A 230,686-nucleotide genomic window follows, 5' to 3' on the forward strand; every position below is an offset into this window, starting at 1 on the left:
GTGGACCGGTGCTCCCAGAGGAAGACGTCGAAGTGCTCGACAAGATCGACCGGTTCGGGAAGCACTACCCGTCGGACGAGGAGCTCGAGAGGGCTGAGTACGCGCTGGCGATCATGCAAGCCGTGGCAGAGGTAGTGAAGAAGCCGTACCCGGATAACCCGGAAGAGCTGAAAGAAACGTTCAAGAAGGCCCTGAGGGCCGTGGAGCGTGTCGTGGACGATGAGGAGTACCGAAAAGAGCTAGCATCGAAGTGGCTTGAGGAGTTCCGGAAGTCCGTACGGGAGGCCGAAGAGAGTACGGAAGTAATTGAAGAGGGAAAAGTGAAGGTAGAAGACGATAGGATAAGGTGGTGTGCGACTATTTCGGAGGCGCAGAACGCCTTCACGTATCTGTACCGTGAAGGGTATGACCTAGTGATCCTCTACTCGCCCGCGATGAAGCGGGTGACAGTAGGGCTCGGCGATCCCGAGTTACCTATCGACCTATGTGAGTTGTTCGAGTACCTGAACGAGCATCACCGTGAGGGTTGGGGAGGTAGGAAGAACATCGGAGGCTCACCAAAGAACCACGGGATCGACGAGGACGAGTTCAAAGACATCGTTTCCATCATTCGCGGGTGGCTTCTAGGGTTTTCATGAACGACCTGTAAAGGCGGTCCAAGAACTCCACGGAGTTCGCGCCAACCTCGAGCCTCAACCATTCCAGGCCATGCGCCGTCCTACTGCGTAAAGTGATCCCGTACGGCTTGGAGTACGGGCAATCAGACTCGAAAATCGGGAGACCTACTTCTTCCGGTATCAGCCCCGTCCAAACTTCCGGAACGCGGATCATCGGACGCACTATAGTGGTTTCCGGGAAGTCGTAGTCCACGTACTCGGATCTCATTCCACCTAGCTCCTCAACGGGCCGCAGGATGTTCAACCCTTCACCCTTAATCGCTGAAGCCATAGCGGTGACGATAGCGTCGTCCAAAGTATGGGCCAACACCAGCTTATTCCCACGTTCCCGAAGCTCTCGACGACGAATTAAGGAGCAAATAAGGCAGGGAGACTCATCGTGTTCTTCGGCGAGCTCGCCGACGTCTTCCTTCGGTTCCACGTACTCCAGTTGGAAACCGAGAGACCTACATACTTCTTCGCAAACTTCCCGACCCTCACGGCCCCATATGGGGTCTCCATGAAGTCTGGTTTCTACAAGGACCGGTCTAACACGGAGCCCAAGTCGTCGGGTTAACGGCTCGAGCATGAGGAGGCACGTAACACTATCTTTACCGCCACTAAAGCCGACAACGACCTCCTCCCGAGGTTCGAATAGGTCATAATCGGTCACGACTTGATGAAACCTCGAGGAAGCTCGCTCGACAACCTTAGAACGGACGACCTTTATACCCTCTCTCCTCAGCTCCTCCCGCCGCGAAGCGGTGAGGCCAGCTCTCCTCGGGTTCAGCGCAACCACAGTATCACCTAAAATCGCGACGTAGCGGGAATCTACGCCAACGTCTCGGAGTATCTCCTCGATATCCAACGCTCCACCCCCCGGGGGGACAGGTGGAATGTCCCTAACGATGCTGATGTTCCTACTCAACGTCCTGGCTTACGTGCTCAGCGTAGGACCGGATGGAATCATCCGACCCGACGTACTATACAGCTATGGATTATACCTTCACAATATTACTGTTCATCCTGAATGTTTGATTACTTACATGTTTCTTCACGCAAATCTCATCCATTTACTGTTCAATATGCTAGGATTATTGACGTTCGGAGCGCAACTAGAGCGTGTACTCTCCGCATCAGAATTCCTCGTACTCTATTTACTATCAGGGTTAATGGGTGGACTGGCACAGACTGCGCTAACACCGGATGTTCCCGTAGTGGGTGCATCCGCAGCCATCTTCGGATTACTCGGGTGCCTCACGATGCTCAGACCGATGAGTATAATGATGTTCCTGTTCATCCCGATGCCCTTGGCGTTATTCGCAGTCCTTTACGCAGCACTAGCCATATTCGTGATCCAATCGGGAGTTGTCACGCAAGTAGCCCACGCAGGTCACTTCGTAGGAATGGTAGTCGGAGGGGTGCTGGCGCTGCTTTACAGACCGAGTGAGGCCTTAAAGGGGTTACTGGCGGTGACAGCGATCACCGCACTGCTACTGACGGGCTACTGGTTCCTGACCCACCACTAAACCCACCACTAACGGGGGCGAAATGTTTATTATCACCCTAGGGGTCGGGTGCTTGTGGGAGGAGGGCCCGCAGCTCAGCCTGGCAGAGCGCGGCCTTGGCGCGGCCGTGGCCCCGGGTTCAAATCCCGGCGGGTCCACCACCGCCAATTGTTACGAGAAATGTTACAATTATCATATCGAGCTGCCCCGTCCTCGGGATACCGGCCCGAAAGATTAATAAGTTCGCAAGGGGGAGCCGGCGGTCGGGAGGAGGGCCCGCAGCTCAGCCAGGTTAGAGCGCGGGGCTGATAACCCCGAGGTCCCGGGTTCAAATCCCGGCGGGCCCACCACCGCTAATTGTTACGAGAAATGTTACAATTCCGACAGGTGAGTTCCCTTTCAGTATTAGTGACGATCGAAAACGTGGGCGTTCGTCCGATTGAAAAGTACCGAAATGCAGTGGAGGTTTTGCCGGAAAAACATTGCCGGGTAAATAATAAGAACAACTGTTGCCGGAAAGCCTTGCCGGACAAAAGTGGGGGGAAATCAATGGCGGCCGGGAGTATAGCTAAGGCCGTACACGACGCGCTGGCGACATGGGGTGCCCAGGGACCGGGTGCGATCTTCTTCCTGGTATGGGCAGCCGTGTTAGTCGTCGGAATGCAGCTAGGTTTCATGTTCCTAGAAGCCGGTCAGGTACGGACGAAGAACGTCGTCAGCGTTCTGATGAAGAACCTGCTAGACTTGTCACTCGGAGGTATTGTCTTCATATTCTTCGGATTCGCGCTAGCTTTCCCGGACTACGCACAAAGCATCGGCAAGTGGATCGCCACCATGTTCACGGCGAACCCGTGGAGCGCCGATCCGATGAAGGCCGCCGACCCCTACAACCTGGCGTACTGCTTCTTCCAGTTCGCGTTCTGCGCCACGGCAGCGACCATTGTCTCAGGGGCCGTCGCCGAGCGGATCAACTTCAAGGCGTACCTGGTGATGACGGTCCTGATCACGGGGATACTGTACCCGATTTTCGTGCTGTGGACTTGGGGCGGCGGCTGGATGGGCGGCGACACCGGCTTGTTCGCCAAGGTCTTCGGCCAACCGTACCACGACTTCGCCGGTTCGACCGTGGTTCACGCCCTAGGAGGTTTCCTGGCGATGGCCGCCGCCTACCTGTTGGGTCCGAGGATCGGGAGGTTCAAGGACGGTAAGCCGGTACCGATCCCGGGACACAACATCCCGCAGGCGTTCCTGGGGGCGCTTTTCCTGGCAATCACCTGGTACGGTTTCAACGTGGGTAGCTCGGCGGTGCTCTACGACCCGACGAACGAGTCATGGATCAGCTCGCTAGTGGCCATTAACACTACCCTCGCGATGTGTGGTGGAGCCGCGGCGGCCGCCTTCGCGACGAGGTTCGACCCGCTGTGGGCTGCCAACGGTCTGATCGCGGGATTGGTAGCGATCTGCGCCGGATGTGACATCATGAGTCCCATCGGAGCCCTAATCACCGGTATCGTGGCGGGATTGATCATTAAGCCGGCGTTCCGGATGCTGGAGAAGCTGGAGATCGACGACGTTGTCGCCGCGTGCCCAGTGCACGGATTCGCGGGTGTGTGGGGTGCGATCGCGGCTGGAATCTTCGGAACCGAAGCGCTGGGTGGCGCCGGCGGCGTGAGTCTAGCCGCACAGATTGTCGGTGCCATCGTATGCGTAGCCTGGGCACTGGGCGCAGGATTCGTGACCTTCTACCTGATCGACAAGATGGTCGGGTTAAGGGCGACAGAAGAGGAGGAGAAGAAGGGCCTAGACGAGACTGAGTTCGGTGTCAGCGCCTACCCGTACATGGAGACCAGGGAATGAACGAGCGGATGGGGGTGAACCATGATGTACATGGTTGAGGCCGTTATCAGGCCGGAGAAGTTGGACGAGGTGAAGGAGGCGTTGGATGAGGCCGGCTACCCGGGTATGACCGTGATCGACGTGAAGGGTCGTGGTCGACAGCGGGGAATCGTACACCGGTACCGTGACGAGGAGTACCGGATCGATCTCCTCGACAAGATCCTGCTGAAGGTCGCCGTTCCCACCGAGGATGACGTCGAAAAGGTCATCGACATCATCTGTGAACACGCGAAGACCGGCAAGCCCGGCGATGGTATGATCTTCGTCATCTCGCTCGAGGACGCCGTCCGCGTGCGCACCGGAGAGCGCGGTGAGGACGCACTGTCTACCGAGGAGTGATCGAGTTTTCTTCCCACTCACCGTGATCGTTATTGGCTCAATAACGATTGCAGCACGCGTGGGCCGGGAGCTCGGCTAAGAGCTTAGTAGCGCCACTCGGCTGGGTGGCGACTCATCGACTAGCTCGAATCCTGCGTGCTCCGCGATCTCTGCCGCGAACTTCCGCACTTCTTCGTGCGAGGGCATGTTGTCCGGTGACATCCGGAAGGCTGCCCACCCCACGCACATGAACGCCTTCACTTCGACGTAGTCCGGCTCGACGTTGGCCAACAGTTCGCCGAACTTCTCGGCGGTACCCTCCATGTTCCAACCTTTGATCGCGGTGATGCGGATAACCGTCCGGCAGGAGAGGGAATCCAGTAACTCCAGCGTCCTCACGATCCGGTCCCAGGAGTCCGAAACCGTGGGTCTGTTGATCTGACAGTGTAGCTCCTCGTTCGGTGAGTCTAGGGACACGTATAGCTGCGTCGGCTCACGTTCCAGATCCTCCACCCGGTCGGGTCGCAGCCCGTTGGTTACCAGGAACGTAGTGTCGAATCCGTAGGAGTGGAAAGCGTCGATCAGTTCGCCGATTCTAGGGTACAGAGTGGGCTCACCTGCGAGACTGATCGCGGCGTGTCTAGGCTCGAGGGATTCCTTCCAGCGTTTACGAGCTTCACCTTCGAGGTGCCCATACCCTTGAAGGAAGCGCCGTTGTTGCTCTACGCTCTCCTCGACTATCAGGTCTGGATCGTCCGGGTCAGGCACGTCATGGGTCCCTACGGTGAGTTCGACCGGCCTCCAGCAGTACACGCAGCGCTGCTGACACCAAGCTACCGTAGGGGTCATCTGAAGGCAACGGTGGCTCTCCACTCCGTAGAACTTCGCCTTGTAGCAGTGCCTACCGTTCTTGATCGCCTCCCGGCACCAATAACACGGCTTGACCGCGGAGTGCTTCCCGACCAGACCGTAGCCCTGCTTACGGAGAACTTCCAACACATCAGCGTGTAGCAACTCGTATCACCCCGAACGGTCTTTTTCCGTCCGAAAAGATTCCTAGCTTAATCGGGATCACCACGGGGTCAGCTGCGATAGCCACCACAGCTTTTCCTCAACGATAATAACGTGGTCGGGTGGGTAACACGATCTTGAAATTTGTAACACCGGTGATTCGCTCTGGAGGTCGCTCGTAGGGTTCGAAGTCGAATCGAACGGAGTTACTCTATTCTTTTGTCTTGTCTGAAATGTAGGGCAACGTCCTGCTGTGCGTATATGCGGCGGGAAATCGGCTTAATTTCATCTAGGGACTGTTGCATGTGGTGAGGAGGTACTGAGTACGAGTTAACCGATCGTCCGATCGATGCCAGCGCACGCAACCATTATATATCCTGTCCTATGCTGCCCACATTTGAGGGCGGGCCCGCGGTGTAGCCAGGTCTATCATGCGGGGCTCCAGGGACCCGCCGATGACTTCCATGGGGTGTGCCGGACCTGGTGGGGAGATTCCTGGAGCGACGAGGCGGGTCGAAGACACCCCGTGACCCGGGTTCAAATCCCGGCGGGCCCACCAAGGCCCGAATTGTTATGAAAACCATAACGGTGGCCCAGTCAGTAAAGGGTGCTCAACCTGCTCATTCCTCTAGTTTCCTCCTGATCAGGTGCCCGACAACGGCGGTGACCGCCCCGATGGCCGTGGCGGTTTCGAGGGGTACCCTACGACCGGTGATATCGAGGTGATACTCACACGCTTCGAGTACCTCCGCAGGCAGTCCACGTCGTCCGAGTCCGAAAACCAGGGTTACGGATCGGGGCCGAAAGACTTCTCGAACCACATCCTCGGGTTCGATGGCCTTCCGCTCGTCGGGACGACAGGTTGTCCCGATGATCGTGCCGAGCTGAGGTGGGAAGCCGCGCTCGGGATAGTTGTAAACCTCCAACAGGTTGCGCTCGGCCAGCACCAGCATCTCGCGACCTGAAGTACCGATGGTAGTCTCTTCGGAGACGTACTCGGCGAGTTCGTGTGGTGTTCTTACGCCTAAATCGTCCAGCGGGAACCCGAAGAGTGCGAGCTTGAAGTCGAAGGCCACGCATAGCGGTGCCACCCGGGCGATAGTCCGTGCGTGTATCTCGTGGAAGCGCCGCGGGTCGTAGGAGTTGTACAGGCCGATGGTCACCCTGCCGGCGCGCTTAGGCATCGCTGGATGATTCCCCCTTGGTCACTCCGGTGGCGATGAAGTGAGCGACCCGGATGGGTTCGGGAAGACGGTGACGAGTCGCCGTGCGTCTGAGCACCAATTTAGCGATGTCAGGTTCGACTCCAGCGCACTGGAAGTAGACTGGAGGTTCATCTCGACGTGTTTTCACGCTGTGGACTGGACCTGCCCTGAGGACTATCTTCCGGCGTTCCTCGGTATGGTTCAAGTTACTAAGAGCGGAGACCACAGATGCCACGTCGGGCCGGCGCTTGATCACGGAGATTACGGGTAGACCAGTCTCCTCGTGTAACTTTTTGATGTCCAGGACGTTGAACCCCGCGAACGTGATTCCGTCGGTCAGGATTACGCGCAATTGAGGCCTGTGTTTGGACCTGTTGACCATCTCCGCGATCCGATCGGTGACGTCGAGGCCGTCGACGGTTACCTCCGTGCTCATCACGCCGTCGATCCACTGTCCACCGCGCATTACAACACCGACAACGAGTGTTCTATTGTCCTCTGGGCCGTAATGACCGTCGTCGATCCCCAACACTCTTATCTCCGGCTTCACTTCTCTGAGCTTCAACTTTCCTTCTCCTCCAACGCCCCCAAGAACTCCTCCTTAGCCTTTTTCACCAGATCCAGCAATTCCTCTATGGCCCGCTCGAGGGCTTCTCTGGCGTCGGCGTCCTCATCGACCACCCGTATACGCATCTTCGGTGGTACGTACCGTTCTTCGTCGACTTCGTGTTCTTTACCGAGTATAGGGTGCTCAATTCTGTAAGTCGCGACGATTCCGTCCTGCTGGTTTAAGGACCATCTTAAGAGATTACATAAGGTGTGGTCCTCACCGGGTAGCTCGAGCAGGACCTCGTCTTTGTCGTATTTCTTAACAACGACTTCAACCTCGGGCAGTTTCACAGTATTCACCCCGTCACAAGGGTTCGTGGAGGAAGTCCTCCAGGGCCCTACCCATACCTTTACGGGCTTTCCGGAGCTCGGACGCGATCTCCTCTAATTTGCGCTCCGTGGACTTCGGGTCCTCCCGGAGCTCACAACGCCCGTCTTCTCCCTCCCGAAGTATTCCCCGTTCGATGGCCTCATAGGCTAGATCCATGGGGTCGACGTCGTACTCGTGGGAGAGGATGGCCAGCATTCGGCGCACGGGTTCCGATGCCGCGTAAAACCTCGCCTCGCGGTAAGCCTCGGCGAGCTCTCTAACGAGCTCGCGGAGCTCACTCATGGGTGCGTTCGTGGTGATCCACGGGCCGCGAACCCTTGCCCGGTAACCCTGGCGGCGGAGTGCGTCGCGCAGTAGCTCGGATGGTATCTTCGGGGCGCCGGCTTCTCTGCAGATCGTGCTCAGGTGGAGCCTAACCTGCTTCTTTTCTTCCGACTCGGACAGGACGGTCCTACGAAGTTCTCCCAACTTGCAGATGTGAGCTTTAACCGCGGCATGCGGGCCGAACACCTTCACTTTAACCCGGGTACCGCGAAGCTCCACGACGGTGTCTACACCTCGGGCCTGAGTAGTTTCGACGGCACGGAGGAATCGCTGGGCGGAGTCACGGTCGGGGAAGGTGAACGCTATCTCGCGCTTCTCCATCTTAGGCATCGCTCTCGACCTCCCGTAAGTAACCGGCAGCGACCTTTCTCGTCTCGGTGTGACCGCACACGGGGCAACGGAGGGTCCGACCCTTCACCCTTTCGAGTTCGGATCTACATCGGGTGCAGTACGCGAGGACTACCCCGTATTCCTTACCCATAGTGGACAGCTGTACCGGCATTTTAGTGCTCACTACTCGAGCGCGAACGATGTCTCCGGGTTGGAACTCGTCGGCCAGATCCTCCACATAGGCGTCTCTGACCTTTGATATGTGGATCCCTCCTACTCCAGAGGTTGGAGGCTCGCGGTCCGTCCGATCGTCCACGAAGCATATCTTGACGAGAACGACCTGATCTTTCACCGACTGCACTCGTCCGATCACTGAGGATCCCAGTTCCAGTTTCGGTGGTGTGTCCGCGTACGGTTCGACGCGAACTTCACGCTCCTCGAGATCCACTTCCACTCGCCCGATGATGGCGGCCCGAACGACACCACCATCCTCGTAGGTACCTGGGCCAGGGTAAAATGCTTCCGCCACGGTTATCTTGTCGCCGGGCAGTACGAACTTCCCTGGCTCCACGTAACGTCTCACGACTTTCTCGTCCGGACGCTTTCGACTTGTCTCTTCACCTCTTCCCCGAACAGTCTCAGGAACTCCTCGACCTTGCTTTCTGGGACGACGCCTCCGGCCGCCGGTGCGTGTCCACCGCCCTTTCCGCCCACCTCGGTCGCCGCCTTTCTGATCGCTCGGGCTACGTCGATCTCCTCTCCCTCGACTACCCGGGCGCTGATCTTTCCCCGTCGAACGCATACGCCCACGGGTCTTCGTTTCACGCCTGCTACGTGAGATGCGACCCTTCCGGTCATCGCGGGGTGGACATCGTCCATGATCGCGTACGCGACGACTTCGTTCAGGCATTCCGCCACCTCCCTCGCTCGACGGAGCACCTCGTGTTCCTCCGCCATAGCATCGCGAGCGAGCTCATACACCTCGTCCAGCTCGGAGACGGAGGTCTCCGGGAGCTTGAGAGCCAATTCCTGTCGGTATTCGCCATCCATCCGGATCAGTGCGTAGTCGAGCAGGCTCGCCTCCGTGTAAACCTTGCGCCGGTCGTACATTTTGAGGACCTCTCTGAGTACTCTGGAGTACTCCTCGGCGTAGTCCGTGAAGGCCGCGTACGCGGCGATGAGTCGTAGGTCACGCTCGTGCAGATCGACCGTGGCCCAATAGCAGAGTTCGGCCGCACAGAGTCTGGTGTCGTGAATGAATACGTCGGGTCGCACGTCCTCGAGTACTTGGTGATGGTCTACGACGATCACCCGACATCCCTCGGACTTGGCGTCGTGGATCGCTGTCTCCCCGGTAGACCCTAGGTCCGCGGCTATCAGCACATCACACTCCGGAGCGATTCCAGAGACGACTTCCTCGAAATTGGCGGGAGGGGAGAAGTACAGCACGAAGTCCGCCCCAACGTTGTTCAGCACGTGACCGAGGATCGCGGCGCTCGCTAACCCATCCACGTCGATATCCGAAATTATCGCGACTCGCTCGTCCTCCAGCTTCTTCAGGTGTGGGACCAGCGCGTTCCTTACTTCCTTAATGGGATCCAAGGGAAACCCCCTTTTGTCAGTCGATCTTCTTAAAGACTAGAATCGCAGCGTCTACGTGGCGGATCCTGCTCCGATGATGAGGATACATGGCCGGGACAGGGAATCGAACTAACCCGACGGTGTCACATGTAGCCCCTAATTCACGGGCACGACGCTTCCAAAACTCTTCCGTACCCGCGCGATGGAGTGAGACCACACCGGATGACGCCTCCAGGGCTACCTCTACGAACGGCCGGTCGGCGCCACGCCGCTGGGCTCCGAATGGGGGATTCATTATAGTAACGTCGTACTGGTCCTCGGGCTCGAAATCCCGAACGTCCGCCTCGACGACTTCCAATCTGTCCTCGACGCCAGCCCGTTTCACGTTCCTCCGTGCCACTTTGACGGCCTCTGAGTCAACCTCCACACACGTGACCTCGCACGCCCCTGCAAGCGCCGCACCGATACCTATCCTACCAGTACCGGCTCCGAGATCGAGTACGCGCGAGCATTCGAGTCCGAACTCCCTCTCGGCGACCGAGAGCAGTACTCGGATCACCTCCCCGGGAGTCTCGTACTGCTCAAGTGATAGTTTCGGTTCCGGAAACCCATCCAACTCGTCGAGCTTCATCGCCAGGCGACGATCTATCAAAGCCTTTCACGCACCCTCCGCTCCCGTTCGACTTCCTTCCACCACTCTGGTCCTCTACCCAAACGCTCCTCTGGGTCCATCCGCACGAACTTCTTCTTCCCGCAATACGGGCACTCAGGAGGAGTTCGCTTTCGACCAACTCTCTTACCGCACGATGCGCAGATTATGTGTTCCGGCAACATCATCCCCCCAGTCGGGGGTGCGTTCGAAATGCCCGCGGGTCCGGTGCACTTGGCGTACGGAGTCCTATTGGCGGTGATGTCGTACCCACAGAACCCGGAGTACGGCGGGATAATCGTGTACGGGTCATTAGCACCGGACTTCGCCACGGCGGCCTACCACGACCGGTACTCGGACTTAAGGTACGTGGACTACCGGTGGGCCCACGATCCCACGCACGTTTACGATTATGCATCTGTGATAGTCGAGCGGACTGTATCCAGGACGCTTCAGGGAGTCGATGGAAAGGTAGCACTGTGGTGCGCGGAGACGGGTATCGCCAGTCATCTTCTTTTAGATCTTTACACACATGTTAGGACGTCGCCGATCAAGGAGTGGAGAGAACGAGCCGGCATCAAGACGGTGCTCCGGGATTTCTACTACCCATGGCAAGAGAACGCGGTGGAGTTCGCACGTTGGGCGCTAGGGCGGGCTATTCGAGTGTTCGGTAGCCCGGACGAGTTCTGGCGGTACGTAGACGAGGCGTGTGCTGTCGCGGAACAGCTCATGGGCGACTATGTCATCAGCGCTTACCTCAGGAGGCTGTCGGAACGCTACTTCGGAAACCCCGACTTGCGCCTAGCCGATTGGTTGAGGTGGTTCTACCGAAAGTACGGTTGGGAAGAGAACGCTACGGACGCGTTCATCATCGATGACGTAAGAATTCCGGCCGATCCTGTGGAACTTTTGTCATGGGTTAGTCAGTGGGATCCGAGTGTGACCCCAGAGCGGCCACCTCAGTCGGGCGGTGGTGGATCGTGGTTATTGCCGGTGTTCCCGATACCGACGATACGCCGGCACTAGCCCGGCACCCAAATGTATCTATTACCAGCCTTGTACACTGCACCGCCGAGCTTCTTCATGTGACCGAGTTGTGCACCGCCACGTTTCGCCCTGGCAACCTCCTTGAACTTCTCCACTTTTAGCCCGGAGGGAGTGCGGTAGATCTTCGTGACGGTAACCTTGCCCGTGGTAGTCTTGGTGATGATGGTAGCTTCCGACGTTTTAGGGCTGAGAATTTTAGTGAGACCGTAGCTGGAAGACATGGTGATGATGAACGCCAGGGCGAAAACCATCGCCGCGTCGAACAGGTTGGCGACGCCGGCCAGTGGGTCGTCGTTGTCATCGCCGTTCAGAAACCTCCTACGACGTCGTCTCCTCAGATACCTGGGCAACGTCATCCCCCGAACTCGCGTTGGAGCATAGTTTCAGCCAAGAATTCGAGATCCGAGACGTCCTTTCGGTACCACCTAGATCTGAACAACGTGATCACGTAACAAGCTCCGGCGGATGCCAGACCGACTACTGTGGTCGCGAACGCCGTGATCAAAGATGTCGCTAAGCCCGAGATGTTACCCTTAGCCAGCTGCTCCAATCCCGGTCCCAATGGGATCAGCGTTCCCATCAGTCCCAACATGGGACCTAAACGCACGATAATCCTCGTCCTGCTGACCTTGCTGGCCAAAAAGTTTTCGAGGTTCTCCAGCTCCTTTTCGACCCTCAAACTGGCCTCGTCCGCAGAATCGGATTTCTCGACAATCTGTTCTACTCTCCTCAGGAACTCCGAGAAGTGTGGAGGAAGTCGCTTCACGTCCGGAAACTTCTCCGCAATCTGTTCGAGATCCTTCCTGGTGAACCTGGGCCGGTAGGCCACCTCACGGAGGAATATGGCCAGTTCCATCAGAGAGTAGGTCAAGGACAACAGCAACAGTACTACCGTCGGGTAAAACAACAGCTCCATTACCACGTACAGCGCCTTAGTTATCGCCGTCGCGACGCTAGCCATTCGATCACCGCCCTGATGATATCGTCGATTGGGTTATCTGGTGGATAGTTTCCTCGTGAAGCCTTGCGCGCCGCCCACAGGTACCCGAACGCCATCAAAGCCAGGAACAGTAACGCCCACGGGCCTATTTCCGATGGACTCGGAAGGGTCAGCTTGAGTTTAGGTGCTCGCTTCCATAACGGGTAGGCCCACGCGATAATCCCAGTGATTATGAAGAGGAGTCCCACTAAGTTCTCGAGACCGCTAAGAGCCACAGCCGGAGGGATTTTGAGAATCTCGATGACGGCATCGGCGACGATCAAGGTAGCGTACGCCGTCGAAACGAAGCAAGTCCAGAGTACCAAGGCGGCTTGAGTGACGTTAAGTGCGCCTATCTCGGCGTACATGGCGACCGATAGGGCCACTCCGGTTAGGCAGATCGGACACGGAACGGCCACGATGAATGCTCCCAGCTTGGAGAGATCTTTCGCCGAACCTTCCGTTGCCCACTTACGTGCTATGAATATTCCTAGTCCGATAAGGAACAATCCCAGCAAGGCGTGACCGAGGAGGGCGTATCTTTGCATAGCGAGCGCTGTTCTTATGAACTTGGAGACCAAGTGACTCAGGCCTATTATCGCAGGTATTAGTATCCCGGAGAGCGCTGCAATAGCCATCGCCCCACGACGTAACTGGAAACCAGCGAATCCTATTCCTAATCCCGTTTTTAACCCCACGATGAACACGAAGAACGCTATCGCAAGCGCGTAAATCGGGTTATCGGCGAAGGCTGGAACGACCATCCACGAGGTCAGCGCAGCCACGATTACCGAAGACGTCACGGCGAGGAGGGTGACAACTTTGAAGGGTGATACGCCGAGATCACGTGAGATGAGATAAGATGGATACATCAGAGCAACGGAGGACGCCGCGATAGCCCCTGCAGTCACGTCGAGAAGGCCGACGAGGAGGGCGACCCCGGAAAGCGCCGTCCCTTCCAACACGGCTCGAATTATCTCACGACGCTTCTTACGGACACCTAGCACGCGCGCCAGCATTACTCCCGTCCCGACTCCGACGGCGGCCGCGGCCATCCCGTAAACGGCTCCGTAGGTCAGTGCTTCCGACACGCCGACGGAATGGTATCTTAGCATTAGCGCCGCGCTGGCACCTAGATAAGCAGTGAAAGCCGCGATCACACCGTGGAACACCCGTCTTTCCCCCATCATGGACCGAATGCGCCGACCAGAGGGAACAGGATGTTGAACGGTGGTAAGTAAAGTAGGTTCTCTGACAGCTCATAATACTTGAATTTAGGCAACTTCGAAGTGATTTCCTGAACGAGCCACCACTTCCGTTCGGTGAGCGTCCGCAGCACCGGGGTCAAAGCCTCGACTTCGCGCAAGTCGTCCATGGCCCCGGGCGCACGCTTCTTGACACGGTTTTCGGCACGGCGTAGCGCTGAAAGAACCCGCGAGACGTTCCTCTCAGCCCGATCGAGACCGGTAACACCTTTCGCTCTCGCTTTCCGGATTTTCAGTCGGGCGAGCTCGAGTTTACGCTCAGCACTGCGGATAGCGGAAAGTAACTCCAACCGATCTCGTCCCGGATTGTTCCCAACGCGGAGCGTATTATCGTACAAAACAACCTTGTAGGCCAAATACGGGGATGAGGCGAGTACGGTGGCAACGCATTTAGTAGCTCCGTCAATGTCGTTAACAGCGGATTGTAACCTCTCCATGCAGAGGTACTTCTGGAATCGGTGGTCGAACGACCCATGAACGAGTGCTGGGGATAGCACGAGAATGGTCACGAGCGCTGCTGCCACCTTCCATCGCAACTCCACTACCCCTCGTATTACCCAGCAGTTGCCACGTAACAATCTATAATCGTTTTGCGGCTCTGGATCATGTGTGAGCGTGGACATATATCCAATTATTGTTACCCTCGTCGGTGTGCTCAGTCACGGTGTAGCCTACGGTCCCGTAGTATAGGGCGGTTAGGAGTTCCCCGACTTTCCGTTCGACTCGGTCCCCATCGTCTAGAATGTGCTCGTCATCGAAAAGCACGTCAAACCACAGGAGAAGCTCGTCGTAAGCCATTGTCTGAGCGTACTCTCCCATCCCCAAGAACAACTGTCCGTCTTGGAACATTTCCGTTACTATCTCACTTATCCTGCTCACCCCCCGGCACGTCCGTGTGCTAAGCGGACCAGGTCTAAGTAGGGAGCCACCTCGCGCAGCTCGTTCGGCTTTATCAGTGCGCCGCTTTTCTTGACGTACTCGATGAACCTGCGGTACGTCGGATGGCTGAAAAGCGTGTCGGAATCTCCGATACAAATGAGTTTCCGCCTAGGCCTAGTGATAGCGACGTTCAACCTCCTCATGTCCTTTAGGAACCCTATTTCACCTCTAGGATTGCTTCGGACGAAGGATACGATCACGGCCTCCTTCTCCCGACCCTGAAACCCGTCGACCGTGTTCACCTCGACGTCGTCAAGCCCGAGTTCGTTGAGGGCCTTCGAAATCAGGTCCACCTGGTCGTCGTACGGACTGATAACTGCTAGATCCTCCTGAGACAACCCCTGCCGAACCAGTTGTTCCGACAAAAAGGCGACTATCGCGACCTCTATCGGATTTTCACGGGATTTGGAGCCGGGACGGCGTCGCTCCCTCCGCAAGCGTTCTGGTAAGTGCGATGTATCCACGAACCCCAGCGGCTCCTTAGGGCGTAAGATATCAGCCCAGGGTCTGCCTACTTCTGGCTCGCCGACACCTAAGTCCTCGAGCGTGTGACGACGGACGCTCGAGTGAGCCTCGAGCTTACCGTTGTAAAACTCTCGGTTCGGGAATTCCATGATGCTCTCGTGCATCCTGTACTGCACTCTCAGCATCCTGGAGAGCTTCGGGTGCTTTTCGATCAAACGCTCGAAGAGCGTGCGAGAGAGCTCCGGCTGAGCCTTTTCACTTAAGATAGTCGGGGGCAACTGCTTGTGGTCTCCCGCCATGATGAACCTCTTAGCCCTGGAGATCGGGATGAGTGCTGAAGGTTCCGTGGCTTGCGATCCTTCGTCGATTACGGCGACGTCGAACTCGACGTCTTCGAGGAACTCCAACCCTGCGCCGGCGTTCGTAGTGACCACGACTTCAGCTTCCTCTAGTACTTCCCGGATAGCGCGCTCTTCCAGTCGCTCCGCCTCCTCGAAGAGTTTCTGGACCTTCCTGTTGATGTGGATCCATTTAGCCATACTCCGGATTACACGCGGCGGAACACCTCGGGCTCCCTTACCCTCTCTCGCTAGGTAGAGTATGGTCTCGTCGGACATTCCTCGACGCCACCTGGGCACCGGGCGCTGGTATCGATCACGCTTCTCAATGAGCCTGTAAGCGCGCTCCCGGAGGCTCTCCGCCTTCTTGTACAGTGGGTGATTTTCCACGATCGCGCTAAGTGTCCGCTCTTTAAGACTCTTGGAGACACGGGCAGGGTGCCCGACTCTAACAGCCTCCACGCCACGCTCTATCAAATAATCCAAGATGTTGTCCGCGGCGATGTTAGACTCGGCCGTCGCGAGGACCTTGTTACCACGCCGGACCTCCTGGACGATCACTTCGGTGATCGTTCGGGTCTTACCCGTACCCGGAGGACCGTGAATTAGGAAGAAATCCGGCGCCCCTAGGGCGTGTTCCACAGCCTCCCGCTGGGAATAGTTAAGGTCAGTATCGACGAAGTCCACGTCCTCTGGCTCCGCGTCGCCCGGATCGTTGAGTCCGATGATCGTATTTCTGAGCTCTCGGAGTCGACCCTCAGCGTGTCTTATTCGTTCTAGCGCCTCCATCATGCGCTGGAAAGTGACGTCGTTAGCGTATAGGTCGATCCTGATCCCATCGCCCACAGCCCACTTGGGTGGGGGGCTATCGAAGGCAACCGTAATCGAGCGTTTGGTCTTCTCCACCACGGTTCCAGTGAGATCACTCTTCAGTGGATCACCGCGACTCACGAGGACAAGATCGCCCACGGATATTTGTGTATCTATCTCTCTGGACCGGCCGTACTTCACCAGATAGTAACCTCCGACTTCCCGACCGGCCCTCGTACCACGCAAACCGAGTACTGCTCTTCCTTTCTTCTCACGCTCCTTGCCTGAAAGTTTCCTGATTTCCTTTTCCATCGCCCTCATCTCAGCTTCCCGCTCCAGCTGGACTAGCCTCTGGAACTTCTTGACGTAGGCGTCTACTACCTTAATCTCCTCGGATTCCCCTCCCGTAGGTACTTTCACGTCAGCATGTCTTAGGAGACGTTGAGCCGCACGAGGCTCGACCTGGCACAGCGCGGCTCGGTTAGCCAGCCAGATTTTACCGACTTCGTGTGGTCTCACACCGAGTGAGGATAGTGTGTCCAGGACATCTCTCGGAGAGTCCCCCGGACTAAACCCTTTGATCAACACTTCCTTCATGGTTACACCCCCGGTGAACACTACACTACCGGGGGGTACCGTTCTGTGAGACCGTTTCTGAGCCGGCTGCGCGCCCTCATCTCGTACATAAAGAAAACGTACGATCGCGTCGCGGTAGCCTACTCCGGTGGTACTGATAGCTCGGTACTCCTGTACGCTGCCGTCAAGGCGTTAGGACGGAAGAACGTGATCGCCTGCACGGCGTGTTTGCCGTACGTAGTGAACGTGTGTCCGCCGACTCCTATGGATGTGAAGCAAATCAGAATCCGCCCAAATGTCGAGGATGTCTTCCGAAAGGATAGAGACGAACACCCGTGTTACCTGTGCAAGCGGGCGATTTACGGGGCGATACACGAAACCGTAGGAGATGTGGACGGAGTGATGGACGGTACCAACGTCTCGGAATTAACCAGAGGTCGACCTGGTCTCCGGGCGTTGTACGAGCTCCACGTTGACATCCCACTGATCAAGTGTGGACTCGGTGATCAGACAACGTCCGTGCTCGCCTCTTACCTGAACCTCCGAGCCCGCTCCGGAGCGTGCTCACTCGTATTGTCTCCGGAGTGGCCCGACGTCGAAGTGGGCGACCCAGGGAGGCTGAACCGGACAGCCCGACTACGCAAGCCACGGCCGGAAAGGTGGTCCCTCTCGGAGTGTCTGGAGTTCATGATCCATGCGCCGTTACCCGAAAGACGGACTGAGACGTACGAGTGTATCCGTCGAGGGAACGCGCTAGCGTTCCGAGTACTGGGCGGAAGAGTCACCGAAGCCGTAGCTTCGTACTTCCGAGAGTGCTGGAACGTGTGAGAATTCGCACTTCACTCGATCGAGATATCTATTATTAGAGGGTAAAACCGGGAAGATTTGGCCTCGTTGAAGTCGGAGACTGGAAGTGGGGCGAGGATAGCCCGTTTCACGAACTCTACTAATACGGGTTCCACTTGAAACGTCCTGTGCACCTCATCGCCGACCATCGGGACCTGGTTCTCCAGTGTAGCGCGGAGGATCTCACCCAGTTCTCCTGGATCCTCGGAGGTTATCGGCACGATCTTGACCTTGATCTCAGATTCCAGTGTACGGACTACACGCTTGAACCGGCGATCCTTGAGACAGCTTACCACGATGAGATAATCGAATTTCAGTTCCCGGAGGAACTTCCACTGGGTCCACTGGATAGCGTGCTTTCCACCGCGTGGGTCCCTCCACAACGGCTTCCCTTTTGTGAACTTCCATAGATAAGAAAAGTCCAGCGTAGGAGCATCTAGCATTGACGACACGTAAACACCGTAGAGTGCGGAGATTGTATCGGTGACCGCAACAGCGACTGGTGCTTGGTCCCAAAGCCCATCGGCGACCGCTGCCTCAACACCCCATGAGCATACGTTCGGCATCCGCTTCCAACCTCGAAGGGGTTCGGCTCCGACTTGACCGCTTTTGTATCCCGTCACGGCGATCGATTCGGGTGCCAGAGACCTAAGTGCATCAGCGGAGTACGGTGAGGCTACCTGGTATCCAGAAGCCTTTGGGGGGAAACCCTCGAGAAGGTCGCTCGTCGGTCCCACGGCGTTGTGAGAAGCCAAGAGGAGGGGGAGCCGAACCGCCGTGAGGTCTTCCAGTACCTTACGCGTCTTTCTACGGAGGATTCCCGATAGGCATAGTGTCTTACATATCTCGTACAGGGGATACGCCACAACGGCCGCGGTGCCTTTCCTCATAGAATACGTCTCTAGGAACGCCTCGGCGGAGACCTCGCTACGTTCCTCGGCCGATGATTCCTCGCGTGGTTCCCTCGACGGTTCTTCCTCCACCTCATCTTGTCTCGTCTTTTTCGATCCCTCTCCCGAGCCGCGGGAGCTGCTCTCCATTGGTCCCCCGATGGTCTCCGCGACTGCTGTTGGATCTACTTCGGTCGCGTCGATCGTTTGCCTTATCTTCATCAGTCGATCTCGTACGACCTTACTATCTCGACGGAAGATCCTACCGATCATCCCGGTTCACCTCGTAAGTCTGAACATCTCCTCGACGATTTCTTCGATCTGAGAGACGAGGTCGGAGTCCAGCTCTACTATGAGCGGTTTCGGGACGTGTCGGGCCTCGAGCACTCTTTCGACTTTTTCTCCCGTGTTGATTTTCATATCGGCACACACCATATGACCAGGGACGATGACTTCAGTGCCAGTTTCGCGACGTATCCGGAAGGCGAGGCCTTCCTCGGTTCCCATCACGATCTTACTGATGTTCTCCTTTTCACAGTATCGACGTATTTGGGACGTGGAGCCGACGAAATCCGCCATCGCGCATACCTCAGGGGGACATTCCGGGTGTACCACGACGGCGGCGTCCGGATGTCGAGAACATAGTTCGCGTAAGTCAGAAGGAGACAGCGAGTGATGAACGGGGCAGCTACCATGCTCGGGGAACGGAATTATTTCCTTGTCCGGCACGTGTTTTTGCACCCAAGCCGCGAGGTTACTGTCGGGAACGAAGATGATCTTATCCTCAGGGAGTGAGGATACGACTTCGACAGCGTTGGCACTGGTACACATCACGTCAGCCTCAGCTTTCACCTCGGCGCTCGTGTTGACGTACGCGACCACGGCGGCGTCTGGATGCTCGCGGCGAAACTCTCGCAGCTCTTCCGCCCTGAGCCGCATGGCCATACCGCACGCAGCGCGGTGGTCGGGCACGACGACTTCACGATCGGGGTTGAGTGCCTTCACAACCTCCGCCATGAAATCCACTCCGCACATTACGATACGATCAGCATCGATCTCCCGGGCCTCTAGGGCCATCTCTAGCGAATCCCCGACGCAGTCCGCCATGAGTTGTACATCGGGCCGCTGATAGTTGTGAGCCAGCACGAACGTTTCCACAGTACCTACCCCCTAAACCAACGGCTCGAACTCGACCTCGAATACGTGTTCTGGAATTTCGATCATTACCTTGGGTACGAGGTCCGGATCGATGGTACGGAGGATTCTGGCAGCTTTGGGCACCGAACGGAGAGGTAGGGCGGCGTTGGGACGCTTAGGGTCGTCCAAGTAGTCGCTCTCCAGCATGAACTCCGGACCGTGCTCCGCGGCTTCCCGTACTGATCGCCGAGAGGCTGGTACTGAGGGCCACACTCCTACGTTTCGGGCTGCGGAGACGTCGGATGTCGCCCGATGCCTCACGAATCTGTTGAAGTCGAATCCGACGTCTTTTAAGTGCTCGTACAGTCGCATGTAGTGCTTCCCCGAGGCTTTGGGTCCATGGTAAATCACCGGCAAGTCCAGATCTTTGGCCAGCTCCAGGAACCTGATGAACACCTTGTGGCACACACGCTTCACCTCAGCGGGCACGGGATAGTGGGGATGACCTACTTCGCCCACTGCAACTACCTCTTCGTACTCGGCGGCGAATTTCTCGATGAGACCGCACACGGTTTCTGCGACGTCTAGCACTTCCTCTTCGGGACGCTCTTCGGCCAGCGTCGTCACCTCGGCCGGGTGCCAACCTAAGGCCGCATATCCTCTCAGCGGATACTCGAGCTTGCCGTACCGGACCCCTTCGAGATGTAACAGGTAAGCGCGCTCGAAGTCTTCCCTACTGTATCCGTGGATTCGATAGCTCCGAAGCGTTAGAACCGGGGATACGAACCCGGTACCCCCAGCTCGATAGAACTTCTCAAAGACCTTGTACCCGTCACCTTTCACCGGATTGAAGTGAAGATGTACGTCAGTAGCCACCCGCAATCGATCACCCCGGATCATCCTGAAGGTTGGCTTAAATCGGATGACGTGAGGGCTCGGCGTCATCCCGGCCGATCATCCGTCTCCCGAGTGGTGGCCTTCTTCATCGCCCGGGGGTTAGCGGAATGTGGGTAGAGTTAAGGCGTAAATACGGTCGGGATCGCGGTCACGCACCGATGTCGGAAGAGGACGTGCTGCGGATCAAGCCCAAAGAACGTCCCGGAGTGGTGTTCGTAACCCCGAATGGTCGAGTTCACGCGGACTTGGAGCACGTGAGGATGGTGGAAGATACGGTGACGCTGCACTCCGATCCCACGAAGCCCCCGGGTCCGGACAATCCATCAGTGATCGTACCGGAGCACGTGTTGGCGGCACTTTATGTTTCGGGGTACGCGGGCGCGATAGTCGAGATCCGGGGCGACCCGGGGCACGCGAAGCACGTGTGGAGGGCAGATTGTTACCTGATGGAGGCCGTGGAGGAGCTGGGTGGTCCAGCCGACCCACCCGAGATTGGGGAGCCCGCGGCTAAAAGGACGTTCATCCGCGAGGGAGAAGCCCCGTCTACGGTTAGGAACGTGGAGGGAAGGATCGAACCGGCAGAAGGGTTCGAAGTGCGTGTAGAAGGCGAGGTTGTCTCGATTCACGATCTCATAACCGTCAGGCGTGGGAACGTGAGCAACAAGACCCCAGAACATGCGGGCCTAGACGTGGTAGCGGACGTCGCGATGCTGGCGGGAACGACGGGCGCTAAAGTGGAGATATCAAGACCCACGGAGGTAACCTCGGTGCATCCTACCGATCTCTACCTGGCGACGGCCGCAAAGCGTGGAATTCGCGTCTGTTCGCTCAACGTTGGGAGGATGCGAGGCGCCGTAAACTTGGAGAAAGGGGTGACCGTCCGGGTCGGTACTGATCTCAGGTGCGAAGTCTGCATCACCGAAGAACCGGTAACATCTGAGATCAAGATAGGCGACGTAACGCTGGTCCGCGAGGGGGGTAAGTTCCGGACCGTAGAGCCTGGAGCTGTTCGGCTCGGAGACGAGGTGGTGGAAGTAAGTTGATCGACGTTTCGTCCCTGTCATGGGCCGTAGCGCTCGGAGTGGTTCGAGGTCTCTACGTGTTCGCGGGGTCATTCATCGCGGCGGCCCTGTACCGGTACGTGGCGGAAGAAAGGATTCGGATGACGACTTCCGCCTTCATGGGGCTCCTAACCGCCGGGTTCGCGGCCGGCCCTAGAGAACTTACGGTACTCACGTACCAAAATCCGAACGTGGAGGTGATCGCGTGGGCTATCGCCACCTTGTTCTCGATTCCCGCCAGAACATACGGGGACGCTATCGGTGAGAGGATCCTCCGGGTGAGGATTCGGGCGTCGGTGAATCCCAGAACTAAGGTCTACAGTCTCCCAGAGAACCCAAACGAGATCAAGGATATCCCCGGAGAACCACCCGCGCCCACAGAGGTCAAAGAACGGATCGCGGGACGTGAGTACGAGTTCCCTCGAGGCACTCCGAAGGAGGAAGTGGAGCGAGTGATCAAGCGAGATTTGGAGAGCGAGACCGGGATAGGCCGCGCCGTGGTTCGAGTGCGGGACGGCGACGTCGAGGTACTCATCGCGGGTGCGAAGCCCCCGATCTCGCACACGCTCCCCCCGGACAAGGTCGCCGTTTCCGTGGAACCACTAGGCGGAGCCATCCACATCGGAGAGGGAGATCGTGTACGTGTGTTCGTGGACGGTCGTGAGCTAGGCGAGGCAGAAGTGTGGCGACGGGTAGACGATCGGGTAGTATTGGTGATGGAAGAACGCATCGCCGAAAAGCTGCTGAAGGAGATCACTCGGGGTAAGCAGGTGTCCCTGATGGTGGTGAGAGGGGAGGGAGTGAGAGGGGAGGGAAGTTGAAGCGTGAGCGCGTTCGGATCGAGGGAGGCTCGATCAGGGTAGATGGACCGTCCCGGGCTCTAGTAATTCGAGGTGAGGCGACCACGAACAGAGGTACAGAAGTATGTGAGGGTGAAGAACTAGTGATCAGGCGTGGGGAGCGGCTGACGCTTACCACCGACTCGGAGCTCGAGGTAGAGCTAGTCCTGGGAACCGGCGCCGGCTACTCGGTCGAAGAAGACGACGTCGAAATACCATCGGACTGGAAAGAGTTAGCCGAGGAGCTGGCCGATCACGGTGGAACACCGATTTGTATGGTGATCGGTCCTCAGGACTCCGGTAAGACGACGCTAGTAACCTTCATCGCCAACGAGCTCGTGGAACGAGGGCTCAAGGTAGGTGTCGTCGACGCCGATATAGGACAGTCGGACGTCGGACCTCCGGCAGTCGTCTCCCTGGGTATCATAGAGGACACCATCCACGACCTCTCCGAGGTGGAAATGAGACACGGATACTTCGTCGGGTCGATCACACCATCGGGACACCTACTCCAAACCACCGTAGGGACTCGGAGGATGGTAGACCTCGCACTGGCCGAAGGGACGAATGCCGTACTCATTGATACTTCTGGGATGGTCCACGGTGGACCGGCCAGAGCCCTTAAACTCCACAAGGTCGACGTGATCAGGCCTTCTCACGTGGCATTCCTGGATCGTAACGGTCAGGTATCGCACATCAAACGTATGGTAAGGTCCTTAGAGTACATCGAGGTACACGATCTCACGGTACCTGAGGCCGTGAAAGACGTTGAACGTAAGGACCGCATCCGACGTAGAGAGCGCGTACTGCGCGAGTTCTTCGAGAAACGGGAGATCCTGGAGCTCGACTTGGAAGAAATCTCCGTACAGCGGGCGTTCATAGGGACGGGTGAACCAGTAGATTTAGAGGAGGAGAGCGAGCTGCCCGCACTGATCAAGGCTGTATCAGGTGTCGAACCGGAGATATTGCATGCGGAGAGGACGCCGGATGCCGTTATTTTGGTCGTTAGGGACCAGGCCGGTCGAATCGTGGGACGCGGCGGCCGACATGCCCGAGAACTTAGACGGCTACTTAACGTCCGAGAGTTCGTTGTAGTCAACGAGGAAGAACTTCAGGGAGTATTGGTAGGACTGTGCGACGGGGCCGGTGATCTGCTCGGTATCGGCGTGATTCGAGAAATTGACTTCACCTCCGGAGAACTGAAAGTCGAGGGCCGGCTACTCCGCGACAGGACGATTCGTGTCGTTCAGCTGGGCTCGCTCAAAGTGGATCCTGAGACGGGGTCTCACGAGCCTATGAACGTACGAGTTTGACCACAGTCCCGAAGTGTTAATCTTCTGGGGTTGCGGCGATGATGTACGTAGGGATCGATCACGGTACCTCTGGGATCAAAGTCGCAGCGTGCGACGGTGAGAGAGACCCGGAGTTTTTGGGCAAAGCACCGAGACGGAAGGTGGCCGAGCATGGGTTACTCCGATCCCTCCCCGACGAGGCCCGGAGGGCAGTGGAGGAGGCCGAGTGCATCTGCCTGAACTATGGAATGGGCGACGCGCTCACGGAGTTCACGCCGCTAGAGGAAGCGGAGGATCTCGGCTTGGGATACGGACTACGTGATACCGGCGGATCGGGACAAGAGTTCGGCGCCGGGAGGCGTATGGTCGAGGAGCTGTCAGAGCTCGGCGTTGAGGCCTACCTAGCACCGGGTATCCATCGGGACTTACCACGGCTGGACGGGGCATTCCGAATATTCTCACACGTGGCGAGCGGTGAGAAGCTAGGAACCGCGAGGCTAGCACTCGAGTTATCCTCTTCGGATGATCTAGTGGTGTGTGACACGAGCTCAAACACAGTTTCCGTGGTGGTAAAGGATGGTGAAGTAATCGGCGGAATCGACGCGTGCCTAGGTGCACCGGGTATATTGCAAGGACCATTAGACTTGGAGGCCATTCGCAGGATCGACGCGGGTGAACTGTCGGCCAACGAGGCGTTTTCAACCGGAGGGATCGTTAAGGTAGTTAACTGCGCCGGAAAAGACCCCGAGAGCGCTGTAGAGGAATTCATCCAGAGGTGCGGCAAAGAAGAGAAGGAGTGGCTGGCACGATTAGTCGCTTGGGAAGTGGTGGGGTTAGGTATAGTCTACGACTGCGACGAGGCATGGATTGGTGGTACGTTGTCGGGAGACGACGAATTCATGGGAGCGCTTGAGAGGGTCCTGAGCAAAGCTTTTAACAGGGTCGCCGGGTTACCGCCCGAGTCGGCTTCGATGGGACTGGCGCTGATAGCCGCAGACATAGCTTCTGGAGCTCGGTCGGTGTTGGGGGTGCGAATTTCTCGCCGCCACTAATTTCATACCTAGGGCCCCCAGGCACGTTCACAGAGGAGGCGGCTGAGCGGTTTTCTGAGGAGGAACTTGGGGGAAATGGGAAGCTCCAGTCCGCTAGTACTATTACCATGGTTTTCTTGCGTGTAGAGCGAGGTGAGGCGGATTATGGTGTGGTCCCGTGGGAGAACTCGCTGGAGGGATCCGTAGGAGAAACTTTGGATAACCTCTTACACAGGAGCGTACGAGTGTTCGGAGAGTTGGTGTTACCTATCGTACATGCACTGATGTCCGGATCCGAACCCGACGATCGTGAGCCCGTGGTCTACTCACATCCCCAGGCGTATGAGCAGGCGCGGGAAGCGCTGCGAGAGTTGCTCGGTAACCATGAGTTCGTGCCCACGGCGAGCACCGCCGAAGCTGCCAAACTGGTGTCGGAGAAGGGTGCTTACGCTCTAGGTCCACCGAGGCTCGCGGAGCGGTTCGGACTGGACATAGTGGAGAAGATAAGGTTGGAAAATAACGAGACCAGGTTTGCGATCATCTCGAGGCGTGATAGGGCCCCGACTAAAGAGGACAAGACATCCGTAGTATTCTCGGTAACAGATCGTCCGGGTGCTTTACGTGAGGTTTTGGGCATCTTCGCGGATCGGGGTATCAACCTCACTAAGATCGAATCTCGACCCGCGAAGAGCGGGTTGGGAGACTACGTTTTCTTTCTGGACTTTGAGGGTCACAGGATGCTATACCCAGGGTCTGAAGCGTTAGCGGAACTCCGAGAGAGAACGCCATTCTCCAAGGTATTGGGGTCTTACCCCAAGGTTTTCCCGTAGGGGGTCGGAACAGTGATCGAGATCAGGATACACGGGAGAGGTGGCCAAGGGGCCGTCACCGCGGCTGAGATCCTGGCGATCGCGGCGAAGGAGGACGGGAAGTACTCCCAAGCGTTCCCGTTTTTCGGTGTAGAACGCCGCGGGGCGCCGGTGACGGCTTTCGCACGGATCGATGACGAGTTCATCAAGATCCGATCGCAGATATACGAGCCGGATCACGTGATAGTACTCGACTCCAGCCTGCTGGCCGTAGTGGACGTCACCGAAGGTCTATCGGAAGACGGTCTTATCGTCATTAACTCTAGGGAGGATAGGGAGGAGTCGGATGAAGTCGCTGAGGAGTTTGAAGATTTCAACGTTTACGTCGTGGACGCGACTCAGATCGCACTTGACGAGTTAGGCATCCCTATCGTGAACACCGCGATGGTCGGCGCCTATCTAAAGGCTTCCGACGTCCTAACCCTCGACGCCGTAAAGGAGGCTATCCACGCACGCTTCTCCGGAGAGATCGCAGAGAAAAACGTTAGGGTCGTTGAGCGAGCCTACCGGGAGGTGAAGGCAGTTGGGTAATGAAGAGTTCACAATAGGGGCTGTAGTGCGAGAACCAGGAAGTACCAGGAGGAATAAGACCGGTAGATGGCGCGTATTCAGACCCGAACTAGATCAGGAGAAGTGTGTGAACTGCGGTATGTGCTTCATGTACTGCCCGGACGGGTGCATCAGACCATCGGACGATGGCTACACTATCGACTATGATTACTGTAAAGGGTGTGGAATCTGCGAAAGCGTATGTCCTGTAGACGCGATCGAAATGGTCCTGGAGGAGGGTTGAGGGGAGATACCGATGACTGAAGTTCGTGTGATCAATGGGAATTACGCCGTGGCTGAAGCTGTTAGGATGGTGGACGTCGACGTCATTGCGGCGTACCCGATCACGCCTCAAACACCTATCGTAGAGTACCTTTCCGAATTCGTATCTGACGGGGAACTGGACGCCGAGTTCATACACGTAGAGTCGGAGCACAGTGCGATAAGCGCCGTGCTCGGTGCATCGGCAACTGGAGCCCGCGTGTTCACTGCGACGGCTTCTCAAGGTCTCGCCCTTATGCACGAGATCCTGTTCATAGCTTCAGGGTTGAGGTTACCGATCGTAATGGCTGTCACAAACCGCGCTCTTTCAGCTCCGATAAATATCTGGTGCGATCACTCCGACTCCGTGGCGCAACGGGACACGTCATGGATCCAACTTTACTGCGAGTCAAATCAAGAGGTGTTCGACACAGTAGTGCAGGCATATCGGATAGCGGAACACGAAGACGTCCTCCTACCCGTAATGGTGTGCCTGGACGGGTTCACGTTATCCCACACGTTAGAGCCCGTCGAACTGCCGGAAGAGGAAGAAGTGCGATCGTTCGTCGGTGAGTATGAACCATTCCACTGTTATCTCGATCCCGAAGACCCAATGACGTTAGGGCCTGTAGGTGATCCTGACAGCTACATGGAGTTCAAGAAGATGCAGCACGATGCTATGGAGAAGGCATGTGAAGTTATAGGAGAAGTCAATAGGGAGTTTTCGGACGAGTTCGGGCGTTCCTACGGTGACGGGCTCATCGAAGAATACAACACGGAGGACGCAGATTACGTCGTTATCGCGATGGGATCCGTCTGCGGGACTATCAAGCACGTGATAGATGAGGAGCGCCCGGACGTGGGTCTGGTCAGGGTGAAGGCTTACCGCCCGTTTCCAGGCGACCGGATAGTGGAAGTGATTCAGGATAAGGAGGGTGTCGTGACCATCGATCGCGCACATTCGTACGGGGCAATGCCGCCACTGTGGACGGACGTCAAAGCCCACGCACCGGACATCGACGTGTCGTCGACCATCGCGGGTCTCGGCGGTCGCGACATACGCCCGCAGGACGTGCTCGAGATAATCAAGGTAGCTGAGGAAGGGAAGGGTATGGACGAACCCGTCTGGATCAACGTGAAGGTGTGAGGGGGATCACCTGTGGGGAAAGCCAAGAGACGCGTCCCCATTCCGGAAGAAGAACTCATAGCTCCCGGCCACCGAGCGTGTGCAGGCTGCGGATCCGCCATCTGCGCACGCCTTTGTATGAAAGCCTTAGGTAAGGACACCGTGGTGGTCATGTCGACTGGGTGCATCGAAGTCGTCACGACGCCGTACCCTGAGACCGCTTGGGAAACACCGTGGATCCACGTGGCGTTCGAGAACGCCGCCGCCGTCGCATCCGGCATCGAGCGCGCGTTGAAGGCGTTGGGGAAGGAGGACGTGACAGTGGCTGTGCTCGCGGGCGACGGTGGGACCGTGGACATAGGATTTCAGGCGCTATCAGGGATGTTGGAGCGGGGCCACGACATCGTCTATATCTGTTACGACAACGAAGCCTACATGAACACGGGAGTTCAGAGGAGCGGTGCGACACCGTACTTCGCGGCGACCACCACGACACCACCGGGTAAGATCTGGAAGGGAGAGATGCGACCGAAGAAGAACATCCCAGAGATCATCGCCGCACACGGGGCGCCGTACGTTGCGACGGCGTGTGTGTCACATCCTAAAGACCTCATCAAGAAGGTCAAGAAGGCTAAGGAGGTGAAAGGGCCTGCGTACGTCCACGTACTGTGCCCGTGTCCACCGGGTTGGGGGCATGATTCGTCAGAAACCGTCGAAATCGCGAAGCTAGCAGTGGAGACGGGGATGTGGGTATTATACGAGATCGAGAACGGGGAACTCCGTATCACTCACCGTCCGAAGGAGCGAAAGCCTGTGAAGGAGTATCTCAAGCGTCAGAAGAGGTTCCAACACCTGACCGAGGACGACATAGAGGAGATCCAAAGGATGGTGGACGAGCAGTGGAAAGAGCTCGAAGGGTGAAGGTCTGGGTCGGCTTACCCGACTGCGTAGGGTGCGGTAAGTGCGCGGAGGTATGTCCAATCGGCGCTATAGAGATAGTCGACGGCCGGCCGCGGAAGTGCGTGCACTGTGATCCGGAACGAGCGATGTGCGCTCGGGTTTGCCCCAGTCACGCGATCGTTCAGGTGTGCGAAACGCTCGTGATAGACCGTGACAGATGCGACGGGTGCGGGAAGTGTGTCGAAGCCTGCCCGGTGGACGGGATATTCGTCCGTGGGGACGTCGCCGTGAAGTGCGATAACTGCTCAGACCGAGAGTACCCCGCATGCGTGGAAGCATGCCCGGTAGCCGGTGCAGATGTGGCTTCCGTAGATGAGCGGGTTTTATGGAGACGATTCCGAACCACCCGAACCTTCCGGGACTTGCAGGGGAGTAGGGATTATGCCAGACGACCCGGATCGGAAGCTGCTCGAAAGCATATCCGAAGCCACCGTCGAAGCGTTGCGCGTGGCCGAAACTAAGCTCCCGGACGATGTGCTGGAAAGGCTGGAACGGGCACTGGACGAGGAAGACGGTCATGCCCAGACGATGCTGGAAGCGATTCTCGAGAACGTCCGCATCGCCGAGGAGAAAGGATTACCGATGTGCCAAGATACAGGGCTAATCACCGTTTTCGCGGAGATTGGCCGCGAGTTCCCCCTGAGGCTAGCCGGAACCATCCGGGACGGAATCGAAGAGGGTATCCGACGGGCTACGGAGGAGATACCGCTTAGACCCAACGTGGTCCATCCGATAAGTAGGGAGAACACTGGTGATAACACCGGGTACCGTGTACCCATCGTTCGGTTCATCCCGACCAAGGGGAAAGAGCTGAAACTCCACTTCCTACCCAAAGGTTTCGGGTCTGAGAACTCCAGCGCGATGACCCGGTTGTTGCCCACGGAAGGGTTGGAAGGCGTCCGCGAGTTCGTAGTCAGGACAGTGAGAGAAGCCGGCGGGATGCCGTGTCCACCGATCGTGTTGGGCGTAGGGGTCGGTGGGACGATCGACGAGGCCACGCACTTGGCCAAGCTTGCCCTGTTCCGACCACTGAACGTTAGGAACCCGGACCCAGAGATCGCGGATTTGGAGGAGGAGCTGTTAGAGGAGATAAACCGACTGGGTATAGGCCCAATGGGTCTCGGGGGCCGGACTACGGCACTGGCCGTCAACGTCGAGCTAGCTTACACTCACACGGCCGGGCTGCCGGTGGCCGTGAACGTACAGTGCTGGGCGGCCCGAAGGGCGACCGCGATCGTGTACCCGGACGGCTTCTTCGAAGTTACTCAACGTGAGTACCCGAGGGGGATAATCTGTTGACCGAACACCACCTGGAAGTCCCACTCGAGGAGGGGCGACTCACCGAGTTGGAGGTAGGTGACGTAGTGTACCTGACCGGGATCATAATCACGGCTCGCGACAAAGCCCATCAGCGGATTTTCGAGGAAGGTGATGAACCTCCCGTAGATCTCGAAGGGGCCGCCGTGTTTCACGCGGGCCCCGTGGTCAGGCGTGTCGATAACGGCTACGAGCTAGTTGTGATAGGCCCCACGACGAGCACGAGGATGGCGAAGTACCTCGAGGATATCGTGGATGCTGGCGTGAAGATGATCGTCGGCAAGGGGGGCATGGGCCCGGACGCTCCTGAGGTGATGAAGGATCGCGCCGTGTACCTCACGGCGCCGGGAGGGTGCGCCGCGCTCCTTGCCGAACGGGTAAAGGGCATCCGAGAAGTACACTGGTTGGACCTAGGAATCCCAGAGGCGATCTGGGTCCTGGAGGTGGAAGAGTTCGGCCCGCTGATAGTCACCGTAGACGCGCACGGTAACGAGCTGTCGGGTGAGTGAACCGTGTACGTCGGCCGGTTTTTACTTGCCGGAAAGCTGGAGGACGGGACACCGATCGCAGTATACTGCGTTTGTAGCCGCAGCTTCTCGGATCGACGTATCGAAGTCAGTGAGAGTGCGGCGTTCGTGGTCCCAGAAGATCCGAGCTACACGACAGAGAACCCGTACGTGACCTATACCTGCGCCCGTATCGTCGAAGAGTTCCTCGTACTCTCCAACGGAGCTCAGACGGATCCTATCGCGGACAAGCTGGAGTCGGGTGTGCCACCCAGGGAAGCGATAGTGTCTGTCACCTTCGCTATGGATTATGAACATGACGAGTACAACACACCGAGGATCTCCCTAATCACGGACGGCGAAACGTTCTGGCTTGGACGGGTCGCACTGGATGAGGTGTGCTTCAAGTCTATGAAGCCAAAGGACGGGGAGGGGTACTTGCTGTCCGTGTACGGGGAATACGCCGAAGTTCCATCGGAGCCTAACGTGACCCTGGACCGAGAGGACCCGCTTAAGTGCGATCCTGTCCCGTCCTTCAAGCACTACGTCTGCTCGGTGATCGCACGGCACGACGGCAGCCGTTGGTCCCTCGAGGCCAGGTGATTCAGTCTGTCTCCAACAACCTCGAGTTTCCGGGTGGCATCGCCCTCATTACGTCGTCCACAGTTAGATAACGGCGTAGGTTCTCCACCTCGTTCTTGAACGTCTCGAAAAGCCTCCTGGCGACGTCGGATTTTCGCTCGTTTCCGGGTTCCAAGACGCCGTACGTCAAGCAGTGTCTCTTCACGGCAGAGACCGGTCCGCCCATTACCCTGTACCCACTCTCCACCTCTTGGACACCGATCGCCACCTTCAGCTCCGTTCGACGGAACCAGTTACGTTTACCGCGGATGATAGCACCTCCGTGGGGAGCCTCGGCAGACTTGTCTACTTGGTCGGCTGTCACCCAGTAAACATCTGCGGCTTTGAGACCCCAACGCCACGCTCGGGAATACGAAGCCGCGAAGATCGCCGCCTCGCGTAAGGTCGTCTCCGGGACCTCCTTGCCCTCGGTCTTGATCACGACATGTGGAGCCCCGTGCACGTGAGCGTGGACGAGGATGTCGTAGTCCTCCAGGTAGCGTCGTAATATGATTTCGTTTGTATGGGCGTCCGAGCCGCCTATAACCACGAAGCCGTCGGATGATATGAACCAACGGAACCGCTCGTACCAGTCCTTCTTGCGACGCTTGGTGAGCTCGACCGTCAGCTCTTCAAGCTTCACCTTAGGTGGGCCCTCTTCGAGTAACTTCTCGAGTTCGCGCTCCTGCTCCCGAAGAACCTCTCGAGCGCGCTCGGCTTTCCGTTCCAGCTCCTTCGCACGATCGAATAGCTTGGAAGCAGTGGAGTGAACGTCCGAGTCGATCGGTACTGGCACGGTCACCTCGCTGTTTTCACCTGGCAACCTGAGGATCACGCGACGGTTCTCGACGTCGATGTCGGTTATCCTCTCCACCTCCTCTATGCCGGAACCCTTAGCCTCTTGGATCCTCCGCTTAATCTCCTCCAACGAGTACCCCTCGCGCTCCGCTTTTCGAAGCTCGCTCAAGATCCCGTCGACGAGGTTGTAATTCAGGTACAGCGCGTTGGCACGCTCACGGAGTTTCTCCGCCTTTGTGCACAGCTGCTCGATGCTCGAACGCTGTCTCTCGATCGTCCGCTCGAGGCGACGCTTTTCGCGTTCCCATTTCTCTCGCACTTCGCGTTCCTTCTCCGCCAGGAATTTAGTCACGTAATACTCGTCTAAGGCGCGTTGGAAGGTGTCCTGCTCCTCCATCTTAAGTTCCTCGGAGTAACGCTCAAGCGGCACCGGCGTGACGTCCACGTAGTCTCGCTCAGTCGTCCTGTAGAGTGTAGGTCGTAGATCTCCCTCGGATATCTGCTCTAGGAGATCTCGGAGCGTTTCGTAGATCTCCTCCAGCTCCTCCTCCTCGAACTCCGATGCGTGTGATTCCCGACGCTCGTACAGCCCGACCCTCAGGAGCACCTCTTCGGCATAAAGACCACCGAGGCCCACGTCCACGGCGAGTGTCCGGACGATATCACGGTCGGACTCGAGGAGTAATTCTAGGAAGGTATCACGGCCGAGTTCGTAGGGATCGGGCGGGCTTTCAGGTGGCTTGTACGTCTCGCCTGGCACGACAGCCCTGTTACGGAACCGTCTGGTCGGAAAGGCCCTCTCGATGGAATCGTTCTCGTCCGTTACGGCGAGCGTACCTTTGGGGAGCAGCTCGATGTAGATCCTACGGCCCGAACGCAGGTCGAAGCGTAATATCCTGTCGAAACCTAGCTGGATGACACGCTCTATACGGTCACCCGAAAGGGTACTTCTGAGCGCCTGTGAAACGGGGGTAGGCTGATCGGGGCTTGGTTTGGGGCGCCAGGTTAGGTGTACACGCGTCCCTGGTTCCAGGACCAAATAATGGGAGCCTACACCCGGGATGTGGAGCTTAACCTTCAGCTCACGCTTACCTACCTGGTATACCTTATCTATCAAGGCCCCTTCGAGTAGGGAATCAAGTTCGCGGGCAGTGGCACGCACGTCGAAGGATGTCATCGCTTCCTTGGACCACGCTTTCAGACCGTGTAACCCCCGGCGGAACCACCGCCGAATCACGAGGTCCTACTCTTGATCTTCGCCTTAACGGCTTCCTTTCTCCGGACTGTCTCCTCCTTCTCCTCTTCTCCGAGAATCTCACGGACTAAGTGTCGGATGGCGTTCTTGAAGGCTGTAATCAGATCCCAATCGTGGTCCTTGACCGATATTACGTTCCGCGCATCCTTGACGTGGATGCGTACCGAGTACTTGTGACGGTTACCTTCCTCATGGTACCGCTTGATGTGGACCTCGACAGCCTCGATCGACGGACGCATCGAGGCGAGCTTCTGAACGGCCGCGGCTATCGACTTACGGAGGATTACCAGGGTGAAGTCGTCGACGTCGTCTACACCCTTCAGCGACACGAACACGCCGCGCTTCCGCATCAACTCGGGGATCTTGCGCAGAATGTCTCGCCTCGTCACGACTCCGATTGGCTCTTCGAATTTATTAACTATCGGCATACCACGGATGCCGTTCTCTACGATCTTCTCGCATAGGTCGACCAAGGTCTCGTCGGGCTCGGCTCGCACGCACGGTGAGCTCATGATATTCTTTACCGGGTGACCGAAAGCGGGCACCTTCTCACCCTTGCGGTCCATTTTCCCGAGCCTGGTGATCGGCTTGATGACCTCACGGATGATATCCGTTGTGGTGACGATCCCTCGGAGCTTGTTCGCGTCGTTAACCACCGGAAGCCTGCTGATACCGTTATCGCGCATTATAGCTCTGGCTTTAGCGATGGTGTCGTTCTCGTGGATGGTGATGACAGGAGTGCTCATCACTTCCCGCGCGTCGATCTTGGCAAGCTCGTCCGACTCTCGCGCGACGTCGATGATGTCGTATTCCGTTACGAGACCAACAAATTCCCCATCTTCTTCTACCACGGATAAAGCGCGGAGACCCGAATCGAGCATCGCGGTAATAGCTTCGACTATGAGTGCGTCGGGTGTGATCGTTTCCGGCTTCATCATCACGGTTTCTGGTTTAACGTTCGAGACGTCCGCTACGTGAGCGTCTACCACGTCGTAATACGAGATCATCCCCACAACCTTACCATCATCTACAATTGGTATTTCCTTCACACCATGGCGTTCTAACTTCGAGAATATCTTAGACAACGGCTCGCCAGGTTCCGCGGTGATAACCTCTTCGGCAGGCGTCATAATCTCTTCGACGGGGCGCTCGAAGACCTCCAATGGATCGCCCCCATAGACCTTTGGCGGCACGGTGGTCGTCTCGTCCACGGCAAAAAAGAAATCGGTACCGAACCGCGCCGGCGTCGAAATGGCGAGATGAGGGTGGGTGACTTGAGCGGTGAGCCAGAGTATAAGTTAGTGCTAGCGGCGGTTCATCAAGGGCTCGGGGTCCTAGCCGGGTACCTATGCGCCACGAGATACTCGATCGTGCTCGCTATGGTTCTCTTGATCTTGCCGTTCGCCCTCGGCAGGGTCCTGGAGCGATTGCTGGATCGGGAGTGTATCGGCGGAGCTAAAGGCTGGATGGCGTACGGTCTAGGAGCGTACCTCTCGGCGTGGATACTAGCTTGGACGTACTTCATCAACCGGTAATCGGGGGTGGTATCGATCGGAAGAGTGGCGGTCGTGGACAGGGAGCGGTGTAAGGGAGGATCCAAATGCGACTACGTCTGCCAACGTTTCTGCCCTGGAGTTAAGACAGGGCGTGAAACCATCACGATCGACGAAGACACCAACAAGCCCGTGATCTCCGAGGAACTGTGCTCCGGATGCGGTATTTGCACTCAGAAGTGTCCCTTCGGTGCTATCAAAGTTGTACGTCTCCCCGAGGAGCTGGAGGGAGAATGCGTACACAAGTACGAGGAAGGGGGGTTCCGGCTCTACAGGCTCCCAGTCCCAAAGCCCGGAAAAGTCACCGGTGTGATCGGACGCAACGCGATCGGTAAAACTACCGCCGCCAAGATACTCACAGGTGAGCTCAAACCCAACCTAGGGGACCCCGAAGCGGACCCAGACTGGGATGAGGTGATCCGGGCATTTTCAGGTACGGAACTTCAGGAACACTTCAGACGTATCGCGAACGGTGACCTCCGACCCATCATGAAGCCGCAGTACGTCGAGATCCTGCCCAAGGTCGTCGAGGGCAGGGTGAAGGACGCCCTTGAGGATGTAGATGAGTTGGGAGTCGCCGACGAACTCATCGAGCGCCTCGGACTAACCGAGGTAACCGACCGGCGGATCTCCGACCTCAGTGGTGGAGAACTGCAGCGCGTCGCCATCGCCGCGGCACTCTCTCGAGACGCGGACTTCCTGGTTCTCGACGAGCCGTGTAGCTACCTCGATGTCGAACAACGACTCTCGCTAGCCAGATTACTTCGCGAGATCGCAGAGGATCGAGGGATTCCGATGCTCGTCATCGAGCACGACTTAGCTACACTGGACTACGTGGCCGACGTAGTACACGTTTTTTACGGAAAGCGCGGTGCGTACGGTGTAGTGTCCAAGCCGATGGGTGTGGGTAAAGGGATCAACGCGTACTTGAAGGGATATTTAGAGGCCGAGAACGTCCGCTTCCGGGATGATGAAGTTGTACTTCCAGAGAAACCTGTTGAGGCCGAAGCGGGTGAGCGGGATACCCTCGTGGAGTACGGTGAGCTCGTCAAAGAATACGACGGCAACTTCAGGCTAGAAGTGGAACCGGGAGAAATTCGTGTCGGGGAGATCATCGGAGCCCTCGGACCCAACGCTATCGGTAAGACGACTTTCGTTAAGCTCCTGGCCGGGGTGCTCGAGCCTACCGAAGGGAAAGTGGATGTCGACATTAAAGTCTCGTACAAGCCACAGTACCTGAAGGTGGACTCGGATGAACCCGTCGAGCAGGTGCTACGGAGAACCGCCGGCTCGGAATGGGGATCGAGCTGGTACCGGAGCAACATCGTGGAGCCACTAGACTTAGAGTACCTATTCGATAGACCGTTGTGTGAACTGAGCGGCGGTGAGCTGCAGCGCGTAGCCGTGGCGGCTGCCCTATCCCGGGAAGCAGATCTGTACCTTCTGGACGAACCTAGCGCATATTTGGATGTTGAGGAGAGGATCAACACCGCCCGCGTCATAAGACGGGTGATTGAGACACGGGATGCCGCCGCCGTCGTAGTCGATCACGATTTACTCCTGATAGACTACATCAGTGACAGGATGATGGTGTTCGAAGGCGAGCCAGGAAAGCACGGACGCGCGAATCCACCGGAGAGTAAACGAGAAGCCATGAACAGGTTCCTGTCGAACTTGGGCGTGACGTTCAGACGGGACCAGGAGACACGGAGACCGAGAGCTAACAAGCCCGGCAGTCACCGTGACCGTAAGCAGAAGCGTCGTGGTGAGTACTTCTACGCCTAGCGGGTCTCCACCGCACTAGCCGATGGAAACGCGCCCTCGAGTCCCATTGATTCTCGGACCGAAACATGCCCCGACACGTCCTGGAAGAAGCTCTTTCTTTATATTAAAATTTGGAAACATAATTGTATTTTTTGGTTCGTACGGTTTACGCATAGTTTGTGCATGAAAGTTGAATTACAGTACGTAAATAATACAATACTAATGAATAAATTACATGAGTACTATCGTACGATTCATGCAAATACGAAGTTCAATCTTCGAAGATCCGTAATACCATTTAAGTACAATTTTCCGAATTTCATGCATAGACCATAATACCCAACACCGAGTTAACACCAGTAGAAGGCTCAAGGACTCGATTTACTTGCGGAAAAAACAGTTTGGAGTGCAGGATTGTAGGTGGTCAGAGCTCCGTCTCGAACTCCTCGGTCTCCAACCGATCACGCTTGAGCATGTACAGCTTCATCCACACCTCTTTACCGTCGATGGTGCCGTACATGAACGACGGGCCCGGGCTGGGCCCTCCTCCAGATGGTACACCAGTGAGACTTCCAGGGTTTACGATCAGAACACCTCGGTGCTCCCTGAACTCCGGCCTGTGGGTGTGACCAGTGAAGATGATGTCGGACCCCTCCTCCTCGGCTATCGCCGAGAGCTGGTCCGGGTCACCCCTCGGGTGAACCCCACTGCCGTGGTCTACCGTCACCTTGACGTCTCCGATACCTTTGGTCACCCTGTGAGGTAGCGGGAGTCCGAAGTCGCAGTTCCCCACAACCATCAATGCCTTTTCACCGAGTGATGCTATCCATTCCATAGTGTCCTCGGTCGTGTAGTCACCGGGTGAAATCACCACGTCCACTGGGGAGAGCTCCTCGATCTTCCGCCTGATAGTATGTGGAACTTCCTGCGCACGCTCGGGAATGTGAGCGTCCCCGAGCACCAGTACCGTGATCATCGCTAGCCCCCCATCCGAATATCGGCGGGAATCACTCTTCAACATGATCGGGAGTCGGGTCGAGGGGGACGTACCCTTGAGAGGCGCAGGCACGGAGAAGGCGCTTCCCTTCGCTTTCATCGAAGAACGGGGGGGCCCAATCCCGCGTTACTCGGCGGCGTTGGACACCGTCCTCGTTCACAACCACCCGGTAGGCGAGTATCCCTCGACGTTGCCAAGCCGGGGTCCGCCCGAGGTTGATCCCAAACTCTCGGTAAAGCAGCTCATGCACATCCTGCGCCTTCATTCCACGGAGCCGCTCGGCAGCTTCCTTGGGTTTCAGTCCTCGCTCACGCAGCGCCCAGTACGCGTAGGAGTTCAGGTGATTCCGCCAAGCCTCGTCCTGACGCCACTTGAAGTAACATACCAGGTCATCGTCCGTGAGCACCACACACCTGGAGTCGAAGGACACCGTCTCGTCGGCCGGATCTATTCCACGACGCTGTAGGGCCCGGAGGAAGTACGTGGAGGCGCAGGACGCAGATACGGACGTCAACTTCTCGACCCGACCGGAGAAGGGAACGTTGCCACGGGGTATGAGCGCATTCAGCTCATCGGAGAACGTGTAGACAAGTGTTACCCCCAAACCCGCGTCTCGGATCATCCGGACCGCCGTCTCGGCCATAGCTTCCGCGAATCGTCGGTCGTAGGGCTTTTTGAGGCGTAACCGGCGGACGAGTCCGGTGAACGCCCTCCCGTCGATCCTCAGAACCAGATGTGTGTTGGGGGGCACCCTTAGGTCCGCGTACACCTCGAGGTCGCTGGGTTTCACGGGCTTCAAGTGCCCACTCGAATCCCCTCGGTCATCCGTTCGATCAAAGCTACGGCGGAGTACGCAGCGACGGCACTCGTCTTCGGGTTATTCGGGAGCGCTTCGTTCTTCAGTTCGAACCGATACGTACCTGCACTCGACTCGACCTCGATAACGTGCGTGTTAACTGAGACCTCGGGGTCGCAGACGATCCGAACGGTGACTAGTGAGGGATCACCGACGGCTAGCGACACGGCGGCCGCCACGTTGATGTTCTTAGGAAACTTGCGGATGGCATCCCGCACGGAACCCTCGTAGAGTACCGTCCGTTCGGAAACATCCTCATTCAGAGCTTTCGGGTGCTTGATGGTGGTGAGAGTGACCTCTCTCACCCGATCTCGAAGCGCTCGCAGCACGTCCAGACCTCCCACCGCACCGGACGGAACGTGAAGGCGATGTCCGGTGACTTCCGCGACCTCGCGACATCGACTCAGCAGGTCCTCCTCGAGCACCAGCGCTCCTACGCTCATCACGATCACATCGAACCTCTTCAGCGCATCAGGTAGGAGGCTAGCCGCCGCTTCCACGGAGGCGGCTTCGAGCAACACGTCGGCTTCGGCGCCCATGACGTCGTCTAGGTCGGTGGAGGTGTCGCAGTCTGGGAACCACCGCTCGATGCGTTTGAGCTTCTCCAGGTGACGATCACAGACCAGAACCGGTTCCACCTTGCCTTCGAGCCGCCCTTCACGGATCTCCCTCAGAACCGTCGTTCCGATGCCTCCAGCGCCTACGAGCGCTAAGCTCAGCTTCCTCATAGTCGACGATACCCTCCCTCAGGTACTCGACCAAACCCTCCGGGAGTGTCGGCTTTCCGTTCTCGGAAGGGTAGTCGCAATCCAATCGTACTGTGTGACCCGGTGCGACCTCGATCTCGGGCCTCTCCACCACTTGTATCTCCTCCAAAGGGACTCCACACTCGAGTACTGTGAGGGCCACTTTGAGGGCACCGTCGATGCTGAAATGGTAAGGTCCTAGATGTCGAACTTCTGCATCTGGGAACCTCGGTGTGAGCTCCTTCCGAGTACGATGTCGGCGTGGATAATCGCCGAGGATACCCCCGACGATCACCACGTCGGGATCATCCTCGGGAGTCAAGGGATCCTCGGCGTCCGGGTCGAGGACTATCACACGATCTCCTCGGAGGGGCAGCTCGGACGCGGAGTACGGCAGCGCCGGATATTTGGCCTTAGTCAGTACTTCAGGGTCCGCGTTCGTAACCGTGAACTCCCAGCCGTGCTTCCTCGCAGTCCGGTAGGCTTCCATGTACTCGAGGTCGAGCCAGGGGGACCACCGGTCGAGGTGTTCCACTATCGCCACTGGCATCGCGCGACACCTCAAATCTCCAGATCTGAAGGTTTAGCCGGCGAGCTCTCCTGCTTCTTCCTCTCCCTTCCCTCCCCGGAAGACGCCTTCTCCGTGGATTCGATTATGATTATGTCCCCGACGGCCTTCACCAGCTCCGCATCGACAGTCTCCGTGCGCCTACCTCCACCACCGGGAAGCGGTAGCAGACCGCCGCCGGAGGGTTGGTTGGTGACGGTCACTAGGAACCGGACGAGATCGCCCGTCTTAGGGTCGAAAGTCACGTCTTCGACGGTACCGACCCGACGACCGTCTTCGGTAAAGACTTCCATTCCGAGAATCCGTTGGAACCTCACGTATCTCTTCTTGTATTCCTCCTCGTTGCCACTTTCACCGTTTGTCACGGGGGATCCCCCGTGGAGGTCGTGGGAATTCATCACGGGCACGACGCGGGTGCCGCCCTGATCCGAGACGGGGAGATCGTGGCGGCGGCTAATGAAGAGCGATTCTCCCGTAAAAAGTTCCACCGTGGGTTTCCGGAGCGATCTCTCCAGTTCGTCCTCGATCGAAGTGATGGCGTCGACGTCCTCGCGGTGGCAGGACTGTACCGAAAACGCAAGGATTTGGAGCGAGTGCGGAACATTGCCGAGGAGCTAGAGGTGCCCGTATACTTGGTTGAGCACCACACCGCACACGCGGCTTCAGCTTATTATACCTCCGGGTTTAACCGATGCCTGACGATCACGGTCGACGCGGCCGGTGACGGACTCTCCTCCACGGTCTGGGTCTGCGAGCGCGGGGAGATGCACCGGATCGCGACGGAGCCGTACTACGACTCCTTGGGCGACTTCTACGCCAACGTGACCGAACTATTGGGATTCGAGCCGATGAAGGACGAGGGTAAGGTCATGTGCCTAGCCGCCTACGCCGAGCCGGATCTGAAATCCGTAGAGTGGATCAGGCGAGAAGTCATCGACGTCGAGGAGGGAAACATCGTCAACCGCCTCGGTGCGATCTCGGGAGAGGCCGTGCGCCGCCTCAAAAGGTCGAAGCTTGCCAGAATGGGGCGAGAACGCGCCGCGGCTGTGGCTCAGGAGGCGTTGGAAGAGCTACTACTGGAGTACTTCGGATACTACGTGAACGAGTACGGAGAGAACCGTGTAGCCTACGCGGGCGGTGTGGCCGCGAACGTCGTGGCTAACATGAGGTTACGGGAGAGGCTCGATCTTGACCTTTTCGTGCACCCGAACATGGGCGACGGCGGTCTCGCAGTCGGAGCGGCGCTATGGGCGTGGGCGGAAGAGGAACTCGCCCGTGGACGAAAACCCGAACCACGACGTTTGGAGAACGTGTACTTCGGACCCCAATACGATGGGAAGGAAGTGCGTAAGGCCCTGGAAGAACGGAGCATGACGAACAAGGCGGAGTACGTGGGAAACGACCCCGACGCCATCGTCCGAGAGCTGCTGGAGGGTAAGACCGTAGCGTTGTTCCACGGTCGTATGGAGTACGGCCCCAGGGCGCTCGGAGCCAGGAGTATTCTCGCCGACCCGCGGGATCGGGACGTGGTGCACAAGCTCAACCGCGATCTGGGACGGGAGTCGTTTCAGCCCTTCGCACCGACAATCCTGTACGAGGACGCTCCGGAGTACCTAAGGAAGCCCTGTGAGTCACCGTTCATGACCCTAGCCTTTCGCGCCACGGACACGTTCCGCAGGGAGGCCCCCGCGGTGGTTCACGTCGACGGAACCACACGTCCACAGACCCTCCAGGACGAACTGCCGTTCTACCGTGAGGTAATCGAAACGTTCCGAGAGGAGACCGGGTTAGGAGCCGTCCTGAATACCAGCTTCAATCCACATGGTGAGCCCATCGTGTGTTCGCCGAGAGACGCTCTCGAGGCGTTCGAGCACGGTGTCGCGGACGTCCTATGGATCGAGGGGTATATGATCGAGCGGGGGTGAGCCAGTGCCTCGGCCGAAGGTCCTGTATAATGTTGGGATGACGGCGGACGGGAAGGTCGTGACCACCGCCGGCGATTCGAGGATCTCGGGCGAAGAGGATCTCAGAGAGGTTCACAGGTTGAGGGCCGAACACGACGCGGTGGCCGTTGGAATCAACACGGTGCGGAAGGACGACCCAATGCTGAACGTGAGGTTGGTGAAGGGAGAGGATCCCATTCGAGTTGTGTTCGACACCGAGTGCTCCATTCCGCTCGGCTGTCGTCTAGTTCGCACCGCTCGGGATATTCCCACGGTCGTACTATGTGCCGAAGCAGACCCGAATCGTGTCGAGAAGCTCGAAAAAAGAGGTGTAAGGGTAGAGGAGGTAGGTACCTGTGAGGACGGCGTCAACGTGGAGCGCGGACTGGAGCGGCTCTACGATATGGGAGTACGAACCCTGCTACTCGAAGGTGGACCCACGCTGGCTTGGTCCTTCTTGAAGCGCGGCCTGATCGACGAGTTCCGTGTGGCCGTGGCTCCAGTGCTCGTGGGCGGATCCGACGCGTTGACGCCCATAGAAGGTGAGGGGTTCCCGCGCGTCGATCTCGGAGTGGGCCTGGAATTAAAACGAGTGGAGCGAGTGGGGCGCGACGTGGTACTCTGGTACGAAGTTTCTGGATCCGCCGCTGACCTGGCCTCCGAACACGAGGAAGCCAGGGGGAGATCATCATGAGGTGTCCGGAGTGCGGAACCGAGATGCGGTCGGAGCTACGGGACGACGGGGTGGAACTCCTCAAGTGTCCCGAGTGCGGCAAGGAGATCAAGCGTGTCCCGTCGTACCGAGAGTTCGGTCTGAAACGCCCGAACTTCTTCGAGATGACGGTACCGGAGTGGGACGAGGAAGTACTCGGGAAGGAGGTCGTGGCGGTCGTCAAGTACCGTTCTCCGGACGGTTACCGTCGCCGTAAGATCAGGGGCAAGGCGGTGCGCATCGACAACCGGGGTAACCTGGTGATCCGCCGGGATAACGGTTTCGAGGTCTCCCTGTACCCGCAGGTGGTCGAGAACATCAAGGTACTGGAGTGAGTCGGCTCCCGCCGGTCAGGTCATCGACCGTAACGGTCTCCCTGATCCCCACCGGAGATCCCATCCTCATCCCACCGAGGGGCACACGGTGCGGTGCAGGTATTAAACTGATCTCAGCAGACGAGTGGCAGGCGGTTCGGCGGGGGGTGAACCGATGCTGGCGGTGGTCGCGATCATAACTTCACTGACCATCATGACGGGTCCGGTTTACGCGGAAGTTCACGTGCTCACTTGGGCCGGTGACGGGGCCGACTCCACCTGCGTAGCCAAAACCAAAAAAATAGTGGATTGGTGGAACACGTACAGGGCGACCGGTCCAGATACTACCATTATCTGGCACTACACCATGAACGAGGACCGTTGGAGGACAGTCTTGGAAACGGGTAACGATCCGCTCACCGGAGCTAGCATAAGCGTGGTGTACGTCCCAGGAGGTTGGCACCCCGAGCGTTACTGGGACTTCGATTGGGTTCGAGCCCTCTACCACGCGCAGATCGACCTGGGCATCGGATACGTCGGCATCTGCGCGGGCGCGTACCTGCACGCGGGTGACGTCGCGTATTCCACCAACGGACCGGGACACGGCGACGTACTGCAGGATGGGGTCACGGTGATCGACGGCATGAACGGGCCCGACAGGACCTGTCGCGTACTGATACTACCGGGCAACCCGCTGACCCCGGAATGGACGTGGGGTAACGTGTTCACGTACAAGTACTGGAACGGGCCGGGATTCGGGCCGGAACCGGGTCTCGAGTTCAACACTTCGTACAAATGCTGGGTGAAGATCACGAACATCGAAGGCCGTGAGGTGATGATTAAGATCTGGCCGGTGGGAGAGTACGTCGACACGTGCAAGGGTTGGGCGATAGTCGCCGGACAGTACTTCGTCAAGGAGGGCAACAAGTGGGTACCACGCGGCCGGTTCGTACTCTTCGGACCGCACCCGGAACTGACGTCGAGAACGGGAGCCCATGCGCTACTGGCAAAGGCCATCCTGTGGGCGGCGGGAGCCAAAGTACCGATGGAACCTAACCCGTCACCAGTCGTTCAGGTGATACCGAAGGGAACGATCCCGAAGACACTGGTAGCGGCCGTCGTGTCGACAGTACTAACCTTCGCGCTCCCGGATGACGTTAAAGAGGAACTGTTCGAGGCGTCGGACCCGTCCATCCAGGAGATATTCGAAACCATTTCAAACGTGATCCGGGACGAGCTAGGGCTCAAAGTACCTCCTGGGGATTTATTGACGGCGACGGTGGTGACAGTCGTGGTCTACGTCATTGAGGCGCTGATCGAGTGGCTGTTCGGAACGGCACCCGTCCCGGCCTCCGCATAACCTCTTCGCCAGTGTTTTGTTATGAATTCGATAACGATGCATGGGGTTGGTAGCGGGGCCGGGATTTGAACCCGGGACCTCCGGGTTATGAGCCCGGCGGGATGGACCTGGCTACCCCGCCCCGCTACCTCCCAACAACCCTACACCCAGGGGATTATATGAATTTTTCGTGCTCCGAACTCCCTCGACACCACCCTAGCGGGGAGGGCGAGCATGGTGCTGTACTTGGGGGTTGAGGGAGTTGACGGTGTCGGCAAGTCATCCGTGGTGAACCTAGCCGCGGAATTTCTCGAGATCCACGGGCTTGAGGTCACCACCGTGAGGGAGCCTTCCACCGACATAGGACGAGAGGCCTTGGAGTGGGACGATCCCCACCTCCAAGCCCTGGCCTTCACACTCGATCGCATGCTCACACTGAAACGACTGGACTTCGAGGCCGTCGACGTCGTCCTGTCCGACCGCACATTCCTCAGTACACTCGCCTATCAGTCCGCACTAGGCGCCGACATCCGGTGGCTGCTGGAACTCCAACGTCCAGTCCCCAAGCCCGACGTCGTGTACGTCATCGATCGAGAACCGCTGACGGAAGACGCGACGTTTGAGAAGGAATTCCTAGAGTGTGTACGGAATCGCTACCGGGAAGCGGCACGACTTGTCGAGAAAGAGTTCGATGTCGAAGTTAAATGGATCGGAGCGGAAGGTATGGACAAAGAAGAAATCGCCGAACTGATCGTGGCCGACGCGCGCCGGAGACTGGACGATCCGCTCGGGATTCCGGACGACCTCCTCGAGGGGTGACGTACGGTGAGTTACCAACGCGGCGCCGACTTCGAGCGTCAACTGGTGCGCTACCTTCGAGAGCACGGAGGCGAGGCCGTCAGAGTGGCCGGATCCGGGGGGTACGTCGACGTAGTATGTTACGCGCCGGCGATGGGACACGTGGCCATCGAGTGCAAAGTCCGCCGCAATAACAGATTATACGTAAGAAGAGAGGAGATCGAGGGCCTGACTGGGTTCGCGGAACGGTTCCGTGCTGAACCGATGATAGCCTGGAAGCCACCACACGTCCGGACGGGCCTCACGCTCAACGCCATCCTCTTCCCACCCGATCTGATGGAAGAACGCGAGAGAACGTACGTTATCGATCTGAAAACGGCCCTCGAGGAGGGGATCGACGTCATCTGTCTCGTCACCCGCTCTTTAGACAGCTATCGAAAGTGAGCACCCGTTCCTCCAAGAAGTCCGAAACCTCCGGATCTACACCCAACCTCGCACACTCCTTCTCCACATCCTCGACGGACGGCGCCTCCCACGGGAACCCGAGGTACTTACCCACCAACCGTAGGAACAGTTCCTTGTGACTACGGTACCCGAGACGCTTAGCCACCGCCCGCTTAATACCGAGCTCCCGCACGAGCTTGTCCAACATCTTGGAAGTCAACGACCCGTACTGGGTCGCGCGTTTCCGCCTCTCCACCACAAACTCCGGGAGTCCGAGCTCGGCCGCGACTCGCCTCAAGGCGCGCTTGCGCAGATCGTCCTCGGGCCCGGAAACGTTTTCCCTGGGGTCTATACCCAGACCCACTCTGACCACGTCCAAGTCGAGGTACGGAACCCGAAGCTCGACCGAACTGTACATCGCGGCCTTATCATCCCGCTCCAAGTTCACGGCATGTATAGACGCCACGTCCTTCCAGAGTTCCCACGAGAACCTGTCCCAATCGCCACAATACCGAAGATGCCGGTGGTAACCACCTAGTAGCTCGTCCGCCCCTTGGCCCGAGAGAACCACCCGGATCCCGTCGTCGGACGCAGCCCCGGCGCAGGCCAAGATCGGGATTCCAACTTCCACCTTCATCGGGTTCCAAGTTTCGACGGCGTAGACCGTGGCGACCACGTACCGCTCGAACCCGTCCTCTAGGGATACCAGGACGAACGGCCATCCCATCTCGTCGCATAACCGTTCCGCGACCTCCACGTCATCCGAACCCTCGAACCCAGCCACGTAGCACCTGACGTCCACGTGCTCGGACGCCAATCTCGCCACAGTCGAGCTGTCCACACCACCGGACAATACCACCCCCACGCGCTCCGTCTCCATCACACGCTCCAGAACGGACCGCTGAAGAACCTTCAATAAGTCTTTCCAGGAGCTTTTCCCCGGTCTCGGCTTGGGGATATCGACCACGTTCCTAAGCTCGACACGACCGTCACGGAGCACGAGAAGCGCACCCGGTGGTACCCTACGCACGTCCGGGAACCCAGCCGCCCATAGGGCCTTACGCTCTGAAGCCACGGCGATCCCGCCTCCCGCGGACACGGAATAGTATAGAGGACGAACGCCGACCGGATCCCTCGCCGCGACCACCGTACCGTCCACGAAAGCGGCGACGAACGCGTACTCTCCACGGAGGATACGGAGAGCCGCCGCCGCGTCTCGCACGGATCTCACGACCTCGAACACCGCCCAGGAATCCGACGGCGCGTCCTCGACGAACCACCGGTAGTTATAGATCTCGCCGTTCACGGCGACCGCCCGACCCTCCCCTACGATCGGCTGAATCGCGGAAGGCTCACCGCGCACCCACAGTCGGACATGACCCAGAACGACATCACCCTCAGAAGGCGACTCCTCGGAGAACTCGACGTCGCCGTTCGAGACCGAGGCGAAACCTCGTCCATCGGGCCCACGGTGCTCCATCGCTGCCACCATCTCGTCGACATCACCACCGACCGCGCACGCGATACCGCACATGATACCACCGCCGTAATATTTATTCGAAGAATGCACCTCACTGGTTGATGGGGGTTTGCCTTTGTTCCCAGTCAACGTCTTGGTAGTTCTGACCATGATTTTATCGATGACGTCACTTCCAGCGCAAGGTTCTCCTATGGAGGTGGTGGAACCTGAAGGAGCGTTGAAAGACCATCTCACGGATAAGTACAAAGAAGATTGGCCACACTACGCTCCATGGGTACATTCTGAGATTAAGGTAGCGGACGACATTAAAGCGTACAGCCTCCGGGCGATAGATTTAGGGTATAATATACTCCCAGGAGTACCGGCTCGAGGCGCCTTAGTGGCTTACGCCTACTCGACCGATAAGAAAATGGGCATAGGGTTAGCGTTCGTGACGAGAACTGGTGAGCTATTCAAACTTTATGAGGTCCCAGCTGAGATCCCAAAGTACAGGGAAGGAATAGATCTAGACTACATAATAGAGGAAAAGAAAGAGGGAATCGTGCTCATAGCGTGGGGAGCTCGTAACATCCTGTACTTACTCAAGGTGAAGCTCGGGTTCCACCGACCGTTCGAGGGAGTTACCTTTCCAGTAGTGGAGGAAGTGTCGAATATCATCCCTATTCGACTACCTTGGGGATACACGGATGTCAGACAGGTGAAGGTGCTAGGGTTAGACGACGAGTTCGCCGTCTTCTTCACCGCTCGGCGGGAGGATAAGCCCACCGAAGAGTACGGTTACGACCTGTTCTACGCGCTGGTAGACACAGATGGAACCGTGAAAGTCGGACCGAAGGACTTCGGGTTCCAAGACGTAGCCGCCTTTCAAGTCAAACCGTTGAATGGGCCTTACCTTATAGGACTTGCTTTCATGGGAAGATGGCGCCAAGAGAATTCAGGAATATGGTGGGCTACTATGAGACTGGAAAACGATTCGATGAAATTAGTCCAAATAATCCTGATAAGTGACAATGATTTCGAAGTTCCGGAAGTGAAGCGAATACTACTGGATTTCGATTTCTGCCCGATAAATAATAATGAATACTCAGTACTGGTAGTATGGAACGACGGTAGGTACAAGGATTTGATTAGTAGAATACAGAACATCATGAAAAAAATAAATGATGAGTACAATAACAATAATATTAATATTGATGTTGAACCTAGGGTTACTAGGGACGTGTGGATTATTTACGGACAAAGAATTAAAGTTGATGGGAATGGTATTTGTTATAAGATAGGTAATAACTTTCCAGTTATGTATTTATTAATTGGTTTTAATGTAATATTGGTAAAACAAACACGTCACAACATAATATATATAGGGCCGTGGGAATATTATGAAGAATTATTTGTGTTCGGGGAAATAGACTCTATAACAGTATACACAGCTCGAGGGGAAGACGGAGAGTACTTCGTTGTCGACGCCTCGATTAACGTCTCACCTTATTTGGATAAATGGTTAGAGTTCGCTCAATCAGGTAGATCTGCATTACATAAAGAAGATCTAAATTATGGGTATGATATCATATCAGTTCCTATACCAGTAAATCCAGATAGTAACGGTGAATTAGTTACTGAAGTTGACATCTACGATTATGTTGAAATACTACCAGGAATACTATACCCACTAATAGTAGCTTATCCTGTGTACATTAAAGATAAACGTGAAACAATTTCTCCAATATATTATTTCGAAGATATAATACCATTGAAATTACCATTAAGCTGTTTCATATACCTATACGATACAATTCAGTTTGGACGTACTCCACTAGTAAACCCAGATCAAATAGATGTAAAAGTTGTATCACTTAAGGATGGAAGTGCTATCGAGGGATTCATTGAAAAGGGCACTCTATTTGTAATGCCGATGGTGCCAGTCGCAGGTCTTGTAAAAGATATATACAAAGAATACGATGTAAAAATTATTGTAGAAAATAAAGAGTTGTATCCGCTAACAGAGGAGCTATACAAAGCGAAGCCGTTAACAGTATTGAAGTTCAGACCGATCAGGACTATAGATCATCCAGGTGGGCGATCCGGGCCTGTAACGTACGACCTGAAATCGGAACAGTCTAAACTTAAAGAAGTATATGTGGAGGTGTCGTACACAACAGACTTTAGAAGCGGAGTACCGCCGGGACCGGTGCTAATCGAGATACTAGGACCGGCACCTTCGGAAAGACCGGCTCCAGGAACTCTAATATCTGGTTACGTAATCATCAGTACCAGTTTGAAGTATTCAGAAAATGTCGTAGGAGCAGATATGATAACAAGTAATGAAGAAACTCAAGTGCACGTAAAGTTCTTGCCACCGGCAGTTACTGTGCTTGAAAAAATGACACGAACGTTATCCGAAAACCACATCGACATGGAGGCGATACATAAGGCCGCTAACGATGCCCTCAACGAACTGAATAAGTACTTGAATCAAAATTTGCTGCAGCTGCCGGTCGGTGGTATTCCGGACGAAGTGAGAATCATCAAACAAACACTGGAAGATCTCGCTCAAAATGAGAATATGAAATACGAGGATTTAATCATGAAACTTGACATCGTAGTAAGAGTTCTGAAGCGTCTCGTGGATGGTACATACCACGTGTTTGTCATTTACCATCCTACAGGTTCGGTTCAAAAGTACCCGGGGTTCGTAGAAAAAGAAAAAGACCTAAAACAACTCTTCGACGAGCTCGATTACGCCGGAGTGGTTTCGTGGATCCCGATCGACGTGAAGTGTGAGGTACCTTCAGTGATCCTATTGGAAATTACCACAACCCCAACAGGAGTTAAGGGAATCACCACGCCGTTGGTACTGCCTCCGTTGAAGGAGCAAGAAAAGAATAGTGGAAATAATGAAAAGAATAGTGAGCAAGAGAGTGCGAAACCACCGGAGCAGCGGTTATTGACTCAGAGCACGCCAGGACGTACTTCGAGCCCGGTACCGTTGCTCCCGGTGATCCCTTACAGACGTGGGCTGTCAAGACCGAGATTAAGGAGGCGATCCTGTATCCGGAGTGCGTGTTGAGTGCGTTGTGAAAGCTTCCTCCATTTCCTAGCCAGTACGTTCCGTTCACCCTCCAACTTACTGAGGTTATCGTGCAGTATTCTCGTTTGGAGTAGTTGAGCCGTTATCCTCCCGGCGATCTTGTGTGACCCTCGACGGGGAGGTCGTCCGTCGAACTCCCGCTTCAGGAACCACTGGCACCGTAGTTTGACGGAATGGAGTTTGTCGTAGGTCTCCACCATCGGTTTTACGCAGAGTCCTTCGCGCCAATTCCGTTCGAGCTTGTTAAGATCCTTCTTCAGGTCTTCCGGATCGGGATCGACGACGACCCGCCATCTAAGTGGTTCCGTGGATAGGCGGCGACATTCCCTGAGCTGTTCGGTTCGAGGCGTCGTGATCTTCACGCTCCCCTCGAGCATGTCAAGCTCGTAGAAGCAGATCTTGGGTTTGAGCTTCCCTTCGGCTACGGCGGATTCGAAGTCCGGTTTGGTCTGGTTCTCACGGAGGAAGCGCTGGATGAGTTCGTGATCGGGGTCCAACTCACAGGCTCGGGAGAACAGCGGTTCGGGTCGGCACTCGTACCGTTTTCCTTCCAGGTACACTAGTTCCGCCGTGATGTCCGAGGGTTCGCCGTCGAACAGCACCTCAGTCTCGAGTCTTCCTGCGAGCTCGTGCAACCTGGGTGACTCCTGGGAGAATAAGTCGTAGGGAAGCAGTTCACCTTCCAGGATCGTGATCTGGTCGAATTCACCGCGGAGGTCCTCCCAAGGGGGTTCGACGCCGAGCTTCCGGAGGTATTCGTCGGCGTTCACCCAACCCCTGGTGTGGGCGAGGAGACGGTCCCCTTCCAGGTACACCCGGACGTTGGTGCCGTCCAGTTTCTCTTCGATGACTAGCTCGCGGTCCCGGGAGAAAGCGCGGAGGAGGCGTAGTGTAGGTTCGGGTTCCTCGGGGCGGGCGGCCGCCATGGTCCGCGTCGCGGTGATCCGGATGTCTTCTGGGATTTTCGGAGGTGTTTCCTCCCGCATCGCGACGTTTCCCTGGTTATCGGCGATCTTCTAGTGCGTCCTTCAATATCTTGATGGCGCAGTATTCCCCGCACATCGAGCACAGTTCCTTGGCTTGCGGAGGGCGTTCCTCTCGGTAGTGTCGTGGTTTCTTCGGATCGATAGCGAGCTCGAACTGGCGGTCCCAGTCCAGGTTCCACCGTGCTTCGGCCATTTCCTCGTTCTCTCGACGTGCGTACTTCATACCCCTGGCCGTGTCGGCGGCGTGAGCTGCGATACGTGTCGCTATCACGCCGAGGATTACGTCCTTAACGTCCGGGAGCGCCAGATGCTCTGCCGGTGTCACGTAACACAGGAAGTCGGCGCCGTGGTACGCGGCGATGGCCCCTCCGATGGCCGCGGCGATGTGATCGTATCCAGGGGCCACGTCGGTCGGTACGGGGCCGAGCACGTAGAACGGAGCACCGTCACACACGCGCTTCTGCAGCCTCACCACCGCCGGTATCTGGTCGAGTGGTACGTGGCCGGGTCCCTCCACCATCGCCTGTACTCCGGCCTTGCGGCACCTGTCTACTAGCTCCCCCTGAACTACGAGCTCCCGGTGTTGGGCGGCGTCGTTGGCGTCGAGCACGGATCCGGGACGCATCGCGTCGCCTAGGGATAGTGTCACATCGTGCTCCCGCGCGAGCTCCAAGATGTAGTCGAAGTTCTCGTACAGTGGGTTCTCGGCGTCGTGATGGATCATCCAGGCCGCGACGATGGCACCGCCGCGCGAAACGATACCTAGTGCCCTACCCCTACGGAGGATGTCCTCGAGCGCGTCCAGTGTGACCGCGCAGTGTACCGTCATGAAGTCGACTCCGTCCTTCATGTGCCGCTCGATGGCTCGTAGCATGTCGTCCTCGTCCATGTCTACTACGGCCTGTCCTCGTCTTGTCATCTCGACGGCTGCCTCGTACACGGGTACGGTCCCTACGGGTACGTCCACTGCCTTCATGATCCGTCGTCGGATCTCCCTAGGATTTCCACCCGTGCTGAGATCCATCACAGTGTCGGCACCGTGGTCGACCGCCGCGCGGGCTTTCTCCACTTCGAGGTCTGGGTCGCAGACCTCCGGGGAGGTTCCGACGTTAGCGTTGACTTTCACGCGGAGCCCTTCTCCTATACCGACGGGGCGGACCTCGTCACGGCGGTCCGCGTGGGTCGGGATGACTACCCGTCCTTCGGCCACCTGTCTCGCGAGTTTCTCAGGCCGGACGCCTTCCTCCTCCGCGATCTTCCGGACCGTGTCGGGTACTGTTCGTCTACATTCTTCCATCAGGGTCACGGCGTACCTGCCCCTGCCCGCGCTGCCATGGTCTTGGCCAATTTCATGAGCTGTGAGAGCAACGTATTCATTTCGAGGACCAACGGCCGCGGCAGGTAATGCTCACGGACGTACAGACCGAACCAAGCTGACGACAACGTTACGAGGACCCAGATCAGGAACCACACCACGGCGACGGACGCCGAATCGCGGTTCCTACGGGCGGCCGCGATAGGAAAGTAAACGAAGAACGGCAGTGCTAAGTACGGATGTAGGGCGGTTAGTGAACCCACTATGGCTGACGCTCCGACGGCACGGACGGACTCGGACGGGATGCGTCCGAATATCTTGACGGCGTAGTCGGGCGGCTCCACGTACGCTACGAGGTGGGGTCCGAAGCGGAACGCTACGTACGAGCAGTCGTAATCGACGCGTTCACGGACCGTTACAGCGTTTTCGGCGGCGCGACCCCTAGAGTCCCCTATGCCGATCTTTATCTTGACATCGTCTCCTGTCAGCCGGCCGACGATCTTGATCGCGGCCCTCAGCGCCCGACTTTTGGTGGGGAACCGGGCTATTACGTCGTCCCCTCCTCTGCGGTGGTCGAGCACGACTCCTTCCTCCTCGTTGATTACGTCGATCACCCTACTCATGATACCTTCTAGGTACCGGCGTCCGCGCTCGCGGACGAGCTCGGAGGACCCGACGATATCGAGGTACAGGATGCGGTCAGGTGCGGTGTTGGTTCGGCGTGGTAGGGGGAGTGGGTCGCCACCCCGGTGGATGATCCACTCTGCCCCGATCTTGGAAAACGCGGCGAACTCGGAGTCGGCGTGACGTTCGGCCTTGGCAAACCGTTCGGTGGCGGCGGCCTGGGTGAGGCCGATAGCGGCGCTACCACGCAGCCGCAGTGGAACCTGAGCTGCGAATCGCAGTGCGTGGAATTTGGAAGGGGCTTCCACGGTCGCTTCGCCCCCAGCGTACTCCAGCACGGTGCATTGGCACTCGTGAGCGAGCGACTGGAGGTCGTCTTCGTTGCTGTACGTACAGTACACGTACCTGGTCTCGTCCAGCACGATCTTGCTGACGAGCGCCACTTCAGGGTCGTCGTATTTGAACCGTTCTATCCTAGTCAGTCCGAATCCTTTGCGTCGGAGCTCTTCCGCCACCTCACCGAGCTCGTTGGAGATTACCTGTGGAGCAGGTAGGGGGTATCCCTCGAAGCGCGTTAGTAGCATGTACATGGAGTTGAGGGTCTCCACTATCTCCAGCTCCTCTTCGGTGATCGGGTCGTACTTGGTACCACAGGCGACGATCTCTCCATCGACCCGCGGGGAGGCCGAGAGTTTCACGAACAGGCGTGAGGGGTGGATCATTTCACTCCACCTCTTCGGGCGTTTTGACGCGCACCTTGTAGTCTCCTTTCTCGACCAACAGGCTTTCTTTCACTACCACGTACGGGAACTTCAGATAGGCGGCGCGGGTGGCTACGGTGCTGGCTATGAAGCGGGCGAGACGGATCATGGTCGACCTCAAATCTTCACCCACTAGGACCTCCACTTTGAAGGGGGGTCGTTCCTTCGCTACCTCCGAGGAGTGGAGCGTGAGGACTCCGAACTCTTCAGGACCCACACACAAGTCGTTCCGAACGAGGACCAGTGGTGTATGGTCTAGATCGAGTTCTTCCCGGGCGGTGACGGCGATCGCTCCGGCTTTTTCCCGTAACTCCCGATAGTTGCGGGGATCAACGGCGATGAAGCACACATAATGATCTTCCTCAGCCACCGGCTCGAGCTCCTCCTCGGCGACAACGGTTTTCACGACGGGGATCTTGCTGAGGAACTTGTCCAGTACGGTGTCAACACCCTTGAGTGAGAACTCGAGACCTGCCATCCCACCTATCTCTCTGACCACCTCCCTGGCCACACTACGGACGTCGAGTTCGGCGCACTTCTTCAGTTCGTACACGGGGTAATCCCTTTTGGATAACGCGTCGAGGACCTGGAGGCTGACGTCGGCACCTATACGCTTCGCCTCCTCGTCCGGGATCCACACCTTATCCTGGCCCGCGTCCGACCTCTCGGCCTCCGTCACGTTCGTCACCCCGGAACCCGCGGGTAGGGAGGAGGACCTTGAGGATCGTTATGAAGTTCGGCGGTACCTCGGTAGGTACTGGGGAGTCCATTAGGAAAGTTGCGAAAATCGTCACGGACGCAGCGGAAGAGCACGAGGTGATCGTGGTAGTTTCAGCAATGTCCGGGGTTACGGACGAGCTGGTACGTGCGGCCGAAAGCGCCCCGGACTGGACGGAGGAGGATGTTAAAAACTTCGTAGGGAAGCTCCGAAGGAGGCACGGAAGAGCCGCTTCGGAAGCGATTTCGTCCGATCTAATCCTGCGAGAGGTGATGGGTTACATCGACTCATTGCTCGAGGAACTAGAGAAAGTGTTGTTGGGACTCAGTTACGTCGGTGAGGTGACCTCTCGTTCGACGGACCTCATACTCTCGTTTGGGGAGCGGATGTCCGCACCAATCGTAGCGGGCGCATTGAGGGATCAGGGACTCGAGGCGGAGCATCTCGAGGGAGGAGAGGCCGGAGTGATTACGGACGATAGGTTTGGTGAAGCTGAGCCGATACTGCCCGCCTGTCGGCGGAAGGCGCAGAAGACACTGATCCCCATGATCGAATCCGGTAAAATCCCCGTGATTACGGGCTTCATCGGGCGGACTATCGACGGCGAGGTGACGACGCTGGGGCGCGGAGGATCCGATTACTCTGCCGCAATCATCGGGTGCATCTCGGAGGCGGACGAGGTGCAGATATGGACCGACGTCGACGGTGTGATGACGGCGAACCCGAACCTCGTACCAGACGCCCGAACGGTCCCGAAGCTCTCGTACGAGGAAGCCATGGAACTAGCCAGTTTCGGCGCGGAGGTACTCCATCCGAAGACCGTCATTCCGGTGAGGCCGGAAAACATCCCGATCCGGGTTAAGAACACCTTCAACCCAGAGAGCGAAGGTACACTGATCACCTCCGAATCGGAACCTTCCGAACAGGTGGTGAAGGCTGTCGCGTCGTCCTCGGACGTCGGCATGGTCGACATCCGAGGTATCACGATGATAGGGCGCCCAGGAGTGGCCGGACGGGTATTCTCGAGGCTAGGGGAGGAGGGAATCAACGTCATTATGATATCCCAATCGGCCTCGGAGTCGAACATCTCGATAGTCGTTGACCGCCCGGAGGTTCACCGCGCCGCCCGTATCATCGAACGTGAGTTCGTCGGCGAGCGGGTGGTCGAGAGGGTTACGACGTACGAAGACGTAGCCGTGGTGGCGGTGGTTGGGGAAGGTATGCGAGGAACTCCCGGAGTCGCTTCCAGGGTGTTCAGAGCTGTCGCAGACGCCGGGGTAAACGTCAAAACCATCTCACAAGGAGCGTCTGAAGTGAATATATCGTTCGTGGTAGCGGAGGAAGATGAAGCGGCGGCGGTTAACGCGGTTCACAGTGAGTTCGAACTCGGTGAGGAAGCATGATCGGACGGCTGGTCGAGCGGTACCTTAGGCACGTCACCAAAAAGCGGCTAACCCGCAGACCCACCACGGCGCTTATCTACACTTGCCTCCTCGGGATGAAAGCCCTGGCTCGAGCGTTTTCCGGGGAGACTATTTCGTCTATTTCCCCAGAACCACTTTGGACTGTTGAATCCGTATCCCTGGTGCGGATTGGAAACTATCCGAGAAACGTCCTCTGTTCCGAACTGATCTCGTTCCTCGTCCGCGAGTTCGAAGGGGAAGAGAAAGTTGAAGACGTGCTGCCGGAGGTGGAAGTCGAAGCAGAATTCCTGGCCCGTGTGGAACGTTTCAACGACCTCCTGTACGAAGACATCGAGCTCCCGTTCGAAATCGAAGGCACCGGTGAAGGGGAACCGGACCTCGACCTGCGTTTGATCGAAGTCCTCCTGGCACTTGACGAAATCCCGCGATCCGAGCGGGGGCGATACGCGAAGCCGTTCATACTCGTCTGTTTCGAGACCCTCTCGGATTACCTCGATGTGCTGGGACTCCGGTGGTCGGACGTCGACACAGTGCGCCGCAAGGTGAGGATTAAAGGACGAGTTCATCGTATTTCGCGGGCGCTCGCCTATGAGCTCCGTAGGATTCCACGCGAAGGTGAGTTGGTGTTCCCGGTAAGCTCCGTGGACGTGATGCGATGGGAGCGGACCGTGTCGAAGGAGGTAGGACGTAGGTTCAGGTTCCTGTGAGTCGTCTGGCGTTCTCCAGGATCTTCCTGGCTAGTCGTTTCCCTATCCCTTTCACCCTCATCAGTTCCGTGACAGTCGCTTCCGCAAGATCCCGGACGGAGTGATAACCAGCACGGTACAGCCTCATCGCCAGCGTCCTACCGACGCCTTCCACCTCGGTCAGTTCAAGGGCTTCTTTCGGAACTCCGTACTCCAGCCTACGACTTAGGAGCGGAGAACGCCATGTGATCCCAGCGGCGTTGGCCAACCTGGACATACCCCAAGCGATCCACGCGGCGTCATCCTTGGCTCTATACAGGTCACCCGGATACAAGCCGTACTTCCGCAGAATACCCCTGTCCGGAGACCCCGATACCCAATCACTCAACGCTTCCGCCCAGGCCAACCTACGCTCGAGTTCCCAGTCATCGTAGCCGAACTCCTCGACGGCTAGTTCCAGGACCTCGTCCGCATCCACCGAGGACGACCCTCCCATGAACTCGTCCAGCGTGCTCATATCGCGTGATTTCGGGGAGATAGGGGCCGGTTGGAAGTCCGGGCAGAGCGTGATGGACGGTAACACCACATCCTCCTCGGTTCCCACTTCCTCCATGCATCGTAGGAGGAACTTGGCGGAGTCGGGTGTCAGGTAGCTTTGCGACGCGGCGTGACCCACTCTCGTCGCCGTGAGTTCCCCCTCCATCTCCTCCAAGAATTCCCAATCTACCAGCATCTTCAGTGAGGATAACACTGCGTCTTCAGGGCGGATGTTCACCGAAGATGTGAACGTGTTCAGCGCTACCTGCATTACATCCGCGATCTGACGGCAGAACCCCGCCGCCACGAGACCCAAGAGGAAACGCCGCAACTGAGGCCCGCTCGCCCATATCCTACTTCGGATGGGGTCTGCATCGGAGTGCACGTACTCCTCAGCTAACTCCTTCAAGTTCGGGGTAGTGAGAACGAACACGAGACCCATATCATCGTAGCCCGGTCTACCCGCCCTGCCAGCCATCTGTTTGAACTCGTTCTTCGTGGGCTTGATCTCGTTCCCCAATCGAATCCCGAAGTCTTTGATTATCACGTACCTAGCCGGCAGGTTCACACCCGCCGCGAGCGTCGGCGTCGATACCACGACCTTCAGAAGACCTTCCCGGAACGCGTCCTCCACCAGAGCGCGTTGCTCGGCGGTGAGTCCCGCGTGGTGGAAAGCGACTCCACGCATCACGGAATAAGTCAAGATTTCGGTCTCCTCACCCTCTCCCAGCTCACTGACACGCTCCGCGAGTGTCCGAAGTTCCTTTTTCTCATCATCTGACAGTAGTCCAGACACCATCCGAGATAGGTTCTTGGCTTCCGTCATCGTGCGCCTCCGGGAGTACAAAAACACTAACGCTTGTCCACCTTCTCTGAGGCACTTTCGGATTAGATCCCGAACCTTGGCGTCTTTCTCCGACGTGGAGGGGACTTCCACGATCACATGCTCGAGTTTGACAGGTCTCCAATCGCTGATCACGGGAGTAGCGTCGAGCCAATCCGCCAGCTCCTCGGCGTTACCCACCGTGGCTGAGAGGGCGAGCAGCGAGACCTCTTTCCGGAAGGTTCTGACGAGGGATATCAGCGCCTCGTAGGTGGCACCCCGGTTCCGATCCCCGACTATATGAACCTCGTCTAGGACCAGCAGGTCCACATCTTCCACTAAGCTCGGTCGTGAGCGCAGGCTGGCGTCGAGTTTCTCAGCCGTCGTCACCGTGATTCCGGGCCGCAACTCTCGGATGGGACGTCTAATGTCACCTGTTGAGATTTCAACGGTTGATTCTACCCCCTTCTCCCGGCAGAACTCGATGACGTCCTTGAGTTCCTCGTATTTCTCCCTCGCTAGAGCCCGGAAGGGCACGACGTAGACTACTCTGGCCTCCCCATGGGATTCGATGATCTCGTGTAACGCGCGCATCTCCGCGAGGAGCGTCTTACCGCTAGCCGTTGGTGAGGCGATCAGGAGGTTCTCATCGTCGAACAGACCCTTCTCAACGGCCTCGCGCTGAGGAGGGAAGAGCTCTCGGATCCCCTTGCTATCGAGGTACTCCCGCACGTGCTCGGGTAGTTTCAACTTCGAACACCCTCGTCGGACCGGCGTGTACATTAGGGCGGTCGGCGGCTCGCACCGGGGCTTTCGACCGTTGAGGAAGTTGAAGATAGAGGGACGCGCTTACATCCATCCCACAGCCACTGTCTTAGGTGAAGTCGAGTTGGGCCGGGACGCCAGTCTGTGGCCTGGTGCCGTGGTACGAGGTGACTTGGAGCCCGTGAGGATCGGCCGTAAATCTAATGTCCAGGACAACGCGGTGATTCATACTTCTAAAGGGTATCCGGTAGAGATCGGAGACAGAGTCAGCGTGGGTCACGGAGCGGTCGTCCACGGTGCGACGATCGAACGAGATTGCCTCATCGGGATGAACGCCACAGTGATGAACGGAGCAGTAATTCGGAGAGGATCGATCATTGGAGCCGGAGCTGTAGTGACGGAAGGTACCGAGGTGGGTCCCTACGAGGTTTGGATAGGAGTTCCAGCCAAGCGGATCGGAACGGCCGACGAAGAACGCGTCGAAGAGATCCGCGAGAACGCCAGACGCTACTTGGAACTAGCCCGTGAGGAGCTTCCCGAGTGGCGGAAGTAACCACTACCTAGCGCCTAATCGCGAGGAACGCGGCACCGACCGCCGGCGCGACCTCGGAACCTTTCCCGAATATCTCGTCGAACTGTTCCACCTCGACACCGATCCTCTTGCAGGCCATCTCGATCAGGAAATCACCCGCACCGGCCGCCACCACGGTGTCCAGCCCGTGCTCTCGAAGTTTGAGTTCGATGTGCTTCAGTAGCCGTCCGAGCAGCGCTCGAACCGCGGCCTTCGCTAGATCAATCACACCATCCCAACCAAGTTCCTCCGGATCAGAGCACACCGTTCTGGCGAGCCTGCGGGCACACTCTTCCGGTGATTTTCCACGACCGTCCGGCGTCTCAGGTGTGTAATCATCAGGGTCGATTTCACCGAGTAATAGTAGCGCGTCCGCCACGATCGAGAAGTATTCGTACGAGGTCGGTACCGGCTCGCCGCCGATCTCGACTTCTCGGAGCAGAAAAGGTATCGGTGTTCTCAGCGCCCCCAAGTACGCCAATTCTCCGTTCTTCATCCTTTCCAAATCGGTACGTCCCTCGGCCGCTATCTCACCGCGGATGATGGGGATTAGATCCAGTGTGGTAGATCCAAGATCCACCAGGAGATAGGAACCGGGCCGGACGTGAGCTAAGACCTCGGCCGTCGCCCTCCAGTTGGCCGACGCGACTTCACGCCAACGTCTGAGGGCATCTTCCGGGGGCACCGTCGAACCATCGGAAGTCACCACGTAAACCGGGGCGTGACATGCCGAGGTGACGGTGCGGACGATGTACTCGACTCCTTCCCGTCTCGTGTTGAAAGCATCGGCCAACTCACCCGTCATAGTTAAACCGACGACATCCGGCTTGAACTTATGAACAATCCTCTTGATAGTTTTCTTTAGCCGTTTTTTCTTTTTCCACATTGGAAGATATACCCTATCAGTTCCTAATACCATCACTTTACCATCCTCATCACAACGAACTAGAGCAGCATCGGTGTGTGCTCCACCCACATCTAACCCCAACGCTTTCACGACGTTACCCCCGATACACTCGCAACCCATGGAAATTCTCAACGACCTCGAACCTTTCGGGTACCAACGCCTCAGCCCCACGCTTCACGTATACGTACTCACGACGGTACCGCAGTACCCTCCCGGTCGGTCCCTCGAGAAGCGATCGAACTACCGCCTCGGGATGTTCCAAGGCCGCGGCGACCGTGGGTGTGGTCGGACGTGGGTTAACTTCGATCAGGTACGGCTCCTCACCTTTCATCACTAGGTCCACACCGAACAGGCCTAAGAGTCCAGGTATGCGTTCGGCGACTTCCTCCGCGATATCCCTCGCGATGTGGGTTAACTCTCGGTGGTCCGAAGGTGTCCTCCCGCCCAAGTACACCAGCTCCCTACCGGCGAAAGCCACGAACTGGTCGTTAATCCCTAATACGTCGACAGTCTCTCCGTCCGATACGCACAACAAGCTGTGATGGGAGCCCGGAACCAGTTCCCGGGAGAATTCACCTCGACCTATTCGAACACCATCTGAACCTGCGCCGTCCGCGGGCTTAGATACCATCACATCGGCCTCCAGTGCTGGAAGTTGAAAGGATTGAGCGTCCCTGAGAACGTCTTCTGTCTTGCGCTTATCGGCTGTCACCCTGATGGCCTTAGGGGTAGGTCCTATCACCTCAGTCTCACGGGAATACTCCAGAACTTTGCCCTCCAGCAAGCCGTCGGACTCGGGAGCTATAACCAGCGCCAGATCGGCACACTCCAACGCCTTTGTCTCGTCTCGAAGGACCTCATCCGCCCAGCGCACACCGACGGAGTGGTGCGCTACGGTCAGTGTTTCGTAGCCTGATTTCGCGAACGCCCTTAGGAGTGACTCGAGCATGGCCTGACCTTCGGCTAGAAACTCCTCATCCCCAGTCGCCACCGCGTACTCGTATATATACACTCGCATTGCAGCACCACCCGGGGACCTTCCGGGTGACGGATATAGTGTACGATGTGGAAGGGTTCCGAGCTTTTCTCCCGGAAGAAACACTTCGATGGATTCGACACAGGGAGCTTGAGCGCGAGGTGGGTGTGGTGGAGAAATTTTCGGACCGGGTCGGACCTGTCCCGGTGGAGATCCGCCGCAGAAGGTCCCAACACGGCGAGTTCTATCACGCCGGAAAGGGAACTACTCGAACCCAGGCCCGCGTCTCCGCCGTGATGGAGTGCGTGGAACGCGCCGCCGCGGAACCACGAGAAGAGCTCATCGAGCGGGACCCGGAAGATGACAAGTGGACTCCGGCATGGTACCGGACGGAACCGCGGGAGTGGATCGAGGGCGTTGATCTGACGACCCACGAACCCATCTACGTACCGGCGAACGAGGTGTTCCACCCCTGGTTAGGTGACACTTTGCCCAGTCATACCAACGGACTTTCGGCCGGTCGTCTCCGGGAAGAGGCAGTGGTTCAAGGACTGTTAGAGGTCGTGGAGAGGGACTCGTGGAGCATCGTCGAATACTTCAGGATCCATCCACCCGAGTTGGAAGTACATGGTGAGCTGGAGGAACTTCGCCGATCGTTAGAGTGGGAGGTCGGTCGAGTGGAGCTCAGACTACTACCTTCCCGAGTCGAAGGAGTTTACGTGGTAGGAGCCATCACCGAAGCCGAGCGTGTCGAGGAAATGGTGATGGGATTCGGTGCTAGTCCAGACCCGGAGATGGCCGTCCTTCGAGCTTTACTGGAGGTCGCCCAAGGACTCTCAATGGCCCGCCGTGGCATCGAAAGCCCGGTGAGGAAAGGGCTCGGTGAGTTTTCTGACACGGGGAAGCTGACCCCGGAACGTCTCAAGAGGATGAACCGGCACTGGTTCGAGCCCGGAGGGACCGTCGAGATAGATGACTTGGACCGCGTCATCACGACCGGTTCGTTGGAGAAGTTAACGGAAGAACTCGTGGAGAGGGTCGCGGAGGCCGGCCTCGGTAGGGTGATCGAGGTGGACTTAACGTTGGATGACTTGAACGTTCCAGTGGTGAGGATGCGAGTGACCGGCGCCTCGGAGTACGTGATAGATGGAGCGAGGGTGGGGAAGATGCCGGAAAAACCGCCCGGAGTGCCTGTGGGATGAGGAAAGGAGGCCCTCGGAGCCCCTGCGATGACGAGTGTCACCCTCGCCGACCTCGAAACGAGCTCAGAACAGGTCGTGTAGGTGGATCTCGTACTGTCCGAGCTTACCACCGAAGTTACCCGCGCTGATCTTCACCACGCCGGGCTGACGACACGCGGCTTCGATGCCGACCCTCATCGCCTCCTTGACGACATCCTCGTTGAGGCCGTTGATCACGATCTCGTAGACGCACTCCACGCCCTCGGGCAGCTCGTTGTCCTCCACCGTGGGGCAGTACGCGTCGTTGGTCGACGCGGGTAGGAAGTCGTACTGCTTAGAGCCGACCTTCGACGCGGACGCGACGATTCCGCCGGGGAACGGCGCGTAGGCTCCTTCAACTCCCTTGATGGCGTCGACTGCCGCCTCCGCCGCCTGAAGGCCCGCCGGCTGGCTTTCCGCCATGATGTAGAAGTTACCGCCGGCCACACCGGTGGTGATTCCGAACGAGTCCTCTACGACGAACTCTCCCTCCACGACCGGAATTTTCCACACTTTACGGCCGTCCAGCTCGTCCTCCTCTTGGTACCCATCTCCGAAGAAGCTGAGCTTGTATCCGACCCTGTCTTCATCCTCCTTCTCAGCTTCTGGCATCGCGTCGAACGCGGACGCAGTAGGCGCCGTCATTACGCACTGTCCGATGCGGTCCAAGAGCTGTTCCTTGAGCTCATCCTCGTCGTTGTGACCGACCATTATAGTGACGCCGGGTCTCCCGTCGGGGGTTTCCTCCGGCGGAACGTAGCCGCGATCGATACCGGCCTCAGCCGGGCACATAATTACCGAAGTACCGAATCCTGTAGCCTCCTTAGCGGCGATCATCGCCCACTTGTGTGAAGCGGCGGTGATCAAGACTCGTGCTATCTTTGCTTCGAAAGCCTCGGCGAAGGTGTCTTCGATCTCCACACCGTTGATTTCCACTCTGAACACCCCGCGTGGACCGCCCGGGTTGACCCTTAAATTAGCAACGATTCACTGGAGGTGTTCCAGGACGGCTTCCCTCATAACATCCACTGGTGCCTCTTCCCCCGTCCATAGCTCGAACGCCAGCGCCCCCTGATACACCAGCATACCGACACCGCTCACCGGGACGGCTCCGGCCTTCTCGGCTTCCTCGAGCAGCCGCGTCTTCGGTGGGTTGTACACGAGATCGTTCACGATCAAGTCCTCGCGCATTTGGTCGGCGGTAACTAGAGGTGGTTCGTTCTCGTTCGGGTACATACCGACCGGCGTGGCGTCAACCAATAGATCGGCGTCCTGAAGCTCCCTCTCGATTTCGTCTCCGTCCAGCCCTATGGCGCGTGCCTTTACTCCCACTTTCTCCCTCAGCTCCTCCGCGAGCCTCTCTGCCCGGCTTACCGTACGGTTGGCGATGACGATCTCGTCGGCTCCTTCCGTGGCGAGCTTGAAGGAGACAGCGCGGGCTGCACCTCCCGCACCTAGGATCACGGACTTAGTACCTCCGGGATCGAAGTCTGTCTCTTCCTGCAGTGCTCGCAGGAACCCCTCGCCGTCGGTGTTGAATCCCTCGATTTTGCCACGTGAGAACCTGACGGTGTTCACGGCCCCGGTCAGTTCGGCGTCGCGATCTAGCTCGTCGCACAACTCCATGACAGCTTCTTTGTGAGGTATCGTCACGTTAAGGCCGACGATCCCAAGATCGGCGGCACCTCGGACGGCACCTTCAAGCCTTTCCGGTGGCACGTCGAAGGCTAGATATACGTAGTTCAGCCCGAGCTCCTTGAACGCAGCGTTATGCATAGCTGGAGACATGGAATGCTCGACGGGATGTCCGATGAGTCCTACGACGTTGGTTTCAGCGTCGACCGATACGGACACGCTCACGGTCGATCACCCGCGCCTCGTGCAGGTTGAACAGCTTCGCCCGGAGGGTTCTCCCAGAAGTCTTCAGTATGCAGACGTTACCTATGTTGAGCGGATCACGACACGTGGCGCAAATCGCGGGACATGAGGTGGTACCTACGTTCACTACCAGTTTTCCCTCAACGTTCCCGAGGTATCTACAGTGCGTGTGACCTGTGATCACGACGTCGGCATGTGTCGAGCGAGCTATTTCCTCCAGTCGTTCGGGCATCTCGTACTCCCGGCACGTGTAATTGTCCAGGATCTGATCGCGTTTCGGCATCGGAGATTCTCGGGCTATGGGATTGACAGGCTTCTGCGGGTTCAAGTCCAGCTCCGAACAAGGTTCGTGACCGTGCAAGACGAGCATCCAAACGTCCCCGAAGCGGAGTAAGTGAGGCCCGCCCAGTGACGGTCCCGAGTGTCCCGGCGGGCACCCGCGTCCGCGACGGTTATCGTAGCGGCGCGATAGTACGTGCACCCCGGCGTCACGCAGCGATTTCACGAGATCTACGGTGTCGTGGTTCCCGGGAACGAAGTAAATCTGGACTTCGGAGGACAACCTCCGTAAGTCCCGCAAAAGCTCCCTCAACTCGGGATCCGGGGCCCTAGGATCTGCGAGGTCGCCATCGATGAGAAACGCGTCGAAATCCAACGCCAGATCGAGTGCCGCTTCCCAGATTTCCCGATCGTGCCCCTGATATTCGTCACCGACGTGTACATCGGAAGATATCAGTAGGCTATCACCGGGTAAGCGCGTTACATCGAGCGTCATCTGAACCACGCTAACCCTCCCGACCGAAGACCTCGGGGTTGAACCTCTCACGAATCAGCAGCATCGGCGTCTTTCGGTGGTAGACTAAATACTCACGCCAGGGTATCTTCGGCGCACTCGCACCCAAGATCTCCTCATCTTCTGGCGATGGCCGCGCCTCCTCAACGCGGAGTATCTCACGTCGCGTCTCCAGTCTTAACTCTTCGATCATCTTTCCAAGCGGTTTTCTCGACTGAAGAACCAATCTACGCAGGCGCCCTGGAAGGTTATCGGGACGGGCGAGTGAAGTAGCTAGGATGGCGGGTCGACCGTCAACCTTGATGACGACTCGTCGGACGTACACGGTGTCTCCATCAGGAACACCGAGAAGTCTCGCATCTCGACCTTCAACTTCCAGTTTCCTGGTTTCGAGTGGATCGATCGTTACTTCCCCGAAGAACCGCTTGAGGATCCTCGTCACCGACCCGTCAGTGTAGAGGAGTACCTCCAACAGCGGGACCTTCATCCGATGAACCTCCATTTCATATCTCGCCATACTCCTGTAGCAGTTGGAGTTCCTCCAAGCTGACCTTCTCCCCACGCTCGAGCCGCTCCTTGATCTCCTTCAGTCGCTCTCTGTCTACCGCCTGTTTCTCCAGGTCTTTGATTCGAACCTCGAGCGCGCGCTCTTCCGCGCGTTTCTCCATTATTTTCTGCTCTAAATCGCGGAGCTCCGACTGAAGTTCACGGAGCTCGTCTTCCAGCGGTTTCACTTTGGCCAGCTCCTCGACGTACTTACGGTGGTAACCGTCCGCCTTCTCTCGCAGCTCGTCGGCACGTTCGTAATGTTCGATCATCTTCTGGTGGTACTCATCCGCCTCTTCGGCCGTTTTCACGACCTTTTCGTGGTATTCTGAGGCCTTTTCGCGGAGCTCGTCCGCCTGGGAGAACAGCTCGTCGGCCTTTTTGGAGTGCTCGTTGGCCTTCTCCCACGCTCTCAGCTGCTCGCGGAGCTCTTCGAGACGCTGGGCGATTTGCTCCTCTCTTCTCGGGCTGAGCGGGTTGGTTTCGATTTCCTTTTCTAGCTTACGTATCTGGGCTCGGATCTCTCGGATCGGACGTTCCACTTTAGAGCGAAGTTTCTTGGCGGTTTCAACGTGCTCCCGGGCCTTCTGAGCTAGCTTCCTGGCACGCTCGTTCAACTCGTCACGCTTAGCCTTGTACTGCTGGACCTCCTCGTTCAGCTCGTCCCTACGTCGGCGATGCTCATCGGCTCGCTCTCTGAGCTCTCGGACGCGTTCGTTCAGTTCATCACGCTTAGCACGGTATCTCTCCGCTCGCTTTCGGATTTCTTGGATTTGATCCTGAAGCTGGTTTACCCTACGCTGGATTTCTCGCCGCTTTTCTTCAAGATCATCGAGTTCCTCACGGGTTTTAACTAGCTGATTCTCGAGTTCCTTGATCCTCTGCAGCTTGTCCTCGGAGGTCATCATTCGACGGAAACACCCCAAAAGCGCAGTACGACAGGGACGGCACGACGAAAGTCGTCGAACGCCATCTCGATGATCTCGTATAGCGGCTTTTTAGGGCGGAACCCTAGTGGCAGACCGGCACGCTTTAACATTGATGCGTCGTTCGCGCCGTCTCCTACCGCCACGGTGTCCTCAGGACGGGTGCCGAATCGGCGACATAGCTCCATCAGGACCCTTTCCTTCGCGGAAGAGCTCATGACGGGACCGTAAACTCTGCCAGTGAGGAAACCGTCTCGTACCTCGAGTTCGTTGGCTACATACGCGTCCAATCTTAGCTCTCTACAGAAACGGGAAACCACTTCGGTGAACCCTCCGCTGATCACCGCTACGGCTGCTCCTACGGATCGTACAGCTGCTACGAATTCCCGGACGCCGGGGTTCAGGCTCAGCTCGGTCACGACCTCGTCGAGAACGGAGGCGGGTGTGCCAGCCAGTAACCGGACCCGTTCTCGGAGGGCCTCTCCGAACTCGAGCTCGCCGCGCATCGCCCGTCTCGTGATCTCTTCGACTTCGTCGTCGACTCCTGCCGCCTCCGCGATTAGGTCGATGGTCTCCCCGTCGACCAGCGTCCCATCGAAGTCCAACACTACCAGTCGGCGAGCCTGGACCATTCGTGGGCACCCACTCCCGACCCGAACCCGTACTTGACTTCTTGGAACTCACGCCGAAGTTCCTCGACGTCCTTACGGACCTCGGACGGCTCCCTGCGACCGAGCACGACGTCCGCTATCAGCTCGGCGATGTACTCCATCTCAGAAGGACCCATACCCAACCGGGTGAGCTCCTGGGTGCCCAGCCGGATACCGCTCGGATCGTGGGATTCCGATTCGTCGTCCCAGGGCAGTAGGTTCTTATTGCACAGGATGTTGGCTCTCTCCAGCTTTTCGGCGATGACCGCTCCCCCTCCTTGCTCCCGCACGTCAACAGCGATTTGATGGGACTCCGTGAAACCCCGGTGCTCACAGAGTACCGTGAGTCCCTCGGCGTACAGGGACTCGGCCAGGGCTTTAGCGTTCTTAACCGTGTCACGTGCGTATCGCTCCCCGTACTCCTTGAACTCCGCGAGCGCTACGGCTAGCGCCGCCACGTGGTGTAGGTGGTGGTTGCTCACGAGCCCCGGAAACACGGCCTCGTCGATGTCGTCGGCTAGATCCCGCTGACAGAGCACGATTCCACCCTGGGGACCCGGAAGCGTCTTGTGGGTGCTTCCGGTGACCACATGGGCGCCCTCTCGGATCGGATCCTGGAACTGACCGCCGGCGATTAGCCCGAGCACGTGGGCTGCGTCGTACACCACGTAACCTCCTACGGCCTCCACAGCTTCTACGGCCTCTTTCACCGGATGTGGAAACAGGAACAGGCTGGCCCCGAGCATTACCACCGATGGCTCAACTTCCTCGATCTTACGGACCATGCTGTCGACGTCGATGACCATATCATCCTCGTCGAACGGTAGGTACTCAACGTTGAGCCCTCTAACACCCGGGGCGCTGATATCGTGGTGGCTGATGTGTCCACCGTGGGAGATCCTAAGCCCCAGAATCGTGTCGCCGGGATCGGTCAACGCGAAGAGGGCGGCTAGGTTGGCCACAACTCCGGATGTGGGCTGGACGTTCGCGTGCTCGGCACCGAAGAGCTCTTTGGCTAGCCGTACGCAGGCCAGCTCGACTTCGTCGATGTACCCACAACCCTCGTAAAGCCGTTCACCGGGTCTCCCCTCGGCGTACCGGTGCCCGAAATCCGTCACGAGCATCTCACGCACCGCGGGGCTGGTCACGTTCTCGCTGGCGATCATGGGGAGGCACTTCTTCATCCACTCATGATGCTTCTCAACCGCCCGCACGACGGAGCGTATGTCCTCCAACCCGAACACCCCGAAGGGGTTTTGACTTTGGTCGAGGCGCGAGCGCTGGCCGAGGCAGTGACCAAGGGTGTGCTCACGTACGTCGAAGTGAGCGTAGAGCAAGGCTCCGGCTTGGAGCTGGAAGTGGACGTTCCCAGAGCGGATCGAGTGAAAGACATCGTCAGATCGCTAGTAACCCCGATCACGGGCATGTATCGGGTTAGGGTCCGGATAACCAACGCGCGCGCCGAACCGGAAGCGGCGAATAAAAAGTGTCTCGCTACGGGGACGTTCACGGCTCTAGGGAAGGTGCTCATGGACGCGTTCTTCCCCGGCCGGGGTACCGAAGCCGTGAATAAGGCTCTCCTAAGGGTGCCTATAACCTCCGAAGAAGCGTATTACGGCAAGAGGTTCGACCGTGTGTACGATCCCCGCGAGAAGCGTTGGGTTCCGGCTCGGCCCGGTATGATGTGTAGAACCAAGGACGGGATGATCTGCGCGGTCACGGACGATCCCGACGGTATCGCGCCCACGATCGCGGCCGAAAAGGACGCGAAGTTGGCTACAGTCCTGTGTGACACGTTATTCGACATGCTCCTGGCTGAAAAGCCACCCACGGTGCGGGGGTAAACGGGAGTGAGTTCCGAGTCCGAAGGCGTCCGCCAAGCTGCGCGTCTGATGGCGGTAGCCGCCCGCACGGCCCCGAAAACGAGGGGTATCGACGATATCGTCATCGAGATCGTGGAGGACGAGGATACGCTGGATAAGATCGCCGAGAGGATGGAAGAAATTGCCGAGGAAAAGGGGGTCGACTTCTTCAAGCGCGACGCGGAGTGCCTCAGGAGATCGGAGTGTCTGGTATTAATCGGTGTCAAGTCCAGCGGGCCTTGTGGCCTCAACTGCGGTATGTGCGGGGCCTCGTGCGACGACATCGAGGAGCGCAGCGCGGACGTCGAGTTCGCGGGACCGATCTGCGGGTTCAAGCTGATCGATCTGGGAATCGCGTTAGGATCGGCGGCGAAGGTCGCCAACGATCTAGTAGTCGACAACAGACTGATGTACACCATCGGCGTCGCAGCACGCTCCTTGGGCGTAGTCGACGCGGACGTCGTGATAGGGATTCCGCTATCCGCGACCGGGAAGAATATATACTTCGACAGAGATGGCTGACCGGGAGGGATCGCGCGATGGCGCGCAATCCCAGACGCAAAGGTCGCGATGGATGGAAGCAGTCGAAATCGCGTGGTAAGCCCTCGTTCGTGACCTGTGAGTGCTGCGGGGGAAAAGTACCTCGACACAAGGCCATCTCTTGGACGCAAGGGTTCAGGATTACCGATCCGGTGGTTCGTCAGGCGGTGGACGACCGATACGTTCACACTTTCAGCCGCAAGGTGTACTACTGCCCTAAGTGCGCCAGGTTCTTGGGGATTAGAAAGCCCAAACGCTGATTCTTCCCAGATCCCCACCGGGTTCCGCGCACCGTCCACACCCAAAATACGCTCTGATTGTTTCAAGTCTTCCCTAACCAGCTTCCAGGTTTTCTCACATAAACAGGTTTTAAGGAGTTGCCATACTCCGTGCACGCCCAGTGTACAGCCTCCCGCGAGTTAACAGGGGGAAGCCGCGATCACCCTTCATGCCGTGCTGGGTGGTGGATCAGTAGGTCACGTGGTGGCGGACGCACTGAGGGATCGTGGTGAAGAGGTGGTAATCGTCGACTGTAACGAGGACCGTGCGGAGGTCCTGAAGGAGCAAGGTTTCGAAGTGATTATCGGAGACATCACGGAGAAAGAAGTATTACTCGAAGCGGGCATAGAGAAAGCCGTCATGGTGTACGTCCTCACCCCCGACGACGACGCTAACGCGGAAGCTATCAGGCTGATCCGTAAGATCAACGAGGACACGTACATCATCGCGCGAGTCACGGACGAGGAACGCGTTGAGGAGTTTAAGGAGCTCGGAGCGGACGAAGTTCTCTCCCCGAATCAGCTGCTGGTCGGGAAGTTGCTTCACAACATCGACAACGTGAGGAACCGCCGAAAGGTGCACGAGCTGCTGACAAAGCTCGAAGACGTGGAGAGTTTGGCTATAATCCCACATAACAACCCTGATCCCGACTCTATCGCTAGCGCTGTAGCCCTTCAGGAGATAGCCAGTATCGTCGACGTTCAATCCGACGTGGTATACGGAGGCGAGATCGGTCATCAGGAGAATAAAGCCCTAGTGAACCTCCTGGATATCGAGATGAAGCGGATCTCACGTGTAGACTTAGATGAGTACGACGCTATCGCCGTAGTGGACACCCCGGTCCTACCACGGGAGCTGGCTGAGTACGACGGTATCGAGGATAGTATTCTGGTGGCGGTCGACCACCACGATTCGTCGGACGGCATGATGGACATGAACGGCACTTCTAAGAGCGCTTTAGAGCTCGCGGACTTCGTAGATCACAGACCGGAGGTCGGAGCCGCTTCTACGATACTCACCCAATACCTCAAAATCCTCGATAGGAACATCGACCGGAGGATAGCGACGGCACTACTGTACGGTATCAGGACTGACACGTTGAACTTCACGAGGAACGTGTCGCCGGAGGACCTCAAGGCGGCCGCGTATCTCTACCCGCGGGCCGATCACGAAGCGCTGGCTAAGATCGAGTCTCCGGACATCTCTCCCGAGACTCTCGACGTGCTCGGTGAAGCTATCCGCAACAGGACGGTTATTCGGAGTTACCTGTTCTCGAACGTGGGGTTCGTGAAAAACGAGGATGCGTTGTCTCAAGCCGCCGACTATCTGCTTAACCTTGAGGGTGTCCACACGGTCATAGTGTTCGGTGTGGTCAACGGTAAGGTCAAGATCTCAGCGCGAACGGACGATATCCGCCTGAACATAGGTGAGATAATGAAAGAAGCGTTTGGTGACGTGGGTTCCGCTGGAGGTCACTCGAAGGCCGCCGCAGCCGAGATCCCGTTAGGCATCTTCCAGGACGTCGAGAGCGACATGGTGCTCGATCTCGTCGAGCAGGCGGTGCGTAAACGGATATTCAAGGTAATAGGCATCGAAGAGGAGGACTGAACTCACTCTACGGTTACGCTCTTAGCCAGGTTCCGTGGATAGTCAGGATCGATGCCTCTGGCCACGCTCATGTAGTACGCCAGCAATTGAAGCGGTACCGTGTAGACGATCGGGGAGAACACCTCGCTGATACTCGGCACCTGGATGACGTGATCGGAGTGCTCCTCCACGGCTTCGTCCTTCTCATCGGCTACGGTGATCACAGTGGCACCCCGAGCTTTCACCTCTTCGATGTTCGCGAGCATCTTCTCGTAGGCGCCGCCTGGCTGAGCTACGGCGACCACCGGCACACCCTCCTCGATCAATGCCAGCGGACCGTGTTTGAGCTCACCCGCAGGGTACGCCTCCGCGTGCTGGTAGGTGATCTCCTTGAGCTTCAGTGCGCCCTCCATGGCGGTAGGATATCCAGGACCGCGACCGATGAAGAACCAGTTGGGACGTTCCTTGTACCGACCACCCATCACCGCTATCTCACGCTCCCGCTCCCAGTTGAGTACCTCCTCCAGCATCTCCGGAACCTTGTCCAGCTCATCGTGGTACTCCTCCGACTCCTTGTCGGTTATCTCACCAAAGTGGCGGGCGAGCTCCACGGCCAACGTGTACATCGCCGCGAGCTGCGCTGTGTAGGTCTTTGTGGCAGCAACGGCTTTCTCGAAGCCAGCGTGGGTGTACATGACGTGGTCGACCTCACGGGTGATCGTGCTCCCGACGACGTTGGTCAGTGCTATCGTCGTGGCTCCCCGGGCGTTCGCCTCCCGCACCGCCGCTAGCGTATCGGCGGTTTCACCCGACTGTGAGATGGCTAGAACGAGGGTGTCCTCGTCGACGAGTTCCTTTGTCACATACCGGAACTCGGAGGCTATCACCACGTCCACGGGGAACTTGGCGAGCAACTCCGTGGCGTACTTCGCGCCGAGTCCGGCATGGTACGAGGTACCGCACGCGACGATGTACAACTTAGTGTAATCGCCGCCGACGAGCTCCTCCGCCATCTCCATGAGGTTTTCCCGTTCGATCCGAAGCGTGTTCCTAACGGCTTCGGGTTGCTCGTGGATCTCCTTGAGCATGAAGTGCGGGTAGCCACGGCGTTCCAGCGTGTGCGGATCCTCCTCGACTATCTGCACTTCCTTCTCTTCCGTGACGTCCTCAAGGGTCTCCACGTCCAGTATCTTGATCTCGTCCCGCTTCACTACGACGATCTCGCCGTCGTCGATAGGGATCACGCGGTTCGTTTCTGGTAGTATTGCCGGTATATCGGACGCCAAGAAGTTACCGTCGTCTCCCAACCCTACTACCAACGGACTCTCCTTCCTAGCGGCCAGGATTACGTCGGGCTCGCGGGTACAAATAGCGGCGATGGCGTACGACCCCTCTAGCCGGCGCACGGCCTCGACGAACGCCTCGAAGAACGACTTCCCTCCCTTCACCCCCTGCTCGATGAGATGGGGTACGATCTCGGTGTCCGTCTCGGAGTCGAACCGGTGTCCCTTATCTTCCAGTTCCTCCTTAAGTTGCATGAAGTTCTCGATGATGCCGTTGTGCACGACCGCGATCTCGTCACGACAGTCCGTGTGCGGATGTGCATTACGCCGGTTAGGGTCTCCATGAGTCGCCCATCGGGTATGTCCGATTCCAACCTTACCGGGGAGCTCTCTGAGGTTACGCTGCAGCTTCGTCGGCTCGCCGCCCTCGGTCAGCTTCCCGGCATCCTTCTCGACGTACAACCGACCCTCGTGGATCGTGGCGACTCCGGCGGAGTCGTAGCCGCGGTACTCGAGCCTGACCAACGAGTCGACTATAATGGGGGCCGCGTCACGCTCCCCGATGTACCCTACGATCCCGCACAAACCAGTTCACACCCTTTACTTACGAGAGGTATTCCACAACGTCGTAAAGCACGCGAACAGCATTTACGAGGTCCTCAATCGGAACGTGCTCCGAAGGGGAGTGCGCGTAGTCGATCGAACCGGGTCCGAAGACCACTACGTCCTTACCAACCAATTTACGGATGTAACCGGCGTCCGTGCTTGCTGGCCAGGTAATAGGTTCGTTCGGGAGCCCGCGGGCACTTAGGGCTTCCCGTAGCGCGCGCACTAACGGTTCGTCGCCTGAGAGTACGAACGGTGGTGCTCCTGCCCGAATGTCGGCCGAGACCCCTTCCACTCCGTGAAAGAATCGCTCGAGGTCCTCGGGAGACAGCTGAGTGTTGAGCCTGACGTCCAACACGGCTTCCAGGCACTGTGGTGTCACGTTAGTCGCCACCCCCCTGGAGTGAACGCTCGTGGGATTGGCGGTAGGGACTCCGAGTGCGTCCTCAAAATCCTCCAGCATCTCATAGAGATAATGCAGTATCCTGCAGAATTTCAAAATGGGGTTCTCCGGGTTGTGTGAGCTGGCGTGTTTGGACTCCCCTTCGATACGCAACCTGACTTCCACACGGGACTTGTGCCCGATCACGGGACGTAGTTCCGTCGGTTCCCCGTTGATCACGTGGTTCGCTTGAATTTCCCTACGACGTAACACGTGACGAATGCCGGCCGAATCGGTCTCTTCTCGGACTACCGCGATTATCTCCAGTGGTCCATCCCATATCTCGGCCAGGGTAACGTAAACGGCCAGATTGGCCTTCGCGTCGCAAGCTCCTCGACCGTACAGCTTACCGTCGACGATACGGGGCTCGAACGGTTTCTCCATCCCGTCGGGTGGGACAGTATCGAGATGTGACGTTAGGCACACCTCCGGCTCTCCACGTCGCCCGATCACGTTCCCCAGACGGTCGATTTCCACCTCTAAGCCGGCACGCTCCAGGTCCGAAGCGTACCGCTCCGAGAGCTCTTCCTCCTCGCCGCTGACGCTGGGGATAGAGATGTAGTCGCACAGGAGCTTTACCACGCGCTCCCTGACGTCCAACCTAATCACTCTCCCGAAATCTCTTGAATTCGCTCGCGGACGAGCTCGCTTACCCGTTTACCGTCCGCCCGTCCCCGTAGGACTTCCATTACCTCACCCATGATCTTGCCCATGACTGCCATACCTCGCTCCCGAATCTCATCTTCGTACCTACGAATCGCCTCTTCGACAACCTCCTCGATTTCCTCCTCGGACACCATCACTATGCCGAGTTCTTCCGCGAGCTCCTCGGGATCGGAGTCCGGATCGGCCGCAAGGGCGCCCAGCAGCTCCTCGATTCCAGACTTAGCTATGGTACCCTCGGCGTAGAGCTTCAGCACATCCTTAACGTGGTCTATGGTGAGGTTATCCACTGGGTACCCGTCTTTTTCAAGCCGAGGGATCGTGTTCACTAGCGTGGCCGCTGCTACCTTAGGTTCCACTCCGGTATCCTTCACGATCTTCTCGAACTCGTCCACGACTCCATGCTCGAACATCTGCTCAACTAACTCCTCCCCGAGACCGTACTCTTCGGTGAGCCTCTCCTTACGCTCCCAAGGTTTCTCCGGGAGCTTTTCCGCCAGCTCTTTTACCCTGTCCTCGTCGATAACTACTGGCGGGATGTCCGTCTCAGGGTACATTCGAGCGGCTCCCGGGCGAGGCCGCATGTACTCCGTGGTCCCGTCCTTCCGAGCACGTCGGGTCTCTGCCGGGACGCCTTTCAGCGCCATGATAGCGCGATCCTTCACCGCTTCCATGGCGGACTTAACGCGATCCTCCGGACCCGCTATCAAGACGAACCCGTCACCGTCTTCCACACCGAGACGCTGCCTGACAGCCTCGACTTCCTCCTCCGAGATGCCGTACCTGGGAAGCTCATCGGAGTGGAACAGCCCCGAAACCCCTCGTCTCCTCGCGTAGTCGGCGAGCTCGGTACCGAACCTCCGGCCCGGACACAGTTCCCAACCTAAAATCCCTTCGAACCCGGGCAGAAGCAGAGCGTACACTACACCATCACGCTCGAGTTCCCGACGGATAATCTCGCTGTCGGTGTCCTCGAACACGTCAGTAACGTCCACTGGCTCACAATTGACTAGGTCCGTTTCACTAACATCGCGTTCACGAAGCTCATCTCGGATCCTGAGTAGATTCGCCTGTCTTAACGCCTCGTACTTGACCACCTTAGGAATCAGGTTCAAGTCCTGAACACCCTTGATCTCCTGCACGGCGCCACCCTCTATCGAGACGTTCACGTCCTGCCTTACCGTGCCGATTCCTGACTTCACACCGCCTACGGCTTTGATCGCCTCACCGATCCTCTCAGCGGCCTCACGGGCCTGTTCCGGCGTCCTGATGTCCGGTTCCGTAGAGACCTCGATAAGCGGTATCCCGAGTCTGTCAAGGCAGTACTCGACCTCGAGATCCTGATCACGTCCCTTCACCTTGCGAGCGGCGTCTTCTTCCAGACACACCGTACTGATACGGACTGGGCCTTCGGACGTCGGGACCTCACCACCGAACCCGACGAGCATTGTACGCTGGAATCCAGTGGTGTTCGAACCGTCGATCACCATCTTCCGCATCACGTGCACCTCGTCGACGACGGACCCACCCAGAAGGAGGGTAACCTTAATCGCGACGTCGAGAGCTTCAGAACAAGGCTCGTGCGGGGGCTCTTCGTCCAGTTCAACTAGGCACGAGAAGGACCCGTCCGCCAGGTAGTAGAACGTTCGGTCGCGCTTGAATTCTTCCAAAGCCGCCGGATCGAACTCACCCATCTCGCTCTGGACCGGGCGGAGCTTACGTCTGACCTTGGGCTCCTCAGGTACCTCTTCCCCTAGCTCTGGAGTACAGCGACAGAACAGCTTTCTGGAGGTATCAAGCTGCCGGTGAATCTCAAGTCCCACTCGGAGACCGATCTCTTCCCAGTCTAGGTCCTCTTCTCGCACGGGCTCGGGCAGGGGGGTCACCCCCCTCGCGGTACCGGTTCGATTATCGAACGCCTTATGGGCGCGGGTACGTAGTCCATGACGGTGAGGTAGTGCTAGAGGTAACCCTACCGGGGGAAGGCACGCCGGCGGCGGAGAGATCCCGCACGCTCCGCACCCTTAAACGTGACCTGGAGCGGTACTTCCGGGGCCACCCCGTAAACTTCGGTGATGTCCCGGTGAGGATAAACGTTTCCGGAAAACCTCGGGAAGTGCTCGAGCTCGTCCGCGAGATCCCGTACGGGACAGTGGTCACCTACGGGGATATCGCCCAAAAGGCCAACACCCATCCACGGGTGGTGGGAGTCTCCCTCGCCCTAAACAGGACCCCGATAATCGTGCCATGCCACCGCGTCGTAGCCACCGACGGGCTCGGTGGGTTCAGGTGGGGGTTGGAATGGAAGAGGAGACTGTTAGAGCTAGAGGGAGCGTTACCATCGAAGAGGTAGGCCAGTGGGTAGTGATCGTCGACCGTGAGGAGCTCGAGTACGACGGCTCGCAGCTCCGCAGGACGTTCGCTCACGAGCGGTACGGAATTAAAGGGCGGGCCGTAGTGGTGTTTCGAGGCCCGATGGACGTAAGGACGGAATACACCGCGGATGCTGAGGATGTCGGCTCGCCTATCCGGGGCAACGATGTGCTGCATTTGCTCGTGGACGACCCCACCCGAGCCGATCCGTTGGTATCGGGATTACTTCAAAGGTTGCTGGTAGTGGTAGCGAAGGAAGTCATCGAGAGGGAACTATCGACAAATCTGAACCGAGACGGTGATGACCTCTTACACGACGGCAGAAAGCTCACCGTGTCGGTTTTCAAGCCGGCGGGCCCCGGTTCGCTCGCGCACCTCGGGATCAACGTGACAACCGAGGGTGTTCCCGTCCCAGCCTCCTCCCTACGCGACCTCGGTTACCTTGGAGACCCACTCGACCTGGGTCGACGCGTTGCCGTCGAATTCGTCCGCGAGATCACGGATGTGGAGTTGGACCTCACCAAGATCAGGTGGTGAGGAACTTGGACGAAGCCGTCGTGATCCGCATCGAGACCGTCGAGCGATCGGAGAGCGTGAAAGTCCCGTATCGTGAGGGAATGACGCTACTCGACGCGCTACGGTGGATCAAGGAGCACGAGATACAGGACCTCGAGTTCGAGTTCTCGTGCCGGAACGCTCAATGTGGCACTTGCGCTGTGCTCGTGAACGGGAAAGCTCGACTCGCCTGTGAGTACCTGTTGGAACCAGGTCAGGAAGTGACCGTGGAACCCCTGAGGCACCTACCCGTAGTCAAAGACCTGGCGATCGATTGGTCGGCGGTCACGTCGAGGCTCCGGCCTCTCTCCCCCAAATCCTACCGGGAGTGGTTCCGTCGAATGGAACCCGAGAAGCAGCGGAAATTGTACGAGCTAAGATCTTGCATCGAGTGCCTCTGCTGCGTCGCCGAATGTCCCGTGATCAAGTCGGGATCGACGCGGAACCCGGGCCCGATCGTACTACGGAAGGTAGCGGAGGAAGTCGAAAAATGGGACGAATCTCCAGGAATAGACGACACCGTGTACGCCTGCACCACGTGCCATACCTGCGCCGAAGTGTGCCCTAAGGACATAGAGATCCCGGCGAAGGCTGTCGAGACGTTACGGGCGAGACTTTACGAGGAAGGCAAAGGCCCACTACCCGAGCACAAGGAGCTAGGAGAAAGGGCCGTACGCACGGGCAGGTCCGTCGAGAAGGGGAACAGATCGTTCATAGAGGAGTACTCCGGTGAGTACGGGGAGGGAGACGTCGAGGCCATGTTTTTCACTGGATGCCTCGTGGATTACCGACTACCCGATACTGGGAAAGCCCTAATTAAGCTGGCCGAGAAGTTAGGGATCAAACTGATCGTTCCTCGGGAGCAAGTCTGTTGCGGCTCACCACTCCTGAGGACGGGGCAGTACGACCGTGCCGAACGCCTAGCTTTCGAGAACCTGGAGACGTTCCGACGGGTCGACCCCGACGTTATCGTCACCGTCTGCGCCGGCTGCGGAGCCACGCTGAAGAACAACTACCCCGAACTCCTCGGTGATAGGTTCGAGTGGGACGTACTAGACGTCACGGAGCTACTCGTAGAGATAAGGGCACACGAGCGGGGATTCCGGCTCCAGGAGCGTACAACGGTTACGTATCACGATCCGTGTCATCTGAAACGGGGACAAGGTGTCGAGGACGAGCCCAGGAAGCTCATCCGATCGATCGAGAACGTTGAGTTCGTTGAGATGGAGGAACCGGATCGGTGTTGCGGGGCCGGCGGGGGCGTTCGATCCGGTCTACCGGAACTCGCGGAGCTGATGTCCGACGTGAAGGCTCACATGGTACGCGAGACCGGGGCCGAAGTGTTGACCACGGTCTGTCCGTTCTGCGAATACAACCTCAAAGAGGGGCTCGAGCGCAACGACGTCGAGGCACGGGTGGAGAACTTGACGGTACTGCTCTCCAGAGGTCTTTAGCCCCAAGCCTTCGGGTACGTGCCCGGCTCCATCAGGACCCTCTTGGTGTCCACCATAATACCCCGATCCGCGTGTAGCATCTCCTTCCAAGTAGCCTTGGCCACTCCCAGCGCTACCGCCTCCCCTTTCAACGTGAAGATGGCGACTAGATCGCCGGGCTGGATCCCTTTCTCCACCCTAACGATTCCCGGTGCGGCCAGGTCGGCCCCGTGGCAGATGGCGTCGACGGCAGTATCCCTGATCTCTATCCTCGGTAGGTGCTCTAGGCCTTCCTCCATCGGACGTACGATGTGTCGCAAGGGTTCCTCCCACCGATACTCCTTCCAGAACTCGTACGCGTCCTTCACGTCGTGGAGAGTGACGGCGTTCTCCTCCGAGAACGGCCCCGTCCTCGTCCTTCGAAGCTCAGCCATGTGCGCACCGACACCCAAGGCCTCACCGATGTCATGACACAGCTTCCGGATGTAAGTACCAGCCTGACACCCGACCCTCATCAGCACGTCGCGACCGTCGATCTCGAGGATATCGATGTAGTAAACTTTCTTAGGACGTACCCTCCTCTTGACCGCCGAGCGTAACGGTGGTCGCTGGAGTATCGTCCCCTCGAACTCCTTCACGACGCGCTCCAGCTCCTCCTCGTCCACATCGCCGTGGAGATGCATAATCGTCACGTATTCCTTGCCCGCCGGTAGCAGCGTCTGGATTATCTTCGTGGCTTTCTCGAGGGCGATAGGAAGGACTCCCGTGACCTTAGGATCCAGGGTACCACCGTGACCCGCCTTGGACAGACCGAAGATCTCCTTCACCCAAGCCACGACCTCGTGCGATGTGGGCCCGGCGGGCTTATCCAGGTTGATAACACCCTTCATGATGTACTCCTCGATAGGGCGCTCCTCCGGAGGACAACCGTACCGAGGGTCCGTTTCCACCTCGGCTTTCGTAACCATTTCCCGATCTCGGTCGAACGGTAACCGACGGTCCTTGTCACCGCTCATGCGTGGCCCCCTCGACGCTCGTCGGCGCCTCTAGTGACTCTCTCGATAATAACCTCTTCACCAGCCTCGCGAAGTCCCGATCCTCGGTCTCCACAGCGTGCCGACCAGGACGACCGCCGCCAGCAACGCGACGATGAGGGCCACGAGTATCCAGCGAGGAACCGAAGTGGTGACTGGCGATCGCGCCGAGGTCCGACGAAGTACCGAGACCCTCGCCGGTCTCCCCTGCGAGGGTTTACTCTTATCAACCGAACTTCCGACGTTTACTTCGACGGTAGCAGCCGACTTCGCGCCGACAGTACCACGGAGAGGGACGCCTGTAACCGACACCGGGACGACACCCCGACAGGAGCCGCTGAGCGCAGCCTGACTGGCTAGAGCCGACACGATCATAGCCGAAACCGTGGCCGCTAGGCTACCGGTGGCCCGACTTTGGGTGATTCGAGACGATGATGTTCTAACGGCGTGGACAACGGAGGTTCTAGCGGCCGTGGCAGTCGTCGGAATGGTTCCTCTCGTAAATCTCGTAAACGTGGAGGTGAGCTGCCGGAGGATCTGAGCGGCGAGTTCCGGGTTGTTCATGTAGTTGGTAGCAAAGACCGCCATGGCCACTCTGAGGTTAGGGACCACTCCCTCGTACTGGGAGAGGGCCTCTAAGAAGCGCTGCTGCACTACCGGGTTTCCGCAGATTCCTGGACAGCAGCATAGGACGCCTCGGAGGAGCTCGGGCACGATCACGTCCCGGACGAGGGTTACGAACTCCCGGCTTTTGAGGACCTCCTCGTTGATAAGCTTATGTTGAGCCCGGTCATACGCGATCACGAGCAGAGACGCCGCCAGCGAGAACAGGCCCTCCGGAGAATATCGCGCCAGCCAGTTCCGGTTCTCCACGAGTGTTGCGGCCGTGCGGCGGAGGATGCCCTCCCAGCCGAGGAGTCCAGGTGTAAGAGTGGACCAGCCGCGGATGAGGTAACCGAGGCGTTTCAGGAGTTCCATCGCGCCCGAGTATCCGTGGAATCTGAGTCCGCGGACGTAAGTCGGGTTGAAGACAGTACGCATCAGATCGTACCATGCGTAGGTGTCGAAGGGCATGAGGAGGGAGTACCGAAACGCGGCCATCTCGTTCCCGGTGAGCGTGGCGAGTGTACGGTTGGTCACGGTCGAGAATAACGAGGTCATGTTCGAAGCCAGGAGAGCCGCCAAGTAGCTCCCCGCGCTAAGCTGTGGTGAGAGATCGCGTAACCAAGGGGCCAGGTTCGGGTTTACCGAGACCATCAACTGGATTTCCTCCGCGAGCCGGCGCGCCATCCGCGAGTAATCACCACCTACGTAAGAGCCAAGGGCTGCGTTCCTGAGGTTCAGGACTAACGCGTCGATCATCTTCTCTTGCTTCGGTAGCAATCCGTTGACAGCACTTACGGCCAGCCTCAAACCGCCCTCGAAAGCGTAAATGCAGTCGTCGTAGAAGAACGTGGCCTTTTCATCGGACGAAACCATCGTATGAAGCGTGCGGTCGGGCGCCGCGAGGTTCAACGCGAGGAGGAGCGGGAAGCTGGCTCCCCAATACTTCGGCCCGTAGACGTAGCTGAGACCGGATATCCAACTCATCGCGAGGTTCAACCGATCCTCCAGCAGAAACTCTCCGGACTCGATCGTCTTACCGATCACGTTCGTGTAGTCACCGGGTGCTTGACAGAACACGTTGAACGCGGCGAGCAACGGGAGATCTTCGTCCGGAACTCCACGAATCTGATCGATCCAACCTGTGATGATCCCGCCGTTCGAAGGAAGATCGGTACCAGGAGTGGAGATTCGACTCAACTCCCGACAGGACAGCAAAGCCAAGTAGACGGCGGCCCAGTCCAGGAACGGATAATTTTCGGCCGGTGGCACGAGAACGGCGAGGGAGGACGCGGTGTTGACGACGGATTCGAAATCGTACCCGTGCTCTACGCAGAACTCATCTATCAGGTCGTAGAGCCGCTTCAACCCCTCTTCGAGCTCGCGAGCCAACTCCTCATCGGGGGTTGTGAGTGCCCGCCACAGTGCCGCCAGGTACACGTGTAGTACCGTCTCGTGGATAGGGTTCTCCCATTCACCTTGGGATAATCGCTCCACGATCTCGCGAAGCCACCGACGAACGCAGTGTACTGGATGTTCCTCTGGATCACAGATCTCCAGAACTTCGTCCACGTCGCCGACGATAAGTGAGCTGTGACCGAGTAGTCGTGCTAGATAGGGTTCGGCGGCCAGGATCGCCGCCACCCTGCCCAAGAACAATTCCGTAAGGATGTTGTGTGCGAACACGTCTCGGAAGCACGAAGTACCAGTAACGATCACATCAGTAAGCCGACGTGGAACCCGCCGCAATACCAAGCTGGCCGAGATCACCGGTCTGTCTCCCACGAGCATTATCGTGCCGATCACGGTGACTACTTCTCCCTCCTTAGGCACACGCCCCTCGTCGATCCGAACCCGGACTTCCGTACGCCCGTCCGTTAGGATAATCCACCGCCCCTCCACCCGATCGACCCTACCGCGGATTGGAAGTCTACCGAACGCCCGTCCGACGGCAAGGAGTTGTGTGGGTGTGAGTACCTCGTCCTCGATTCCCTTAACATCTTCTTCAGAGAGAACCCTAGCGTTGACGACTTCCACGTGACCGCCTGTAGGCACCAGTGTGCCTAGCACCATGACCTCGTCGCCCAAGTGGAGCGGTATTGGTAGTATGCTGATCGGGCACCGCACCTCGATATGTTGACCACCCGTCGGAGGCTCGAGTACCAAGCGAATAGCGTCAAGTCCGAGCGGTTCCATCTGGACGATGCGACCTACGACTAGAATTTGACCGAATCGTCTGGTATAGAACACGCCGCTGGGGTTCATACAAAGGGATGGGTCGACGCCCGTCACGATCCAATCCGAGTTACGGTGTGGGAGTACACCCAACAGGAGCATCTGAACAGCGATCGGCAGTCCCCTGGTGTTGATATTATCCGTCGCCCAGTCGAAGGCCACCACCTTCCTAGTGACAGTACGTAGCGGGATCGCAACCGTGTATGCTACGTTGATCGAGATCCAGTCAGGCCACTTCCTGGGATCGAACATGCACGCGTTCCGGCCGGTAGGTAACGCGTCGAGCTGTTTGAAAGGACTAGAGTTGAAACCCGGCGGCACATAGCCACCGCTTAGCGCGTTGAGGAAGTTCACACGTTCGAGCCGCGCACTCTCGAAGAGTAATTCAACGATCCGGGCTGCCTCACGATGTAAGTCGTCGACGTCCCGCGTCTCAGGCCGCTCGATCACTTCGCGACATACATTCAAAGCCTTGGAGTAGTCCAGTGACCCCATGACCTCATTTAGTAGTACCTTCGCCGCGAAGCTGGCCATGGTGCCTACTGGATCCTCTCCGATCGGCGGCATCCCGAACACGTGGAGGCCGATCGGAACCACCTCGTGTTCCTCCAGGTCGTGCAGTAGGAAGTACAGCTTAGCACAGTTCTCGTCGAATCTCCTCTCAAACGCCTCCAGCGAGCTCAGGTTCAGCAGCTCGTAGGCGCGCGTCTTCTTCACTAACTCCAAAATCGCCGGCTTCAAATAGCTCAGGTGGGAAGACTGATACCTCTCCAGCAGTTTTAGGAGTCGACCCATGTCGCCGGTGAGTTCTTCTTTAGCCAGAGATTGCGGCAGGTAGTTCACTATCACGGCCCAGCCGCGGCGCTTCGCCACCAGAGCCTCCGACGGGTCCGCAACGTAATACGGGTAGACTTGGGGCACGTTTTGGATGCATATCTGTGGGAAGTCCCACCAAGACATGAATAGGGGCTTGTACGGCAACCACTCGTACGTCCCGTGCTTACCCGTATTCACGATCACGTGCGCCCGGAACACCAGGGTGAAGTAGTAGTAGCAGGCCAGATAGTAGTGGCAGGGTGGAAGTACGGTAGAGTGGTACGCGACGCTGATCCCGACGTAGTATCCTCTGGCGGGCTGGGGCGCTACGATAATGTTTCCGAAGTTGATCCCCCGTATCACGAAGTACATTTTCCCGTCGATCTCAACGAGGTACCGGGAGCGCTCTGGCGGTCCCCAGCCCGTAAACCAACCGTAGAAAGCCTCGACTCGGCTCCACTTAGCATAGAGTGACCTGCACAGCTCGAGGGCGCGTCCCACTTTCTTCGGGTCCGTTAATGCATCGATGACGGCATCCACCAGTGATTCCACGTCCCGCCGGAACTGTTCTTTCGCCTCTTCGGGAACGTCCAGGTATTGCAGGTGACCCGCTACGTAAGATACGAGAGACCTCAGACCGTTGACGATGACCCGTAACTTCAGCGGATCGGTAATCGGACCGTACTTTCGGATTTGAAGCAGCACCGCCTCTAGGTACCCGAAGACACCCTTCTCCACACACAACCTGGCTTCCTCGGGTAGCGACCGGTACCATTTCAGGTACTCGTCGAGCGGCAACAGGTACAGGTATCGGATCTCCTGATCCCGCTCCACGAACCGACCGTGTTCATAGGCAAGTAGTCGGAGAACGAGCTTGTGACCTTCCACGCTCACACGCCTCAGTATGTACGAACCGATGTTGGAGCCCTCCTCCACCATGAGGCGCCCTAGCGCATCGGCGAGTGGCCTTACGAGAAGGTAGGCCTTGTAGTATAGATCAAGGGCTTCCTTCCACTTACCCTTTTGGGCGAGCTTTTCCGCCCGTTCTTCTAGCTCTGCAATCTTCAGCAGTACCTCCTTGATCGATAATCCGCGAGCATCGGTCGGGATCTCGTCCGCGTACTCCAACAGTTTCTCCTTGAGCTCCTCTGGGATCTCGACGCGGTACCCTTCTTTAACCAGCCATGCGAGGAAGTTCACGATCGATGCGGGCACGTCCAACGATGAAGCCGTTCCGACACCCTCCTTACCCGGCTCCGAAGCCCAGTACAGTATCGCGACACGCTTTTCCCGGTTTGGGATGTTACGGAGTCTTATCCAAGCGAGGATCCTGTCGGCGGTTATGTGGATCATCTCGGGAACAGGTTCGTCAATGCACATTACGCGACCCAGTAGCGTTTCTGGACCGTCTTTACGCCACTCGCGAACCGAGATGGGGATACCTTCGATTGCACCGAGGTTTTCCGGAATCACGATGTGGTACAAGGCAGACCAGTCCAGGCCGCTCGGAGTTCGCCAATACGTCTGCCACTCACTCATCGTCCAGGGTAGACTCACGAGTTTAATCACGGGTAGATTCAGCTGTTTCAGAAGCTTTATCTCCGGCGAATCTGGGGAACGCATCTTGAAAAAACCAGGGAGAAGTGCAATCGCCTCTACTTTAAATAGCTTTAACTTCGATATCACGTGTTCGAGAGTAGAGAGTACATCCTCGAAACAACCGTCAAGGATATCGTAATGGAGACCGAGTACTATCGGTACCAAACCACGCTCTATTAGCACCCTACACAATTCGCGGATGGGAGCCGTCCAACCACTTTCTAACCTCGTTGTATCGACGACTATGAGTACACAAGGTATACGTTCCTTTTCAATTTTGGAAGCGTCATGTGATAGGATTAAGCGCAATATTTGAATCAAACAACCGTCAAAGATATCGTAATGGATACTGAGGTGTTCAGCAAATATGTCCAACATTTTGTTCATTACTTCGGCGACAGCGCGTGGTAAGTGTTTGCGAAGAAGTTCAACAAACCACACTGGATAACGCGTGTGACCGAGGGTTACAGTTTTACTACCATACCGCCTGATCAGATCGGCCACTTCTTCCGGATCCGGATCGGACGGTCGAATTATCTCATCCTTAAAAGGATCATAACCTTCGATCCATCCGTCGAATAGATGGTAAGGGCCGGGATGTCCATTGAGGAGATAGGAGAGAAGAGAACGAAAGTTCCGAACGGAACGTGACTGTACGTACATAGAGAGAGGTATCTTTAACCCGCACCAATCAACTTTTATTTGATTCAGCTCTTTCACATCCGATGGTACTGGAAGAACGTTATCGAATTCAAACACACGTTTTTTTGACTCCGAGATAACCTCGTTGAGAATGTTTTCAAGTACTGTGTTACTCGTCGTATGGATTAATAACAAGGTATCGGCGGATTCAACCTCCTTCCTAACGAGATCTTCTGAGACCAATCCTTTGGAAACGACGTCCTCAACGATCACGGTCACAGGGAACCCAGAAGCGGCCTTCGCGGCCGGGATACCGGTGGACCAATACCCGGTGATGATGACCAACTTATCGGCGTGAACGGGCGATACCGCGATCAAGGATGCGAGCGTGATTACAAATGCCGGCTTGAAACTCATTGGACACCCCCTCGTGGGATATAGTGGGATATAAAAAGATCGTTTTTGGGTGGGGAGTGAGATCACCGGCGCCGCAGTGATGCCAGCGCGAGCACGCTTAGAGTCGCCATCACTAGCGGTACCATGGGTACCTTCTTCCTGGCTCTGGCACGTCCGAATATCTCGTACTTCACACTCTCCGGTAGGTTGTTTACAGCCTTCAACGCCGCCACTACGTGCGCCGTGGCGAAAGCGCACTCGTTGGCTTCACGGTCCTTGAAGAACCGGCTCATGTAAAGGTAATAGAAGCTTTGTGGTGTCGGCACGTAGAAGTAGTACTTGAGTCCATTCTCAATAGCTTCCTTGTACTGGCTGATGATCGCATTAACGACGTTCCTTATCAACTGAACCGTCAGGCTGTCCTTGTAGCCGAGATCCACCGCCGTACACAATCCGAGTAAGGCCGCACACGTGCTCGCGAAGTCAGGTGATCCCTTGATGTACTCGTTGTACGGGAAGTACCCTGGCTTGTTTTCGAGCTGCATTCCGTAGAGCCAGCACACGTACCGTCTCAACGCGTCGTGGAGCAAGTCCTTCGCCTTGTCGCTCAGGTACCCCGCATTCTCAGCCTCACGGATCGCCCACAGTGCGTAGAAGGAGTACTTAACTGGGTAGTAGTAGGATTTCCAGTACAAGCCCTGCTCCACCGCCTGCTTCTCCAGGAAGCACGGGTTACCATTGCCCTCGTAGAACCGCTTCACCAAGAAGTTAACAGCGTACTTGATTATGTCAGCTACCTTGTACGTCGATCCTTCAACGTTCACATCATCGTTCTCACTTATGAGCCCCGTTTTGATGGCATGTATCAGCGTCAGCACAGCGCCGGCGGTGTCGTAAATGGCGCTGTAATCAACCCAGATGCCGTCCTTCAACCTCTGTCGGACCCAGTAAGCTATCCCGTTTTTCGAGTCGACTATCAGCACATCTTTCTTGTCCTGCTTCGAGCTGCAGTATACTTCTGGAGCCAGGATTGCATTTTTAATAATGTACAAGGCGTCGTTTTTAACTGAGTTCCATAGATCGTCGTCGACAAGTCCTAACTCACGGCCGACTAGCAATGGAATCAGTTGGTACAGGCAGACACCGCCGATCGATCCTGTACGGATGTACCCATTTTCTTCAAGCGTTGTTCTGATGTCCTTGAGTGAGTGTTGGTAGTAGTACCCACGTGGGTTACTGACTGTTAGTACCCACTTAATAGCCCGTTTTACAGCATTTTTGAACTGTTCATCTGTCACTCCTTCCTCTACAGCTAGCACTAACATGGGAATGGTAAATTTAGTAATTGAGTACCCTGGCTCGCCTCCGAACCCGACGTATCCGTACTTATCATTCTTTTTAACGTAAACTATGCGCTTATTGTTGTCAATAAGAGCCAATATCTTGTCTCCCAGTTTAACCGCCTCCAGCCCGTGGTCTGAAGAGAAGTAGTTATGCTTTTTGACGTAAATTATCCGACAGTCTCCCTTGTACGTGGTCGGCCACGTGCCGATATCGACGTCCTCTACCGTGAAGTCCCTGGACGCCGGACCCTCGTCCTGCAGTTGGCCGTCCTGCTCGGTCGCAAAGTGGACTTCGTACTGATTACCGTTGTAGGTGCCACCTGGATCCCGAAGTGTGTAGGTCTTGCCGACGTCCTGCTCGGTGAACTGGTTCTCCACCAGCCACGCTGTGCTGTCCTTCAAGCATTGGTCGACGTCTTCGAGCGTGACCGCACTGGCGGGTCCCATCGCCGTTACGCAGCACAGAATCACGAGTAACCGTCTCACTTAAGTCATCCCCTAGTGCGTCAGTCCCGGGACATTATTAATATTTCTTTCGATTGTGATGTTACTAAAAGACCACAGGTTCCACTCAGGCGCTGAACGTTCTATAATTCGTAACGATTCCGGATGAGGGCAGAGGGAGGTTCAGTCTCCGTGGATCTCCTCGAGTAGTTCCTCTACTATCTTCTCCCGGACTTCCTCTCCGGTGACGCGTCGGAGGATGGCTCCTAACGTCTCGTCATCGTCCACCGGGATGAAATACGCCGTCTTACGGCCGAGACGCTTCGACTTCAGCAGCCCTTCCTGCCTAACCTTGTAGAGTGCGCTTCTAATGCTGTTGGCTTTGACGTTGTATCCTAGTTCTTTGAGCACCCTAACGATTTCATCAACGTTAATCCATTGACCCTTAAGACTCGCTAGTAACACCACCGCCAAGGCCGCTCCTAGGTTCGTTAGCTCACCTTCACGAAGCCTTCTCTTAATCTCTTCGACATCCTTCTGGAACTCCTTCGTGACCTCAGACAACTCCGACTACCCCCCTCCACGTCTAATTCCCTGCACTGGCGGGATTCGCGGTTAATAAATAAATCGCCGTGCGGTTACCGAACTGACTTACATGTGGGCCGATGACGAGGTAATCCCCGGCTGACAGCCGGTGTGATGATGGAGAGCCGGCGGAGGTCTTTATATCAGTCCCAAGTAGTTGAGCACGGCAAGGGTGGCGTGGACGGCCTCCTCGGTCCTCACTACCTGCACCCCTTGATTTGGCACGAAGTTGATCGTTAGATACTCGTCTCGAACCTCCGAATTTACGTCCAGAACGCTCACTTTACCAGATCCGAACACCACGCACTTTACCGGAGTATTGAACTCGACTTCCCGAACGTTTTCACCGTATCTTGAAGTCACAATAATACCATCCTTAAATTTCCTTAACACCTCATTAAGCCCAGTCACAACCTCAACTCGGTACCCCCAGTACTCCTCGGGCTCGGCCGGTTCCACCTCCAGCGGATCCTCGGAAACTACTCGCACGGTCACCCGTTCATGTGGTTTAAAGCGCCGTTTGGCGCGTGCGAGGCGGTCGGCACCCACGTCCACTAGCGCTCCGTTCCGACTCCTCCTAACGACGTAACCCTCCCGTACCTCACCTTCCTTCGGCGGGTGGACCTTATGGTGAGGGGTCCTCAGCGGCGGCATGACTCCGGCGTACCTTAGGTCACGGTCCAGTCTGAATACTCTCTTCCTAAGGTATTGTGGGCATTCCTGATACTCCAAGAGTTTTCGTAACCGCTCCGCGTTCCTGCGGGTTCCGACACCATCGCCGTATAGATAGACCTCCTCCACCCGATATATAGCCAGAGCACGCGCGAGGGTCCCCACCCGATAAGTGTAGATCTTCGGGTCGGTCTCCTCGGAAAAGAGGCTCCACGGGAACGCGACAGCCACCACGACCTACCACCCCCTCCGGGGGAGATCGAGTTGCGGTTAGTGTCCGGCCTCGAACCTCAAGAAGGGTACGAGATAGGGGTAGTCGTGGACGCGCTGCGAGCTAGCTCGACGATAGTTACGGCCCTGGCCCTGGAAGCTGAAGCGGTCGTGCCGCTTTCTTCCCCGGAGGAACTCAAACGGGTGGATGGACCCACGATCGGGGAACACCATGGTAAGAAGATCGACTTCGCGGACTACGGTAACTCGCCGACCGACCTGCTGCGCCACGCCGATGAGATTGAGGGAAAGACATTGTATATGGTAACCACCAATGGGACCGATGCCATTTTACGGGCCTCAGAAGTTCACGAGGAGGTGCTGATCGGTAGCCTGCTGAACGCTTCGGCCGTGGCCTCGAAACTCTCCGGTGACACCTGCTTCGTGGAGGCGGGTCATCGGGGGATGCTCGCTGTCGAGGACACCTACACGGCGGGCTACATCGCGCACTTAGTATGCGGGGAACCTGCCGACGGTAGGACACGAGCGGCCATGGAAATGGCCCGCGGTCTTCCGGCGGAGGAGGTGTTCAAAGGCTCGAGGACTGGCCACGTGCTCGAGCAACGCGGGAGGCTCGAAGACGTCGAGTTCTGCGCTCGTGTGGACGAGTTCGAAGTCGTACCGGTCTACGAGGACGGTATGGTGGTGCCCCGGTAGTTGCTGATGGACCGGTTCGAGATGTTCGGCTCAGAGCTCTATGTGATTAGAACCGCACACGCCGGGGTGGACGGCGACCGGGTCCGGCGTAAAATTTTGGAGTTAAATCCCGAAGCCGTGTTGGTGGAGCTATGTGAAGGTAGGCTGCTCTCGTTCCTCGCTGAACTTCGCGGTGAGCGAGCAGGATCACGGACCGGCGGTCTCACTGGGAGGTTAATCGCCGCAGCTGAGCGCATTGTAGGTCGCGTAGTCGGAGGAGAGTTAGGTGAGGACATCAAGGGTGCCATCGAAGCGGCACTGGAGCTGGAGGCTGAGATAGTTCCCGTGGATATGGACATCGGCTGGGTCCTCCGAAGGGTAAAAATGAAAGCTTCGAGATGGGAACTCCTGAGGTTCCAGCTCTCCGTGACCATCGATGTCTTACGATCGTTACTCCGGCCGGGTCAGACCAGGGATGCCCTGCTATCATCCGTCGCGGATGAGGAAGCCGCTCGGGAGATGGTTCGTGGGCTCAGGAGTGCTTTTCCCAGAATAACCGAAGTGTTGATCGACGAGCGCAATCGGGTTATCGCGGAGAACACGATCGAGTTCCTCCACAGCCGTGAGGACGTAACCAAAGCCGTTCTCGTGATAGGTGCGGCCCATTACGGAGTGCTCGACATTCTCCGAGAAGCGGAGCTGGAGAGCGCGTCGCATCATGATGAGGATACGGCGAGCGGAGAGGGTGAAGAGGAGACCGCGGGCTGAGCAGGTCGACCGGAAGATTGAAAGATTTTTGAATAATTCAAAGTCTCTTTAAAGAGCGGATACGGAGGGTACCACGATGCGAGTACTGTTCCTAGGCTACCGATACGGGAGTAGGGCCGCGGAAAACGTAGAGTCGAGGTCGGACTTCGACGTCGAGTTCCTAGAAGTGAAGGAGCCTCCGAAGAACGTTATTTTGGATGAAGACTATGTGAGGGCTCTCTTGCCATCGTCCTACTCGGGGTTCGACCTCGTCGTTTCGTACCTCCAACATCCGGATCTGCAACTCGCACTGGCCGAAGTTTGTGAATTACCTATACTGTACGGCATCTCCCCTGATCCGGCGGTTCGAGAGGAAATAAAGCGCAGTCACGACGCCGTCGCTTTCCCAGAGACCACCATGTGTTCCCTGTTGCCTGAAACCGGCATCCCAGAGGTCGACCGGTTCGCCGAGAAGTTCGGAAAACCGAAGCTGAAGGTGTCGATGTCCGGAGGAAGGGTCCGGGAAGTACGAGTAGTCCGAGGTGCTCCGTGTGGTGCCACATGGATAGCCGCCGAGCGTGTTGAGGGGATGTCGGCGGACGAAGAGGCCGTGAGAGCCTTCGCTCTGGCGGCCTGTCATCACTGCGTCGCACCGCGGTTCGGTAAGTTCGAGTCGAAGGACGTTGCGGCGTATCTACACGGTGTCGCGTTGGCCGAAGCACTCGGAATCGAACTCGACGTCGACTTGAGGGAGTTCGAGTTCCCCATCTAGCGTCTCAGAGAAGCTTAACGCCCAACCCCCGTAAGATGAACTTCATCGATATGTACAGGAATACCGCCCCGAATATACCTTTGATCGTCCACGGCTCGATTTTCTGGGTAGTCTTCGCGCCTAGTTTCACCCCGGCAATGGTGCCCAAGCCCAGCAGCGTGCCTCCAATCAGGTCCGTTAGGCCCTGGGCCATCTTGTACGCCGCAGAGACCGTCGCCATGGGGACCATGCTGACCATAGACGTCCCCACGGCGAGGTGAACCGGCGCGTCCAGCAGGTAGATGAATGACGGAACCAGGGCGTAGCCTCCACCCAGTCCCAGGATCCCAGTAAGGACTCCGATGCCGAACCCTATTGCGGCCTTGCCGGACGGCTTACCTGGGATCTCGTCGGCATCGGACCCAGGGATCTTCTTGATCCACTCGTAAATCATCCTCACCGAGGCGTACAAGAAAGCCGCTCCGAGGATCACCTGCAGCACTCCGATGTGCCTCATTATGAAGGCGAAGATTATGGAGCCAAGCAGTGCACCTATGGCACCGGCGGCCAGAACGATAGATGACGTTTGGTAGTCGATGTTCCCGAGTTTCGCGTGAGATATCGTACCGAACGTCGCCGTCCAAACCACCGCGAATACTGTCGTGGCGATAGCCTTCGGAATGGGATATTTCAGCAGGAACACGAGCATGGGTAACATCAGCACGCATCCACCGGTACCTATGAGGCCACCTAAGTAGCCAGCTATGAACCCAGTTCCAAGTAGCTCGAGTGCCATGAGTGCCGATATTCCGGGCAAACACATCGCCCTGCTCTCCTCTAATTTCAAAAGTTTTTTAATGTTTCGAGATTAGTTGAACAAGGGGACGCGGTCGTGTCTCGGAAGATCCTGGTGCCGTTTGACGGGTCCGAACCAGCCGAGCTGGCCTTGAGGTGGGCGCTTCTGGACGCGCACGACCACGGGTTTCCGATCAAGATTATGTACGTGGTCGATGAGCGTTCCTTGGACGAGCTTACTGGCTTCGCTCCCAAAGAGACGGTGCTTAAGGAACTGAGGGGAAGAGGGGAGGGGATACTGAACAGAGCAGAGCGAATGGCGAATGAATTGGGCGTCGACGTGGAGATCGAGAAGAAGTCCGTGTAGGTGTTCCGTGGCGTGAAATCGTGAGGGAAGCGGAAGATGACGAGGAGATCAACTTGATCGTGTTGGGATCTCACGGACGGACAGGTCTAGAGAAATTGATCCTGGGAAGCGTCGCGGAGAACGTGATCAGATACAGTCCCGTCAACGTCTTGGTGGTGAAGCATGAGAAGAGAATCGAGGATAGCGTCGTGAGGCTCTCCGTCCTTAAGCCAAGAGCAGACCGTTGAGCGTCATCTTGGCCCCTACGATGGCTAACACCACCGAGAACGCCCGCTTGACTTTCTCACCGCCGATCTTGTTGGAGAGCTCCGCCCCCACGTATGACGACATTAACATTCCGACAACTACGGCCAGTGCGGCCCAGAAGTTCACATACCCTTCCATCCAGTACTGAGCGACTCCCGCCAGCGCGCTGATTGGTACGATCACGGATGACGTGCCTACGGCGATCATGGTAGGGAAGTTCAAGATCGACGCCATTACCGGGACGAAAAGCACGCCGCCCCCTGACCCGGTGAAACCGCTGAAAGCACCCACGCCGAAACCCGTGAGCGACGCTATCACGGTGTTATCGCGGATCTCGTTCTTTTCCTCGATCTCCCCATCGAACGCCATCCTGAGGGCCATTGCGGAGCACGCTACCCCAAGCGCTACTTTGAGCACGTGCTCGGAAGCTAGGCACGCCAGGTAGCTCCCTACCTGCGCCCCAACGATCGCGCTTAACCCGAAGACCGGTGCCGCGCCGACGTGTACATTGCCCTCTTGAAGGTGCTTGTAAGCTCCGGTGAACCCGCCGAGACTTATAGCAAACAGCGTAGTGCCCAGAGCCAGATGCATGGGCATTCCGGTGGAGTTCAGGAGTGGTACTAGTAGGAAACCCCCACCGACGCCGAACATTCCGGAAATTAACCCTACGAGACTGCCTATCCCGAGATACAGCATTGTTGACGGGTCCGGTATCATAGTGAAACTTCTTCCCCTCCGCGCTCTGCGCGCTCGGAGGAGACGTTACTTAATGACGTTATCGCCCTCTTAGCGTCCTCAGGGCCGTCCCTACAACGTTTCCCTTAACGTGAGGGATCCACTCGCGTTCCAACCGATCGAGAAACCCCTTCACCTCATCTCGAAGCCCTCCGGCATAGGGACACACGTCCTCCGTCCTTACGGTATCGACTTTTAACTCCTCAGACAGCGCCTTGGTGACGGCCTCTGGACAGCGAGCTAACGGTCGGACGAGTCTGGGTCCCTCACGCCACGTTCCCGTGTACCACAGCAATTTCAACCGTTCGGCGCCTGTGAGCAGCGAGAGTATTGCGGTAGTCGCCGCGTCGTCTAGCGTATGACCCAAGGCGATATAATCGAACCCCTCGTCTTCCGCGAGTCGACCGAGCTCGATCCTCCGAAGTGTACGGCACGCGTAGCAGACCTTGCGAGCGCTCATCTCCCTCTTGAGGTCGAGCACGTCCGTCTTCGGCTCCAGGAGGTGTGCCTGTATACCCAATATGTTCGCCTGCTTCTCGACGACACTCCAAGCGCTGATTTTCTCACCGTCCACCGTCGGGGCCACGTGAGCTCCCTCTACCTCCCACCCGTACTCATCTTCGAGTCTCTTCAGACCGAACGCCACCGCGAAACTGTCCTTACCACCCGACATAGCCACCAGGACTCTGGAACCCGGACGCGGATGACCTGACCTCCTAACGCATTCCTCGATTTTGTCCTCGATTACCTGTGCAGGGTCGCTGAACGCATGTGACAACTTAAGAAACCCCGCTAGCACTTTGAGACGACGACTGGCGACGAAATGCGCAGCGTTGTGAATCCCGTCAGGAACGTCGTTCCAGTATCCTCAAGCGGTGCTTTTTGGTCCGTCGCTACTCACTTAGAGGCTTTAAGGTAGTTTCTATTTCCCCACGCTTCTCCGCTAGTCCCAGTGCACGCACCTGCTAGTCCCAAATCGCGTCGCCTACTAACGTGCTCAACACCAGCCCTCCGAGCCACGAGAAAGCGTTTCCGACCACGTTCACGTTAGTCCAACGCCTCGGGTCGGCGGAACTATCGAGCGAATGCACGGATACACCCACCGGGCAACGGTAAGATCGTGTAAAGGGCGTGACGTATCGTTATATCAATTATCGTATCGATATTCATACCCTTCAATAAACCGTACAATCCACCCGATAACGATCCTGGCAACTCAAAGAGCTCACTTACCAAACGTTTCGTGGATTCCTAAATTAACGGAATTTCAACGCTTAAATGTACTGTTTCCAATACTTCTTCAATAACTGTGTCCGGCCTGCCCCACAAAGGTTCACCTGATAAGAGTCTCACGAATAAATTCACTAGTGATCGAACATTAGATCAAACCAGTCAAGATAGCAATCATATCAGTTCGCATATTAGTACATATACTAGAGTCGCACAGCTTAGTCTATCTATATGACCCATTTGGCTCATTCCCGGAAGCATGTAGCAATAACTTGATTGGTCTGACGTGAATTATATCTAACTTTTCTAGTATATGTTCGAGTTTGAACGCTTCACGGCGTGGTTAGAAATAGTTTCAGCTCAAGAAATTGCCACAGATAATAGATTTAATGAAATTTAAAAATTCTAGCAGTTTGCGATTGTACCTATTTATTTCCCCATTAGAGAGTTTGATAAATGCGGTTACTAACTCATTGGAATTAGTACCATATACTACTAGCGAAAATCTGTAGACGTAGAATGTTGCAAAATCTCCATTAACATTAATTCCGAAGATAAAATCCAGCACATGTAATATCCATTCGATAGCGTATTTAGAAATAATCTTGACATATTTAGAAGTACGTTCTTTTAATGCTTTAGACATTAGAAGTGGACAGGAGGTAAATGGAAGAACCTGAGGTTCAGCTCTTGTATCCACGAATGCGTAGGTCCTTCTTCCCTTAACTATGTTAAGTCTAAAATGGTGCCGACGTCGAAATCCGTTGATGTAGGTATTAATGGTATATTGGATGAGAGCTTAAATACTGTGTACGTGTGTTTCGGATGTAACGTTATACTTTCGATAAGTTGAGAACCGATTTCAAATATTAACTTATTATTTTCGATAGACATGAAGCTTGATGCCCTATCACTAGTTTTGGAGTATGGTGGAATTTTGATATATAAGGTATAAAGACGGAAGTTTTTGATCGTATAATGATCGTACAGTATAATTAAGGTTCAAAGTTTGGATAACCCCTTTAGTAGTGGTAACTGGGATACATTCTTTCTTCACTGTTAATAACGGATTTTTCTAACAATAGGATCCGATCATATGTATCGCGCACGTAAAAGCACGAGGAGGGTGTTGACACCATCAGAATAGTGTTAGTGATAGTGAAGAAGAGACCGTGGTAGTGGTAACGAAACAAGTTAGATCCTCTCTAACCGGTGGAGTATCTCGTTGGAGCAAAGCGGAGAATGACAAGAGGACTCCTCGTGCTGCGGTACCACGTTGATCACTAAAAGGCTTACTGTCCTTGGGAATACGGCGCCGTGGGTACACTCACAACTCCAACCTGTCCTCCCGACGTATGATGACTTCTCTCGGCTCCCCCTCTTCGACTTCCACGATAACGGTACCCGTGAGTCCCTTGTCGGCCAATCGCTCTACCGCCTTCCGGATACCCTCGACCGCGGCGCTTCGTCGTAGGTCCTCCTTGTATTCCTCGTACAGGAGACCTACTAGGTCCCTGAGAGATCGCATGAGATCGGGTACTTCCTCACCCAGGAAGTTCGCGACATCCTCCCACTCCCAACGCTGTAGACACTTGGTGATGAGCAGCAATTCCTCCTCCTCGGACAGCTCCGGCCTGTCCTCGGTGTCCAAGAAGTACGCTTTCGCCAGTTCCCGTACCGCGTCGGCAGCGATCTCGTACGTGTGGACCATATCCGCGTACTTTTCGAGCCGTTTAAGTTGACCCTCGGTTAGCGTCGGCTGGTACTTCAAGGACGACATGGGTTCGAAGAGCAGTCGGGCTACCTCAGGCTCAAGGTCTCGATGTGTTTCGCCTAGCCAGTTTGCCAGTTTGATCCTGAACTCGAAGTTCGCTCGGTTGATGATCTCCTCGGCTTCCTCAGAGACCGGCCGGATAACGGCGACGGAGTATTCTCCGCTTACGGGGTTGCGGTTGGGGCTGATGTGCACAGGAACAAAACCGTTACGCAACCAGAATCGGGTAAGTTCTTCGTTGGCTCCGAACCCCGTTCCTATCCAATCGTAGTTCTTCTTTTTCGCTATGTTTACCAGTTCCTTCATGGCTCGAGAGCCAAGGCCATGCCTCATGACGTCAGGATGTGTCGCTATCCTTACGATCCTGAGCCCCTTCATTCGCGGGAACTCCAGCGCGTCGTGGTGTTGAACCATCAAATCTGGGATCACGTTGCCCGGCGGTCGGTAACCGCGACGCATTTTGGTGATCACGTCTCTGGGTATGGAGCCTTCACGGGCTACCTGGAGCGCGGTGACGATCTTACCGGTCTCGGTTTTGAGGGCGTAGGCCTCGTGGTGCGGAGCGTCGGCGAGCACCATCACGTCGCTGGGCCGGTTACGATAATGTGCCATCACGTAGATTCCGATGAATTGGCGTAGCTCATCTTCACCCTCAGGATCCTCGAACCAGTACCTCAGGTCCGGCTTCTCTAGCTCGACCTTCATTTCCTTCACGCATTTCAGGTCACTCTCGTCGAGATCCGCGGGCTCGGCGTCCAGGAGGAGCGTGTCGAATAACCATCGTTCGATGGGGTCGTCCGGATCGTAGCGGATCGGCTCGTGCATCTTGAACTCTATCAAGCGAACGTCCTGTCTCCTGCGGACGTTCTGGAGGAACCTCACCGAGAATCCGCGGCCCGCACCTTCGTAGCCGTGGATGGTGGAAGAGTAGACCACCTTGTCGTTGTTGTCCAGGATCCTCTCCAGGATGGGAACGTGAATCGATGCGGCTTCGTCGACTACCATCAGGTCGCACTCGATCTCGGAGGCTTCGGACGGTTGCTCGTACTCGACCACGAAATCGTCGGTTTCTACGTACACGATGTTCCCTTTGTCGTCCCGTTCCACATCGTACTCGACACCGAGCTCACGCAATGCTTTGAGTAAAAACTCGAAGAGTACGGCGACGTTCTCGGGCTCGGACGCCGTAACCACGACGTCGTACACGTCGGTCGTGACGCCCGCACCTGTCACGGCGATTCCGAGAAGCGCTGACTTGCCTCGCCCTCGGTCCGCCGTGAGGATCAGGGCGGTCTTGCCGTTCGACTCCAACAGCTCTTCGAACCTAATCAGGGCCCGAAATTGATCCTCGGTCGCACACATCCGGTAGAGCTCGTCGGGGAGCACGGCGTCGTCCGGTGGATCGAGATCTGGCCGTTCTCGACGTTTGACCTTCACTTCGAGGTCGACATCTTCCGACGGTTCGGGATCTGCGGTCCACTCATCCGTGTTCACTATCCAAATGCCGTCATGCTCCTTCAGCTTCCTTATGAACCGCCGGTTGAAACGCTTGCCGACGTGGTCGAGCGTGTAAGGCGGTGTCACTAAGCTCTTGTGGAAGGCCGTCCACATGTTCCTCCAGCGGTCGAAGGGTGGAGTCTGGAAGATTACGAGACCACCTCCTCGAACTGTTTCGACGAGACGACCGATAGCGTCCGGATCCAGGTCGTAGGATAGGTCAATCACCATGAGATCCCAGGTGGTACCGAGCGCCCGTTTGGAGCTGCCGAAAGTGAGTGCCTCTAACTCGTACTCGAAGTTTGCTTCCTCGGCGAATCCCTCGAAGACGCGGCGAAACTTCTCGTAACGCTCATAGGCGTACGTGTCCTCTTTGAGGCTGTCAGTCACATACAGGACGGAAATGGGCCTATCCCGGACGTCGAAAAGGACGTCCGCGGCTCCCGCCGTCACGACACCCGCAGCCTCCGCTTTCCCTTCATCACCCTGGAACACGATCATCCTTCGGTGTCTGTGGACTAAGGCCTCGGCGAGGGCTTCCTCCCCAACGTCTAGCACGATCTCATCGACGTCCGCGAAGTCCAGTACTCCCTCGTCGAAGAACACTTCCACTTTGTCCGGCATTCCGAGCCCCCTTTGCCGCACTATCCCCACTTGATGGCGGGATTCGACTTAAAGCCCGAGACGGTACGCTCCACCTGGGGATGAAGACGGACCTCGGGCCGAAGTCCAATGGGGAGGGTCCGCGCTACTGACCCGCTTTTCCTCGGGGGACCAGGGTTGATCCCAAGGATCATGGTGGGAACCTCCCCGTTCCTAGGAGCTGGTCAGTTCGGGCATCGGGCCTTCCTATACCGACGCACCTTCTACCATTGCCCTGAAAACATCGTCACACTGCTAGAGTACTGCGCCGAAGAGCTCGGAGTTACGGGTGTTCAAGCTCTGGCGGATCCAGTCATTATCGAGGCGCTGAGGGACGTGGATCCAGATCTGGACGTCGTGGCGGTAGTGGGACTGAGGAACTTGGAGGAGGAGCTCGAGATGCTGGAAGACCTGAACCTTCGTGCGGTGCTCCTTCACGCTAGCTGTGTCGATGGTGAGGACGTCGAAGAAGTGTCTGCCAAGCTGAATGAAATCAGAGGCCGGTTAGATGTTCCGGTCGGGATCGCAACGCACCGACCGGATGAGACGCTCCCTAGATGGGAAGATAGAAAAACGGCAGACGTGTACATGGTTCCTATGAACCCAGTTGGGGCGTTCATGGGTGACCAGAAAGTTGTCGAAGAGCTCTTGGCCGAAACTGATCGGACTGTGATAGCGAAGAAAGTATTGGCGGCGGGGTCATTACCGCCGGAGGAAGGACTACCGTACGCAGCGCGTTACGCGGACGCCGTGGCTGTGGGAATCGCGGGGAAGGAGGAAGCGGAGGAGACTCTAAGGACCGCTAAGAGGTACTTCGAGTGATGAACCCCTCGGGAGCGGACCTTATGAAGAGACGTTCCAGCGCTGATACTTCGAGAACACCCTTAAAGGGTAAGTGAGGTTAGATTAGAGAACTATTTTGACGTTCCTAACCCGCTCCAGAACGACCCGCTCTCCCGTCTTAACCTCTCCATCGAAGTCTACGAGTACGGCCCCACGCGTACCGTGAGTATCAACGATTTTCCCTTCGACTCCTCCTTCCGTACTGACTCTCTCGCCCACTAGGCGCTTGGCGTGCTCCTTGTTTAGAGCTAATCCATCGACGACAGCTAAACCCTTCCCCATATGGTCAGCCCTAGTAACGCGCCCACGTCGTCTGGAGACGCGCTTGAATGTCTCGCGCTTCGAGGTACCTTCCACGAGCCCGGAACCCGCTATACGGAGCGTTGTCGGCGGTAAGTCCAACTTAACGAGGATCGTCCTATCTCCCTCTTTAACGGCAACGGGCTCGTTGAGCTTCGCATGCAGGTAACTCGACTCGCCGGGTCGTAGGGAGTCTAGGAGGAACCCATCGTCGTGAGGCACGACCCGGGCTGGTACGGACCTCATTCCGACGTGTATGTGCAGCATCGTCTTCTGCCCGATAGATTGAGAGAACAAAGGATCCATTTCCACCTTCAAGTCGAGGTATCTAGTGACCCGCAGGGAACCCTGCTCGGCTAGTTGGAAGCCACGTTCGATCTCTTCCTCTCGGACCCCTCGTAGTGCTATTCCGACCCGATCACCCGCACGCGCTTCCTGCTTGTCCTTCCCGAAACTCTGAATGGACTTCACTTCAACGGTCTTACCGATCGGGTACAGTGTCAGTTCATCCCCGACTTCAACGCGCCCGGTCAGTACGGTACCGGTTACCACGGTCCCAGCGCCTTTGACGTGGAACGCGTGGTCTATCGGCATTCTAAACGGGGAATCCAGATCACGATCTGAAGGCTCTAGCACCTCGAGCAACGCGTCTTTCAGATTCTCGATGCCCTCACCTGTCTTCGCGGAGACCGGTATTATTGGGGCATCTTCTAGGGCGGTTCCTTGAAGTACTCGTTTGATCTCCTCTATTCGACGCTCGACAGTCTTTTCGTCCACCAAATCCACCTTATTAAGGGCGACGACCCCGCGGTCGATACCCAGGTGGTTAAGTACCACCAAGTGTTCCCCGGTCTGTACCTGAGGACCCTCATCGGCCGCTACAACCAGGATCGCGGCATCTATTATTTCGGCCCCGGCCACCACGGTTCTGATGAGATCGGCGTGGCCCGGGGCATCTACCAGTGTGACGGTGTAATCACCGAGCTCGAAGCTGGAGAACCCCAGGTCTATCGTGATACCACGCTCCTTCTCCTCCGGGTGTTTATCCAACGCCGCCGTGGAAGGCTTCTCGGTCAGCTGCGCTGCGAGTGCCGTCTTGCCGTGGTCGATGTGCCCGAACAGTCCAACATGTACTATAGGCACGGCGCTGCATCACCACCCTTCGTCGAAGAAATATCGCACCTTCGCCCGATTAAAAAGCGACGAGGTCCCTGCTACTGCAGCCGCTGTGAAAATGTCTTCACCTCCTAACCCACCCTTTGCCAGCAGCACGTAGGCGACTACTATCGGGATAGGTAGGACGGCATCGATGGCACATACACGGCGGAACGTGTTCCGAACGGACACCACGATATCGATGGGCATTCCCATGAGGACCAAGTGATAATGCCGCTTCCTGAAGGCGATGACGCAAGGTAGGGTCACCAAGGCTATGAGCGTACCGTAGACCAACGCCTTGAACTCTGTGATATCCATAAAATAAAACACCTTACGCCGGAGGGCGGTGAATGCCATTAGAAGGCCGGGTATGGACGCGATCTCCGTGAACTGCAACCCTAGGATCGCGAACGAAAGTTTGAGAGACCTCTTAACGCGTATGATCTCCGCACCCACGGGCGGAGAACTGCTGCGAGCTTTCGCATCGAATATACGGATCCACAGCAGCATGTTGGCGAACAGTAAGGCCACACCGAAAGCGAGTAGGTATTTCATCCTTCCGCACGCTACGATCAGGTACGATGTCCCGTAGGAAAACGCTAGGACGAGAAGGTACGTCCACAGTTCTGCCGTCGCCGGATTCAACGTCGCTCACCCAAGGTGACGTACTTCGAGCTTGAGGTCCCCGAGAAGTTCTCGGACGTTAAGCCACAGAGCCTCGGCTCCGGCGGGAGTGATCCCGTAGACTGGAATCTGGCTACCGGCTTTTAATATGTACCTACGTCCGACCGCACGTCGCACGGTCTTCGAGGCGCAGCCGGTGATTATATCGCAATACTGCACCAGTCGTTCGGCATCCTCCTCGTCGGTTCCCGTAGTGTGTACCGCGGCTATCAGTACATCGTCACCGAACTCCTCTCGAATGGTCTCAGCCTCTCCGGCGTCCGCAACGGTTACGGCGACGAACCTTCGCCTCCCCTCCAGCGCTATCTCGACACCTTCACGTTGATCGATTTTCCCTAGTACCAAGCAGCCGGATTCCTCTAACCTGTCTACGACTTCGGGGATGGGATCCGTATCCCGGATCCCAGAGATTTCGCCGCAAAGACCCTGAACGATCGTAGGCTTGTCGGTGACGACCGTACCGGCACAGTCAGAGACTATTACGGCAGCGTCGATGAGCCTATGTTGTAGACACGTCATCAGTGTCTCGGAAACCCCGAACGGGGTATAGCGACGGCAAGATCGGATCCTACGCTTCGGGGTGAACATACCCACCTCGTTGACCTTGTTAAGGACATGGCGTTCGGCCGTCTCCCTAGTTAACTTGCTGAAGCCCTCCCGGCGACGCATCAGGGGACATCGCTCGATCAAGGGGTCACCTTCGGCGTGGACCTTCACGTTCCCGTCCTTCCAGATCACCCGTACCGGTGTCTTCCCCAGGCACTCCATCACGTGCTCGTACTTCGTCACCTCGACACCCTCCGGGGGACGATGTATCGTTGCGTCTGATACCGATAGGGTTGGTCGTCAAGAGTACGGACGAAGAAGGAATCGTGAGAGTAAGGGAGAGATACAGGAAGTGCCTCGAGGGGTTGGAGGGATTCTCCCACGTCTGGATACTGTGGTGGGGGCATGAAGCAGATCGGACCGTTACGAAGGTGAGACCCGTTCACGGGAGAGTCCCCGAGCTCGTCGGCGTTTTCGCCTGTAGGAGCCCTGACCGGCCGAATCCCGTGCTCCTGACGCTTTGTCGGATACTGGAGGTCCGTCTGAGCTCCGGCGAGCTTCGAGTCTCCGGCCTAGACGCCCGAACTGGGTCGCCAGTAGTCGATATGAAACCGTACCTACCTGACTACGACGAGCCCGACGGGGAGGTGTCGGTACCTGAGTGGGTCGAGAGAGTCACACAGGGTCGCCGGCCTCCTCGAACTCGAGGTTACCATCGATGAGCCCGCGTAGTACGTCCGCTAGCTTTCCGACCTCTACACGGACTTGCTCGGTCGTGTCCCTGTCCCTAATAGTCACCGTATCATCCTCGAGTGTTTCGTGGTCCACGGTGACGCAGTACGGAACACCGATCTCGTCGGCACGAGCGTATCGTCTGCCTATCGAACCGGAGTCGTCGTACTCGACTGTAAATCCTTCCTCACGTAGCATACGGGCCACGCGTCGGGCGTACTCGACCATGTCGCTGCGCTTCAGCAGTGGGAACACTCCTACCTCGATCGGCGCTAACCAGGCCGGGAACCTGAACACGCCTTCCTCAGGGTCGAAGTTGTGTTCGAGGACACAATACAGGATACGATCTATACCGTAGGAAGGTTCGATCACGTGCGGGTAGAACCACTCGCCCGTGACCCTCTCCTTGATAATCTCGTAGCACTCCTGGGGCACCTCCACCTCCTCGCCGTCGACTTCGACAGTGAGACCTCCCTTCAGCTCATCCTCGCTCTCCGCGGTGATTCGACGTAGCGCTTCCGCGATCTTCGGAGCGTCCGACATGAACTTCGGTCCGAGCTCTTCCATCACGGGTTCCGGGCGGTAGATGACCTTGGGCTCCTCCAGCTCGCGGAAGGCCCGTAGGTTCTCTCCACTGTGTTCCGAGTGCTTCTTAAGGTCATAATCCGTCCTGTCCGCGATCCCGACGACTTCAACCCATCCGAACCGCTCCAGCTTCACCTCCACGTCCCAGCAGTCGCTGGCGTAGTGTGCCCGCTCTTCTGGGAGATGCTGACGCGATCGAATGGCTTCGTCCGGAATCCCCATCTCGTTGAGCATACGCTTGGTGAGACCAAGGAAGTAGCCGATTGGTTGACTGACCATGCCTTCCTCAACGGCCTCACGAACGGACATCTCCAGCATCTCACCGTCCTCTTTCCGTTGTTCCTCTATGGGATAGAACTTCAGGACTTCGTCCGCGTAGCGTTCGAACCCGGGGTACTCCTTCTCCTCGGGGTCTAAGAAAACTTCAGCCTCGGCCTGAGTGAACTCGCGGAGACGGATCACACCCTGTCGCGGGCTGATTTCGTTTCGGTACGCGCGACCTATCTGCACGACACCGAAGGGAAGCTTCTGTCGCGCCCACCTGTAAAGGTCTTTGAACTGAATAAAGATAGCTTGGGCGGTCTCCGGACGTAGATATCCCGTTCGACCTTCCTTGGGACCGATGTTCGTGTCGAACATCAGGTTGAACTCGGTGACTTCGGCGAGCTTCCCACCGCACTCGGGACATCGTAGGTCGTGCTCACGGATCAAGTCCTCCAACTCCTCGGGCGACATTCCCTCGGCATCGACTCCAAGCTCCTCCTCGACCAAGTGATCGGCGCGGAAGAACTCACCACACTCGCTGCAATGAGTCATGGGATCTATGAAGTGCTCGACGTGACCGGAAGCCTCGAACACCTCACTTATGAGCAGGTTGGGGGCTTCGATCTCCATGAAACCTTCCTTATGAACGTAATACTCGCGCCACTTCTCCTCGATTTTCCGCTTTAGAAGTGCTCCCAGGGGACCGTAGTCGTAAAAGCCCCGGGCTCCCCCGTAGATACGGAACGCGGGCAGTATGAACCCGCGTCGGCGTGCGATCTCCATGATGCGTTCGTAGATGTCCTCGGTCAATTCCGTGCCCCCACCTCATATCTCGTAGATTGCTTCTGCTACCCCGTACAGCTTGAGTACATGTTCCTCGGCTACGAGGATCGTCTTCACACTCTCCTTGACGATACTCTCGAGGTCCTCCCGATCGAACTCCTCTGCTCCCAGGACCAGGGTGAGATCGCGCCCGTCATCCTCGAACTTCGGTACGAGATCCGAGTCATCGTCACCGACGGTACGCAAGCTGGGCTCGTTTCGGACCCATTCCACGAGCTGGATAGCCGCGTTCAAGACTTCGGAGACGCGCTCAGGATCCTTGACGACGAGTCCAACGGTACTGTGTTTACGAATACCAAGCAACGCCTCACGTTGGTCTTCGTCGGGTCTGAAATCGTAAGGTTCCACACTGGCGGCTTCTACGACAGCCTCCGCGGCCTTCGAGGGATCCTCGGAGGACGTGATGTATCCGCCAACGATCACTAAGTCCACGCCATCCAGCTCTTCTATCTTCCTCGGGGTGAGGCTACCTGCGACCGCGGTTCTCGCGGGACACCGGTCGACCCCGAACTTGTGGAGTAGCTCTTCCCCAGTGATCGGCTCGTCGATAGCCGCGTGGAGCAGGAGGTAGTCCGGGAGTTCCTCAAGTCCCTCCAACTTCGACAGAACGTTTACGGGATTGACACCGATAGTGTCCACTAACGCCCCAGCGCAGAGCTCGTGTGCTCTGGTGACGAACGATCGGATCGTCTCCTCGGGAGCCGCACCCAGTACGCATCCCAAGTTCGCCCCATGTTTAATCGATAGCTCCGCCTCCAGTGCCCCTACGTCCATCGTTTTCGTGTCGGCGACTATTGGACGTTCCGGAAACTCCTCGGCCAACCGTTCGATCGCCCGCGATCCTTCGGCCTTGATGAGCGGTGTTCCGACCTCAAGTATGTGAATACCGGCTTCCACGCTCGCCTCGGCTATTTCGATGGCCTTGGGTAGAGACGTAAGGTCCAACGCTACTTGCGTAAGCATCCGCTGTCCCCCGCCACCTCTGTGAGGACGGCTTCGAACTCTTCCGGACCCGCATCGGTTTTCACGACGGCTCTCTTTGAATAGTGTGGACGTACTGCGTTGAATCCCTCCTCACGGAGCCCCTCAAGTACCGAGGTCAGGCTCGGCACCCTGGATAAGCCCAACCTCGACGCCCATCGGTGGATATCGTAAGCCCAAGGATTCGTCCCGACCTCCTCCGCCACAGTCTCCAAGAGTTCCGAAGCCTCCTCGAACCCGAGTTCGCGGGCGTCCGAAGCCCCACGTTCGGCCCGCTCTCTGTCCGCGAAGTCGGGCAACCACAGTGGTCCCAACCTTGCTACGCTCCCAGACCCGCAGCGCGGACACTCACGATCGAACTCACGCTCTGAGGTGTACCCACACTCACGACAGTGCAGAAGGTGACCGAGCTGTTTTAACGCTCGATCGGCTCGGCGGGCTCCTCTTCGGATCTCTCCGATTACGCGCACGTGGTGGCGCTGGAAGAACGCAATATGGGGTTCGAACGCGAGGTCGTACTTCGCACACGTTCGGACGATGTACGAAATCAGCGTACGGATAGCAACTTCCTGGTAGAACTCGACGCGCTCGACCTCTACCCAATACTTCCTACGGGCCGAGCTCGGGTAGCGCCCGGCGAGGGCCGAGACATCGGTGGCAGAGACCCCTATCACGCCACGGTTTCGGACCGTTCTAACGGCAGCATCCAAGAACGGAACCGGGGGCCCGAACGGATCGATATCGACGTAATCGAAACGACCTGACAGCTCATCTTCGTGCATCAAGGCATTCGCATCACGGTTCTCGACCCTGCAGACGTCCTCGACGTCGTTCAACCGAACGTTCTCCTCGATCAGCTCGACCGCACGGGGGTTGAGATCGTTAAGGACGGTTACCTCAGGGTTCAACTCGACTGCGATGCGGATCCCGCGAGCGCCTACTCCCGCCAGCGGATCACACACGATCTTCGGGTCGTATTGTACCAGCGAGGATACCGTTAAATCACGGCTCAGTTGCATTGCGGGGTTGTAGAACACTGGGTCTCTGGAGGAAGGTTGCCCGCGGGTCTTCGGGACTTTCAGCAGCGTGCGGCCTTCGGTGATTGTCTCAATCTCCATCGACCTATCCCTAGCCCTGCCCCTGAAGGTGCGCTCACTTCAGTGTCACTTCGGTACCCAAGGCCTGGCCCGGGAGACCACGCTCAAACCGGACACGTACGGCCCCGTTGTTGCCGTGAGTATCGACCACCTTACCACGAATCACCCTACCCGTTTCAGGATGCTTCCAGATGACTTCCCTACCGATCAACTGGGCAGCCTCTGATCTGTTCTCGACACCCTCAAACTCTATTATGCACTGCCTGGGATCCTGCGTGTGCCTTCCCACGCGGTAGTTCACTATCACACCTCGCTTGACCTCACTCACGACTATTTACCCCCTGGGGGAGACCAGTTGTCCAAGCTCGCCATCGATGGAGGCAGACCGGTTAGGGAGGATCCTATACCGATAGCTCAACCTATCCTGGGTGATGAGGAGGCTCGTGCCGTCACGGAAGTCCTTCGATCGGGCCAGCTCGCTCAAGGACCACGCGTTGAGGAGTTCGAGCGTGAGTTCGCCAAGTTCGTCGGATGTGAACACTGCATCGCGACGAGTTCGGGCACGACCGCACTGCAGCTCGCCCTGGAGTCCGCCGGGCTCGGTCCGGGCGACCTCGCGATCGTTCCGTCTTTTACGTTTATCGCTACTGCGAACGCCGCCTTACACGTGGGCGCCCACGTCGCGTTCGTGGACATCGATCTGGAAACGTACTGTATGGATCCATACTCCCTTGAGGAGGTCGTGAAGCTCCTGAAAGACCGCGTGCTACGCCCCCGCACCGTAGCAGTGGTCCCAGTGCATCTCTACGGTCACCCAGCCGACATGGATCCGATCTTGGAGATCGCGGAGGAGCACGATCTCATCGTAATCGAAGACGCGGCACAGGCCCACGGAGCCGAGTACAAAGGTAAGAGGGCAGGGTCCTTGGGAGACGCCGCCTGCTTCAGTTTCTATCCGACCAAGAACATGACAACGGGAGAGGGAGGGGCAATCACCACGGACGACGAGGAACTGGCCGAGCGGGCCAGGATGCTCCGCTCACATGGTGAGCGCGAACGCTACGACCACGTGGAGATAGGGTACAATTTCCGGATGACGGACATCGCCGCGGCTATCGGGACCGTTCAGCTCCGGAGGCTGGAGGAGTTCAACGAGCGGAGGAGGGAGAACGCTCGCTACTACCTCAAGGAACTGGCTGATTTAGAACCCCTTATCGAGCTACCGACCGAGAAGTCCTGGGCGAAACACGTTTACCATCAGTTCACGATCAGGGTTAACGTGGAGGAGTTATCCTGCACACGAGACGAGTTCGCGGAGGCGCTTCGCGCCGAGGGAGTTGATTGTGCCGTACATTACCCGACTCCGCTGCACCGACAACCCGCGTACCTTAGGCGTGGTTACTACGCCATGGAGCTTCCGAAATCGGAGCGTGCGGCCGAGACCGTACTATCCATCCCGGTACACCCAGGTCTGTCGGAGAAGGACCGTCAGGACGTTGTGGAAGCCGTGGAGAAGGTCGTTTCCGCGTTTTCCAGATAGGTTCACACGAGGGGAACGCGCTTGCCGCGCGAGAAGTGTCCTAAATGTGATGGGAAGGGAAAGATCCCAGTCGGAGAGACCGAATGTCCCAGATGTGGCGGTAGCGGATTCGTAGGCGACGTGGACATCAGCGAACACTTCAAAGGAGCTGCTCAGCACGCCGTCGAAGGGTATGATCTCACAAGCTCACGTGACGTCCCCTGCCCGAAGTGTCAGGGTAAGGGTACGATAACCGTCTACGAGGAATGCGACAGGTGCGGTGGTACCGGTTACATCGTGAAGTGTCGAGAGTGTGGGAAAGAATTGGATCCAGACGTCGAAGAGGACCTATGCGAGGAGTGCTGGAAGAAAGTCAAGCAGATCCGCAGGGAGAAGATGCCGAAGGTGAAGGTCCTCTCGCCGGCGTGTGGGTACGAGGACGTCGAAGAGGGCGAGCTGTACAAAGGTAAAGTAAGTCGTGTCGAGAAGTACGGAGTTTTCATCGAATTAAACGACAGAACCCTCGGATTACTACACCGTCGTGACATGGGCGACAAGGAGCCTCAGGACTTCTCGATCGGTGACGAGGTGGTAGTGAAGGTCACGGACGTGCGACCGGAGGACGGTGAGATCGACTTCACGATCGAAGGTATCGACCCACGGCCCGACAGATATCGAGAGGAGGTCGTGGAGAAAAAGCTGAAGCGCGTACTCGTACGCGACATCGACGAATCGAAGATCGGTGAGACCGTACTGATCAAAGGTAAGATCATCCACGTGCAGCAGACACCCGGACCGACCGTATTCACGTTACGAGACGAAAGCGGTAGCATCTGGATGGCTGCCTTCGAGGGACCGGGGATCAGGGCATATCCGGACATCGAGGCGGGTGATTACGTCCGGGTGATCGGCGAGGTCACCACGCACGACGGCCAGCTCCAAGTCGAGATCCTCGACATGGAGAAACTCGTAGGGACGGAGAGAATCGAGATCAAACGAGCCATCGACGAGGCGCTCGATCGGGAGGCCGAGCCGCCCGAGGATTTGAAGCCTATGGTGGACAGCGAGATCATCGAGCGTCTGTGGCCGCGGATGCGCGAAGTGGCGAAGGAGATCAAGCGGGCCGTACTCGAAGGTCGGCCCATCCTGATCCGTCACCACGCGGACGCCGACGGTATTTCGGGAGGAGTAGCGCTGGAGGAAGCTATACTACCGATCCTGAGAGAAAACAACCCAGACCCGGAGGCGGAGTACCACTTCTACAAGCGGTTCCCGAACAAGGCACCTATATACACACTTGAGGACGCCTCACGGGACCTGAACCACGCATTGGAGGACGTCCACAGGTACAGCCATCAGGTACCCCTCCTGGTACTCTTGGACATCGGATGCACAGAGGAGGACGTGCCCGCCATCGAGGAAATGAAGGCATATGGCGTCGACGTCCTAGTCATCGACCACCATTACCCGGGCGAAGCAATAGGGGAGAACCCGGAGGACGGACTGGAGGAGTTCCTGATCGACGAACACGTGAAAGTACACGTGAACCCCTACGCGGCTGGTGGTGATGGCAAGAACATCCCGGCAGGTGCTCTAGCCGTAGAGATCGCCCGGCTCATCAATCCGGAGGTGGAGGACAGGATCAAGCATCTCCCGGCGGTAGCGTGTCTTGGAGATCACGCCGAGTCTCCCGAGGCTGAGCAGTACCTAGAGATCGCCGAAGAGGCCGGCTTCGACAGGGAGTGGCTGAGGAAGATCGCGGATAGCGTCGACTTCCAGGCGTTCCAACTACGTCACACCCCGGGGAGGCACCTGATGAACGATGTCCTCGGCACTACAGGGGACGAGCATCGGCATCGACGGCTGGTGGAGAACCTCTACAGGCAGCATAAAATCGCCTGCGAGCGGCAGTTGGAAGCCGCGCTGAATGGGATCAAGGAGTATGAGGCGGACGGCGTGAAGGTGGTCACCTTGGACGTGGATAAGTACGCCCGCAAGTTCGAGTACCCCGGCCCGGGCAAGACGTGCGGGCTCGTCCACGACCTGAAGGTCGAGGAGGAAGGCGACGATGCGAAGGTAGTGACAATCGCATACGGACCGGACTTCGCGGTGATCAGGGCCACGGAGAACTTAGGGATAAACCTCAACGATATCGTATCGGAACTGGAGGAAGAGATGCCGGAAGCCGCGGTGGAGGGTGGAGGTCACGAGACAGCCGGCTCGATATCGTTCGTGGAAGCACATCGAAACAAGGTCCTTAAGGCGCTGGTCGAAAAGATTCTGAGGGACGCCACTTCTTAGCCTACACGTACGCATTTCACGATGAGTCGCTCGCGCGCCGTGGAAAGAGGTGTGCAAGTGACCAACCACAGCTCGTCCTTACTCGACATATCCGGGTCGATGGCATAATCCGGAGGCACTACCACTTTATCGTACACCTCGTACACGTACTTGGATCCAAACCAATACACTACAACCTTGTCACCTCTCCCTAACTCGTCGAGATGCAAGAAAGGAGACCCAAAGAGGGTGCGATGACCGTAGAACACCGTGATCCCCTTTTTACCGGGCGGGGGCGTCGTGATCTCGTAGTACACACCGTAATCGGGTGAGGTCGTGTTGATTCGCTCACGGAGACCCAACTTTGGAATGACCAACTCACATTCGGGTATCGACACGGATTCATGGTACATGAGGTAAGCGACTTCCTTAGCCGCGAGGTATCCCAAGTACGTCGTGGATGGAGCGAGCAGGAGAATTCCCGGAATCAAGTACCTAAACCTCACTTGCTGAGACCCCTGTAGACCAGGTATAACCCGACCACAGCCGCCAGCACCACCGCCAAGATCAGGAATAAGGATTCACCGGTTTTGTATTGGCCCGCCGTGACGGACTCCTTCGCACCAGCACCTCCGGGACCACCGGCGCCAGTTTCACCAGCGGCAGAACTGCCTGAACCTACCGAGGTTCCGACTCCAGTGCCGGCCCCCTTACCGTACTCCATGACGTATCTAATCTCCGGGAATGGGCCGTACGTCCTGCCGTTGATCGTCACTTTGCCGTCTTTGACACCGATTCTCCAGACCGGAACGTTGTCGTTCACTTTAGCGGGCCTCGGGTCGGCTTCGACCAGCCTGCCATCCGAAAGGACGACAACCCCACTGAACTCCGTCTCTGGAGCGCTGTTAGCGTTGGCCTTTAACTCCATGGAGACCGAGATCCGTTCGTAGGAGCACTCACTCATGTTGAACGGCCAACCAGCGTTCACCATGAGTGGGAAACCTCCCTCTAGGGGAACGTTTTTCGCCACGATCTTGGCATACGCCCTCGATCCGGAGATCTTGACTTCTTTGACCTCGGCGCCTTGGATACCTATGTCCGATTCCCTAGGTTTTTTGGCGTCTTTACCCACCGCTTGTGCTTCGATTATGAGCTTCGAGATCACTACCGGGGATTGCGATTGTCCTTGCCGACCAGCAGGTTGGCCAGCAGGTTGCTCCGGAGTTCCACCAATCTGAGCTACCGTGAGGGAATTACTCACCGACTCAGCATATGTGATGTACGAGCACAATAGTAACATCAATGACGTTAATGACGTTATTATCATCATCGAGGGTGTTTTCAACGGTCGCTCCCCCACAGTGTGCTTATGTCTCCGGCAGTATCCAAATCCCTCCTTTGACACTCGATGCTATTAACACCTTAGGTTGAGCCGCATCTTTCGGTATTTCAACGATTACAAGTAAGTTCTCCCAGCTCCGGATACCCTCCCTCCTCTCGATGCTCATTAACTGACGGATGAAACCTCCTCCTCGGCGTGCCTTTTCCACGGCCATGGCCTTTACCAGGTCGCGAAGGTCCACGAGAGCTACAGGGGACAGGTGTGGTGACGTGACGGTTGTTTCGAGCCCAGGATAATTTTTAAGCTTGTAGGAAACGTTTGTCCTACCGGCTACGGCGTACGCTCTTCCGGTAACAAGACCCGCTGGGAATATCACTTTTCTGAGGGCTAAATCCGAACTGCCAGTGCGGTACAACGTCTCCAACGCGGACGCCGATACTAGATCGATTTTGAAATTATCCGGTAACCCACCTTTAATTAGCATGATGTACCTTACCACAGCTCCACTTATTTGGTTTGGTCCCTTATACGCCTCCTTACTTTTAACTTTAGCGATCTTCTTAATGGCCCAGTTCGTGATAGAAAGAGTTACCCTATCGCCCACCCTTATAGGACTTGTCTTATTTGGATCTGCCCAAATCGCTATCAACACTGTTTCGGGCCGTTTCACTTGAACTTTCATCAGTTGGTCGACACCCATCGTCTTTATTTTGTTCAATGCATCCTTAACGGTAAGCAATTGAGGACCCTGAGACGTAACTAATTCCACCCTTCCATTCTTTTGATTAGCCTTAATCTGATTAGCTAAATATCTCCTCCACTCTACCGTTGCAGCACCCACTACATCAATTGCTTGTAACTGCTCTGGAGTCTCTGCTGAAAGTATTTGCTGCTGCAATTTAGTCCGTGTTGGTGAAGACGCAAGTGGTCCTGTGAAATACGTGTTCAACTCTTTCAACTTTTGAGCACGAAGTTTTTCCAACTGCTCTACATATGGTTTATATACGAAAAAGTAGTATGCCCCACCACCGGCGGCCAGGAAAACCAATCCTATGACGATGGCTCCGATCACGGCGTGGCGTCTCTCTTCCGGAATCTCTACGAAGTTCGTGGGCTTCACCGGCGGCCGCGGAAGCACTCTCTCACCCCCTCATTATGTACCACGAAAGTAGCACCGTCACCGTGACCGAAGCGACAACTTCCAGCCCCCGTTTTATTTCATCCGGTGGAATCAAGGGCGAGAACAAGAGCACGAGGAACGACAGACCCCCCACGGCCAAGATCGCCGGATGGGGACGCTTGAGGCTCTGGAACTTGACCGACGAAATCATCAGTGGAGTCGAAGTACCCAGTATAATGGTGTTGAGGACGTACCACAGGTATGACGGACCCAGGTCGACGGTTAGGAAATAGAGGCAGCTTGTAATCGTTCCAACCCACGGGACTGGAAGGCCGAGGTAGTACTCATTAGGGTCGTACCCGTCAACGCACATCGCGTTGAACCTGGCGAGTCGGAGGGCACCGCAGCAAACCATCAGGACAGCGAGCAAGTAACACACCGGAGACGGCACGAGGCCGGCGGTGACGACCAGCATGGCCGGTGCTACCGCGAACGAGACCAAGTCTGCCAACGAGTCCAAGTTCATCCCGAACTCGGACTCCTCCCCAATCCTCCTGGCTACGAACCCGTCCAACGAGTCCGCGATGAAAGAGAGGATGATGAACCTGGCGGCCGCGCCCGGGAACCCCGAGATCGATGCCAAGAGCGAAAGCGTTCCGAAGACCACGTTGGTCAGCGATATCACGCACGCGGGTGTGATAAGCTCCGAGATCTTCCAACGCTCCACGTTACCTCACCTCTTCACTTTGATCACGGGAGTCTCGCCGGCCTTTACACTGTCCCCCTTACGTACGAGTAAGTCCTCCACATTATTTCGGGGAACGGCCAGGTCGACCCTTGACCCGAATCGGATCATGCCGATCGGTTCCCCCCTGTTCACATCGTCTCCCTCCTGCACGTACAGGTCGATCCTGCGGGCGACCGCCCCCGATACTAGACGGACGACGAACGGGGGGTCGCCCTCGAACAGCAGCACCGCACGGTTGTTCTCGGTGGCCGAGTCTTTCCGGAAAGCCGGACGGAACCGTCCTTTTAAAATCTCGACCTCCGCGACCCTTCCGTCGAGCGGAGCGCGGTTCACGTGCACGTCGAGCGGCGACATGAACACTGACACCGTTATCGGATCGTCTAAGTACGAGCTCAACTCGTCGTCGGATGCCTCTCCGGCTTCCATCACGTAACCCAGCAGTCTACCGTCCGCGGGTGATACCGCGAGGGAGGGGTCAGAAGGAGGTTCACGCGGTGGGTTACGGAAGAAGAACGCTAGGAACGCCGCGGTTCCGAAGCAGAGGAGGGATAAGGTACGAGACCATGGGAACAGTGCTGCACCGAGGGCCGCCGGTGGTGTTACGAACTTCCACCACCCGGGCGCCATCAAATCGCTCACACCCGCTCGCAGACGAATACGAACCCTGGGACGATGTGCACCCACTTCAGGTGCTTTTCCAACACGCGGAGTGGGACCTCGTGATGGAGTAATTTAGTGAAGTATCCAGGCCAGTGCGTCAGCTGCACGAACCTGCCTGAAGTCTTAAGAATCGTCGCGCAGGATCGGAGGAAATCGAGGGGCTCGGGCACGGTTTTGACGGGGACCGTTGACAGTACGGCGTCGACGTTATCTACGAGCTCTGGTAACTCGCGTGCGTCCGCGACTACGAACTCGATGGAGTCCTCCACTCCGTACTCCTTCGCGTTCCTCCGGGCCATGTCGATCATCTCGGGATCGACGTCGACGGCCAGCACTTCACACCCCACCTCTGCTGCCGCGATGGCGACGACTCCGTTCCCAGTACCCGCGTCCACTACGAAATCTCCTTCCTCAACACCCGCAGTTCGGACCATGAATTCAGCGGTTTCCCGGCGGGTAGGAGCCGGCGCACCTACTCGGAGCGGTTCGCGGAGCGCTTTTCTGACGAACGCCCATACGCTCATGGTATCCCCCCAGGGGTGGTGATGTGGGAGTTCGCGAAGTCTTAAGACGCTTGGCGGCCGCTCTGAGGTCCGAACCCAAGGAGCTGGACATCGGGATATACGGAGCCCCCAACGTGGGTAAAACAACGCTGGCGAATCGCATCGCCCAGGATTGGGAGGCGGAGGAATTCGGCCAAGTGTCGGAGGTCCCTCACGAGACTCGGAAATCTGTGCGTCGAGAGGTGGTGATAGAGGTAGGATCAACAACGGTTAAATTCAACATCGTGGACACACCCGGCATCGCCACGAAGGTGGATTACCGTAAGTTCTTGGAGTATGGGTTCGACGTGCAAGAGGCGAAACAGAGGGCCAAAGAGGCAACTCGAGGGGTGGTGGAAGCGATCAAGCTCCTAAAGGACATCGACGGAGCGCTGGTCGTTGTCGACTCCACCAAGGATCCTCTGAGTCAAGTCAACGTAACCCTGATAGGCAACCTGGAGGCCAACGGCGTACCGTTCTTGGTCGTTGCGAACAAGATAGATCTTAAGGAAGCCGACCCTGAAGCCGTCAGGAAAGCGTTCTCGGAATACTCCGTAGTCGCCGTCTCCGCGAAGACCGGGGAGAACATGACTGAGCTGTACGAAGCCATGGTTAGGGAGTTTACGAGTTGACGGACGGCGAGGTTAAAGTGGAGGTACTAGCCAAATCGGCTTTGGAGAGGATGTCGACGGAAGAAGTCGTAGACTACGTCATCGAAAAAACCAGGGGTGGGTCCGTGATCGTACTTGAGGGACAGTTGGACCCGGAGACGCTAACACAGATTATTCGTGAGACTATGGAGAATGTGGATCTAGAAGAGTTCACAGGTGTGGACATCTACGTGGTGCCACCGAAGGCGAAGACGGATAAAGGACTTTTCGACAGACTGCTAGGACGACAGTCCGAGGAGGGCATGACCGTGATCTCACCCGCGGACGTTCTGAAGGATATGAAAAAGGGGAAGGATTTCATCACGTTAAAACTCGGATGACGGGAGATCTGCTATGCCCCATGTATGTATAAGATGCGGTGAAGTGTACGGTAAGGTTACGAAAGAGCTCATACGCCGGGGCTGCTTAAAATGTGGGTGTAGACTGTTTAAGCGGATATCCGAAGATGATGAAGATAACCCAGCAACGATCGTTGTCGAACGTGATGGCGTTTACACAATTAATATTGAAAACATTGACGATGTTGTAACTGTATATAAATCAGGTAGATTCTTTATAGTGCTTCCGGAGCAAAAGTACGGGGATTAGGCAATTGAAGACCACGGAAAGACCTGAACTAAAAGTTAAAATACTTAGAGCGGCCGCAGTTTCCCACGAGAACATTAGTGAAGAAATGGATTCATACTGTGCAATACTAGGGGATCCAGAAAGCATTGACGACATCGTGTATGAAGTAATGCGTCTATCTAATTTTGAAATTATCGACAACAGTGTAGCGAAAACTAGGTACGGAATAGTGGTCTGGAGGTACGGAATCGTACTAATAAAATCTACGCCTGAGATCACTTCATTAATAAAGCGAATAGTGAGCGACACGAACCTCATGTCCGTAGTATTTAAGGCTAAAGATGGGGACTTTCTAATAGCAGGACCGGACATTGTCTTGAAAAAAATTCTGAGTAATGCTAGGGCTAAAATGAAGGTTAAAGTGACCAAGCGTGCTAGAGGTATAGCTTTCATTGAAACTTCTACCGTGGTATTTGATGTGATGCCTAAATTCTTAAAAGATATAATTAACGCGCTTCTCGGTATAGAAGAGGAAATATTCAGTATTCTGGTCTTAAACGTTGAAAATCCTGAAGAGTTTGAGAAGATCATAGATAAAGGACCGAATGTATATTGGAGAAGGATTGGAGAAGACAAGGAGACATAAAGGGGGTTATAAGCGCTTGCCATTGTGGAAGAGAAAGAAGGAAGAGAAGGCAAAGAAAGAGGAAAAGATTGAAGAAGAGAAGGAGAGGAATGATGAAAAGAAAACTTCCGAACAACCAACATCTATTCAAGAAGCACTTAGTGAAGAACCCGAAATAGAGATAGACGAGGGGCTTGAGGCACTAGGTATAGATTTAGGTACTATGAACACAGTGGTTGCAAGACCGGCCGAAGAGGAGTTTTTAGTGAAGCAATTTCCGTCCGTAGTGGCCGTAAAGAAAGGTACGAATCAGGTTTTGGCTATAGGTGAAGAAGCTCGTCGAATGCTCGGACGGACTCCTGAGGACATTATCGCCGTGCGTCCGATGCGTCACGGTGTGATCGAGTCCTTGGAGTATGCTAAGTTCGTAGTTCAGTACGCGATCGAGGTTGGATCGGACAACAGTCCAGAGCAAATCGAGCGCGTCGCTGTAGGAGTACCGGGTGATGCATCAGAGGTGGAGAGAGGAGCCATTAAAGAAGCGACCTCGGATGTCGGGATAGACGAGGACAACGTGATCGTGATCAATGAAGCCCTAGCGGCAGCCATCGGAGCCGGACTGCCGATCGCGGAGCCGGACGGGACTATGGTGATCGACATCGGAGCTGGCTCCACCGATATCGCCGTCATATCACTGGGTGGGATCACCGATCAGGAGACTATGAGGGTCGGTGGGGATAACATCGACCAGAATGTCGTCGATCTTGTAGAAGAGGAGTTCGGAGTACGGATCGGTATCCACGAAGCCGAACGGGCGAAGGTGGAGGTAGGTAAAGTCTTCACTGAAACCGAAGACATCGAGGACAAGGAGATTGAAGTAGTTGGTAAGGATATCGAAACGAACAAGCCTAAGGAAATCACGATCGACTCCGAGCTGGTGGCTAAAGCCGCGGAGCCCGTAGTACAGGAGATCATCAAGGCTATCGAGAGGATCCTCGACAGGTTACCACCGGAGCTTGTTCCGGGCGTGTACGAGAACACCGTGCTCGTCGGGGGCACTTCGCTAATGCGAGGCCTCCAAGCTAGGATCGAGGAGGAAACCGACGTACCGGCCGAGCTCGTAGACGATCCCCTGACGGTAGTAGCGAAGGGTGCCGCAATCGTAGCTGCGGAGCCGAAGACCTTGGAGCCCGAGGTAAGACTCAAGGCTCTGAAGTGAAATGCCAGGCCGTAAAATGGCCGGGAAGGCTCCTGTTGCGTCTTCGGGTAGACCTGCATACCCACACGGTGTACTCAGATGGTCATGGGACTCCGATGGAGAACGCATTAGCGGCGGAAGAGCGGGGACTTGAGACTGTCGCATTAACCGATCACGGCCCCGCATCACCCGACGGTCTCACGGATCGGTCCTTCAGACGTCTCGTGGCGGAAGCCAGGGAGGTAGAAAAACTCTGCTCGGTTCGGGTGTACGTGGGTGTGGAGGCGAACATCGTGTCGATGTCGGGAGAGATAGATGCGACACCGGCGATGCTCAGCGAGTCCGACATCGTGTTGGCCGCTATCCACAATCCTCATCTGATATTGATGAACCCGGGAAGTGCGGAAGAACTGCGCCGCGCGATCGTACACGCGACGATCAGGTGCATAGAGAACGGAGAGGTGCAAATAATCGCGCATCCGGTATGGATCCTAGAGCAACTCCGATGTTACATAACCGCACAGGAGGCGGAAGAAATCGCTCGAGTAGCCGCTGATCACAACGTCGGACTGGAGCTCAACGCGCGGCATCTCCCAAGGGACTTCACGCTGTATCAAGTCGCGATTAGGGTGGGAGCACCGATCACGTTCGGTAGCGACGCCCACGCACCTGAGGAAGTGGGACGGTTCAAGCCGCTTCAGAAGCTGGCCAAAAGGCTCGGTATCGAACCGCAGGACGTACACCCGGAGGAGTTGGGGATCGTCTGATCCTGAAAACCTTAAGCGTCGACTGGGAGGCAGTCAAAGACGCGCTGGACGACACCGAGGAACCGAAAGAGCTTTCTGAGCTATTGGATCCTCCGGAACTCGCCGCAGCCTTACCGTACTCCAGATGCGATAACCCACGAGAATTCCTCAGGAGGCTCGAAGTTCGTCTCGACCCCATTTCTTTAGCGTTAACAGAGATACACGGCAGGATCGCGAGGAAAGTGCAAAAGTGGAAACCGTTCGTGTGCCCCGATATCCGTGCAGCCCGCGAGTTCACGCGAGAGATAGTAGCCAAGGCTAAAGCCGACTTCCTAGCGAAGCGAGCCGGAGGGTCCGAAGCGCTGGACTTGTGCGCGGGACCAGGCGGAGACACGTTGGCCTTGTCGGAGCACTACGACGTGACAGCCGTGGACCATGAGGTATCTCGGATCGAGGCGCTGAATATCAACGCTCGGCTCCACGCGAGGCACGCCGTCGAAGCTATCGAGCTGGACGTCGTGGAGGCCGAGCTCGATGCGGATGTTGTTCACGCGGATCCGGGCAGATCCGGCGCCAAAGACCCGAGGCATACCGAGCCCCCCGCGACGGAGCTGCGAGACAAGTTCTCGGAAGTCCCATACATGATCGAGGTGCCGCCCGCCGTGAAGCCTAGACCGGGAACCGTAGTTTTCAGTGCGGGGGGAGAGGTCCGTTCCGTCTGCTGGACCAACCTGACCGAGGAAGTTGCGGCCGTGATAGCAGAGACTTCAGCTGTTCTTGAAGGACTTCCACGGAAGCCCACGGAAGCGTTGGAACTCGAAAAGGTGCGCTACGTTATCGAGCAGGATCCCGCCGTCCGTAAAGCGAATCTTTCGTGGAAGCTCGCCGAGAACCTCAACGTTCATCCGACAGTCGTCGAAGGTGAGGAGACAGTGCTGGCGTCGGAAGATCCACCGGACTTAATGGTCGATCACGTGGTCAGGGTAGTGGAGATTGGAGAAAAAGGCGATGGTCCGCCTATAATACGGTCTTTTGGTGTCAAACTGAACCCGAGACGGCTGGTAGAACTGCGTAAAACGTACAAGGGATACGATGTCGTGTACGTGACGAAGGTCGGTGTCCTGGCTGGGAGGGTGGTCTATGAAAGGGAGTGAGTTGCTCACCGGTGCCGTGCTTCTAGGTTCGGCCGCGCTCCTGATGGTCGGTAGACTGAATAACCGAGGGTTCTTCTTGTGGCTTCGTACCGTAGGTATCTTGGGTCTGTTAGTCGGAATACTGTCCTTGGCACTGGCCGTTCTGACGGGGAGCGCGATCGCGGGGCTGGTTGTTGGAGTCATCACTGCTACGATGATGTACATGTTCTCCTCCCGTATAGTACGCATCCAGATGGGTGCCGTAGACGCCGAGGAGTTCCTCCGGTACAAGCCGGAGTACGCGGACAAGCTACGCAGAGTGCAGGAGATGGTGTCGAAGCTAGCATCCAAGGCTGGGCTTCCAGAACCCGAGCTGGTGGTAGTTCCTGAGGAGACTGGTGTCGGCATGTATCCCAACGCCTTCGCCACTGGACGCCAGTCGAAGCCCACAGTGGGAGTTACGGAAGGTCTCCTGGAGCACCTGGATGACGAGGAGATATACGGGGTACTGGGTCACGAGCTCGCTCACGTGAAGAACCGCGACACGCTCGTAATGACCGTAGCTGCAGCCGTGAGCACCGCCATCGCGTACGCGTTCGACCCGTGGCTAAATGCCATATACGCCGAAGATTGGGAGGATGTAGCCTACCTGGTACTAGCGGGCACGTTGGCCTCGCTGATCTCGACGCTGCTCGTGGCCGCCATAAGCCGGTCGAGGGAGTACTTGGCCGACGAGGAAGGAGCGAAACTCTCGGAGAATCCTATGGGACTGGCCGAAGCCTTGGAGAAAATCGAAGCGATAGTCAAATCCAACCCAACGCCCGCCAAGTCGTTGTCAGAAGTCTCAACGGCGCACCTGTGGATCGAAAACCCGTTCCGCGGAGGTCTGCTCCGACTGTTCAGCACTCATCCGCCGGTCGAGAAGAGGGTCAAACGTCTCAGGCGCCTCGCGAGAGAGTTGCAATGACCGCAATCGACCCAGGCATCCTCGAGGTAACGCCGTACATCCAGGGGACTCCGAGAATCTACCTTTCGGACGCGGCGGAGGAGCAGCTTCTTGACCTTAGCCGCCTTGGGATGTTCGAGTTTCACTTCGGGCACGCAGAGCGGAATGTCTAGGCGTTCCGCAGCCAATCCCAGTAGTCCAGACCCATAGGACCTTTCGAGTTTCGGGAGTGGGTCGTCGGTCCGGCACCCGGTCACACGCAGGAGAATCATCTCGAGGCGGCGAACACCACATCTGGAAGCTCCAGCAACACTAGAGCTCCTCCACACTAACCTCGAGAGGAAGGACCAGAGCCCGAAGTGGCAACACACAGATCGGATACAACAAACTGCAGTACGTAGGCGAGCTCATGCGTGTACGTGGTCCGAACAGTGTTACAATCAGCATAGATCATCGAAGAATCAGGCTTAATAGTCGACGGGAGTTCGTGCTCGGATCACGGAGTACTAGAGCGATCTGATATTATGATATATGAGCAGGATCGTCAGCACTGTCTGACCCTAACACCACTTTCGGCCAGGTACTCCTTCACATCTTCGATCGTGAATTTCCCATAGTGGAAGATAGAAGCCGCGAGGGCCGCGTCGGCGTCAGTCTTCTTGAAGACCTCTACTATATGCTTCGGGTGACCGCAACCCCCTGAGGCTATTACTGGAATGTTCACTGAGTTACACACCTCTCTAGTCAGTTCGATGTCGTAACCTTCCTGGGTACCGTCGGCGTCGATGCTTGTCAAGAGTATCTCGCCCGCGCCCAGCTCCTCCGCTCTCTTAGCCCAGGTTATAGCATCGAGATCTACGGGCTCGCGACCTCCACGGACGTAGACTCGGAACCAGTATTCTCCGTTATCACCAGAAAAGACGTGATCCGCCACATGTTCATGCTCCGGTTTCAGAGGTTCCCGTTTAGCGTCGATCGCCACTACTACGCACTGCGATCCGAAAATATCAGCGGCCTCCGAGATTAACTCCGGGTTCTCCACCGCAGCGGTGTTCACGGAAACTTTATCGGCTCCGGCGGTCAATGCCCTACGGAAGTCCTCGACGTCGGATATTCCGCCACCTACGGTCATGGGAATGAACACCGTCTCCGCGGTGCGACGCACCACGTCCACCATTAACCGGCGACCTTCAGGGGAGGCCGAGATATCCAGGAACACGATCTCATCGGCACCGTGACGGTAATAGTGATGGGCCAACTCAGCGGGATCGCCAGCGTCGCGCAGTCCACGAAACCGTACGCCTTTCACGACGCGTCCGTCCTTGACGTCGAGGCAGGGTATGATGCGCTTAGCTAAGGCCATTGGAGTCTCCGCCCACACCCCGGTTCCTCCTCATCGGGGTCGGCGTGGGGTAGCATCGTCATCGACGGGGTGGTATTCGAGATGATGGTCAGGGACCTCCTGGATTCTATCGAAAAATACCTTTTGGTGACGAGGAAGATGGTGAACGCGGGGATACCTAAAGATCGAGCGTTGAACACCGTACAGCGCACTTGGGGACTCACCAATAGGGAGAAGAAGGCGCTATACCGTATCGTGTGGTCTAGGTTGGAATCGTTACTCAGAGCCGGCAAAAGGGTCCCGACGCCGCTTCTTAGAGGGCAGGACTTGATAATCGACGGGTACAACGTACTAGTCGGGCTGGTGTCCCTGGACGCCGAGGAAGCCGTACTCTGCGACGACGACGTGGTGCGTGACTTACGGATGTCCCCTAAGTTGGATGAGGAAGAAGTGCATACTGCACTTGAAATGTTGGAGACGTACCTGCGTCGCGTTGAACCGCGCTCGGTGAGGATACTCTTCGACGCTCCCGTGAGCGGTAGTGGTGAGCTAGCCGCACGAGTCGAGCGGTACCTGAAGGACTCGTTGAACGTCCCGGTACGTGCCTCAGCCGTCAAAGGTGTGGACGAAAAGCTGGTGAGAACCCAAGGAGTGCCCGTAACGTCCGACTCCGGCATTATAGACCGTGTGTCCGCGTATCACGACGCCGTCAGAGAAGTGGCGGTCGCAGAAGGTATAGCCGTATGGATCCCGCCGGGACCGTCCGAGCCCAAGTTCGTACGTGCCCCCGTCCCGGGAGGGTAAGGATGATGATCACGGGACCGGGATCGAGGGTAATCCGATGAGAGTAAGCGGCCACACCTGACTTAGGGGAACCGCGAATGGTTCGGAGAACAGAGGTTTCAGAACGCATGGAGGACTATTTGGAAGCCCTATACCTACTTTCGAGACGCGGCTCCGACCGACATGTGAGGATATCGGAACTCAGCGAGTACCTGGAAGTGTCCAAACCGACGGCGTTGGAAATGATCAGGAAGTTAGCAGATCGCGGCTTGGTGGAGTACGAACGAGGTCTGGTAAAACTCACGGAGAAAGGTCGAGAGATCGGCAAGGAGGTGTGGGACAGGCACAGGGAGATAGCGTCATTCTTCCGGTTCTTGGGTGTAGATCCGAAGATAGCGGAACGTGACGCATGCGCCATAGAGCACTCATTACATCCGCAGTCTTTCCGGAGACTACGAAAACTGTTCCATTTCTTGAAAGAGGCTACCGGAGAACCGGCCGTGCGCGAGATCCTTGATAAAGTGCGAGGGGGAGACGAAGATTCAGACGAAGTTTGACGTTGATCGTAAGACGCTGAAGGCCGGACTCAGGAAGCTCCGGTCACTGGTTAAGGTCAAGATTCGGCTAGCCAAGGAGCACGGTACTGTAGAAGTAGACCAACCTCCTCTCCCCATCGTAAAAAGCTGGTACGGAGAGGTTCTGGAGACTGTTGACGACGCCGAGAACTTCTTCGAAAGGGAACTCCGACGCATGCATAAGGTCAAGCTCGAGGAAGTACCTAGAGTGGTGTTCTGCGCTTTCGACGTAATCGAAGGAGTCAAGCATGAGTTCGAGCCTGAAAAGTATTTATACAGGCCCGGGGCGGTACCCGCGGGAGTTCAGGCGTTGACACTGGATATCATGACAGATGATCACAGGGAGAACGCCGTTTACATAGGAGAACCTAGTCCGGAGGTGAGCCGCGACCGTTGGGCGGGCCGTGTGGTGTCCGTCCTCTCGAGGTTGTTGCCGGAGTGTGTAGAGGTTGGGTTGCTCGAAGATATCAGGGAGTTAGAGGGCGTAAGGGTGAGGATCGGGAAGTTCACCCTACTGAACTACGTTACCGGTGCGGCAATGGCGCTCTCGGGGGCTAGGGTCGAGCCCGAATATCGAAGGGTAGCTCAGTGAGCCTTCTTAACTCTGACTACCTCATGATGCAGCGGAGTGAAGTAATGGTCGAACGGGTCCCTACTGGAAATTCTGTAGTCCCTAGGAATCTCCCCCTCGTGTCTGGACTTTCTTCTTCTCACTTCGAGCAATTAAGTTCACCCCCAACATTTTATCCTCTCGGCATATCCTTTCGATGAACATATGTAAGCAATCCAGCGGTAATTATTGATTTCGGCCGAGGGGTGGGAGTGATCGCATATCGCGCACACTACCAGACTTGGCGACCGTAATCATTATATAGGATCCACAGAAGTGGACCGGTGGGAGCAGGGCCGTGGGGTAGCGGTCTATCCTGCGGGGCTTTGGACCCCGCGACCCCGGTTCAAATCCGGGCGGCCCTACCATGTCGAATCGTTTTGAGAACCATAACAATAGGGGGAGGCTCTTTGGACGCGCTGCTGGAGATTTGCACACTGAATGCACTGGCAGTGGTGGCCCTCGCTGTACTCGCCTGGGCAGCTTTTAGGTACGCACTTTCCTCATGGCTTGTCATGGCGATTATCGTCACGGGGATTCTCGGGTCAGCATGCGTTGACTACGTCATGATCAGCGTCGGGGTGTACGATGGCCCGTGGGAAACAGCGTTCGCGAGCGTTGTGTACGCGGTGGGATGGTGGATAGGAAGACCCGGACCGTCCAGCCCGGGGTCCCGTTAGGGTTCCCCCGGGCCATCATCCGGCCGGGGCGTTCAATCCTCACCCTTTCGCTTTATCCGGAACTTCACGCGATCCAGCACGTGGGCGGCGCACGACAGTCAAATGTCATAGCTCCTGATCACCATTTCCAGGTAATTCAACACATCCCGCTTCTCGGCCATCGGACGGTTCCCCCTAAGCTAGTTCTACGATTTCATCTTCTAACTTTTTCGCGGTCTTCTTCAATGCGAGCTCAATCGCAGGGACGTTGTGAGTGGTAGCGACTATCAGGTTGGCCTCCTTCACGCGACCCTCGTCATCGGTCACGTAGTGATGGATGAGCGTACCACGTGGCGCCTCGACGATACCGACTCCTTCGCCTGCCTTAGGCTCGTAGTCCTCCCTACACTCGTCCTCATCGGTGATCACATCGTCTTCGAGAAGCATCTTGGCCTCCTCGCATGCTGCCACTAGTTCCACGAGCCGGGCCCAGTTGATGGTAAGAGAGTAGTTCACACACTCCCCGAACTCGCCGACGTATTCTTCGTAGAGCTCTTGGGCGCGCTCAGTCTTCATCCCCGAGCAGACGTTGAGTCGTGCACCCGGTCCTACCCTGTAAATGCCGTCGGGGTACCCGACGTCCTTTAGGTACGGGTGTTTGACGTAAGAGTACTCGATCGTGCGCTCCGCGATCACGTTCTGATACTCCTCCGGTTCGAAGCGAGTGACTTCTTCCCCGTTTGGATCCACTACCCTCACTTCGCCGTCGTAGAACTCGTGCTTGTCACCGTCCGAGACGAGACCCATGTGATAAGTCTCGATGTTCCCGAGGGTCTCGAGCAGATCGATTTCATGCTTCTCCCGGTACTCCTCCAGCGTCTCTTTGATCGCTTCGATGCCGACCTTGGCGCCCTCGTACGCCATCTCGATCATCTCTTCGGCACGACTGAGTAAGTCATCACGTGACTCCGGATCTACTGGGGAGGAGACGCCGCCCGGAATCCCTGTCACGGGGTGTATGGCTTTACCTCCTGTAGCCTCCACGATATCCTGGCCGTAGCGACGCAGTTCGATTGCTATTTTCCCGACCTCCGGGTTGTCTTCGACGATTTTCACCACGTTACGCTGGAGCGGATCCGCGTCCGGTCCAACTACGTAGTCTGGTGCCGCCAGGAAATAGAAGTGAAGCGCGTGACTGTGGATCATGTTCCCGATGTGCATCAGCCACCGAATCTTGTGCCCTCCTTCGGGTGGCTCGGCGTCGAAGCATGAGTCCACGGCCTTGCAGGCCGCTAAGTGGTGGGCTGTCTGGCAGATACCGCAGATCCTGGACACGATGTAGGGAACGTCCTCCGCGGGGCGGCCTTGGACGAACTTTTCGAACCCTCGGACTGCGAGGACAGCGAACTTAACATCTGCCACCTCGCCGTTCTCGACCTCGATGATAACTTCACCGTGCCCTTCTACCCTGGTCAGGGGATGAATTTTGATCTCGGCCACCAGTTACTCCCCCCTCGAGCCGAAGATCACGTCACGATGACCCTTCAGTAGAGACGCAGCCATGGAGAACATGTAGAGCTTCCCGGGTAGGTCGGCGAGTCCCTTCAAAATCTCCTCGACGTCGACGCCGGTCTCGAAAGACACCGAAGCGATCGCATCGAGGAACGCCGCACCCTGATCCAGTGCCTGCTTCGTCGGTCCGTTACACCCACGGCACGGTAGTCCTCGGGACGGACAAGCCGCTTCACATCCGGCGATCGTGGCCGGTCCCATACACGGATAGCCCTGTTCGAGCAGGCACTTGTCCGGGTCGGGTCGGCCCTGACCGGTGCGGAACTTGATATCCTCGATCGGGATGTCCTCCTTCTCGCGGGGACATTCCTCGCACAGGTTCGTCGTCGGGAGTTTGGGCTGCCGGTCCTCGATGATGGCGGTGATGACTTCGGCAATACTCTCCGGCTTGGGAGGGCAGCCCGGCAGCATGTAGTCGACGTCGATTACCTCGGGCAGCGGACGCACGTAGTCGAAGATCTCCGGAACGACCTCCTCCGGAGTCTCGCCTTCGTCGTCGGTGGTCGGGGTTTCCTTGAAAACCCACTCGAGGACGTCGTCTATGTGGTGCAGGTTGGCCAACCCGTGAACTCCACCGTAGCAGGCACATGTCCCCACGGCGACGACGATGTTAGCGGCCTCACGGAGTTCTTCCGCGACCTCGAGATCCTCCTCGTTCCGGATGCTTCCCTCGATCACCGCCACGTCCACGTGCTCCGGAATCTCCTTCTGGTCTACTAGTACGTAGCAGTACTCGATCTCGATGGCATCCTCCAGGAGATCGAGTAACTTCTCGTGGAGGTCGAGCAGTGACACGTGACACCCGACGCAGGAGGAGAGTTGAGCCGTCGCGATCGTCGCCTTACTCATCCCGCGCTCCCCCGGCGGTGGTCCGAGCGTGATTTAATACCGGATTGGGATTGAAGGATCGAATGCTACCCAACAGCTTCGACCGGGGGGTCCCGGAATAGCACATATCCACATACCTGATGGGCTGATACCGTTATGGTGGTGCGCCGTATTTTACGCTATGGCGGCCATACCGGTAGGTTTAGGGGCGCTGAGAACTCGATCCGAGGGCCGTAAAACCATTCTAGTTGGACTGCTGGCGAGTTTGTCGTTCGTGTTCATGCAAGTGCCGATAGGTCATGCTCATGTGAACTTAACTGGACTAATCGGAATTCTGCTGGGGCCTTGGAGTTCCGCCGTGGCCGTTTTCATTGTCAACTTAGCGTGTGCCCTAATAGGACACGGAGGAATAACCATTGTCGGGCTGAACACCCTAATCAACTGGGGAGAAGCGGCCGGCGTGTGGGCGTTTTACAGGATTCTCAGGAAGAGACTGAACTACGGTGCCGCCGCGGGGATTGCCACGTTCTCCGTCCTAGCCACATCGTCGGTGATTCCATCGTTTGTCATAGCTTGGGTCGCTGATAAACCCGTACTTCCGTTCCTCCTCACACTGACTACGGCTTGGATAGTTACGGCGGTTATCGAAGCCGTAATTACGGCATCGGTAGTTAAGACTCTCGCACAAATGAAACCGGACTGGGTGAGAGATTTGTGAAGTTCACTGAAGCGTTGGAGTGGTCGCTGACGGCTGAGACCGTGCTCCACCGTATACACCCATGGTCGAAGTTGGTCGGGCTAATGACGACGATTTTCGCCTCGATGTTACTGTACGATCCCTTGAGTATCGCCGTCCTCTCCGTGCCTTATCTGATCGGGTGCCTCCTAGCCCGAATTCCCGTCCGTATCCTGACGCGGCTGTCGGTACCCTCGATAGCGTTCCTAGGCGCCGTCCTACTCCTAATGCTGCCCTCAGGCGTTCCCGGCCGTGAAGTGTTATTATACGCGGTTCGCGGTGCAACAGACTTGCTAGCCATACTTGTGACTACACTCACGACACCATTCAACGCGCTGTGGTCGGCTCTCGTTGTAGTGTTCCCACCCACACTGGCGGAAACAGGCCTCATCTTCCATCGCTCGGTGTACCGGGCGCTCGAAGAGTTAGAAGGCACGTTGAACGCGATCCGAATCCGAGGGTGGAGGCTCAAGTCTATCAACGTACTGGGGGCCGTTATCGCGACCCTCTTGATTCGAAGCCACCAGAGCGCAGAACTCGTGCAGGTGAGCGTAGAGGTACGCGGAGCGAAGGGTAGGGTGCGACCGTTGAAAAGATTCGAGTTCATGCGGGTAGACTTCGGATGGTTAGCCATGGTGTTTTGCTCCGTGGTACTATCGGGGGTGATCTGAGATCGGATATGCCGTTAAGATCAAATGCTTAACTCACGAGTATCCCGACGGCACTTGTGGTGTGTGCGGGTTGAGCTTACGAGTGAAAGAAGGTGAATCCGTGGTTGTACTCGGACCGAACGGTTCCGGGAAGACGACTTTACTGCACCATATTCTCGGTTTATTAACTCCCACCGAGGGACACATCCGGGTCCTAGGTCACGACCTGCCTGACGGGGTACGGGAAGTTCGAAAACGTATAGGAGTGGTCTTCCAGGACGTCGACGACCAGCTCATCATGCCGACAGTGCTAGAAGACGTAGCCTTCGGGCTAGTAAACCGCGGCATGTCGCGCGAAGAAGCGTTCGAGCGAGCCCGTGAGATCCTGGAACGGTTAGGCATTGAAGATCTGGAGGATCGGCCGCCGCAGTTCCTCAGCGGCGGACAGAAAAGGTTGGTAGCTTTGGCGGGAGCCGTAGCTCCGGAGCCTGACCTCCTGATTCTCGACGAACCCACCTCAGGACTCGACTTCCGCGCCACTAGACTATTCGTGCGACTCATCAAAGAGCTCAAGGAGGAGTTAGGGTTCACGATGATACTGACGACATTCGATGTAGACATCGCGATGGCGTTGGCGGAGCGCGTCGTGATGATCCGAGAGAGGAAGACTGTAGCCGAAGGGTCTCCAGAAGATCTCCTCACGGACGTCGACCTGATAAAGGAATCCGGACTGAAACCACCAGAGCACGTGGAACTGCTCCGAAGGCTAGGGATCGAGGATCCGCCGCTCGACATAAGCGAGGCGGAGGAGCTCCTAGTGACCATGCTGGGGGAGAAGAGCCGTGGAAATCCGTAAGCTACGACACCCCGAGGTCGACCTGGAGGGTGAAGTGGTCCTGTTGCCTCTCGGGAGCACCGAGCAACACGGTCTACACCTACCCTTGGGCACCGACCATCTCGTCGCGGAGGCGCTCTGCCGAGAGGTGTCGAAGCGGACCGGAGCACCGTGGTATCCGGTTATACCCTACGGTATATCGCGCCACCACATGGAGTTCCCGGGCACGGTATCACTGAGAACGGAGACCATGGTCGCCCTGCTCACGGACGTACACAGGTCGTTCCTGCATCACGGAGCCGCGGCAACCTTAGCCGTCAACGGACACGGGGGAAACGAAGCCGCGTTAAGTACCGTCGCAGAAGAGGAAGAGCGGTTTCATTGGATCAGTTGGTGGAAGTTAGTCCCGACCGATGAACTCGAAACCGACTGGGGAGGTCATGCGGACGAGCTGGAGACCTCGGTGATGATGTACTTGTACCCGGAGCTGGTCGGGGAGGAGCGTAAAGTCGACGGGAGACCGACGAAGCCTTGGGAGTTCCCGGACTATCACGAGATCTCGGAAACTGGAACGAAGGGAGACCCACGCCCCGCTACGGCGGACAAGGGGAAGAGAATCTTCAAGACTGTCGTCGAGCGGCTGGCAGAGATAGTGGAGGAACTGAGGGAAATGTACGGATGATTTGGCTCGACTTCACGTCGGGAACCACGCTGATCACCGGAACTACTTCAGACGCTCACAGTGTCCGGAAGACACGCGACCGTCTGCAGGCCGGCTTGATGCTGTACACTGACCGACGTTCCGTGACCGCACTGGATCATGTGGAGGCGCTGAAGGTACTGAAATGAATCGGAACCGCCAAAGGTCATCGTGGAAGGAGTTCCGACGGTTCCAAGGGATATCAGGGCCGCTTCAAGCGGACTGTGGTCGTGAACTGTCGAACCCACAATCCCTAGTTCTAGCTGACCGTGAAGGTCCGATCATGGTGAACGCAAGCTACGTCGTCACTGCAATGGCGTTCCCACGTAGGGTTCTCCGCGGGCGCTACTGTGATGTGGGGAACTCAATCCTCATGGACGTTCCTCACGGACGTGGATGACGAAGACGACATTCAAAGAGCGGCTGGTGATAACAGGGAGGGTCTCGAAGAGCCCGTTACGCAGCATATCTCGCCCTCCCACGACATTGTTACCGGATAAGTAACGTTTCCTGCGTGGCGCTAAGCGAGCCGCTGGGATATTTGCTCGTAGAGTTCTTGGACGCGTTCCTGAGCCTTTTCGTCCAGCTTTAACTCCGCGAGTTTTTTCGTCCGTTCCCACCCGGGATACTTCGACGTGCCGAGCCTACGAGACCTTCGGAGAGTGTACACCACGACCTCCATCGTACCATCCTCGCCCTCCTCGGTGACGACCTCGTACCGACCTCCAGTGTGCACGATCCCTTGCATCTGCTTGATAACGGTCGCCACATCGTCCGGAAGTTCCTCCAGTTCCTCCTTCCGGGCGTACTTAGCGAGCACGTCGAACGCTTCCTCCAACCCTCTTCCACCCCCGCTGGAGCGAGGCTTAGGGGTTCAAAAGATGAGCGGTGTAATGGGTATCGACGAGGCCGGACGTGGACCCGTGTTCGGTCCTATGGTCGTGGCCGGTGTACTGGCTCCGGAGCGAGAGCTCGGCCTAGGCGCGAGAGATTCGAAGGAACTCACACGGAGTGCGCGTCGTAGACTGATCCGTGCGTTGATGTCGGATGAACGATTAAGGGTGGACCTGAGGATAGTATGGCCGTGGGAGATAGACGAAGAAGGCGTGGTGAAGGCGGAGTTCGAAGCTATCGGGGAGCTAGTACGCCGTGCTATGCCTGACGAGGTGATCCTGGACAAACCCGGGAACTACTCATCAGAGCGACTGCGAAGGGAGCTCGACTTGCCCGAAGAAATCAACCTAATCGCCGAAGAGCGTGCGGATGCGAAGTACGAAGTAGTGTCAGCGGCCTCGATCGTAGCCAAGACATACCGCGACTGGATAGTAAGGCTCCTGGAGCTGGAGTACGGAGAGGTCGGGTCTGGGTACCCTTCGGATCCCCGTACCGTGGATCGCCTTCGTCGGGAACTACGTCGGGGTGGCGAGTTGCTGAAGTACTTCAGGCGATCGTGGGAGACGTACAAGCGCGTTGAGAGCGAAGTGAAGCAGCGAAAGCTCGAGGACTTCTTCTGAGCGCATGGAGGGGGGTTAGGACTGCGAATAGCAGGCCTGAGACCCGTGAGCTGCTCCGATGGTTTACCGGGTGAGGTGTGTGCAGTCCTTTGGACTCAAGGGTGTCCGTTACGATGCCCATGGTGCCACAACCCGGAGACCCGAGATCCGAATGGGGGAAAGAAGGCCGATGTTAAGACCATCCTACGAGACGTGGAGAAGTACGCTGTTTACCTTGATGCACTGATAGTGAGCGGAGGGGAACCACTCCTACAACCGTGCGAGGAGCTGAAAGCACTGGCACGTGGTGCTCGGGACTTGGGTCTCAATGTCGTCCTAGATACCTCCGGGTTCCCCCCGGATCGCCTCGGGAAAGTCATCTCAAGCTTCGATAGAGTGGCACTGGACCTGAAAGCGCCTCTGCACGGTGATGAGTACATAGAAGCGACTGGCGGCGGCATGACGGCTTCAGACTTCCTGAAAGCGGCCCGGATAGTACGCCGGCAATGTGACCTGGAACTGAGGATCACGGTGCATCCATGGCTTGACGACGTACCGAAGGTCGTGGAGGCCGTCCGGAAGGCATCCCCCGACGTTGTGGTCGTTCAGCGATACGTCGGGGACAAGGAGGTCGAGATCGACCCCGAAGAACTCGCCGAGAAGCTCCGAGAGAGTTGTGAGAACGTCGTGGTACGGGTGTGATCGACTTGAACGTTACATTCGAGGTTAAGGATCGAGACGTGGCAGGCCGGCTCGGGCGTTTTGAGGTCAATGGCAGGAGACTGAAGACGCCCGCCCTGCTGCCCGTAGTTAACCCTAACAAACCCACATTGAAACCACGAGAGATCTCCAAGTTAGGTTTCGACGGTGTGATCACGAACGCCTACATTATCCGGAAGCACAAGCACCTACGCGAGAAGGCGCTCGAAAAAGGCGTCCACGGACTCCTCGGGTTCGACGGGTTCGTGATGACGGATTCTGGCTCGTTCCAGCTGGCGGAGTACGGCGATGTCGAAGTATCCAACGAGGAGATCGTGAGGTTCCAAGCGAAGATCGGGTCAGATGTGGGCACTATCCTCGACGTGCCGACTCCACCCGACGCCCCGAGGTCCCGAGTCGAACGTGATCTCGAAACCACACTGAAAAGGGCCCGCGAAGCGGTGGAGCTCGACGAGCGCCCTCCGTTAGCCTTCACCGTCCAAGGGTCCACATACGAAGACCTTAGGAGACTGTGCGCGGAAAAACTGGCGGAGCTGCCGGCGGCGGTGTATCCAGTTGGAGGCGTTGTACCGCTGCTAGAGGAGTACAGGTTCGTGGACGTGGTACGAGTGGTCCTGGCCGCGAAGTCCTCGCTGCCTCCACATCGTCCTGTACATCTCTTCGGTTGCGGTCATCCGCTGGCGATTCCACTAGCCGTCGCGATGGGGTGCGATCTGTTCGACTCCGCATCTTACGCTATTTACGCCAGATCGGATCGGTACATGTCCATCCTAGGCACCCTGAAGTTAGAGGAGCTGGAGACCTTCCCGTGTTCCTGCCCAGTGTGTACGCGACACGATCCGGACGACGTCCGCGAGATGAAACCGCGAGAGCGTACCCGGGTGTTGGCTACGCATAACCTCTACGAGCTGCGTAGGGTGATAGAGACCACTAGGCAGGCTATAGTGTCGGGAGAGCTATGGGAGCTATCCGAATCGGTATGTCGAGCACATCCGCGTGCCTGGGCGGGGATGGTGGAGCTGGCGCGACGTGGAGGAGAGCTGGAACGATGGTGCCCGGCCGCAAAGCGTAGCGTGTTCGTATGCGATGAAGTCTCGAAGGGACGTCCCGAGCTATGGCTCTACCGTCGACGGCTCCGAGACAGGTTCGGTGAGCTCTCTGGGCGTAAAGTGGTGAAAGGGATAAGCAGACCCTACGCGGAAATCGTCGAGTGGTTAGAACCATGGGAGCTGGCGTTCGCCGACGAGTGGCTAGGGGTGGTACCTGGAGAACTGTCATGGTCGTACCCTTGTCACTGTCTCGTGGAGCCTAGCGGGGATGATGAAGGTGAGGACCGACGGAGGGGTGAAGAGGGTCGCAGGCGCTGAGTTCGTCCTTTATAAGGAAGGAGGATCGGAGTTCTACGTGCCGGACCCGGAACGTTACTCACAGAATGGCCTTCCAACCCGTGATGCACCGGTAGCGTTCGCACCGAACGCCGCCGTAAACCGATCTATACTCGTCCTGTTCCACCGCGTACGTCCTGTGAAGAGGTTTGGAGACGTGTTCTGTGGGGTCGGCGCCAGGGCCATCCGCCTTCACATTGAAGCTGGGATGGAGTGGTCTGTACTATCTGATGTGAACCCCATTGCGTGTCAGATCGCGATGATCAACGTCCGGAGGCTCGGATTACCATCGGAGGTTAGGTGTATGGACGCCGTTGTCACACTTTCTACCTTCGACTTCGATGCCGTTGACCTGGACGTGTTCGGGACCCCTATACCGTTCGCCCAAGCCGCGTTCCGATGCGTACGCGACGGTTACGTGCACGTCACCGCCACAGACCTCGAATCGTTGTATACCCAGGCGGCCCGCCGCAAATATCTCCTTGAAGGACCGCTACCTCGGCGGAACACAGATCTAGAGGTGCGAGCTGTGGTAGGAGCCTTAGCGCGCTTAGCGGCTTCGGTTGACGTAGGGGTCGAGCCGATGTACTGCCTCGTCGAACCAGGAGTTAGAATTCGAGTGGGATTAGAGTGTCGTAGGGGCCGGTCCAGAGCGAACGAAACTTTGGATATGCTAGACTACGTCGACGGGGTAGGACCTATCTGGAGAGGTAATCTTCACGACGAAGATGTCATCGAGGAGATGCTGGAAGAGCTCGACCGTACGGGTTGGAGCGAAAAACACGCCCGGAAGGTCCGGGAATCCCTGGAAGTAACATTTTGAGTAGAAGCGGACAGTCGGTGGGTGTCTCGAGTTGAACGAGGTGATCAGGGAAGTGGAGAAAGTCCGAGAAGCTCGAATTGCACGGACGCTAGCCACCCAGCACCCTGACGCAACGAAGTTCGTGAGGGTGCAGGAGGAGCCTGAAGAGGCCGTAGAGTGTCTGGCCGAGTTCGACGCTGAGGAATACATGGTAGACTTCGAGGGCAAGCTAACGCCGTACCTGCAGCCCATTCAGGTCCTCATGGAACTGCACGACGCCGGCGTTCAGGTGGGGGAGGAACGTTTCGTAATCGTTAGGGTACCTAGCGCGACGAAGGAGAACGTACTGCGCCAAGTTCAGGCCCTTCTAGGTGTAATGGAAGCCAACTCGGAGCTGCTCAAGGAGGACCCAGACGCCCGCGGGATCTTCGAGGTAGTACACCCTATGACGTCCTCGCCCGAAGAGCTAGTGGAAACAGTGGATAGAATCTCCTACGCGCGTAGGTTCGCATCCCGTGAGTTAGACGTACCACTTAAGGCGGGAAACCTCCGAATCATCCCACTTATTGAGGAGGTTCCAGAACTCCTCGACATTCGCAACATCCTAACGGGCTACGTGGAAGGAATGCGTGAGATCGGGATGGACGTCAGCTACCTCAGGGTGTTCATCGGACGCTCCGACCCCGCGCTATCCTACGGACATCTCCCGGCGGTCCTCGCTTGCAAACTGGCTATCTTCGAAGTGTACGAGCTGTCGGACGAACTAGGTGTCCCGATGGCACCTATCTTAGGAGGTGGGTGTTTACCGTTCCGCGGCCATATTAGACCGGGAATGGAAGACGAGTTCGTAGAGGAGTACGCGGGCACCGCCACGTACACCGTACAATCCGGATTCCGATACGATCACGATCGTGAAAAGGCCGTTGCATCTATCCGCCGAATTAACAAGCTCGCCGCGAACGACCCTCTCCAACTCTCCGGGGACGACATCGAGTACCTAGTCTTAGCCACCGCGATCTTCGTGAAGCACTACCTCAGCGTGTTTTTCCGTTGCATAGGTACGCTGAACATAGTCGCCGATATGATCCCCAACACGAGGGACCGATTAGCACGAAAGGGACCCGTAGGATACGCGCGGGACATTCCCGAACCTGACCGTGTCGGGATACAGTGTAAGAGCCTTGGGGATGTGGGTCGTAAGTTATACCGCGAACTGCGCCGAATGAGAGTCGAGAAGCTGCCTGAACTGCCACGCGCGATCAAATTCACGGGAGCCTGCTACACCGTCGGGATGCCACCGGAGCTCATCGGAACAGGAAGAGGACTCGCGGAGATCGAGGAGCGGCTAGGTGAAGACGCCCTGGACGCGGTGATCTCACGATTGTATCCCATGCTACGCGAGGATTTGCAGTTCGCGGTGGAGTACACATTCCTCGAGACAGCCGGATCCGTCCTACCGTCGTCCGGAGTGGCGATGGTTAACACCGACCTGGAGTACTGCGTTGAGTATCTCGACCTGGAATCCCCATCCGATTTCGAGTACCAGAATCTGGTACACACGTTGGAACCGTACCTCAGGTACGTAGTCTCGGAGGGCGGTGTAGAGGAAGTCAACCCGTTCGTGAGGGACCTCTTACTCGAGATGGGACGGATGCGTGGATCACTCGGATGACGGGGACGGATTCAAGTGTACGGCTTCGAAGATCTCCTTGATCAGGTCAGGACTCACACCGAGAGCCACGCAATGGTGGTTCCCTAGCGGCTCGAACTCCTCCTCCACTAACAATCTAGCTTGAACGCGACACTGGTCGTCGCGCCATCGGGTCTCCACGATGGAAGCTCCGACGGCGTACGGGTACCGGGCTAACACGCACTTACCTGTCGGTAGAACACCTTTCACGGCATGTGGTGCGCCGGTTTCCATGTGATCTACCACCTCGAATTCTCTGAGCAACTCCAACGGACAGGCACAATGGGCGAGACGCGTCCCGTATCGGTCCAGTTCGATCACGTTCCCGATGAAGGGGCGTATGCGCGCGGGTGTTAGCAGGGTCGTGACCAGAGCGGCGGAATCACCCTCACAACAGTAAGGCACGTCCAACGCGGAGAAGTACAAACAGGGAACCGCACCGAACTCCTCGTAGAGGGAGAAGCAGTCCCCCGTGATCGCGTCGGCCCCGTGTCGTGAGAGTACGGCATGCAATTTACCTGCCAAGTCCAGGAAGTCGCGGTTCAATTCCGACGGATCGATATCGTGGGCACGGAGGTTCTCCTCGAAGGATCCGTCAGGATCGACCGATTTCACGTCCTCGAGGTCTACCTCGACCGTCCGGAGGTACGGGAGGTCGGAGGGATCTGGACCTTTGATCCAGCTACATTTCCCTCCAACGACCAGGATACGGGTCCCCACGAGACGCTTGAAGGCACGCATCGCCTCTTCCGCACGGCCGACGTGAAGCGTCGATACGCCGACTTCGAGCGCGGCCGCCAGGGAGTTGTAGGAGTGCCAGTGGAGGAGGAGCACCGCCGGAGACCGCTCGAGGAGCGCCTCTATCGCGTCCTCCGTACCGCCGGTAGCTACCAGCGCCACGGTAGGTGAGTTAGGGACGTCTTCGGGGTCTGTGACGACCATGGGCTCGAGGTTGAACCTCTCAGCGAGCCGTTCAGCTCGTCGCAGTACATCTCGATCGGCTAAAGTGGAGGCCAGGATCGTGAATTTCAAGGCCCTATCCCCTTGGCTCTGCGGTACTCGTTGAGAGTCACCAGCGTGAGCTCCTCCGGGTCGGTGATGTGATGTGAGCGGCCGCCCGAGATTCCGGCGATGTGTTCTATCAACCGGATACCCTCCTCTGGCAGCTTAATTCCGATCACAGAGATAGTCACTCCCATTCGACTCGCTGCGGTGGCTTCGGATAGCGCCTTCGTCTCCGGATCGGGCTCCCCTTTGGTGGGCACCCCGTCCGTCAGTAGGATCATATGCCAATCTCGGTTTGGCCTTCCACAGCGTCTGAAAAGCTCAGTGCTCACACGGATCGCCTCGCCGATGTCCGTGGCACCACCGGGCTTCAGCGACATCACCTTGGTGATGATCTCCTCCACGTCCGATGTGATGTCCACAATGATCTTCGCCTTGGTGTTGAACCCTACGATGCCCACTCGGTCTCCGGCCTTCACGCTGAAGTGAGCGAGAGCTATCGCGGCGCGCTTAGCAGCGTCGATGCGGTCCCCCGACATGCTTCCGGAGGTATCTATGACGTACACGATGTCAAGACCTACCTCCTCCTCCCTGTCGAACGAGCGCAGATCTTCGGGGAGGATCTCACGACGTCCGCGGCGAACGGCGGTCCGGAGTGACCCACGTACATCGAGATTCGTATAAGGATCTCCGCGACGGTACTCTCGGGGGTAGCCCCTACCCCCAGTCCCCCGCTCACTCAGACGTTTAGCCGCATGATGTCCGAACTCAGTACCTTCAAAGGCTTCAAGCTCCTCGATCAGCGCGGAGAACGCCGCGAGTTCCCTACCTTTCAGTGTCAGGCTCACACCTCCCTGGTAAGACGAGCGCACGAACCCTAGTTCTTGTAGGACCTCCAATCTCTTCCGGATTTCCTCTTCAAGCTCGTCTATGAGCGAGTAATCGTGCTGCTGTGAGGCGATCTCATCGTAGGACCACCCCGTAATCTCCTCGATGAACCTCCGACCGTATTTCCCCTTGACATATGCCGCATTAGTGACCAGGGACTCCGCCAGCTGATCGGGTCGGATGTATTCTACGCCTCGATTGAGCAGTTGGCGGAGGACACGGGCCGCGAAGACGTACTCCGGTTCCCCTTCGACGTACCTGCGCTGGTCATCCTTCGTGAGGGCTCGGAATCGAAGCCTCCTGTGGTACTCATCGCCCAAAGCCTCACCATCCGCAGCTGAGTCTGCGGCTGATGTCGTTGGACTCTCACTTCTCGAAACAGTACGGGAATCCAGCCGACTTCGCTTTTCACCTCCAAACTTCGTCTCGTCCGGACGCTCCCGAGTGAGCCTCGGCTTCTGTCGACGGCTTCTTCGACGTCCCTCAGGGGCACCAGTCGACGCCCCCTCATCGGGTTTCGACTTTCCCGGGATCCCGTCCGTGTCCGGCACTTCGGTCTTCCCGTATCCCTCGAGCACCTCCTGGATGATCTCCTTGATGACGTCCTCCTCCGATTTAACGTGTTGGACCCTCGGACTCAGCTTGATTCGCTTGCGGAGGACTGAGGGAGCAACCTCGATGACATCCTGCAGCTCGACCTTCGATCTCCCATGCAATACCGCGTTAGTTTGCGCCCGCTCGTATAGACCGATGGTGGCGCGGACGCTGGCGGGCCTCTCAATGTCGTCGCGATCTCGAGTGGCCCGGACCAGGTCGACTATGAACTCGAGGACGTACTCAGGGACCTTCACTCCGAAGTCTTCTCCCCGCTCGACGATGATGCGTTTCTCGGTCTCTTTAGACTTGGGGTACGTCATCTTCACGGTGTCGAAGCGATCTAGGAGGACCTCGGAGAGTTCCTCGGCTCCCGCGTATTCGTGCGGGTTCATGGTGGCGATCATGACGAAGTTGGCTGGATAGTCGACCTCATAGCCCGCGATCGTAGCACGCTGCTCCTCTAAGACTTGGAGCAGCGCGTTTTGGAGCTTCTCAGGACATCGGTTGATCTCGTCGAAAAACACTACGCCACGGTTACCCCGGAGTAACTTCCCTGGAGTGAATGCCCGAGGATCGGTCGGTCCGTACTCGAGGGCCGCGATGGGATCGATGTCTCCGAGCAGATCCTCCGGAGTGAGGTCAGGACTCCCCTGAATCCGTACGAACCGCTCACGCCCTGGAATTGTCTCGGTCTCGAGCTCGTCTCCATCGCGAGCCCGGCACAAGGGACATACTGGCTCTTTCGGATGGCAGTTGAAGGGACACCCCTTCACAGCCTCAGCTGGGGGTAAGAGGTCCGCGACGGCGCGAGCGAGGGTCGTCTTGCCGATACCGGGTGGACCTTCGATCAGCACGTGTCGTCCTGCGACGAGTGCGGAGAGAACCTGCATCTTGACATCTCTCTGCCCGAGAATCTGAGGGAGGGGGTCCTCGCCTTTACCGAGCTTCTCCAGGACTACCTCACGCAGTTCCTCGTACACTTCCTTGACAGTCAAGCCTGTTCCCCTCCGTACGGGCAAAAACGACGGACAAAGCACAACTCGCACTTGGGTTTTCTAGGACGGCATATCTCGCGTCCGAATTGTATGAGTGCGAGGTGCGCTTTACCGCGTTCGCCCTCGGGAACCTTCTCGTGCACAGCCTCTTGAACTTCGAAGTACTCCTTCGAGTCGGTCAGACCAAGCCTCCTTGAAATCCTAGCTACGTGTGTATCAACCGGACAAACGTCATGGCCGCCCGCGAATAGCAACACTACGTCGGCTGTCTTCGGACCGACCCCTGGCAGACGCATCAACTCCTGTCGCGCTTCCTCCGTAGGCTTCCGAACGACCTCCTCAAGATCCAGTCCATCCGTAAGAATACGTTCACAACACTCCTTGATCATTTTGGCCTTCTGACGGTAGAGTCCGGCGTCGCGGAGCGTCTCAACGAGATCCTTCAGATTCGCTTCTACGACGTCCTTCGGAGTCTTGAATTTCCGCAGGAACCTCTCCGCTACTCTATCCGTCACGTCGTCCCTGGTCCGTTGAGATATGATGGCTTGAATAAGGGCTCGGAAGGGATCACGCCGTATTTTCAGCCTTTCCATGATGGGATGATCTTCGTAGTGCTTTACGATTTCCATCACGGTGTTGGAGTCCATAGGTCTCCCTGGCCTCATTCCCGGCGAAATCCTTAAACTCGGTATCGAGGTGGGCATTACCGAAGCCCGGCACCGAAAGGCCGCCGCCACCGGGGTGGTCCCCGGGCCGGACTTCAGATCCGGCGCGCCCCGAGCGGGGCGCGGGGTTCAATTCCCCGCGGCGGCCGCGGTCGTTCGTTATAACATCCATAACGTTACCCTAGGTTGGGGGTAGCGCCGACTTCACGTGTTCCACGATCCTCCGAACGCGAGACTCGTCGTCTCTCGTCTCCGGACGCACGTACACTCTAACGGTCGGTATCTCGGAAAGCGTGCGCTCCTTCAACGTTGCCACGATGTCGGAAACCTCGGATAACGGGACGTCACCGTTACGCGTCCTCACGATTACCTCGTCGGAAGAGGGATCGTACGGAACCACCTTCGAGGAATCCAACAGCACTCCGAAGGGTTCTCCCAGGTGTTCCTCGGAGGTTTCCACGGCCACCTTGAAGAGCTCACCATGTTTCGGTTCCACGGCCGCCTGGTACTCAGCCACACACTTGTACAAGCGCCGGTTCTTCAAGGATTTCACGAATTTACGGCTCTCGGGATTTTCCTCCAACGCGCGTAGTAAAGTTGAGTCGTCCATGCTTTGAAACGTGGACAGTGCGTCTTCGCTTCGACTCAACCGATCCGGGTCGAATATACGGAGGTCCAGGTCGTCGTCTTCGACGGCAACATGCATCGCCCAGAGCAACATCGCATCGCCGGCACGGCATGTTTTGTGGAAGTACACCGCCCTGTACATGTGGTATCGGGATATCAACACGGACTCCGCCGCTTCCAATCCCTTCTCATGCACGACCACTGGATCACCCAACTCCAGGGTGTGCAGGAGCCTGTCGAGTTCGATTCGGCCGTACTCCACGCTGGCGTGAAGGGAATCACGCATGAGGTAGTCCAGGCGGTCTACGCCGAGGTTCCCGGCTATCACGGAGTGGAGTACGCTAGTCCATCCATCACCGGGTCCGAATGCCACTTCCAAGGTAACCTCGACGTCCATGGCGTCGGCCCTCTCTAGCACGACCTTAGCTACGGCACGACCGATGTCCTCATGATCGACCTTGAGCTCTTCCTCCAGCAGTGGCTCCGGAACATGCGAAAAGGGAGGGTGACCCACATCATGCAACAGACCGGCCAGCCCTAGCACCTCCTCGATGTAGGATCTCGAGAACTTACCGACGTCCGGCACGTTACGCTTGAGCTCTTCCCAGTGAATCTCCATCACACGGTCACACAGGTACTTCACGCCCAAGCTGTGTTCGAGCCTCGTGTGGGTGGCACCAGGATACACCAGCTCCGCGAGACCTAACTGCCGAACTCTCCTCAACCGTTGGACTTCGGGTGAGTCCAGTACGCGCTCCTCAACCCCCTGCAGCTCGACGAATCCGTGGACCGGTATCCTGATGATCCGGCCCATCCTCTTTCCCCCGCAGCTCTCGTTCTACTCTCTCGACGGCCCACTGGTACTCCTCACTCCAAATCGTCCTCTTGACGACATCCAGGGCCCTTTTGCAGGCGTCCACGTGGTCCTCATCTAAGTGGATTCGAGTCAACTCTACGAGTGCTTCCAGCAGGGCGGATTCGCCTCGGACTAGAGCTCGGGGACGGGGATGAAGGAGCCCCCATCCTACAACCCGCAACTCCGCTGTCAGCGGTCTCCCTTCGTGTATCTCCTTAGCTTCCAGCTCGAGGTAAGCCCTGGTTCCCTCCGCGACCTTAGCCCCGTTCCCGACTGTCTCGACAGCTAACTCATTCGACAGCGCCTTCAGAAATCGGATGGGATCAGGCACTACACACGCGGTGAGCTTTTCGGTCCGAACGAAGTTCTCGTAGGTACGGGAACCTGGGTACAGGTTCACGACGATGGAATCCCCGTGCACGCGCAGTCCCACGGGTGCTACGTTTTCACCCGAAGGCCCGTCGGTCACCGCGAGAACCTCGTTGACGGCATCTCTGCGCAGTCCGAAGAACTCTAAAGGGGGTTCGATCTCCTCGCTTAAGATCTTCTCGGCGATCCGCCGTGCCTCCTCTGGAGTACTTACACGGAACAGCTCGGGACAGGAGAGTACCCTAGCAAGGTACACCGTTAGGGCCTCATCCCCAGATAGCAAGCGTATCCTAGCCCCGCCGCCAAAAGATCGGCCGTCGAGCCTGGGTTTATACCATCCTTGTGTAACTCACGGTCGAGCTCGTAAAGGGCCCGAGTTTCAGTCACAGGCCTATCACCAGCAATCCGCAGAATTTCCTGTGCGGCCTCTGAAACCCGTAAAGCCACTCTGAGTCCGTGTTTCCTCCAAATCAGCGTATCCGGCCGTGTGGCAAGCTCTTCTAGAAACGTCCGAACCACCGCCTCGTTGATGTCGTATTTCTCGCGCAATTCTATCACGTGAAGGCCTATTCGAAGACTGCGCTCGAGTCCGCGTACCCAATCCTCGGCTACCGCGTCACGGTGTGCGGCCGCCTGCAGCGCCTCGTACATCGTTGTCCCTTTTTCCAGCACGTCCTCCGGGCGTGAAACGTCCGGGACTCCCGAGCCTCGGACCCTGCGCATCCCGCCGGCACCGGCCAATTTGATAGCACGGTACAAGTAGTACGCGTCTCGCTCCTCGGTCTCCTTCGCCAACTTCAAGGCCTCACGCCGAACGTCGTTGGGGTCCAAGGAAGCACGGGCGAGAGCTGAAGCGAGCAGGACGTCGAGGATCAGGATACCTAGATTAGTGTTCCCACCGGTGTGAGCCGACATGGAGTGTCGAACCGCCTCGTAAAGGTAGCGCCCGAGCGGGACGCGCTCTCTTCTAGCTGCCATCTCCGCAACTTTTCGGAGTACCGGCTGCGCAGCGACGGCACTGGCCAAGAAGTGCTCGAACCTGGTGTCGTCGAAATCCCTGGTCCTGTGGACGTTTCCGGGCTTAGGCCAACTTGAGACCTCCAGAAGCGCTCCTAGTGTTAAGCTGACGGCAATACGCTCCGGCTCGTTCACCAAGTGACGAACCACCCCATTGCGTAGCCGAGGAAGAACCCAGCCACCACGTCCGACGGGTAATGAGCCCGAGAGAGCACTCTGGATATCGCCACGATGATGGCCACTACGACGACTATGATCCCCAAATTAGGGGACAGCTTCCAGAACACCGGAATTAGCGAAGCCACTCTGGTGGTATGGGTGCTGGGGAAGGAGTACCCCCACGGGGTTCTACCTTCTCTCTCGGGCCTGGGTCTACCGACGACCACCTTCAAAATTTCGCTGGATACTGTTGAAAGCACCAGCGCTTCGAGCACATGAAAACCCAGCAGACGGTCGAACAGCATTAAGATCAGGGAAGAGGGGAACAAGATCCAACCACTGAAAATTAAACCGATGAGCTCGAAAGCTACGTGGGGTCGCTTCGGGATCTTCTCGATCACGCGGTGGTCGAACCGCACTATGATTTCAGCCACCGCACCACCTCCGGGGCGAAGTACGTGAGTATCAAATCCGCCCCAGCTCTCTTGATGCACGTGATGGACTCCAGCACAGCGGCTCGGTAATCCACGTACCCCGCCTCGGCCGCCGCCTTGATCATCGCGTATTCACCGCTAACCTGATAGGCCGCGATGGGGTGGTTGAACCTCCGCCGAGCCTCGCGCACAACGTCCAGGTAGGGCATCGCCGGCTTAATCATCAAGATGTCCGCTCCCTCCTCGACGTCTAACTCCAGCTCGCGGATCGCCTGGCGGAAGCACCTGGGATCCATCTGGTAAGTGCTTCTATCTCCGAACTCCGGTGCTGAGTCCGCCGCATCCCGGAACGGGCCGTAGAACGCGCTGTGATACTTGGCCGCATAAGACATGATCATGACATCGCCGAAACCCTCACTCTCAAGCGCCTCTCTGATCACCTTTACCCGGCCGTCCATCATGTCAGATGGGGCGACGATGTCGGCCCCAGCTTCGGCGTGGGAAAGTGCCACCTCCGCCAGGACCTCCAGGGTAGGGTCGTTCAGCACCTTACCTGTATCCTCGTCAACGAGGCCGCAATGACCGTGGGTGGTGTACTGGCAAAGGCAAACGTCAGTAACCACAACGATGTCGTCACCGTACTCTTCCTTAAGCGCTCGCACGGTCCTTTGGACTATACCTTCAGGATCTGCGGCAACTCGACCTTCAGGATCCTTTTCTCTCGGAATTCCGAAAAGTATGAACGCCCGTAGACCCAAGTCCAGGAGTTCTCCGACTGTTTCGACGGCGGTTTCCACGGAGTGGTACCGTTGACCGGGCATTGAGGAAATTTCGTGGGTCTTCCCGTCCTCACGCACAAAGATCGGGTAGATTAGATCGTCTGGGCTCACTTCCGTTTCGGCGACGAGGTCACGGATCGCCTCGGACTTACGATACCTGCGCATGCGGACAGTCGGATACAATCTGTCTCTCCCCACGGGGAGTGCTTTAGGTTGATACGCGGGAGGAAGGAGTCCCGTGAAACGGCATTCGGCGTGGTGGACGTGTTCAAAGAGGCGTTCATAAAGTGGTCGGAGGGATGGGCGCGGCTGAAGGAGTTCGACCGGGAGGAAATGTTAAGTGCTTATTCTAGCTTCTTTCGGAGTCGATTCGGGGTGAATTTTAAGGAAAGGAATATTGTGAAACTCTTGAATCTTATTTATGGAATAGCCGTCAAGTACAGGAATATACTTGACATGGGTGAGAAGACTTTGACTGGTAAATTACGTACATATTTTATCCCCACCATAATGGTAATTATGGTAAAACAGTTCTATGGAAGGGTCAAAAGAAGAGAAGCAATGAAATACGTACGAGACGCGTTACAGTTTTACAAAACAGCGTATGAGCTGTCAGGTAGGGAGGAAGGATTTGAGGAAATACTGGTCGGGTCCTTATTACCTATTGAAGTACGTAAGGGAGAAAAGTTGCCGAAATTCTTCGAAGAATCATTTAAGGATAGCACTATTAGGAAGTTTTTAGGGCTAGAAGGTGAGTCTAATTCGATAAAATCTGGACTTGGATGTGTATTCATTCCATCGTGGCAATTCCGCGAGTTAAGAGCCGAGATAAAATTCGGGAAAGGGTTCGGTAGAGACGATGGTTATGTAGAGTATGTAGTGCACAGAGCAGGGACGTTTCGTGAGTGTTTGCTCATGGTCCCACAGCTGAGACTCGTACTCGTGGAGAACGTCGATGCTCCCGATAAGCGGGTATTCTTACCGTTCGATATGTTAGAGCTCGTACCGCCGGATCCAGCGGCGAGGATGAAACTGGAGAGCTTAGCCGTTAAGCTCACTCGCCCGTCTTAGGGCCCTGTACGCTACTCTACGATACTCGTCCGGTAGCTCCATAATCGCGGACGTCAGGACGTTAATCAGTCGCTTGGTGTAAGCCTCTGCGAAATCTTGGAGGACGTTTTCCGGATCTCCAGTCTTCAACCTCCTCAGTGCGCGTTCGAGCTCTCGATCCTTAATCTCATGCAGTGACTTCGCGACGTCGGCCACGAGGCGTCGCTCCTTCATCCTTTCAAGCTCTTCTTCCACGACCGAGAGTTCCTCCTCGATGAGCTTCTCCACCTTTGGGATCTCCTTACGCCGCCTCTCGAGATTCTCCAGCGCGATCACTCGGAGATCGTCGATGGTACGTACCTCGACGTCTTCGAGGTTCTCCACTCCCTTTTCGACGTCTCTAGGATTAGCGATATCGATTATCAGGACCGGGGACTGGCGGCCCCTCTTACGCAAGGCTTCTCTAACGTCGTCGACGTGGATCACAGGATGCGGGGCGGCCGTCGCTGAAACTACGACATCCGACCGGGCGAGATGATCCACGAGCTCGTCGAACCGTACCGCCTCTCCACCTAGCTCCCTCGCGAGCTCAACGGCTCGCTTGTAGGTGCGGTTCGCTACGAGAACGGCTCTGACGCCCCTATCGACTAGGGACTTGGCCACGGTCTTTCCCATCTCACCGGCACCGACCACGAGGACGGTCTTATCGTGTAGGGAACCCAGCTCCCGCTCCGCCAGCTCGACGGCGGCAGATCCTATAGACACCGCACCTTCACTGATCCGAGTCTCCTCCCGGGCTCGTTTGCCCAGGTTGATCGCCCTTCGGAAGACTATCTTGAGGACTTCATCCAACGTACCCAACCGTGCGGCACGGTCGTACGCCTCTTTCACTTGACGTAGGATTTCCTGCTCCCCCACCATCATCGACTCCAGCCCGCAGGCTACACGGAATAGGTGCCTCACGGCTTCCGAACCTCGCTTAATCCAGGCATCGTCGTGTACGAGATCCCGAAGATCTTCGGCACGATCCCCCGCCCCAGAAGTGTACACCTCGACGCGGTTACATGTCTGGAGGAGGACACAGCCGGAGAGTCCGAAGGACTCGACGATGTCCTTCACAGCTTCATCGGACTCGAACCTGGCCTTTTCCAGCTCCTCTACTTCCGCCTCCTTGTGGGTGATGCCGACGCACACCAGGTCCTCCATCTACCTCCCTCCTCGCGGTTGTCGGTCAACGTGGTCGCACGATGTTAATTAGCGACCGGTTCCATCGTGGCGGGGGGAGAATTCCGTGTCGAAGTCTGAAGCCCTGGCTCACCTTTCCATCATGGAGGCAACCTACAACGTGAAGATAAAGAACAAGGAGGAAGCCGCCGAGGCGATCGCGGAGAAGGCGATGGAGTTCGGAGTCGAACCCATCCACATCTGCACCGCCCTCAACACCTGGCTGGCCCGCATGATGTCGGAGGGAGAAATCGAGGAGGGTGACGAGATAGAGATCCCACGGGAGCTCATCGAAGGTATTGAAGTGAAAGGCTAACCCAAGATTCCGGCAGCCAGCTCGAAGGCCGTGACGATTCGTGCCGCCACTGTCCACGCATCCAGGGATTCGTCGTATATTCGGACGACGTCGTCCGTGCGATCGTAGAACTCCTCCGAGAAGTCCCCCTTCGGGAAACCACCTACTACGACCCCTATCCTTTCCACGCCGGCGTCCAGGAGCCCGGCCATATAGCCGACTGGTTCGATCAGATCGCCTCGTTCGGAAAGTAACACGTTGACCTCGTTGGCCTCAAGCACGTCCCACACACTGACATCCAGAACCTCTATCAGCGGCTCATCGGAATCCGGAGGCGCCTGACCCTCCTTGAGAACTTGTTCCATGAGTCCGATGAACCGATACTGATCCCTCGGTAGCCTGACGTCTCCACGGAACCATATGACGAGGTCATGCCTGGTGTGTACGTACACATCTAAGGCGTTCTCCCGAGATGCGGGGGAGTCCAGTACGTGAAGCAGCGTCACGTGAACTATGTCGGGGCGACCACGGCGGTCACGCTCCGGGAGCCGTTTATCTTGCATAGCTACGTGGTGCTTGCTCGCTATGAGGAGGCATTCCCCAGGCTTTTTCCCACGCCGTTTCGCCCACCTCACCACGTGTTGATGGCCTCTGAGCTTGGGCGGGATGAACTCCAGCTCCGACTCCGCTAGCACGAAACAGAGACGTGGCATGCGGGGGCTACCCCCGTGGTATCCCTCGTCATCACGGATATCGACGGCACGATCACGGGAGACGATAGAGCCGTCCACCTAAAGTGCGTCCGGTACCTGCGGGAACTACAGAAACGCGGGATACTGGTTGGTATCGCCACCGGTAACACCCTTTATTACTCCAGATCGGCGGCAACTCTCCTCGGCTTCGAGGGTCCGTTGATCGCGGAGAACGGAGGGATAGTCGCCGTGGACGACGAGGAGATCAGCACGGTACCGGAAGAGGACGTCGAGTTAATCCAAGAAGCGTACCGAGAGCTCCGCCGGCGACTCGGTGTGAGGCGTACCGAACCACCCGGGCTCCGCCGAACCGAGGTCGCTATCTACCGTGATGTACCCGTCGAGGAAATCGAACGCGTGTTGGACGGGCTCGGGTACTCCGACCGTATCGAGGTAGTGGACACGGGCTTCGCGTATCATTTGAAGTCTAAGCAGGTGGACAAAGGGAAGGGGCTCCTAGTCATCTGTGAGCGGCTCGGTATCGACCCGAACGATGTGGTAGCCATAGGAGACGGGGATAACGACGCTCCACTGTTGAAAGCTTCGGGGTTGGGTGTGGCACCAGCGAACGCCACTGAGAATGTCAAGCGAATCGCGGACGTGGTACTCGACGCAGAGGACGGTGACGGAGTCGCCACCTTCCTACGGAACCTCCTCGAGGAGGTGGACGCTTGAAGTTGTACCCGCTAGTTCGTAGAGTGTTAAAGTTGCTGTCATCGGCGGATTCCATCGGTGTCATGGCCGATATCGACGCGGACGGCGTGTCGGGCGCAGCCACGCTCTGTGAAGCTTTCGGGGTAACGGAGGACGACGTGTGGTTCCCCTCAGGAGGATTCTACGGGGTACCTAAGGCCGAGTTCCGCGACATGTTGGAAGAGTACGACGTCGTCGTCGCCGTTGATCTTACACCTCCCCCCTTCCCAGAGGCTAGAGACAGGGTTGTGGTCATCGATCACCACCCTACGGACAGCCATTACCCGATGACGGTCAACCCATACGAGATCCCTGCCCTCCCGACTCACACGTCGGCGTCAGCTCTTGTCGGCATGCTCGCACACCGCACGGGAGGACTGAATCGGCCGTGGGTTCCTCTGATAGGAGCGGCCGGAGACGGTATGGAGGGAGGGGCCGTGTATGACACGCTGGCCTCGATGACTGATCCTGGGTACTTAATTCCGAGTAGGGGCCGGAACCTCACCCCATTGCAGGACGCGGCGGCCACCGTGAACGCAGCGCGTCGGGTAAAATACGATGTAGGAGCCAGAAAAGCGTTGAAGGTGCTGATGTCGGCGGATTCTCCGTACGACGTGACGGAGTCTCACTTACAGCGGTACCGAAAGCGGGTGAGGAAGCACCGGGCTATGTGGTCGGGTGAAGCGGAGCGCACGACGCACATCGTGGAAGGGATCGGTTACGCGGAGATCCACACCGAAGTGGACGTCGAAGGATTGGTCGCCCGTGACCTCCTAGATCGATTGAACCTCAAATGCTCCGTGGTGGTTAATCTCGCCAGAAAGCCGTGCGGTCTTTACAAGGCAAGTGGTAGGTCCCAGGGCTTCCCGGTGAACGAGTTGATGGTGAAGATGGCGAGATGGTTGGAGGGGTCCAAGGCCGGTGGACATCCCAACGCGGCGGCGCTACATTTCTCCGACGGTGATCCACGAAAGGCGTTCAATCGGGCCCTTGACCAGCTGCAGCCTTGATGAGACCTACGAACGGTGGCGACGGGTCACCGGGACGGGACTTGAACTCCGGATGGAACTGCGTGCCAACGAAGTAAGGGTGATCCGGCAGTTCGAGGGTCTCCATGCGCCCGTCGGGTGAACGTCCCGAGAACTTCAGTCCGTAGTCCTCTAGTTCGCGAACGTACGATGGGTTCACTTCGTAACGGTGTCGATGCCGTTCCAAGATGATCTCACGGTCGTCGTATAGGCGTCTGAGGAGCGACCCTTCCTCGAGCACCACGGGCTCAGCACCTAGCCGCATCGTACCACCTTTCCGCTTCACCCCGCGCTGTTCCGGAAGCAGGTCCACGACGGGATGATCGGTGTCAGGATTGAATTCTGTGCTATGGGCATCCTCGAGCCCGAGAACGCTGCGAGCGTATTCTACCACGGCGAGCTGGAAACCCAAGCAGATACCCAAGAACGGGACGTCGTTCTCCCGTGCGTATCGAATCGCCTCGATCTTACCTTCGACACCTCTCCTGCCGAAGCCACCTGGAACTAATACACCATCGGCGTCTTTCACTTCTTCCCACGCCTCGGAGTCACCGGCTTCGAGCGCCTCAGAGTCCACCCACGCTACGTCAACGCCGACCCCGACATGAGCTCCAGCGTGAACTAAGGCCTCCCGAATGCTGATGTAAGCGTCCGGTAAGTCCACATACTTACCCACGACTGCGATCCTGGTCTCGTCGTCGGCTTCCTCGACCTTGGTGACGAAATCCAACCAGTCGGAGTAATCAGGTTCGTCCGCGTCGAGACCCAAACGCTTGCAGATGTAATCGCCGAAGCCCTGGCGCTCGAGCAACAACGGCACCTTGTACACCAAGTCGACATCGTGGGCGTCGATTACAGCCTCCCTCGGGACGTTCGTGTGCAGGGCGATCTTCCGCTTGACACCATCGTCTAGGGGACGCTCACACCGACAGACGATAGCGTCCGGCTGGATACCTAGGCTACGGAGCTCTTTGACGCTATGCTGGGTGGGTTTCGTCTTCAGCTCGTGGACGTGTTCCAAGTAGGGAACGTAGGTCAAGTGGACGAACATCACGTTCTCTCGACCTTCCTCCAGCTGTAGCTGCCGAACCGCCTCGTAGAAGGGCATTCCTTCAATGTCGCCGACGGTACCACCTATCTCCACCAGCACGACATCCGCGCCACTGGCCTTACCTACCTCGCGGATCCACGACTTGATCTCGTCGGTTATGTGTGGAATCACCTGGACGGTCTCGCCCAAGTAGTCTCCACGGCGCTCTTTTTCGATTACCCGCTGGTAGATCTTGCCGGTCGTGATATTGTGGGCTCCGGAGAGCGTGACGTCCATGAATCGCTCATAATGGCCTAGGTCCAAATCCGTCTCAACACCGTCCTCCGTGACGAACACTTCTCCATGCTGGAACGGGTTCATGGTGCCCGCGTCCACGTTAATGTAAGGGTCGATCTTGACCGCTGTGACCTCCAGCCCTCGTGCTCTCATGATCTTGCCGATAGACGCCGTAGTGATACCTTTCCCGATACCGGACACTACCCCGCCCGTGATCACGACGAACTTCACGAGCGCCCCTTCACGCTCCGAGACTCGAGAAAGAATAAGGTTGCGCGGTACTCTCCGGTCCGCTCGGGAGCCAGAAGCCATTCCTCCTGTCCGCTTCTCTCCCGGGATCGAAGTGCTTTGAAATTTCGGCGGTTCTCGACGCCGCCACACCATCCTTCGAATGACATAATTTCGGACTAGTACACCGTGAAAAATGACTCATTCACGACCACGAGCACCTCTACACTAGAATCGCGGTAATGGTAGTTATCATCGACCTCAAACCTAGTATGACTCGGCCAGCATGTGGATAACTCTCGAACGGTCGGTTCTCGGAGGTGAGAGGTCTTTGCACTCCACGCGAGTGGTGGTTGAAGAGACCGACGTAACCATACGGGCGGACTCGAAGGAGTCAGCATCATCGGCGGCAAAGGCCGTGAAATTACACCGCTCCGAGCTCGACAGGTACGTCGCCAGAGACCCTGCTTTCGTGACGGCTAAAGTACCGGTGAGAACGCTTGAGGATGCTCCAGAGGTCGCGAAGCTGATGTCAAAAGCTGCGGAACTGTTCGAAGTGGGTCCTATGGCGGCAGTGGCGGGAGCTATCGCCGAGTTAGCAGCCCGAGCCGCGGAGCCGACGGTGATCGTGGACAACGGAGGCGATGTGCAGGTCAGGGCCAGGAGATCCGTAGTCGTCGGCCTGTACGTCTCGGACAACCATCCTCTCTCCGGCAAAATCGGGTTCGAGATTGAGGGAGTACTAGGGATCTGCACTAGCTCCGGCAAGTTCGGTCACTCTTACAGCGTCGGGGAGGCGGACGCCGTCACGGTGTTCGCGGAGCGAGCTTCGCTCGCAGATGCCGCCGCTACGGCTATCTGTAACCTTACCTCCGGTGACGATCCGGAGGCCGCGGTACAGCGCGCCCTCGAGTTCGCCGACGACTTCACCGGGGACTTGATCGAGGCCGCCGTCGTTATTCGAGAGGACTTCGTCGGGATTTCCGGTCGTCCACCCAAGATCGTGTCGCTGAAGGGTGGTCAAATTAAACCGTCACGCCTCGAACCGACCATCTAACTCTACTTCGTGCGGAAAAACCGGGCGAACTCTGGATACCCGGCTCTCCTTACCTTCTCCTGCAAAGCTTCCAAGAACTCGACGAGACCTTCTCCCGTCTTGGCCGAGATCGGAAACAAGGTGTCGAGCCACTGGCGCCATGGGGGAAAGAGGCCTAACGCTTCGGCGACGGCGTCCATGTGTTCCTCGAACTCAATCGGTTTGATCTTATCTATCTTGTTCGCCGCGACCACAGGGTCCAATCCTACCTCGTTCAGGAACTGTAGCATCTCACGGTCGATGGGTATTTCGCCCCTACGCTCCCAGCGTTCCGCTATCTCCGGAAGAGCCTTGGCGTCCACCACGTGGATCGCGAACAAGATATTGTCCTTCTCTTCCAGGTATCGAACGATGAGATCCTTAACGCGCTCTTGATACCCTCTGGGAATCCCACTCATGAACCCGAATCCTGGCATGTCGACTAGAACGAGCTCGCCGTCTAGCTCGTGGAATACGGGTTTACGGGTAACACCGGGACGCTTACCTACTCGGGCGTCGACGGCTCCTCTGGTTATCGCCCTGATTAAGCTGGACTTACCAACGTTCGAGCGACCTACGAGCACGATTTCGGGCAGATCCCGCTCTTTGAGCGGATCCTTCGGCACGTAGCTGTGAACCGCCAAGACGCCCTTACACCGCCGCCATCGTGTGGGCGATTATCAGCAGCACGGCCACCGCAAAGCACGCATAGAGTATGTGATCGGGGTCTATTTTGATCCCGGGCGCTTCCTCGTCCCAGAAGCTTAGGATACCTGCACGTGCCGGTGGTAACTCAGCCCTCTTCTTCTCCATCTTCTTACCCAAACCCGCCACCCCCAGCGCCGTACGATCGCGCCATCTAAATACGCTTGCGCCCGCGGATCCCGAGGACGACTTTTTGATTTTCGCGTCGCAGGAAGGGTCACACTTGTATCTATAACCAAATCTTCAAGTCCAGTTTTCCGATGCTCCGTTTTACACACGACTATGTCGAGGAAAATCCCGAGATTGAAGAGTACGTGAAGTAGGAGTAGGAATAGGGAAGAGTGAAGTGCTGGAAGGAGGAATTAGGCCGGATGTTCCGATCTATCAGTGGACGTTTCAGTAACACTGTTCAAATATTTTATGAAGAACTTAGGCGCGTCGTATCGAATGATCATAGCGCATGGACCGAAGGGAACGCCAGTTTAGGTATGAGTAGTCGCGGAATCTGAGTGAAGCAACGTGGGCCTTCACACGGTAGGATCATCCCACTCAGATATCCTATCCGTCACTTCTTCGGCTTCCCTGACTATTCGAGAGGCTCGCTGCAAATCACCATTTGCCAACGCTTTCAATGCCCTGTACAAGTACGAAGTTTCAATAGCAGCCAGGGCGCGCCGTACCTCGTTACGTGCGTATTTTTCAGCAGCTTTTGCGAACCCTTTCAAGGATAGTCTGGAATCTAATTTCATTCCGCGAAGGTACCATTCCGCACGTACTTTTCGGGCATGAGGTACGCCGGGGACTTCCTTCTCTGGCTTGATTACGATCCCCTCAAGCTCCTCTTCTTCAACCCGATTCATAAGTTTACGTGCCACTTGCTCTGCCTCTCCGAGATCACATAAAGTGCTAGGAACGGGCTTTATTCGATCACCATCGATTATATCAGACAGCAACTCATATTGCCGCGTTTTAGGTTTTTGAATAGTGATTTCACCGTCATACATATCCAGTTCGTATACGTAGTATACGGGCTCCGAGTCCTCAGGCTCGTATGCGGCAAGATCGTCCAGAACGCTTAGAATATCTCGAAGTATTTCGACGGCGTCCGCCGGCACGTAGTCCTTGTCATGAGCGATAGCCGTGAGTCGTTCAATCTCTCCGTGTAACCTCTGGAATTCATCGTCGTCGGTCAGTTTGACATCGGACAGCCTGCGTTGGATAGTGTAGAGCGTTCTCACGTGACGGCGGACCTTAGACAGCCTGTCGAAGAGTTTTCCGAGCCAAGCTCTCGGAACCCGCTTGCGGCGGGGATTCAAGGTGTACTTAGACATGAGCCGGACGTGGTAATCTATGTAGTCGAGCGTCTCGTTCCACAGTTCAAACACCGAGATTCCGAATAGGGACAGCGGCAGTAGTTCGCCCTCGACGATCGTGAGGGAATGCTCCGACGGATCGAGCACCGATTGGACGTACTCCTCGACTTCCTCAACTCGGACCCAACTTCTGGTATGGGCTATCACGGGTTCGCCGAGTTCACTTTCGAGCACGCGGCCGAGCACTACCCGCACGTTCGTACCATCTTTTTTCTCCTCTATCCGAAGGGATTCGTTCGAACTTACGTGTTCTAGCTCCGTGGTGTACAGTTTTACGGTGTATTCGACGGTTTCGGGCAGCGTGGCGGGCATCGTACGCGAGAACGTCAAGCGAGCTTTCGGCGGTAGCAGTGGCCGCTCGCCCGAGGGCGTCTCGATCGTCTCAATATCGCTCATGCTCATTTCGTCCTCCCCGACAGCAGGTCGGACGGCGATAATTCTGTGAAGTCCGGGACGACGATCACCTCGTGATCGATCCCAAGTTCCTCGGCCACTTCGGGCAACTCCTCCTCGAGGACTTCGCCGACGCGGTCATCCTCTTCGCGCACTAGAACGAGGCGTTTGGCCCTAGATTTCCGGACGTATTCCTCGAGCTCCCTTCGGGCCCGCTCGACGGATTTCACTAGCCCCTCGGGTAGTTTTTCAGGCAGGTTGGGGTTTACCTTCCGATAGTCTTCCGGCACCAACGGCCCTCCGGTCTGCACGATCGGAGCGTCTACGAGCTCTCTCAGGGCTTTACGCTCTCGCCCCCTTACCACTACTAGCACGGAATCCTTGAACAGGTCATCTAGGTCGCGCTCTGTCTCCTCCTCGATGCCGACGAGCTCTAAAACTGATCGTAAAATTTCATCCAACGCTTTGGCTACCTCCCGAGCCCTTTCACCGCGTAGCACGTGTTCCGGAGCGGACTCGACTAGTGCGTGGTCCAGCTCTACGGCTCGGTGAACGATCCTTCGGACGACCTCTTCGTCCAGCCGAAGCTCGTCGACGTCCGTGACAACCGTTATACGTTCTGACCGCTGGGAGACAGCGCGACTGAGGAGTTCTTCGAGCCTTTCAACCCGTGTCAACGTGGATCCCCCGATGACGAGTGAGCTGTTAGCCGAACACTATTATGGGGAGAGGATGGCTGGCCGAGGGTCACCACCATCCCTCCTTCAGGACGCGCACTGGCCTCGCCCCTGTGAGTGAGAAGCCGCTGCGCTCTACCTCTACGAGTACCGGGGTGCCCTCGGAGCCACTCCCTTCGACTATATACTCTCCAGGAAGCGTGTTCGCGGCGATGTCGTGACCTATCACTACCTCAACGCTACCTTCCTCCTGGACCTCTCTGAGCACGACCCCGAAGGTCCAAGTCCGGCTAAACTTCCTCCTCACCCAAACCGTAGCTGCCGCCACTCCCAGGGCCGGTAACCCGAACACTATGAACCCCGGTAAGACCCCCTCAAGCGGCAGGACGAGCTCTACTACCGGAGGTACGTTCGTCAGTATCGCGGACAGTACGACGAACCCTAGGATAATAAGTGTGGAATGCCAGTACGGTCGCCAGTGGAGGTCCTCTGAAGGTGAGACGCGGCGGAGCCATCCAAGACTGAAGGTCGTGACGAACACTGATATTACGGCCAAAGCTTCCCACAACATCACGGGCGGTGCCACTATCTCCTCCAGGATTACGAAGACTACGGTCGCGAGGAGGGAAAACTGTAGCACTAAGGCGGGAACGTCCCACGGCATTCTAGGGGCCGCTGCGACCCGCTTACCGCGTATCTCTACGTCTTTGAAGGGTACTTGGGGCAGCTCCGGTAGCAGTACCTGACCCTCTCTCACCATCTCCATGACCGTCTGGAACTTGAATGCGGACTCTTCGGCCGTCCTGATGAGTTGCGAGGTGAATTTGGCGGAGCGTTTCGGACCCTCTTTGAGCAGCTTCACTATTATCCAAGGCAAGTTCACGGTCACGTAGCCGACGGCTGCGGTGAACTTCCACACGAATCGCCCGATCCGCTCGAGCACCAAGTCATTCCTCCCCGCCGAGCTCGTCGCGGTAAGCTTCGAGCAGTCGCTCCTCCTTACCTAGTACTTCAGCGGCGGAAGACACGTTGTCCGATTCCTCGTAGACCTCGGACAACCGATCACGGTAGTTCTTGTCGCGGAGCAGATGATGATCGAGGATTATCTGACCGGATCTCGAGGCCAACTTCCGCAGGTTCTCTACTGCCTTCTTCAGATCGTCCGAGGAGAATCGGAAACCGAGTAAATACGTCGGTGGGCCGCTGATCAGCACCAAATTCGGATCGCGTTTTAGGATCCACTCCAACGCAGGCTCGTACACGGGACCCTGGACGTCTGAGGCGTGAACGATCACGCGGTCACGGTGCGTTATCCTCAACCCGAGAACGTACCCTAATTTCGTTCCTTCAGGCCCGTGCGGGAGTGGCGGCGAGAACTCAAGAACCGTCTCGCCGAACTCAAACCTCTTACCGTCGGCGAACTCGTAATCGACGCCTAGCTCATCCAACCCCTCAATCAGTGCCTGAGCTCTACCCGCCTGGCTCCGGTTGATGTCCTCTGTAGGATGCTTCATCAGAATCAGCTTATCTCGGTAAAGCTCCTCAGCCGTTCCAGGGTCGCAAGCTTCGTACTCCCGGTCGGTGAACGGTGTGTAGTGATCGTAATGGTAGTGCGATATCGTGACCACGTCCGCTCTGTCGGCAACACACTGGATACGCCCTCGCACTTCCTCAAGTGCTTCCCACTCCTCCTCTGATGGAGGTAAATTGTAGCGTTTCGGAGGAATTGACACCCCAGGATCCACCAGTACGGTCACGTCCGGCGTCTCGATCAGTGTGGCCATCGACCTCACGCCGAGGCTCTCGAACCCTAGCGGAATTATCCTAACGTTCCCGACTTTCAATCCGGATGACGACACGGTCAAGTACCCCAGGGGTCGTCATCCTTGTTCGTCGGCCTACCTCGATCTCTTCATCCCGGCCTCGGAGTGGTCGCAGGATCGTCATAGTGAGGTCAGCGGTTGTTCGCTTCTTCATCGGCCGTGTATCTCACCTCTACGACCGGTGTTATGTTTCTGCCGGACTTGTCGTAGAACTCCAAACGGTCCGGAGTGTACGGGTACGCTGCGATCGCGTGGACGGCACCCAACCTCTTGAACAACATCAAATCATCCTCCGAGGGTACCGGATCACCATAAGAGTGGGAGTGAAACGTTCCGATTACGTCTCGGGTATGAACGGAGAGGAGATCGAAAATCGCTCCGGAATCGGAAGCTTCGAAAGGAACTACGATCAGTGAATCTATCGTGATAGTTTCCGCGCTCATAGAACCTCCTAGCATTGCGAAAAACTCATCAGGGTGGTTTTTATCGCTTGCCTCGAGGAGAGAGTTCAAAAGTCTCGCGTCGAACTCTACCCTTTTCACGCCGGACAAGCCATCTTCCCTCCGTAGATCTCCTCAGCGGCGAGATTAGAAGGTCGATGATACGGCTAATACCGTACCAGCCCATCGCTGCGATCCCAGTGAAGACTAATATGCTGGCGATTATAGTCGTACGTGGTGATGGGAGCATTCGCGCGATCCTCTGCTGAGCTGCTTTGGTTGGATCGTAAATCACCCTAAGGTCGGCAATTTCGCGGATCTCCCTCTTTAGATCCGTATACTCCGAAGGCGGAATCTCGACGTCGATCGTGGCTGTGACGCCAACCACTACGAATCCGCTGGTGTACGTAATCCACCCAGAAAGCTCGTCGGCCAGTTGAGAGATTTTCGAAGGTGGAACGGACTTGAGATCTATACGGATGATCATCTTGGTGGACGATGAGAACCTGACGTCTTTGACGCCTGGGAGAATTTTGGGCACTTTAGACTCGAACCACTTCCGACGGTCTGATGGTACGGGCTCGCTCAGGGCGACTTCCAGCTCTAAGTATCGTCCGATGGGTTTCCCGTGGTACTTCTTAACTACCTCCAAAGCTTTGGGTAAATCCGGAGGCGCCGTACTCAACTCGACCGTCAGGTACCCATTCTTCTCCAGTCCAGCCACGACCTTTGGGATGTCCGAGAGCATGGGGGCGAGCAGGAAAAGTCCTACACCGGCCCCGATGATCGCAGCTCCGAGGGTGGTTGCTATTGGCGCCTTGATCCACCGCCCGACGACGCCGATAGAGTAAGTCAAGAGTGCGAGTAACACTGTCGTGAGGGCCGCGGCTGTCACGAATGCCGCACCCACGTGCCATCCCCCGGCGAAGTCCATGCGCAAACGTATTTAAATTCCGACTCACCCGCCGTGCCGGAGAACCCGTCTTTGGGGGCCGACGTCACTTGATCGAGAAAGTATTGGCAGATCTGAACCGGGTTGAGGGAGTGCATGGATCGTTGGTTGTCTCGAGCGACGGATTGATCATCGCGGACGCCGTGCCTCCGGATATCGACTCCGAGATTGTGGGTGCGATTGCGACGACCGTATACGGTTCTGGCGAGCGAGTCGTCGACGAGATGGATCTAGGAGATCTCGAACAGATGCTCATCGAGGCCACACACGGGAAGGTGATGATCGTAGACGTAGGGGAGGACGCGACGCTAGTCCTCGTCGTCGAGCCCGACGCCAACTTAGGACTTATCCGCCTCCGCGCTCAGGAGGCCGCTGAGGAGATCGCTAAACAGCTTTAATGGTTTCCCGAATCATCGCTAGGGAGCCTCGACCGTGATCAGAGACATCCTAAGAATTCTTAAAGATATTTTAAGCGGACGGGATGGTAAGGGAAGGGAGCTGGAAGAGGGGGCCAGAGGAAGAGCTGAAAGTTCGAAGGAGGATGGGACCACGAAAGTCAGAGATGAAGTGATCCGACGAGCGTTCGACGTCATCGGAGAGCAGCTCGATGTGGAGAAGCTCGTCGAGGAGGCCCGCAAAGATCTGACGTCGGCCCTGAACCGGGTTACCGAGTACTTTGGTTTAGAGAAGCTGGTTGTATTAGACGATTCTGGGAAGCCGATTGGGATAGTAGGAGACGGCCGAATGGAGAGTGGGCTAGTAAACGCAATTTACACGATACGTGAATCACTAGGTGAAGTTGATACTATTTTGGTAACCTCAGAAGACTCGACTAACTACCTGGCGCTGTGTCTAGACGAGTACGTAGTAGTGTGTGAATCTAAAATGACTTTGTCCGATGCTGATATCTTCATGCTTAAAAATGATCTTGGAAAAGTTATAGATGCCGCAGTCTCGGGACAGCAAGTGAAGTCTGAGATACCGTTCGTGGTTATCGACGAGCATGGTTTGGTGATCCTGTCGAATGTAGATCGATGTGAAGAAGTTGGAGCATTGGTCTCGCAGATGTACAGGTTCATCAAAGATTACGTGGAGGACTCGATCGAATGGATCAAGATGACCACCGGTGAGAACAAGACCCTAGCTGTAAAGCCTCATAACGATTTCCTCATAGCTTTCGTGGTGGAGTCAGATGTAGAGGACGCGGACGACGCGTGCGAGGAAACCGTTAAAACTCTTATCGAAAAGGTCGAGCGCGCCGTAGCCGGATCTCCGAGCCCTCCAGCCGAAAAGGGCGAGGGGTTAACCTGACTTGGCTGAGACGGAACTTCCTGAATCAGAAGCATGCCGTGTGGTATGTATGGCATCAGGTAAGGGAGGTACGGGCAAAACCACCGTAACCGCCAACTTAGGCACCGCATTAGCTGAGCTCGGTGCTGAAACTTACATCCTGGATGCGGATATCGCTATGGCCAACTTGGGACTGATCCTCCGAATGGAAGACGCCCCAGTAACACTGCATGATGTACTGGCAGGAGAAGCCGACATCGAGGAGGCCATTTACGAGGGACCTCACGGTGTTAAGGTGATCCCTGCGGGTATATCATTGGAGGGCATTCGAAAGGCCAATCCCGACAGGCTGAGGGACGTAGTCGAGTACATAATAGACGAAACGGACTTCCTGCTGATCGACGCGCCGGCAGGGTTAGGTAGGGACGCCATCACGGCACTCTCCGCGTCGACGGAGAGCCTCTTAGTGGTTAACCCCGAGATAGCGTCGATCACAGACGCTCTTAAGGTCAAAGCGGTAGCCGAGCGGGTAGATACCCAGATTACGGGAGCCGTCGTCAACCGTGTCACGAAAGATAAGACCGAACTGACGAAGGAAGAAGTCGAAAAAATTCTAGAAACTCCCGTAATGGTCGAAGTACCCGAAGATCCGGAAGTTCGAAGGGCCGCCGCATTTGGAGAGCCGGTGGTGGTCCGCAGTCCCAAGTCCGCGGCCGCACAGGCTTTCAAGAAACTGGCCGCGGAGCTAGTGGGTATCGAGTACGAGGTGCCCGTTCCAGACAAGGAGGGAGTGTTGTCCAAGGTCATTAAGGGCCTATTCGGACGGCGTTAGAAGCGGGCTTCCCATAACCTGTCCCCGACGTGGTGAACGTTGCGGACTGCTCGACCCCTCTCAGACCCTTCGATTTCCCTCGCACCCATCAAGGCTATTCCCACGGCGAGAGGCCGCCGGTTGCGCTCGTCGATGACGACAACACCATCACCCTCCTCGAACTCACCCCGCACTTCCACGATACCAGGCACCATGATATCTGCCCCGGAGGCCACCGGCCTGACGGCACCCATATCCACTATCACCACATGGTCGTAATTTTCCTCATCGAGTTGGAGGAGGGCATGGATCGTGGGAAGCCAACCCTCGTGCCGCTCGAAGGCCATTACCCTGTCGTCCTTAATCAGCAAGCGCTCAATGTCATCGTCCTTGACATACGCGACCTCCACGAGACCAGTGAGTACTTCGCGGAGACTCACCCCAGACGATACGCGTAACTCCTCCAAAACTTCCTGAAGGTCCTTCTCCGAGATCGGATGCCGACGGGAAACCTTCATCCGCCAGCTCCCCCAGCCGCACGGGGGTCGGACAGTTTGAGACCGCACGACTGTCTTAGGGACTTCTTGGACGACATTGTGATAGTGGAGTTGAAGACGGGCAAGACGTTGCGAGGTAAGTTAGTGTCTTTCGACGGACACCTAAACTTGGTGCTGGATGACTGCGTTGAGATAGATGAAGATTCCGAAGTTAGGCTCGGACGTGTATTGGTCCGAGGAGACAGCGTCACCTTGATATCACCCGCTGAAGTCGGGTGAGCTGCCAGGGGGAATGAGGTTTGGCGAAGGGAACCCCCTCCTTCGGTAAACGTAACAAGACGAAGACGCACGTCAGGTGTAGGAGATGCGGCCGCCGTGCGTACCATGTGCGGAAGGGGTATTGCGCAGCCTGTGGGTTCGGTCGCTCACGGCGCATCCGCCGGTACAGCTGGCAGAACAAGAAGGTGAACCGCAAGCGACGCCGCTAAGGGAGCCCAGGTAATGGCACGAGACGGACGACGGAAGTCACCTGTCGACGTCAGGATAATCGTGGAAGGAGCCGCCGACGCCGAAACGATATCTAAAGTAATCCAGCGGATGGCGCTCGGAGGAGAGTACAACATCACAGTGACATCCATCATCCCTACCACCCACGCCCATATCGCGCGACGGACCGCCGAAGGTGCGGACTTAGTGCTCATTGCCACAGATGCGGATAAGCCAGGTCGTAAACTGGCCAAGAAGTTTCAGGAAGAGCTGCGAGGCGTCGTAGGTCGAGTGGAACGCGTGAAGATGCCCATCGGACACGACGTGGAACACGTGGACCTGGAAATAGTGGAGAAGGAGCTCCGAAGCGCCTTAGTCCGCGCCGGCCTCAAAAGTCTCAGGGACATTAAGGAGCTGCGCGAGGAGATCAGGGAACTTCAAGAGGAAATCACAAAGAAGGAGGAACTCATCGAGGAACTCGAGGAGAAAGAATTGGAGTTGGAAGAGCTGCGCAAGAGACTAAAGGAGGTCGAAAAGGAAAAGGCGCTCCTTGAGGAGGAACGGGACAAACTACTGGATGAAGTCGAGCGGCTCAGAGACCGCCTCGAAGAGCTTGAAGAGAAGTTGAAATCCGAAGATCGTCTGAAGATCATGGACCTCGAGTCCGTGTGCGAAGAGGCGGGGCTGAGCACGGAGGACGTAGAGCCAGAGATCCTAGAGGAGCTCGGAGAAGAGCTCGAAATTCCGATAGTGGTAGGTCCTATCCGAGTTGCAGCACCATCTAGGGAGGATGCGGTCAGAGTACTAAAGATCTACAAGCTCGCCCGAAAGGTGGTTGATGGCGAGGGGGAAGAGGAAAACGAAACAACTCCAGGAGATCCTGAAGTCTGACGATTTCTTTCTAGAGAAGGTGGAGAAGCTAGAAGAAATCGCAGAAGGCGAACCATGCACTCTTGTCAGGCGTCAAAATGTCGAGTGGATAACCCACTTTCCCGGTCTAGCGTTCCATGCCGACTTCGAGTCCGAAGAGTACACACTGGTTGTTCACCGTATGGATTCGAGGGCCGTTCGAGAATGGCCGATTCCAGAGGCTGTCGAAGTCGTAACACACGATGAGGCCGATCGCCTAACTCCCGCCCGGGCCGTCGATGACGAGTCGGCGGCCCGCAGGGTGCCTTGTTATAGGGTGAAGAACGTTAACAAGGACGTTACGAGAGTACGTCTCTCCAAATCGAAGAGTGAGCTGATGTTCATTGAGGAGCTAGTGGAAGCTACCGAGCGGATACTTACAGAAGTCCTCCCACCCGAAGGCTCGGAGGCCGAGGTAGCATCCGACATCATAAAGAAGACCATGATTCGCGGCTTTCAAACGGCATTCGACCCTATAGTAGCATATGACGAGGGTGCCGGTGTGCCTCATCACCGACCGAGTCCCGAGGAGAAGACCTGGACGAAATGTGCGTTGGTGGATTACGGGATCAAGATGGTATACTGCACGGACATCACTAGGACCGTAGTGTCCGAGGGCAGGGCAGGAGATATCCTCGAAGTCGTCGTGAACGCCCTCGAGGAGGCACTCCGAGAACTTCAAGCGGGTGTGGACCCGAAGGAGCTCGAGAAAGAGCTGAGGGAGTGGATGGAAGACGAAGCGCCCGGATTCAAGTTCCCACACAGTATCGGCCACCATGTAGGAGTCACAGTCCACGAGGGTAGTCTCAGAGGTCGATTGCCGGAAGGTGCCGTGATCACCGTAGAGCCAGGGCTCTACTCGGACGAGTTCGGGATCCGCGTCGAAGAAATGGTGGTCGTCGGGAAGCGAAAATGCCGAACTCTAACCAAGCTTCCGCGGGTGTGGGAGCGTTGAGAGAAGTCTTACCGGGTATCCGAGTGCTGGGAAATCTCGGAGCCGCGGAGAAGGTTGTTAGGAGGTGTTCCGGTGGAAGCACGGTGATGGTGTGTGTGATCGGCAGTACCGAGATCAGCCGCGTTCCCGGTATCTCAGCCGCGGGTAAAACGCCAGAGTCAACCTTTCACACACCCGCAGGTGATGTCGAGTTGATTTACCACGACAGGATCATCAACGCTGAAGAGGTTCCACAGAATCCAGTGGGTGCTCCCTCACCCGCCGTGATAACGAAAGCCGTCGTGAACTTGGCATCCATTCCATTCCTGACGGTGGACGCCGGAGCAGCCGTGAAACCCGCTTGCCCTTACATCGACCTCGGAGGTGAGGTCGCGAGGGACTTCCGCGAAGGACCGGCACTATCGGAGGAAACCTACGACAGGCTACTAGAGTTAGGTAGAACGCTCGGTAAGGAGCTCACTCGCGATGTGGATTTCCTGACCGTGGGGGAGAGCGTGCCGGGCGGGACTACTACGGCGATGGCTGTGATGACGGCATTGGGCTACAATACTAGTGAAAAATTCGCGAGTAGCTCCCACGACTCCCCGCACGATATCAAGGAGCGAGTGGTGAAAGAGGGCTTGGAGGCGCAAAGAGTGGAACCGGGTGACTTGGACGCCCATGAGGCGATCAGGAGGTTCGGCGACCCTATGATGCCTGCGGTGATAGGCATTATTCACGGAGCCAGAACACCGGTGCTTTTGGCAGGTGGTACGCAGATGGCCCCCATATTAGCGTACCTGGCGGAGGAAGATAGGACGGACCCGGAACGGGTCTTCGTCGGAACTACCAAATATGTGGTCGAAGACGAGGATTCCGATATCGAGGGTCTGTTCCGGCAAGTAGGCGACTACGTGCTGTTCTCAGCGGATCCCGGGTTCTCGGAGTCCAAGTTCCGTGGGTTCAGGTTGTACGAGGATGGGTATGTGAAGGAGGGTGTCGGTGCCGGTGGAGCTCAGGTAGCAGCTGCGTTGAAAACAGAGGGAAAAATCACGCCGGAAGACGTTTTGAGGGAGTGCGAGCGAGTTTACGAACGATGGGTGGATGAACTTTAACTAAACAACCTTTCTATTAGAGTACGCTCAAACCTACGGTGCTCCAGGAAGTGATTATTAGGGTCTCTTATTAATATATAGACCAAGTAAGGATACAGAATCGGGAAGATAACAACCATGAGTATGTAAATTCCAAAGTTCCTGTAAGGTATTTTTCTGGAGAAAGATATGCATATATTCAGCTCATCAGCTAGCAATGATGCGATAGCACTTTCCTTCGCTTCATGCAGATAGAAATCTCGCATAAGCCTGTATGCAACGTACAGATATGCTACTCCAAAGGTGATCGTACCCAAAAATATCCACAAGATTTCATCTAAATGATCCATCTCTTCGATATTTTTTACTTTCTTGAATACGGCTAAGTAGCAGGACTTGGAGATGCATCCTGTACGATGCAATATCTCAGAAACCGTACGGAATAATTCCGAAGACCGCTCGAAGTGCTTGTTTCTCCTCCGAATGAGAGTATAGAATAACGCCGCATTGACTGCGAAGAAGGCCGCGAAGAACACCACCGTTCCCACGGTGAGGGCTGTTCCTCCGGCGGATACTATGGAAGCACTACTGGCTGTCGCCACGCTCACAGTAGCGATCACGGACACCGAGGCTGAGGCTAGTGGGCCTAGAACTACGACGACGATCCCGAGTGCGGGGTTCAGGATCATGTCAGTATCTTCCGCGCGCTTCAGGGACCGCTCCAGTTCTCGAAGCCACTCGTCGGTGGACATGCATCATCCTCCGCCGAACCTGTACTCTATGAAGCACGGGCCCTCCTCCGACACCATACACGGACCTACCGGATCCGTCGGAGTACATTTCGTGCCGAACAGCGGGCAGTTCCGGGGCTCAGCCAATCCTCGCAGTATCTTATCACATATACAGGATTCGTCGTGTCCCAGTGTGTAATCCGGGTGTATTCCGATCTCCATCGCGTCGTGGTCTGCGAGATCCTCACGCAGCCTCAACGCCGACTCTGGAATCGTTGGGAAACCCCGCCACGGCCTGTCTTCAGGCTCGAACGCCCTCTCTATCAGTTCCTTCGCGACCTGGTTCCCACTATCCTCTACGACCCTGAGATACTCGTTGGCAACCCCTACACGCCTCCTTCTGAGCATTTTAAGACATGCCAGTACCGCGATCAGGACATCCTCGGGCTCGAAGCCGGCGACCACGCACGGGAGCTCCCGGGCTACGGACTCGTATGGCTCCGTCCCGATGATCGTGGACACGTGGCCAGGACATATGAACGCGTCGAGACGACACTCGCCAGACTCCAGCAACCACTCCATCACGGGAGGTATCAACCGATGAGCCGACAGCACGTAGAAGTTGGAGGGCGGGTCATCGAGGAGCACAGCAGCGGTAGTTGGTGCAGTAGTCTCGAATCCTACCGCCAAGTAGAGGACATCACGATCCTCGGACTCGGCGATCTCCTCGGCCTTCCTAACGCTCTGGACCACTCTGACGTCCCCATCACACGAGGATAGGGATCCGACCGGGGTAGGGACCCTGTACACGTCCCCGAAAGCACACACCACCATGCCATCTTCCGCGGCTTTTACGGCCGCGGCAAGCTCTCCCGCGGTAGTCACGCACACGGGACACCCTGGACCGCAAACTAAACGGACGTTCTCGGGGAGTAACGATCTAAGACCGTGTTCGACTATGGTCCGTTCGTGGGACCCACACACGTGCATGATGGCCACGTCACGATCGAGGATCTCGGCTTCCCTACGGATTCGACGGACTAGCCTTCTCACGAACTCCCGACGCGTCATTTTCAAGCTCCTCCTCGATGTGCTTCAGGACTTCTTCCCAGATCTCAAGGGATGCCCGTGCTTCCTCCTCATCTAGCTTCTGAATCGCGAAACCTGTGTGGACAATGACCCAATCGCCCTCCTCCACGTCCTCCAGTAGACTTACATCGACTTCCTGTCGTACACCTCCGAAGTCCACCACAGCACGGTTGCCATCGAGCTCCACAACTCTCCCGGGGATCGCCAAGCACACGTCGTCCACCCCGCTGGGTTGGACCGAAGAACTTCTTTCGTATTTTCTCCCGAAGGCCAGGGGGAGTGCCCTGGTGCCGTGGGAAGAGATCGAACACACGGCGGACGCCGCGTTTCGAGTGTGGGCCAACACGCCCGAAGACCTCCTGGTTGAAGCTGCCAAGGCGCTGTTCGATCTGATCACGGACCTGGACGAAGTGAAACCCGAAGAGGAAGTTGAAATCGAGGCGGAAGGAGAAGACCTCGTGGAGTTGCTCCACGACTGGCTCGAGGAGATACACTTCCGACACGAGGTTGACGGGATGCTGTTCTCCGACTTCAGAGTGAGAGAATTGAAGAAAGACGAAGACGGATGGAAGGTGCGTGGCGTGGCTCTAGGCGAGCCCTACGATCCGGACCGACATCCGTTCCACACCGAGGTTAAGGCCGTGACCTACCACAATATGAAGGTCGAGCGCGAGGACGGGCGGTGGGTAGCCGAGTACGTGGTTGACTTGTGAGGGGGTAGGTCGGTATTTGAACCTGGACCGTTACAGGGACTTCGTCCGTGAGACGGAGCGGAAGTACATTAACGTGAACCCGATCCAACGAGGGGGTGTGCTGACACCGGAAGCTAGGAAAGCCCTACTGGAATTTGGAGATGGGTACAGTGTATGCGACTTCTGCGAAGGGTTGCTCCACGAGATCGAGAAACCCCCCATCCGACAATTCCACGAGGACTTGGCCGAGTTTCTCGGGATGGACTTGGTACGGATCACCGCCGGTGCGAGGTACGCGAAGGAGGCTGTCATGAGCGCGTTGTGCGGGGAGGGAGACGTAATCGTCGCAGACTCGCTCGCGCACTATACCACGTTCATCGCAGCGGAGAAGGTAGGAGCTATGGTTCGGGAGGTCCCGAACACCGGTCACCCGGAGTACAGAGTGAAAGTCGACGAGTACGCTCGGGTTATCGATGAGGTGGAGGAAGAACGGGGAGACCCACCCGCGTTGGCGTTACTTACGCACGTCGACAGTGAGTACGGGAACCTCGCGGATGCGGAGAGGTTCGTGAAGATATGCCGCAAGAAAGGTGTTCCTGCGCTACTCAACTGCGCTTATACCATGGGACGCATGGATCTGTCAAACTTGAGCCCGAAGCCCGACTTCATGGTCGGTAGCGGCCATAAGGGCATGGCCGCGTGTGCACCGTGCGGCGTACTCGCGATGCGGGGGGAATGGGAAGAGGTAGTGCTCAGAGGATCCTCACTGCGCGGAGACGTCTCCGGTCGGGAGTGGCCGCATAAGGAGGTCGAGATGCTCGGATGTACCGTGATGGGGGCACCGATAGTCACTATGATGGCCAGCTTCCCGCACGTCGTGGAGCGAGTGAGACGATGGGAGGAAGAGGTGGAGAAGACGCGGTGGTTCGTGAAAGAGATGGAACGGATAGAGGGAGTACGACAGCTCGGTGAGCGACCGAAGCGGCACGATCTGGTGAAGTTCGAGACCCCGGGCTTCCAAGAGGTGGCAAATAATCACCCCAAGCGCGGCTACTTCCTGTATAAGGAGCTGAAAAAGCGTGGTATCATCGGCATCCAACCAGGACAGACCGAGACCATTAAAGCCAGCGTGTACGGTCTGACGGACGAGCAGGTGGAGCACGTCGTGCGAGCGTTCCACGAGATCGCGGAGGAGCATGGTTTAGAAGTCTCCTGAGCAGCCTCACCGACGGGAGCCACCTCCGCCGGGAGTATCGAGGGACGGGAGCGCCAGCGAGCAGGAACGTGACCGTACGTGGAGCGAAGTCGTAAGGCGTCGAGTCGCCGTTCCCGATCGCACGTAATTGTTACGAACATCATAACTATTGGTGGGGGAGCCTTCGTGCGGATGGTAGTGCTATTCTCCGGTGGTTCGGATTCCCTACTGGCGACACTAATAGCCTGCGATGAGTACAACCCGGAGGAGGTCATCCTAGCGACATATGATAACGGCGTGCTGATCGATGTTGAAAAAGCCGGCATCAATTACTCCCAGGTGAAACGTGCCACGGACATCGGGGTAGAGTGGAGAATTTTCGATATCCACAGGCCCTTCCACCGATGGGGACTCCGAGGTCTTGAACGTAGGATTCTGCGGCTCGGTTGGAACCCCGTGTGCCTAGACTGTAAATTCTGCATGCTCTTCCACGCGCTGGAGAAGTTAGACCCTGACGTGATCGTAACTGGAGACAGGGAATCCAGGAAGTACCCGGAACAGACGCCGGAAGCTAAGGCATTCTGGGAGGAAATGTGCGACGAATATAACTGTGAGTACTTCACACCGCTCTGGGATTGGAAGAAAAGAGACGTCTACGAGGAATTAGCCCGACGAGGGGTATCGGTGAGGGGATCGGAGCCCAAATGTATGCTGGCAGGCTCTTGGAAGAAGCCGGTGAGTGAGAAAAAGGTCGAACGTTACCTGGAAGGACTTAGGAAGAGACTCTTGGGGTTACGCTCTACTCCTTGAGCTCCTTTAGCCTCTCCGAGAGACTTTCCAGCTCTTCAAGGGCGTCCTCCATCCTCGTATAACACTTCTTCAGACCCTCCACGACGCGAGAGATGGTTGTGGACACATCCTCCATCTCGGACTCCAATCGCTCCAGCTTCTCCTCCTCAGCCTTGAGTCTCTCCTTGATATCCTCGACGCCGGTGACTATCCGGAGTTTCCCACTCTTGAGCATCTCATAGGTCTCCAGAACGAGCTCCCCGGCCTTCGTCTCTCCCTGCAGATGCTTCCTGATCGTAGCCTCGGTACGTCCCAGTTCTTCTGCTATCTCCGATACCGTATACCCGGCTTTCTGTCTCGCGAGGGCCGACGCGGCCACCGCTAAAGAGTCGACCCAGGTCAGAAACTTCTGCTCGTGAATCATCTCCAGCACCTTCGGGCGGAAGAGTGTAGCTACCAGTAGTACTGTCTCTAGCTGGTGAATCTCCTGCCGATCCATGGGCTGGAACGGGATCTCCGTGAGATCAATTACCTCCTTCACGCTTTCTGCCATATCCGATGTACCCTTGATGCAACGGGGGATCCGGCTATTTAAACTCTAAGAAACAGAACCTCAAGGGGGCGGTGGAGCCTTGTTCGTCAAGTTCGACTCGCACGTACACCTGGACGTGAGATGTGAGGACGATATGAAGACGATGAGCCTCGCCGGAATACGCTACGTCCTGACGCTCGCCCACGACCCCATGCCGTTCCGCACCGCGGAGGCCCTCTTAGGACACTGGGAGGCGGTCGAGTCGATCGCGGAGACGGCGGTCGAATACCTGATAGACGTGAAGGTGGGACTGGGGATACATCCGAGGGCCATCCCGGACGAGGGTATCGAACTCACCCTCGAACGCCTTGAATCGAAGTTGAGTGATCTAGACGCGGTAGGAGAGGTCGGACTAGAGGAAGCCACGGACGAGGAAGTGGAAGTGCTCCGGAAGCAGCTGGACCTCGCCGCGACCGAAGATGTACCCGTGATCGTTCACACCCCACGGAGCCGTGACCCGAACGTCATTTCGAAGATCATCGAAGTCGCTAGTGATTCGGATCTGGACCACGATTTGATCGTGATCGACCACCTCAACGAGCAGTACGTCGACGCGGTCCTCGCGGAGGGTTTCAACGCCGGGATCACCGTACAGCCCGGTAAGGCGACCGTCGAAGAGGCCGTCGAGATAGTGACCAACCGGGTCGAACATGCGGACCGCATCCTCATTAACAGCGACGCGTCGAGGGCTCCGAGTAACGTCTTGGCGGTGGCCGAAGTGGCGTTCGAGCTGGAAAAGAGGGGGTTCGACGCTACCGAGGCGGTGGTGCGAGACAACGCCCTACAGCTCTTTTAACTTCTAACCGGCACCCTCTTAACCCCACCCTCCCTCGCCCACCCGGGGTACGAACGTGCGGCTGGCGTTCATCGGAGGAACCGGCCACCAAGGGCTCGGGCTCGCGCTGAGACTGGCGGCGGCGGGACACCAGGTGATCATAGGATCGAGGGAGGAGGAACGCGCCGTTAAGGCCGCGGAGAAAGCCGAGGGGATCCTGTCGAAGCACGGGTACGAGGACGTCACCGTTGAAGGTCGCGAGAACTCCGACGCAGCAGCCGAAGCGGATGTGATATTCCTGACGGTCCCGTTCTTCGCCGTCATCGACACGGTTAAGACGATCCGGGACTCGCTCGACGAGGACGCGATCGTCGTAAACGTCACGGTACCGTTGGAGACGGCTATAGGGGGCAATCCCACCCGGCTGATCCGACCATGGTCCGGATCTGCGGCTGAAACCGTGCAGTCCCTCGTCGACAACCCAGTGGTGTCCGCGTTCGAAAACGTCTCCGCGGAATCACTTCGAGACCTGGAGAAAAAAGTCGAGTGCGACGTGGTAGTGTGTTCAGACCATAAGGACGCAAAGAACGTTGTCATGGAGCTAGCGGAGGAGATACCGGGAGTCCGAGCGATAGACGGCGGGCCGTTGGAGAATGCCAGGATCGTGGAGTCTATTACGGCACTGCTGATCAGCATCAACATGAGATACGGCAAGGAGAACGTCGGGATCAGGTTCACCAACCTATAAGGGTCAGCCCGCGTCCCGGTCTTCACCCCCCATCAGTTCGGGACTTTGTCTTCATCCCCCGGGGGCGCCGCGTTGAGGGATTTCCTGAGATACGTGGAAGATGACCTAGTAGTAATCGAAGAGTGGTTATCACCTGAATACGAGGTACCGGCGGTTCTCCAGGAACTCGATAGACCGATAGTGTTCGAGGGCGTTGAAGGCTACGACATCCCGCTGGTGGGTAACCTATGTTGTCGTCGGGAGTACTTGGTAAGGGCGATGGGAGCGGAGTCTTGGGACGATGTCCTTTGGAAACTCGCGGAAGCCATGGACTCCCCGAAGGAGCCGAGGAGAGAACGCTCCCCGTCGTTTCTCGAGGTCGAGCGTGGACCAGAGTTCCTGGAAGAGTTCCCGATGTGCCGGTTCTACCGGACCGACGGTGGTCCCTACCTCACGGCGTCCCTGATCGTCGCGGTCGAGCCCGAGGAAGGAATCCCCAACGCGTCCGTACACAGGATGATGTACCTCGGTGACGGCAAGTTCGCGGTACGAATCGTCCCACGACACCTTCATCGGTACTACGAGAAAGCCGACAACGACCTACCGATAGCGGTATGCCTGGGTGTGGACCCGCGGACGATGTTCGCGTGCTGCGCCCGCGTACCGTACGAGGTTAGCGAGCTGGACGTCGCGGCGGCGTTCTGGGAGGATCTCCGGGTGTACGAGGTCGACTACGATATCCCGATACCAGCGGAGAGCGAGATCGTTATGGTAGGCAGATTGACACCAGAGCACGCCCCAGAAGGACCCTTCGTGGACGTGACGCGCACTCTGGACGAGCGGCGTCACGAACCCGTCTTCGAGGTCGAGAAAGTGTACACTCGAGAGGATCCGTACCACCCGATCATCCTTCCAGGCGGAGAGGAACACAGGATCATGATGGGCGGTCCCGCCGAGGCCACGATCCTCGCTCACGTCTCTCGGGTATCGGAAGTGGTCAAGGTCAGACTGACTCCGGGCGGGGGAAGGTGGCTCCACGCGGTGGTATCGATACGGAAACGCACTGAAGGTGAGGCCACGAACGCGGGCCTCGCCGCGCTGGCGGCCCATCCGAGCCTGAAGCACGTGGTGGTCGTGGACGAAGACGTGGACCCGGACGACCCGGAACAAGTCGAGTACGCACTCGCGACGAGGTTTCAAGCGGATCGCGACCTGCATGTGGTGAGGGGTCTCGGGTCCACCCTCGACCCGTCGGCAGAAGAAGGTATCATGGCGAAAGCTGTGTTCGACGCGACGGCTCCGGTGGAGGAAAGGGAACTGTTCGAGGTGGTCGAAGTGCCCGTTAGCGATAGGGTCCGGCGGATCCTGGACGAACTACCTTAGATCCACCGTGTGCTCCAGTTCCGGTCCCGTGGAAACTATCGTCACCGGTACTCCGACGGCCTCTTCCACCTTCTCGATGAACTTCTTCGCTTCGGTGGGAAGCTCGTGCCAAGTCTCGGCCTCCGCAGCGTCGGGGAACCTCCTGTCGATGCACGTGATCGCGACCTGAGTAGCACCGTTGATAACGCACGCACGCTTGGCCATCTCGAAATCAAACTCACCTATACGTCGTGGCCGACCCGTGACTGTACCGCGCTCGACTTCCAAGATCTCTTCGCCGAACTTCTCAGTCACCTCCTCTCGGGATAACTCCGTAGGGAACGGTCCCTTCCCGACCCTGGTCGCGTACGCCTTGAACACCACGTACACATCATCGATCCTCGTCGGACCGACGCCGACGTCGGAAGCGAAGGCGCTCGCGGTGGTATCCTTGCTGGTGACGTAGGGATAATCTACCCCATGGTAGAGGGATAGACCGAACCCCTGAGTACCTTCGATTAGCACGTCATCGCCCTCGTCTATCGCATCGTTCACCAACCCCGGGACGTCGCCGAGGAACTCCGAGAGATCGTCAACGTCCCGGGCCAGCTTCGCCTTCCGTAGTGTCCTGTCCGCGTTCGCCGGCCCGCAGCCGGTGCCGGTCGTATCGATCTCGTCAGAGAGATGCTTGGAAGCGCGCTCGGACTCGATGTGCTTAGGCTCGATTATCGCACACTTTTCGTCCACGACCAGTCTATCACCGACTTTGAAACGGGACAGTCGCTCGACTTCATCCAAGAGCACATCCGGGTTAACGAGGACCCCGGGCCCTACGGCAAGATCGGCCTCCTCATGTGGGAAGCCGCACGGGATCTGTCGTAGACCGTAATCCTCACCGTCCACACGAACGGTGTGACCGGCGTTGGGACCGACGCCCGCACGCGCTATAACCTTAGGCTCGTCCTGAACGGCTAAGTACGCAACGATTTTACCCTTACCCTCGTCGCCCCACTGACCACCAGCAACGACGCTAACGTGACCGCGATCCCGCAAGTTGGTTTCCCCCAGTTCTGAGGGTGAGGCGTCGGAGAACGCGTGACGAACTCCAGCGTGACGCTGACATGGTACTTATCGGATTCGTTCAACGTTAGCACGTACACGTCCCGGATCCCAGTTGGGTGTATCAGGATACCGGTGACGGAGTAACGGTTCGGGCCTAAGTTCTCGATTTCGAAGTCGGTTCCGTCCGCGAGCACCGTGGAGTAGGGATCTCTCGGTATCCTCGTTATCCCAGTGACGAACGCCGGTAACACCAACGGAACTAGCCTGTACCCGTCCACCGGCACCATGAACGCTTTGGGAAGTTTGATGCTCAAATCCTTCCCTTCCGGCACACGTGGTGGCTGGTAGTCGAGTGTCCTTTCGAACCGGTAGAACGGGTCCCCGACGAGTAGGTAGCCCGGACTGACGTCGACGTAGCCCCGTAGTAGCTCGAGTTCCCATGTAGCCCACACTACGGCCCGACCCAATTCGACGCCGGAAGCCGCGAAGAGATACGCCATGATGGCTCCCGCGGGATCCCGGAAGGCAACGACAGCCCGGAACTTCGGGAAACCGTTCGGGGTCGCGTACACGTCCACAACCTTGGCAATCGAGTTGGGATCGGCACACACGAACAGGACGCTCCTACACTGTGAATCCAGGGCCCTCAGGAACTCTGTCCCCAACACGCTCCCAGAGCCTGCGATGTTCACTATTGCGCACGCTGATCCCCTGAGCTCGCAGTTCAGGGATGGAACGTCCGGAACGGATAGCCACTTCACGTTGGCGGAACCGAGTGAGTTGTTCAGGTCACCCTTGTAAACTGACAGCGATCCTGTTGGGTCGAAGACAGCGAGCGGTGACGCCTTACCGTGAAGATGCGTGGAAACGATCATCTTATTGGCCGCAAGGAACCCCGGGATACCGTGGAACGGGAAACACGCCACACCGACTCTCAACCTAGGATCTCCCAGTAACAACGATCCGAACGAGACCACATACTCCACGTCTTTGAGTCCCTTGAGCTCCTTACCGTACGCGGACAAGAACCTCTCACGTACCCTACGTACAATGGTATCGATGTCCGTCTTCTCACTGGGTTGTACGAACGCCACCAACGCCGGTCTCATACAGGCGAACTGTACGGCGGCCAAGGTGATCGGATCGAACGGTTGAGATTTGTACGGACCGCTAGGTTTCACGAGCGGTTGGACGACCGCAACAGCCCTGATAGATAGGTCACTACTGAAGTCGTATTCCGGGTTGCGGAGGTACTCGTCCAACGTGAGTACAGGGACGTTGAAGCTGGACGCGTACGTCAGCGGATTACCCCATACAATGGCACCTAACTGTTTTGCAACGATAGGTGCCAGTTCAAGCCCGGGAACGAAGTCTGAGTCTGGATCCAAACACAGTAGGAACTTCAACGGGACCCCGGATTTTATCGCCACGTCCACAAGTCGTACGCAAGCCGCCTCAAGATCGTCCGGCAACTCTGACCAACCTGGATGGGTCGCTGGGAACCTGTACGTGAGGACGTGGCTGGACGGCCCGACCCTCGACATCAAGTCCAGCGTGAGTCGATCGAGCTTACCCTGAACGGCGATCGGGATGACGGAAGGCACGTTACCACCTGCCCACTCCCTGTCCATCGACGCCGCGGTGACGAACACTCTAATCCAGCTGTCTTTGGTCATCACTTGGTCGGGTACGTTCACCACGACGTAAACGTGAGCGCTGGCCGGGACCGTCAGTCCGAGGATAATCGATGTGATCGTAGCAACGGCACGAATATCCATATCGGCACCACCCTGTTGATACCGTTGTTATTGATTGGACTCGGATTCGATGGTAACGGTTGAAGGGTTAGGATAGCGTAAACGTCACCGGATTGCGCCAGCATGAACGGGACCGTAGGTATTCTACCATTACCCCTACCCATAATCACGGTATAGTGCCTGTTCGGAGCGTTCACCTCGAACTGTATCACGTCTGGGGTCTTCCGAGATGGGATCGGGTACCCGAAGAACACTCCGAACCTGTATTTCTCGTAGTGGAGAGTATTTTCCACACCACCTAGAATGAGTCCTCTAGCTAGCGCGAAAATACCCTCGAGACCGACGACCACGACTTCGACGTCGTACAGTTGGTCCGGGATCCTACCGAAACTCGAGTACCAATCCCAAGCCCACTCACAGAACCCGGACGCTAACGCGTACCAAGTGTAAGCTAGAGGATCGCCCCTCTTTGTGCCCTCAAATGACACTACGTACGGTCCGACCAGTCCCCACCCAAACCAATGGTCGTCGGACAAAATGAGATTGTAAGTGGACAGCAGGTAGCCGGAGTTGAACAGTAAGGTGCTGGTGGTGAGGTCTATCCCTGAGAGGTCCCATGGGTAAAAACCACAGCATGGAAGCGCGGCGTAGAAGTTTGGTGTTCCAACTTGGATCGAGTTGTTCCATTGGTCGGTCAGCGTCATATACGATAGGAAAACGTGTTGATCGGCACCTAAAATTTCCGGCAATACTGAGGTGAACTCCGACGTAATATCCCAGTACATAGCACCCTCTGCGGGTGGCCCCACGATGATCACACCTTCCCATCTGCAACCTTCAAGGCGTAAGTCCTCCGCCGCCCACGCTATAGGGAGTCCGTAGAGAGCACCCAAGTATAGCGAACTGGGCCACGGCTCGAACATTCGTGCTTGCCTCCAATTCTCTCTTCGAGGGACGTTGAAGATCACTGCCGGGGCCCCGGACATTATTCTCGAAGAGGCACGGACGTAGACGACATCACCACTGAAACCCACTGCATCGTTGAACTCGTCGAATAAGACCTTGAACGCTTCGGTCTTATAGACGACTATGACGAGGTCGGAGTTCGCGTAGAGCCGATAGAATGGATCGTCTTGTGGGTCCGGAATGTCCTGCCACGGACCTGCTGGATTGATCACGTTCGCTCCCGGGACTAGGGGTATCAACACGTCTTTGACCGCCTCAGGAGAAGTGACGGTCGCCCTCGCCATGAAAACCACGACCACGCCGACCTTACTAGGATCGACGTCGTGCGATCGCTTCAGTAGTTCTCGAACCGCGTCCCATTTGAGCGCCAGTGCGGATGATATTGCCATGGGATCGTATTCCGATACTATCGTAATTAGGTGATCGTAGTCTAACGATCGGGATAAGTCCAGTGGGTCATAACCATGGGACAAGTCTACATCGATCCTAGCCGAAGACGGGAGGGCGCGGAACACGTTGTCGGCGATTCCCATAACATCAAGAGGTGAACCACGAGTAACTGCCGGGAACACGTGGATCCTACCTTCGGAGTTCATGTAGGACAGAAGTGAGAAGTACGGCACCCAGTATACGCAGGCTGGAAACCTGTAGTTCGCATATTCTTCTTCGTATTTTTCTTTATCTTTTTCGTCCCTGCATGGAATAGAATACCCTGGTTTATCGAACAGACCTTTTTCGGCAATCTGGTCGCTTGGTGTTGGTACTTTGAACACGACGAGGTGTGATTCGTCTAAGATCACCGTGGGCGCAGCGGAGGTGGAACCTATAAGGGTGATTAGGAGTGCGAGCGGTAGGACCCACTTACCGTTCAACCGCTCACCCCGCGGGGAGGAACGATGCTGAGGGAAGTCGCAAAGAACGTCGAATCGGGCCGCGTCGACCCGTCGGAGCGGATCTATGGATATCTCGAAGAAATCGACAAGGTGAACCCGGATATAAATGCATTGACCCACGTTAATGAGGAAGCGCCCCGGGATGTCAGGTCTGAGGGCCCGCTCGCTGGTGTAGTCATAGCCGTCAAGGCCAACATCAACGTGGAGGGGATGCCGTGCGACTGCGCGTCCAAGACACTGGAGGGGTACCGGGCTCCGTTCGACGCGACGGTAGTGCGAAGGATCAAGGAAGCCGGTGCCGCGGTTATCGGCATTGCGAACATGGACGAGTTCGCGGCCGGTTCCTCGGGCGAGACCTCGTGTCACGGACCGACCGATAACCCGAGGTGTCCGGGGCGCATTCCGGGCGGGTCGAGCTCCGGGAGCGCCGCGGCCGTGGCGGCGGGACTCTGCGACGCTGCCTTAGGTTCGGACACGGGTGGGTCGGTTCGGAATCCAGCATCACACTGCGGTGTGGTCGGATTCAAGCCCACTTACGGTCTGGTCCCGAGGCAGGGTCTTATCGATTTAGCCATGAGCTTCGATCAAATCGGGCCTATCACCAGAACCGTTGAGGACGCCGCACTGCTGCTGGAGGTGATAGCGGGCCCGGATGAGGACGTCGAGGGAACCGTGAGGAATGCCGAGGTCCCCAGGTTCTCGGAGCTGTTGGACCCGGAAGAAGTGGAAAGAATGCGCATCGGTCTCGTGAGGGAGTTCCTCGAGGTCTCGGAGCCGGAGATAGCGGAGGTCGCCGGGGAAGCGGCCCGTGCCCTGGAGCGGGCCGGGGCCACCGTCGAGGAGGTGAGCTTAGGTCGAAAGCTCGTCGACGTAGCGCTACCCACGTATTACGTGATCAACTACGTGGAGTTCTTCTCGGCGACGCGTCGGTTCGACGGACGGAGGTACGGCCGTAGGATCGAGCATGTATGCGGGGAAGAAGTTCTCAGGAGAATCGTGGCTGGAGCTGCGATCAGCCGGCAGGAGGTTCGAGGTCAATACTACGAGCGGGCGATGAGGGCCAGGACGTGGATCCGACGCAGACTGTTGAAGGCGTTAGAGGGATACGACGCGTTGCTAGGGCCGACGGTGCCGAAGCCCCCACACCGTATCGGAGAGGAGTTGAACGTCCGTGAGATGTACAGGTACGACGTGCTGACCGTGATCCCTAACCTGGCGGGGTGTCCGGCCGGAAGCGTGCCGTTCAACACGATTAACGTAGATGGCGACCGGGTGCCGTGCGGTGTTCAGGTGATCGCGCGACCGTGGGAAGATCTAACCGCCCTGAACGTCATGGCGGCCCTCGAGAGGGCCGCCTCCTTCGAGCCATGATTCTCTAGACTTGACTCCTCTCGACAGCATCTACCTATCGGAGGGGCAGTTGGATTTTTCACGTATATCACATATATTTTGTGCGTGGATTACTCATGATCGTTGAAAAGCGGTGTGGTATCTTGCGGACTACAATTCGACAGTCGTCGTGTTACCCACGCATGTACGACATACGGTTTATGTACAGTTTACGTATGGAACGCTAGCAGTGCTCATACCTCGTGGTGCGTCATGACCTGCGTCCGAATTTGTGCGACTTTAGAGTCCGAGCGCTACTCGGCCGGTACGACGCTATTTGTGCGTCTGTTGTCGGAGAGAATCCGATATATCGCCGTAGGTCACTTACCACCGAATGGTATTCTCGCGAGGGGATACGGGGGCCGGATCGTGCTCGGAGAATCCTTCAGACCGTTGACTGAGGGTTAAGAAGCCAGTATGTTAGTGGGAACGTACTCGTGGATCTCTCGGAAATACCGGAAGAGTCCTGACTTCGTGCCCGTTCAACAGATCACGAGAGGCTAACCGGGCGACAGAAGCTTAACCGGTATAACGGAGGACGCAAGGGGCCGACGTGACCAGCTCCTACATTGTGTTCGACGTGAGGAGATACCGAGAGCTGGCCGAGGAACTCGTAAGGCCGGAAGACGTGGTGGTAGAAGTCGGCGCCGCCGCTGGTGATACTACAGTCAGATTGGCCCGCAACGCCCGGCTGGTGATAGCCTTCGAGAAGTCGGAGGAGATGTTCGAACGGTTGAAGGAGTGCGTACGTGGGTTGGATAACGTCATCGTCCTGTGCGAGGACGGGTTCGAGCTGGGGGAAGTACTCAAACGGACGGAGCGCGTGGACGCGGTATTCATCGACGTAGGTGGTGGGGCGCAGCCGAGGTTGGCACTAGCGCTGTGGGAAGCTTACTACTCGCGTTTTCGTCCGAGGGTGATCGTGGTCCGGAACCGAAGGCTCTGCCGACTGGTCGAAACGGTGGAACGCGTGGAGTGCGATGAGGAGGTATAGCCGCCTCTGACGCGGTGATGAGGGCACTCGGGGCCGAGCACGCGCTCCGCGACGAGGAGGTACGGACCCCCACTGATGACTCGCACGTCGATCGGAAGATATCCTACCGGAGGGTGGAAGGGTACTCGGACGCACCCTCAGATGCGGTCACGAACAGTCTCGGCGAGCTCGGAGAACGCCTCGGAGACTCGCGAGTCGGGGGCGGCGATGACGAACGGTTTACCTTCCTCCTCAGCCTTCCGCTTCGCCTCTGGGTCGAGTGGTATCCGAGCGAGGACCTCGGTGTCGAACCTCTCCGCGAGCTTCTCCGAGTAATCGTCCGAGAAGTACTCGATCGTGCTCCCGCACTCTGGGCAGACGATCCCGTGCATGTTACTGACGATCCCGACCAACTCGCCCTTCAGCTTATCGACGGCTTCACCGGCCTTCACGACGTCGGAGAACGACAGGGACTCTGGACTTGCGACCAGGAGTACGTTACGGGCGTCCTCGGGAAGCATCTGCAGCGCCGTCATGACCTCGTCACCTGTCCCGGGGGGCATATCGACGATTAGGTAGTCCAGGTCGCCCCAGCGCGTCTTGACGAGAATCTCTCGGATGAAGCCCGACTTGCGCGGCCCACGCCATAGGACGGGGAGGTCCTCACGTTCCAGCATGGTGCCGATGGACATGACTTTCACGTCACGGTAGCCTGAGAGCGGGAACAGTCCTGCGGGTGTTCCCTTCGGGGGTTCTGTGACCCCGAGCTGCTCCGGCACGTTCGGTCCGTGGATGTCCAAGTCGAGGATACCCACGTCGTCATCCTCGGCCAGCGCGAGCGCGAGGTTCACCGAGACGGTGGTCTTACCCACGCCACCCTTACCGCTCATGATGACCAGGACGTGCTCAACGCTCTCCAGGTTCTTCTCGATGGCTTCGCGTTCCTTCTTGAGGCGCTTCTCTAGCTCCCTTCGAGACGGGTGGTGCGGATGACCCTCTTCATGCGATTCGTTTCCGGACAAGGCATTCACCCCGGTTAGGTGCACCTAATGAGTTGTTCGAGGTCATTAAAACCGGTTCTCCCGTGTGCTCACCGATGGTGCCGATGAGCCCTAAACGATCTGGGGACCGCCGACAGCGCCCGGACGCGGATGGGCTCGTGAAGGCGGTTCAACCTAGGGATGAGGTGAACCGTGCCGGGTCACCGCCGCACTCGTTCTCCGACGGTAGAGCGCCCGATGAGGACGAGCCGGCGGTAGCCGAGAAGCCGCGCCAAGCGACTGCACTCCGGCACTTCGGTGCGGCCGAAGGTCTTCACCTTGATAAGGTCCATCAACGCCCCTCCCGTAAGTACGTCCCATACGGCGTCCATGAACGTTGGGTCCTCGATCCCGAGTCGATCCTCCATATACTCACGGAGCCTGGGTTCCACCTTGAACCGGTAGAACGCCCCGGCCAGGGTGAAGGAGGTAAGGAAAGCGACGGCACCTATTGGGTCTCCTCGAGTGCACGCGAGCAGAAGTGCAGTAGCTACCGAGGCGTTCCCCGCGTCCCCGAGCATCGTGCGACCCTTCAAGTCCAGCAGGACATAGGGTACGAGCGCAGCCCAGGCGACGGAGACTAAGGTGTGGTTCCACCACGGGATGGTCGCGACGGTAGCGGTAAGTGCGGCGAAGGTGAACGCGCGCGGTTGCATGTCGACGATGTTGGCGGGTTGCGGGAGGAACCCCGTCACAAGCCCCGTGATTGGATGGAACTTCCACCAACACCACCCGAAAGCTAACAACATAGCGGTACCTCTGGCAAGATGACCCACCTCGACACCGAACCTCGTGTGGGTCCTACCGAGCGCGTCGTCCACGAACCCCAGTACGGCATGGGTCACGACCGGGACGCCGTAGGTTAGGGGTGCCAAATACGCGTATATTAGGGCGGGGACGACGCCGACGCCCCTCGGTGTACCTCCCCGAACGGGCTCGTAGAGCGGCCCGTCCAGGAACCTGAAGACGGCGCACGCGGCGAGGGTCGCGGGTGCTGACGCTACGAGCGCCACCAACGTGTCGTGCACGGACTGGCCCCCACATTCGACTCATGGGGATACTCACGATGGGAAGATTCGAGCGCAACTTGGCGGCGATGTTCACTGAGTATGCCCTGATCAGTACGATCCAGGTCCTCTTCTGGATCGTGCTACCTAAGATCATGGGTCCTCAGCAGTTCGGGAGGCTCGTGCTTCTGATCAACTTGGCGGGATTCCTAGCCGACCCAATCCATCAGGCGGTCGCCCTCGCGTGTTCTACCGAGCTGTTGGGTCTTGGGGAGGGGGAGCGCGCCTCCTTGTGCGTTTCGGCTGTGATAGTCTCATTGACGCTATCCCTCGCGGCCGCTTCTGCGATGCTGACGGTCATCACCATACTACCCGTACCGGAGAAGCTCCGTACTGTGTCGGATCCGTGGGCCGCCTTAGGCCTGTTGGCATTGTGTACGTCTCCTGTGACGAGGGTCATGGAACCGTTCCTCCTCGCCGCTGGACGGAACTTGTTTGTGATGACCTCGGTTTAGAGTTGGCGGCCTACAAGTTCGCGGCTCTGACGTTGGAAGCGTTCGTGCAGCCGATAACACTCGAAGTCGGGGCGGATGAGGAAGAGCTGGCGTTCAGAGGATTGCGCAGATACCTAGTCCCGGCGGGTATCGCGGCAGCCATAGCGATCTTCACGTGCGCCAGCCTCGCACCGGTAGTTCTCTCGACCGAGTACGGGCCGGCGGTGCCGATCGTCCGATGGTTCTCACTCCCCACACTCATGCTTCCCTCCCACATCGCACTCCGGGCGCACCTGATAGGAATCCGCAGATTACGTCTGCTTCTCGTGTACCGCACCCTTTACGCCTCCTCGTTCCTCGTAGTCCTCCACACATTGACCGGGACGTTCGGACCCGTGAGCGTACCGATGGGGTTGTTAGCGGCCCTTTCGTTCGCACCCCCGATAGTAGCGATGATCCGACGTCATACGGTCACTGGTGAGGAATCTCGGCAAGCACGTCGGGCAGATCCTCCAATCGTTCCGGTCCGACCACGATCTCACACCCGGCGTGTAGTGACACCTCGAAGATCGTGACGCCGTCGATGAACGATCCGAGTTCCACGGATATCCGCGGCACGATGGCCACGTCTAGATCCCTACGCTCAAGTTCTCGGAGGATGTCCTCACCCGTGAGTAGTCCGGCGCACCCGATGTTACCGCCGAAGTATCGATTTTCCACTGTTACAGGTTCTAGGACTTCACACCTCAGCTTCTCGTTCGTAGTCCGACATAATTCCTCGATGACAAGTCCGAACATCTCGCCGGTAATCAGTCCTATCTTAGAGTCGACGCCGCCGAGGGCTTCGGCGCATTGTGACGCCAGATCGTTTAGAATCTCCAAATATTCCTCTAACGGGACCAGACTGTCGCAGGGGACCACGTCGAGGTCCAACTCGCGATCCATCCGTCGGCACATCTCCCACAGGAACCGAATTTCATCGGACGTGGGGGGCCGAATACCTTCCCGGTTGTACCTAGTGACCCCGACCGGAATCACCACGCACTTACGGAAGTCCCAGTCGTCGAGATCCCGTAGGATCATGGGTAGGGAGTTCAAGTTGTAGTCGGGTACGGCCACGACGTTAGCGACGGTATCGACCTCACGTGCAGCCTTTCGGACCAGCTCCAACACACGTGCGGCTTCGCGGACGCTCTCCCGGGTCAGCTTGGCGCGTTCCGATGGATCGGTGGAAGGGAGGTGGAAGTCGAGTTGATCGACGTACCGTAGGAGAGTCCGGAGCTTTCGCTCCGTCAGGAATTTTCCGGAAGTTATCACCTTGAGCGGTAGGTTCTCTCGGCTTTCCACAAGCTCGCGCGCCCGGCGAACCACGTCTTCCAGCTTCGGATGGTTCACCAGATCGGATGGGTACATGGATAACTCGTCGATGACGAGACGGCGTCGGGCATCCGGTGGGAGTTGGGTGGCATAACAATGCCGACAGGTCGGCGAGCATGGCGGTGTGGGATCACTCGGAGGACCGTGAGACTCGATCAGCCAGGTCTTCTCCCCGTCGTAATCCAGGTGTCGAGTCACCCACTCCGTACTCACCTGAACGATCCCACATTCCCCCCACCGAGATGCCATCCATCGGATGAGGCCGTCTGATGGGTCCCTTTCGACCCACTATTCGTGGCGCATATCACTCCGAAGTCACCCCGGGATCGCAGCTGAGATAGGGACGGTCGAGGTGTCTACGCCGCAACTCCGCACTCGTGGAGTGGACAACCTTATACTGCGCGGCCGACGGAGAACCCAAACGCTACGTCGCGCCACGTCCCATCAGTTGGTTATAGGAACGGTCTGGGACGCTCCATGCCGGTACTACTCCCTATACTTCGGCTGTCCTCCGACACCGCCGGGTAGCCCTTCCCTTTTCCGTAACTTTTCAACTAGCCGCAGTATTCCGAGCAAGTACCGCTCGACCGAACTCTCGAACGTTACCACGTCCTCCTCGGGCCAGGGACAACGAGGTAACCGCAGGTTTCGCGGGTCTTCCTTCCTGGCCAGCTCGATGGCCTCTTCGACCGCAGACTTCCACTCTAGCATGGGCATCACTGCCGGCGGTGACTCGTAAATCAGCAGGAAGGCCTCTCTGTCGGATTCCTCGGGACAATGGACGTAATGGTTCAAGAGTGAGAGTGGCACCCCATGTTTCAACTTCAGGGCATAGTTGAGGGCGTGAACCGCGTGTTCGGCCGAATCGGTCCCGACCCTCCTCCTCAAATCCGAGTCTTCCAGGCGAATGTAGTACGCCTTCACGCGTATCGTGATGTCACCACGCTCCAGCGGGATAGGCCGCTCGGGTTCGTCCGGGGGAGGCGAGAGTACCGTGTCCGTCCACCGGAGCTCGACGTACCCTATTCCGCACTTCCTCTCTCCCTCGACGTGGACCTCGACTCTGGGATAAGTCCACCAACCTTCCTCAATAAGCTGTGCTACGGTGGGATCGTACTCTTCCACGGGGACAGCCGGGATGGTGAGGGTCTTCTGGTCGGGTGGTTCGCTGACGACCCAGATCTCGCCGGCGGCCCTGAACGCGCATCCCGGGGCCCAAGCCCTTGGCACGTCCTCGGGATCGACTTGGTCCCTGAGAACGGCCCGTGAGTCGTCCTCGCGGACCACCCGGTACGATCCCTTTTCCCCGTAGAACGACTCGGTCGGATTACTCCAAGGTGGTGCGGCCAAGTGCGACTGGGCGTAAGCCAGTATGCGTTCGACTTTGCCCTCCAGGTAGGCCTCGCGGAATCTCCTCGGAGTCTTGGTCACGAACGAAGTCCAAGGGTCGGCCGGGTAGATCACGGACTCCGCCTCCTGACCGCGCCTGCCGGCACGTCCTTCCCGCTGCCAGAAGTCGGAGACGCGGTCGGGGATCCCGTAGTGCACGACTCGAATTACGGACCCCACGTCGATGCCGACCTCGAGCGTCTTCACTGTAATCATCACGGAGGCACGACCTCGCTTGAACTCCCGCTCGGCACGTCGGCGCTCGTCCCGGGGGAGTGCCCCGTGATGTAGTGTGACGTATTCTTCTAGTCCGTACCGTCGGCATAGTACCTGGTAGGTGTGTTCCGCCTGTGTCCGGGTTCTGAAAAATACCAACGTCTTCGGGTCCTCCAGGGCGTATCTGGCGATATCTTCCAGGAGATCGGCCATTTTAGCGGTATTTCGGACCACGAACTTACGGGGTGCCATCTTCCCCCTACCGCGGACGTGCGTGCAGGTCTCACCGGTGGCTCGCTCGACCTCGCCGCAGAAGTAATCCGGGTGTCCCACGGTTCCGGACATGAACAGGTGCCGGCGATCCCGGAGCGCGCGAACGATCCCGAGCAACAGGTTCACCTGTTTGGGACCGTAGAAGTGGACTTCGTCCCACACGAGGCACCGCGCGACGTCGGTCAGGAACTCCCAGAACTGAAGCCCTCGACGAGCGTGAATCCAGATCATCTGTGGGTTTGTAACGACGATCTCGGCTTCCTGAATCTTGGCGCGCCATCCCGGGTGGTCACCGTCGGCGATAACCACGTCGTAGCCGTACTGGATCATCCGTTCGGCCTGATCACGGGCGAGGGCCTTAGTCGGATACACGAAAACTGCAGGAAAGGTCTGTTCGTGCTCTATCGCCGCGAGAGCCGCCTCGGTTTTTCCAGCACCCATTCCCGCGGTCAGTAGAACGTGGCCGTTCTCGAACGCTTCTACGGTCTCAACCTGATGTCTGTAGGCCTCTACGTCCGGGAGCCGTTTCGAGAACTTCGAGAGCGGAATTCCGGCACCTTCCGGTTTTTCACCCTCCCATTCGAGCTCCCACCGAACTCCCATCGATCTCACACCCATAACCGGTCGGAAGGGGCGTCTCCCGGGGGTTAAAAGTTGGAAGGTAGAGTGCACCTGCACGTACTGGTGAGGGCACGGAAGGATGCGTCGGCTGTGGAATCGGCATTGGAGCGATATTACCCGGACTGGGAGTGGAGAGTGGAAACGCTCGGAGGTGAACGCAATCCGTCGTGGATTGTCGGTTTAGCGCGTGAACGGTTCGAAGATTCCGACGCGATGTGGAAGGTACTCCTTCTGGGCCGGCGTAGTTACTCCGGCCGTGGGCGTGTGGTTTGGATGGAGGGATGGTCGGCGGTAAACGTGGGCAAGGCGGAGGTCCGGAACGCCAGGCTGACCGAGATCGTGGACAGTATCGAGTTAGGGCGTGCCGCCCCGCGCCTGAGCGTGGCTTTCAGACGGGTACCGGAGCTACGACGGGGGAGGTTACTGACCGAGAATCAGGACGCGGATACCATGCTTCGGTGGGGCAAATTCACCGAAACGATCGCTGAGCTAACGGAGGAGGAGTTACATAACGGTGCGTACTTCTCGCTCCGAAAGCCGGGGAACCCACCGGAAGAAGTACTCTACGACGCCTCCGGTAGGCCGATCCTCAGGATCCTCATGCCGGACGAGGGTGAACCGAGCGTAAGCGTGCTCGGGAACGGGGAACCCTTCGATCTTAAGGCGTTCGTCCGTGAGAACTGCGAGACGCTGGAAAACCTGTTCGAGGACGCAGTGGATTCCCTAGGAGGAGTAGCGGGAGAGTTCGATATTCTACTCGTGCCGGTCAGCGGGGGGAAGGACAGCACGTGCTGCTTAGCGATAGCCGTCGAAACGGCGGACCGATTAGGAATAGACGTCGAAGCCGTGTACGTGGATACCGGATACGACCTGGGAGGAGACGTCGTCGAAGACGTCGGAGCAGCGTTGGGAGTCGATATTAAACACGTAGACGTTTCCGACACGTTTGAGCGTGGGTTGAGGGAGCGGAAGCCTACCCATGAGAACCGATGGTGTACCGGTGTGAAGCTTTCCGGGATCAAGAAAGTGCTGAAGGATTTGGAGGGAGATGTCCTGTTGGTCGTGGGGGATCGAGATGCGGAGAGCCGTAGGAGGAGATTGAGGCCGCCAGTCCATAGGAACCGTCTGCTCGACGTGCCCGAAGTTAACCCCGTGAAAGGGTGGGGAGGAGCCGAGGTGCTCGGGACGTTGTTCCGATTGGGTCTACCCGTGAGCGAACTGTACGAGATCGGGTTCTACAGGTTAGGCTGCTCCGTGTGTCCCTCCTTCACGGCGTGGGAGAGAACGCTCGTGGAGCTCAGCCGATAATCCTGACTGCGGGCTTCATCACCAACTCTCAAGCGCAACCGCGGTCTCCCACGGGCCCGACGGTGCGCACGCGGGGGCAACGTTACGGTTACTTTAACGATTGCGACCGGGGGTATCGGTTCACTTCATGATGATCTCCACGTGCACCTCTTCGGGGACGTGTATACGCATTAGCCGTCGGATCGTACGCTCATCGCCTTTAATATCGATCAACCGCTTGTGAATGCGCATCTCCCACTTGTCCCAAGTAGCCTTACCCTCACCGTCCGGAGACTTCCGTGTCGGAACCAGAAGTCGTTTAGTCGGCAGTGGGATGGGACCAGACATCTGAGCACCGGTTTCCTCAACGACCTTCTTGATCCGCTCACAGACCTCCTCGAGTTTGTGGTGATCGGTACTCGACAGACGCAGGCGTACTTCCTGGGCCATCACGACACCTCCCGGAAGAGAATTATCTCGAGGGGAAGAAAGCTCACTCTTCCTTCTCGATCTTCACGCACATTCCGGCGGCCACCGTCTGACCCATGTCTCTGATGGCGAACCGGCCAAGCTGTGGGATGAAGCTGACCTCCTCGATAACCATCGGCTTCGTCGGCCGGATGCGCACCTTCGCGGCCTCTCCGGTCTTCAGGAAGTCCGGGTTCTCCTCGATTACCTCACCGGTAGCCGGATCGATCTTCTCGATGAGTTCCTCGAACTTGCAGGCCACCTGGGCGGTGTGACAGTGGAATACCGGTGTGTAACCTGCGGTGATCGCGCTCGGGTGCTGTAGGACCACGATCTGCGCGATGAAGGTGTCGTCCGGCGTAACCACGGTAGCCGGCTCGTCGGGGTGACAGGCTACGTCACCGCGGCTGATGTCGTTCTTACCCACGCCCTTCACGTTGAAACCGATGTTGTCGCCCGGCTCGGCGCGCTCGATCTCCTCGTGGTGCATCTCGATGCTCCTGACTTCACCCTCTCCCTTCCGTCCTCCGGTGGCCGTGTAGGCCGGCTCGAACCGGACGGTGTCGCCCACCTCGAGTACTCCTGTCTCAACCCGACCCACCGGCACGGTACCGACACCGGTGATCGAGTACACGTCCTGGATCGGGATCCGCAGCGGCTTGTCAATCGGCTTCTTGGGCGGTTCCAAGTCGTCTAGCGCCTCCAGCAGAGTAGGACCGTCGTACCACGGTGTGTTGTCGCTCTTCTCGACCACGTTGTCGCCTTCGAAGGCGCTGATCGGGATGAACGGAATCTCGTCGACGTTGTAACCGATAGTCTTTAGGAGCTCGGCGACCTCCTGCTTGACCTCCTCGTACCTGTCCTCATCGTAGTCCACGAGGTCCATCTTGTTGATTGCCACGATGAGCTGGTCGATACCTAGCGTCTTGGCCAGGAACGCGTGCTCCTTGGTCTGAGGCATCACACCGTCGTCCGCGGCCACTACCAGGATTGCAGCGTCGGCTTGGCTCGCGCCGGTAATCATGTTCTTAACGAAGTCTCGATGTCCTGGGCAGTCCACGATGGTGAACTCGTAGTTGTCGGTCTCGAACTTGGTGTGAGCTAAGTCGATCGTTACACCTCGCTCCCGCTCCTCCTCGAGCGTGTCCATGATAACTCTGAACTTGTCTTCTCCTTCACCCAGGTCCTTGTCTTCGATCACACCGGTGTCGTACAACAATCGACCGACCAGTGTGGACTTACCGTGGTCTACGTGGCCGATGAACGCGAGGTTAATGTGCTCCTTCTCCTTCGCCACGGGAACCTCCCCCGGTTTCGTTTCGCGACGACCCGGCCGATCCCCGTTTTATAATATTGTCGGTTATGGGGAAAGCTCGGTCATTCGACTTCTTCTAGCGAGACGGGTCGATCCTCCTTCACAGACTTGAGGGCCGCCACGGCCGTGCGGAGAGCTTGAAGTCCAGCCTCGCCGTCGACGAGGGGATCTCGATTTTCTAATATAGACTCGGCAAAGTCCCGAAGCTCCAGTTTCAGGGGTTCTTCCTTCCGTATATTGAACCGTTTAACACCCTCCCGATCCATCAACCGGAGCTCCTGCTCTATGTACTGAATCTCCAAGATAGCCTCCCGACCTGTCACCTCTAGCCTCCGTTCCTTATACGGGGTGAGCCAGTTCACTTCTATCAGTCCAGTAGGATCTCCATCGAACCGGAGCATAACCTCGGCATAATCCTCACGAGTTCGTGTGATGGCAGAGCCGGCCGTGGCGTACACCTCTTCCACATCTGTCTCAGCTAAGTAGCGCATCACGTCGATGTCGTGCACGGCAAGGTCCACGATGACACCTACGTCCCGGATCCTGGGTGGATACGGACCGACCCGCTTAGCCGACATGACTACGATATCACCCAAGTCACCCCTCGAGACTACCTCCTTAGCTTTCATCACGCTCGGATTGAACCGCTCGATATGGCCGACCGCGAGCTTCAACCCGTGGTCCTCAGCGGCGTCTATGATGCGCCTGGCGTTCTCGATCGTATCGGCGATCGGTTTCTCGACGAGAACGTGCACGCCCGCTTCCAGCGCGTCAACGGCTATTTCCGCGTGATACTTCGTCGGGACGCAGACACTGACGCCGTCCAAGTTCTCCTCTCGGAGCATCTTCCGATGGTCGGTGTACCAGTTAACGTCGTACTTCTTGGCGACCTCCTTGACCCTGCGCTCGTTGACGTCACAAACCGCCACTAACTCCGTCTCTTCGAGCTCATGGTACACCCGGACATGGTGCGACCCCATCATGCCGACACCGATCACACCGGCACGCACGGTCAATGGCGACACCCCCTGTCGGAGTGTCGGCGTGTCGATCCTGAGGAAGCGTTAAAACCCGGCGGTCCCACACCGTAAATTGTTACGAATACCATAACGATTCGCGCCGGGCGTGAGACCCCATCCCCCGCCCCCTGGGCTTTCGCCCTTCGGGGGCGGGGTCATCGGGGACTCGTGATCTTGAGGCTTTCCGTTACTCCTCTTCTTCCTCCTCGAGTGCTTCCGACAGCAGCGCCTCGATCTGCGGCGTCAACTGCTCATCCCGGTAGTAGCGTAGCTGCATGGCACCGCTCGGGCACGCGGCGGCGCACTGTCCACAGCCCTGACAGGCCACGTCCTGCACCTCGGCAACTCTCTTACCTTCCTTCTCCACCATTTCGATGGCATCGAACGGACACACCTGTGCGCACGCTCCGCAGCCGCCGCAGACGTCCTCGTCCACGGTCGCTGTGATCAGCTCGATCTCGACCTTGCCCTGGGACATCGGGATACTGGCCTCGCTGGCGGCGCCCTTCGCTTGAGCTACAGTGTCCGGGATGTCCTTCGGACCTTGCGCCACACCGGCGATCTGGACGCCGCGAACCTTCGTGCTGACCGGCTCCAGCTTCGGGTGTAGCTCCTTAAAGAACCCGTCCGGCGACCTGTCGATGCCCAGGATGTCGGCGAGCTTGGAGTACGTCTCCTCCGGCGCTACTAGGCCGCAGCCCAGCACCACGAGGTCAGCCTCGATCTCCATCGGCTCGCCGGTGAGCGTGTCCTCGACACGCACGATGAGGTTCTTGGTCTCAGGATCCTCGACTATCTCGGCCGGCCTACCTCGGATGAACCGCACACCGAACTGCTTCTGGGCGCGCTCGTAGTACTCCTCGTAACCCTTACCGAACGCCCGCACGTCCATGTAGCAGCAGTAGACCTCGGCATCCGGCTCGTGCTGCTTGATCAGCTGCGCGTTCTTGAGGATGAACATACAGCAGATCCTGCTGCAGTACGCTTCGCCCTTCTCCTCCTTGCCCGGGCACCGCGATCCGACGCAGTGGATGAACACGATCCTGTGCGGCTCCTTGCCGTCGCTCGGTCGGATCACGTGACCCTCTGTCGGGCCGGCCGGGTTGATCATCCGCTCCAGCTCCAGCGTAGTGATCACGTTGTCGTACTTGCCGTAGCCGTACTCCTCGAGCTTACTCGCGTCGAACTCCTCGTAACCGGTCGCGACGATGATCGTGCCGACCTTCAGCCTTATCTCCTCAGGCTTTTGGTCGAAGTCTATCGCCGGCGGGTCCTGCGGGCACGCCTCTTCGCAGAGGCCGCACTTGATACAGTGCTCCTCGTCGATCGTGTACACCAGCGGCATCGCCTGCGGGAACGGCACGTAAATCGCCTTCCTGGTACCGAGCCCTAGGTCGAACTCGTTGGGCACCTCGATCGGACATACTTCCGCACAGACTCCGCATCCCGTGCACGCGTCCTCGTCCACGTACCGCGGTTTCTTCTCGATCGTTACCTCGAAGTTGCCGATGTAGCCGTCCACGTCCTTGATCTCGGCGTAGGTGATCAGCTCGATGTTCGGATGGTTACCCACCTGCACCATCTTCGGAGCCAGGATTCACATGGCGCAGTCGTCGGTCGGGAACGTCTTCGCCAGCCGCGCCATGTTACCTCCGATCGTCGGCTCCTTCTCCACCAGATACACCTTGAATCCCTGATCCGCGAGGTCCAGGGCCGCCTGGATCCCGGCGATACCACCACCGATGATGAGGACGCTGTTCTCGACCTCCACCTCCTTCGTCGGTACGTCCTCGAGCCGCTTAGCGCGCTCCACCGCCGCCCGAATCAGGTCCTTGGCCTTCTCCGTGGCCTTCTCCGGCTCCTGCATGTGTACGAACGAGCAGTGCTCCCGGATGTTGACCATCTCCATGTAGTACGGTGACAACCCGGCCTCCTTGACACAGTTCCTGAACGTGTTCTCGTGGATCTTCGGGGTACAGGCAGCCACGACTACTCGATCGAGGTCGTGTTCCTTGATGGCTTCCTGGATGATCTCCTGACCCGGATCGGCGCAAAAGAACGGATAGTCAGTCGCGTACACGACGCCGGGCAGCTTCTTGGCGTACTCGACTACCTCTTCGACGTCGACGGACGCCTTGATGTTCACACCGCAGTGGCACACGAACACGCCTATCCTGACGCCCTCACTGTCCTCCACGTTTTCACCCCCTATGCCGTTGTGGCCACGCCCGGTCACACGATGTTCGGGTTATAAGCGTTGGGATATTGGAGGCCGAAATCGGGGAGATTGGAGGGAAAGCTGGACTCTAGGACAGGAGCCCGAAGGGAAAGGCCTTAGATAAGAACATGCAGAATATGTCGGCGACGTATTTGGCCAGGTTAGTTACCATGTTGTCCAACTCGTTCCTGGCGGTGCTGTAGGCGTTTTCCTCTTTGTCGTTATTAGCACATTTCGATGCGGTGTCGATGGCGTCGTAGAACCTCGCTATCGGATCGAACGATCGGATCATCAGTTTCAGGTTCTCCTGGAGCTCAGCCGTCACCGTACTGAGGAACTGCATCGCAGTCGAGTTCGGGCCGATAAACCGGACCAGAGCCAGGTGAAACTCGTTCAGCGGCTTTTGGAAGGATTCCCCGTGCAGTTTCTGGTTCAGCAGCGCTTTGAACGAGGACAGTACTACGGCGGCTACTAGGTCCTCGGGTCGTACTGGCTCGTGGTACGCTTGACCGCGGAGGTAATCAATCACAGCTGCGGTGCCGTTGTACAACGCATCACATAGCGACTGCGTCAGGTTGCTGGCGAGACTGTAGTACTCCGGGGGCGCTGTTGTCGTGACGTTCGCGGACGTCGACGTCGTATCGGATGCGCCGGTGTCGACACCCGCGCCCGCGGACGGATCGACGGTCGTCGTAAATGTGGTTCCAGTATCCACCGATACCTGGAGTTCCGCAGCCGAGGCGATTGGAGTCACTACCATTGCTACTAGAAGGGTCGTGATGGCGCTAACACGCATACGATCATCCCCAAGCGTAGCAGGCACGTTACCGTTTTAAAACCTCTACGAAGCGGGTGGCGGGGGGTAGGTAGCGATGGTGAACCGTCCAGCCCGGATCTACCGGGAGTGGAAGGGTCCGGCGTACACGCGAAGGGAATACATCAAGGGAGTACCGGACCCGAAAATAAGGCAGTTCGACATGGGGAATCCGTCGGGTGACTTCGACGTAGAGGTGTCACTGGTGGCCAGGGAACGCGCTCAGGTCACGCACAACGCGCTCGAGGCGGCCCGTGTCGCCGCGAACCGTTACCTGACCAAGACCGTGGGTAGGCAGAACTACCACCTGAAGATCCGAGTGTACCCACACCATGTTCTGCGCGAGAACCCACTGGCAACGGGGGCCGGAGCGGACAGAGTTCAGGAGGGAATGCGACTGGCCTTCGGGAAGCCGATCGGTACGGCGGCCAGGGTGCGTGAAGGTCAGCGCGTGGTGACTGTCAGGATCGACTCGGAGAACTTCGAGCATGCCAAGGAAGCCCTGCGCCGCGCGGGCATGAAGTTCCCGTTCCCGTTCACCATCGTGGTCGACAAGGGTGAAGAACTAGTTCGGGACTGATGCGATACCGGTCGTGCTGAGGGGTGCCCACCGTGAAGTACGTCCGGTGGTTCGAGGAAATATCAAAGGATGACGTCGACGTCGCCGGAGGTAAGGGCGCGAACCTGGGCGAGATGACGCAGGCGGGACTCCCGGTCCCGCCCGGCTTCGTGGTACTGTCCACGGCCTACAACGAGTTCCTCGAGCGCACTGGTCTGGAGGAGAAGATAAAAGAAATACTTTCCTCCCACGATCTGTCCGACAACGACGAACTTCAGGAGGCCACGAAGGAGATTCAGAGGTTGATCGTTGAGGCCGAGATGCCGGAGGAGATCCGTGAAGAGATCGTGAAAGCCTACCGAGAGCTCTGCGAGAAGGTCGGTAAAGAGGAGGAGTTCGTGGCAGTTCGCTCGTCAGCGACGGCTGAGGACTTACCGGAAGCGTCTTTCGCGGGCCAGCAGGAGACGTTCTTGAACGTCCGAGGCGAGGAGGACGTAGTGAAGTACGTGCAAAAGTGTTGGGCGTCCCTGTTCACCCCTCGAGCCGTAGCCTATCGGGAGGAGCAAGGGTTCGAGCATCTAGACGTTTCGATCGCCGTCGTCGTCCAGAAGATGGTGGACTCGAAAAAGTCGGGAGTGATGTTCACGGTCCACCCTTATACCGGCGATCGGGACAAGATGGTGATCGAAGCTGTATGGGGTCTTGGTGAAGCCGTAGTCAGTGGGGAAGTCACTCCCGACACTTACATCATCGACAAGAACACGTTCGAAGTCATCGAGGAGCAGATATCCGAGCAGGAGTGGATGTACACAAAGGACCCAGAGACAGGGGAGACTGTCAAGGCCGAGGTACCCGAGGATAAACGCGACGCTAGGAAGCTGACGGACGAAGAGATCAGGGAACTGGCAGAGATCGGAGTAGCCGTGGAGGAGCACTACGGGTTCCCGCAGGATATCGAGTGGGCCATTGAGGGAGGCGAGGTGTACGTGCTGCAGTCGCGTCCGGTCACCACGATACCAGAGGAGGAGAGGGAAGAGAAAAAGGTAGAGACGGAGGAGTTAGAGGGCAAGATCCTCGTCCGCGGCTTAGGGGCTAGCCCGGGGATCGGTGCGGGCGAAGTCAAGATCGTGATGGACGTGGACGATATTGACAAAATGGAGGAAGGAGACGTCTTGGTCACCAAGATGACCACACCGGACATGGTCCCGGCAATGCGGAAGGCGTCGGCCATAGTCACGGACGAAGGAGGTATCACGTGCCACGCCGCGATCGTGTCGCGAGAGCTGGGAATCCCGTGTGTGGTCGGTACGGGCAACGCCACGGAGGTCCTCGAGGAAGGACAGGTGGTAACGGTCGACGGAGAGCGTGGAGTGGTGTACGAGGGTGACGTGCGCAAGGTCCTCCGTGCCGAGGAGGAAGAAGAGGAGCGGGAAGAGAAGGAGATCGTGGTGGAGCGCCCGGCTGCTGAGCCCGTAACCGCTACGGAGATCAAGGTTAACGTCAGCATGCCCGAAGCCGCGGAGCGTGCCGCCAAGACGGGAGCCGACGGTGTCGGACTGCTCCGTATCGAGCACATGATCCTAGGCGTGGGAGTACACCCGCGCAAGCTCATTGAGGAGGGTGAGCGCGAAAAACTGGTTCAAGTGCTGATGGATGGAATCCGCAAGGTCGCGGACGCCTTTTACCCGAAGCCCGTGTGGGTTAGAACCCTGGACGCTCCGACCGATGAATTCCGCGAGCTCGAGGGCGGTGAGCGGGAGCCCGAAGAGGCCAATCCGATGCTCGGTTGGAGAGGCATTCGTCGCGATCTCGAGGAGCGAGAGACCCTCGAGTGTCAGTTCGAGGCTATCCGTCGTCTCCACCAGGAAGGTTACGATAACATTGGCGTGATGATCCCGCTAGTACAGCATCCCGAAGAACTGCGCCGCGCCAAGCGGATTGCTAAGGAAGTGGGGCTCAAACCGCATCGCAAGGTCGAGTTCGGAATGATGGTGGAGACGCCGGCCGCCGCGGTACTGATCGACGAATTCATTGAAGTAGGTCTAGACTTCGTGAGCCTTGGCACCAACGACCTCACCCAGTACACGTTGGCGGTCGACAGGAACAACGACAAGGTGGCATATCTCTACGACGAAAAGCACCCGGCAGTACTTCGGCTGATCAAACACGTCATCAACGAGTGTAAGGAGGCCGGAGTGAAGACTAGCATCTGCGGTCAGGCGGGTAGCGACCCGAAGATGGCCGAAATACTAGTGAAAGCGGGCATCGACAGCATTTCTGCGAACATCGACGCGGTGCCCCAGATCCGGCGGATCGTAGCCCGGGTAGAGCGGAAGATACTGCTGGATAAGGTGAGGGAGCTCTAACGCCTGTGTCCCTCCTGAAACATCTTTTCGAGCTAGGATTGTCCGAGCGAGAGGCACGGGTGTACCTGTACCTGGTTCGCGCTGGTGAGGCCAACGCACGGGAGGTGAGTGAGGGGGTCGGAATTCCGTACTCAAAGGTTTACTCCGTCCTTCGATCGCTGGAGGACAAGGGATGGGTGGAAGCCGATCGAAGCATCAGACCTACTACCTATCGACCGGTGTCCCCGGACGTCGCGGTGAGGCGAGCCCTGGAGCGGGAGCTGAACAGGATCCAACGTGAGCTGGAGGAGCATGCCAAGGTCGCCGTGAGGAAACTTTCCGAGATGTACAGAGCGGAACGGGAGACCGTGGCCCGCACGTATCACGGTAAATCCGCCAGGGAGACGCTCGCAGAAGTGCTGAGATCGTCGGAAGATATAGTATGCATCGTCCACCTAGGCCGCAATCTGCCACGATGGCTCCTGGAGTCGCTTCGGCGGATGAAAGGCTCGATGGTCCTCAGAGCTAAGGAGGGGTCCGAGGTCGCGGACGAACTGGAACCCGACGTGAAAGTAACAGTCGATATTGAACCCCGAGACACCTTAATAGTGCTCTCAGCGGACCGCCGCGAGTTTTTCTTGGGTAAGTTCGGTGTCGAGGGCGACTATTTGCTCTCACTCGAGGAGCCTATACTGGCCCAAGGGATCCACGATGCGGTTACGAGAGCGTGTAAATCGCGCTCACGACGCGCTTGAGTACCGGATTCGCCTAGGAAGGACGACACCCCAAACTTGTCCGAAGTCCACACGCGCCACCCCAGTTCCAGGCGTAGGGCCGTAAGGGGAGCATACGACGCCCTGACAGCCCGAACAACCTCGGGGTCGATGTTCGTCTCTTCCAAGAGCTCGCTCCCGGTGATTACAGTGGCCGCCCGGGTCGAGCTTACAGAGCGGGCATCTCGAGATTCCGTAACCGATGTCGTGCAGTGATTCGAGGGCGATTTTACCATCGACTCTGAACTTTCACGACAGTCGCCAGTACAATTAGGTCACATTCGAACGAGTACTCAAGCCTCGTATCATCAAGATATCCGCGTCGTTCAGACATAGTCACAGAAGGACGCGTTCGGGAAAGTCGGGAACTACTTTCTCCAGGAGTGTGCAAGAGGCGCGAATGTTTCGACTCTAATAACGTTCTCCCGCAGGGCGCTCAGAGGGTGCGACTGGCACTCACCACCTCGACCTGATTGACCTCGTCGACCTCCTTGAGAGCGTCTTCGAGCGCGTCGGTACCTCCCTCGGCGTCCGGCACTACCACCTTCACTCTGATCGCTTTCAGCCCGAAGGCTATGGGCTCTTCCTCAATACCTTCGATGGAGTCCACCACGTCTATGGACTCGAGCTTCTCGCGGATGGCCTCCTTGAACTCCTCGTAGTCCACATCGGCACTCTCAGGAAGGACTTTCAGGTTCACGAGTACCTTCGACACCGCTATCACCCCCTTAAGGACCTATGAAACCGCAGTTGGGACACTGGTACCGGTTGCCCAACCTCCTGCACTTCTGGCACCTGGTGATCACGACCTCACCGCACTTCGGGCACGGGTGGGAAACCGCACGTTCGCCGGGAGCGATCGGTCCACCGCACGCGGAACATACGGCGTAGTCGGCACGTTCTATACGACCTGCCTTGGTCATTTCGACTTCCTCTGCGGCCTCCTTGATGAGTTCTTCCCTCGTCTTACCACCTGTTTCCTTCAGCTCTTCCGAGGAAGCCCTCTCTACACCGACTTCCCGCTCCTCGTTCTTCTCCGCCAATCGGTACCCCCTAGGGATCGACCAGAAAAAGGATGCTATATCAATGGCGGGCTAGCCCTTCTTCCTGATGTAGATCACGAAGTGATCCTCCTCTTCTTCCACGTCTAAGATCTCGTGCCCGTTCTCCTCGGCGAACCTCCTGATATTGTCTTTCGCGGGAGGGTAATCGCCGACGACTTTCAGGACTTCTCCTTCGCTCATATCATCCAGCTTCTTCCTGGTTTCGAGCACGGGCATAGGACAGATCTTACCCCGGACGTCCAACTCCTCGTCGTACTCGACCATCCGGATCGCCCCCAATCTGACTCCACGTGATAGGTATTCGGATTTGTTCCCTACGATCTTCAATAGGTATGAGGTTAGCTAATGGTCATATTTAATTGCGAACTCCATTAGTATAATGTAGGAATTCGATTTAATAATGAGTGAGAAAGTACCAAGTTGAAGGGATCCTATTGGATATTAGAGATATTTGGAAAGAACTCGAAATCGACCTAGAGCGGCATGATAAGTTGCTCGAAGCCCTGCCGGAGACGTATGAGCAGATCTTCCTGAGTCAGGAAAACCGCCCAGAGCGTATGTCCTACTTCGATGAGGTAGTCGCCGATATCCACGGAACACGGGTCCAGGAGCTGTACGAGATGAGAGAGGAAGGTAAACCGATCCTGGGGACGTTCTGCGTCTACGTGCCGGAGGAGATCGTCCTCGCCGCTGGCGGTGTTTGCGTGGGTTTATGTGGTGGATCGGAATTCCCGATCCCGGACGCCGAGAAGTACCTCCCACGCGACCTGTGCCCACTGATCAAGTCGTCCTTCGGCTTCCTAGTATCCAAACTGTGCCCATACTGCCAAGTCGCGACGGTGATCGTCGGCGAGAACACTTGCGACGGCAAGAAGAAGATGTATGAGATAATGTCCGAGCACAAGGACGTCTACGTAATGGAAATGCCTCAGGTGAAAAATGAAGAAGGTCTCGAGTACTGGTACGAGCAATTAATCAAATTCAAGGAGTTCATAGAAGAACTATCTGGGAACGAAATTACCTACGAGTCTTTATTAGACGCTATAGAGCGTGTGAACGCTAAGCGGGCAGCTCTTAAGAAGTTGTACGAACTTAGGAAGCACGATCCGGCACCTATAAGTGGACGTGATGCGAACCTGATAGCTCAAATAGCGTTTTACGATGATGTCGATCGATTCACTGAGAAGGTGAATGAACTCAACGAAGAGCTCGAAAAACGTGTAGAGGAAGGCGAAGGTATCGCCGAGGAAGCACCGAGAATCCTAGTAGCCAGCACGCCGATGCCGATCCCACACTGGAAGCTACTTCACATCGTGGAGTCTTGCGGCGCGGTGGTAGTCTGCGAGGAATCGTGTACGGGCACCAGGTACTTCGAACGGGAGGTCAGCACGGAAGGAGACGATGTCGAAGATCTGATTAAGAATATCGCAGAAGCGTACATGGAAACGAAATGTGCAATTTTCACACCGAATGACGAGAGGATCGAAGATATTATTGAGAAATACGAGGAGTGGAACTGTGATGGAGTGATACTGTATAACCTTAAATTCTGTCAACCGTACGCTGTGGAACACTCGAAGATCGAAAGTAGGCTGAAAGAAGAAGGAATCCCCACGTTGAGACTTGAATCAGACTACAGCGAGGAGGACATAGGGCAACTGAAAACGAGAATCGAGACGTTCCTAGAGTCGATCGCTTAAGCCCGCTCACGCCATCTCCTCTATTTTCCCTATTATCATTTGTAGGATTTGTTTATCGTTGAGTATTTGTTCTGGTGGTTCGGTTATTTTCTTTATTCTGATTGGTACTGCGTCCATTCTGTAGTCGGTTCCTTCCCATTCTATAGCCCCTATTAGACAATACAATCATTCCAGTTTTTGAAAGTTATTAATCTTAAGTTCAATGGTTATTCGTGTCATAAATGGGTTGTGAACTTAGTATTCATTTCTCTAATACCCATAAAGCAGCTCCTAATGCTCCAGCTATGTGAGCTTCATCCGGCACATTTATCCTCGTCTTCAGCCTGTCTGAGAGGAGCTCGGCGAAAACTCGACAGTGCGCCATACCACCGACTAGCACTACCTCGGGCTCCGGCGACACCTTGTCGGCCATGGTGGCGACGCGCTCTGCCACAGAGTCGAGGACTCCCAGCAGAATTCTTTCGACGTCGATCCCGCGGTTCACCAGCGAGATCACCTCAGTCTCCGCGAAGACCGCGCACATCGAGTTGATCTTCACGGGATCATCCGCGCAGTTCACGTGTTCGTCGACCTCCGACATTTCGATCCCGAGCCGTCGGCACACGTTCTCGACGAACCTCCCGGTACCGGCAGCGCACTTGTCGTTCACCTGAAAGTCCACGACCTTGCCGTCTTTCACCTTCATCACCTTAGTATCCTGACCGCCCACGTCTATCACCGTCCTGGCGCCTTCGACCAGTCTGGAGGCGCCTAGAGCGACCGCCGGGAGCTCGGGCACGGTCTCGTCAAACTCGCCGCTCAGAGCCTCTCTACCGTATCCTGTGACGGCCGTGACGTCGAACTCGTCGATGTCCGCACTTAGCTCGTCCATGGCACGTCGCAGCACCTCTTTCACGGGACCGGTGGACTCTATCACGGTGTAGTCCTCGAGCGAATCGTCCTCTACGATCGCACACTTCAGGTTGGAGGATCCAGCATCCACGCCGAGAACCCGCATGATCGGTCCCCGGTCGATTCGTCACGTGCATCCCCTTGATGTCGTTGGGCGGCTCGTTCGATAGCCATTACCGAGTTTCATACCACTACAGGGCCCTTCATCAAGTTCTCTAATATCGTTTTGATACCGGAAAAAGTACTAATTATAACGGGACACAATGCCTGCCCGTCGCGCCGGGGGAGTTGAAGCATGACCAGGATATCACCGTTGGTTACGGGGTTGGTAGCCGGCGTCTCCGCCGCGATACTTCAGGCAGTCTTCAGGGTCAGCCCACCACCGGCGTACGGCATCTGTATAGCGTGTCACACCAGGGACCTGGTGAACTGGATAATGAACCACGCCGCGGGAACCACGCTCGGGATGGCGCCGGTCTCCAAACCCTTCCCGGTGCTGACCGTCGTAGGGATCTTCATCGGGGCGCTGATTGCGTCGTTCGCCCACGGAGAGTTCCGAATTCGGAAGACTCACCACCCGGTTGTGGGATTCGTACTGGGTTTTCTGGTCATCAACTTCGCACTCTTCATGGGCGGATGCCCGATCCGAACGAGTCTGAGGACGATGTACGGGGACGTCGTGGCACTTCTCGGATTGATCTCCATAGCCGTCGGCGTAGTATTGGGGGCGGAGTTCTACCTCAAGAGAAAGACGTGAGGGGGGGCGATCGTTGGCGGAGTACCTGCACGCCATCGGAACGCTTGCGTTCGGCGTGCTGATCGGCTACTTGGGCCAGCGGTCCGCGATGTGCTTCATAGGTGGAATCCGGGACGTGTACCTACTACGCGATACGTGGCTCGTGCAGGGTCTAATCGGGTTCCTCATCGGTGCCTTCTTCGGGTTGGCGGTGTTCGGAGCTGCGGGCATGATCAAGAAGTTCCCATGGTTCCTGTACAAGGGAGCGTCCGCCATCCCGGGTGACGTCCTAGGCAAGAAGCCGGGGTTCGTCGCTCACGCGGCGGTGACGGTGGTGGGAGGTCTCGGCGTTGGTTTCTTATCGGTGGTCCAGGGTGGCTGCCCGTTCAGGAACTACGTTATGGCGGCCGAGGGCAATGTGACGGCGATGGCGTATCTGCTAGGGATGTTCGTCGGTGCGGTGTTCTACCACGCCTGCATCATACCGATTTTCGGGCTACCTAAGTGAGGGGATGGAGATGGGGTTTCTTTCTCGCCTCCGCTCCGCATTTTCCCGGGAGGATAGGCACTCAAACGGGTGCGGAGGTAGGGGTCTAATCGTCTTCGAGAGCGCCAGGGACACTATGAGGGCTGAGAGGGCTCTCAAGGAGGCTGGATACGACGTCCGAGCGGTAGCCCCGCCGCCGGAAATCCGCGAGGGATGCGACCTAGCGATCGAGTACGACCTCGTCGACGAGGTTGGCGTGCGTCGAACGCTCGAGGAGATAGGTGTGGAGCCGCTGGAGTTCGTATCGCTCGAGGATCATTCCCTCAAACCCATCGAACTGGTTCACGTTAAGGAGATAGACGGATACATCATGGTCCGGTGCGGCAACATGAAGGTGACCGTGGATCGAGATGGAACGATAGTGAACGTGTCGGGAGGCGGTTGTCCCGACGTCCCTTACCTAGCGCACGAACTCGTAGGTAAGAACGTCCTCGAGCTGTCGGAGGACTCGATGCCGGCGAGCCTAGGGTACACACTCTGCGCGTACACGCTCGATAAAGCCGTGAGGAAGGCTAAAGAAATGCTCGTAGGGGAAGAGAGTTGATTATCGCGGGCACGGTCCCTATCGAAAGTCTCGATCTCGTCGAGGGCGAAGTGGAGTCGCTGGGTAATCGGATACGCGTCGCTGGTCGTGAAATACCCGTCTCAATGGGAACCACCGCGCTAGCCGCCGCGGCGGCTCAGACCTTGGGGTTCTTGGACGAACGTAAACCGCAGCTTATAACCGCTGGGGATCTTGGGGAAGGTAGTGGTAGCCTCGATATCTACCGTCGCCTGAGGGAAGTCGATGATGAAGTACTCGTGATCCACTACATCAAGCCGAAGATAGACGAGATCCGTCGCATCGATACGTCGGGCAAAGTCGTCGCGGACGCCGGAGGGATGTACGCCGCTAAGGCCGCGGGTATCGGACCCGAGTTTCACCTGTTCCTGCCAGACCCCGGGGAACTCGCGTTCCTCGCTGACGAGAAAGCCTATCATCCGGCCTACGTTCGAAGGTTCATCGCTGAAGTCGACGAGGAGGAGGTTCCAAGTCTGGTGAGGCGTGCATACGAGGGGAATCAAGTTCCGGATCACTTAGTGGTCAAGGGGGGGCGTGACTACGTCGTCCATAGTGGTGAAGTAGTGGAGATCGTCGATGAGCCCCTAGTCGAGGCTATGGAGTGTATCGGAGGCACGGGTGATACACTCACAGGGATCGTCGCCGGACTCATCGCCGCGGGGTTCGAGACCGAGGAGGCGTGCGTAATCGGCTGCAGGGTGAACCGTAGAGTCGGTGAAATCGTGAAAGCGACTCCTGCGACCAGGATACACGAGCTCATCGAAGCGATACCGGAAGCGTTGCGTGAAGAACTGAAGGATTAAGGGGAGAAGGATTAAGAGGAGGGGTCCCTGAAAGCTCCCTCGATCTGCTTGTGCAACTGCTCGGTCTTGAAATGGTTCTGCTCCATGGCGCCACTCGGGCACGCCGCCGCGCAAGTCCCACACCCCTTACACAAAGCGGCCGTGACCTCAGCCACAAGCTTACCGTCCCTCTCGACGAGTTCTATGGCGCCGTATGGACAGAGCTCCACACAGACACCACAACCACCGCAGGTCTCTCTGTCCACCTCAGATACGATAGGCTCCACTGCTACCTCCCCGGCCGCCAACACCGTGGCGGCGCGGGCCGCGGCGGCCGAACCCTGAGCGACAGAGGAGGGTATGTCCTTCGGGCCCTGGCATGCTCCGGCCAGGAAGATACCATCGATCGCCGTATCCACTGGCCGCAGCTTCGGGTGTGCCTCCATGAAGAAACCGTCCGGCGAACGTGAGATGCTGAGGACCTCCTGGATAGCGTCGGCTGAGTCCCGTGGCACCATACCCACGGACAGCACCACCAGCTCGTACTCGCGCTCGACCACCTCGCCGAGAAGCGTGTCCTCGGCACGGACGATGAGGTTCTTGGTCTCCGGATCCTCAACGATCTCCGCGGGTCGGCCGCGGATGAACCGAATACCGTACTGCTTCTGCGAGCGTTCGTAGTACTCCTCGTAACCCTTACCGAACGCCCGCACGTCCATGTAGTAGATATCGATCTTAGTCTCCGGGTATTTCTCCCGGACGAGTTGCGCCAGCTTCATCGCGTACATGCAGCAGACGTTGGAGCAGTACGGGTTGGTCTTGTGGGGGTCCCGTGAGCCCACGCACTGGATGAACGCGATACGTTTCGGTTTCTTCCCGTCACTTGGCCTCACCACCTTGCCGCCGGTAGGCCCCGAGGCGTTGATAAGCCTCTCCAGCTCTATCGACGTGATCACGTTATCATAGACGCCGTACCCGTACTCTTCGCGCTCGGTCGGATCACATGTATCGTATCCGATGGCGCAGATGATAGCACCGACCTCTTCCTCGACGATCTCGGGCTCTTGATCGAAGTCTATCGCGCCGGCGTCGCACACTTCCTCGCAGAGACCGCATCGGATGCAGTGCTCCTCGTCGATCGTGTACACCAGCGGCATCGCCTGCGGGAACGGCTTGTAGATGGCCTTCCTCATCCCTAGGCCCTCGTCGAACTCGTTGGGCACCTCGATCGGACATACCTCCGCACAGACTCCGCATCCCGTGCACGCGTCCTCGTCCACGTACCGCGGTTTCTTCTCGATCTTCACTGTGAAGTTGCCCACGTACCCGTCCACTTCGACGACCTCGGCATAGGTGTACATCTTGATGTTGGGATGCTTGGAAACGTCCACCATTTTCGGTGCCAGGATGCAGATGGAGCAGTCGTTCGTGGGGAACGTCTTGTCAAGCTGAGCCATCCTACCTCCGATGGATGGTTCTTATCCCAGAGACTCCGCCTCCGATGACCAGAGCACGGTCGGTCACATCCACCTTGATGGTCTCGAGGGGCTCGAGCAGCCGAGCCTTGGCTACCGCCATGCGGACGAGGTCCTTCGCTTTCTCCGTAGCCTTGGCAGGGTCGTCCATGTGAACCCACGAGCAATGTTCCCTGATGTTCGCCATCTCGAAGCAGTAAGGGTTCAACCCGGCCTCCTCGACACACCGTCGGAACGTGGGCTCGTGTAACCTGGGCGAACAGGCCGCCACGACGACGCGGTTCAGATCGTACTTCTCGATGTCGCGCTGGATGATCTCCTGACCCGGATCGGAGCACACGTACTTGTAATCGCGCGCCACGACCACGTTCCTCAGCGTTTTGGCGAACTCGGCCACTTCCTTGACATCGACGACGCCGGCGATGTTCACACCACAATGGTACACGTAAACGCCGATGCGCGGCTCTTCCTCCTCCGCCAACCGACATCACCCCTCCACAACCCGAACTAGCTTACCGGCGCGGTGAACCTCGAGCGTGAGCCTGGGACGCTCGCCGAGTATGTGGGTCGCACAAGATAGGCAAGGATCGTAAGCCCGGATCACCATCTCCATACGGTTGAGAACCTCGGGGGAGGCGTCCTCGGGACTTCTCAGGTACTCCTCCGCGACCCTCTTGACGCCGAGGTCCATGGCTGGGTTGTTCTGGACCGTGGCGACTATCAGGTTGGCCTCAGTGATGATGCCTTCCTCGTCCGTCTTGAAGTGGTGGATCAGCGTCCCACGAGGCGCCTCCACGCAGCCGACGCCCTCACCCACAACGTCGTCCGGATCCACCTCCTCCCGGACGTCATCACCCGTGATCTCGTCGTCCTCTAGCAGCTCGACGCAGCGTTCTGCCGACGACAGCAGCTCGATCGTCCTCGCGTAATGGTACAGCATCGGGTGGTGGGTTTCCCATACTCGTCGATGAACTCTTCGTAGCGTTCCTGAGCCCTGGGCGTGGCCATCCTGTCGCATACGTTGAGGCGGGAGAGCGTGTTGACCCTGTAAAGTCCGTCCTCTTCGCCCTTGTCGCGTAGGTACGGAAACTTAAGGTATGAATATGGTCGCACGGCCTCAGCGATATGGTCGAGATATTCCGACGGATCGAACTCCCGGTCGACATTACCCTGGGGATCCACGACGCGGATCACACCGTCGTACAGCTCGTGCACACCGTCGCTGACCATCCCCATGTGGTGAGACTCTAGATATCCGAGCTCGAGCAGCCCCTCTTCCTCGAGGCGCCGAGTCAGTTCCTCGGCCATGTCGACGGTGCGCTCCGCCAGCTTAATCGCGCTCCTCGCGAGTTCGAGTAGCTCCTCCCGTCGGTCCTCCTCCAGGGGCTTGGATATACCGCCTGGAACGGCAGTGATGGGGTGTATGGGCTTGCCACCGACTGCCTCCACTATCGTCTGTCCTATCTTCCTCAGCTCGATAGCATACTTTACGACCTCCGGGTTCTCTCTGGCCAGTGCTAGAACGTGGCGCTTCATCGGATCCTCCTCTTCGAGCTTGACCAGGTCCGGCGCCGCGAGGAAGTAGAAGTGGAGCGCGTGACTATGCACCGTCGCGGCGTGATGAATCAGCTCCCGTAGCTTCTGAGCTGGTTTCGGGGGATCTACACCGAAAACCTCGTCGGCAGCTTTGGCGCTGGCGAGGTGGTGGGCCACCTGACATATCCCGCAAATCCTCGGTGTCAGAATCGGGGCGTCCTCGATCGGTCTTCCTTCTAGGAACTTCTCGAAGCCGCGGACCTCGACCACGTGGAACCTGGCGTCCTTCAGTTTCCCGTCCTCGTCGAACTCGACCACGATCTTGCCAGACCCTCCACTCTGGTGACCGGCTCGATGTCCACAATCTCAGACAATGTATCGACATCCCCCTCACTCCCTGTTCACCTTAAACGGCACCAACGAGCTGGCGAGCGTGAACCGGTAGAACCAGCCTACCACGTCGGGGATGGACTCCACGAGCTCAGAAGGGTCGTCGTCCACATCGGCCCGGAAGATCGAGGCGATCGCGGACATCATCTCCGCACCTTGATCGTGGATTTCCCCAGTCGGTCCCGCACAACCCGCACACGGTACCTCGGCTTTAGGACAGTGTGCCCCGCATCCCGCACGTGTGGCGGGCCCCATGCACGGATAGCCCTGTTCCAGCAAGCACCGGTCCGGATCGGGCTCACCTTCAACCGGGCGGAGGATCTCGTGGATCACGGTCTCTTCCTTCTTCCGAGGGCACTCCTCGCAGAGGTTCGTCGTCGGGAGCTCGGGTTCGCGTCCGTCGAGGATCGCTGTGACCGAGTCCGCGATCAGGTCGGGTTCCGGGGGACAGCCTGGTAACTCGTAATCGACGTTCGATGACATCGGAGAGCGGGTGAACGCGCCATGTTAACTCGGGGACGTCTTCGGACGGTATTACACCGTCCTCATTCTCCGTGCTGGCTGTTTCCACGTAGACTGTCTTCAGGAGTTCCTCGTTAGAGTACATATTGGCCAGTCCAGATCTGTTAAATCTACAACTATTTTGTTGTAGTTTTCACATTCTAATATGGAAATTGGCGCCCATCCATCGTTGTTTATTATTTTAATCCTTTGCAACTTTCTCTAGCGCATCAACTATTGATTTTGGGTCAAATTCGAGTATCAAATAATATATAACTTCTGGATCGTCCTTCAACATACTTGCAAGCATTGGATCTTTATTACGTATCTTCTTTAAGTCATCTTCATCGATTTCTTTTTTAACCCATTTTTCTATAAATTTTCTAGAACTTTCGCCATATATATCGACCAAATACTCTATTAGAAACTCAGAATCAATCGCCAAACAATAATACCCCCTCCTTGATGGGGTGGATTATATTGTACGTTTGGGATGTAGGAGGTAAGCTGCTATATAAAGAGTTCGATACATTGTATCCTACAGCTGGATTATGTCTTAAGTATAAGGAGGAGGATGAAAGATTCATGGACGCCGCCGTAACATGCGCAGGTACCTACTGCCACGACGATTTCCGCACGCTCCCTGAACTCCTCCGCCACCTCCACATTCTCCTCGTTCCTGATCCCACCCTCGATCAGAACCACGTCCACATCCTCGGGGATCTCCTTGGTATCCATGAGCACGGGGCAGTGAACCAGCTCGGCGTCGCCCAGGAGGTCCAGAAACCGCTCGTGAAGGTCCAACATCGAGATATGGCAACCGGAGCAACAGCACAACCACGTCGTGGCGATCTTTACCAAACGCACCACCTCCTTCACAGTCTCTCCAACTTCTCATGGAGCTCCAACGGCCCTAGTTCTAACAACATTTGGTGAAACTCTGTCATAACCTCAGCGAACTTCTCTCCTTCTGAGGCTGAAATCCATTCGTATTTAAAACGCTCAGGTTCAATACCTATTTCAGCTAAGAATTTCTTCAATAACTCGGCCCTTTTCCACCACTTATAATTACCTGATTGATAGTGACAATCTCCCAAGTGACATCCTCCTACGAACACCCCATCGGCACCTTCTCTAAACGCTTTCAAAACAAGAGATGGTTCTATTCGTCCCGAACACATTACTCGAATAATTCGAACACTTGGGGGATATTGCATCCTACCAACGCCAGCGGTGTCCGCTCCTCCATACGAGCACCAGTTGCAACAGAAAGCTATGATTTTTGGTTCCCACTCTCCCATAGACACCCTCCGGGGCTCCTTTGTCCACATAAGAAAAAGCTTACTATTCAGCGAATTTCAGCACTATTCCTCGAACTTAAACCCCTTAAGTTACTTCCTATCTATCGATTCGCGTAATCATAAGTGATATCAATATCCATTGAAAGTATCAGGACAATAGTTCTCGTACGTGATCGAAAATCGCTCCGGGAATTGGTGGGGCTTTTAAACTCGCGGAGAGACGGGGTAGGGGGGCCGTATCGTGACGTTCTTTCGACGCGTCTTGATAGGCTCCTTAGCGTGTCTCGCACTTCCCATCGCGGCGACATGCGTAAACGAGGAATTCGAATCGAGAGTCGAGAGTCTGATACAGAATCCCGATTTCCAGGGAGCGAAGGAGATCACGCTGTACGCATCGAGTTCGTACGTGATGACGGGTCGCATCAAGATATCGTATAAGGGACCGGAGGAAGTTGGGCCTGCCGAGGCGAATGAGCTCATCAACGGGATGAAGAAACTGTGTGAAGATCTAGATCCGTTGACCGGTCGAAACGAACCTATCAAAGATTTGCTCGACGCACTGAAAAGGTTCGACGAAACCTTGAACCTGGAGAAGTTGAAGGAGAAAACGCAGGGATTGAGGCTCGCAGCTTGTGAAGTCAAAGTGGATCTATGGTATGTCGGGGAAACCGGCACACCGCCATCGGACCTACCTCAGATCCTCCAACAACTGCGGACCGAGAAAGAACTTCATCTCACGTACAAGATACCGTACCCTGAAGCACATGTATACGTCGTTGGGAGTGTGGAGCTCCTCGATCGAGCGCTGGACCTACCCATACGCGCGGTGTTCTCGTACGATTATCCAAACGATGGCTCCGGTGTGAAGGTTTCAGTGGATACTGAGCATCGCAAGTTCACGATAGAAACGACAGATAAGACCTACAATCTGATAGTGGCCGAGCTCACATTCCAAGGCGGACTTCGAGAGATCGAAGAGTTGACGGACCTCAGTGTTGAATCCTCGGAGGACTTACAGAAACTGCTCGAGAGTACCGATCTGAAGGTAGACTGCCATCCATCAGGAGGTAGGATCGAGATCGACGGATTGCCCCTCGTGGTCAACGAAGGGGCCGCGATAGTCGTCTACGCGATCGGGAGCAACCCTATCAACTCCATCGTCGCGTCCAAGATCGCGGAGCTTATTGGCAAGAACCCGCTGATTGTGACTCTAGGAAACGCCGACCTTCAAGTGGGAACCGAAGGCAAGACGTTGGTCGTTAAGGGATCCGCACCAGGTGGCCTGGTGGTGATCTACGGGCCGGCCGTACCGGATAACACGCTTGATGCCACTTCTCGAGTTGGTACATTACAGGTCGCCAGAGCCCTCGGAGTCCAGGTACCGCCGTTAGTTTCCCTGTTCGGATGGATACTGGGGCCACTACTGGGGTCGATCACGGCCACTTATACACCCGAGTTCAACGGTGAGCTGAGGATGTCATCCCGCGGCGTCGGGATGGCCACACCAGCGGTGATTGCCACCCTACTACTCCTCGGCGTCCACGGACGCCGCCGTTCTAAGTAGTTCCTTGTAGCCATCTCGTTCCGGGAACTCCTCGAGCTCCTCGGCCTCTCCCAACAGTTCCTTCAACACCTCCTTCACTTTTTTCCGATCCCTGGAAGCCACGACGAGCACGAACTCATCACCCGGCTCCGCTCGATCGATCGCCTCGCGGATTTGACGGGTCCCCGTCAACCTCACCAAGAACTCCAAGTCCAGGGACCGTGCCAGGTTGCGGTCGCTCTCAAACGCTCGAATGGCGCGACAGGCGGCCGAAGCGATCACGCGGTAATCGGCGTACTCGGTGGAAATCGCCTGTATGATAACTTCCTCCGAGGAGCGTTCGATCACCCTGCGAGGGTCACCCCTACGGATCGAGCAGTGCAAGTACAGCGGACCGGACCAGTGGTCGAACTTCAGGATCACTCGGCCTCCCCCGCACCGGAAAACCTCATTACGCCGATATCATTGTTGATGTCCGGCCCGGGCCCGGCCGGCGGTCCGGGAGGTGATAGCAACCAGCGATGACCGGCCGACACCAGCTGGCCGGGCTACATCGCCCGGGTGAGGTCCCCCGAACGGGGGCGACCGTGATCCCGGGTGGGTTTACCCCGCCCCCAATCCGCCATGCAGGGTCGCAGTGGCCGAACTGACCGGGGGTCCGCCGCGTGGACCCGCGGGAACTAGCTGAGCGGTTGACCGAGCGCGACTTAAGGATCCTCATTCATTTGGCGGAAAACGAGGAGGCAACACCCGAAGAGCTCGCTGAGTCGCTGGGTGTCGACTTGGGTCCCGTCATGAGATCACTCTACTGGCTCGAGGAGCGTGGATTGATAGAGTCCGAGGAAGAAACATACGAGGTGTACGAATTAGGTGATGAAGGAAAGGAGTATGCCGAGGAGGGACTGCCGGAGCTCCGCGTGGTCGAGGTCTTGAGAGGGATGGGCGGCGAAGGACGGTTGGAAGAAGTCCTAGATCGTGCCGGAGTGCCACGGAAGCTGGCCGGACCCATCCTAGGATGGTTGAGGAGGAAAGGACTAGCGGAAATCAAAAGGGAGGGCGGAGAGACGTTACTCGTTCTTCTGGAGGAGGAACCCGAGGATATGGATCAATCCGTGCTCGAGGCGTTGGCCACCGAGGGTCCGATGTCCGTCGAGGAGTTAGCGAGAAGGCTGGAGATGGACGAAGAGGAAATGGAGAAAGTCCTGAAGAGGTTGAGCGAGCGCGGTGACGTCCTGAGAGCACGGGAGGAGACGGTTAAGAAAGTCAGGCTAACCGAACGTGGTGAGGAAGTCGCGGAGCACGCCCCAGAAGTGCTGGAACGTGACTGGATTACGGAGCTGAAACCCGAGCATTTGAGGGAGGGGACCTGGAAAGAGAAGGAGTTCAAGCCGTACGACGTGAAGGCACCCACGCGCCCCACGTTCCCAGGTAAGCGTCATCCGTTGAAGGAGGTTATCGATGAGATACGCAGAGTCTTCCTCGAGATGGGTTTCGTGGAGGTATCCGGACCACTAGTCGAGTCCAGCTTCTGGAACTTCGACGCCCTGTTCCAGCCGCAAGATCACGCCGCCAGGGAAATGCAAGATACCTTCTACCTGGAAGAACCCGCCAAGGCCGAATTGCCGGACGGTGAGATCGTAGAGAAGGTTCGAGCCGTGCACGAGGACGGTGGTGACACGGGATCCAGGGGTTGGGGGTACGAGTGGGACGAGGGTGTGGCCCGGAAGACAGTCCTACGTACTCACACGACGGCGGTGTCGGTTCGGAAACTGTACGAGGTAGAGGGGCCTCCACTCAAAGCGTTCTCGATCGGCCGGGTATACCGGCGTGAGACGGTCGACTATAAGCACTTGCCGGAGTTCCATCAGTGTGAGGGGATAGTCCTGGCCAGAGATGTCTCGTTCCGGGACTTGCTCGGGATACTCGAGGAGTTCTACCGACGGATGGGGTTCGAAGAGATCAGGTTCAGACCTGCCTACTTCCCGTATACAGTCCTCTCCGTGGAGCCCGAGGTGTACTTCGAGGAGAAAGGAGACTGGGTAGAGCTGGGCGGTGCGGGCATTTTCCGACCTGAAGTGATTCAACCCCTAGGGTTCGATCCCGACGTGGTGTGTTTAGCATGGGGCTTGGGCGTCGAACGACTGGCGATGCTGAAGTTGGGAATAGACGACATAAGGGACCTGTACATGAGCGACCTCAAGACGCTCTTGGAGCTGCCTACCACCAGAGCACGGCGCTGATCAGCGGTCCAGTCGTCTCCACACGTCCTTCCAGCGATCCCCACACCTGCGCTTGACCTCGTACTTCAGCAAGTTAAGAAGGGTCGCCACAAACACCTCGTCGGTACCACGAATCACAGACTCGGGCCTGAACCCGTTGTTCGCGAGGGTCGCCAACCACGGGATACCCGCCTCGGAGACGAACGACTCCACCGACACCTCGAGCTCAGACGAAAATGTGTCGATTACAGCCAAGACGGCCGCATCAACGCACACCCTCCACGCGTCACCGTTCGCGGATGTCAGCGGGTACGAGAGTTCCGAACCGCGTGACCATGTGAACACGTCCGCCAGAGCCGCCGAGAAAAGCCCAAGGACCCCCGCAGTAAGTGATAGAGGGTTCTCGTCGTCCCGCACGTCCATAGACAATAACATCAGCTCACGGTGACCCACCCACACGGGAGCCCGTAGCTCATGAACCCTCAGCTTTTTCCCAGTTAGCACGTCCAAGATCCACTTAGGGACTTGCACTGCACCCTCCCGGATTCCCGAGAACACGCCACTCAAACCCCCCAAGAGATGATGAGACCCCGGTACGCATTGTCGGATCTGTGAAGACCGGCACTCGGGCTGAGGCCCGTGCACGCTTCCCATCTCGTCTTCACGGCCATGTTTCCACGGGGGGATCGTAATTGGAGCCGCCGGTGAAAGAGCACCGGGAAGGAACGCTGATCCGAGTGCGGGTAAACCCGGACGCGGACACCACCGATCTGAAGGGGGTCGATGATTGGCGTGGGGCCATAGAAATTGACGTAGCCGCGCCACCGGTGAAGAATAGGGCGAACCGCGAGTTGCTTGAGTTCCTCGGGAGGAAGCTCAACACGACCTGCGAGTTGGTCTCGGGAGAGAAGTCCAGGGAGAAGTTAGTGCTCGCACGGGACATCTCCGTTGATGAGGTGGAGGAACGGCTGGGATTGCGTTAAGTGTCACGGGAAGCAGGTGAGCGTACGCAAGGCGGCAACACCCTAGGAATGCAGTGGTACTCGGTGTGGGCCCGGGTCGAAGCGACGGGCTCATCGGCGGCGGAACCGCCGACCCTCTTACCAGTGTCCCGTCGCCGTCCCCCCGGGCCCTTCATCGGCTGTGCCCGGCGGTAGCCGACCCGGCGGATCATCCCCGGGATGGAACCGCGTCATCCGCGGGCGGGGAGGCCGGGCTTCGGTCCGCTGGGTCATCCCTTGCACACGGACCCTCTTAGCCCGAGGCCCCACTGAACTCGCCGAATCTTAACCATACCGCCTGAAGACGTTCATAGTCTCCCCCCGAAATCGTAATGTTTTTCTGAAATTAAATACGCCGATGGAGGGAGGGCGACTCGCCTGTCATCGCCGCCCATCTGGTGATCACACGCCGGTCGGAGTCACCTGAGGTGAAACCTCCGCCCGAGGAAGCGTGGATGGGTAGGCCGGTAAGGCCCGCTCAGGGCTTCCATACGCGAGTCTCGATGATTGCGGGCGTAATGATGGGAGGACCCGCCGACGTTGAGTTCCCGAAGACGACCCACCCGCTCGAGCTGCCACATTACCTCGAAATAGACGGTGATACCTGGTGTCGACTGAGGTGTCGGCTGGAGTCGTTGGAGGACAGGAGCCCGGATTTAGGGGACGCCGTCCGGGCATACATCAGGGAAGTGTTCAGGTGTATGATCAAGCCAGACTTCGCGATCGCCGTTAAAGCGTGTACTCCCGTCATCGCCCTCGACACTCCGCTATGGCGCGACGCACGAAGGTTGGCCCGCGCGATCGCAAGACTACTGGCGAGGGTCACGGGGGTCGAGGTGCAACCTCCTCCGGACACCGCGGCAGAACTCCGAGCGACGCTGTACCCGATCGCTGAACGGGCGCTGGTATCCACGTTGCTCGCACAGGCGGTAGCGCATCGTGTTCGATCGTTGAGGATACGATCGGAATACTTGAGCGCGCACTTGGATTCGCCCTCCGGTGAACCCCCACCCAGTGAACTCGGGGAGGTCTCCGACCTGTACACTACGCTGGTAAAGGACTTTGAAGGGTACCTCACGCGAGTGACGCGCTTGAGCCGGTACATCACAATCACAGCTGGGCGTAAATTCGTCCTAACACCGGACGACTACGACCCGACGTGGAGGGGTTACCTTCAAGGTCTGCGCAGGTTCTGGGAGAATAAGCGTGGAACGGAGGAAATAATCAGGCAGTTGGGTCTGTCCTGATCAGCTACGCTTGCGGGCAATAAGCGCGTTGATACCGTCGATGAACGCCTCCAGGCTCGCCACGACGATGTCTTCCCGTGAGGAACCGGAATGCACTATCTCACCTGTTTCCGGATCTCGCAGCTTGACATCCACGTGGGTGATCGCGTCAGTACCGCCGGTCAGAGCCTCAGCACGGTACTCGACGAGCTCGAAGTCGATCCCTTGATCCCTGAGGGCTCGTTCCAACGCCTTGATGGTAGCATCCACGGGCCCCACGCCGGTGGACGCTGCCTCCTTCCTAGTCCCGTCGATCTTCACGACGATTGAGGCTGTCGGTATGGTCTTCTTCCCGGTGACCGTCGTGAAGTCCTCTACCTCGATGTCACGCTCGGCCGGTCTCCCAAGTACGTCCTCAGCGATCGCACGGAGATCAGCCTCTGTGGTCCGCTTCCCACGGTCCCCCAACCGCTTAAGACGTCGAAGTATCTCCAAGAGCTGCTCATCGTCGACTTCAATACCCATCTGTTTCAGCTTCTTTCGGATCACGCTAGTTCCCACGTGTTTACCTAGGACGAACCGGCGCTCGTGTCCGACCTTCTCCGGCGGAATTGGCTCGTAAGTACTCTCGTCCTTGAGGATACCGTCGGCGTGGATCCCCGACTCGTGGGTGAACGCATTCTCACCCACCACGGCCTTGTTCGGTGGTACCCTAACGCCGGTCAGTCTTTCCACGAGCTTGGAGAGCTCCGTCAGCCGCTCGGTCCGAATGCCGGTGTCCACGCCGTACAGCTCTTCCAGCACTACCACAACCTCCTCCAACGCCGCGTTGCCGGCGCGCTCGCCGATCCCGTTCACGGTCACGTGGACCTGGCGCGCCCCCGCTCTGACGGCGGCGACTGTGTTAGCCGTCGCCATACCGAAGTCGTCGTGGCAGTGCACACTGAGGACGACGTCCTCACCGACGCGCTCCCGGAGCTTCTTTACCGCCAGGAACATACCCTCAGGCGCCATCACTCCGACGGTGTCGTTGTAGCCGAGACGTTCGGCGCCCGCTTCCAAGCAGGCGTCGAACACCTCGTACAGGTACTCGAGCTCCGTCCTGGTACCGTCTTCCGTGGAAATCTCCACCGTCAACCCATGATCGTGCGCATACTCCACGATCTCGCTTGCGCGCTCCAGGACCTCTTCACGGTCCATCCGGAGCTTCTTCTTCACGTGGACCTCGGAAGTAGGTACGACGATGTGGACTGCGTCGGCCTCAGCCTCGATGGCCGCATCTACATCACCCTTCACCATACGCGCCATACTACACACTTCAGCGTCGAGCTCCTCCCGGACGATGCGTCGAATCGCCTTGAGTTCTCCCTCGCTCGCCGCCGCGAAACCTGCTTCGATCGTATCCACGCCGATCTCGTCGAGCTTTCGGGCGATCCGGAGCTTCTCCTCGGGAGTCAGAGCGACTCCAGGCGTCTGCTCTCCGTCCCTCAAAGTGGTGTCGAATATCCTCACCTCATCCGGTAGATCCACGTCCACGTTAGCCTCTCTCAATAGTTCCCTAACGGCGGATAAAGCGATCCCCCACGTTAGGCACGCCCCTACAGCCTCTCCTGGACGGCACCGATGAGTTCCCGATACTCTTCTTCAAGCTTTCGCGGATCAGACCTTCGAGTCTTATCGACCGGTGGGAGCCTGACCACCTCTAAAGGCTCCAGAACCTCGAGCAGGCTCAGCGTCACCGCCTCCGGGCCGGCGAGCGTCTCGGCGGCTCTGGCGTAGTCCCTGAGATCGTACACCAAGGCCGTACCGGGGCCGACGGCGACGGCCACGCCGTCGTACTTGAGGACGCCGGGCCAGGGAACGGCCAGGTTGTTCAAGCTTTCAACCAGTACGGGACCCTCCTTACGGACTCGACTCCAGGCCTTGTCGATCGTCCGACACAGTTCTTCGGGGGCGGGTTCCTCACGGACCTCCTTCACCTCGCACTCGCGGGTCATCTCCATCGTCTCATCGGGCACATACCTGAGTTCGGTCCCCTCCGTATACAGGAATACGGTTTCGTCCAGCCGATCCATCAGGACGTACGCGTCGATCTGGGCGGAGAGGTACCTCAGTGATACGTTGGAGTTCACCGCGACCCCGACGTCCGGAGACGTCCACACACGATGGACCGGATTGAGTGTAACCAACGGTAAATCGACCTCGGCAACCTTCGCCAGCTTGAGCACGTCACGACTGACAGGTAGCCCGAGATCTACACATCTGCACGTATGGTCATAATGCAACCATATGTTGTGACCTGACCTGGGCTTAAACGGTACGAGGTCGAGCGCAGAGACCAGAGGCAACGCGGCAGTCGTTTTGCCGGAGTCGGTTTCTAGGAGGCCGACGACCAGCACGACGTGCGTCACGGGTGCTGCCCCCGCCGGGGTGAGAGGTGATGCAAGAGTGGCGCCCCATGCCGGGTTATGACCCTTTAGAGACGGCGGAGCGCGTGCGTGAGTGGGTGTGTGAAGGAAGTCGGCGTAAATACTACCGATTCCGGGAGACTCACTTCTACGGTGGATGCGCCACTGCAGACGCAGTGGGGTGTAACCTCGACTGCGCTTACTGTTACGTTAATTACCCGCGGAGGCATCCCTGGGACCGACGTTGGAAGTTCTACCGACCCGTAGACGTCGTGAAGTGTCTGAAGAACATGAAAGGCGATGTCGTGCGCGTTTCCGGCTGCGAACCGACGTTGTGTAAGATGCACATCCTCGAGCTCATCGAGCTATGCGGGCGGGAGCTCCCCGACCGGAAGTTCATCTTGGAGACGAACGGCACGATCCTTGGGAACGACCGTTCGTTTGTGAGGGAGCTAGGGAATCACGAACACGTCCATGTGCGCGTGTGTCTGAAGGGGTACGATCCTCAATCGTTCGCGCGAATCACTAACGCGGACCCGAGTGGGTTCAATGTACAGCTCCGGTGCCTCAAATATCTTTTTAAAGAAGGGATATCCTTCCACCCGGCGATCCCCAATCTGTTCCGAACGGAAGAGATCGACAAGCTGGCCGGAATGCTTTCGGACATAGGAGTCCCACCCTCATCACTCGAGGTGGAGCCGATTAGAGTCTACGACCACGTCCGCAGGGAGTTGAGACGGCGGGGACTTACGGTTGTACGGTGATTCAGGGCTCCTAGTGTTGATATTGCTCGTGTTGTTGGGAGTGGCTTCTCTGCCCGCGGGTTCCGTGGTTTTGGCCTCGACTTTAGCTCCCGTGGCGGTAGCCGGTGGAGTAGCACTCGAGTACAATCTCGTGGATCCGAGGATAGTACCCGTGTTCGGGTTGCTTGCTATCCCCGGGTTCGTCCTAGGACTACGAACAGCCCGAAAATACCCCAGACAACACCTACGTTACAGAATGATCGTAGCAGCAATATTGCTGGCGGCATGCCTGTTAACGGACTTGACTTTATATATAACGAAGGGCAGTCTCGGCGGCACTATGAGTGATCCGTCTAGACACGCCTCCCACGCGTTGACGTTGTTGACCACCGGGCAACCCCCGGTCTTCTACGACACATTGAGACGAGAGTACCGCCCGGTCCATTATCCGTCAGGTCTCGGTCACATCGCGATCACGGAGTCGATTTTATCGTGCTTGTACCATCCAAAGGATGTGAAGGACGCCGCGAGCTGGCCGGTTCAATTCGGATCGGTGCTAGTTGAGCTGATCGAATACCATATAAGCTCAGCGATGATAACTTCCTCAATAATCGACTTGCTACTGATAGCACGCGGAAGGTTACCTATCTTCGTAGTGCTACCTCTAACGACCACGACGTACTTAGTATGTATTCCAAATTATATGAAAGTCATACCATTCTTTCAATCACTAGCAGTGCTTGCTGCCTCAATAATAGCACTTATGCTTAACTCACGGTTGCTGCCTGGTCTACTTGCGTTAGGCGCAATAACGATCCACTTTTATAGTATTATAGTCGTAATTATTCTGACTTTAACTTTGTTATGGGTCAAGAGGGAAGTCACAATTGCAAATCCAGTACTATTGGGTTCTATAATAGGGACTGTAGTACAGTATCCTTATGTACATTGGAGCATAATGACGTATTTCCCATGTTATCCAGCTCATCCTAATCATTTACCGCCAGACCGTATACATGGTTTAATATTATGTTTATTATCGTTCCTTTCAACTGCATTCATTGCTTATCCAGTTCTAGCCCTACCGACAATCAATGATTTACCTTATGTACTACCATTTGGGATCGTCATAGCTACAATTATAGTTAGGGCCTGTAGGTCTTTACCTACGGCTCTCAAAATAGTATGGATAAAATGTGTTATCACGATCTTAACATTGACCGCAATTTCTGGAAGTATCGTTGGAGCGCGTCTTCTAGTCGTAACGCCATTGTTAACTACCATAAGCCTATCCCTACTGGCAGCGGATGGGTATTTGTCTGCGTCGGCAGCATTGTACGGATATTGCATACTAACTATCAATCGGTGGTTAACGGACGCAATGTATGGATGTGAATTCGTCGGTGTACAACCGGCTTATGTCCTGAAAGAGCATTGGAAGCTGTTCTACAGGTCGTTTTGTAGCAAAAAAGTCGTAGCTACAGTGCCTGAGGGATCTCTACCGTTTACGTGCTCTTGGAAACCGCGAGAAGTCGCTGAAGTTGTTCGAACGTTTCCAGATTCCAACACGCGACTACTGTTAACGGCAAGGAAAGGTAGCGAAATACTGCTTTACGTACCACCGGTTCGGGTTAGTGAGGAGTACGTCGTAAGGGAGTTGTCGCCCACGGGACGTGTCTGGGTAGCCGACGATCGCGCCGGGTCACTTCGACGTAATGTCCTGATAGGGGTGGAACGGTACGGCCACAAGATTACAGTGCGCGTTCTTGTAGTAAATCACAGTTGGGTAGGCATAACCGTAATCATCACAGGGAAATTGCGAAAAGGCGCGGTGACACTCTCGGCCCCTGAACGTACTCTATTTATCGATTCTTACCGCACTAATAGTGGTTTTCTGGTCAACATTTATGGCCGCAATATGAGGACGATAAAGATAACGATCTCCGGTGCGAGGTGGATCGGTAATAGGCTGGTGTTCCACGGGTCGTTGAGGGATCTGGTCGCAAACATGCACGTTACCGGTGACTTAGTCTGACAGTCAGTGGAGGATGGGGGTCGGATAAGGCCCCTGTTCGTCATCGCGTAGCTCCGACGAAACCTCCATCCTCATCCCTCGGGTTCGTTATTCGTTGGGGATGGGACGGTCGGGGAAGCCCAGGTCAGGTCATCGTGGATTCCCACGGTACGGCTTCCTCATCCCGTGAGTCGGTCGAGTGATTCTCCTACGGCTTCCTCGGTGCGTTCCAGGTCTTCCTCAGTGTGTGCGATGGATAGGAACCAAGCCTCGTAATTCGAGGCCGCGATCCATACGCCGCGCTCCAACAACTCCATGTGGAATCGCTTGAACGCATCGTGATCGGCCGAGTTGACGCCGGCGTAATCCCGGACTTCTTCGATCCCGAAGTACACCTGGAACATGGATTCAACTCGGTTCACGACCCCTTCGATGCCGCGGTCCTCGAGGCCGTCTTCTAGGGCGGAAGCCAGTCGTTTCGCTTTAGATGATAGTTCGCCGTAAGGTCGTTCGCGTTCGAGTATCTCGAGTGTAACCAGGCCCGCCGTGGCCGACACCGGGTTGCCGTTGAACGTGCCGGCCTGGTATACTTTACCCTCCGGTGCGACGCGCGACATGTATTCCTCCGGGCCTCCGAAGGCCCCTATCGGTAGACCTCCTCCAAGGATCTTACCCAGGCAGACGAGGTCCGCGTCGATACCGTAGTACTCCTGAGCACCACCCAACCCCAGTCGGAATCCGGTGATCACTTCATCGAAGATGAGCAGCCGCTCGGTCCCGTCGCAGTACTCGCGAAGCACTTTCAGGAACTCCTCATCTGGTGGTACGCAGCCGGCATTACCCAGTACTGGTTCCACGATCACCGCGCCGATCTCCTCGTCGAACCTCTCCACGGTCTCCACGAAGGCTTCGACGTCGTTGAACGGGCAGACAAGGGTGTTCTCCGCCACCGATTCCGGAATGCCCGGTGAGTCGGGCGCTCCGAGCTCGGAAGCTCCGGATCCCGCTCGGACGAGCACAGCGTCGTGAGCTCCGTGGTAGCATCCCTCGAATTTCACCACCTTCTCGCGGCCCGTGTACGCGCGGGCGAGCCGTATCGCGCTCATCGTCGCCTCGGTGCCGGTGTTCACCAATCTCACCTTCTCCACGTTCGGGACCAGCTCGACGACCTTCTCCGCGAGCTCCAGCTCGGGAAGCGCCGGTGTACCGTAGTGGAAACCCTCCCGCACTCGCTCGATCACGGCCTCTACGACCTCGGGATGTGCGTGTCCAAGTATCAATGGACCGAAGGCCAGGCAGTAGTCTATCAGGATGTGACCGTCTACGGTGTACAGGCGCGAGCCCTCGGCCCTCTCGACGTAGAACGGGTACGGGTCGAACCGGCGGACCGGGCTGCTCACGCCGCCCGGCATCACTTGCTCGGCACGCTTGAAGAGTTCGAGCGACTTGGGGAACTCGTCCTCGTAACCCAAGCTGAGCCCCGACTGGACGTAGGAGCAGGTACCTAATGAGTGCCTCGCTGCCTGCTATGGTCTATAAGGAGTCCCGTGGGACGTCGTTCGTTTCGAATCCCATAACGATTTAGGCTGGAGCCGCGGCCGGGATTTGAACCCGGGACCACGGGATTACAAGTCCCGCGCTCTAACCAGGCTAAGCTGCCGCGGCGCGTTCATCCGGACCACGATCGTCAGCATACTTATATGTTACGCTGCCGACAGACCCGGTCACTCGGTACCTCGACTAGTTCTCCAGCACCAGTCGGACCGTCGGTGTGCCTTACTGGGGCGGAGATGTTAGGAGGTAGAAGCGATACTCGTTCCGCTTCGCGTCGGGACAGGAGGAGGGACAGCGCATCACCTTCTGCCTACCAGGCGGGTCGCTATTCGCCCTCTAACTCCTGCAACCGTCGGACCATCTTGACGGCGGCTTCTACGGCGCGCTTAGCGTAGTGGACGCGCTCCAGGGCTTCCATCCTGGTCATGCCCGGGCCGGAGATACCTAGCGCCACGGGCTTACCGTACTCGACCATAAGATCCTGTATCTTTCTGAACGCCTGTTGCGCGATAGCCTGGTCGTGGTCTGTGTCACCCTTGATGATCGCACCGAGGGTTACGACGGCGTCGATGTCGTCACGCTCGAGGAGCTTCCTGACCGCCAACGGTACCTCGAAGGACCCAGGAACGAGGACGCGTTCGACGACCTCTGCCCCGAGATCCTTGGCGTGTTGGACCGCAAGTTCCTCCATCGCGTAGGTTATCTCCCGGTTGAATTCCGTTACGACGAGACCTAACCGCACCGTGGACATCTGACACACCCCCGACGGCTCCGCGCTCCGACACGTCCAAAACCCCTACGGTCATCAGCCGGTGGGGGGACGGCGTTGGCTGAAGACGATGAGGTCTTTCGGCGCGCCCGTGAGCGTCTGGTGGAGCGGTTGAAGTCCCTGGGTTATATTAGATCGGATCGCGTGGCCGAAGCTATGCTCAAGGTGCCGCGCCATGAGTTCGTCCCGGAGGACCTCCGAGATCGGGCTTACGTCGACTCGCCCTTGCCCATCGGCAAGGGACAAACCATCTCGGCCCCGCACATGGTGGCGTTGATGACCGAATTGCTCGATCCACGGATTGGGCATAAGGTGCTCGAGGTAGGGGCTGGTTCGGGATACCACGCCGCCGTGGTAGCCGAACTGGTAAAACCAAATGGTCGTGTGATCACGGTCGAGAGGATCCCGGAACTAGCGGACTTCGCTCGGAATAACCTGAAGAAAACCGGATACGACCGTTTCGTGAAGGTGTTGGTGGGGGACGGAACCAAGGGCTACCAGCCCGAGGCTCCGTACGACCGTATTCTGGTGACGGCAGGCGCTCCGGACGTCCCGGAAAGCCTGCTGGAGCAGCTGAAGCCAGGAGGGAAAATGGTCATTCCGGTAGGAGATCGACACATGCAGGAGTTGTGGTTGGTGGAGAAGACCGAGGACGGAGAAGTCAGGCGTCGTCGGCACGGTGGATGTGCGTTCGTACCACTCGTAGGGGAAGAGGGGTTCCAGGAACCCGAATCTTGACCCACTCTCTCTAGAAGATATGTACGACCCCGGGGATGAGGAGACCGGCAGGAGGAGACCGGGATGATCGAGGACCCCGATACCCGACCCGGGAGGTGAAGACCATGGTTAAAGTCCCTGATCGCGTACTGAGCCGCTCCGAGGTCGCTCAGAATCCACACCGGGCCGTAGGAGAGTACGTCGAAGCTGTGGTTGTGCAGATAAAGGGAGATCAGGGTATTCAGCTGGAGCTCGGCCTACCGTTCGGCGTGTTCCTACCGGCCGGAGCGATCCGGGCGGCTTTAGACTGGCCCGAACCGGTGGATTTGGAGCTACTATTCATACCCGGGGAAGAGCTGATCGTCAAACTAGAGAATCTAGATCTTAAGAACAAAGTAGCTCGTGTGTGGATCCCGGAATTCGAGGTGGAACGGCTCCGAGTGAGGCTCGGAGAGAGGCCGCCTCGCCGCGTGATCGAGATCATGACTAGGGAGGAATTCTTCGATCTGATCACCGAGGGTCTGAAAACCGCAGAGATACGGCCGTCCGATCACCGATCGTTCAGGTATCTGGAGCCGGGCGATACGCTCATATTCAAGAACTTCAAGGCCGGAACCATGCGCTGTATCGAAACGGTAGTCAGGAACGTCGAGAAGGACCTGGACCCTAAGGAAGCTGCCGAGAGGTTCTATCAGGAGGCCGGATTCGAGAGCCCCGAGGAATGTCTAGAGGGGCTCAAGGAGATGTATGGCGGGCTCCCAGAGAAGGTCGATGTAGCCGAGTTCGAGCCGGTGAGGGAGTGGGAAGAATGAAGGAGGAGGTAGCAAAAAGGATCGCATCGGAGGTGGCACCCCGGGTCGACTCGAAGGTAGTGGATAGGGTCTACGTGGCCGTGCGTGAGGGTACCGAAGAAGACCCAGAACCCGTCGCGAGGCTCGTCGAGGAAGGAGAAGAGGTGTACGTGGTCTTCATTGGGCTCGAGGAGTCCGAAGACAGCGGTGCCGATAGAACCCTCGTGAACCCTAGGAACCTCGAGGCTATGACCATCGATCTGATGGAGTGGGCGAAAGAGAAGTTCGAGGACGTCCACGTGTTAATCGGTGGCGTATCTTTCATCTGGAAGGGTAGCTCGTTCCGAGATCTCCTACGGCGCTACGGTGAGGATCCGAACGACTTCACGGTGATCGAGGAGAAGGCCGTAGGTATCCCTCCCCGCTGATTCAACGCCTAACGGGGCTCATCTAGGGGGATTAAGGCGTTATCGAAGCTTCGGAGACGTATTCTGGGCGCGTAGCTGCGGCTCTTCGCACGTCCGCGATACGTTGGCCGCCACTCACGGTAATTCACAGATCATAGGCGCGTCCATCCCGGGCAGCGACGGTTTCGACGCCAGTCTCGTGCTCAATACGCCTCGCTTCGCGCCCGGGACCTACCCTAAGCATCTTCATTCCGAAATGTGTTATGAAAACCTTCCGGAGTTCGGGTGCTTCCGAGACTAACTCTATCACGTCGCGGGTGCAAAGATGTCCTCTGATCCTATCCGATCCCGGCCTTACGACGTTGACTATAGCAACGGTCACGTCTTCTATCACCTCGAAGAGATCTTCACGGAGCTCCGTGTCTCCGGTGTAGTAGATAGAGTCGTCCTCTGTTTCGAGACGGAACCCGATACCGGTAGGGTCCCCATGGGCGGTCGGTACCGCTTCGAGGGTTCCGACCGGTAGGTCTACCTCATCGCCGGGTTCGAGCGCAATCACTTCTTCCGGTAGGCTTCGGTGGTAAGCGCTGAGGACGGGACCGTAGTCACCGGAGTCATCGGAACACCCTTCCACTGCGGAAACGGAGCCTACGAAGATGCCACGACGTTTAGTCCCGCCGCGTGTCATAGCCTCGACGAGTACCTCGGCTTCGGCGTAGTGATCGGGATGTGAATGGGAGACGAACACGGCGTCGACGGCCGTGGTGGGTCGTCGGGAGAGTCTGGTACTCAGAAGACATCCAGGCCCTGGATCCACGTGGAGATGGAAGTCCGGGAACTCAAGACGGAAACCTCCGGTTCTGCGTTTCTGAGTGATCATAGCGAAGCGTCCGCCGCCTGTACCAGCGAAGAACATTGTAGTGTTGTCCGTCCACCGGTTCAACGTCTCGTTCGACAGATTGAGTACCCCGTTACTACGGGCAGATCCTTTCCATCTATCTTCATTATCCCGTCTTTCACCACCACCGTATCGCCCGGCTCTACCTTCTCGGGATCACCTTCGACGGCCATGACGATCTCTTCACCGGGACCGGCGACCACATCTCCCATGTGCCTGGCGTCGACGTCCTCCACGAGCCTGACGACGATCCGCCGCTCGGGAGGAACGTCCTCCACACCCTCACCCTCCTCCTCGGTGCCGACCTCGACAACTTCGCCGACCACCCCTTCCTTCAAGATATCGTAACCTTCCCGGATATGCTTGAGCATCTCCTCAACGAGCCGTCGTCTATACTTGCGGAGTCGTTCGATGTCCTCGTCGATGGCCTTTTGGAGGTGAATCCGAGCCAGGTGGTCCACCCTGCCCTTTACCTCGAACGCGTCGTACTCGGAGCTCACGAGGACGGTGTTGGAAGACACGTACTCGAAAATATCATCCAGTGCGTTTCGTAGGGATTCTAGGTCTGGCTTCCCTCCGAGCTCGGAATCCACGAACTCAATCACCAGTTCCTTGACGACCTTAGGACCTTCCACGATCAGGGCGGGGCCGCCGAAATTTTTGGATAGAACTTTTTCTCCTTCGAGTTCGATGATAGCGTGGGCTCCGGGAGTAGCATAAACACGGCGTCTCCGGACGCCTTTGGCAGATCTTACACCGACCTCTCCGGCCACCACCTCGTCGTTAACTTTCCAAACCTTCTTCCTATCGTCATGGAACTCGAAGTAACCACCCTCGACCTCGAGATCTTTCAGGAACGATTCCAATTCTTCTTCCGTTCTTATTTCACCGGAGTACAGTTTTTCCTCCACTTCCCGCATCTTTTCTTCGTCCATACGAGCGACTAGGATGCGATGGTCCCCGGCCACGAGAGCACCGTCCGTCCCGGCGTAAGCCAGTACTAGGGTCAACGCGTCCTCTCCCCGAGCTAGTTAGAGTTAGATGGAAATTATTTCAAGTTAACTTCAAACGTATCGGTATATACAAACGTCGACGTTTTCCAAATGACGCTCGGCGGCGCGTCTGCACTCTCGCATAACACGGACCGTCGTGTAACCGAGATCCGCCGAGTGGTATTGAGGCACGTGCTGGAGAATCCGGTAAGGTATGCCTTCGTCGATGGAAGCCAGAAACTCCGCAATTTTCTCTACATCCTCGGGCGTAATATACCCTGGCACTACTAAGGTACTCGGACGGAGGATCGGTGGATCTTCTCGCGCGAATTCCCGACCGATGATCTCGAGATTCTTAAACGTGTACTCGGGGTCGGAGAAGGATAAGGCGTAGTATATCCGTGGATCGAACGCCTTGACGTCCATGTTAAAACCTCCACCGGACTCGTAGCAGATCTCGGCGATTCTACGCATGAGTTTCGGTCTTAAGCTTCCGTTCGTTTCCAAGCACACGCGAACGCGGAGCTCTTCCCACTCACATCCGATCTCTATAACCTGGTCGTAATGGGGGGTTGGATCACCACCGAAAAAACACACGCACGTCACGTCCGGATCGGAGGCACGACGTTTCAAATCTTCGGAACTCAGCCGCTCACGTTCCATCCAATGTTCGTAATTTTGGCAGAAGAAGCAGTGATGGGTACATCCACCGTAGAATACGGCTAGGTTGTATCGATCGCGCTCGGGCCCCAGTGTTTCCGTGTACTTCGGGTACCCGCGAGAGGTGGCACCAGGGCAGACCCACGCTCCCACGCAGTTGGTAGGATGGGGATCCAGATATGCGCGGCCGATGTGCTCGCGGACTATCTCACCGCATTCGTTTCGAACGACACCGCAGTACCCTACCTTCCCCTCGGGTATCCTACACCGGTTCACGCAGGCGCCGCACTCGAGCCCTCCCGACGGCGGCTCCGGTGGGAGTCCAAGCTCCCTCCTCGCTTCAGCGTGCGCCTCTCGGAGGATCTCTCGGGCTTTATCCCAACGGTTCAAGATACACTCCCTACACACGCGTAAAAACGAGGATGCGGGAGCCCCGCAGAGTTCGCAGGTCATTCTTCTTCCTCCGTCAACACGTGTCCGACCAGCTTCACATCGACGTTCACGCCCTCGAAGGCGGACTGGAGGGCAGCCTTGACCTGTTCCACGATCATCAGTGCGGAGGGACAGAACGGGTTAGTGGGCCGGATGATGACTTCGATGTTCTCATCGTCTGCGTTCACCTCCTCGATGAGCTTCATCGAGACTATGTCGAGTCCCGTGTGTGGGTCTTTCACACTCTTGAGCTCCTTTAACACTTCCTCTTCTGAGGGCAACTAGGTTCACCCCCGAGCCTTCCGGAGCACCTCTTTCGCGAACTTACGGGCTTTTTGGATATCTTGTTCGTCTGGGTGCCCTCTGGCGATCAAAGGTAAGAAAGGGTGCTCTCCCTTTATGGTTAGTTCCCCGATCACCTCCCCGTCGGCTCGTTCGATCCTCTCACGCATCCATTTGATGGTTTTACCCCAGTGTAAGGAGTACGTGCAGAATAGTGCGACTTTCACGTCGCTCCAGTCGTTGTTGCGCACGAAGTGACGAACCGGCTCCGCCGGTCGGAACGCGTGAACTGGGGTGCCGAGGAAGGCGAGCTCGGCATCCAAGCGTTCGTTACCGCTGAGGATCTCGACGAGCGAGGCTCCCGTGGTCGAAGCGATCACTTGGGCGATTACTCGAGTGTTCCCCGTCTCCGAAAAGAAATACACTTTGCGCCTTATGGGGTCCCACCTCCACACGTAATTCGGTTATCACGGTTCCGGGTCGGGCATTTCGACGACCCTTTCGAGCTCTAGGTAGAGTTCCTCCATTTCCTCCTGATACTCGGCCTTACCTAGTGCTACAGCGTCCATGCGTTCCTCAAGATCTCTCGTCGTCTCCTCCGATACGAACCGCTCGTAATTAGCACTGAGATACTCGTAGATTGCTTCACCACGGGTCGTCGGGAATATCCACCTCCGTTGCGGTACCTCGTACACGTATCCGCGTCGAAACAGCTTCTCAACTATCTGCGCGTAGGTGCTAGGACGGCCAAGCCCCCGCTCTCGCATGTCTTCAACCAACTCCGACTGATCGTACGGGTACTCTTCATGTCGTTCCAACACCTCTACGTCTCCTATTTTGAGCCGGTCTCCCTCTTCCAGTTCCGGGGTCTCCCGGATGCCGTACGCCGGCAGGTCGTATTCCGTTAGGACCTTAGTGAAGCCCGGATCGACGATCTCTAAAACCCCGCTGAGCTCGAGCTCCGCGACGGGCACTCTTTCGACTTCGACTTCCAGTACGGCCTCCTGGTAGAGAACCTTCGCGGGCTTCATCTGGCTGGCTACGAAACGTCGAAAGACGAGATCATAAAGGCGTAAATGGTGGGAAGTCAATGTGACGGTGGTTCGAATCGCTCCCTCACGAACCATAGTTCGTATCTCCTCGACGTCGGCAGGTTTGGTTGGTCTTATACACTCGTGGGCGCCTTCGACGTGCTCGGCCTCGGGTTCCCAGGTCCTCGGATTGTAGTCCTCGGGGTCGAAGTTAGCCCGAATGTAATCCCGAGCCACGCGCTTGCCCTCTTCCGAGACTCTGGTAGAGTCGGTCCGGTGGTATGTGATGAAGCCCCCCTCAAATAGGTCCTGAGCCAGCTGCATGACGCGCTCGGACGACAGTCGAAGTCGTCGGGTAGCTGCCTGAAGCATGGTTCCGGTCTCGAAAGGTGGTTTAGGGTGTATTTCACGCTCCTCTCGATTAACTCGGACGACCTCGGCTTCCGCTCCCCTCATCGAAGTGTAGGTCGATTCAGCGACGGGTCTGTTCCGGATCCGAAGTGTCGCATTCAATTACGATCCCCCGGTCTCGCAGGGTTAGGGCGAGCGCCGAGGCAAATATTGACTTTCGGGAGAACGGGCCCGGGTCAGGTGGGTAGGGCATGGACACGTTGTACCGACGCTGGTGGGAGATAGCCCCCGGAGGCACCCGTATGATGGAGGGCACGGGGAGCCCCGACGGCCAGGGTATCCGAGTAGTGATCCGGTGGGGAGTGGGATGATTGTGGTGAACGGCGGCGGATAGAATGGTGGCACATCTCAATCGCGCTGATAGGCACGAATGATGAACATCGGGGCTCGCGAGCATCACATCGACGGAGATACTGTGAAGTTCTTCGGGATCGAGCGGTGTGACCGTCATGCTCCCGAAGTGCCAGTTCCTGTCGTGTCGGCATTCACCGCGCCGGGCGGGTCGGTAAATAACGTCGAGGAAGTCGGGAAATAGGTACTGTCTGAAGGCCAACGGTATCCCCTGATCTACCGGCTGCGCCCTCTGGTATTAACGGCCCGAAGATCGATTGTTATCCGCGACAGAAGTCCAAGTGCATCTTAGAGGGTGACGGTTTCTCGTCCCCGTGGTATTTACCACTGGACTCCGCATAGGTACGCTCCGCGGGGCTGGAGAGCCTGTGGAATACTATTTGCACCACCCGCATGCCGGGACGCAGCTTGACTGGCATGGGGTTGAAGTTAACCAGTTCTAGCGTCAGCCGCCCACGCCACCCAGGGTCCACGTACCCGGCCTCGACGTGGGCTTGTATTCCGAGCCTGCCCAACGACGAGCGTCCGTGAAGGACTCCGGTTATGTCCGGTGCGTTGATCTCGATCCACTCGTGCGTGACGGCCAACACGAGCTCGCCTGGATTGATCACGAACTCTTCGTCCTCATCGATCACTACCTGCTCCGTGTTCTCACCGGCGTCGACAGTTGGGTCTATGCAGGGCTTATGGAGCGTCTTGAACACCACGAACTCGTTGCCTAAGCGCAGATCCAGACTGGCCGGTCCGAGGGCTTCCTCGAGATACTCCTCCTCGAGTGGTTTCACGACGATATCGCCCTCTTTCAGAGCCCGCTTGATGTCCCGGTCCGAAAGCACCGTCAAAGGCTTTCCCCCGGGTTGAACCGCGGATCGCATACGTTCCGACCTCTATCTCGACTGGTGGTACCTTGACCTACGGTACCGTCGGGACGTGTGCCGAGCCATCACCGTCGACCGACGAGACGGATTCGGCTATGATAGCACAAAGTGCCGGCGTCGTCAATCCGGAGCGTGCGCATGCGGAGTTACCAATATCGGGAGTGGCGTTGGTGGCAAGTTCGAATACCATAATTTTTGGCTTCGTGGACGACGCCACGGCGCTCGTTGAGCGAGAGATCGAAAGAACCCGATATCCGGAATCCCTTCCGCTGATCGACGAGGCTAGAGAGGATTTAATAGACGACAATTTTAAGGCATACGTTTGTGAATTAACCATCAAAGCCATGGTTATTATTTCCGACTATAGTGTTAAAGTTGTTGTTGGAGCTTCGGAGTTTCTCAAGCTAATTACGGATTCGGGTGTGGACGTGGTTTAGATAGTGAGATGATTTCCGTGGAGCCCTTCTCGGATGTTTTAACTGGATTCGGTAGCAAGGGGTAGCAAGGGATGATAAGACCGAGATCGTGGTGCCAACGGATTCAACCGGGTCTCTGCCTCGATCTGAGGTATAAGGTGAAGAGAACGTCTACTTACGAGGCCACAGCTACATCGGCGTTCAGTTTCCCACCCTCGACGTAGGTTCGCTCCATGGGACGCGAGACGTGGTCGGGGGACACGCGGCGGGCTCAAGTCGACTGTCGGCGAATGAGCTGTCTGTGCGAGGACTCCATCACCGTCTCGCTCCTGAAGCGGCTGCGAATTATTCGCCCTAGCATCAGGGCCTTCACTCAGTTCCCGCCGAGTGTACGTGCCGGACTACTCCACCGACGGGTGGCGACACTGTTACGTGATACTATAGTTACGTGACCAACTATCGGAGGTCGCCGAGACTATCGTGGCAAACGGCAAAGCCCGTAGGGACCGGTGTCGGACCCGGGTACGCTTCGAGCTACTTTTAGGCTCCGTCCCAGAGTGTCCGTCGGGGGCTGTTCTTCGTGGATGAGAAGAAGATCGAGGAGCTCGTGAGCAAGGTAGTGGAAGGTGAGATCAAGTTCCACGAAGTGGAGAAGTATACCGACGGTGATAGTGAGGTAGCCACAGAAGTTCGACGTCGTGCGCTGGAGCGGTTGACCGGCGCGGAGCTCAAGCACCTCGGCGAGTACACTATCGACGCGAACCGTGCGATGGACAAGAACATCGAGAACATGATCGGAGCCGTCCAGGTAC

242 protein-coding genes, 7 tRNA genes and 3 pseudogenes (2 of these 252 running past the window's edge) are annotated in these 230,686 nt (G+C 57.2%); 118 read left to right on the forward strand and 134 right to left on the reverse strand.

Features of this window, described 5'->3' with window-relative positions:
- Positions 1-638 carry the 3' portion of a hypothetical protein gene (locus tag BW919_RS01310; RefSeq protein WP_088335039.1) on the forward strand. Its footprint begins 283 nt before the window's first position, so only the last 638 of its 921 coding nucleotides appear in the window; its start codon lies off the left edge, out of view; it ends in the stop codon at positions 636-638.
- Here the strand turns inward: BW919_RS01310 and BW919_RS01315 are convergent.
- Positions 607-1,524 (reverse strand): ATP-binding protein, encoded by a 918-nt coding sequence (locus BW919_RS01315; protein WP_157665843.1) that lies wholly within the window; start codon positions 1,522-1,524, stop codon positions 607-609. The two genes, BW919_RS01310 and BW919_RS01315, sit on opposite strands and share 32 nt — an antisense overlap.
- A gap of 28 nt (positions 1,525-1,552) precedes the next feature.
- Between BW919_RS01315 and BW919_RS01320 the strand changes: the two genes are divergently transcribed.
- From BW919_RS01320 to BW919_RS01340, 5 genes are all read left to right on the forward strand, one after another.
- Positions 1,553-2,185, forward strand: coding sequence for a rhomboid family intramembrane serine protease (locus BW919_RS01320; RefSeq protein ID WP_088335044.1), 633 nt, complete (start codon positions 1,553-1,555; stop codon positions 2,183-2,185).
- Between the two features lie 63 nt (positions 2,186-2,248).
- Positions 2,249-2,325: transfer RNA gene (locus BW919_RS01325), tRNA-Ala, on the forward strand.
- A gap of 111 nt (positions 2,326-2,436) precedes the next feature.
- Positions 2,437-2,514 (forward strand) — tRNA-Ile (locus BW919_RS01330).
- A 199-nt stretch (positions 2,515-2,713) separates the two neighbouring features.
- Positions 2,714-4,021, forward strand: a complete 1,308-nt coding sequence (locus BW919_RS01335; protein ID WP_088335046.1) for an ammonium transporter — start codon at positions 2,714-2,716, stop codon at positions 4,019-4,021.
- Between the two features lie 24 nt (positions 4,022-4,045).
- Positions 4,046-4,399, forward strand: coding sequence for a P-II family nitrogen regulator (locus BW919_RS01340; RefSeq protein ID WP_088336458.1), 354 nt, complete (start codon positions 4,046-4,048; stop codon positions 4,397-4,399).
- A 75-nt stretch (positions 4,400-4,474) separates the two neighbouring features.
- Here BW919_RS01340 and twy1 read toward each other — a convergent pair whose 3' ends face one another.
- A complete protein-coding gene (gene twy1 / locus BW919_RS01345) occupies positions 4,475-5,392 on the reverse strand; it encodes a 4-demethylwyosine synthase TYW1 (protein WP_088335048.1) in 918 nt (305 codons plus the stop codon).
- Between the two features lie 402 nt (positions 5,393-5,794).
- Here twy1 and BW919_RS01350 point away from each other — a divergent pair.
- Positions 5,795-5,948: transfer RNA gene (locus BW919_RS01350), tRNA-Trp, on the forward strand.
- Between the two features lie 61 nt (positions 5,949-6,009).
- Here BW919_RS01350 and BW919_RS01355 read toward each other — a convergent pair.
- Genes BW919_RS01355 through BW919_RS01390 form a run of 8 tightly spaced genes read right to left on the reverse strand, consistent with a single transcriptional unit; the run spans position 6,010 to position 10,606 of the window.
- A complete protein-coding gene (locus tag BW919_RS01355; protein WP_088335050.1) occupies positions 6,010-6,573 on the reverse strand; it encodes a DUF531 family protein in 564 nt (187 codons plus the stop codon).
- On the reverse strand, positions 6,566-7,159 hold the full coding sequence (locus tag BW919_RS01360) for a DUF99 family protein (protein WP_088335052.1): 594 nt from the start codon (positions 7,157-7,159) through the stop codon (positions 6,566-6,568). The genes BW919_RS01355 and BW919_RS01360 overlap by 8 nt, the downstream gene beginning before the upstream one ends.
- Positions 7,156-7,494 (reverse strand): RpoL/Rpb11 RNA polymerase subunit family protein, encoded by a 339-nt coding sequence (locus BW919_RS01365; RefSeq protein WP_157665845.1) that lies wholly within the window; start codon positions 7,492-7,494, stop codon positions 7,156-7,158. The genes BW919_RS01360 and BW919_RS01365 overlap by 4 nt, the downstream gene beginning before the upstream one ends.
- Before the next feature lie 13 nt (positions 7,495-7,507).
- Complete coding sequence (locus BW919_RS01370) at positions 7,508-8,188, reverse strand: DUF2067 family protein (RefSeq protein ID WP_088335056.1); 681 nt, start codon at positions 8,186-8,188, stop codon at positions 7,508-7,510.
- Entirely contained in the window at positions 8,181-8,759 is a 579-nt protein-coding gene (locus BW919_RS01375; protein WP_232452897.1) for an exosome complex RNA-binding protein Csl4, read from the reverse strand. Before BW919_RS01375 ends, BW919_RS01370 begins: the two co-directional genes overlap by 8 nt.
- Before the next feature lie 8 nt (positions 8,760-8,767).
- A complete protein-coding gene (locus tag BW919_RS01380) occupies positions 8,768-9,790 on the reverse strand; it encodes a DHHA1 domain-containing protein (protein ID WP_088335061.1) in 1,023 nt (340 codons plus the stop codon).
- A 16-nt stretch (positions 9,791-9,806) separates the two neighbouring features.
- The gene (locus BW919_RS01385; RefSeq protein ID WP_088335063.1) at positions 9,807-10,421 is read right to left on the reverse strand and encodes an METTL5 family protein; all 615 of its coding nucleotides are present in this window, start codon (positions 10,419-10,421) and stop codon (positions 9,807-9,809) included.
- Complete coding sequence (locus BW919_RS01390) at positions 10,418-10,606, reverse strand: hypothetical protein (protein ID WP_157665847.1); 189 nt, start codon at positions 10,604-10,606, stop codon at positions 10,418-10,420. Before BW919_RS01390 ends, BW919_RS01385 begins: the two co-directional genes overlap by 4 nt.
- A 25-nt stretch (positions 10,607-10,631) precedes the next feature.
- Here BW919_RS01390 and BW919_RS01395 point away from each other — a divergent pair, with 25 nt between their 5' ends.
- Entirely contained in the window at positions 10,632-11,444 is an 813-nt protein-coding gene (locus BW919_RS01395) for a hypothetical protein (RefSeq protein WP_088335068.1), read from the forward strand.
- Here the strand turns inward: BW919_RS01395 and BW919_RS01400 are convergent.
- The 6 genes from BW919_RS01400 to BW919_RS01425 form a co-directional block, all read right to left on the reverse strand.
- Positions 11,441-11,815, reverse strand: a complete 375-nt coding sequence (locus tag BW919_RS01400) for a DUF2149 domain-containing protein (protein ID WP_157665849.1) — start codon at positions 11,813-11,815, stop codon at positions 11,441-11,443. The two genes, BW919_RS01395 and BW919_RS01400, sit on opposite strands and share 4 nt — an antisense overlap.
- Positions 11,816-11,817: 2 nt before the next feature.
- Entirely contained in the window at positions 11,818-12,426 is a 609-nt protein-coding gene (locus BW919_RS01405; protein ID WP_088335072.1) for a MotA/TolQ/ExbB proton channel family protein, read from the reverse strand.
- Positions 12,402-13,616, reverse strand: coding sequence for a DUF2162 domain-containing protein (locus BW919_RS01410; protein ID WP_157665851.1), 1,215 nt, complete (start codon positions 13,614-13,616; stop codon positions 12,402-12,404). The genes BW919_RS01405 and BW919_RS01410 overlap by 25 nt, the downstream gene beginning before the upstream one ends.
- Before the next feature lie 14 nt (positions 13,617-13,630).
- Positions 13,631-14,245, reverse strand: coding sequence for a hypothetical protein (locus tag BW919_RS01415; protein WP_088335076.1), 615 nt, complete (start codon positions 14,243-14,245; stop codon positions 13,631-13,633).
- Between the two features lie 67 nt (positions 14,246-14,312).
- Positions 14,313-14,588, reverse strand: a complete 276-nt coding sequence (locus tag BW919_RS01420; RefSeq protein WP_148688365.1) for a hypothetical protein — start codon at positions 14,586-14,588, stop codon at positions 14,313-14,315.
- The gene (locus BW919_RS01425) at positions 14,585-16,858 is read right to left on the reverse strand and encodes an IGHMBP2 family helicase (RefSeq protein WP_232452898.1); all 2,274 of its coding nucleotides are present in this window, start codon (positions 16,856-16,858) and stop codon (positions 14,585-14,587) included. Before BW919_RS01425 ends, BW919_RS01420 begins: the two co-directional genes overlap by 4 nt.
- Before the next feature lie 45 nt (positions 16,859-16,903).
- Here BW919_RS01425 and BW919_RS01430 point away from each other — a divergent pair, with 45 nt between their 5' ends.
- Positions 16,904-17,665 carry a hypothetical protein gene (locus tag BW919_RS01430; protein WP_088335080.1) on the forward strand — a complete coding sequence of 254 codons (762 nt, stop codon included), beginning with the start codon at positions 16,904-16,906 and terminating at the stop codon, positions 17,663-17,665.
- Between the two features lie 11 nt (positions 17,666-17,676).
- Here the strand turns inward: BW919_RS01430 and BW919_RS01435 are convergent, their stop codons facing one another.
- From BW919_RS01435 to BW919_RS01445, 3 genes are read right to left on the reverse strand one after another with little or no spacing between them, the layout of a single operon-like run.
- Positions 17,677-18,846, reverse strand: a complete 1,170-nt coding sequence (locus BW919_RS01435) for a hypothetical protein (RefSeq protein WP_088335083.1) — start codon at positions 18,844-18,846, stop codon at positions 17,677-17,679.
- A gap of 6 nt (positions 18,847-18,852) precedes the next feature.
- The gene (gene nadA, locus BW919_RS01440; RefSeq protein WP_088335085.1) at positions 18,853-19,731 is read right to left on the reverse strand and encodes a quinolinate synthase NadA; all 879 of its coding nucleotides are present in this window, start codon (positions 19,729-19,731) and stop codon (positions 18,853-18,855) included.
- A 12-nt stretch (positions 19,732-19,743) separates the two neighbouring features.
- On the reverse strand, positions 19,744-20,586 hold the full coding sequence (locus tag BW919_RS01445) for a TatD family hydrolase (RefSeq protein WP_232452920.1): 843 nt from the start codon (positions 20,584-20,586) through the stop codon (positions 19,744-19,746).
- Positions 20,587-20,714: 128 nt separating this feature from the next.
- Between BW919_RS01445 and BW919_RS01450 the strand changes: the two genes are divergently transcribed.
- Genes BW919_RS01450 through purO form a run of 13 tightly spaced genes read left to right on the forward strand, consistent with a single transcriptional unit; the run spans position 20,715 to position 31,021 of the window.
- Positions 20,715-21,650: a hypothetical protein gene (locus BW919_RS01450; RefSeq protein WP_088335089.1), complete on the forward strand. Its 936-nt coding sequence runs from the start codon at positions 20,715-20,717 to the stop codon at positions 21,648-21,650.
- The gene (locus tag BW919_RS01455) at positions 21,647-22,489 is read left to right on the forward strand and encodes a hypothetical protein (protein ID WP_088335091.1); all 843 of its coding nucleotides are present in this window, start codon (positions 21,647-21,649) and stop codon (positions 22,487-22,489) included. Before BW919_RS01450 ends, BW919_RS01455 begins: the two co-directional genes overlap by 4 nt.
- Positions 22,486-23,820: a Clp1/GlmU family protein gene (locus BW919_RS01460; RefSeq protein WP_088335094.1), complete on the forward strand. Its 1,335-nt coding sequence runs from the start codon at positions 22,486-22,488 to the stop codon at positions 23,818-23,820. The genes BW919_RS01455 and BW919_RS01460 overlap by 4 nt, the downstream gene beginning before the upstream one ends.
- Before the next feature lie 38 nt (positions 23,821-23,858).
- Positions 23,859-24,851, forward strand: coding sequence for a methanogenesis marker 12 protein (locus tag BW919_RS01465; RefSeq protein WP_088335096.1), 993 nt, complete (start codon positions 23,859-23,861; stop codon positions 24,849-24,851).
- Entirely contained in the window at positions 24,851-25,660 is an 810-nt protein-coding gene (gene pheA / locus BW919_RS01470; RefSeq protein WP_088335098.1) for a prephenate dehydratase, read from the forward strand. The genes BW919_RS01465 and pheA overlap by 1 nt, the downstream gene beginning before the upstream one ends.
- A gap of 12 nt (positions 25,661-25,672) precedes the next feature.
- Positions 25,673-26,230, forward strand: coding sequence for a pyruvate ferredoxin oxidoreductase subunit gamma (locus BW919_RS01475; RefSeq protein WP_088335100.1), 558 nt, complete (start codon positions 25,673-25,675; stop codon positions 26,228-26,230).
- Positions 26,223-26,492 carry a pyruvate synthase subunit PorD gene (porD, locus tag BW919_RS01480; RefSeq protein ID WP_088335102.1) on the forward strand — a complete coding sequence of 90 codons (270 nt, stop codon included), beginning with the start codon at positions 26,223-26,225 and terminating at the stop codon, positions 26,490-26,492. Before BW919_RS01475 ends, porD begins: the two co-directional genes overlap by 8 nt.
- Positions 26,493-26,504: 12 nt before the next feature.
- Positions 26,505-27,656 (forward strand): pyruvate synthase subunit PorA, encoded by a 1,152-nt coding sequence (porA, locus tag BW919_RS01485; RefSeq protein WP_088335104.1) that lies wholly within the window; start codon positions 26,505-26,507, stop codon positions 27,654-27,656.
- 39 nt (positions 27,657-27,695) lie between these two features.
- Positions 27,696-28,556: a pyruvate synthase subunit PorB gene (gene porB / locus BW919_RS01490; RefSeq protein ID WP_394334948.1), complete on the forward strand. Its 861-nt coding sequence runs from the start codon at positions 27,696-27,698 to the stop codon at positions 28,554-28,556.
- The gene (locus BW919_RS01495; RefSeq protein ID WP_198324632.1) at positions 28,535-29,056 is read left to right on the forward strand and encodes a 4Fe-4S dicluster domain-containing protein; all 522 of its coding nucleotides are present in this window, start codon (positions 28,535-28,537) and stop codon (positions 29,054-29,056) included. Before porB ends, BW919_RS01495 begins: the two co-directional genes overlap by 22 nt.
- Entirely contained in the window at positions 28,977-29,894 is a 918-nt protein-coding gene (locus BW919_RS01500; RefSeq protein WP_088335108.1) for a fumarate hydratase, read from the forward strand. Before BW919_RS01495 ends, BW919_RS01500 begins: the two co-directional genes overlap by 80 nt.
- Positions 29,891-30,421, forward strand: a complete 531-nt coding sequence (locus tag BW919_RS01505; protein ID WP_088335110.1) for a FumA C-terminus/TtdB family hydratase beta subunit — start codon at positions 29,891-29,893, stop codon at positions 30,419-30,421. The genes BW919_RS01500 and BW919_RS01505 overlap by 4 nt, the downstream gene beginning before the upstream one ends.
- Before the next feature lie 3 nt (positions 30,422-30,424).
- Positions 30,425-31,021, forward strand: coding sequence for an IMP cyclohydrolase (gene purO / locus BW919_RS01510; protein WP_088335112.1), 597 nt, complete (start codon positions 30,425-30,427; stop codon positions 31,019-31,021).
- A gap of 1 nt (position 31,022) precedes the next feature.
- Here purO and rqcH read toward each other — a convergent pair whose 3' ends face one another.
- Positions 31,023-33,074, reverse strand: coding sequence for a ribosome rescue protein RqcH (gene rqcH / locus BW919_RS01515; RefSeq protein WP_157665855.1), 2,052 nt, complete (start codon positions 33,072-33,074; stop codon positions 31,023-31,025).
- Complete coding sequence (locus BW919_RS01520) at positions 33,071-34,255, reverse strand: CBS domain-containing protein (RefSeq protein WP_088335116.1); 1,185 nt, start codon at positions 34,253-34,255, stop codon at positions 33,071-33,073. The genes rqcH and BW919_RS01520 overlap by 4 nt, the downstream gene beginning before the upstream one ends.
- A 111-nt stretch (positions 34,256-34,366) precedes the next feature.
- Between BW919_RS01520 and BW919_RS01525 the strand changes: the two genes are divergently transcribed.
- Positions 34,367-34,627 carry a hypothetical protein gene (locus BW919_RS01525; protein ID WP_088335118.1) on the forward strand — a complete coding sequence of 87 codons (261 nt, stop codon included), beginning with the start codon at positions 34,367-34,369 and terminating at the stop codon, positions 34,625-34,627.
- Positions 34,628-34,633: 6 nt separating this feature from the next.
- Complete coding sequence (locus BW919_RS01530; protein ID WP_088335120.1) at positions 34,634-36,430, forward strand: ribosome biogenesis/translation initiation ATPase RLI; 1,797 nt, start codon at positions 34,634-34,636, stop codon at positions 36,428-36,430.
- Positions 36,431-36,833: 403 nt separating this feature from the next.
- Here BW919_RS01530 and BW919_RS01535 read toward each other — a convergent pair whose 3' ends face one another.
- From BW919_RS01535 to BW919_RS01555, 5 genes are read right to left on the reverse strand one after another with little or no spacing between them, the layout of a single operon-like run.
- Entirely contained in the window at positions 36,834-37,385 is a 552-nt protein-coding gene (locus BW919_RS01535; protein ID WP_157665857.1) for a YfcE family phosphodiesterase, read from the reverse strand.
- Between the two features lie 31 nt (positions 37,386-37,416).
- Positions 37,417-38,196, reverse strand: a complete 780-nt coding sequence (locus tag BW919_RS01540) for a tRNA(His) guanylyltransferase (RefSeq protein WP_232452921.1) — start codon at positions 38,194-38,196, stop codon at positions 37,417-37,419.
- 5 nt (positions 38,197-38,201) lie between these two features.
- Positions 38,202-38,990 (reverse strand): aspartate dehydrogenase, encoded by a 789-nt coding sequence (gene nadX / locus BW919_RS01545; protein ID WP_088335126.1) that lies wholly within the window; start codon positions 38,988-38,990, stop codon positions 38,202-38,204.
- A complete protein-coding gene (locus BW919_RS01550; RefSeq protein WP_088335128.1) occupies positions 38,920-39,558 on the reverse strand; it encodes a hypothetical protein in 639 nt (212 codons plus the stop codon). The genes nadX and BW919_RS01550 overlap by 71 nt, the downstream gene beginning before the upstream one ends.
- A gap of 11 nt (positions 39,559-39,569) precedes the next feature.
- Positions 39,570-39,941 carry a PRC-barrel domain-containing protein gene (locus tag BW919_RS01555; RefSeq protein ID WP_157665858.1) on the reverse strand — a complete coding sequence of 124 codons (372 nt, stop codon included), beginning with the start codon at positions 39,939-39,941 and terminating at the stop codon, positions 39,570-39,572.
- A gap of 12 nt (positions 39,942-39,953) precedes the next feature.
- Between BW919_RS01555 and BW919_RS01560 the strand changes: the two genes are divergently transcribed.
- From BW919_RS01560 to BW919_RS01575, 4 genes are all read left to right on the forward strand, one after another.
- Complete coding sequence (locus tag BW919_RS01560; RefSeq protein WP_088336461.1) at positions 39,954-41,501, forward strand: carbamoyltransferase; 1,548 nt, start codon at positions 39,954-39,956, stop codon at positions 41,499-41,501.
- A 4-nt stretch (positions 41,502-41,505) separates the two neighbouring features.
- Positions 41,506-42,213 carry a 2,5-diamino-6-(ribosylamino)-4(3H)-pyrimidinone 5'-phosphate reductase gene (locus BW919_RS01565; protein ID WP_088335132.1) on the forward strand — a complete coding sequence of 236 codons (708 nt, stop codon included), beginning with the start codon at positions 41,506-41,508 and terminating at the stop codon, positions 42,211-42,213.
- Positions 42,210-42,566 (forward strand): zf-TFIIB domain-containing protein, encoded by a 357-nt coding sequence (locus BW919_RS01570; protein ID WP_088335134.1) that lies wholly within the window; start codon positions 42,210-42,212, stop codon positions 42,564-42,566. Before BW919_RS01565 ends, BW919_RS01570 begins: the two co-directional genes overlap by 4 nt.
- A gap of 154 nt (positions 42,567-42,720) precedes the next feature.
- Positions 42,721-43,905 (forward strand): hypothetical protein, encoded by a 1,185-nt coding sequence (locus BW919_RS01575; RefSeq protein ID WP_088335136.1) that lies wholly within the window; start codon positions 42,721-42,723, stop codon positions 43,903-43,905.
- Positions 43,906-43,952: 47 nt separating this feature from the next.
- On the opposite strand, the gene BW919_RS01580 is transcribed toward BW919_RS01575, so the two are convergent.
- A tRNA-Met gene (locus BW919_RS01580) sits at positions 43,953-44,031 on the reverse strand.
- An 87-nt stretch (positions 44,032-44,118) separates the two neighbouring features.
- Here BW919_RS01580 and BW919_RS01585 point away from each other — a divergent pair.
- Positions 44,119-44,703 (forward strand): dTMP kinase, encoded by a 585-nt coding sequence (locus BW919_RS01585; protein ID WP_088335138.1) that lies wholly within the window; start codon positions 44,119-44,121, stop codon positions 44,701-44,703.
- 6 nt (positions 44,704-44,709) lie between these two features.
- Positions 44,710-45,126: a Holliday junction resolvase Hjc gene (gene hjc, locus BW919_RS01590; RefSeq protein ID WP_088335140.1), complete on the forward strand. Its 417-nt coding sequence runs from the start codon at positions 44,710-44,712 to the stop codon at positions 45,124-45,126.
- On the opposite strand, the gene BW919_RS01595 is transcribed toward hjc, so the two are convergent.
- Complete coding sequence (locus tag BW919_RS01595; protein WP_198324633.1) at positions 45,095-46,660, reverse strand: asparagine synthetase B; 1,566 nt, start codon at positions 46,658-46,660, stop codon at positions 45,095-45,097. The genes hjc and BW919_RS01595 overlap by 32 nt on opposite strands.
- Positions 46,661-46,721: 61 nt before the next feature.
- On the opposite strand from BW919_RS01595, the gene BW919_RS01600 reads away from it, so the two are divergent.
- Entirely contained in the window at positions 46,722-49,673 is a 2,952-nt protein-coding gene (locus BW919_RS01600) for a hypothetical protein (RefSeq protein WP_088335144.1), read from the forward strand.
- Here the strand turns inward: BW919_RS01600 and BW919_RS01605 are convergent.
- Genes BW919_RS01605 through BW919_RS01620 form a run of 4 tightly spaced genes read right to left on the reverse strand, consistent with a single transcriptional unit; the run spans position 49,610 to position 54,059 of the window.
- Positions 49,610-50,680 (reverse strand): RNA ligase family protein, encoded by a 1,071-nt coding sequence (locus BW919_RS01605; protein ID WP_088335146.1) that lies wholly within the window; start codon positions 50,678-50,680, stop codon positions 49,610-49,612. The genes BW919_RS01600 and BW919_RS01605 overlap by 64 nt on opposite strands.
- Positions 50,681-50,696: 16 nt before the next feature.
- The gene (thiC, locus tag BW919_RS01610; protein ID WP_088335148.1) at positions 50,697-51,986 is read right to left on the reverse strand and encodes a phosphomethylpyrimidine synthase; all 1,290 of its coding nucleotides are present in this window, start codon (positions 51,984-51,986) and stop codon (positions 50,697-50,699) included.
- Positions 51,983-53,341: a hypothetical protein gene (locus BW919_RS01615; RefSeq protein ID WP_088335150.1), complete on the reverse strand. Its 1,359-nt coding sequence runs from the start codon at positions 53,339-53,341 to the stop codon at positions 51,983-51,985. Before BW919_RS01615 ends, thiC begins: the two co-directional genes overlap by 4 nt.
- Position 53,342: 1 nt before the next feature.
- Complete coding sequence (locus BW919_RS01620) at positions 53,343-54,059, reverse strand: hypothetical protein (protein WP_088335152.1); 717 nt, start codon at positions 54,057-54,059, stop codon at positions 53,343-53,345.
- 38 nt (positions 54,060-54,097) lie between these two features.
- On the opposite strand from BW919_RS01620, the gene BW919_RS01625 reads away from it, so the two are divergent.
- Together BW919_RS01625 and BW919_RS01630 are read left to right on the forward strand one after the other, a co-directional pair.
- Entirely contained in the window at positions 54,098-55,501 is a 1,404-nt protein-coding gene (locus BW919_RS01625; protein WP_088335154.1) for an aspartate kinase, read from the forward strand.
- Entirely contained in the window at positions 55,498-56,229 is a 732-nt protein-coding gene (locus tag BW919_RS01630) for a hypothetical protein (RefSeq protein WP_088335156.1), read from the forward strand. Before BW919_RS01625 ends, BW919_RS01630 begins: the two co-directional genes overlap by 4 nt.
- Here BW919_RS01630 and BW919_RS01635 read toward each other — a convergent pair.
- Positions 56,216-58,318 carry a DEAD/DEAH box helicase gene (locus BW919_RS01635; RefSeq protein ID WP_198324634.1) on the reverse strand — a complete coding sequence of 701 codons (2,103 nt, stop codon included), beginning with the start codon at positions 58,316-58,318 and terminating at the stop codon, positions 56,216-56,218. The genes BW919_RS01630 and BW919_RS01635 overlap by 14 nt on opposite strands.
- 70 nt (positions 58,319-58,388) lie before the next feature.
- Here BW919_RS01635 and BW919_RS01640 point away from each other — a divergent pair, with 70 nt between their 5' ends.
- Positions 58,389-58,886 carry a gamma carbonic anhydrase family protein gene (locus BW919_RS01640; protein WP_088335160.1) on the forward strand — a complete coding sequence of 166 codons (498 nt, stop codon included), beginning with the start codon at positions 58,389-58,391 and terminating at the stop codon, positions 58,884-58,886.
- Positions 58,887-58,893: 7 nt separating this feature from the next.
- Here the strand turns inward: BW919_RS01640 and BW919_RS01645 are convergent, their stop codons facing one another.
- Positions 58,894-59,901 (reverse strand): hydantoinase/oxoprolinase family protein, encoded by a 1,008-nt coding sequence (locus BW919_RS01645; RefSeq protein WP_157665860.1) that lies wholly within the window; start codon positions 59,899-59,901, stop codon positions 58,894-58,896.
- A gap of 4 nt (positions 59,902-59,905) precedes the next feature.
- Positions 59,906-60,829 carry an ATP-grasp domain-containing protein gene (locus BW919_RS01650; protein WP_088336462.1) on the reverse strand — a complete coding sequence of 308 codons (924 nt, stop codon included), beginning with the start codon at positions 60,827-60,829 and terminating at the stop codon, positions 59,906-59,908.
- Between the two features lie 26 nt (positions 60,830-60,855).
- Between BW919_RS01650 and BW919_RS01655 the strand changes: the two genes are divergently transcribed.
- Positions 60,856-61,989: a YcaO-related McrA-glycine thioamidation protein gene (locus BW919_RS01655; protein WP_157665862.1), complete on the forward strand. Its 1,134-nt coding sequence runs from the start codon at positions 60,856-60,858 to the stop codon at positions 61,987-61,989.
- A gap of 63 nt (positions 61,990-62,052) precedes the next feature.
- On the opposite strand, the gene fhcD is transcribed toward BW919_RS01655, so the two are convergent.
- From fhcD to glyA, 7 genes are read right to left on the reverse strand one after another with little or no spacing between them, the layout of a single operon-like run.
- Positions 62,053-62,943, reverse strand: a complete 891-nt coding sequence (fhcD, locus tag BW919_RS01660; RefSeq protein ID WP_088335167.1) for a formylmethanofuran--tetrahydromethanopterin N-formyltransferase — start codon at positions 62,941-62,943, stop codon at positions 62,053-62,055.
- 51 nt (positions 62,944-62,994) lie between these two features.
- Positions 62,995-63,867, reverse strand: a complete 873-nt coding sequence (locus tag BW919_RS01665) for a shikimate dehydrogenase (RefSeq protein ID WP_088335169.1) — start codon at positions 63,865-63,867, stop codon at positions 62,995-62,997.
- Positions 63,839-64,660: a metallophosphoesterase gene (locus tag BW919_RS01670; RefSeq protein WP_232452923.1), complete on the reverse strand. Its 822-nt coding sequence runs from the start codon at positions 64,658-64,660 to the stop codon at positions 63,839-63,841. The genes BW919_RS01665 and BW919_RS01670 overlap by 29 nt, the downstream gene beginning before the upstream one ends.
- A gap of 10 nt (positions 64,661-64,670) precedes the next feature.
- On the reverse strand, positions 64,671-65,165 hold the full coding sequence (locus tag BW919_RS01675) for a chorismate lyase (RefSeq protein ID WP_157665864.1): 495 nt from the start codon (positions 65,163-65,165) through the stop codon (positions 64,671-64,673).
- A gap of 16 nt (positions 65,166-65,181) precedes the next feature.
- Positions 65,182-66,132, reverse strand: a complete 951-nt coding sequence (locus tag BW919_RS01680) for a coiled-coil protein (protein WP_088335175.1) — start codon at positions 66,130-66,132, stop codon at positions 65,182-65,184.
- Positions 66,129-66,782, reverse strand: a complete 654-nt coding sequence (gene serB / locus BW919_RS01685; protein ID WP_088335177.1) for a phosphoserine phosphatase SerB — start codon at positions 66,780-66,782, stop codon at positions 66,129-66,131. The genes BW919_RS01680 and serB overlap by 4 nt, the downstream gene beginning before the upstream one ends.
- Positions 66,758-68,044 (reverse strand): serine hydroxymethyltransferase, encoded by a 1,287-nt coding sequence (gene glyA / locus BW919_RS01690; RefSeq protein WP_088335178.1) that lies wholly within the window; start codon positions 68,042-68,044, stop codon positions 66,758-66,760. The genes serB and glyA overlap by 25 nt, the downstream gene beginning before the upstream one ends.
- 18 nt (positions 68,045-68,062) lie before the next feature.
- Between glyA and BW919_RS01695 the strand changes: the two genes are divergently transcribed.
- From BW919_RS01695 to BW919_RS01710, 4 genes are all read left to right on the forward strand, one after another.
- Positions 68,063-68,644 (forward strand): hypothetical protein, encoded by a 582-nt coding sequence (locus tag BW919_RS01695; RefSeq protein ID WP_088335180.1) that lies wholly within the window; start codon positions 68,063-68,065, stop codon positions 68,642-68,644.
- A gap of 6 nt (positions 68,645-68,650) precedes the next feature.
- On the forward strand, positions 68,651-69,184 hold the full coding sequence (locus BW919_RS01700) for a ferredoxin domain-containing protein (RefSeq protein ID WP_088335182.1): 534 nt from the start codon (positions 68,651-68,653) through the stop codon (positions 69,182-69,184).
- A 17-nt stretch (positions 69,185-69,201) separates the two neighbouring features.
- Entirely contained in the window at positions 69,202-69,462 is a 261-nt protein-coding gene (locus BW919_RS01705; RefSeq protein WP_088335184.1) for a hypothetical protein, read from the forward strand.
- Between the two features lie 193 nt (positions 69,463-69,655).
- Entirely contained in the window at positions 69,656-71,089 is a 1,434-nt protein-coding gene (locus tag BW919_RS01710) for a DHH family phosphoesterase (protein WP_088335187.1), read from the forward strand.
- A gap of 2 nt (positions 71,090-71,091) precedes the next feature.
- Here BW919_RS01710 and glmS read toward each other — a convergent pair whose 3' ends face one another.
- Genes glmS through gatE form a run of 3 tightly spaced genes read right to left on the reverse strand, consistent with a single transcriptional unit; the run spans position 71,092 to position 75,927 of the window.
- On the reverse strand, positions 71,092-72,936 hold the full coding sequence (glmS, locus tag BW919_RS01715) for a glutamine--fructose-6-phosphate transaminase (isomerizing) (protein WP_088335189.1): 1,845 nt from the start codon (positions 72,934-72,936) through the stop codon (positions 71,092-71,094).
- 19 nt (positions 72,937-72,955) lie between these two features.
- Positions 72,956-73,999 (reverse strand): M20 family metallopeptidase, encoded by a 1,044-nt coding sequence (locus BW919_RS01720; protein ID WP_088335191.1) that lies wholly within the window; start codon positions 73,997-73,999, stop codon positions 72,956-72,958.
- Between the two features lie 5 nt (positions 74,000-74,004).
- Positions 74,005-75,927 carry a Glu-tRNA(Gln) amidotransferase subunit GatE gene (gene gatE, locus BW919_RS01725; RefSeq protein WP_088335193.1) on the reverse strand — a complete coding sequence of 641 codons (1,923 nt, stop codon included), beginning with the start codon at positions 75,925-75,927 and terminating at the stop codon, positions 74,005-74,007.
- Positions 75,928-76,145: 218 nt separating this feature from the next.
- Here gatE and BW919_RS01730 point away from each other — a divergent pair, with 218 nt between their 5' ends.
- The 3 genes from BW919_RS01730 to tfrB are packed head-to-tail and all read left to right on the forward strand — an operon-like array spanning position 76,146 to position 78,444.
- Positions 76,146-76,415 carry a methylated-DNA--[protein]-cysteine S-methyltransferase gene (locus BW919_RS01730; protein WP_232452900.1) on the forward strand — a complete coding sequence of 90 codons (270 nt, stop codon included), beginning with the start codon at positions 76,146-76,148 and terminating at the stop codon, positions 76,413-76,415.
- On the forward strand, positions 76,364-76,972 hold the full coding sequence (locus tag BW919_RS01735) for a DUF366 family protein (protein WP_088335195.1): 609 nt from the start codon (positions 76,364-76,366) through the stop codon (positions 76,970-76,972). The genes BW919_RS01730 and BW919_RS01735 overlap by 52 nt, the downstream gene beginning before the upstream one ends.
- Positions 76,973-76,977: 5 nt before the next feature.
- Entirely contained in the window at positions 76,978-78,444 is a 1,467-nt protein-coding gene (gene tfrB, locus BW919_RS01740; protein ID WP_157665868.1) for a fumarate reductase (CoM/CoB) subunit TfrB, read from the forward strand.
- Here tfrB and BW919_RS01745 read toward each other — a convergent pair.
- The 5 genes from BW919_RS01745 to BW919_RS01765 all read right to left on the reverse strand — a co-directional run bounded on the left by BW919_RS01745 (position 78,441) and on the right by BW919_RS01765 (position 89,026).
- Positions 78,441-79,439: an RNA-guided pseudouridylation complex pseudouridine synthase subunit Cbf5 gene (locus BW919_RS01745; protein ID WP_088335199.1), complete on the reverse strand. Its 999-nt coding sequence runs from the start codon at positions 79,437-79,439 to the stop codon at positions 78,441-78,443. The genes tfrB and BW919_RS01745 overlap by 4 nt on opposite strands.
- Before the next feature lie 57 nt (positions 79,440-79,496).
- The gene (locus tag BW919_RS01750) at positions 79,497-85,769 is read right to left on the reverse strand and encodes a cobaltochelatase subunit CobN (RefSeq protein ID WP_088335201.1); all 6,273 of its coding nucleotides are present in this window, start codon (positions 85,767-85,769) and stop codon (positions 79,497-79,499) included.
- Between the two features lie 62 nt (positions 85,770-85,831).
- Positions 85,832-87,577: a hypothetical protein gene (locus BW919_RS01755; protein WP_088335203.1), complete on the reverse strand. Its 1,746-nt coding sequence runs from the start codon at positions 87,575-87,577 to the stop codon at positions 85,832-85,834.
- Positions 87,578-87,718: 141 nt separating this feature from the next.
- Positions 87,719-88,099 carry a hypothetical protein gene (locus BW919_RS01760; protein ID WP_088335205.1) on the reverse strand — a complete coding sequence of 127 codons (381 nt, stop codon included), beginning with the start codon at positions 88,097-88,099 and terminating at the stop codon, positions 87,719-87,721.
- Positions 88,100-88,258: 159 nt separating this feature from the next.
- Positions 88,259-89,026, reverse strand: coding sequence for a putative RNA uridine N3 methyltransferase (locus BW919_RS01765; protein ID WP_088335207.1), 768 nt, complete (start codon positions 89,024-89,026; stop codon positions 88,259-88,261).
- A 39-nt stretch (positions 89,027-89,065) separates the two neighbouring features.
- Between BW919_RS01765 and BW919_RS01770 the strand changes: the two genes are divergently transcribed.
- The 3 genes from BW919_RS01770 (at position 89,066) to BW919_RS01780 (ending at position 91,217) form a co-directional block, all read left to right on the forward strand.
- On the forward strand, positions 89,066-89,719 hold the full coding sequence (locus tag BW919_RS01770) for a 2-phosphosulfolactate phosphatase (protein ID WP_232452924.1): 654 nt from the start codon (positions 89,066-89,068) through the stop codon (positions 89,717-89,719).
- 6 nt (positions 89,720-89,725) lie between these two features.
- Positions 89,726-90,466 (forward strand): TraB domain-containing protein, encoded by a 741-nt coding sequence (locus BW919_RS01775; protein WP_198324635.1) that lies wholly within the window; start codon positions 89,726-89,728, stop codon positions 90,464-90,466.
- Positions 90,467-90,542: 76 nt separating this feature from the next.
- Complete coding sequence (locus BW919_RS01780) at positions 90,543-91,217, forward strand: DUF166 family protein (RefSeq protein ID WP_088335213.1); 675 nt, start codon at positions 90,543-90,545, stop codon at positions 91,215-91,217.
- A gap of 4 nt (positions 91,218-91,221) precedes the next feature.
- Here BW919_RS01780 and BW919_RS01785 read toward each other — a convergent pair whose 3' ends face one another.
- The gene (locus BW919_RS01785) at positions 91,222-92,013 is read right to left on the reverse strand and encodes a sulfite exporter TauE/SafE family protein (RefSeq protein WP_088335215.1); all 792 of its coding nucleotides are present in this window, start codon (positions 92,011-92,013) and stop codon (positions 91,222-91,224) included.
- Positions 92,014-92,088: 75 nt separating this feature from the next.
- Here BW919_RS01785 and BW919_RS08070 point away from each other — a divergent pair, with 75 nt between their 5' ends.
- Positions 92,089-92,358, forward strand: coding sequence for a universal stress protein (locus BW919_RS08070; protein WP_088335217.1), 270 nt, complete (start codon positions 92,089-92,091; stop codon positions 92,356-92,358).
- A gap of 20 nt (positions 92,359-92,378) precedes the next feature.
- Positions 92,379-92,585: a universal stress protein gene (locus BW919_RS08075; RefSeq protein WP_198324636.1), complete on the forward strand. Its 207-nt coding sequence runs from the start codon at positions 92,379-92,381 to the stop codon at positions 92,583-92,585.
- Here the strand turns inward: BW919_RS08075 and BW919_RS01800 are convergent.
- The 4 genes from BW919_RS01800 to BW919_RS01810 all read right to left on the reverse strand — a co-directional run bounded on the left by BW919_RS01800 (position 92,563) and on the right by BW919_RS01810 (position 98,464).
- Positions 92,563-93,321, reverse strand: a complete 759-nt coding sequence (locus tag BW919_RS01800; RefSeq protein ID WP_088335221.1) for a sulfite exporter TauE/SafE family protein — start codon at positions 93,319-93,321, stop codon at positions 92,563-92,565. The genes BW919_RS08075 and BW919_RS01800 overlap by 23 nt on opposite strands.
- Before the next feature lie 58 nt (positions 93,322-93,379).
- Positions 93,380-94,117 (reverse strand): tRNA 2-thiocytidine biosynthesis TtcA family protein, encoded by a 738-nt coding sequence (locus BW919_RS01805; protein WP_088335223.1) that lies wholly within the window; start codon positions 94,115-94,117, stop codon positions 93,380-93,382.
- Between the two features lie 187 nt (positions 94,118-94,304).
- Complete coding sequence (locus BW919_RS08085) at positions 94,305-94,430, reverse strand: hypothetical protein (RefSeq protein WP_257789226.1); 126 nt, start codon at positions 94,428-94,430, stop codon at positions 94,305-94,307.
- A 1,466-nt stretch (positions 94,431-95,896) separates the two neighbouring features.
- Entirely contained in the window at positions 95,897-98,464 is a 2,568-nt protein-coding gene (locus BW919_RS01810) for a tRNA(Met) cytidine acetyltransferase TmcA (RefSeq protein ID WP_088335225.1), read from the reverse strand.
- Between the two features lie 156 nt (positions 98,465-98,620).
- Here BW919_RS01810 and BW919_RS01815 point away from each other — a divergent pair, with 156 nt between their 5' ends.
- Entirely contained in the window at positions 98,621-99,304 is a 684-nt protein-coding gene (locus BW919_RS01815) for a hypothetical protein (protein ID WP_088335227.1), read from the forward strand.
- A gap of 84 nt (positions 99,305-99,388) precedes the next feature.
- Here the strand turns inward: BW919_RS01815 and selB are convergent, their stop codons facing one another.
- From selB to BW919_RS01830, 3 genes are read right to left on the reverse strand one after another with little or no spacing between them, the layout of a single operon-like run.
- Positions 99,389-100,768, reverse strand: a complete 1,380-nt coding sequence (selB, locus tag BW919_RS01820; RefSeq protein WP_198324637.1) for a selenocysteine-specific translation elongation factor — start codon at positions 100,766-100,768, stop codon at positions 99,389-99,391.
- 9 nt (positions 100,769-100,777) lie between these two features.
- Entirely contained in the window at positions 100,778-101,428 is a 651-nt protein-coding gene (locus BW919_RS01825; protein WP_088335229.1) for a hypothetical protein, read from the reverse strand.
- Between the two features lie 6 nt (positions 101,429-101,434).
- Positions 101,435-102,256, reverse strand: coding sequence for a methanogenesis marker 8 protein (locus BW919_RS01830; RefSeq protein WP_157665871.1), 822 nt, complete (start codon positions 102,254-102,256; stop codon positions 101,435-101,437).
- Between the two features lie 29 nt (positions 102,257-102,285).
- Between BW919_RS01830 and BW919_RS01835 the strand changes: the two genes are divergently transcribed.
- On the forward strand, positions 102,286-102,735 hold the full coding sequence (locus tag BW919_RS01835; RefSeq protein WP_157665873.1) for an SAM-dependent methyltransferase: 450 nt from the start codon (positions 102,286-102,288) through the stop codon (positions 102,733-102,735).
- Here the strand turns inward: BW919_RS01835 and glyS are convergent.
- Genes glyS through BW919_RS01855 form a run of 4 tightly spaced genes read right to left on the reverse strand, consistent with a single transcriptional unit; the run spans position 102,689 to position 106,843 of the window.
- On the reverse strand, positions 102,689-104,404 hold the full coding sequence (gene glyS, locus BW919_RS01840; protein WP_088335234.1) for a glycine--tRNA ligase: 1,716 nt from the start codon (positions 104,402-104,404) through the stop codon (positions 102,689-102,691). The genes BW919_RS01835 and glyS overlap by 47 nt on opposite strands.
- Before the next feature lie 15 nt (positions 104,405-104,419).
- Positions 104,420-105,400 carry an orotidine 5'-phosphate decarboxylase / HUMPS family protein gene (locus tag BW919_RS01845; protein ID WP_088335236.1) on the reverse strand — a complete coding sequence of 327 codons (981 nt, stop codon included), beginning with the start codon at positions 105,398-105,400 and terminating at the stop codon, positions 104,420-104,422.
- Positions 105,385-106,536, reverse strand: coding sequence for a tRNA (guanine(10)-N(2))-dimethyltransferase (locus tag BW919_RS01850; RefSeq protein ID WP_088335238.1), 1,152 nt, complete (start codon positions 106,534-106,536; stop codon positions 105,385-105,387). The genes BW919_RS01845 and BW919_RS01850 overlap by 16 nt, the downstream gene beginning before the upstream one ends.
- A gap of 34 nt (positions 106,537-106,570) precedes the next feature.
- Positions 106,571-106,843: a 50S ribosomal protein L35ae gene (locus BW919_RS01855; RefSeq protein ID WP_088335240.1), complete on the reverse strand. Its 273-nt coding sequence runs from the start codon at positions 106,841-106,843 to the stop codon at positions 106,571-106,573.
- A 27-nt stretch (positions 106,844-106,870) separates the two neighbouring features.
- Here BW919_RS01855 and BW919_RS01860 point away from each other — a divergent pair, with 27 nt between their 5' ends.
- A complete protein-coding gene (locus BW919_RS01860) occupies positions 106,871-108,055 on the forward strand; it encodes a DegT/DnrJ/EryC1/StrS aminotransferase family protein (protein ID WP_088335242.1) in 1,185 nt (394 codons plus the stop codon).
- A gap of 21 nt (positions 108,056-108,076) precedes the next feature.
- On the forward strand, positions 108,077-110,335 hold the full coding sequence (locus BW919_RS01865; protein ID WP_088335244.1) for a DHH family phosphoesterase: 2,259 nt from the start codon (positions 108,077-108,079) through the stop codon (positions 110,333-110,335).
- Here the strand turns inward: BW919_RS01865 and BW919_RS01870 are convergent.
- The 6 genes from BW919_RS01870 to BW919_RS01895 are packed head-to-tail and all read right to left on the reverse strand — an operon-like array spanning position 110,332 to position 114,708.
- Positions 110,332-110,820 (reverse strand): class E sortase, encoded by a 489-nt coding sequence (locus BW919_RS01870; RefSeq protein WP_088335246.1) that lies wholly within the window; start codon positions 110,818-110,820, stop codon positions 110,332-110,334. The genes BW919_RS01865 and BW919_RS01870 overlap by 4 nt on opposite strands.
- Positions 110,817-111,659 carry a hypothetical protein gene (locus BW919_RS01875; RefSeq protein ID WP_198324638.1) on the reverse strand — a complete coding sequence of 281 codons (843 nt, stop codon included), beginning with the start codon at positions 111,657-111,659 and terminating at the stop codon, positions 110,817-110,819. The genes BW919_RS01870 and BW919_RS01875 overlap by 4 nt, the downstream gene beginning before the upstream one ends.
- Positions 111,660-111,681: 22 nt before the next feature.
- On the reverse strand, positions 111,682-112,794 hold the full coding sequence (locus BW919_RS01880) for a DUF515 domain-containing protein (RefSeq protein ID WP_088335250.1): 1,113 nt from the start codon (positions 112,792-112,794) through the stop codon (positions 111,682-111,684).
- A 4-nt stretch (positions 112,795-112,798) separates the two neighbouring features.
- Positions 112,799-113,503: a CDP-diacylglycerol--serine O-phosphatidyltransferase gene (gene pssA / locus BW919_RS01885; RefSeq protein ID WP_088335252.1), complete on the reverse strand. Its 705-nt coding sequence runs from the start codon at positions 113,501-113,503 to the stop codon at positions 112,799-112,801.
- 6 nt (positions 113,504-113,509) lie between these two features.
- Positions 113,510-114,151: a phosphatidylserine decarboxylase gene (locus BW919_RS01890; RefSeq protein ID WP_232452925.1), complete on the reverse strand. Its 642-nt coding sequence runs from the start codon at positions 114,149-114,151 to the stop codon at positions 113,510-113,512.
- Between the two features lie 8 nt (positions 114,152-114,159).
- Positions 114,160-114,708 carry a TRM11 family methyltransferase gene (locus BW919_RS01895; protein ID WP_088335256.1) on the reverse strand — a complete coding sequence of 183 codons (549 nt, stop codon included), beginning with the start codon at positions 114,706-114,708 and terminating at the stop codon, positions 114,160-114,162.
- A 23-nt stretch (positions 114,709-114,731) separates the two neighbouring features.
- Here BW919_RS01895 and BW919_RS01900 point away from each other — a divergent pair, with 23 nt between their 5' ends.
- From BW919_RS01900 to BW919_RS01930, 8 genes are all read left to right on the forward strand, one after another.
- Positions 114,732-115,358: an Era-like GTP-binding protein gene (locus BW919_RS01900; RefSeq protein ID WP_088335258.1), complete on the forward strand. Its 627-nt coding sequence runs from the start codon at positions 114,732-114,734 to the stop codon at positions 115,356-115,358.
- Positions 115,355-115,717 carry a DUF2073 domain-containing protein gene (locus BW919_RS01905; RefSeq protein WP_088335260.1) on the forward strand — a complete coding sequence of 121 codons (363 nt, stop codon included), beginning with the start codon at positions 115,355-115,357 and terminating at the stop codon, positions 115,715-115,717. The genes BW919_RS01900 and BW919_RS01905 overlap by 4 nt, the downstream gene beginning before the upstream one ends.
- Positions 115,718-115,730: 13 nt before the next feature.
- On the forward strand, positions 115,731-115,985 hold the full coding sequence (locus BW919_RS08165) for a Zn-ribbon containing protein (protein WP_148688452.1): 255 nt from the start codon (positions 115,731-115,733) through the stop codon (positions 115,983-115,985).
- 4 nt (positions 115,986-115,989) lie between these two features.
- A complete protein-coding gene (locus tag BW919_RS01910; protein ID WP_088335262.1) occupies positions 115,990-116,610 on the forward strand; it encodes a hypothetical protein in 621 nt (206 codons plus the stop codon).
- A 16-nt stretch (positions 116,611-116,626) separates the two neighbouring features.
- Entirely contained in the window at positions 116,627-117,808 is a 1,182-nt protein-coding gene (locus BW919_RS01915; RefSeq protein WP_088335264.1) for a rod shape-determining protein, read from the forward strand.
- A gap of 35 nt (positions 117,809-117,843) precedes the next feature.
- Positions 117,844-118,554, forward strand: a complete 711-nt coding sequence (locus tag BW919_RS01920) for a PHP domain-containing protein (RefSeq protein WP_157665875.1) — start codon at positions 117,844-117,846, stop codon at positions 118,552-118,554.
- 83 nt (positions 118,555-118,637) lie between these two features.
- The gene (locus BW919_RS01925) at positions 118,638-119,687 is read left to right on the forward strand and encodes a hypothetical protein (protein WP_088335268.1); all 1,050 of its coding nucleotides are present in this window, start codon (positions 118,638-118,640) and stop codon (positions 119,685-119,687) included.
- Complete coding sequence (locus BW919_RS01930) at positions 119,674-120,633, forward strand: M48 family metalloprotease (RefSeq protein ID WP_198324639.1); 960 nt, start codon at positions 119,674-119,676, stop codon at positions 120,631-120,633. Before BW919_RS01925 ends, BW919_RS01930 begins: the two co-directional genes overlap by 14 nt.
- Here the strand turns inward: BW919_RS01930 and BW919_RS07825 are convergent.
- Positions 120,573-120,884 carry a hypothetical protein gene (locus BW919_RS07825; RefSeq protein ID WP_157665877.1) on the reverse strand — a complete coding sequence of 104 codons (312 nt, stop codon included), beginning with the start codon at positions 120,882-120,884 and terminating at the stop codon, positions 120,573-120,575. The two genes, BW919_RS01930 and BW919_RS07825, sit on opposite strands and share 61 nt — an antisense overlap.
- A gap of 272 nt (positions 120,885-121,156) precedes the next feature.
- On the reverse strand, positions 121,157-121,975 hold the full coding sequence (gene hisF, locus BW919_RS01935; protein WP_088336465.1) for an imidazole glycerol phosphate synthase subunit HisF: 819 nt from the start codon (positions 121,973-121,975) through the stop codon (positions 121,157-121,159).
- An 81-nt stretch (positions 121,976-122,056) separates the two neighbouring features.
- Between hisF and BW919_RS01940 the strand changes: the two genes are divergently transcribed.
- The 5 genes from BW919_RS01940 to BW919_RS01960 all read left to right on the forward strand — a co-directional run bounded on the left by BW919_RS01940 (position 122,057) and on the right by BW919_RS01960 (position 124,602).
- Positions 122,057-122,758, forward strand: coding sequence for a DUF434 domain-containing protein (locus BW919_RS01940; RefSeq protein ID WP_157665879.1), 702 nt, complete (start codon positions 122,057-122,059; stop codon positions 122,756-122,758).
- Positions 122,759-122,835: 77 nt separating this feature from the next.
- Positions 122,836-123,294, forward strand: coding sequence for a metal-dependent transcriptional regulator (locus tag BW919_RS01945; RefSeq protein ID WP_088335272.1), 459 nt, complete (start codon positions 122,836-122,838; stop codon positions 123,292-123,294).
- Entirely contained in the window at positions 123,251-123,904 is a 654-nt protein-coding gene (locus tag BW919_RS01950; protein WP_088335275.1) for a hypothetical protein, read from the forward strand. The genes BW919_RS01945 and BW919_RS01950 overlap by 44 nt, the downstream gene beginning before the upstream one ends.
- A 310-nt stretch (positions 123,905-124,214) precedes the next feature.
- Positions 124,215-124,290 (forward strand) — tRNA-Gln (locus BW919_RS01955).
- Positions 124,291-124,332: 42 nt separating this feature from the next.
- The gene (locus BW919_RS01960; protein ID WP_088335277.1) at positions 124,333-124,602 is read left to right on the forward strand and encodes a hypothetical protein; all 270 of its coding nucleotides are present in this window, start codon (positions 124,333-124,335) and stop codon (positions 124,600-124,602) included.
- A 32-nt stretch (positions 124,603-124,634) separates the two neighbouring features.
- Here the strand turns inward: BW919_RS01960 and vhuU are convergent, their stop codons facing one another.
- Genes vhuU through BW919_RS01970 form a run of 3 tightly spaced genes read right to left on the reverse strand, consistent with a single transcriptional unit; the run spans position 124,635 to position 127,002 of the window.
- A complete protein-coding gene (vhuU, locus tag BW919_RS08090; protein ID WP_257789227.1) occupies positions 124,635-124,763 on the reverse strand; it encodes a F420-non-reducing hydrogenase selenoprotein subunit VhuU in 129 nt (42 codons plus the stop codon).
- A gap of 13 nt (positions 124,764-124,776) precedes the next feature.
- Positions 124,777-126,081 (reverse strand): Ni/Fe hydrogenase subunit alpha, encoded by a 1,305-nt coding sequence (locus BW919_RS01965; protein ID WP_088335279.1) that lies wholly within the window; start codon positions 126,079-126,081, stop codon positions 124,777-124,779.
- Positions 126,082-126,084: 3 nt separating this feature from the next.
- A complete protein-coding gene (locus tag BW919_RS01970) occupies positions 126,085-127,002 on the reverse strand; it encodes a F420-nonreducing hydrogenase (RefSeq protein WP_088335281.1) in 918 nt (305 codons plus the stop codon).
- Between the two features lie 112 nt (positions 127,003-127,114).
- Here BW919_RS01970 and BW919_RS01975 point away from each other — a divergent pair, with 112 nt between their 5' ends.
- The 6 genes from BW919_RS01975 (at position 127,115) to BW919_RS07835 (ending at position 130,302) form a co-directional block, all read left to right on the forward strand.
- Positions 127,115-127,699 (forward strand): energy-coupling factor ABC transporter permease, encoded by a 585-nt coding sequence (locus BW919_RS01975; RefSeq protein WP_257789229.1) that lies wholly within the window; start codon positions 127,115-127,117, stop codon positions 127,697-127,699.
- Positions 127,696-128,388, forward strand: a complete 693-nt coding sequence (locus BW919_RS01980) for a CbiQ family ECF transporter T component (RefSeq protein ID WP_157665881.1) — start codon at positions 127,696-127,698, stop codon at positions 128,386-128,388. Before BW919_RS01975 ends, BW919_RS01980 begins: the two co-directional genes overlap by 4 nt.
- A 70-nt stretch (positions 128,389-128,458) precedes the next feature.
- Entirely contained in the window at positions 128,459-129,223 is a 765-nt protein-coding gene (locus BW919_RS01985; RefSeq protein ID WP_157665883.1) for an energy-coupling factor ABC transporter ATP-binding protein, read from the forward strand.
- Positions 129,210-129,884, forward strand: coding sequence for a creatininase family protein (locus BW919_RS01990; protein WP_088335289.1), 675 nt, complete (start codon positions 129,210-129,212; stop codon positions 129,882-129,884). Before BW919_RS01985 ends, BW919_RS01990 begins: the two co-directional genes overlap by 14 nt.
- Complete coding sequence (locus BW919_RS07830; RefSeq protein WP_157665885.1) at positions 129,881-130,051, forward strand: hypothetical protein; 171 nt, start codon at positions 129,881-129,883, stop codon at positions 130,049-130,051. The genes BW919_RS01990 and BW919_RS07830 overlap by 4 nt, the downstream gene beginning before the upstream one ends.
- Positions 130,048-130,302 (forward strand): hypothetical protein, encoded by a 255-nt coding sequence (locus BW919_RS07835; RefSeq protein WP_157665886.1) that lies wholly within the window; start codon positions 130,048-130,050, stop codon positions 130,300-130,302. The genes BW919_RS07830 and BW919_RS07835 overlap by 4 nt, the downstream gene beginning before the upstream one ends.
- A 120-nt stretch (positions 130,303-130,422) precedes the next feature.
- Here BW919_RS07835 and BW919_RS01995 read toward each other — a convergent pair whose 3' ends face one another.
- Positions 130,423-130,740, reverse strand: a complete 318-nt coding sequence (locus BW919_RS01995; RefSeq protein WP_088335291.1) for a hypothetical protein — start codon at positions 130,738-130,740, stop codon at positions 130,423-130,425.
- A 43-nt stretch (positions 130,741-130,783) separates the two neighbouring features.
- Between BW919_RS01995 and rnhB the strand changes: the two genes are divergently transcribed.
- The 5 genes from rnhB to ppcA all read left to right on the forward strand — a co-directional run bounded on the left by rnhB (position 130,784) and on the right by ppcA (position 135,974).
- Complete coding sequence (gene rnhB, locus BW919_RS02000; protein ID WP_088335293.1) at positions 130,784-131,416, forward strand: ribonuclease HII; 633 nt, start codon at positions 130,784-130,786, stop codon at positions 131,414-131,416.
- 75 nt (positions 131,417-131,491) lie between these two features.
- The gene (locus BW919_RS02005) at positions 131,492-132,097 is read left to right on the forward strand and encodes a radical SAM protein (protein ID WP_157665888.1); all 606 of its coding nucleotides are present in this window, start codon (positions 131,492-131,494) and stop codon (positions 132,095-132,097) included.
- A 5-nt stretch (positions 132,098-132,102) separates the two neighbouring features.
- Positions 132,103-133,482: a tRNA guanosine(15) transglycosylase TgtA gene (gene tgtA / locus BW919_RS02010; RefSeq protein WP_157665890.1), complete on the forward strand. Its 1,380-nt coding sequence runs from the start codon at positions 132,103-132,105 to the stop codon at positions 133,480-133,482.
- A complete protein-coding gene (locus tag BW919_RS02015) occupies positions 133,442-134,323 on the forward strand; it encodes a hypothetical protein (protein ID WP_157665892.1) in 882 nt (293 codons plus the stop codon). Before tgtA ends, BW919_RS02015 begins: the two co-directional genes overlap by 41 nt.
- Before the next feature lie 40 nt (positions 134,324-134,363).
- On the forward strand, positions 134,364-135,974 hold the full coding sequence (gene ppcA / locus BW919_RS02020) for a phosphoenolpyruvate carboxylase (protein ID WP_232452926.1): 1,611 nt from the start codon (positions 134,364-134,366) through the stop codon (positions 135,972-135,974).
- On the opposite strand, the gene BW919_RS02025 is transcribed toward ppcA, so the two are convergent.
- Genes BW919_RS02025 through nth form a run of 3 tightly spaced genes read right to left on the reverse strand, consistent with a single transcriptional unit; the run spans position 135,963 to position 140,142 of the window.
- Positions 135,963-137,024: a hypothetical protein gene (locus BW919_RS02025; protein WP_088335303.1), complete on the reverse strand. Its 1,062-nt coding sequence runs from the start codon at positions 137,022-137,024 to the stop codon at positions 135,963-135,965. The genes ppcA and BW919_RS02025 overlap by 12 nt on opposite strands.
- Complete coding sequence (locus BW919_RS02030; RefSeq protein WP_088335305.1) at positions 137,021-139,477, reverse strand: AAA family ATPase; 2,457 nt, start codon at positions 139,475-139,477, stop codon at positions 137,021-137,023. The genes BW919_RS02025 and BW919_RS02030 overlap by 4 nt, the downstream gene beginning before the upstream one ends.
- Positions 139,474-140,142: an endonuclease III gene (nth, locus tag BW919_RS02035; protein WP_157665894.1), complete on the reverse strand. Its 669-nt coding sequence runs from the start codon at positions 140,140-140,142 to the stop codon at positions 139,474-139,476. The genes BW919_RS02030 and nth overlap by 4 nt, the downstream gene beginning before the upstream one ends.
- Positions 140,143-140,202: 60 nt before the next feature.
- Between nth and BW919_RS02040 the strand changes: the two genes are divergently transcribed.
- Positions 140,203-140,291: transfer RNA gene (locus BW919_RS02040), tRNA-Sec, on the forward strand.
- A gap of 32 nt (positions 140,292-140,323) precedes the next feature.
- Here the strand turns inward: BW919_RS02040 and BW919_RS02045 are convergent.
- From BW919_RS02045 to hemB, 5 genes are read right to left on the reverse strand one after another with little or no spacing between them, the layout of a single operon-like run.
- A complete protein-coding gene (locus tag BW919_RS02045) occupies positions 140,324-141,583 on the reverse strand; it encodes an HD domain-containing protein (RefSeq protein WP_088335309.1) in 1,260 nt (419 codons plus the stop codon).
- Positions 141,528-142,277 carry a DUF447 domain-containing protein gene (locus BW919_RS02050; RefSeq protein WP_157665896.1) on the reverse strand — a complete coding sequence of 250 codons (750 nt, stop codon included), beginning with the start codon at positions 142,275-142,277 and terminating at the stop codon, positions 141,528-141,530. Before BW919_RS02050 ends, BW919_RS02045 begins: the two co-directional genes overlap by 56 nt.
- The gene (locus BW919_RS02055) at positions 142,253-143,146 is read right to left on the reverse strand and encodes a triphosphoribosyl-dephospho-CoA synthase (protein WP_232452927.1); all 894 of its coding nucleotides are present in this window, start codon (positions 143,144-143,146) and stop codon (positions 142,253-142,255) included. Before BW919_RS02055 ends, BW919_RS02050 begins: the two co-directional genes overlap by 25 nt.
- Positions 143,143-143,604, reverse strand: coding sequence for a phosphatase PAP2 family protein (locus BW919_RS02060; protein WP_088335315.1), 462 nt, complete (start codon positions 143,602-143,604; stop codon positions 143,143-143,145). Before BW919_RS02060 ends, BW919_RS02055 begins: the two co-directional genes overlap by 4 nt.
- Positions 143,589-144,548, reverse strand: a complete 960-nt coding sequence (gene hemB / locus BW919_RS02065; protein ID WP_088336466.1) for a porphobilinogen synthase — start codon at positions 144,546-144,548, stop codon at positions 143,589-143,591. Before hemB ends, BW919_RS02060 begins: the two co-directional genes overlap by 16 nt.
- Positions 144,549-144,596: 48 nt before the next feature.
- Here hemB and BW919_RS02070 point away from each other — a divergent pair, with 48 nt between their 5' ends.
- Positions 144,597-145,454 (forward strand): hypothetical protein, encoded by an 858-nt coding sequence (locus BW919_RS02070; protein WP_088335317.1) that lies wholly within the window; start codon positions 144,597-144,599, stop codon positions 145,452-145,454.
- Here the strand turns inward: BW919_RS02070 and hemA are convergent.
- Positions 145,425-146,639: a glutamyl-tRNA reductase gene (gene hemA, locus BW919_RS02075; protein ID WP_088335319.1), complete on the reverse strand. Its 1,215-nt coding sequence runs from the start codon at positions 146,637-146,639 to the stop codon at positions 145,425-145,427. The genes BW919_RS02070 and hemA overlap by 30 nt on opposite strands.
- Before the next feature lie 85 nt (positions 146,640-146,724).
- Here hemA and BW919_RS02080 point away from each other — a divergent pair, with 85 nt between their 5' ends.
- Positions 146,725-146,973, forward strand: a complete 249-nt coding sequence (locus BW919_RS02080) for a hypothetical protein (protein WP_088335321.1) — start codon at positions 146,725-146,727, stop codon at positions 146,971-146,973.
- Here the strand turns inward: BW919_RS02080 and BW919_RS02085 are convergent.
- Complete coding sequence (locus BW919_RS02085) at positions 146,970-147,665, reverse strand: 16S rRNA methyltransferase (RefSeq protein WP_088335323.1); 696 nt, start codon at positions 147,663-147,665, stop codon at positions 146,970-146,972. The two genes, BW919_RS02080 and BW919_RS02085, sit on opposite strands and share 4 nt — an antisense overlap.
- A 15-nt stretch (positions 147,666-147,680) precedes the next feature.
- Here BW919_RS02085 and BW919_RS02090 point away from each other — a divergent pair, with 15 nt between their 5' ends.
- On the forward strand, positions 147,681-148,379 hold the full coding sequence (locus BW919_RS02090; protein ID WP_088335325.1) for a phosphoglycolate phosphatase: 699 nt from the start codon (positions 147,681-147,683) through the stop codon (positions 148,377-148,379).
- Positions 148,376-149,407: a DHH family phosphoesterase gene (locus BW919_RS02095; RefSeq protein WP_088335328.1), complete on the forward strand. Its 1,032-nt coding sequence runs from the start codon at positions 148,376-148,378 to the stop codon at positions 149,405-149,407. The genes BW919_RS02090 and BW919_RS02095 overlap by 4 nt, the downstream gene beginning before the upstream one ends.
- On the opposite strand, the gene pyrG is transcribed toward BW919_RS02095, so the two are convergent.
- Positions 149,376-151,019 (reverse strand): glutamine hydrolyzing CTP synthase, encoded by a 1,644-nt coding sequence (pyrG, locus tag BW919_RS02100; protein ID WP_343224393.1) that lies wholly within the window; start codon positions 151,017-151,019, stop codon positions 149,376-149,378. The genes BW919_RS02095 and pyrG overlap by 32 nt on opposite strands.
- A 292-nt stretch (positions 151,020-151,311) precedes the next feature.
- Between pyrG and BW919_RS02105 the strand changes: the two genes are divergently transcribed.
- On the forward strand, positions 151,312-152,037 hold the full coding sequence (locus tag BW919_RS02105) for a UPF0280 family protein (protein ID WP_157665900.1): 726 nt from the start codon (positions 151,312-151,314) through the stop codon (positions 152,035-152,037).
- 2 nt (positions 152,038-152,039) lie between these two features.
- On the opposite strand, the gene engB is transcribed toward BW919_RS02105, so the two are convergent.
- The 8 genes from engB to BW919_RS02145 form a co-directional block, all read right to left on the reverse strand.
- Positions 152,040-152,699 (reverse strand): GTP-binding protein EngB, encoded by a 660-nt coding sequence (engB, locus tag BW919_RS02110; RefSeq protein ID WP_232452903.1) that lies wholly within the window; start codon positions 152,697-152,699, stop codon positions 152,040-152,042.
- 7 nt (positions 152,700-152,706) lie between these two features.
- Positions 152,707-152,880, reverse strand: coding sequence for a preprotein translocase subunit Sec61beta (locus tag BW919_RS02115; protein ID WP_088335333.1), 174 nt, complete (start codon positions 152,878-152,880; stop codon positions 152,707-152,709).
- Between the two features lie 407 nt (positions 152,881-153,287).
- Positions 153,288-154,535, reverse strand: coding sequence for a hypothetical protein (locus BW919_RS02120; protein WP_088335335.1), 1,248 nt, complete (start codon positions 154,533-154,535; stop codon positions 153,288-153,290).
- Positions 154,532-155,203 (reverse strand): DUF2100 domain-containing protein, encoded by a 672-nt coding sequence (locus tag BW919_RS02125; RefSeq protein ID WP_157665902.1) that lies wholly within the window; start codon positions 155,201-155,203, stop codon positions 154,532-154,534. Before BW919_RS02125 ends, BW919_RS02120 begins: the two co-directional genes overlap by 4 nt.
- Positions 155,204-155,273: 70 nt before the next feature.
- Positions 155,274-156,146, reverse strand: coding sequence for a DUF2101 family protein (locus BW919_RS02130; RefSeq protein WP_157665904.1), 873 nt, complete (start codon positions 156,144-156,146; stop codon positions 155,274-155,276).
- A gap of 4 nt (positions 156,147-156,150) precedes the next feature.
- On the reverse strand, positions 156,151-157,062 hold the full coding sequence (locus BW919_RS02135; RefSeq protein ID WP_198324640.1) for an MBL fold metallo-hydrolase: 912 nt from the start codon (positions 157,060-157,062) through the stop codon (positions 156,151-156,153).
- Positions 157,063-157,157: 95 nt separating this feature from the next.
- The gene (locus BW919_RS02140; protein ID WP_232452928.1) at positions 157,158-157,568 is read right to left on the reverse strand and encodes a Mov34/MPN/PAD-1 family protein; all 411 of its coding nucleotides are present in this window, start codon (positions 157,566-157,568) and stop codon (positions 157,158-157,160) included.
- The gene (locus BW919_RS02145) at positions 157,510-158,376 is read right to left on the reverse strand and encodes a hypothetical protein (RefSeq protein ID WP_088335343.1); all 867 of its coding nucleotides are present in this window, start codon (positions 158,374-158,376) and stop codon (positions 157,510-157,512) included. Before BW919_RS02145 ends, BW919_RS02140 begins: the two co-directional genes overlap by 59 nt.
- Before the next feature lie 92 nt (positions 158,377-158,468).
- Here BW919_RS02145 and BW919_RS02150 point away from each other — a divergent pair, with 92 nt between their 5' ends.
- The 3 genes from BW919_RS02150 to BW919_RS02160 are packed head-to-tail and all read left to right on the forward strand — an operon-like array spanning position 158,469 to position 160,540.
- Positions 158,469-158,816, forward strand: a complete 348-nt coding sequence (locus BW919_RS02150) for a roadblock/LC7 domain-containing protein (RefSeq protein WP_088335345.1) — start codon at positions 158,469-158,471, stop codon at positions 158,814-158,816.
- Positions 158,817-158,850: 34 nt separating this feature from the next.
- Positions 158,851-159,729 carry a hypothetical protein gene (locus tag BW919_RS02155; RefSeq protein ID WP_088335347.1) on the forward strand — a complete coding sequence of 293 codons (879 nt, stop codon included), beginning with the start codon at positions 158,851-158,853 and terminating at the stop codon, positions 159,727-159,729.
- A 49-nt stretch (positions 159,730-159,778) separates the two neighbouring features.
- Entirely contained in the window at positions 159,779-160,540 is a 762-nt protein-coding gene (locus BW919_RS02160) for a septum site-determining protein MinD (protein WP_088336469.1), read from the forward strand.
- Here the strand turns inward: BW919_RS02160 and BW919_RS02165 are convergent.
- The gene (locus tag BW919_RS02165; RefSeq protein ID WP_088335350.1) at positions 160,537-161,037 is read right to left on the reverse strand and encodes a PUA domain-containing protein; all 501 of its coding nucleotides are present in this window, start codon (positions 161,035-161,037) and stop codon (positions 160,537-160,539) included. The two genes, BW919_RS02160 and BW919_RS02165, sit on opposite strands and share 4 nt — an antisense overlap.
- Before the next feature lie 36 nt (positions 161,038-161,073).
- On the opposite strand from BW919_RS02165, the gene BW919_RS02170 reads away from it, so the two are divergent.
- From BW919_RS02170 to cobT, 5 genes are read left to right on the forward strand one after another with little or no spacing between them, the layout of a single operon-like run.
- On the forward strand, positions 161,074-161,295 hold the full coding sequence (locus BW919_RS02170) for an LSM domain-containing protein (RefSeq protein ID WP_088335352.1): 222 nt from the start codon (positions 161,074-161,076) through the stop codon (positions 161,293-161,295).
- A gap of 20 nt (positions 161,296-161,315) precedes the next feature.
- On the forward strand, positions 161,316-161,504 hold the full coding sequence (locus BW919_RS02175) for a 50S ribosomal protein L37e (protein ID WP_011018593.1): 189 nt from the start codon (positions 161,316-161,318) through the stop codon (positions 161,502-161,504).
- A 13-nt stretch (positions 161,505-161,517) separates the two neighbouring features.
- Positions 161,518-162,393: a toprim domain-containing protein gene (locus BW919_RS02180; protein ID WP_088335354.1), complete on the forward strand. Its 876-nt coding sequence runs from the start codon at positions 161,518-161,520 to the stop codon at positions 162,391-162,393.
- Entirely contained in the window at positions 162,341-163,366 is a 1,026-nt protein-coding gene (locus tag BW919_RS02185; RefSeq protein WP_088335356.1) for a Xaa-Pro peptidase family protein, read from the forward strand. The genes BW919_RS02180 and BW919_RS02185 overlap by 53 nt, the downstream gene beginning before the upstream one ends.
- The gene (gene cobT, locus BW919_RS02190) at positions 163,363-164,460 is read left to right on the forward strand and encodes a nicotinate mononucleotide-dependent phosphoribosyltransferase CobT (protein ID WP_157665906.1); all 1,098 of its coding nucleotides are present in this window, start codon (positions 163,363-163,365) and stop codon (positions 164,458-164,460) included. Before BW919_RS02185 ends, cobT begins: the two co-directional genes overlap by 4 nt.
- On the opposite strand, the gene BW919_RS02195 is transcribed toward cobT, so the two are convergent.
- Genes BW919_RS02195 through BW919_RS02205 form a run of 3 tightly spaced genes read right to left on the reverse strand, consistent with a single transcriptional unit; the run spans position 164,457 to position 166,473 of the window.
- Complete coding sequence (locus BW919_RS02195; RefSeq protein ID WP_088335360.1) at positions 164,457-165,191, reverse strand: hypothetical protein; 735 nt, start codon at positions 165,189-165,191, stop codon at positions 164,457-164,459. The genes cobT and BW919_RS02195 overlap by 4 nt on opposite strands.
- A 3-nt stretch (positions 165,192-165,194) precedes the next feature.
- Positions 165,195-166,241, reverse strand: coding sequence for a hydrogenase formation protein HypD (gene hypD, locus BW919_RS02200; protein WP_232452904.1), 1,047 nt, complete (start codon positions 166,239-166,241; stop codon positions 165,195-165,197).
- Positions 166,195-166,473: a HypC/HybG/HupF family hydrogenase formation chaperone gene (locus BW919_RS02205; protein WP_088336470.1), complete on the reverse strand. Its 279-nt coding sequence runs from the start codon at positions 166,471-166,473 to the stop codon at positions 166,195-166,197. The genes hypD and BW919_RS02205 overlap by 47 nt, the downstream gene beginning before the upstream one ends.
- 73 nt (positions 166,474-166,546) lie before the next feature.
- Between BW919_RS02205 and BW919_RS02210 the strand changes: the two genes are divergently transcribed.
- The 3 genes from BW919_RS02210 (at position 166,547) to BW919_RS02220 (ending at position 168,956) form a co-directional block, all read left to right on the forward strand.
- Positions 166,547-166,972, forward strand: a complete 426-nt coding sequence (locus BW919_RS02210) for an archease (protein ID WP_157665907.1) — start codon at positions 166,547-166,549, stop codon at positions 166,970-166,972.
- 16 nt (positions 166,973-166,988) lie between these two features.
- Positions 166,989-168,167: an O-phospho-L-seryl-tRNA:Cys-tRNA synthase gene (gene pscS / locus BW919_RS02215; protein WP_088335366.1), complete on the forward strand. Its 1,179-nt coding sequence runs from the start codon at positions 166,989-166,991 to the stop codon at positions 168,165-168,167.
- A gap of 165 nt (positions 168,168-168,332) precedes the next feature.
- On the forward strand, positions 168,333-168,956 hold the full coding sequence (locus BW919_RS02220) for a hypothetical protein (RefSeq protein ID WP_088335368.1): 624 nt from the start codon (positions 168,333-168,335) through the stop codon (positions 168,954-168,956).
- Here the strand turns inward: BW919_RS02220 and BW919_RS02225 are convergent.
- Positions 168,946-169,488: a hypothetical protein gene (locus BW919_RS02225; RefSeq protein WP_088335370.1), complete on the reverse strand. Its 543-nt coding sequence runs from the start codon at positions 169,486-169,488 to the stop codon at positions 168,946-168,948. The two genes, BW919_RS02220 and BW919_RS02225, sit on opposite strands and share 11 nt — an antisense overlap.
- Positions 169,489-169,567: 79 nt before the next feature.
- Between BW919_RS02225 and BW919_RS02230 the strand changes: the two genes are divergently transcribed.
- The 3 genes from BW919_RS02230 (at position 169,568) to BW919_RS02240 (ending at position 172,412) form a co-directional block, all read left to right on the forward strand.
- The gene (locus BW919_RS02230; protein WP_088335372.1) at positions 169,568-170,323 is read left to right on the forward strand and encodes a TatD family hydrolase; all 756 of its coding nucleotides are present in this window, start codon (positions 169,568-169,570) and stop codon (positions 170,321-170,323) included.
- A gap of 55 nt (positions 170,324-170,378) precedes the next feature.
- Positions 170,379-171,050, forward strand: coding sequence for an NADPH-dependent F420 reductase (npdG, locus tag BW919_RS02235; RefSeq protein WP_088335374.1), 672 nt, complete (start codon positions 170,379-170,381; stop codon positions 171,048-171,050).
- 72 nt (positions 171,051-171,122) lie between these two features.
- Positions 171,123-172,412 (forward strand): UbiD family decarboxylase, encoded by a 1,290-nt coding sequence (locus BW919_RS02240; RefSeq protein WP_157665909.1) that lies wholly within the window; start codon positions 171,123-171,125, stop codon positions 172,410-172,412.
- Here the strand turns inward: BW919_RS02240 and BW919_RS02245 are convergent.
- The 3 genes from BW919_RS02245 to BW919_RS02255 are packed head-to-tail and all read right to left on the reverse strand — an operon-like array spanning position 172,404 to position 177,048.
- A complete protein-coding gene (locus tag BW919_RS02245; RefSeq protein ID WP_088335378.1) occupies positions 172,404-173,444 on the reverse strand; it encodes an adenylosuccinate synthetase in 1,041 nt (346 codons plus the stop codon). The two genes, BW919_RS02240 and BW919_RS02245, sit on opposite strands and share 9 nt — an antisense overlap.
- On the reverse strand, positions 173,363-175,231 hold the full coding sequence (locus BW919_RS02250; RefSeq protein WP_088335380.1) for a hypothetical protein: 1,869 nt from the start codon (positions 175,229-175,231) through the stop codon (positions 173,363-173,365). Before BW919_RS02250 ends, BW919_RS02245 begins: the two co-directional genes overlap by 82 nt.
- Positions 175,183-177,048, reverse strand: a complete 1,866-nt coding sequence (locus tag BW919_RS02255; RefSeq protein WP_088335382.1) for a hypothetical protein — start codon at positions 177,046-177,048, stop codon at positions 175,183-175,185. Before BW919_RS02255 ends, BW919_RS02250 begins: the two co-directional genes overlap by 49 nt.
- 24 nt (positions 177,049-177,072) lie before the next feature.
- On the opposite strand from BW919_RS02255, the gene BW919_RS02260 reads away from it, so the two are divergent.
- Together BW919_RS02260 and BW919_RS02270 are read left to right on the forward strand one after the other, a co-directional pair.
- The gene (locus BW919_RS02260; RefSeq protein ID WP_088335384.1) at positions 177,073-178,440 is read left to right on the forward strand and encodes an amidase family protein; all 1,368 of its coding nucleotides are present in this window, start codon (positions 177,073-177,075) and stop codon (positions 178,438-178,440) included.
- A gap of 571 nt (positions 178,441-179,011) precedes the next feature.
- Positions 179,012-179,452, forward strand: a complete 441-nt coding sequence (locus BW919_RS02270; RefSeq protein WP_088335388.1) for an rRNA adenine N-6-methyltransferase family protein — start codon at positions 179,012-179,014, stop codon at positions 179,450-179,452.
- A 137-nt stretch (positions 179,453-179,589) separates the two neighbouring features.
- Here BW919_RS02270 and BW919_RS02275 read toward each other — a convergent pair whose 3' ends face one another.
- Both BW919_RS02275 and BW919_RS02280 read right to left on the reverse strand, forming a co-directional pair.
- Positions 179,590-180,453, reverse strand: a complete 864-nt coding sequence (locus BW919_RS02275) for an Mrp/NBP35 family ATP-binding protein (RefSeq protein ID WP_088335390.1) — start codon at positions 180,451-180,453, stop codon at positions 179,590-179,592.
- Positions 180,454-180,632: 179 nt separating this feature from the next.
- Positions 180,633-181,499, reverse strand: a complete 867-nt coding sequence (locus BW919_RS02280) for a hypothetical protein (protein WP_088335392.1) — start codon at positions 181,497-181,499, stop codon at positions 180,633-180,635.
- 38 nt (positions 181,500-181,537) lie between these two features.
- Here BW919_RS02280 and BW919_RS02285 point away from each other — a divergent pair, with 38 nt between their 5' ends.
- On the forward strand, positions 181,538-181,993 hold the full coding sequence (locus tag BW919_RS02285) for a hypothetical protein (protein ID WP_088335394.1): 456 nt from the start codon (positions 181,538-181,540) through the stop codon (positions 181,991-181,993).
- Positions 181,994-181,995: 2 nt separating this feature from the next.
- On the forward strand, positions 181,996-182,547 hold the full coding sequence (locus BW919_RS02290) for a hypothetical protein (RefSeq protein WP_088335396.1): 552 nt from the start codon (positions 181,996-181,998) through the stop codon (positions 182,545-182,547).
- Here BW919_RS02290 and BW919_RS02295 read toward each other — a convergent pair.
- Both BW919_RS02295 and BW919_RS02300 read right to left on the reverse strand, forming a co-directional pair.
- Positions 182,444-183,562 carry a DUF512 domain-containing protein gene (locus BW919_RS02295; protein WP_157665911.1) on the reverse strand — a complete coding sequence of 373 codons (1,119 nt, stop codon included), beginning with the start codon at positions 183,560-183,562 and terminating at the stop codon, positions 182,444-182,446. The genes BW919_RS02290 and BW919_RS02295 overlap by 104 nt on opposite strands.
- Positions 183,563-183,835: 273 nt before the next feature.
- Positions 183,836-185,830: a helicase-related protein gene (locus BW919_RS02300; RefSeq protein WP_198324642.1), complete on the reverse strand. Its 1,995-nt coding sequence runs from the start codon at positions 185,828-185,830 to the stop codon at positions 183,836-183,838.
- A 51-nt stretch (positions 185,831-185,881) separates the two neighbouring features.
- Here BW919_RS02300 and BW919_RS02305 point away from each other — a divergent pair, with 51 nt between their 5' ends.
- Positions 185,882-187,156, forward strand: coding sequence for a phosphoadenosine phosphosulfate reductase family protein (locus tag BW919_RS02305; protein WP_088335402.1), 1,275 nt, complete (start codon positions 185,882-185,884; stop codon positions 187,154-187,156).
- A 120-nt stretch (positions 187,157-187,276) separates the two neighbouring features.
- Here BW919_RS02305 and rpsJ read toward each other — a convergent pair whose 3' ends face one another.
- The 5 genes from rpsJ to BW919_RS02330 all read right to left on the reverse strand — a co-directional run bounded on the left by rpsJ (position 187,277) and on the right by BW919_RS02330 (position 192,951).
- Positions 187,277-187,585, reverse strand: a complete 309-nt coding sequence (gene rpsJ, locus BW919_RS02310) for a 30S ribosomal protein S10 (protein ID WP_088335404.1) — start codon at positions 187,583-187,585, stop codon at positions 187,277-187,279.
- A 43-nt stretch (positions 187,586-187,628) separates the two neighbouring features.
- Positions 187,629-188,900 carry a translation elongation factor EF-1 subunit alpha gene (tuf, locus tag BW919_RS02315; RefSeq protein WP_088335406.1) on the reverse strand — a complete coding sequence of 424 codons (1,272 nt, stop codon included), beginning with the start codon at positions 188,898-188,900 and terminating at the stop codon, positions 187,629-187,631.
- An 80-nt stretch (positions 188,901-188,980) separates the two neighbouring features.
- Positions 188,981-189,928: a UDP-N-acetylglucosamine 3-dehydrogenase gene (locus BW919_RS02320; protein ID WP_232452929.1), complete on the reverse strand. Its 948-nt coding sequence runs from the start codon at positions 189,926-189,928 to the stop codon at positions 188,981-188,983.
- 196 nt (positions 189,929-190,124) lie between these two features.
- A complete protein-coding gene (locus tag BW919_RS02325) occupies positions 190,125-192,134 on the reverse strand; it encodes a CoB--CoM heterodisulfide reductase iron-sulfur subunit A family protein (RefSeq protein WP_088335410.1) in 2,010 nt (669 codons plus the stop codon).
- Positions 192,135-192,243: 109 nt separating this feature from the next.
- The gene (locus BW919_RS02330; RefSeq protein ID WP_088335412.1) at positions 192,244-192,951 is read right to left on the reverse strand and encodes a hypothetical protein; all 708 of its coding nucleotides are present in this window, start codon (positions 192,949-192,951) and stop codon (positions 192,244-192,246) included.
- A 76-nt stretch (positions 192,952-193,027) separates the two neighbouring features.
- Between BW919_RS02330 and BW919_RS02335 the strand changes: the two genes are divergently transcribed.
- From BW919_RS02335 to BW919_RS02345, 3 genes are read left to right on the forward strand one after another with little or no spacing between them, the layout of a single operon-like run.
- Entirely contained in the window at positions 193,028-193,549 is a 522-nt protein-coding gene (locus tag BW919_RS02335; RefSeq protein WP_088335414.1) for a 50S ribosomal protein L16, read from the forward strand.
- Between the two features lie 32 nt (positions 193,550-193,581).
- The gene (gene ppsA, locus BW919_RS02340; RefSeq protein WP_088335416.1) at positions 193,582-195,894 is read left to right on the forward strand and encodes a phosphoenolpyruvate synthase; all 2,313 of its coding nucleotides are present in this window, start codon (positions 193,582-193,584) and stop codon (positions 195,892-195,894) included.
- Between the two features lie 5 nt (positions 195,895-195,899).
- Complete coding sequence (locus tag BW919_RS02345; protein ID WP_088335418.1) at positions 195,900-196,628, forward strand: TrmB family transcriptional regulator; 729 nt, start codon at positions 195,900-195,902, stop codon at positions 196,626-196,628.
- A gap of 454 nt (positions 196,629-197,082) precedes the next feature.
- Here the strand turns inward: BW919_RS02345 and BW919_RS02350 are convergent, their stop codons facing one another.
- From BW919_RS02350 to BW919_RS02360, 3 genes are read right to left on the reverse strand one after another with little or no spacing between them, the layout of a single operon-like run.
- Positions 197,083-197,361, reverse strand: coding sequence for an elongation factor 1-beta (locus BW919_RS02350; protein WP_088335424.1), 279 nt, complete (start codon positions 197,359-197,361; stop codon positions 197,083-197,085).
- A 13-nt stretch (positions 197,362-197,374) separates the two neighbouring features.
- On the reverse strand, positions 197,375-197,689 hold the full coding sequence (locus BW919_RS08170; protein WP_232452905.1) for a zinc finger domain-containing protein: 315 nt from the start codon (positions 197,687-197,689) through the stop codon (positions 197,375-197,377).
- Between the two features lie 51 nt (positions 197,690-197,740).
- On the reverse strand, positions 197,741-197,974 hold the full coding sequence (locus tag BW919_RS02360) for a sulfurtransferase TusA family protein (RefSeq protein WP_088335428.1): 234 nt from the start codon (positions 197,972-197,974) through the stop codon (positions 197,741-197,743).
- Positions 197,975-198,114: 140 nt separating this feature from the next.
- Here BW919_RS02360 and BW919_RS02365 point away from each other — a divergent pair, with 140 nt between their 5' ends.
- Complete coding sequence (locus BW919_RS02365) at positions 198,115-199,410, forward strand: double-cubane-cluster-containing anaerobic reductase (RefSeq protein WP_232452906.1); 1,296 nt, start codon at positions 198,115-198,117, stop codon at positions 199,408-199,410.
- A gap of 241 nt (positions 199,411-199,651) precedes the next feature.
- Here the strand turns inward: BW919_RS02365 and BW919_RS02370 are convergent, their stop codons facing one another.
- A complete protein-coding gene (locus BW919_RS02370) occupies positions 199,652-200,407 on the reverse strand; it encodes an acyl-CoA dehydratase activase (protein ID WP_088335435.1) in 756 nt (251 codons plus the stop codon).
- A gap of 189 nt (positions 200,408-200,596) precedes the next feature.
- Here BW919_RS02370 and BW919_RS02375 point away from each other — a divergent pair, with 189 nt between their 5' ends.
- The 4 genes from BW919_RS02375 to BW919_RS02390 are packed head-to-tail and all read left to right on the forward strand — an operon-like array spanning position 200,597 to position 202,949.
- Positions 200,597-201,058 (forward strand): YeeE/YedE thiosulfate transporter family protein, encoded by a 462-nt coding sequence (locus BW919_RS02375; protein WP_088335439.1) that lies wholly within the window; start codon positions 200,597-200,599, stop codon positions 201,056-201,058.
- 13 nt (positions 201,059-201,071) lie between these two features.
- A complete protein-coding gene (locus BW919_RS02380) occupies positions 201,072-201,545 on the forward strand; it encodes a YeeE/YedE thiosulfate transporter family protein (RefSeq protein ID WP_088335442.1) in 474 nt (157 codons plus the stop codon).
- A gap of 10 nt (positions 201,546-201,555) precedes the next feature.
- Positions 201,556-202,128: a DUF3343 domain-containing protein gene (locus BW919_RS02385; RefSeq protein WP_257789228.1), complete on the forward strand. Its 573-nt coding sequence runs from the start codon at positions 201,556-201,558 to the stop codon at positions 202,126-202,128.
- Complete coding sequence (locus BW919_RS02390; protein ID WP_088335450.1) at positions 202,125-202,949, forward strand: NAD(P)H-hydrate dehydratase; 825 nt, start codon at positions 202,125-202,127, stop codon at positions 202,947-202,949. Before BW919_RS02385 ends, BW919_RS02390 begins: the two co-directional genes overlap by 4 nt.
- A gap of 11 nt (positions 202,950-202,960) precedes the next feature.
- On the opposite strand, the pseudogene BW919_RS02395 reads toward BW919_RS02390, so the two are convergent.
- The 6 genes and pseudogenes from BW919_RS02395 to BW919_RS02420 form a co-directional block, all read right to left on the reverse strand.
- A pseudogene (locus tag BW919_RS02395) lies at positions 202,961-204,884 on the reverse strand (4Fe-4S binding protein).
- 6 nt (positions 204,885-204,890) lie between these two features.
- Positions 204,891-206,304, reverse strand: a pseudogene (locus tag BW919_RS02400) (Ni/Fe hydrogenase subunit alpha).
- 25 nt (positions 206,305-206,329) lie between these two features.
- Entirely contained in the window at positions 206,330-206,812 is a 483-nt protein-coding gene (locus BW919_RS02405; RefSeq protein ID WP_198324643.1) for a hypothetical protein, read from the reverse strand.
- Positions 206,813-207,032: 220 nt separating this feature from the next.
- Entirely contained in the window at positions 207,033-207,275 is a 243-nt protein-coding gene (locus tag BW919_RS02410) for a hypothetical protein (RefSeq protein ID WP_088335455.1), read from the reverse strand.
- Between the two features lie 143 nt (positions 207,276-207,418).
- Positions 207,419-207,691, reverse strand: a pseudogene (locus BW919_RS02415) (F420-nonreducing hydrogenase); the annotation flags it as partial.
- Positions 207,692-207,705: 14 nt separating this feature from the next.
- On the reverse strand, positions 207,706-208,131 hold the full coding sequence (locus BW919_RS02420) for a hydrogenase iron-sulfur subunit (RefSeq protein WP_088335463.1): 426 nt from the start codon (positions 208,129-208,131) through the stop codon (positions 207,706-207,708).
- Positions 208,132-208,372: 241 nt separating this feature from the next.
- Here BW919_RS02420 and BW919_RS02425 point away from each other — a divergent pair, with 241 nt between their 5' ends.
- Positions 208,373-209,695 (forward strand): hypothetical protein, encoded by a 1,323-nt coding sequence (locus BW919_RS02425; RefSeq protein ID WP_088335467.1) that lies wholly within the window; start codon positions 208,373-208,375, stop codon positions 209,693-209,695.
- Here BW919_RS02425 and cgi121 read toward each other — a convergent pair.
- Complete coding sequence (cgi121, locus tag BW919_RS02430; protein WP_088335469.1) at positions 209,657-210,097, reverse strand: KEOPS complex subunit Cgi121; 441 nt, start codon at positions 210,095-210,097, stop codon at positions 209,657-209,659. The genes BW919_RS02425 and cgi121 overlap by 39 nt on opposite strands.
- Before the next feature lie 242 nt (positions 210,098-210,339).
- On the opposite strand from cgi121, the gene BW919_RS02435 reads away from it, so the two are divergent.
- On the forward strand, positions 210,340-211,914 hold the full coding sequence (locus tag BW919_RS02435) for a phenylalanine--tRNA ligase subunit alpha (protein ID WP_088335471.1): 1,575 nt from the start codon (positions 210,340-210,342) through the stop codon (positions 211,912-211,914).
- Here the strand turns inward: BW919_RS02435 and BW919_RS02440 are convergent, their stop codons facing one another.
- Positions 211,915-212,460: a hypothetical protein gene (locus tag BW919_RS02440; protein ID WP_157665913.1), complete on the reverse strand. Its 546-nt coding sequence runs from the start codon at positions 212,458-212,460 to the stop codon at positions 211,915-211,917.
- A 125-nt stretch (positions 212,461-212,585) separates the two neighbouring features.
- Here BW919_RS02440 and BW919_RS02445 point away from each other — a divergent pair, with 125 nt between their 5' ends.
- Positions 212,586-212,876, forward strand: a complete 291-nt coding sequence (locus BW919_RS02445; RefSeq protein ID WP_088335475.1) for a DUF167 family protein — start codon at positions 212,586-212,588, stop codon at positions 212,874-212,876.
- A 473-nt stretch (positions 212,877-213,349) separates the two neighbouring features.
- Entirely contained in the window at positions 213,350-214,141 is a 792-nt protein-coding gene (locus BW919_RS02450; protein ID WP_157665915.1) for a hypothetical protein, read from the forward strand.
- On the opposite strand, the gene BW919_RS02455 is transcribed toward BW919_RS02450, so the two are convergent.
- Together BW919_RS02455 and BW919_RS02460 are read right to left on the reverse strand one after the other, a co-directional pair.
- The gene (locus tag BW919_RS02455; protein WP_088335479.1) at positions 214,142-215,671 is read right to left on the reverse strand and encodes a 2-isopropylmalate synthase; all 1,530 of its coding nucleotides are present in this window, start codon (positions 215,669-215,671) and stop codon (positions 214,142-214,144) included.
- 47 nt (positions 215,672-215,718) lie between these two features.
- On the reverse strand, positions 215,719-216,531 hold the full coding sequence (locus BW919_RS02460) for a hypothetical protein (RefSeq protein ID WP_088335481.1): 813 nt from the start codon (positions 216,529-216,531) through the stop codon (positions 215,719-215,721).
- A 29-nt stretch (positions 216,532-216,560) separates the two neighbouring features.
- Between BW919_RS02460 and BW919_RS02465 the strand changes: the two genes are divergently transcribed.
- The gene (locus tag BW919_RS02465; RefSeq protein WP_088335483.1) at positions 216,561-217,292 is read left to right on the forward strand and encodes a radical SAM protein; all 732 of its coding nucleotides are present in this window, start codon (positions 216,561-216,563) and stop codon (positions 217,290-217,292) included.
- 2,172 nt (positions 217,293-219,464) lie between these two features.
- Here BW919_RS02465 and hemL read toward each other — a convergent pair.
- The 3 genes from hemL to ribH all read right to left on the reverse strand — a co-directional run bounded on the left by hemL (position 219,465) and on the right by ribH (position 221,590).
- Positions 219,465-220,757, reverse strand: coding sequence for a glutamate-1-semialdehyde 2,1-aminomutase (gene hemL, locus BW919_RS02475; protein ID WP_088335487.1), 1,293 nt, complete (start codon positions 220,755-220,757; stop codon positions 219,465-219,467).
- A gap of 115 nt (positions 220,758-220,872) precedes the next feature.
- A tRNA-Thr gene (locus tag BW919_RS02480) sits at positions 220,873-220,950 on the reverse strand.
- 214 nt (positions 220,951-221,164) lie between these two features.
- Positions 221,165-221,590: a 6,7-dimethyl-8-ribityllumazine synthase gene (gene ribH, locus BW919_RS02485; protein WP_088335489.1), complete on the reverse strand. Its 426-nt coding sequence runs from the start codon at positions 221,588-221,590 to the stop codon at positions 221,165-221,167.
- Positions 221,591-221,665: 75 nt separating this feature from the next.
- On the opposite strand from ribH, the gene BW919_RS02490 reads away from it, so the two are divergent.
- The 3 genes from BW919_RS02490 (at position 221,666) to BW919_RS02500 (ending at position 223,544) form a co-directional block, all read left to right on the forward strand.
- Entirely contained in the window at positions 221,666-222,346 is a 681-nt protein-coding gene (locus BW919_RS02490) for a protein-L-isoaspartate O-methyltransferase (RefSeq protein ID WP_088335490.1), read from the forward strand.
- 104 nt (positions 222,347-222,450) lie between these two features.
- The gene (locus tag BW919_RS02495; RefSeq protein WP_157665917.1) at positions 222,451-223,137 is read left to right on the forward strand and encodes an ASCH domain-containing protein; all 687 of its coding nucleotides are present in this window, start codon (positions 222,451-222,453) and stop codon (positions 223,135-223,137) included.
- A complete protein-coding gene (locus tag BW919_RS02500; RefSeq protein ID WP_088335492.1) occupies positions 223,134-223,544 on the forward strand; it encodes a hypothetical protein in 411 nt (136 codons plus the stop codon). Before BW919_RS02495 ends, BW919_RS02500 begins: the two co-directional genes overlap by 4 nt.
- Before the next feature lie 124 nt (positions 223,545-223,668).
- Here BW919_RS02500 and BW919_RS02505 read toward each other — a convergent pair whose 3' ends face one another.
- From BW919_RS02505 to dcd, 7 genes are all read right to left on the reverse strand, one after another.
- Positions 223,669-224,439: an MBL fold metallo-hydrolase gene (locus BW919_RS02505; protein ID WP_157665919.1), complete on the reverse strand. Its 771-nt coding sequence runs from the start codon at positions 224,437-224,439 to the stop codon at positions 223,669-223,671.
- A gap of 23 nt (positions 224,440-224,462) precedes the next feature.
- On the reverse strand, positions 224,463-225,431 hold the full coding sequence (locus BW919_RS02510) for a DUF2121 family protein (RefSeq protein ID WP_088335494.1): 969 nt from the start codon (positions 225,429-225,431) through the stop codon (positions 224,463-224,465).
- Between the two features lie 54 nt (positions 225,432-225,485).
- On the reverse strand, positions 225,486-226,526 hold the full coding sequence (locus BW919_RS02515) for a radical SAM protein (protein ID WP_088335495.1): 1,041 nt from the start codon (positions 226,524-226,526) through the stop codon (positions 225,486-225,488).
- Entirely contained in the window at positions 226,523-226,786 is a 264-nt protein-coding gene (locus BW919_RS02520) for a metal-sulfur cluster assembly factor (protein ID WP_088335496.1), read from the reverse strand. Before BW919_RS02520 ends, BW919_RS02515 begins: the two co-directional genes overlap by 4 nt.
- Before the next feature lie 6 nt (positions 226,787-226,792).
- Positions 226,793-227,167: a hypothetical protein gene (locus BW919_RS02525; RefSeq protein WP_088335497.1), complete on the reverse strand. Its 375-nt coding sequence runs from the start codon at positions 227,165-227,167 to the stop codon at positions 226,793-226,795.
- An 87-nt stretch (positions 227,168-227,254) separates the two neighbouring features.
- On the reverse strand, positions 227,255-228,331 hold the full coding sequence (locus BW919_RS02530; protein WP_088335498.1) for a DNA topoisomerase: 1,077 nt from the start codon (positions 228,329-228,331) through the stop codon (positions 227,255-227,257).
- Between the two features lie 509 nt (positions 228,332-228,840).
- Positions 228,841-229,416, reverse strand: coding sequence for a dCTP deaminase (dcd, locus tag BW919_RS02535; RefSeq protein ID WP_232452930.1), 576 nt, complete (start codon positions 229,414-229,416; stop codon positions 228,841-228,843).
- A 71-nt stretch (positions 229,417-229,487) separates the two neighbouring features.
- Here dcd and BW919_RS02540 point away from each other — a divergent pair, with 71 nt between their 5' ends.
- Positions 229,488-229,895: a hypothetical protein gene (locus tag BW919_RS02540; RefSeq protein ID WP_088335500.1), complete on the forward strand. Its 408-nt coding sequence runs from the start codon at positions 229,488-229,490 to the stop codon at positions 229,893-229,895.
- A gap of 559 nt (positions 229,896-230,454) precedes the next feature.
- Positions 230,455-230,686 carry the beginning of a hydroxymethylglutaryl-CoA reductase (NADPH) gene (hmgA, locus tag BW919_RS02545; protein WP_088335501.1) on the forward strand. It continues 1,001 nt past the right edge of the window, so only the first 232 of its 1,233 coding nucleotides appear in the window; its start codon is at positions 230,455-230,457; its stop codon lies beyond the right edge, outside the window.

This window comes from Methanopyrus sp. KOL6 (assembly GCF_002201915.1).
GTDB lineage: Archaea > JAADCQ01 > Methanopyri > Methanopyrales > Methanopyraceae > Methanopyrus.

Bases quoted from the DNA above. Each gene is read 5' to 3' on its own strand.
- BW919_RS01395 (WP_088335068.1), top strand. From the start codon at position 10,632: ATGCCCGCGGGTCCGGTGCACTTGGCGTACGGAGTCCTATTGGCGGTG.
- BW919_RS02450 (WP_157665915.1), top strand. From the start codon at position 213,350: ATGGGTAGGCCGGTAAGGCCCGCTCAGGGCTTCCATACGCGAGTCTCG.
- BW919_RS01450 (WP_088335089.1), top strand. From the start codon at position 20,715: ATGTGGGTAGAGTTAAGGCGTAAATACGGTCGGGATCGCGGTCACGCA.
- BW919_RS02330 (WP_088335412.1), bottom strand. From the start codon at position 192,951: ATGCGTGTTAGCGCCATCACGACCCTTCTAGTAGCAATGGTAGTGACT.
- BW919_RS02500 (WP_088335492.1), top strand. From the start codon at position 223,134: ATGAAGGAGGAGGTAGCAAAAAGGATCGCATCGGAGGTGGCACCCCGG.
- BW919_RS01890 (WP_232452925.1), bottom strand. From the start codon at position 114,151: ATGGCGCCCGGGTGGTGGAAGTTCGTAACACCACCGGCGGCCCTCGGT.
- BW919_RS01705 (WP_088335184.1), top strand. From the start codon at position 69,202: ATGGCGCGCAATCCCAGACGCAAAGGTCGCGATGGATGGAAGCAGTCG.
- ribH (WP_088335489.1), bottom strand. From the start codon at position 221,590: ATGTCCACGGTGCGGTTAGGTCTCGTCGTAACGGAATTCAACCGGGAG.
- BW919_RS02285 (WP_088335394.1), top strand. From the start codon at position 181,538: ATGGGAAGATTCGAGCGCAACTTGGCGGCGATGTTCACTGAGTATGCC.
- BW919_RS02420 (WP_088335463.1), bottom strand. From the start codon at position 208,131: ATGGGAGAGTGGGAACCAAAAATCATAGCTTTCTGTTGCAACTGGTGC.
- rpsJ (WP_088335404.1), bottom strand. From the start codon at position 187,585: ATGGCCCAGGAAGTACGCCTGCGTCTGTCGAGTACCGATCACCACAAA.
- BW919_RS01800 (WP_088335221.1), bottom strand. From the start codon at position 93,321: ATGATACCGGACCCGTCAACAATGCTGTATCTCGGGATAGGCAGTCTC.
- BW919_RS01780 (WP_088335213.1), top strand. From the start codon at position 90,543: ATGCGAGTACTGTTCCTAGGCTACCGATACGGGAGTAGGGCCGCGGAA.
- BW919_RS02260 (WP_088335384.1), top strand. From the start codon at position 177,073: ATGCTGAGGGAAGTCGCAAAGAACGTCGAATCGGGCCGCGTCGACCCG.
- BW919_RS08165 (WP_148688452.1), top strand. From the start codon at position 115,731: ATGCCCCATGTATGTATAAGATGCGGTGAAGTGTACGGTAAGGTTACG.
- BW919_RS02375 (WP_088335439.1), top strand. From the start codon at position 200,597: ATGACCAGGATATCACCGTTGGTTACGGGGTTGGTAGCCGGCGTCTCC.
- BW919_RS02085 (WP_088335323.1), bottom strand. From the start codon at position 147,665: ATGCCACGTCTCTGTTTCGTGCTAGCGGAGTCGGAGCTGGAGTTCATC.
- BW919_RS01945 (WP_088335272.1), top strand. From the start codon at position 122,836: ATGGTTCGGAGAACAGAGGTTTCAGAACGCATGGAGGACTATTTGGAA.
- BW919_RS01320 (WP_088335044.1), top strand. From the start codon at position 1,553: ATGTCCCTAACGATGCTGATGTTCCTACTCAACGTCCTGGCTTACGTG.
- BW919_RS01535 (WP_157665857.1), bottom strand. From the start codon at position 37,385: ATGATCACGGTACTGGTGCTCGGGGACGCTCACATTCCCGAGCGTGCG.
- BW919_RS01405 (WP_088335072.1), bottom strand. From the start codon at position 12,426: ATGGCTAGCGTCGCGACGGCGATAACTAAGGCGCTGTACGTGGTAATG.
- serB (WP_088335177.1), bottom strand. From the start codon at position 66,782: ATGGTCCAGGCTCGCCGACTGGTAGTGTTGGACTTCGATGGGACGCTG.
- nth (WP_157665894.1), bottom strand. From the start codon at position 140,142: ATGAGGCCAGGGAGACCTATGGACTCCAACACCGTGATGGAAATCGTA.
- BW919_RS01630 (WP_088335156.1), top strand. From the start codon at position 55,498: ATGATCGGACGGCTGGTCGAGCGGTACCTTAGGCACGTCACCAAAAAG.
- BW919_RS01810 (WP_088335225.1), bottom strand. From the start codon at position 98,464: ATGCCGGACAAAGTGGAAGTGTTCTTCGACGAGGGAGTACTGGACTTC.
- BW919_RS01390 (WP_157665847.1), bottom strand. From the start codon at position 10,606: ATGATGTTGCCGGAACACATAATCTGCGCATCGTGCGGTAAGAGAGTT.
- BW919_RS01465 (WP_088335096.1), top strand. From the start codon at position 23,859: ATGATGTACGTAGGGATCGATCACGGTACCTCTGGGATCAAAGTCGCA.
- BW919_RS02495 (WP_157665917.1), top strand. From the start codon at position 222,451: ATGGTTAAAGTCCCTGATCGCGTACTGAGCCGCTCCGAGGTCGCTCAG.
- BW919_RS02370 (WP_088335435.1), bottom strand. From the start codon at position 200,407: ATGCGGGTTCTCGGCGTGGATGCTGGATCCTCCAACCTGAAGTGTGCG.
- BW919_RS07830 (WP_157665885.1), top strand. From the start codon at position 129,881: ATGATTTGGCTCGACTTCACGTCGGGAACCACGCTGATCACCGGAACT.
- BW919_RS02160 (WP_088336469.1), top strand. From the start codon at position 159,779: ATGGCATCAGGTAAGGGAGGTACGGGCAAAACCACCGTAACCGCCAAC.
- BW919_RS02360 (WP_088335428.1), bottom strand. From the start codon at position 197,974: ATGGTCGAGTACGACGAGGAGTTGGACGTCCGGGGTAAGATCTGTCCT.
- BW919_RS02300 (WP_198324642.1), bottom strand. From the start codon at position 185,830: ATGGGAGTTCGGTGGGAGCTCGAATGGGAGGGTGAAAAACCGGAAGGT.
- BW919_RS01745 (WP_088335199.1), bottom strand. From the start codon at position 79,439: ATGAGCGGTGACAAGGACCGTCGGTTACCGTTCGACCGAGATCGGGAA.
- BW919_RS01355 (WP_088335050.1), bottom strand. From the start codon at position 6,573: ATGCCTAAGCGCGCCGGCAGGGTGACCATCGGCCTGTACAACTCCTAC.
- BW919_RS01895 (WP_088335256.1), bottom strand. From the start codon at position 114,708: ATGAGCGTATGGGCGTTCGTCAGAAAAGCGCTCCGCGAACCGCTCCGA.
- BW919_RS02165 (WP_088335350.1), bottom strand. From the start codon at position 161,037: ATGAAGGTTTCCCGTCGGCATCCGATCTCGGAGAAGGACCTTCAGGAA.
- BW919_RS01425 (WP_232452898.1), bottom strand. From the start codon at position 16,858: ATGAAGGAAGTGTTGATCAAAGGGTTTAGTCCGGGGGACTCTCCGAGA.
- BW919_RS01550 (WP_088335128.1), bottom strand. From the start codon at position 39,558: ATGCCAGTGGCGATAGTGGAACACCTCGACCGGTGGTCCCCCTGGCTC.
- BW919_RS01575 (WP_088335136.1), top strand. From the start codon at position 42,721: ATGCTGGCGGTGGTCGCGATCATAACTTCACTGACCATCATGACGGGT.
- BW919_RS01750 (WP_088335201.1), bottom strand. From the start codon at position 85,769: ATGAGTTTCAAGCCGGCATTTGTAATCACGCTCGCATCCTTGATCGCG.
- hisF (WP_088336465.1), bottom strand. From the start codon at position 121,975: ATGGCCTTAGCTAAGCGCATCATACCCTGCCTCGACGTCAAGGACGGA.
- BW919_RS01570 (WP_088335134.1), top strand. From the start codon at position 42,210: ATGAGGTGTCCGGAGTGCGGAACCGAGATGCGGTCGGAGCTACGGGAC.
- rnhB (WP_088335293.1), top strand. From the start codon at position 130,784: ATGAGCGGTGTAATGGGTATCGACGAGGCCGGACGTGGACCCGTGTTC.
- BW919_RS02045 (WP_088335309.1), bottom strand. From the start codon at position 141,583: ATGGGCCGGATCATCAGGATACCGGTCCACGGATTCGTCGAGCTGCAG.
- BW919_RS01670 (WP_232452923.1), bottom strand. From the start codon at position 64,660: ATGACGCTCGATGTAACGCGCTTACCCGGTGATAGCCTACTGATATCT.
- BW919_RS02405 (WP_198324643.1), bottom strand. From the start codon at position 206,812: ATGTCATCGAACGTCGATTACGAGTTACCAGGCTGTCCCCCGGAACCC.
- BW919_RS01435 (WP_088335083.1), bottom strand. From the start codon at position 18,846: ATGATCGGTAGGATCTTCCGTCGAGATAGTAAGGTCGTACGAGATCGA.
- BW919_RS01585 (WP_088335138.1), top strand. From the start codon at position 44,119: ATGGTGCTGTACTTGGGGGTTGAGGGAGTTGACGGTGTCGGCAAGTCA.
- BW919_RS02185 (WP_088335356.1), top strand. From the start codon at position 162,341: ATGGCGAGGGGGAAGAGGAAAACGAAACAACTCCAGGAGATCCTGAAG.
- BW919_RS01850 (WP_088335238.1), bottom strand. From the start codon at position 106,536: ATGGAGATTGAGACAATCACCGAAGGCCGCACGCTGCTGAAAGTCCCG.
- nadX (WP_088335126.1), bottom strand. From the start codon at position 38,990: ATGAGGAAGCTGAGCTTAGCGCTCGTAGGCGCTGGAGGCATCGGAACG.
- BW919_RS02505 (WP_157665919.1), bottom strand. From the start codon at position 224,439: ATGTTCTTCGCTGGTACAGGCGGCGGACGCTTCGCTATGATCACTCAG.
- BW919_RS01370 (WP_088335056.1), bottom strand. From the start codon at position 8,188: ATGCCTAAGATGGAGAAGCGCGAGATAGCGTTCACCTTCCCCGACCGT.
- BW919_RS02180 (WP_088335354.1), top strand. From the start codon at position 161,518: ATGGCACGAGACGGACGACGGAAGTCACCTGTCGACGTCAGGATAATC.
- BW919_RS07825 (WP_157665877.1), bottom strand. From the start codon at position 120,884: ATGATTCTCCTGCGTGTGACCGGGTGCCGGACCGACGACCCACTCCCG.
- BW919_RS01605 (WP_088335146.1), bottom strand. From the start codon at position 50,680: ATGCGGGAGGAAACACCTCCGAAAATCCCAGAAGACATCCGGATCACC.
- BW919_RS02120 (WP_088335335.1), bottom strand. From the start codon at position 154,535: ATGAGCATGAGCGATATTGAGACGATCGAGACGCCCTCGGGCGAGCGG.
- BW919_RS01650 (WP_088336462.1), bottom strand. From the start codon at position 60,829: ATGCGAGTGTATATATACGAGTACGCGGTGGCGACTGGGGATGAGGAG.
- BW919_RS01735 (WP_088335195.1), top strand. From the start codon at position 76,364: ATGGAAGAGGAGACTGTTAGAGCTAGAGGGAGCGTTACCATCGAAGAG.
- hemA (WP_088335319.1), bottom strand. From the start codon at position 146,639: ATGGAGGACCTGGTGTGCGTCGGCATCACCCACAAGGAGGCGGAAGTA.
- BW919_RS01500 (WP_088335108.1), top strand. From the start codon at position 28,977: ATGCCAGACGACCCGGATCGGAAGCTGCTCGAAAGCATATCCGAAGCC.
- BW919_RS01680 (WP_088335175.1), bottom strand. From the start codon at position 66,132: ATGATGACCTCCGAGGACAAGCTGCAGAGGATCAAGGAACTCGAGAAT.
- BW919_RS01940 (WP_157665879.1), top strand. From the start codon at position 122,057: ATGATGGTCAGGGACCTCCTGGATTCTATCGAAAAATACCTTTTGGTG.
- BW919_RS02465 (WP_088335483.1), top strand. From the start codon at position 216,561: ATGCAAGAGTGGCGCCCCATGCCGGGTTATGACCCTTTAGAGACGGCG.
- BW919_RS01775 (WP_198324635.1), top strand. From the start codon at position 89,726: ATGGACCGGTTCGAGATGTTCGGCTCAGAGCTCTATGTGATTAGAACC.
- porA (WP_088335104.1), top strand. From the start codon at position 26,505: ATGACTGAAGTTCGTGTGATCAATGGGAATTACGCCGTGGCTGAAGCT.
- BW919_RS07835 (WP_157665886.1), top strand. From the start codon at position 130,048: ATGAATCGGAACCGCCAAAGGTCATCGTGGAAGGAGTTCCGACGGTTC.
- BW919_RS02195 (WP_088335360.1), bottom strand. From the start codon at position 165,191: ATGTCCACCGACGAGTGGCTTCGAGAACTGGAGCGGTCCCTGAAGCGC.
- BW919_RS01675 (WP_157665864.1), bottom strand. From the start codon at position 65,165: ATGAAGGTCCCGCTGTTGGAGGTACTCCTCTACACTGACGGGTCGGTG.
- BW919_RS02225 (WP_088335370.1), bottom strand. From the start codon at position 169,488: ATGGCAGAAAGCGTGAAGGAGGTAATTGATCTCACGGAGATCCCGTTC.
- BW919_RS01595 (WP_198324633.1), bottom strand. From the start codon at position 46,660: ATGTGCGGTATCGCGTGCGCGGTCGGTGGTGATGTCGACGAGATGGTG.
- hypD (WP_232452904.1), bottom strand. From the start codon at position 166,241: ATGACGCGTCGGGAGTTCGTGAGAAGGCTAGTCCGTCGAATCCGTAGG.
- BW919_RS01615 (WP_088335150.1), bottom strand. From the start codon at position 53,341: ATGATCCACCCCTCACGCCTGTTCGTGAAACTCTCGGCCTCCCCGCGG.
- BW919_RS02250 (WP_088335380.1), bottom strand. From the start codon at position 175,231: ATGGATATTCGTGCCGTTGCTACGATCACATCGATTATCCTCGGACTG.
- BW919_RS01970 (WP_088335281.1), bottom strand. From the start codon at position 127,002: ATGAGTAAGGCGACGATCGCGACGGCTCAACTCTCCTCCTGCGTCGGG.
- BW919_RS01340 (WP_088336458.1), top strand. From the start codon at position 4,046: ATGTACATGGTTGAGGCCGTTATCAGGCCGGAGAAGTTGGACGAGGTG.
- BW919_RS01335 (WP_088335046.1), top strand. From the start codon at position 2,714: ATGGCGGCCGGGAGTATAGCTAAGGCCGTACACGACGCGCTGGCGACA.
- BW919_RS02385 (WP_257789228.1), top strand. From the start codon at position 201,556: ATGGGGTTTCTTTCTCGCCTCCGCTCCGCATTTTCCCGGGAGGATAGG.
- hemB (WP_088336466.1), bottom strand. From the start codon at position 144,548: ATGCGCAGGTATCGTAAGTCCGAGGCGATCCGTGACCTCGTCGCCGAA.
- BW919_RS02515 (WP_088335495.1), bottom strand. From the start codon at position 226,526: ATGACCTGCGAACTCTGCGGGGCTCCCGCATCCTCGTTTTTACGCGTG.
- BW919_RS02335 (WP_088335414.1), top strand. From the start codon at position 193,028: ATGGTGAACCGTCCAGCCCGGATCTACCGGGAGTGGAAGGGTCCGGCG.
- BW919_RS01845 (WP_088335236.1), bottom strand. From the start codon at position 105,400: ATGCTTACGCAAGTAGCGTTGGACCTTACGTCTCTACCCAAGGCCATC.
- BW919_RS01930 (WP_198324639.1), top strand. From the start codon at position 119,674: ATGAAAGGGAGTGAGTTGCTCACCGGTGCCGTGCTTCTAGGTTCGGCC.